Source organism: Aminobacter sp. SR38 (genome assembly GCF_014843375.1).
Classification (GTDB): Bacteria; Pseudomonadota; Alphaproteobacteria; order Rhizobiales; family Rhizobiaceae; genus Aminobacter; species Aminobacter ciceronei.
Genome location: NZ_CP062112.1, coordinates 3,545,227 through 3,766,318 on the forward strand (window position 1 = coordinate 3,545,227; position 221,092 = coordinate 3,766,318).

Genomic DNA, 221,092 nt, shown 5'->3' on the forward strand with positions numbered 1-221,092 from the left:
AGCAACAGCATCGTCGAGGTCGAGAGCTGCGGCGGCCTCGGAAGTGCCAGCCTTTCGATCACGAACGTGCCGATCCAGGTCGGGTCGGACCAGGCCAGTACCAGCCCGTAGAGGACGAACAGGCCGAGAATGGCCATCAGCACGAGGATGAGCTTTTCCATGCGCCGGCTCAGCAAACGGGCGCGCTCGCGGGCAGTCTCCATTTCGGCCTCTCAAATTCTGTTTGCAAAAATTATCGTAAAACAATAAGTCAGTGCTGTCAAACAACCATACGGAGGCATTATGTCGGTGCGTGGACGTTCGATTGCAGGGCTGGCCTCGCTGTTGACGCTGTCTGCCTGCGCTTCGCTCAATCCTATGGCGCTGACCAGGCTCGCAGCCCTTGATCCTCTAGAGATCGCGCCGGAGCAGATGAGCGTCGCAGCCGTCATGCCTGTTCCGCTCAAGCTGCGCACCGGCGATGTCGTGCTGCATTTCGCGATGGAGGCGCCGGCACCTTATGGACCGGTCAACGAGGCCTTGCCGCTCGAAATCGTATCAGGCGACAATGCGCCGGGCGTGTCGGCCAGCCCTTCCTTCGAAAGGATCCAGGTCGCTCGCGTCGCGCAGGCGGACCTGGCCCGGCTCGCCGCCGCGCAGGCCAAGGCGCGCGCTTTCAAGGCGACCGGCCGGAAGGACGGCAAGGGCAGCATATCCGTGACGATCAAGGGTGGATGCCGCGACGGTGCCATCAACCCCGGCGCGCTCGTGGCAGAGATTTTCATGCGCAGCCAGGCGGACGAACAGTACTTCCTGGTGTCGTCGGTAAACCTGAGAAAACTGCTGACGGACGACGCCATCGCAAAGCTGCCATTGTGTGATCCCCGACAGGGCTGACGTGCCGCCGCTTGTTGCGGCGGTGTGCAGCAATATGCCCCGGGTGCGAGGGCCTGGACGGAATGACGGAAGGCCCAATGCTTCCGGGGCTTCCACTGGCCCTTCGTGTTAAGATGGGTCGTTACCTTCCCGCACAGATGCGGCGGCAAGGAGGTGTCGAATGGCGCTCGCGCCCGCATTCCACACAAGCGGGCTGGCGGCCGTCGGCTTGGCGCTGATGCTGCCGGCCACCCCGGCAGTTGCAGAGCTGTTCTGCAGCGACCATGACGCGATCGTGGCCGGCCTGACGGACAGTTTTCACGAGCGGCGCCTTGGTTACGGCGTCGCCAGCGACGCGGCCATCGTCGAAATCTACATCTCCGCCGATGGCACCTGGACCGTGCTGTTGTCGGATGTCAGAGGCCGCAGCTGTGTGCTCGCCGCCGGCGACGGCTGGGAGAGCGCCGTTGACGAGGTCAGGGAAGCCGAACCGAGGCATTGATCGATCATGCGGCCTTACCGCGTCGCTGCCGCCTCGGCGTGGGCGCGCAGCATCGCCATCAGCCGCTCGGCTTCCTGCGCTGCACTTTCCTCGTCGTGCTCAAGGATCGAGCGGATCAGCGCGACGTGGTGTTCTGCGGACGCGGCGAGGCCGGTGTCACGCTGATAGCGGAACCAGAAACGCCGGCTGTGGGTCTGCAGAGGTGCCGCGAGGCGGGCGGCGAAATCGTTGTCGGCGGCAAGGGCGAGGGCCTCGTCGAGCGCCTTGTCGGCCGCGAGGAAGCCGAGCACGTCGGCTGCGATCACTGCTTTCTGCATCGCAAGGGCTGCGGCATGGAACTGGTTGGCGGCATCGCGGGTGACGAAGCGCGCCGCCGAGCGAGCAAGCACGACCTCGATGCCGCGGCGCGCGTCGAGCACGCGCAGCCAGTCGCCGGGGTGCAGCGGCGCAATCGCCAGGCCGGCGCGCGGCCTGATCTCGACCAGTCCTTCCCAGGCCAGGCGCTGGATCGCCTCGCGCACCGGCGTGCGGCCAAGGCCAAGCCTGTCGATCAGAGAACCTTCGGTGGCAATGGTCCCAGGGGCGAGCTCGAGGGTGACGATGAGCCGTTCGAGCTCGCGGTAGGCCCGTGTCGCAGCCGGTTCCAGTTTCTCAGCTTGCATGACCGAATCTCTTGAAAGCGCAATGATATATTTTTGATATATCAGATGCGATTGCCAATTGACAATGTTGGTCGCCTAGTCATATATCACTGATATATCAGATGGAGAAAGCGCCATGTGGGCCGGAGTCATCCCAGCAGTCACCACCAAATTCACGGCGGACGATCGCCTCGATCATGCCGAAATGGAGCGCTGCTTCGCGCTGCAGATGGAGGCCGGATGTGACGGCCTGATCGTCGCCGGCTCGCTCGGCGAGGGCCCGATGCTCTCGCATGACGAAAAGATCGAAGTGCTGAAGACCGCCCAGAAGGTCGCCGCCGGCAAGCCGGTGCTGCTGACGGTCAACGAGGCCGGCACCCGCGAGGCGGCGGCCATCGCTAAGCGCGCCTCTAGGGAAGGCGCGTCCGGCCTGATGGTGGTGCCGAGCCCGATCTACCACACCAACCCGGAAGAGACGGTGGCGGCCCTTCGCGCCGTGGCCGAAGCCGGCGACCTGCCGGTCATGATCTACTCCAACCGCCTCGCCTACCGCGTCGACGTCACTGTCGACCAGATGGAGGAACTGGCGTCCGACACGCGCTTCGTCGCGGTCAAGGAATCGTCCGACGACATCCGCCGCTCGACCGAGATCATCAACCGCCTGGGCAACCGCTACGACCTGTTCACCGGCGTCGACAACCTCGCCTTCGAGGCTCTTTCGGTCGGCGCCATCGGTTGGGTTGCAGGCCTCGTCGTCGCCTTCCCGCGCGAGACTGTCGCCATCTACCAGCTGATGAAGCAGGGCCGGCGCGAAGAGGCGCTCGCCATCTACCGCTGGTTCCGCCCGCTGCTCGACCTCGACGTCTCGACCTATCTGGTCCAGAACATCAAGCTTGCCGAGGTGCTGGCGATCGGCTCCCACGATCGTGTGCGCATGCCGCGCAAGCCATTGTCGGGCGAGCGCCGCAACGCGGTCGAGAAGATCATCAAGGACGCCCTGGAAGTCCGCCCCAAGCTGCCTTCGTTCTGATCTGGTAAGGGCAGGGCTCGGAGGGGAGCAAGGCATGAGTGCAGCGGTCGACGAGATCGACATTGCCATCATCGGCGCCGGCATCGTCGGCATCGTAGCGGCTGCCTATCTCGCCGAGGCCGGGCGCAAGGTGACGGTCTTTGACCGCACCGGCGTCTGCGAGGAAACCAGCTCCGGCAATGCCGGGGCGTTTGCGTTCTCCGATGTCCTGCCGCTTGCGCACAAGGGCATGATGCGCAACGTACCGAAATGGCTGGCCGACCCGCTTGGCCCGCTGACCATTCCACCTGCCTACCTGCCCAAGCTTGCGCCATGGCTCTTCCGCTTCTGGCGTGCCGGGGCGCCCGCCAACTATGAGGCGAGCCTTGCCGCGCAGGCCGGGCTGATGAAGCTCGCCGAGCAGGAGTGGGCGTCGCTGATGGCGCGCTCGGGTACCGGCTCGATGCTGCGCGAGGACGGTTCGCTTGAACTCTACGAGCGTGAGGCGGAGTTCAAGGCGGCATTGCCGAGCTGGGCGGCGCGTGACCGCTTCGGCATCGCCTACCGGCATCTCGAAAAGCACGAACTCGCAAACTATCAGCCCGGGCTGGCCGACCGCTTCACGCGTGGCACCTTCGTGCCCGGCTGGAAGACGGTGTCCGACCCGAAGGATCTCGGCAAGGCGATCTGGCGTCATGCCGAGGCCAGCGGCGCTTCCTTCGTCAAGGGCGATGTCGGGCTTGTCCGGCCGACTGGTGACCGCATCCTGATCCAGCTCAAGCAAGGCCGCACGCTGTTCGCCCGCCAGGTGCTGATCGCTGCCGGAGCCTGGTCGCATTTGCTCGCCCGTCAGCTCGGCGACGTCATCCCGCTCGAAACCGAGCGCGGCTACAACACGACGCTCCCCACCAGTGCTTTCGACGTCAACCGACAGCTGATCTTCTCCGGCCATGGCTTCGTCATCACGCCGCTTGCCACCGGCCTGCGCGTCGGCGGCGCAGTCGAGCTGGGCGGCATCTCGCGGGCGCCGAACTATGCGCGGTCGAAGGCGATGCTGGAGAAGGCGCGCAAGTTCCTACAGGGTCTCGATACTTCGGGCGGGCGCGAATGGATGGGCTTCCGCCCGTCGCTGCCCGATTCGCTGCCGGTCATTGGCGGCTCGCGCAGCCAAGCCGGCGTCCACTACGCTTTCGGCCATGGTCACCTTGGCCTCACCCAGGCGGCGGCCACTGGCCGGCTGGTGCGCGAGCGGATGCTGGGTCAAAAGTCGGCGATCGATCTCACCCCCTTTTCCGCCCAACGTTTCTGACGCAAGGTATCATCATGGCGCGCCACTCCTTTTTCTGTATCGACGGCCACACCTGCGGCAATCCGGTGCGGCTGGTGGCGGGCGGCGGCCCCCGCCTCGAAGGCGCGACGATGATGGAACGTCGGGCGCATTTCCTTGCCGAATACGACTGGATCCGCACCGGGCTGATGTTCGAGCCGCGCGGCCATGACGTGATGTCGGGCTCGATCCTCTATCCGCCGACGCGCGAGGATTGCGATGTCGCCATCCTGTTCATCGAGACGTCGGGCTGCCTGCCGATGTGCGGCCACGGCACGATCGGCACGGTGACGATGGCGATCGAGCACGGGCTGATCAAGCCGAAGACGCCGGGCACGCTGCGCCTCGACACGCCGGCCGGCCTCGTGATTGCCGAGTACAGGCAGGTCGGCGATTATGTCGAGGAAGTGCGCATCACCAACGTGCCGTCCTTCCTTTATGCCGAAGGGCTTTCGGTCGAATGCCCTGTACTCGGCGAGATCAGGGTCGACGTCGCTTATGGCGGAAATTTCTACGCCATCGTCGAGCCGCAGGAAAACTACCGCGACATGGCCGACTACACCGCCGGCGATTTCATCGCCTGGAGCCCTGTCGTGCGGCAGCGGCTGAACGAAAAATACCAGTTTGTGCATCCTGAAAATCCCGGCATCGATCGGCTGTCGCACATGCTGTGGACGGGTGCGCCGAAGCATGCCGAAGCGCATGCCCGCAACGCGGTCTTCTATGGCGACAAGGCGATCGACCGCTCGCCTTGCGGCACCGGCACCTCGGCGCGCATGGCGCAGCTTCACGGCAAGGACAAGCTCAGGGCGGGTGACGATTTCGTGCACGAATCGATCATCGGTTCGCTGTTCAAGGGGCGGGTCGAGCGCGAGGTCGAAGTGGCCGGCAAGAAGGCGATCATTCCCTCGATCGGGGGGTGGGCGCGGATGACCGGATTGAACACCATCTTCATCGACGATCGCGATCCGTTCGCGCATGGGTTCATAGTCAAATAGTCGTATGGCAGGGAGCTGGAGCAGCCAATATGTCTAGACATTCATAGGAAAGAGACCATCGGCAAGACGCAAGGAACTGTCGCAGCTACGTATCTTGGCGCTACATTCTTCGATAATGGCGCGCAAAATCACCGGAATCGGCAAAGACATTGCGTTGAGCCAATGATAGGTTTCGCGATAGTCCAGGGCCTGGACAACAAAAAACAGAGGCGGCGGAAAACGCTGTCCGGCAAGCCGCAACGGGTTGAAGAATCACGTTGCAATCCAGGCTCGAAACTTTAGGACTAGGGGAAATATCAAAAGGAATGCGTGCACGCGCGACATTCCAGGGGAGCCGCATCCATATGCAATATTTCGTCCAGCAGCTGGTCAATGGGCTGACGCTGGGGTCCATCTATGGCCTGATCGCGATCGGCTATACGATGGTCTACGGCATCATCGGCATGATCAATTTCGCCCATGGCGACATCTTCATGCTCGGGGCGTTTACCGCTCTGATCGTGTTCCTGATCCTGGGCGCCATGTTCTATTCGGTGCCGGTCGTCATCGCCCTGCTGATCATGATGGTCGTGGCGATGCTCCTGACCAGCCTCTACAACTGGACGATCGAAAAGGTGGCCTACAGGCCGCTGCGCGGATCGTTCCGCCTGGCGCCGCTGATCACCGCCATCGGCATGTCGATCGCGCTGTCCAATTTCGTTCAGGTCACCCAGGGTCCGCGCAACAAGCCGATCCCGCCAATGGTCAGCCAGGTCTACAATGTCGGCGGCATCTCGATTTCGCTGAAGCAGATCATCATCGTCGTGGTCACCGCCCTGCTGCTCGCTTTGTTCTGGTACCTCGTCAACAAGACCTCGCTCGGCCGCGCCCAGCGTGCCTGCGAGCAGGACCGCAAGATGGCAGCTTTGCTCGGCATTGACGTCGACCGCACCATCTCCATCACCTTCATCATGGGTGCAGCCCTTGCCGCCGTCGCCGGTACCCTGTTCCTCATGTATTACGGTGTCGTTGCCTTCTCCGACGGTTTCGTGCCCGGGGTCAAAGCCTTCACGGCGGCGGTGCTTGGCGGCATCGGCTCGTTGCCGGGAGCTGTCATTGGCGGCCTGATGATCGGCTTCATCGAAAGCATGTGGTCGGCCTACTTCTCGATCGACTACAAGGACGTTGCAGCGTTCTCGATCCTCGCCATCGTGCTCATCTTCCTGCCCTCCGGCATCCTTGGCCGGCCCGAAGTCGAGAAGGTCTGACAACATGGCCAATATCGCCCAAGCTTCACGCGAAGAGACCGCCAGCCCCTTGCAGCACGGCCTTCGCGAGGCCTTCTATGCGGGTATCATCGCGTTTGGCCTTTTCTTCCTCTTCATCGGCCTCAAGACCGACCAGAACATCAGCAACGAACTGGTCCTCGTTCCGCGCTGGGGCCTGCTTACCATCGTCGTCGGCCTGGTCATGCTCGGCCGCTTCCTCTACGTCGCCTATGCGCAGCCATTCATGGCGCGGCAGAAGATCGTCGATGTCGCCAGCGGGCTGCTGCCCGACAGCGTGGCGACGCGGTTCTTCCGCTTGCCCTACTTCATTGGGGCGCTGGTCGTCGCGGCGGTGCTTCTGTTGTTCGCCGGCTCGCTTGACGGGATTTTCGGTTCCGGCCTGGCTGGTTACCTGCGCTTCTTCCGTGCGCTGGCGATCATCTATGCGCTGGCCTCGGTGCTGTTCTACTTCCGCGCCTTCATCCATAACCACTTTTCGGCCCTCGGCGTCGGCGTCCTGATCGCCTATCCAATCGTTGTCGTGCTGATCCTGGCGCTCTTGACGGGGTCGATGGCTGGCGGCTTCCAGGGTTCGCTCAAGTGGGTCGACAATTTCGGCATCCAGATCCTGATCTACGTCATGCTGGCCTGGGGCCTGAACATTGTTGTCGGTCTCGCCGGGCTGCTCGATCTTGGCTACGTCGCCTTCTACGCCGTCGGCGCCTATGCCTATGCGCTTTTGGCAACACAGCTCGGCTGGTCGTTCTGGATCCTGCTGCCGGTGGCCGGCATCATGGCCGCCTTCTGGGGCGTCATCCTCGGTTTCCCGGTGCTGCGGCTTCGAGGCGACTATCTGGCGATCGTCACGCTCGCCTTCGGTGAGATCATCCGCCTCGTGCTGATCAATTGGCGCGAAGTCACCAACGGTGCTGCCGGCATCTCCGGCATCCCGAAGGTCAGCTTCTTCGGGCTGATGTCGTTCAACGTCTCCGATCCCAACTACATCGCCAAGGTGCTCGGCATTGCCCAGTCCGGCGCCTACTACAAGATCTTCCTCTACTACCTCATCCTTGGCCTGGCGCTGCTGACTGCCTTCGTCACCATACGCCTGCGCCGCATGCCGGTCGGCCGCGCCTGGGAAGCGCTGCGCGAGGACGAGATCGCTTGCCGTTCGCTCGGCATCAACACCACCACCACCAAGCTCACCGCCTTTGCGACAGGCGCCATGTTCGGCGGTTTCGCCGGTTCGTTCTTCGCCGCGCGCCAGGGCTTCGTGTCGCCTGAATCCTTCGTCTTCCTGGAATCGGCGATCATCCTGGCTATCGTGGTGCTCGGCGGCATGGGGTCGCTGGTCGGCATCGCGGTCGCGGCCGCGGTGATGATCGGCGGCACCGAGATCCTGCGCGAGATGGAGTTCCTCAAGCACGTCTTCGGGCCGGACTTCACGCCTGAGCTTTACCGCATGCTGCTGTTTGGCATGGCGATGGTCATCGTGATGCTGTGGAAGCCTAGAGGTTTCGTCGGCAGCCGCGAACCCACCGCCTTCCTGCATGAACGAAAAGCTGTCTCCAGTTCCTTCACCAAGGAAGGACACGGCTGATGAACGCGAGCGCATCCATGAGCAAGCCGATCCTGCAGGTCGAGCATCTGTCGATGAAATTCGGTGGCCTTGTCGCCATCGGCGACCTGTCCTTTGAGGCCAAGCGCGGGGAAATCACCGCGCTGATCGGCCCGAACGGTGCCGGCAAGACCACGGTCTTCAACTGCATTACGGGCTTCTACAAGCCGACCGAAGGCATGATCCGGTTCAACGGCCGCGAAGGCGGGGAATTCCTCCTCGAGCGCATGCCGGACTTCCAGATCACCGCCAAGGCCAAGGTCGCGCGTACCTTCCAGAACATCCGGCTGTTTTCGGGCATGACGCTGCTCGAGAATCTTCTGGTTGCCCAGCACAACAAGCTGATGAAGGCCTCCGGATTTACCGTCATGGGCCTGGTCGGCCTTGGCGGCTACCGCAGGGCGTCGGCTGAATCAGTCGAGCTTGCCAAGCATTGGCTCGAAAAGGCCGAACTGCTCGACCGTGCCGACGATCCGGCGGGCGACCTTCCCTATGGCGCACAACGCCGCCTCGAGATTGCGCGCGCCATGTGTACCGGGCCCGAGCTGCTTTGCCTCGACGAGCCGGCGGCCGGCCTCAACCCTAAAGAGTCGCTGGCGCTCAATACGCTGCTCAACGACATCAAGGACAACACCGGCACTTCGATCCTGCTCATCGAGCACGACATGTCGGTGGTCATGCAGATTTCCGACCACGTCGTGGTGCTGGAATACGGCCGCAAGATTTCCGATGGCGACCCGATGTCGGTCAGGACGGATCCGAAGGTCATTGCCGCCTATCTCGGCGTTGACGACGAAGAGGTTTCCAACGTTCTGGTCGAGGTTGGCGACGAGCAGGTCATCGAAGAGCTCGAAGGCATGCCGGATCCGGCCCATGGACCTGGTTCGTCTTCGTCGATGATGGCCGGACCGGTGAGCGACACCATTGGCCACAGCGATGGTCATGGCGAAGTCGTCTCGGTCTCCAAGGGCGCATCGAAAGCCAGTCAGGTTGAAGTGCAGGCTGCAAGGGCAGCCGCCGCGTCTGCAAGCCAGATGGCTCCCGCCGGAAAGGCGACGAAGGCCAAGCCTGCGGCTGCACCAGCGGGGTTGATGTCTGCGCCGGTCAAGCCTGCGCCCAAGGCGGCAGCCGGCAAGGCATCCGCTGCTGTTCCTGCCAAGCTAGCGGCAAAGGCTGAGACGAAGCCTGCGGCCAGGGCAAGCAGGCCTGCGGTCGTGAAAGAGGCGGTCAAGCCCGCGGCCAAGGCAGCGCCGGCACCTGCAAAGCAAGTCGCCAGGGGGGATGCGCCGAAGGCTGCTGCCAAGACAACGACCAAGGCCCCGGCGAAGGCTGCTCCGGCAGCCAAGCCAGCCGCTGTATCGGCCAAGCCGGTTGCCAAAGCCACGACCTCTGCGAAGCCGACCGGCACGGCCACGCCGCGGGCGAAACCGGCTGCCAGGGCGACACCAGCCGCGAATCCTGCTACCAAGACAGCAAAGGTCGTAAAGTCTGCAGTCACGGCCACGCCGGCACCAAAGGGCAGCGCCAAGCCTGTCCCGGCTGCCAAGCCAGCGGTCGCCAAAGCCGAAACGAAGACGCCAGAAAAGCCGTCATCAACGGCCGCGGCAAAGGCGCCCGCCAAGCCTGCGGCGTCAACGCCCAAACCGACTGCCGCCAAGCCGGCGGCGTCCAAACCTGCCGCCGCGAAGCCCTCAGCTCCGAAGACCATCTCCAACGTACTTGCCGCTCCGCGTGGCGGCGTTGCCGACCGGCTCATCGCGATCAAGGGCATCGGGCCGGTCAACGAAAAGAAGCTCAACGAGCACGGTATCTTCCATTTCGACCAGGTGGCGGCGTGGAAGAAGTCGGACATCGCGGCGGCCGAGGCCTATCTCGCCTTTGACGGCCGCATCGAACGGGAAGACTGGGTGGGGCAGGCCAAGGCGCTGGCGCGTGAAGCGGCCAAGCCGGCGAAAGCCAAGCGCGGAGGTGGCAAGTGACGGCTAAGACCTTGCTCGACATCAAAGGTGTCGAGACCTACTACGGCAACATCCGCGCCCTCAGCGGCGTCGACGTCGCTGTCAATGAAGGCGAGATCGTCGCGCTGATCGGCGCCAACGGCGCTGGCAAGTCGACGCTGATGATGACCATCTTCGGTACGCCAAGGGCGCGCCGCGGCACCATCACCTTCGCCGGAACCGACATCACCGACATGCCGACGCACGAGATCGCGAGGTTGCGCATCGCGCAATCGCCCGAGGGCCGGCGCATCTTCCCGCGCATGACGGTGATGGAAAATCTGCAGATGGGCGCAAGCCTCGACAACCTCAAATACTATGATGAGGACGTCGAGAAGGTGTTCACGCTGTTTCCACGTCTCAAGGAGCGCATCGGCCAGCGCGGCGGCACGCTTTCCGGCGGAGAGCAGCAGATGCTGTCGATCGGCCGCGCGCTGATGGCTCGACCCAAGCTGCTGCTGCTCGACGAGCCTTCGCTCGGCCTGGCGCCGCTGATCGTGAAGCAGATCTTCGACGCCATCCGCGAGCTCAACCGCACCCAAGGGCTGACCGTGTTCCTTGTCGAGCAGAACGCCTTCGGCGCCCTCAAGCTGGCGACGCGCGGCTACGTCATGGTCAACGGCGTCGTCACGATGAGCGGCACCGGCAAGGATCTGCTCGCCGATCCCGAGGTTCGCGCAGCCTATCTCGAAGGCGGCCGTCACTAGGAGACACCATCATGCACGGCATTCTCTACGAGGAAGCCTCGATCTGGCAGTTCCTGTTCGTCAGCTGCCTGCTGGGTGGATGGGCGGCCTGGATGACCGGACGCGCCTGTGCCCAGACCTGGCGCAGCTACGCGCAGCTCGTGTTGTACATTCTGGGGCTTGGGCTCGGCGTGCGCTTCATCCACCACGCGCTGTTCGAGGGCACCATGTTCTCGCTGCAATACTATATCGTCGACACCGTCATATCGCTGGTTTTTGCAACGCTTGGTTACAAATACACCCGCACCAATCAGATGGTGAAGCAATATCACTGGCTCTATGAAAAGGCCTCGCCGCTTTCTTGGCGCGCCAAGTCTTGAGGGGGGTCTAACGCGCCGATTCGCAAATGAATCGGCGTGACAACTGCCGGAAAATCGGCAAACTCACCTTTCTGCGATATGGGTGGGCATCGCATGAAAGAACATCCACGCCCACTCAACTAATGGGAGTGTTTCAATGAAAAAGTCACTTTTGTCGGCTGTTGCACTGACCGCGCTTGTGGCGTTCAGCGGCAGCGCATGGGCCGATATCATTGTTGGCGTCGCTGGCCCGATCACCGGCCCGAACGCAGCCTTCGGAGCGCAGCTCCAGAAGGGTGCCGAGCAGGCGGTTGCCGACATTAACGCAGCTGGCGGCATCAACGGCGAGCAGATCAAGCTGGTTGTCGGCGACGACGTTTCCGATCCGAAGCAGGGCATCTCGGTCGCCAACAAGTTCGTCGCTGACGGCGTCAAGTTCGTGGTCGGTCACTTCAACTCGGGCGTCTCGATCCCGGCTTCGGAAGTCTACGCCGAGAACGGCATTCTCGAAATCACCCCGGCTGCGACCAACCCGCAGTTCACCGAGCGTGGCCTGTGGAACACCTTCCGCACCTGCGGCCGTGACGACCAGCAGGGCGCCATCGCCGGCGCATATCTGGCTGAGAAGTTCAAGGACGCCAAGATCGCGGTGATCCACGACAAGACGCCTTACGGCCAGGGTCTGGCTGACGAAACCAAGAAGGCGATGAACGCTGCCGGCCTGACCGAGGTCATGTACGAAGGCGTCAACATCGGCGACAAGGATTTCTCGGCACTCATCGGCAAGATGAAGGAAGCCGGCGTCACCATCATCTATTGGGGCGGCCTACACACCGAAGCCGGCCTGATCATCCGCCAGACGGCTGACCAGGGCCTCAAGGCGAAGCTGGTTTCGGGCGATGGCATCGTCTCGAACGAACTCGCCTCGATCGCTGGCGACGCTGTTGCCGGTACCCTCAACACCTTCGGTCCCGATCCGACGCTGAACCCGACCAACAACGCGCTGGTCGAAAAGTTCCGTGCCGCCGGCTTCAACCCCGAGGCTTACACCCTCTACTCCTACGCAGCGATGCAGGTCATCGCCGAAGCTGCCAAGAAGGCCGGTTCGGTCGATCCGCAGGAAGTGGCGAAGGCAATGAAGGCGAACACCTTCCCGACCGTGCTTGGCGACATGGGCTTCGACGAGAAGGGCGACCCGAAGCTGCCCGGCTACATCATGTATGAATGGGTGAAGGGCGACGACGGCAAGTACACCTACAAGCCGCAGAAGTAATTTCAGCAGGGTCTGCTGATGTGAGATGCCCGGCGCGAAAGCGTCGGGCATTTTTTTGTGCCGTGGAAAAATGCCGGTCTGACCCAACGGAAATTAAATCGATTTAGCAATGTGTGTTTTCGGTTGCACCGCAGCATTTTCCCGCTAATCATTCGCCGCCTCTTAAATATCCGGTCCCTGGAGCGTATTCGTGCCGATCAGCAAGATCCTCGTCGCCAACCGATCCGAAATCGCCATCCGCGTCTTCCGCGCGGCCAATGAGCTGGGGCTCAAAACTGTGGCGATCTGGGCCGAAGAGGACAAATATTCGCTGCATCGCTTCAAGGCCGACGAAAGCTACCAGGTCGGCCGTGGTCCCCATCTCACCAAGGACATGGGACCGATCGAAAGCTACCTGTCGATCGAGGAGATCATCCGCGTCGCCAGGCTGTCGGGTGCCGATGCCATCCATCCCGGCTATGGTCTGTTGTCGGAGAGCCCCGAGTTCGCTGACGCCTGTGCTGCCAATGGCATCACCTTCATCGGGCCGAAGCCCGAGACCATGCGCCGGCTTGGCAACAAGGTGGCGGCGCGCAACCTTGCCATTGAAGTCGGTGTGCCGGTGATCCCGGCGACCGACCCTCTGCCCGACGACATGGACGAGGTGAAGAGGCTCGCCGCCGAGGTTGGCTATCCCGTCATGCTCAAGGCCTCATGGGGTGGCGGAGGTCGTGGCATGCGCGCCATCCGCAGCGAGGCCGACCTCATCCGCGAGGTGACCGAAGGCAAGCGCGAAGCCAAGGCGGCGTTCGGCAAGGACGAGGTCTATCTTGAAAAGCTGATCGAACGCGCTCGCCACGTCGAGGTGCAGGTGCTGGGTGACACCCATGGCAACGCCGTGCACCTGTTCGAGCGCGACTGCTCGATCCAGCGCCGCAACCAGAAGGTCGTCGAGCGCGCACCAGCACCTTACCTCAGCGAGGAGCTGCGCCAGGAGCTGTGCGGTTATGCCCTCAAGCTCGCCCGCGACACCGCCTATATCGGCGCGGGCACTGTCGAGTTCCTGCAGGATGCCGACACCGGCAAGTTCTACTTCATCGAGGTCAACCCGCGCATCCAGGTCGAACATACCGTCACCGAGCAGGTGACCGGCATCGACATCGTCAAGGCACAGATCCACATCCTTGACGGCTTCGCCATAGGCACGCCGGAATCGGGCGTGCCCGTCCAGGCAGACATCCGCCTCAACGGCCATGCCTTGCAGTGCCGCATCACGACCGAGGACCCGGAGCAGAACTTTATTCCCGACTATGGCCGCATCACCGCCTATCGCGGCGCCACCGGTTTCGGCATCCGCCTCGACGGCGGCACGGCCTATTCGGGCGCGGTCATCACCCGTTTCTACGATCCGCTGCTGGAAAAGGTCACCGCCTGGGCGCCGAACCCGGTCGAGGCGATCGCGCGCATGCATCGGGCGCTGCGCGAGTTCCGCATTCGCGGCGTGGCGACCAACCTGACCTTCCTCGAAGCGATCATCACGCACCCGTCGTTCCGCGATAATTCCTACACCACCAGATTCATCGACTCGACGCCCGAGCTGTTCGCGCAGGTCAAGCGCCAGGACCGCGCCACCAAGCTGCTCAACTACCTCGCCGACGTCACCGTCAACGGCCACCCGGAGACGCGTGGCCGCGCCGCGCCCAATCCAGAGGCCGCAGCACCCGTCGTGCCGTGGTTCACCGGCCCGATCCCCGACGGCACTAGGCAGATGCTCGACCAGCTTGGCCCGGAGAAGTTCGCGGCCTGGATGCGGGCGCAGAAGCAGGTACTGATCACCGACACGACGATGCGTGACGGCCACCAGTCGCTTCTGGCGACGCGGGTGCGCACCCATGACATCGCCAAGATTGCCGGTACCTATGCGCGCGCGCTGCCGCAGCTGCTGTCGCTCGAATGCTGGGGCGGTGCCACCTTCGACGTCGCCATGCGCTTCCTGACCGAAGACCCGTGGGAGCGGCTATCGAAAGTCCGTCAGGCGGCGCCCAACATCCTGCTGCAGATGCTGCTGCGCGGCGCCAACGGCGTCGGCTACACCAACTATCCCGACAACGTCGTCCAGCATTTCGTTCGCCAGGCTGCATCAGGTGGCGTCGACCTGTTCCGCGTCTTCGACTGCCTCAACTGGGTCGAGAACATGCGCGTGTCGATGGATGCGGTCGGTGCCGAGGGCAAGCTCTGCGAAGCGGCGATCTGCTACACCGGTGACATCCTCGACCCGAACAGGGCGAAGTACGACCTGAAGTATTATGTCGGCCTCGCCAAGGAGCTGGAAGCGGCCGGCGCGCACATCATCGCCGTCAAGGACATGGCGGGCCTGCTCAAGCCGGCTGCGGCGCGCGTGCTGTTCAAGGCGCTGCGTGAGGCCACCGACCTGCCGATCCATTTCCACACCCACGACACGTCGGGCCTGTCGGCGGCAACCGTGCTGGCGGCGGTCGAAAGCGGCGTCGATGCCATCGACGCGGCCATGGATGCCTTCTCCGGCAACACCTCGCAGCCGTGCCTGGGCTCGATCGTCGAGGCACTGCGTGGTTCGGATCGCGACCCGGGCCTGGCGCCCGAATGGATCCGCCGCATCTCGTTCTACTGGGAAGCCGTGCGCAACCAGTATGCCGCCTTCGAGAGCGACCTGAAGGGACCCGCTTCGGAGGTCTATCTGCATGAGATGCCGGGTGGCCAGTTCACCAACCTGAAGGAACAGGCCCGCTCGCTCGGCCTCGAGACCCGCTGGCACGAGGTGGCGCAGGCTTATCACGACGTCAACCTGATGTTCGGCGACATCGTCAAGGTGACGCCGTCGTCCAAGGTCGTCGGCGACATGGCACTGATGATGGTCAGCCAGGAGCTGACCGTCGCCGACGTCGAGAACCCGGCCAAGGACATTGCCTTCCCGGACTCGGTGGTGTCGATGCTGCGCGGCGATCTCGGCCAGTCGCCGGGCGGCTGGCCGGCGGCACTGCAGAAAAAGGTGCTGAAGGGCGAGACACCGATCACCACGCGCCCCGGTTCGCTGCTCAAGCCGGCCGATCTCAAGGCCAACCGCAAGGAAATCGAGAGCAAGCTCGGGCGCAAGCTGTCCGAGGACGAGTTTGCCTCCTGGCTGATGTACCCGAAGGTGTTCACCGACTTCGTCGGCGCCCAGGACACCTACGGTCCGGTCAGCGTGCTGCCGACGCCGGTCTATTTCTACGGCATGAAGCCGGAGGACGAGGTTTTCGTCGATATCGAAAAGGGCAAGACGCTGGTCATCCGTTGCCTCGCTGTCGGCGACGTCGACGAGAAGGGCATGGTGACGGTGTTCTTCGAACTCAACGGCCAGCCGCGCCGCGTCAAGGTGCCGGACCGTGCCCATGGCGCATCCGCCTCCAAGGCACGGCGCAAGGCCGAGGCGGGCAACGACGCCCATGTCGGTGCGCCGATGCCGGGTGTCGTCTCGACGCTCGCCGTTTCGGCCGGCCAGCCGATCAAGGCCGGCGACGTGCTGCTGTCGATCGAAGCCATGAAGATGGAAACTGCACTGCATGCCGAACGCGACGGCACCATCGCCGAAGTGCTGGTGCGTGCCGGCGACCAGATCGACGCCAAGGACCTTTTGGTCGTCTACGGCTGATCTCGCTCAGGGTCGGGGGCTCAGAACAGCCCCTGACCTGCCTTTGCTTCTTCCGCCATGGTGCGGCGGATCAGGTTCTTGTACATGTAGCCGCGCTGGCCTTTGTAGACGACCGTGCACCAGTTGCAGTCGACCTCGGCCTCGATCTCGGCATTGGCCGGAACGACGACGATCACCTTGGCCTCGTCGGCAGGTCCGTCACGCAAATTGGCGTATTTCACCACCTTTGCCGGGCGCAACTCCGGCAGCGGACCGGTGGTCGCCTGGGCAACATTACCGGTCTCGCCGTCTATCATGCCGGTCTGCTGCTCGAGCATCGCCACTTCGGTTTCCGTCTCCGCCACCTGGACGTCGATCGAACCGCGCAACCCTTCCGTTGGAATGGCCGTGGTCGGCGCTGGATCGGGCGCCCGGTCGGCGGCCGTGGTCAATGGCGTTGTGGCCGTCTCGCCTCGCTCGTCCGGGCCGGCAGCTGCCGTCGCCCGGGGCTTTTCGAAATGGCTGGTTGCGGGTGCCGAGGCCAGGGCTGACAGGAGCGGGGCCTGTGTTGGCGCCGGCACTGCCGGAACCGGAGCGGCTGCTGTCTGACCGGCGGCCGATGCGATCGGCTTGGCTGTCTCGGCGGGGATTTCCGTGCCGGGGATCTTGGTTTCGAGGCGCGGGGGCACGACGGCTGCGGTTTCTATCGGGTCCGGCTCGTCGCTGCCGGTGAGCCCGAATGCGACGATGGCGATCGCCAGCGCCGCAGCTGCGCCAAGCAAGCCGATTTCGAGCTTCGACAGATGCAGCCGGGGCAGACGGGCGGCGAGGCCGCTTGATATCCCGGCAAGCCGGAAGGCGGGGGTATTCATGGTACAAGACTCCACACTGGTACAGCCCGGCGACATGCCGAAGCCGACCCCCAACCCGATTTGGCATGCAACGTATCGAAACGATTGCGAACGTGGAGTGTGTTGCCCGTCCCGCCGCAGTTTCCAGGCTTCCCTGCTAGCCCAGCTATTCGACGGAATTCGGGCAATCGTTAACCTTTGTTACCGTCTTGGCCCAATGCTTGCCATGAAAGCTGACTTGACTGGCTTCTAAATCGATTTAAAAATCAGCATTCGCCTTGAAATGCGGTGGCGACACCGGGACCTGTCGAGCTTGGCGGTCACTTTTTGAATCCGACGATCACGGCAGATTGAAATCGATTTCAGCTGCCAGGCAGCTATGTTAGGAGTCGCGCTCGATGAACATCAAAGACGCCACCCCGACACCCGCCAACGCTTCGGCCCGATGGGCTGTCGCAGCAGCATTTTTCATGAACGGCTTCATGACCGGAAGCTGGGCGCCGCAGATTCCGTTGCTGGTCACCCGGCTCGGCATCAGCGAGTTCGTGCTCGGCCTGTTGATCCTTGGTTTCGGCATCGGCGCGCTGACGGCGATGCCGTTCTCAGGTTACCTGATGACCAAGCGCGGCTCACGCCCTGTTGTCATCGGCTTCGCCTGGATTCTGGTCTTTGCACTGCTGATGGTAGCCTTGGCGCCCAATGTCTGGCTGACTGCGGTGACGATGTACATCTTCGGCGCCACGGCGGGCGCCATGGATGTCGCCATGAACGCCAATGCCGTTGCGGTGGAAAAGCGGCTGTCGCGTGCCATCATGTCGTCGTCGCACGGCTTCTGGAGCCTTGGCGGCTTCGTCGGCGGCGGGCTTGGCGGCATCATCATCCAGCAGTTCGGGCATCTGCCGCATGCCTTGTTCGTCACGCTCGTTGCAGCGGCCATGACCGCCTTTGCCCTGCGCTATCTGATCGAGGACAAGCCGGTGGCGCATGAGCATCGGCATTTCCGCATGCCGCGCCTGGCGGCCATTTATCTCGTCGGTGTCATGGCGCTGTTTTCGATGATCCCGGAAGGTGCGGTGCTCGACTGGGCGGCGCTCTACCTCAAGCAGGAACTTGGCGCCGACATCGCTACCGCCGGTTTCGCCTTTGCCGCCTTCTCCGGCATCATGGCACTGATGCGGTTCCTGGGTGATGGTGTCCGCAACCGCTTCGGTGCGGTCAACACCCTGCGCGTCTCGGCACTGGTCGCCGCTGCCGGCATGCTGGCTGCAGGCCTTGCGCCCAATCCCTGGATCGCCATCGCCGCCTTCGCCATGTGCGGGCTGGGCGTCGCCAACATGGTGCCGATCGCCTTCTCCGCCGCCGGAAACCAGCCCGGCGTGGTGCCGAACATCGGCATGAGCGTGGTCACCACGATGGGGTATTCAGGCATACTGGTGGCGCCGTCGGCGATCGGCTTCGTCGCCGGCCATACGGGCTTTGCGCCTGTTTTCGTCACCTTGTCCGGCCTGCTGGTCGTGGTATCCGTCATGGCCGGGCTCGCCCGCCATGCCGACTTCAGGGCCGTGTCTCAAACGGCGCCGGCGGAATAACGCTTCAGCTCTTCGTGCAGGAAGTCGACGACGCGACGGATACGTACGCTTGCGCGCACGTCGCGATGCATGGCGAGCCAGACCGGCAGTACAGGCAGCGGCAGGTCAGGCAGGACGACCTCCAGCCCCGGCTCGCGGCGGATCAGCGGCAACTGGCCGATACCCACGCCGTTGCCGGCCCGCACGGCCTCCCAGAGCACGATGTGGTTGTCGGAGCGGAAGCGGAAGGCATGCCGCGTCATCCCGGGGTAGAAGCGTTCGAGGCCGCGGATCATCTCGTCGCTGCGGTCGAACCCGATCAGGTCATGCTGCTGCAGATCCTCCGGATGCCCCAGCCGGCCGCGGCGGTCGAGATAGGTTGTAGCAGCGCACATCCGTAGCGCGATGTCGGTGACCTTGCGCGCCACCAGCTCGTTCTGGGCCGGCTGCACCATGCGGATCGCGATGTCGGCGTCGCGGCGCAGAAGATTCTCGACCTGGTTGGACGCGACGACCTCGACCTCGATGCCCGGCTCTTCCATTCCGAGATGCGCCAGCATCACAGGCAGGACATGTGCGGCGACCATCTCGCTCGCCGCGATCCGGACCGTGCCTTCGATCGCTTCCACCGCGCCCAAAGCGAGCCGCGCGAATGATGTTGCCTGTTCGCTGACGGCACGGCCCCGCTCGAACAGCAGGCTACCGGCCTCGGTCAGCACATAACCCTGGCGGCCACGCCGAAACAGCGTGACGTCGAGTACGTGCTCGAGCTCGGCGATATGGCGACCCAGGGTCGGCTGGCTGGAGCCCAGTTTGCGCGCCGCGGCCGACAGGCTGCCGGTTTCGGCAACCGCGACGAAGCTTCGGATGAGGTTCCAGTCGAGCTCAGGCATCTATACAAAAACGAATATCAGGTTGCCATTTCCAGTCAATTTATTTCCCGAAATGAATGAACGACATTGCGGTCACACAACAGGAGTGACCGACATGACCAAGATCGCAATATTGGGTGGCCGCGGCCGGCTTGGCCGCGCCGTCGCCAAGGCCTTTCTCGACGCGGGATACCAGGTGAGGGCCATCACCCGCGACGGGACGCTGCCGGCTGAGCTTGCTGGCGCCGAAGCGTTCGCCGCCGACGCGCTCGACCGGCAGTCGCTTGTCGCTGCCACACGTGGCATGGACATCGTCTTCAACGGCCTGAGTCCCGTCTACACCGACTGGAGCTCGGTGCTGCCGATGGCCGAAAACGTCATGGCTGCCTGCCACGCCAATGGCGCGCTGCACATGGTTGCCGGTACCGTCTACAACTTCGGCTCGCCGATGCCTGCCGTCATATCCGAGGACACGCCGCAGCGACCGACGACCGACAAGGGCCGCATCCGCGCAGAGCAAGAAGAGCTGTACCGGAACGAGGCCGATGCCGGCCGGGTTCGTACTGTGTTGCTCAGGGCCGGCGACTTCTTTGGCGGCAAGGGCACGGGCTCCTGGTTCGACCTGATCATCGCCTCCAAGCTGGCCAAGGGCGTCTACACCGCGCCTGGCCCCGTGGATCTCGTTCATGCCTGGGCCTATCTGCCCGATCTCGCCAGAACGTTTGTGGCGCTGGCCGACAGGCGAGAGTCTCTCGGCGCCTATGAAAGCTTCAATCTCCCGGGCCACTCCCTGACCGACCTGGAGATCAAGGCGGCAATGGGGCGTGTGACAGGCCGCAAGCTCAAGCTCACTAGCATGCCGTGGTGGGTGCTGCGCGCCGGCAGCCCGTTCGTGCCGATGTGGAAGGCGATCGTATCGATGTCCTATCTGCGCTTCGAACCGCATCGCCTCGTCTCGATGCGGCTGGGAGCCGCCATCGGCGAGATCCCGCACACGCCGCTGGACGAGGCGGTGAAGGGCGCGCTCGACGATCTTGACTTGCTCCCTTCCAGACTCAAGTCGGCCGCCTGAAGCCTTTCAGCTTCCAGCCGGTGACTGTGCATGAGATAGTTGCCGTGTGGGGGGCGTTGGATGAGCGCGTTGACCGGTATCGCCTTGTTGCTCGCAGCTTGCAACGGCGCCGGCCGTGGCCGACGCGCTCTCCGACAGCCGGGACCTACACGACACGATCTCCGCCCAGTCGGCCGTGCTTGAAAGCCTGATCGAGAAGGTGGACGACGCCGCCCAGACTGCCGCCGACATCGAGAGGCTCGTCTATCTGCCAAGCTCGAAGCGGGAGAAGGCCTGGGCTTTGAAGGCCATGGATGTCGGCGGGGCCGCCAACCCCTACAGAAAGTACGGCGTCTGCCTTGAGGCGTCGTCCGACTTCAATGCTTATGTCACCGATGTCCAGCATGCGTTGCGGACCGGGGCGTCCCGGCCCGGCACGATTACCGCAAGGGGCTGGCGACCTGCGCAGGCTTGCACCAGTCGCCTTAGCCGGCTGGTCCGCTGACGGTCAGATCCGCCCCATCAGCATCAACACCAAGAGCACCACGAGCAGGATGCCGACGATGCCCGATGGGCCATATCCCCATCCGCGCGAGTGCGGCCAGGCCGGCACCGCGCCGAGCAGGATCAGGATCAGGATGATGATGAGCAGGGTTGAAATCGTCATTGTTCATGCCTCGGATTCTTGGGGTTCATCGAGGCAGCAACGCAAAAGGCCGCCCGGTTGTTCCTGGGCGGCCTTTCATGGGGTCTTGCTTGGTCAGTCTATTCCGCTGCCTTGGGGAAGGCGACAGCAGGTTCGTCGGGGCCAGGCGCCGGGGTGGCGCTAGCCTCGACCTTGTCCTTCCGGTGGAGAAGCTTGCTGAACCAGCCACGCTGGCCGGGCTTGCGTTTCTCGCGGGTGAACACCATCAGCATCGCCGGCGTCACCACCAGTGTCAGCACGGTGGCGAACGACAGGCCGAAGACGATCGCCGAGGAGAGCGCGATCCACCACTGCGTCGACGGGGCGTTGATCGTCGTCTCGTGGTGGAAGATCTCCAGGCCGAGGCCGAAGGCGATCGGCATGACGCCAAGGATGGCCGACAGTGCGGTCAGTACCACGGGCCGCGCGCGTTCGCGGCAGGTCTGCAGCACCGCGTCGAGCTTGTTCCAACCTTCATCGCGCAGCCGATCATAGGTGTCGATCAGCACGATGTTGTTGTTCACCACCACGCCGGCCAGTGCGATGAAGCCGATGCCCGACATGACGATGACGAAGGTCTGACCGGTCAGCAACATGCCGAGCAGCGCACCGATCACCGCCATGACGACGCAGGACAACACCAAGAGCACGCTGGTGAACTTGTTGAACTGCGCCAGAAGCACGATGAAGATCAGGAAGATCGCGGCGCCGAACGCATTGCTGAGGAAGGCAGCTGCCTCCGCGCTGTCTTCGTTCGACCCGGCGAGCTTCCAGTCGACGCCCGGCTTGGCAATCTCACCAACGGCCTTGGCGACCGCAGCCTGAACTTCGGCGACCTGGAAGCCGCCTGCCACATTGGCCTGGATGGTGATGGTGCGCTTGCTGTCGATACGTTTCAGGACGCCAGCGGTCGGCTCCGGCTTGCGCGAGACGAAGTTGGAGATAGGCACAGACCCTTGTGCCGTTTCGATGCGCAACTCGTCGAGCGCCGACAGCGTGCGTCGGTCCTCCGGCAGACGCAGCCTGATGTCGACGGCGTCGTCCGTGCCCGCGGGCCGATAGTCGGTCAGTTTCAGGCCCGTGGTCACGAGCTGAACCACCGTTCCGACAGAGGTCGGGCTGATGCCGAACTGCGCGGCCTTGGAGCGATCGACCTCAAGCGCCCAGTCGACCCCGGGGGGCGGCAGGCCATCGGAAAGGTCGATGACGCCGGGAACCTTGGCCACGGTCGCGGCCACCAGCTTGGCATAGTCGTTGAGCCCGGTCGGGTCCGTCGCCGAAAGCTGCACCTGGATGGCCTTGCCGGTCGGCGGGCCGGCGTCCGGAACGCGCACCTCGACATCGACGCCCGGAATGCCGGCCATCGCGACACGCAGGTCTTCGAGGATCTTGTGCGCGGATTCGCGCTCGCGCCAGTCGATGAACTCATAGTTGATGACACCGACGACGTCTTCCGGAACGTCCTCGCCGCCGCGTGTCTTGCCGACCTTGGTCAGTACCGACTTGATGCCGGGCCAGCCGATGATGCGCTGTTCGGCGATGCGTGTTGCGGCGTCCATTTCCTCAAGCGAGAGGTTGCCGCGGGCGTGGACGTAAAGCAGGCCGTAGTCCGGCTCGACCGAGGGGAAGAACTCCACGCCATTGCCGAACTTGACGTAGGAATAGAGGCCGCCGCCCAGCAGCATCAGCGTCAGGACGATGGCGGTGATCGGGAAGGCCACGGCCTTCTTGACGATCGCCATGTAGAGGCCGTCGCGGTTTTCTTCCTCGCCATGAAGCGGCGCCTTGCCGATGATTGCGCCGATCGCCGGGGCAAAAATCAACGCATAGGCCATCGAGGCGGCGAGCGTGACGATCAGCGTGATCGGCAGATACTTCATGAAGTCGCCGACGATGCCTGGCCAGAACAGCAGCGGCGAAAACGCCGCGATGCGGGTCAGGGTCGCGGCAATGACCGGTCCGGCCATGCGTTTGGCGGCTTCCTCGAACGCCTGCGCCTTCGGCATGCCTTCCGACATGCGGCGCTCGGCATATTCGGTGACGATGATCGCATCGTCGACAAGCATGCCAACCGCCAGAATGAGCGAGAACAGCACGATCATGTTGATCGTGTAGCCCATCAAGGCAAGCAGCAGGATGCCGATCAGGAACGAAGACGGGATCGCCAGTCCGATCAGCATCGAGGCGCGCCCCGAAAGCGCATAGAGAATGACGATGAAGACCAGGATGACGGCAATCATCACGTGGTTCTGCAGGTCGTTCAGCAGCTGGTTGACGAAAACCGACTTGTCCTGGGTGTAGGTCACCTGCAGGTCGGGCAGCGCCTGTTTGCTCTTTGCCACGAACTCTTCGGCAACCTTCTTCGAGCCTTCGATGGTCTCGACGACATTGGCGCCGATGCGCTTCTTGACCGCCAGCGTGATCGCCGGCCTGCCGTCGATGCGGGCGATCGTCTCGGCGTCCTTGAAGGTCGAACGCACGGTGGCGACGTCGCGAACTCGGACCACAGCGTTCGGGCCGGCCACGACAGGCAGGTTTGCGACGTCCTCCGGCGTTTCGATCAGCGACGGCACCTTCACTGCGTATTTGCCTTCCGCTCCCTCGATGGTACCGGCGGCGACGAGACTGTTCGATGCGCCGACGCCCTGGATGAGCTGGTCGAGCTGCAGGCCATAGGAAGACAGCTTTACCGGATCGACGATCGCCTCGACGAGCTCGTCGCGAGATCCCTGGATCTCGGCCTCGAGCACGCCGGGCACCTCTTCGATGCGGTCGCGCAGGTCCTTGGCGGCGGCGGTCAGAGCGCGTTCCGGAATGTCGCCGGACAGCGTGATGAACACGACCGGGAATTCGGACAGATTCACCTCGTTGACTGTCGGTTCTTCGACGCCCGCGGGGAGGTCGCGCTTGGCGTCCTGCACCTTGTTGCGCGTGTCGATCAACGCGTCGCCCAAATCGACCGACGGATCGAATTCGACGACGACGTTGGCGCCGCCCTGATAGGCGTTCGACTTCATCTCCTTGAGCCCCTTCAGGCTCTTGAGCTGAGATTCGACAGGGCGCAGCAACAGTCGTTCGGCGTCTTCAGGCGAAATGCCGTTGTACACCAGGCTGACATACATGATCGGAATGGCGACGTCCGGCTCGGCTTCCTTGGGCACGGCGCGGTAGGCAAGCGCCCCCGCGATGACCAGGAAGAGCAAGACCGAAAGGGTCAGTCGCGCATTGCGGATCGCAAGGCTGACGATATCCATTTTTACTGCGTCCCGGCTGCGCTTTCAGCGAGTTTCTTGAGGGCCGCCTCGTCGGCGACCTGGGCCTGCACTTCGTCGCCTTCCTTGACGAGGTCCTGGCCGGCGATGATGACCTTCGCGTCAGCTGGGATGCCACCGAGGACGAGACCCTTCTGGGTGTCGTCGACCAGGTCGATCGGGAAGAAGACCACCTTCGACGCCGCGTCGATGGCGCGGATGCCGAGGTCGCCGTTCTGGCCGAGCGTCACCACCGAACGGGGCAACACCACCGCGTCGGTCGGGTTGGCGCGCACGGTGATTTCAGCGGTCATGCCGGCCGGGATGGCATTGTCCTTGTTGGGGACCGCGATCTCGATCGGGAAGGTGCGGGTCTTGGCGGTGGCGTCGCGGCTGATATAGCGAACCTTGCCCTTGACCACTTCGCCGTTGATCAGGCTGACATCGGCCTCATCGCCGATCTTGACGTAGCGCAGGTCGCGCTCGCTGATCTCGCCCTTGGCGAGGATCGGATCGAGACTCAGGATCGTGGCAACCTCGCCGCCTTGCGCGACCGAGGAGCCGAGCTCCACAGAAACACGATCGACGACGCCGTTGAACGGAGCCTTGACCTGGTTGCGCGACAGCTCGGCTTCGGATGCCTGGAGCTGCGACTGTGCGGTCTGGTAGTTGGACCATGCAATGTCGCCGGTCAGCTTGGCTGCAGAGCCTGCCTTGGTGAGCTTCTGCGCTGCTTCCCATTCGGCTTTGCGCTGCGACAGCACCGCCTTTGCCGTTTCGACGGCTGCGGCCTTCTCTTCGGCGTCGAGCATCAGGATCAGGTCACCCTGCTTGATGTGGTCGCCCTGCTTGACCGGCAGTTCGGCAATGATGCCGGCCGCACGAGTGGCAAGCGTTGCGCGCTTTTCTGCTTCGGTCTGGCCGGAAATGCGGATGGCGCGGGCGTGTTCGACGCGTGGCGGCGCGACAACCATGACAGCGCGCAGCGGCGCCTTTGGTTGTTCTGCGGCCTGGGCAGGTTTTTCGTCGGGTTGAGTCTGAGCGCTGCCCACCGAAGAGAATTCGCCAGTGCCCATCCACGCGGCGAATGCCACGAGCACGACCAAGGCTGCAAGCTTATGGAACCTAATCTTCGACATTGTCGTTATCCGTTAAGGACGGTTGCGGCTACCGCCATCTTGCCTGGCGCGTCGCCCCGATATGGTGGCGCGCAATACCGCATTCAATCCGCCGCGGGGGCAAAGCGGCGGAAGGGCGTCTTCTACATCAAATGAAGATTACAAAATAGTGATAAAAAAGAATGGAAACATCATCCTGACAAAACTGGCAGGAGGTGTCAGCACGCCGTGGTTGCTTGTCCCCAATGACGGATTTTCGCGGGTTAGTTGTGCTGGCGAACGGCAGCTGGCTTGGTTCTGGTGGCCAGAAACTCGCGGACGCGGCGTCCGACCGAGGGGCCATGCAGCGGCTTGAAGCCGTCGTCGAGCTGCCCGGATAGGTCGAGCGTGGCCTTCGTGCCCACCGAATCAAAGTTGTCCTCGAGCCAGTCGCTGGCCGCCGTGCGGCCAAGGTCGCGCAAGTATTCGAGGAACGCCCACTCGGCATTTACCTTCGACGACGCTGAAAGATCCTTGAACGCCTCGTCGGCGTCGATGCGGTGCATGCGGATGTCGCGGAACTCAACATGAGGCAGGCGGCCTGCGGCGATCAGCTCCTTGATGAAGGCGATGGCGCGGAATTCGCGCAGCAATCCGGCATTGAAGGTGATCTCGTCGATGCGGTTCTGGATTTCGTTGGCCGTCTTCGGCGTCTGTTCGCGGATGACGGGGTTGATCTGGACGAGCAGGACGTCGTCCGTTTCATTGGCCTTGAAGAACGGATAGATCGCTGGATTGCCGCCATAGCCGCCGTCCCAATAGGGCACGCCATTGATCTCGACGGCCTGGAAGATCTGCGGCAGACAGGCCGAGGCCATCACCGTGTCGAGGTCGATCTCGCCGTCGCTGAACACACGCAACTGTCCGGTCTCGACATTGGTCGCCGAGATGAACAGGTCGATGTCCTTGCAGGCGCGGACATTGGCGAAGTCGATCTCCTCGGCGACGACGTCCCGCAGCGGGTTGAGGTTCAGGGGATTGGCGACATAGGGCGACAGCACCCGCGACATGGTGTCGAACCAGATGTAGCCGGGGGTGTTCTCGATCGACCAATTGCCCCACAGCACGTCCCATGGCGAACGCTGCACCGGGCTGAAGCGCCCCTTTCGTGCGACTGCCCGCCAGAACCCAGCGAGCTTGGCGCGTGCACCCTCGGCACCGCCGCGGACCCAGCCGTCGGCCAACGCCACCGCGTTCATCGCGCCGGCGCTGGTGCCGGAGATGGCCCTGATGTCGAGCCGGCCGTCCTCCAGCAGGCGATCGAGCACGCCCCAGGAGAAGGCTCCGTGCGAACCTCCACCCTGCAGCGCCACGTTGATCGGCTTGTTCTCCTCCGCCGTGCCGTTTCCAGTCATGGCGTCATTGTCCTTTGTGTCGGGGTTCGTCTACCTGGCGGAGCGTTACTGAGCCGTCCAGCCGCCATCGACCGAGATGTGGGTGCCGTTGATCTGGCTTGCCGCCGGGGAGGCGAGGAAGACGGCAGTCGCTGCGATCTGCTCGACGGTGACGAATTCCTTGGTCGGCTGGCGGTCGAGCATGACCTCGCGGATCACCGTCTCGCGGTCCATGTTGTGCGCCTTCATCTGGTCGGGGATCTGCGCCTCGACCAGCGGGGTCAGCACATAGCCGGGGCAGATGGCGTTGCAGGTGATCTTGTCCTGCGCCAGTTCCAGCGCCACCGTCTTGGTCAGGCCCATAATGCCATGCTTGGCCGAGACATAGGCAGACTTGTAGGCCGAGGCTACCAGGCCATGGGCCGAGGCGATGTTGATGATGCGGCCGCTGCCGGCCTTCTTCATCAGCGGGATCGCGGCCGCGGTGGTGTGGAACGCCGACGTCAGGTTGATGGCGATGATGGCGTCCCACTTCTCTGTGGGGAAGTCCTCGACCGGGGCGACATGCTGGATGCCGGCATTGTTGACCAGAACGTCGACGGTACCGAATTCCTCGGCGGCCCTGGCGACCAGCGCCCGGCATTCGGCCGCCTTGGACATGTCGGCCTTGATGTAGACGACCTCGGCCTTGTGTTCCTTCGACAGCCGTTCGGCGATGGCATGGTCGGCCGGCGTATCGGAAAAGGAGTTGATGACGACGTTCATGCCGTCGCGGGCAAAAGCCTCGGCGATGGCGAGGCCGATGCCGGAGGTCGAGCCGGTGACGATGGCGGTCCTGGTCGCGGTCATGCAGGAAAATCCTTCGGGAATCTTTATGGTGCGATGCAACATATACGTGCTGTGCGGCGCAAAAGAAGCACCGCTGTCGCACAGTTTCGTGAAATTGTGGGGTGAGGACCGAGTTTTTCCTACCAGTCGTCGTAGGCCGGGCACTCGGATGAGGCCTGCTTCGACAGCAGGAAGCGCTTGTCGTCGGCGCCGGACAACAACTCGACCCCGCCTTCTTCGTCCTCGCCGCAATCCGATGTCATACGCAGTCGGCCGAGCGCCTCGAGATCGACCACTATCTTGCCGCCGACGCTGCGTTTGACCATCACGCCGCCGCCGTCGCAATCGACGCCGCAGAAGATCGACTTGCCGTCGTCGCTGGGGCTGCATTCGCCCATCGCGCTGAGCGGCTTCGCCTGCTTGTGGCCGCGCAGCTTGGCCAGGACCTCGAAATAATAGTTGCGCTGGCCCTTGGGGTAAAACGCGTCCGGCTCGTGAATGTAGTAGGCGATGCGGAACTGCATTTCCGTCACCTGCTGCTTCGGATGCGCCTTGAGATGCGCTTCGTCGTAGATCCGGCCGAAACAGGCGCGTGCGCCGGCTTCAGGGGGGGTGAAATTGGCGAGTTCACCCTCCTTGCCGGGTTCGATTGCCTGGGTGCGGGCTTGGGCGCAAACGAGCAGTGCTGACAGGGCGACAAGCGGCAAGACGGGACTGCGGAGCGATGCTGCCATGAAATCCCCCATGGATGTGGGTCCACACTACAGCATTGGACGCCGTTGTTCATCTCCGCTTGCTGCCAGGTTAACGCCGCCCTTGGCGGGCGCGACCACCTGCGATATTGACATCGCGCGCAGCGCGCGCCACCTCAGGCGCGGATACCTCGAGCTTCAAGAAGGCCGTCGATGACCGGCTATTTTTCGTCCCCATTTGCCCGCCGCAAGTCGGTCGGCGTCAGCGTCGGCGGCGTGATCGTTGGTGGCGAAGCACCCGTCGTCGTGCAGTCGATGACCAACACCGATACGGCCGACATCGACAAGACCGTCGCCCAGGTCGCAGCGCTTCATCGCGCCGGGTCCGAAATCGTGCGCATCACCGTCGACCGCGACGAAAGTGCCGCCGCCGTTCCGCACATCCGCGACCGTCTCGCCCGCCTTGGCATCAACGTGCCTTTGGTCGGCGATTTCCATTACATCGGCCACAAGCTGCTTGCCGACCATCCCGCTTGTGCTGAGGCGCTGGCCAAGTACCGCATCAATCCGGGCAATGTCGGGTTCAAGGAGAAGAAGGACAAGCAGTTTGCCGACATCGTCGAGATGGCGATCCGCCACGACAAGCCTGTGCGCATCGGCGTCAACTGGGGCTCGCTCGACCAGGATTTGCTGACCCGGCTGATGGACGAGAACCAGGCGAACGGCTCGCCGCTCACCGCCAGCCAGGTCATGCACGAGGCGATCGTGCAGTCGGCGCTGATCTCGGCGGATCTCGCCGAAGAAATCGGCCTGCCGCGTGAAAACATCATCCTTTCGGCCAAGGTCAGCGGCGTCCAGGACCTGATCGCCGTCTACACAATGCTCGCCGCTCGCTCCAACCACGCGCTGCATCTCGGCCTGACCGAAGCAGGCATGGGCTCGAAAGGCATCGTCGCCTCGTCGGCGGCGATGGGCATCCTGTTGCAGCAGGGCATTGGCGACACCATCCGCATCTCGCTGACGCCTGAGCCCAATGGCGACCGCACCAGGGAAGTCCAGGTGTCGCAGGAGCTACTGCAGACGATGGGCTTCCGCCAGTTCGTGCCGATCGTTGCCGCATGCCCGGGTTGCGGCCGCACCACCTCGACCGTGTTCCAGGAGCTGGCCCAGAACATCCAGGACGATCTGCGCAAGAACATGCCGGTCTGGCGCGAGAAGTATCCCGGCGTCGAAATGCTGAAGGTTGCGGTGATGGGCTGCATCGTCAATGGTCCGGGCGAATCCAAGCATGCCGACATCGGCATCTCGTTGCCTGGCACCGGCGAGACGCCGACGGCGCCTGTGTTCATCGACGGCAAGAAGGCCGCGACGCTGCGCGGTCCAGCGATCGCCGCGGATTTCGAAAAGATGGTTGCCGATTATATCGAGCAGCGTTTCGGCCGCGGCCAGGCGGCAGCCGAATAGGGATGCGCAACCTGTCGAGGGCAGCTCTGGCTTTCCTCGTCTCGCTTGCCATGTGCCTGCCTGCATTGGCCGATCCGCCACGGTCGCCGAAGAAGACCCATGCCGCGCGCGTCTGCGAGCTCATCGACACCCATGCCCGACGCCACGGCCTGCCTAGCGAGTTCTTCGCAAGGCTGATCTGGAAGGAGAGCCGTTTCGATCCGAATGCGGTGAGCCCGGCAGGTGCGGAAGGCATTGCCCAGTTCATGCCCGGTACCGCCGCGATGCGCGGCCTCGCCAATCCGTTCGACATGGAGCAGGCGATCCCGGCGTCGGCGCGCTATCTCGGCGAGCTCAAATCCGGCTTCGGCAATCTTGGCCTGGCCGCCGCTGCCTACAATGCCGGCGAGAACCGCGTCGCGCGCTGGCTGTCGTCAGGCGGCTTCCTGCCGCTCGAAACCGAGGACTATGTGCTCGACATCATGGGCGAGCCGGCCGACAATTTTGCCGACAAGGCCCATGCCGGCACGAACCGGCCGCTCGATCCCAACATGTCTTTTGCCGCCGCCTGCCAGAACCTGAAGGTGATCATGTCCCAGACAGTCGCCATGGCCAGCGTGCATGTGAAACCCTGGGGCATCCAGGTCGCCGGCAATTTCCGCCGCGCGGCGGCGATCAGGCAGTGGCAGCGGCTCGAGGGACGATTTCCGAAGCTGCTGTCGTCGCATGATCCTGTCGTAAGTCGCGTGCGTACGCCAATCGGCCGACGTGGCATCTATGCCGTGCGCATCGGCGCCGACGACCGCAGCGAAGCAGGCCAGATCTGCCAGAGCCTGCGCAGCATCGGCGGCTCCTGCATCGTGGTCAGGAACCGCTGACGGCCGGTCTGTTCAGGCGGCTGCCGAGCTCTTGAGCGGCTGGTCCGTGAGCAAGCGATGACAGGTGGCAGCGTCGCCTGCCTTGCGCAGGCTTGCCACCACTTCGACGTCGCGCAGCCGACGGGCGATCTTGGCCAGCACGTTGAGATGTTCCTGCGGCGAGGCCTCCGGCAACAGCAGCAGCACGACAAGGTCGACATCCCGGTCGTCGATAGCCTCGAAGGCACAGGGTGCGGCCAGTCTTACAAACGCGCCATAGGGCGTCTGCAGCCCGCGCAACCTGGAATGCGGGATGGCAACGCCTTGGCCAAGCCCGGTCGAGCCGAGCTTTTCCCTGGCTGCAAGCGTCGAACTGATCTCGGCGGCCGGACAGCCGGTGCGGCGTGCGGCATGCGCCGCAAGCGCTTTGAGCAGTCGTGTCTTGCTCTCCGGCCGGAGGTCGAGGACCACGTCCTCGACCGAAATCACGTCCGAGATTTCCATTGTCAGCTTGAAAGCATGGTGGCCAACGCCAGGCCGCCCAGCAGCACGCCGGTGACGAAGAACAGGCGGGTGAACATGAAGGGCTCGGTCTGGCCCTTGACCAGCTTACCGTCATTGGCGGCATCACGGCGCGTGGGCTCTGTGGTCCGTGCACTGACGAACCGGTCGGGCATCTGGGTACGAAGCATTTTCTTACTTCCTTGTTGTTCACGCCGGAGCGGCGAGGTCGCCGTCGTCCGGTCGCGTCAGGAAGGTAAAATCAGCCGCATCAGGATTCGAGACGGGCGGAACTGCCAAGAAATAAAGAAGTCATAGGCAGTTTGCGTCGTCACGCAGACTGGACGAGCTCGGCGCTCTCGCTCAGCCAGATGCCGATCTTGGCGCCGAGCTTGTCGGGCGACACCGGCTTGGGCAGGTAATCGTCCATGCCGGCGTCAATGCATTTCTCGCGGTCGCCCTTCAACGCATGCGCTGTCACACCGATGATCGGCGTGCGGCTGCCATTGGCCGCTTCCTCCAAGCGGATGGCGCGTGTCGCCTCGTAGCCGTTCATCTCCGGCATCGAAACATCCATCAGGATCAGCTTGGGCTTGAAGGTGCGGTACATCTCCACCGCCGTGCGGCCATTGCCGGCGATGCGGTGGCTGAGCCCGAGGCCGGATAGAATCTGGCCGAAGACGAGCTGGTTGACCTCATTGTCCTCGGCCACCAGGACGTCGAGCCCGCTGGATTGCAACACTGCCGGCTCGTGATGGGCGACCGGTGCGACGGAAGGGCCGCGGATGACCGTGAATGCAGGTGTGTGTCGGACCGGCTCGCGCACGAATTCGGTGCGGCCGGCCTGCGATCGGGCCTTCTGCACCGCAGCGATCACCGTTCCGAGCAGCACTGCCGAGCGGGCGGGCTTGGTCAGATGCGCGGCGATGCCGAAATCAAGCACCATGCGGGAGAAATCGATTTGGTCGACCGAAGTTAACAGCACCACCGGGATCGACGAGATGCGGCTGTCGGCGGCGATTGCCTTGGCGACATCGGCGCCGTTCATGCCGGGCATCTGGTAGTCGAGGATGACGCAGTCGACGCTGGCGCCGAGCTGGGCGGCGCGGTCCAGGAAGGCGAGGCCGATGGCGCCGCTTTCCGCGGCTGCACAGTCGAAACCCCAGCTCTTCAGCTGCTCCAGCAGGATTTCGCGGTTGACCGGATTGTCGTCGATGACCAGCACGCGCGCGCCGGTGACGTCGACCGGCACGACGCTGCTTTCCTGTTGCGCTTCATGGACCGGCAGCATCGCTGTGAACCAGAACACCGAACCCTTGCCCAGCTCGCTTTCGACGCCGATACGGCCCCCCATCAGGTCGACAAGGCGGGCCGCGATGGCAAGGCCGAGGCCGGTGCCTTCATGGCGACGCGTCGAGCTGCCGTCGACCTGAGCGAATTTCTCGAACACGCTCTGCAGCTTGTCCGCGGGGATGCCGATGCCGGTGTCCTCGACACGGATGCTGAGTGCCACGGTCCCATCGACGACCTCGCCGGTCACGTCGACAAGCACATGGCCGCGCTCGGTGAACTTCACCGCATTGCCGAGCATGTTGGTGATGATCTGGCGGAAGCGCCCGACGTCGCCGGTGACATGGCTCGGCAGGCGGGGATCGACGCGGACGATGAGCTCGAGGTTCTTTTCGGCAACCCGGGCCGAGATCAGCGTCGCGACATCCTCGACCGCCTCGCCGAGATGGAACGGGGCCGGGTCGAGCGTCAACTGGCCGGCGTTGATCTTGGAGAAGTCGAGTACGTCGTTGATGATCGTCAGCAGCGCGTTGCCCGATTTCACGATGACTTCAGTGAAGGTCTTCTGGCGTGGGGTCAGGTCGGTGCGTGCCAAGAGCTCGGCCATGCCGAGGACACCGTTCATCGGCGTCCGGATCTCATGGCTCATATTGGCAAGGAATTCCGACTTTGCCCGGTCGGCCGCTTCGGCCTTCGACAGCGACTCGGCACTTTCGGAGAATGCCTTGCGGATGGCGTGTTCCATCGGGCGGAAGACCCACGCAGCGACGCCGCCGATGACCAGGATCAGGAGTGCGGCGGCCGTGGTCAGCAGCCGGTCGCTGTGCGCTTCGGCATAACGGCGTTCGTTTTCCATGGCGGCCGTGGCGCGCAGCAGCATCGGCTGGGCGAAAAGATCGTTCTGGTTGCGGATCTCGCGATAGCTCCATTCGTCGGAGGTCTTGGCACTCGCCAGCGCTCCGAGGTTGTGGGTGATGTCGCGTGCCGACCAGAACAGATCGCCATTGACGGATGCGCTGTCGAGTTCGCGCACGGATTTGTCGGACAGGCTGGGGCGGACGGTGTCGATCGAGCTGGCCAGGTGGCTGATGCGGGCGTCGAGCCTGAGAGCATGGTTGCGGGCGGCAGCCGCCAGCGCTTCCTGCGTTTCCGGCCGCCAGGTACCGTTCGTCGTCTCGGCGAAGCTGCTGGCATTGCGCAGCTCGCGTGAGAACAGTTGTAGCTCGGCGGCAATGGCATCGACGTCGCGGCGATAAGTATTGCCCTGGCTGAAGGCCAGCATGACGGCGATGGACGTCAGGGCGAAGATCAGGAGACCCGAAAGATATCGGATCCGTATGGAACGGATGAAGGACGAGTGCTCCGGCATGCGCAACCCCAAACACATACGCACAATTTACAGAGCCGGAATAGACACCATTAACATTAAGAGTTTCTGACCCGCACAACTTGTCCGCGAAATGTTGCTTGCCGGCTGACAGTAAAGATCAGCTGTTGCGCTCTGCGACGAAACTTGCGGCAGCTTTGAGCATGATTGCGCGTTCGCCGAAGGGCTCCAGCAAGTCGTGCGCCTGGTTGACCAGGCCAACAAGCTGGGAGCGGGCCCAGTTGGGGCCGTGGAGTGAAACCAGCGTCGCCTTGCCGGCGGCTGCGTCCTTGCCGGTTGCCTTGCCCATCGTCTCGGCGTCGGCGGTGAGGTCGAGCAGGTCGTCGGCAAGCTGGAAGGCGAGCCCGATCGCCGAACCGAACTCGGCCAGTCTTTCACGCTCGTCGGCAGATGCGCCGCCAACGATGGCGCCGGCCTCGCAGGCGAAGCGGATCAGGGCGCCGGTCTTCATCGCTTGCAGTCTTATGATGCCTGTTTCGTCGGGTTTGTTGTGTTCGGCGTCGAGATCGAGTGCCTGGCCGCCGACCATGCCGCCGGGGCCGGCAGCGCGCGCCAGCGCCAAGACGAGGGCTGCGCGGCGGTCGGCCGGCAACGGCGTCGCCTCGTCGGCAATAATGTCGAAGGCAAAGGTCAACAGGCCGTCGCCGGCGAGGATCGCCGTCGCCTCGTCGAAAGCCTTGTGCACCGTCGGTTGGCCGCGGCGCAGGTCGTCGTCGTCCATCGCCGGCAGGTCGTCATGGATCAGCGAATAGCAATGCACACATTCGAGCGCAGTTGCGACACGCAGAGCTGCCTCGCCATCAGCATCGAACAGGGCAGCACTCTCCAGCACCAGGAATGGGCGCAGCCGCTTGCCGCCGTTGAGCACGCCATGGCGCATCGCCGCCATCAGATGCCCGGGCCGTGCGATCTCGCCGGACAGGGGGCTCTCGCCGAGCAACTGCCGCAACCGCGTTTCGACTGTTTCCGCGCGCATGCGCAGGAAGGTTTCGAACATGATATCGCTGTCGATCGTCATGGCGGCGAGCGGTAGCCGACAGTCAGACGTTGCGCAAGAAGCCAAGCGCCTTTATGCCAAAAGGCTGACAAGACAGGGCGGACGGGTTGTCGGAACCGATCATAGAGCCGGAAACCGAAAGGCTGGAGATGGCAGCAGCGCGACGCGGGATGTTCTCGCGCGGAAGCCTGCGCCGCTGGGTGCGGCTCGGTGCGCTGCTCGCCGCGCTGATGATCGCGCTGCCGGTGGTGTTGACCATCTTCTATCTGCCTCCGGTCGTGCGCCCGATCTCGACGCTGATGATCAAGGATGTCGTCACGCTGCAGGGCTATGACCGCCAGTGGGTGCCGCTCGACGACATCGCGCCCGTCATGGCGCATTCCGTCATCATGTCCGAGGACGGGCAATTCTGCGCCCACAGGGGCGTCGACCTGGGTGAGTTGCGTGGTGTCATCAGCGATGCGCTCGACGGGGAATCGACTCGTGGTGCTTCGACCATCCCGATGCAGACGGTGAAGAATCTTTATCTCTGGAATGGCCGCTCGTTCCTGCGGAAGGCGCTGGAACTGCCGCTGGCGATCTATTTCGATGCGCTGATGCCCAAGCGGCGGATCATGGAAATCTATCTCAACATCGCCGAGTGGGGCCCCAACATCTACGGCGTCGAGGCGGCGTCGCAGCATTATTTCGGCAAGCCGGCCAGCCAGCTGTCGCGGCGCCAGGCAGCGCTTCTGGCGGTAACCTTGCCCAATCCGGCGGCACGCAATCCAGCCAAGCCTGGACCCGGGCTGAGGCGGCTCGCATCGCTCATCGAGCGCCGCGCCACCAAGGCAGGCGCCTATGTGCAGTGCCTGAACTAGATAGACGGCTGTCGGCTGAAAAAAGAGTCGCTTCGGGCTGGTCAAGCCTGCGTTCGCCGTGTATAGGCTCGCCAACTTTCTCAGTTTCCGGCCCATGCGCGGCCCTTTCACGAGGGCGGACAGGGTCATTTGACCGATTGGTGGAGTATATCCATGGCTGTTCCAAAACGAAAAACCTCCCCGTCCAAGCGCGGCATGCGCCGCTCGGCCGACGCGCTGAAGGCCCCGACCTATGTCGAGGACAAGAATTCCGGCGAAATGCGCCGCCCGCACCACATCGACCTCAAGACCGGCATGTATCGCGGTCGCCAGGTTCTGACGCCGAAGGAAAGCTAAGCAGCTTTTCCCGAGGGAAAGCCAAGCGGCTTTACCCGAGCGAGCAAATTGGGAAAGGACCGGCCTTGCCGGTCCTTTCTTTTTGCATGTCCGGATGATGGTGCTGAATTTCCTTGACGCCCGGCCGTCCGGGGATTCTAGAAGGTGCCAGCGCAAAGCGGAGACCGGTCCATGCTCGCGGGCATTCCCCTTCTGATCATACCCTTCGTCCTCTACAATATCGGCGTGGCCGGCTTGTTCGGCAGCGGCCCCGACGGCAATCCGTGGGCAACCGAGATCCTCACGTTGGGGATGATGTCGGGCGGCAGTTTTGCGCTTACCCTCGGCGACCTGCTGATCGTGGTGGCGCTGCTGCTTTTCTTCGTCGAGATCGTCAAGGCGACCCGCACGGGCAGCGCCTCTGTCGTCGATCACTTGCTTTCGACCTTCGTCTTTGTCGCGTTCCTGGTCGAATTCCTGCTGGTGCGCGGCGCCACCAGCTCGGTCTTCTTCATATTGATGGTGATTTCGCTGCTCGACGTGCTGGCTGGCTTCTCGGTATCGATCCGTTCGGCCAACCGGGACGTCACGTTTGGGCGCGAGTAGAAGCGCGCTCCTCGAGGAGCGCGCTTGATAGGTCAGACCTTGGCGACGAAGCCGGCCGATTCGATGCCGGCCATGGCCGCCAGTTCGTCATTGTCCGACGTGTCGCCCGAAATGCCGACCGCGCCGAGCACGTCGCCATTCTTGTTGCGGATCAACACGCCGCCCGGCACCGGTACGATCTTTCCGCCCGACACCGCCGAAAGCCCCTGGAAGAAATGCGGACGCTCGACGGCGGCAACGCCGAGTGCGCGCGAGCTCGAGCCGACGGCAAGCGCGCCATAGGCCTTGCCCGACGCCACTTCGGCGCGGATGAAGGGCGAGCCGTCCTGGCGCTGGAAGGCCAGGAGGTGGCCGCCGGCGTCGAGCACGGCGACGCCCAGGGGCTTGAACTTCTGCTCGGCGGCAAGGCCGAAAGCGGTGTCGATGATGGCGTTGGCCTTGGCCAGCGTCAGTTCGGTCATGTGCAGTCCTCCTGATAAAATCGATGGGCGTCTAGCAAACACCCTCCCGACGCCCGGCAAAACCCTGCGTCAGGTTGAAAATCTCTCGTCCTAAAGGGTAGGGGCGGGGGCGTGCTGCGTTGGCTTGCCGGTGGTTCAAGGAAGAGCTCAAGCTTCAAGTCTCTCCGGCCCTTCGCTGTCGCTCCGGCCCTTCGCTGTCGCTCCGGGCGTTCGACGCTCGGAAAGCCAAGCAGTTGGCTTTCCGTCGGCCTTAAGTGCCGCAGTTCCCTGCCGGGGCCCCGCTGCCTCCGGCAGCTTCCCGGCGTTCGCACCCTTTGAAACGTCCACCGGACGTTTCAATCCGCCAAGGCGGACCGGGTGCTCATCCCATCGAATCGATCTTGCGCTGCATGGCGGCGAGCTGGTCCTTGAGTTCCTTGAGCTCGTCCGGCTTCTCGGGCGTTTCTTTCTTCGCCGGCTCTGCGGGCGCTGCCGTGCCGGGCATCGGAAACGGGGTGAACATGCGCATCGCGTTCTGGAACAGCTCCATGTTGCGGCGCGTCTGCTCTTCCAGCGCCTTCATCGGCGCGGTCCCCTTCATCATGTCCATCGGCGCCTTGCCGAAGGTCGCCTTCATCTGTTCGCGGAAGCGTTCCTGTTCCTTCGAGAAGGCGAGCATGGACTGTTCGAGGAAGCTCGGCACGACCATCTGCATCTGGTCGCCGTAATAGGAGATCAGCTGCCTGAGGAACGGGATCGGCAGCATGTTCTGGCCGTCCTTGTTCTCCAGTTCGAAGATGATCTGGGTCAAAACCGGGTGCGTGATATCCTCGCCGGTCTTGGCGTCCTGCACGGTAAATTCCTCGCCTTTCTTGACCATTTCGGCCAGGTCCTCGAGCGTGACGTAAGTACTCGTGCCGGTGTTGTAGAGACGGCGGTTGGCGTATTTCTTGATTACGATTGGCGTGTCTTTGGCAACCATCAGCATCCTCCCCCGGAAGACCGGAATGCCGTGTAAGCAGCCGGTAACATTTCGCCGGCCACGAGGATAAGCGCAAAGCAATCGCAAATCCAAGTGGTTTGTGCACTGCGAGAAGGCAAGGCGAGGCAACGCCGGCAAAAAAATGCTGCGCAGCATTGCTGCAGTGCGGCCGCAGCATCGGCGATCCGTTGATTTTCCGGTTTGACTCGGGTCCTGGAACGGGCAAGAAAAGTCATGAGCGCCAATGTCCTCGAGGCGCCAGAACCATTCGTCAAACGAAGTCTGGAGAGAAACATGTCCGCCTCGTCCTCCATCGTCGTCGCCAGCGCCGCTCGAACGCCGGTCGGCTCGTTCAACGGTGCCTTCGCCAACACCCCGGCCCATGAACTCGGTGCAGTCGCGGTCCGCGAGGCGCTGGCACGCGCCGGTGTCGACCCCAGGGAAGTCGACGAAGTCATCCTCGGCCAGATCCTTGCCGCCGGCGCCGGCCAGAACCCGGCCCGCCAGGCGGCCATGGCGGCGGGTGTGCCGCAGGAGGCGACCGCCTGGGGCCTCAACCAGCTGTGCGGCTCGGGCCTGCGCACCATTGCCATCGGCATGCAGCAGATTGCTACCGGCGACGCCAAGATCATCGTCGCCGGCGGCCAGGAATCGATGTCGATGGCGCCGCACTGCCAGCACCTGCGTGGCGGCGTGAAGATGGGCGACTTCAAGATGATCGACACGATGATCAAGGACGGCCTGACCGACGCCTTCTACGGCTACCACATGGGCAACACCGCCGAGAACGTCGCGCGCCAGTGGCAGCTGACCCGCGACGAGCAGGACCAGTTCGCCGTCGCCTCGCAGAACAAGGCCGAAGCCGCGCAGGTTGCAGGCCGCTTCAAGGACGAGATCGTTCCGGTCACCATCAAAGGCAAGAAGGGCGACACCATCGTCGACCAGGACGAATACATCCGCCACGGTGCGACCCTCGATTCGCTTGCCAAGCTGCGGCCTGCCTTCGACAAGGAAGGCTCCGTCACCGCCGGCAATGCCTCCGGCATCAATGACGGCGCTGCCGCTGTCGTGCTGATGACCGAAGCCGAGGCTGTACGCCGCGGCCTCACCCCGCTGGTCCGCATCGTTTCCTGGGCGACCGCCGGCGTCGACCCGCAGATCATGGGCACCGGCCCGATCCCGGCGTCGCGCAAGGCGCTGGAAAAGGCCGGCTGGTCGGTCGGCGATCTCGACCTGGTCGAAGCCAACGAGGCTTTCGCCGCACAGGCCTGCGCGGTCAACAAGGACATGGGCTGGGATCCGGCGATCGTCAACGTCAATGGCGGCGCCATTGCCATCGGCCATCCGGTGGGCGCGTCCGGCGCCCGCGTCTTCAACACGCTGGTCTACGAAATGCGCCGGCGCAGTGCGAAAAAGGGTCTGGCGACCCTGTGCATCGGCGGCGGCATGGGCGTCGCGATGTGTGTCGAGGCGATGTAGATCGAAAACAAAAGGGCGGCCGATGTGCCGCCCTTTTTGTCTCTAAAAGCCTCTCGCAAGGGAAAAGCCTGTCGCAAGGGCAGTCCATCAAGCAGCAGAAAAGGGGAAACGCATGAGCAAGGTTGCACTGGTTACCGGAGGATCGCGCGGCATCGGTGCTGCTATTTCGATCGCGCTGAAGGAGGCGGGCTACTCGGTTGCGGCCAACTACGCCGGCAATGACGAAGCTGCGCAGAAGTTCAAGGCCGAGACGGGCATTCCGGTCTACAAATGGTCGGTCGCCGACTACGACGCCTGCGAGGCCGGCATCAAGCAGGTCGAGGCTGACCTCGGCCCCGTCTCGGTGCTGGTCAACAACGCCGGCATCACGCGCGACTCGATGTTCCACAAGATGACGCGCGAGCAGTGGAAGGAAGTCATCGACACCAACCTGAACGGTGCCTTCAACATGACCCATCCGCTGTGGAGCGGCATGCGTGACCGCAAGTTCGGCCGCGTCATCACCATCTCCTCGATCAACGGCCAGAAGGGCCAGGCCGGCCAGGCCAATTATTCGGCCTCCAAGGCAGGCGACATCGGCTTCACCAAGGCCCTGGCCCAGGAAGGCGCCCGCGTCGGCATCACCGTCAATGTCATCTGTCCCGGCTACATTGCCACCGAGATGGTGATGGCGGTTCCGGAAAAGGTGCGGGAATCGATCATCGCCCAGATCCCGGTCAGCAGGCTCGGCGAGCCTGAAGAGATCGCGCGCTGCGTGGTGTTCCTGGCATCGGAACAATCGGGCTTCATCACGGGCGCGACCCTGTCCGCAAACGGCGGACAATATTTCGTCTGACCGTCGGGCTTGCTGCCCCGAAACAAGAAAACGGCGCCGCAAGGCGCCGTTTTCGCGTCTGGCCGGTGAGGCTCAGTCCTTTTCGAACATCGCCTTGTGAACGATGCCGGCGATCGCCGCGCCGACGATCGGGGCTACCCAGAACAACCACAACTGCTGCAGGGCGATGCCGCCGACGAACAGCGCCGGTCCGGTCGAGCGGGCCGGGTTGACCGAGGTGTTGGTGACCGGAATCGAGATCAGGTGGATAAGCGTCAGCGCAAGGCCAATGGCGATCGGTGCGAAGCCGGCCGGCACGCGTCCATGGGTCGAGCCCAGGATGATCATCAGGAACATGAAGGTCAAAACGACCTCGATGATCAATGCCGAGGTCAGGCCATATTTGCCGGGTGAAGCGTCGCCATAGCCGTTGGTCGCGAAGCCGCCGATACCGGCAAAGTCGGCCTTACCGCTGACGATGAGGTAGAGCACCGTCGAGGCGACGATGGCGCCGACAAGCTGGGCGATGACATAAGGCACAAGGTTCTTAGCTTCGAAGCGACCGGCCATCATCAGGCCGACAGAGACTGCGGGGTTGAAGTGGCCGCCCGAGATGCCGCCGACGGCATAGGCCATGGTCAGCACGGTCAGGCCGAATGCCAGGGCTACGCCGGCAAAGCCGATGCCGAGTTCGGGAAACGCAGCCGCAAGCACCGCACTGCCGCAACCACCAAAGACAAGCCAGAATGTGCCGAGGAACTCGGCGAATAGACGTTTGCTCATGATCTTCCCTCCAGATGTCGTGCGCCTGCGTGGTGCACCGCATTTTCCAGAGGCCCCGCCTGGGCAATCCCCGCCGCGCAGACTCAACATGCGGATGGAGACATGCCTCGCTGTCGCATTCAACGGGTGTGGTTCCCTTAACGTAATGCAATCACAGATATTTTCGTCGAACCAGCGGTGTGCCGCTTTGGCACGCAAAGATTAACGCGCCCGGGAGCCTGTTGTGGACAAGGCTGTGACTCCACGGTGGATAATCGGTGGAGTCGTTGGGGAAGACACAACATCTAGCGGTGAACAAATCAGGAAACTTGTCCTATCAGTGATTCGTCGCCTGTTCGTTCCGCATTTGGTTCAAATCTTAACGAAATGCCGCTCGTCGACGATTCCAGCGTTAACCCGGAGATAGGAAACATCAACAAAATCATTATTTTGCGTCGGGTTTGCCAGAGCGTTCGGGCGCTTGGCCGGCAAAGGTTAACAGCAGTGGGCTAAAGCATGAAACGGGCCACTTTAGAGAATCTGCATGTGGTGCGACTTGCCAGCACGAAATCTATATGTTGGGGTGAACAAAACCTGAATCTGCCGGAGTCAGTGATTCGTCGCTGATTCGTTCCAGACTCGTTCCAACTCTTAAATCTGGAACATTCCGCTTTCGCTTCGTCTCGCAAATCCCTATGTGTCCAGTCGTCGTGAAAGCGGCGCAACGCCGGGTGGGCCCGGCGCCGAGGGCGGTTCCTTAGAATGAATGTTCACTCCAAGCAGAATGACCCCCTGATCCTGTCGGGTCGCGATGTGACAGCGGTCCTCGGGCCGACCAACACCGGCAAGACGCATCTCGCCATCGAGCGCATGGTCGCGCATGAAAGCGGCATCATCGGCCTGCCGCTCAGGCTGCTTGCCCGCGAGGTCTATGGCCGGCTCTGCGAGAAGGTTGGTGCCCATAAGGTCGCGCTGGTGACCGGCGAGGAGAAGATCCTGCCGGCCGGTGCCAAGTATTCCGTCTGCACCGTCGAGGCGATGCCGCGTCAGACCGATGCCGCCTTCGTCGCCATCGACGAGGTACAGCTCGCCGGCGATCTCGAGCGGGGCCATATCTTCACCGACCGCATCCTGCACCTGCGGGGCAGGCAGGAAACGCTGCTGCTGGGTGCTGCCACCATGCACGGCATCCTGCAGAAGCTTTTGAAGGGCGTGTCGGTGGTCACCCGGCCGCGCCTGTCGCATCTTGCCTATGCCGGCTCCAAGAAGCTGACGCGGCTGCCGCGCCGCTCGGCCATCGTCGCCTTTTCGGCGGATGAGGTCTATGGCATCGCCGAGCTCATCCGCCGTCAGCAGGGCGGCGCTGCCGTCGTGCTCGGCGCGCTCAGCCCACGCACCCGCAACGCCCAGGTCGAACTCTACCAGTCCGGCGACGTCGACTACCTGATTGCCACAGATGCCATCGGCATGGGCCTCAATCTCGATGTCGACCATGTTGCCTTTGCCCAGAACCGCAAGTTCGACGGCTACCAGTATCGCCAGCTGACCGCCGCCGAGCTTGGCCAGATCGCCGGCCGTGCCGGCCGTCATCTTCGCGACGGCACCTTTGGCGTTACCGGCCAGGTTGATCCGTTCGACGAGGAGCTGATCGAGAAGATCGAAGGGCACGATTTCGAGCCGGTGAAGGTGCTGCAGTGGCGCACCGCTTCGTTCGACTTCACAAGCCTCGACACGCTCAAGCGCTCGATCGACACGGTGGCGCCCGTCGAGGGCCTGACGCGGGCGCTACCTGCGGTCGACGCCCAGGCGCTCGAACACCTGTCGCGTGACGAAAACATCCGCTCGCTCGCCACCGGTCGCGAACGTGTCGCCCTGTTGTGGGAGACCTGCGCGCTGCCCGACTATCGCAGGATTGCGCCTGCCCAGCACGCCGACCTCATTGCGTCGATGTATGACGATCTCGCCCGCAACGGTCATGTCGACGAAAACTACATGGCCGAACAGGTGCGCCGCGCCGATTCCACCGAAGGCGACATCGACACGCTCTCCCACCGGATCGCACAGATCCGGACCTGGACTTTTGTCTCAAACCGCCCTGGCTGGCTTGCCGATCCGGCACACTGGCAAGAAAAAACGCGAAACATCGAAGACAGATTGTCGGATGCACTGCATGAGCGGTTGACGAAACGCTTTGTAGACCGCAGGACTTCCGTCCTCATGCGCCGCCTTAGAGAAAACACTATGCTTGAAGCCGAAATAAGCCCGTCCGGAACTGTCCTCGTCGAGGGCCACCATGTCGGCGAACTGCAAGGGTTCCGTTTCACCGCAGATCAGAGCGCTGGCGGAGAAGACGCCAAGGCCGTGCGCACGGCAGCACAGAAGGCGCTCGCCACAGAATTCGATGCCCGCGCGGAGCGTTTCTCGGCGTCGCCCAATGGCGATATCGCGCTTGGCTCCGACGGCGTTCTGCGCTGGATCGGCGCGCCGATCGGCACGCTGGTCGAGGGCGAGGACGCGCTCAAGCCGCGCGTCGTGCTGCTCGCCGACGAGCAACTGACGGGCCCGGCCCGTGACAAGGTCGCGGCGCGCGCCGACCGTTTCGTCAATTTCCAGATTGAGTCGCTGCTCAAGCCGTTGGTCGATCTCAAGGCCGGAGAACAGCTTTCCGGCATTGGCCGTGGCATCGCTTTCCAGTTGGTCGAGAATTTCGGCCTGATCAATCGCCGCGACATCGCCGACGAGGTGAAGTCGCTCGACCAGGAAGGTCGCGCAGCACTTCGCCGTCTCGGCGTCCGCTTCGGCGCCTACCACGTCTTTGTACCGGCGCTGATCAAGCCGGCACCGTCCGGCCTGGTGACGCTGCTCTGGGCGCTCAAGAATGACGGCAAGGACAAGCCGGGCTTCGGCGATGTCGTCCATGCGTTGGCCGCCGGCCGTACGTCTGTTGTCATCGATCAGGCTTTCGACAAGACCTTCTACAAGCTTGCCGGATTCCGCAATCTCGGCCGCCGCGCCGTGCGTGTCGACATTCTCGAACGTCTCGCCGATCTGATCCGCCCGGCGCTTGCCTGGAAGCAGGGCATCGGTGCGCGTCCTGACGGTGCCTATGACGGCAGCGCCTTCATCGTCACGCCGCAGATGATGTCGATCCTCGGCGCAACCGGCGACGACATGGAAGAAATCCTCAAGGGCCTCGGCTATCGCGCCGAGCCGAAGCCGGCTGCCGAGGTCAAGGACAAGCTCGAGACGATCGACGCTGCCACGCGCGAGGCCGTGGCCAAGGCGCAGGCCGACAAGGCCGCAGCGGCAGCTGCCGCTGCCGGCCAGGCCGCCGAGGTTTCCACGGAAGCATTTGCCCAAGCCGCGCAGGAAGCGGATGCCGAGCAGGCGCCGGAAGCTGTTGCCGAGGTTGCAGCTGAGGTCGTGGCCGAAGTGGCGGCCGAGCCTGCCGTCGAACCCGAGGCAGTTGCTGCACCCGCCGCAGAAGTGGAAGCCGTCGCAGAACCTGTAGCCGAAGCGCTGTCGGAAGCGGCGGCCGTCGAGACTGCTGCAGCCGAAGCCCAGCCGGCAACTGCCGCCGCGGAGCCTGCCGAAGAACCCAAGCCGATCCTTTTGTGGCGTCAGGGCCGCTTCGAGCAGCGCCCGCGTCATCGCCAGGACAATCGCCCACGCGGCGGCCAGCGCGAGCAGCGTGCCGCCGGCGCACCCGCAGCCCGTCAGGGCCAGGGCGAGGGCAGCCGCAGTGGCGGGCGCGAGGGTGGCGAAGGCCGTGATGGCGGCCGTCCGCGTTTCGACCGCAAGCCCGGCGGCAAGCCGCAGGGCGAGGGTGGGCGTCCCGAACACCGCAATCGCAATGAGCGTCCGCAGGGCGACAGGCACGGCGGCGACCGCAACGGCTCCAAGGGCAAGCCCGCCTTCCAACCCAAGCCACGCGAGGAGCGTCCGGTGCGCATCGATCCGGATTCGCCCTTCGCCAAGCTCGCCGCGCTGCGCGACCAGCTCAAGAAGTAAGCGCCTTGGCCGGCGAGGGAAGACAGCGCATCGACAAGTGGCTGTTCTTCTCGCGCGCGGTCAAGTCGCGCTCGCTTGGCGCCAAGCTCGCGCAATCGGGCGGCGTCAGGTGCAACGGCCAGAAGCTCAGCCAGGCCTCCGACATCGTCAAGGCAGGCGACGTGCTGACGATCACGCTCGATCGTCGCATCCTGGTCTACAAGATTCTGCTGGCTGGCGAGCGTCGCGGGCCGGCCGAAGAAGCACGCAAGCTCTACGACGACATCTCTCCTGCACCCACGCCGAGGGATGAGGCGCCGCCCGACGCCAGGCCGCCGCTGCGCGAGGTTGGCAGTGGCCGTCCAACCAAGAAAGAAAGGCGGGCCACCGACAGGCTGCGCGACCAGTGACGCAAAGGCTCTGGAGCCGCGGCAACGAAGTTGAGAATTACGTTCCGCAAACGTGCTTCTGCGCGGAATGGCCGCCCTTGCAACGACCCCGCAAAGGGGATACCTCACCCGAAAGATACAAACTACGGGAAGTCCCGGAGCCTGCTTCATGACCTACGTCGTCACCGACAACTGCATCAAATGCAAATACATGGATTGCATCGAGGTTTGTCCGGTCGACTGCTTCTATGAGGGCGAGAACATGCTCGTCATTCATCCCGACGAGTGCATCGACTGCGGCGTCTGCGAACCGGAATGTCCGGCCGACGCGATCAAGCCTGACACCGAGTCGGGGCTCGACAAATGGCTGCAGATCAACACCGAATATGCCGAAAAATGGCCGAATATCACGGCAAAGAAGGAGCCGCCGGCAGACGCCAAGGAATTTGACGGCGTCGAAGGCAAGTTCGAGAAGTTCTTTTCGGCCGAGCCTGGCGAAGGCAACTGAGGGTAGCGCGCCCTAAATGGCGCTAGATCGTTGGATTGAGAGCCGCCGTCGACTCTTGACGCGGCAGATTGTTCGCGTATGCAGCAAAATCTTGATTCTTCCGACTTTTTGTGTTAGAGCTAGCCCAACATGCCGATGACACAACGTCGATTTATGGCGCATAGCCTAATTCACTGAAAGGTGACAACCCTAATCCGGACCAGAGTAATCTGGGCCCGGCGGTCGCAACGTTTTGCGGTTTGCCGGTCCAGGCTCTTCCGATTGGGGGTCGAATGTCGTGCGGCAGAAGGTCGCGTTTTGCGACCGTCCCGATCAACCGGCCTCGGCGGGCCGGTGTCACAAGAAGGAGTTCAGGGCGTATGGCAACTTCCATCCCGCAGAAGAAATCCGCAGCACGTCACGGTTTCAAGACTGGCGAGTATATTGTCTACCCGGCGCACGGCGTCGGCCAGATCGTATCGATCGACGAGCAGGAAGTGGCGGGACACAAGCTCGAGTTGTTCGTAATCGATTTCCAGAAAGACAAGATGCGCCTCAAGGTGCCGGTCGCCAAGGCAACGTCCATCGGCATGCGCAAGCTGTCGGAGACCGACTATGTCGAGCGTGCCTTGAAGGTCGTGCAGGGCCGCGCCCGCGTCAAGCGCACCATGTGGTCGCGCCGCGCCCAGGAATATGATGCGAAGATCAATTCCGGCGACCTGATCTCGATCGCCGAAGTCGTGCGTGACCTCTATCGCGCCGACAACCAGCCGGAGCAGTCCTACTCCGAGCGCCAGCTCTATGAAGCAGCGCTCGACCGCATGGCGCGCGAACTGGCAGCGGTCAACCGCCTGTCGGAGACCGAGGCTGTCCGTCTCATCGAGACCAACCTCAACAAGGGTCCGAAGCGCGGCACCAAGGCTGACAACGAAGAAGCCGACGCCGAGCAGGAAGAAGCTGCCTGATAGGGTTTGTAAGTTCCGCTATGAAAAACCCGGCCATTGGCCGGGTTTCAGACTGCTGACAAACCCCGTCGAATTTCGGCGGGGTTTTGTTTTGTGGGTTGATTGAGCTTTTTTGGATTGATGTCGGGGGGCAGATGCCAAGGCCGTTGCGAGCCGGCTTTGGCCTCATGCGAGGCTTGGTTTTGGCTTTGGCCAGAGGCTGATTGCGATCTTTTTCATGTTCTGGGCGGCGGCTGCGATCAGGCACTGGCAGGCGACGCGTGTTCGCCCTCGGAAGCGGGCATAGCGATGGCCGAAGAGCTGCTTGGCATCGGCGAAGGATCGCTCGACCGTCTCCTTGCGGCGTCGATAGATCGCCTTGCCCCATGCGGTTAAGCGGTTGGCATCGACCCGCTCGCGGACATCCTGCCAGACATGGCGCGTGATGGTGCGCTCGGCCTTGGCGTTTGATGTGCAAGACGCCAGCAGCGGACAGTTGCGGCAGATCGTCGGGTCGCTCCTGTAGTGGCGATAACCGCCGCGATCGGTGGTGGCGTAAGTGAGCAACTGGCCCTGCGGGCAACGATAGCCGTCAAGGTCCGGCTCATGGACGAAAGCGCCCTTCCTCATCTTGCCAGGCTTTGGCCGGGGCGGGTTGCGATAGCCGACGACACCGTGGATGTTCCTGTCCTCCAGGCCCTTGGCGATGCCTGGCGTGGCATAGCCGGCATCCAGCCCCGCCGCCGTGACGTCGAAGCCGAAACGCTCCACCTGGCGGTCGAGCCGGTCGAGATAGACGATCGAGTCATGCACGTTGGCCGGCGTGGCAAACGTGTCGGTGATGATGCCGAAGCCGCCATCCACCGTGCGGTGATCGAGATAAAAGAAGCCCTTCGGCTTGCCCTCGCGCACCATATAGCCAGCCTCAGGATCGGTGCGCGAGACCTTCGTCTCTTTCACCGCAGGCTGCCGCTCCTGCTCCTTCAGCGCCTTCTGGCCGTGCAACGCCCGTTCGGCATCGATCGCCCGGTCGAGCTCGCCCCAGTAGTCGGCACGCGACTTGGCGACCATGGCAAGGTCGTACTTGCCCTTGTTGGCATTGGCCTTCAGGTGCGTGCTGTCGGTGTAGAGCACCGTGCCGTCGACCAAGCCTGCCCCGATCGCCTGCTCGACAATGCGGTCGAAGATCGCCTGCGCGATCGTCTCGTCCTGGTAGCGCCGGCGTCGGTTCTGCGACAATGTCGAGGCGTCGAACACCTTGTCCGTCAGCTTCAGCCGCAGGAACCACCGGTAGGCGACATTGACCTCGATCTCTCGCACCAATTGCCGCTCCGAGCGCACCCCGAACAGGTAGCCGATGAACAGCGCCTTGAACATCAAGGTCGGATCAAGTGGCGGGCGACCATTGTCGGCGCAGTAAAGCGGCGCTGTCAGATCGTGGATGAACGAGAAATCGATAACACCATCGATCTTGCGCAGAAGGTGATCAACTGGAACCAGTTGATCGAGCGTGACGATCTCAAGTGCGGTTTGTTCAGGGCCGGCTCGCTTCAACATCACCCACTGAATCACAAACCCCCAACTCTCGCCAGGGGTTTGTCAGCAGTCTGAACCCGGCCATTGGCCGGGTTTTTTGTTTGTCTGCCGAGAGGCAGCGCGTCTCAGCAGACAATGGTGCGTTGCGCGGCCAATCGGCTGAAAGTCACTTCTGGAAAATATCCTAGAGGCTCTGGCTGGATGAGATGCCGCCGCTTCTGGACCGTCACCGCGGTTGCCGTGACCCTGCGACCGACGGGACAGGCCAGAAGGTGGCCCTGCTGGCCGAGCAGTTCGGCGTGAAAGCCGCTACTGAGCCGACCGGTTTTGCTGTATCCGACGCCAATCATCGCAACAGGAGAGGCAGCATATGGGCACCGCACTTCTTGTCATCGACGTGCAGAATGCGATCCTGAGGGGCAGAGGCACCTCGGAGCGGCAGCCACTGCTCGAGGCTGCGCTCGACGATACCATCGGCAGGCTGCGTGATCTCCAGGACAGAGCGCGTTCTGCGGGCGTGCCGGTCATAGTCATCCAGCATGACGGCCCTGCGGGCCACCGCCTGGCAGTTGGCACGGAAGGTTGGGAAGTCCGGCCGGAGCTGGCCCCGCGGGCCGGTGACCTTCTCGTTCGCAAGAAGAGCTCGGACTCGTTTCACGAGACCGAGCTCGGCGCCCGCCTTGGTGAGCTTGGTATCTCGCATCTTGTCGTCGGCGGCTGCATGACCCAGTTCTGCGTCGACACGACTGTGCGTCGGGCCGTGTCGTTCGGTTACGACGTCACGCTCGTCGCCGACTGCCATACGACCGCCGACTCGGCCCATCTCACGCATGTCGACATCATCGCCCACCACAACGAAACGCTCGACGGTTTTGGTGCCGGCGATGCCGTGGTCGATGTCCGCCCGGCCGTGGCAATCTCGTTCTGACCACTGCCTGGGGCGGCAGCGAGATCTAGCCTTCGCCGCCCTTGCCGTGGTCGTGCTGATGCGTGATCGTCGCGATGAACCGTTTGGTGCGCTCGTGCCTGGGATTGCCGAACACCTCGTTGGCAGGGCCCTTTTCAACCACCGAGCCCGCTTCCAGGAACAGCACCTCATGGGCAATCTTCGACGCCAGGCGCAGATCGTGCGTGGCGATCACCATCGTCGTGCCCTCGCGCGCCAGCTGGCCGAGCACGTCGACCACTTCCTGCGCCAGTTCCGGGTCGAGTGCCGAGGTCGGCTCATCGCACAACAGCACCTTGGGCGACGGCGCCAGCGCGCGTGCGATGGCCACGCGCTGCTGCTGACCGCCGGATAAGGTCGCGGGCCAGGCGTCGAGCTTGTGCGCCATGCCGACCTTGTCGAGCAGCGTCATGGCCCGCTCGCGTGCCTTCGCATCTGGCCATTTCAGCACCGTCACCAGACCTTCCATGACGTTCTCGATCGCCGTGCGATGCGGAAACAACTGGAAGTTCTGGAACACCATGCCTGTCTGGCGGCGCAACTGCTGGATTGCCTTGGTGGCGACGCGGTGGCCGGGGCGGAATTCGAGCGTGTCGTCGCCGATGCGCACAGTGCCGGAGGTCGGAATTTCCAGCATGTTGATGCAGCGCAGCAGCGTGCTCTTGCCGCCGCCGGAAGGCCCGACGAGGGCGGTGACGCTGCCCTCGCGGATCTCGACCGAAACATCCTTGAGCACGACATTGTCACCGAATTGTTTGACGATGTGGGACAGTCCGATCATGACCGTGCCTCCAGGAAGCCGCCGTAACGGTTGAGCCGCTTCTCGAGCCTGACCTGAAGCGACGACAGCACCGAGCTCATTGCGAGATAGAGTATGGCCGCCTCGACATAGAGGATCAGCGGTTCATAAGTGGTGGCGACGATGCGCTGGGCTGCCTGGAACATCTCCGGCACGGTGATGGCGGCAGCCAGCGAGGTGTCCTTGACCAGCGAGATGAAGGTGTTGGACAGCGGTGGCACGGCGACGCGGGCTGCCTGCGGCAGGACTGTGCGACGCATCGCCTGCGACCATGTCATGCCGATAGAGTAAGCCGCTTCCCACTGCCCCTTGGCCACCGAGCTGATGGCGGCACGAATGATCTCGGAGGAATAGGCGCCGACATTGAGGGTGAAGCCGATCAGTGCCGCCGGAAAGGCGTCGAGCACGATGCCGATGCTGGGCAGGCCGTAGAAGATCAGGAACAGCTGCACCAGAAGTGGCGTGCCGCGGATGATCCAGACGTAGAAGCGGACGATGCCAGAAAGCCAGGTAGGCCCGAACAGGCGGGCAAGGGCTGCGCCCAGCCCCACGGTCAGGCCGAAGGCGAAAGAGAGAAGCGTCAGCGGGGCTGTGAAAACGAGCGCGGCCCACAACAGTGGGCCGAGCGAGTCCAGCATCAATTGAAGCCAGTGTGGCAAGATGAATGCTCCCTCTCCACAACAAACAAGCCCGGAAAATCGCAGATTTTCCGGGCAAGTTCATGGGAAAAAATGAGAGGTGGAAAATGAGCGCCTTACAGGCGGCCGCCACGCCGGGCGCCGCCTGAAGGGCAATGCTGTTACTGCGAGACGTCGGCGCCGAAATAGGTCTCGGAAATCTTCTTGTAGGTGCCGTCGGCCTTGATCTCCGCCAGCGCCTTGTTGATCGCCTCGACCAGCTCGGGCTCACCCTTACGCACGATCACGCCGGAGAAGTCGGCCTTGGCCTCTTCGGCGACGATCTTCACGTCGGCGTCGGGCTTGTGCTTCTTGAAGTCGAGGAACGATAGCGAGTCGTTGATGGTGGCGTCGGCGCGGCCGTTCAGCACCAGCTGGATCGACTGGTCGAAGCCATCGGTGCCGACGAGCTCAGCGCCATTGGCCTCGGCGATCTTGCCGAAATTGCTGGTCAGCGACTGGGCCGACTTTTTGCCCTTGAGGTCGGCGAAGCCCTTGATGTCCTCATTCTTGCCGCTGACGATCAGCACTGCCTTCGAGGCGATGTAGGGATCGGAGAAGTCGTACTTGGCCTTGCGCGCCTCCGTGATGCCGACCTGGTTGATGACGGCGTCATAGCGCTTGGCGTCGATGCCGGCGATCAGGCCGTCCCACTTGCCTTCGAGAAACTCTGCCTTGACGCCGAGGCGCTTGGCGATTTCCTTGCCGATCTCGACGTCGAAGCCGACGAGCGCTCCCGATGCGTCATGATAGGTAAAGGGCGCGTAGGTGCCCTCGGTGCCGATCTTGAATACGCCGGCTGCCTTGATCTCATTGAGATTTTCACCGGCATGGCCGGCGGCGACGGCTGCGAGCTGGATCGTTGCGGCAACGGCCAGCGACTTAAACCACTTCATTTTGTGTGATCCCGATTTTGTGCCCGGCTTGCTGGCCGGGAAAGTTGTGATTGGCGGCAATCTGTCAGAAGCCAGCTCTCGACATAAGGAATGAAATTTCAAAATCGACGCAATACTGGAATGCGAATCTACGCAACTGAAGGCCGCCAGCCGCCCCGGAACATTCGACGATACGGCGCGTTAATGGCGCTGCGGGGCAGCGCGGCAATTGCGGTGCGCGTCTGGCTGCTCTCAGGACAAGGGGCGCAAGATGTATATGGATCGGGCAGGCCTGTCTGGCGAGCAGATGATGCTGAGGGCGGCGTCGCGCGCGCCCTATCTGGAGCGCGGCGAAGAGCTCGAGCTGGCGATCCGCTGGAAAGAACGGCACGATCAGGATGCGCTCAACCGCATCACCACCGCCCATATGCGCCTCGTCATCGCCATGGCGGTCAAGTTCCGGCGCTACGGGCTGCCGATGGGCGACCTCATCCAGGAAGGCCATGTCGGGCTGCTTGAAGCGGCGGCACGCTTCGACCCGGAGCGTGAGGTCCGCTTCTCGACCTATGCGACCTGGTGGATTCGCGCCTCGATGCAGGACTATATCCTGCGCAACTGGTCGATCGTCCGTGGCGGCACGAGTTCGGCGCAGAAGTCGCTGTTCTTCAACCTGCGGCGCATGCGCGCCCGGCTCGCCCAGGGCGGCGACCCGCTCGGCGGCACCGCAGCCTATCAGGAGATTTCGGTAGCCCTTGGCGTGTCGGAAGCCGACGTCGCGCTGATGGACATGCGGTTGTCGGTGCCCGACACCTCGCTCAATGCGCCGCTCAGCGACGATGGCGATTCGGGCGAACGGATGGATCTGCTGGTCTCGGACGATCCCTTGCCGGACGAGCTGGTCGGCGAGGCGATCGACATCGAGCGCCGCTCGGGATGGCTGCATGACGCGCTCACCGTGCTCAATGCGAGGGAACTGCAGATCATCGAAGAACGTCGGCTGACGGAGGAAGGTGCTACGCTGGAAGAGCTCGGCACCTCGCTCGGCATCTCGAAGGAGCGGGTTCGCCAGATCGAGACCCGCGCCATGGAAAAGCTGAAATCAGCGCTGGAGCGGAAGAACCCGGCGTTCCAGGTCGCCTGAGCGCTGATCTCTTGGACCTGCATCGTGCTTCCCGAACGTCCCGATTTCCGGGCCGATGCGCTACCGGTCGGTGACGATCTTGACCTTGTCGCCGGCGGAGACCGAGGCGCCGGGCGCCAGCGCATTCAGAACCCTGAACAGGTCGAGCTTGCGGTCGACGCCGACCATGCTGGCGGCGAGCGAGCCCATGTTCTGGCCGGGCTGGACGGTGACGACGCGGATGCGCAACGGCTTCAGACCAGCCTTCTCCGCTGCCGTCATGACCCGGAAGCTGGAGCTGACCGAACGGGCGATCTGGCCCAGCGCGGTGCTGGCCGTCGGAGCGGCCGTCAGCAGGCGATAGACCTGCGCGCCATTGCGGATCACGACGATATCGAACTGCCAGCCTTCGGCGCTGGCGCGGGCGAAGGCCGCCTCGTTGCCGTTGATCGTATCGGCGCGCACGCTCGACGGGTCGAGGCCTGCGACCCAGCCGCTCTTGACGTAGTCGGTCAGTGGCAGCTTGGCGTCGATCGCCACGCCATCGAAGCGGATAGCCGTATTGTCAGGTCCGGTCGCTGTGACGGCGGCTGCCGTGTTGTCGATGACAAAGCCTTGCGGCACGGCAAACGAGATGCCGAGCTTGGGGTGCATGAAGGTGGTGCCGCGCACATAGCCTTCGTCGGGCGTGTCGCCGAACAGCAGGCCGTCGATGCCGGCGAGGAAGGAATCGCGATCGCGGCGGCCGATACCGGGCGCGCCGAACTGGCGGGCGTGGCGCTGGGCAAGGTCGATGCGCTGCGGCGCGTTGGGGTGGCTGGCCAGGAAGTCGAGGCTGGCGTCGGTGGCGCCGCTGACCGCGCGCAGGTCGGAGTAGGCGGCCATCGACTGCAGGAAGCGTCCTGCGGCAAACGGATCGTAGCCGGCCTGGCCGCTCATCTTGATGCCGATGCCGTCGGCTTCCAGCTCCTGATTGCGCGAGAACTGGGCGAGCCGGAGCTTGCCGCGGATCAGCGCTGCCTTGGCGGTCGGGCTTTCGCCGAGCACGTCGGTGACGACCTTGGTCGCCAACACTTCCTCGGCTTCCTTCTGCTGACGCTGGATGCCGTGGTTGGCAGTGACGTGGCCCATCTCGTGCGAGATGACGGCGGCCAGCTCGGCCGAATCATTGGCCAGCGCCAGCAGGCCGCGCGTCACGTAGAGATAGCCGCCGGGCAGCGCAAAGGCATTGACGTTGGGCGAGTTCAGGATGGTGATGCGGTAGGTCTGGTTCGGGTTGCTCGACACGGTGGTCAAGCTGCCGACAACCTTGGCGACCATGCGCTCAAGCTTGGGATCCGAATACTCGCCGCCATAGGTCGCCAGAATGCGCGGATGCTGCGCCTTGGCGATCTCGGCGAGCTTGTCGTTGCGGGTGACGTTGTCGACGGTGACAGGATTGTTGGACGGCTGGAAGCCTGACTCGCGGACATCGGAGGGGTTGAGTATCTGGCAACCCGAGACAAGCGCCGACAGCGCGACGGCAACCATCAGGCGCGCATAGCGGGGCGTTCTCGTCTCGATCAACATGTCGCGGCAGGTGGGCAGAGCTCGCGTCCTTTCGAAGTCTTTAGGCGGCAGGCAAAACAGAAGCGGGCCCGACCAGATGGACGTAGCCACAGACGACTCGCCGACACAATAAGGCCGATACCGCCAATGTGGCGATTTGGCTGTAAATTATGTCCGCTTCCGGGCAACCCGGCGTGATCGCGTCATCACCGTTCACCGCCGATATAGTGTCTGAACGCTTCAGGTCCAGCATTGGTGAAGAAATCCGCAGTCTTTCCAGCCGCCGCGACAGTGCCAGCCTCGACGAAAACCATGTTTTTAGCCAGTTTTCGGGCATCTTCGGGCTGGTGTGTCACGAAAAGCACGGTCATGCCGCGTTCTGCATGAAGGCTCGCCACGAGATCCAGCATATCCTCGCGCAATGCTGGTCCAAGCGAGGCAAAGGGTTCATCCAGCAGGAGAATCGGACGGTCGCGGACAAGGACGCGCGCCAGCGCCACGCGCTGGCGTTCGCCGCCCGACAGTTCGCGGGGCAGGCGCTTCTCCATGCCGGCGAGGCCGACGCGTGTCAGTGCGGTTGCCACGTCCCGCCTGTCGGCAGTGTCCAGGCGAAGCGCAGGCGAGCGACCGAGCCCGACATTCTTCTCGACGTCGAGATGGGCAAAGAGGTTGTTTTCCTGGAAAACCATCGACACCGGCCGCTCGGATGGCGGTGCGATCGTCACGTCGACGTCGCCGATCAACACGCGGCCTTCGCGCGGTATCTCAAAGCCGGCGACGAGGTTGAGCAATGTCGACTTGCCGGCGCCGCTCGGTCCCATGATCGCGGTGATCTCGCCCGGTGCAAAGGTCACGTCGAAGCGCACCATGGTGTCGCTATAGCTGAACACCACATGGTCGAGGCGTACCGCGGCACTGGTCGAGGTCATTTCGCAGTCTCCCTGCCGAGGCGGTCGGCGAGCATCGTCAACGCCAGGCACAACAGGCCGAGCATCAATGCAAGTCCCGCAGCGTCATCGGTGCGGTAGCTGCCCATGCGGGCGAGCAAAAGGTAGGGCAAGGTCTGCACCGCGTCGCTGCCGAACAGCGCGATGACACCGAGATCGCCGAGCGACAGCGCCATGGCAAAGGCGAATGCCGTTGCAAGCGGGCGCTTGAGCACCGGCCAGTCGATCAACCGCAGCCTGTTCCAGCCTGAGATGCCGAGCTGGGCGCACAGCCTTTCGTGACGTTCGCTGGCCGCGTCATAGGCAGGGCGGACGGCGCGGACGGCAAATGGCATGGCCATAACGGCGTTGACGGTGACGACCATGAATGGCGCCAGCGAAAACACCTCGACCGACTGCCGCACCAGCACGAACCAGCCGGCACCGATGACGATCGGCGGCACCACCAATACGAAGCCGGCGCCGGTGTCGGTGAAGCGTTCGAGCAATGTCTTTTCGCCGCCTGTCCTGCTGCCGGCCAGTGCCCGGCGCGCCATGACGAGGGACAGCGCAAGCATGGTTGCGAGTGTTGCCGACAGCGTCGCAAGCACGATGCTGGTACGTGTCGCACGCTGCACCGCCGCTTCGCCGGCGAGGCGGCCGAGATCGGCCTCAAGCCCGGAGACGATTGTCGCCAGCATCGGCCCACCGACGAAGACGAGCGCCACAACGATGATGGCGGTGTTGAGCGCCTTCTCGCCGGTCTTTGCCTTGATGTAGTTGCGCTGGGCCACCGGCAGGTTGGCGTCGCCGGTCGTGTTGGCACCGAGCCGCATCAGCGCCAGAACCACAACTGCCGTGAGCGCGATCTGCAGCAGGGTCAGGGCGACTGCGCGCGCGGGGTCGAAGTCGAAGCGCAACGCCTGATAGATCGCAACCTCAAGCGTTGTTGCGGCCGGGCCGCCGCCGAGCGTCAGCACGATGGTGAAGGAGGTGATGCACAGCATGAAAACGAGGCCCGCAATGCCGGGCAAGGCTGCTCGGATTGCCGGCCATTCGATCATGCGGAAGCTCGACCGTGCGCCCATGCCGAGCTGGCTCGCCAGCCGCCACTGGTCCGCCGGCACCGTCTGCAGCGCCTCCAGAATCAGCCGCGTCGCCAGCGGCAGGTTGAAGAAGACATGGGCAACGAGAATGCCGGACAGCCCATAGATGCCGGGCCAGGTGCCGCCGGTCAGCGCCGCCAGCGGTTCAGCGAAATAGCCGGCGCGGCCGTAGAGCGACAGGATGCCAAGGGCTGCGACGATCGCCGGCAAGGCGAGGGGAACGGCAAACAGGCGCAGGATCAGCGCGCGGCCGGGAAAGGCGGGATGCCGTGCGAGCGCTCGGGCAACGAAGATCGCCGGCACAACCGACAGCAAGGTCGACAGCAGCGCCTGCCACAGGGTGAAACGGGCAATGCGGAAGAGATAGGAATCGAAGGCGTCGGCAGCACCTTGTGGATTGCGTGCGGCCTCGATGCCAAGACCGGCAAATGCGCCGCCGATCAGGATGCCGATGGCCGCCAGCGCGATGATGCCGGCGGCGATGCGGGGGTCTGTACGGCTCACCGACATGCAGGGCCGCGATTGGCTGGGCGCAGGTGCGGCAGCCGCGATGGGTCGCGCTCTGTCCCACCCCCCTCTGGCCTGCCGGCCATCTCCCCCGCAAGGGGGGAGATCAGCGGCTTGGATGCCCACGCACCACCGGCAACCTCTGGGGTTGGCGAGAGCCATTCCACTACCAATCTCCCCCCTTGCGGGGGAGATGGCCGGCAGGCCAGAAGGGGATGTTCAAGCGCAACCATGGCAGGTCGACAGAGCCTTACTTGCTCATCACGCCGAGCCACTCGTCGACCCAGGCCTTGCGGTTGGCAGCCACCTCGTCGGCGCTGAAGATCAGCGTCTTGGTCGGCTTCACCAGCTTGTCGAAGGCAGGGTTGAGCGGCTTGTCGGTCTTGCCGGCGGGCAGCATCCAGTTGGTTTCGGGTACGGCGTCCTGGAAGCCTGGGCTGGTCATGAAGGCCATGAACTTTTCGGCCAGCGGGTTCTTGGCGCCGGTCGTGGTGATGCCGGCGACTTCGATCTGCAGGTAGTGGCCTTCCTCGAAGGACGCCGCCTGGTAACGCTCGGTGTTCTCGGCGACCATGTGGTAGGCTGGCGAGGTGGTGTAGGACAGCACCATCGGCGCCTCGCCCTTGGTGAACAGGCCATAGGCCTCGCTCCAGCCCGGGGTGACGGTCAGCACGCGGCCCTTGAGCTTGGCCCAGGCTTCCGGCGCCTTGTCGCCATAGACCGACTTGACCCAGAGCAGCAGGCCGAGGCCCGGCGTCGAGGTGCGCGGATCCTGGATCGCGATCTTTTCTTCCGGATTGCCCTCGACAAGTTCCTTCAGGCTTTTCGGCGGGTTCTTCAGCGTCTCGGTGTCATAGACGACGGCGAAGTAGCCGTAGTCGTAAGGAACGAAGGTGTCGTCCTTCCAGTCACCCGGAACCTTGACGTCGGCGCCGGCGGCACCATGCGGTGCAAACAGGCCGGTGGCCTTGGCTTCGGCTGTCAGGTTGGTGTCGAGGCCAAGCACGATGTCGGCCTTGGTCGATGCACCTTCGAGCTTGATGCGGTTGAGCAGTGCTACGCCATCGGCGACCGAGACGAAGTCGACAGTGCAGGCGCAGTCGGCTTCGAAGGCCTTCTTGACCTGCGGGCCGGGGCCCCACTCGGAGGTGAAGCTTTCATAGGTGTAGACGGTAAGCTTGCCTTCGGCAGCGGCAGGGAAAGCAACCGTGGCCAGTGCCAGGGCGGAAGTCATGGACAGGATCAACGAGCGCATCGGCGCCTCCTTCATTGGTGTTGAAAGGGAATTTGAAGCGCCGGGCGTCCGAAGCATCTAATCCCTCCGCCGGTACAAACCGGATCAGGTTCAGCGGGTTGGCCGGGACGGTTCCCTATGCCTCTCAGCCGGCACGCAATTGCGCGACCGGCACCCCGTTAGAGCGGTTCAACAAATAGGCTCGCGCATCAGGCCACGCAAGCGGTAGTTTGCCGGCCACCGACCGCGTCGCGGCCTTCCGTTTCGGCTGCCGGGCTGGTAATGCGCATGCCATGACCCGGTTCACCATACTTCTCGGCGGCGAGCTTTTCCGCACCCCGCGCCTCGACCGCCAGGTGGCGGGCAGCAGGGTGATTGCGGCAGATGCCGGTATCCGCCATGCCGCCACGCTCGGGCTGATGCCAGAACTGTGGCTCGGCGACTTCGATTCCGTGCCGGTAAATCTCGACCCGCGTTTTGCCGACCTGCCGCGGGCGACCTTTCCGGCCGAAAAGGACAGGACCGACGGTGAACTGGCCATCGATGCCGCGCTTCGGCTCGGCGCGACCTCGCTGGTGCTTGTCGGCGCCTTCGGCGGCGCCCGCGCCGACCACGCCTTCCTTCATTTCGCCCTGGCGCTCAGGCTTGCCGAAGCCGGCATCGAGGTGCTGCTGAGCAGCGGGCGCCAGGAGGCTTTGCCGCTCCTGCCCGGCAGCGCCGGCTTCGACTATGAAGACGGCATGCTGTTTTCGGTGCTCGCCTTCTCCGAGCTGACCGGGCTGTCCGAACAGGGCGCCAAGTGGCCGCTCGACAATGTCGACGTGCCGTTCGGTTCGTCGCTGACCCTTTCCAATGAAGTGCGGGGTCCGTTGCGGATTTCGCTCGGTAGCGGCCGTGCCCTACTCCTCGCTCATCCCTTTCCTGCCTCGGATTTCTGAAACATGGCGCCTCCGCTTCTCAATCTCGACGGCATCCGTCTGACCTTTGGCGGCACGCCGCTGCTCGATGGCGCCGCACTGACGGCAGCTGCCGGCGACAAGATCGCGCTTGTCGGCCGCAACGGCTCGGGCAAGTCGACGCTGCTCAAGATCGCGGCGGGCATGATCGAGCCGCAGGACGGCGTGGTGTTCCGCCAGCCTACGGCAACCATCCGCTACTTGCCGCAGATGCCCGACATGGACGGCTTCCCCTCTGTCCGCGCCTATGTCGAAGCCGGGCTCGGACCTGCTGACGATCCGCATCGCGCCACCTATCTGCTCGACCATCTCGGCCTGACCGGCGAGGAGTCTCCGGCCGACCTGTCGGGCGGCGAGGCGCGCCGCGCAGCACTTGCCCGCGTCATGGCGCCCGAGCCCGACATCCTTCTGCTCGACGAGCCGACCAACCATCTCGACCTCTCGGTCATCGAATGGCTGGAAGAGGAACTGATCCGCACCTCCTCGGCGCTGATCCTGATCTCGCACGACCGCCGTTTCCTCGAGCGCGTCAGCCGCAACACCGTCTGGCTCGATCGCGGCCAGACGCGCCGGCTCGACCGCGGCTTTGCCCATTTCGAGGAATGGCGGGACCAGATCCTGGAGGAAGAGGAGCGCGAGCAGCACAAGTTAGGCCGTCAGATCGTGCGCGAGGAGCATTGGCTGCGCTATGGCGTGACGGCGCGGCGCAAGCGCAACATGCGCCGTCTCGGCGAACTGCAGACGATGCGCCAGACGTTCCGCAGCCATCGCGGCGCCGAGGGCGTGGCAACCATGGTTGCGAGCGAGGCGGCAGAATCCGGCAAGCTTATCATCGAGGCCAAGAACATCGAAAAGAGCTTTGGCGAGCTTTCAGTCGTCAAGGGTTTCTCGACCCGCATCCAGCGCGGTGATCGCGTCGGTCTCGTCGGCCCCAATGGCGCCGGCAAGACGACCTTGCTCAAGATGCTGACCGGCGAGATGGAGCCCGATGCCGGCAGCGTGCGGCTTGGCGTCAATCTGGAGATCGCCACCCTCGACCAGAAGCGCGAGGCGGTCGATCCGAACGAGACGCTGTCGAGCTACCTGACCGATGGCCGTGGCGAAAACCTCGTCATCAATGGCGAGCAGCGCCACGTCGTCTCCTACATGAAGGACTTCCTGTTCAAGCCCGAGCAGGCGCGGACGCCGGTGCGCGAACTGTCCGGCGGCGAACGTGCCCGGCTGATCCTGGCGCGCGTGCTGGCGCGTCCGGCAAACCTTCTGGTGCTCGACGAACCGACCAACGATCTCGACATGGAGACGCTGGAACTGCTTCAGGAACTGGTCGCCGGTTTCGCCGGCACCGTCATCCTGGTCAGTCACGACCGCGATTTCCTTGACCGCACCGTCACCAGCATCATTGCGCCCGACGGCGAGGGCCGCTGGATCGAGTATGCCGGCGGCTACGCCGACATGCTGGCCCAGCGCGGAGGCACCAAGCTCGACGACCGCAAGTCGCGCAAGGCAGCCAATGGCCAGGCCTCAGCCGGCCGCGGCGAAGCCGAAGTGCCCAAGGCCGCGTCCAAGAAGCTGTCGTTCAAGCAGAAGTTCGCGCTCGAAAGCCTGCCCAAGAAGATGGAGGCAGTGACCGCCTCGATCTCGCGGCTGGAAAACCAGATCGCCGATCCAGCCTTCTACGAGCGCGATCCGCACGGTTTCCAGAAGACCATCGCCGCACTCGACAAGGAACGCACGACGCTCACCGCGCTTGAGGAGGAGTGGCTGGAACTCGAGATGTTGCGCGAGGAACTGGAAGGCTAGCCACAGCCTAGAGACAGGCCTCGCAGATCGCCGCGATATGACGGTGGTCGGTGCCGCAGCAGCCGCCAAGAACCTTGATGTGGGCGAAGCTGTTCCGCATCGTCCGATAGCGGCGGGCGAGATCGGCAGGATCGCCGGGATCGAGCTCTGTCGCTGCATCGAGTTCGGCGTGGCTCTTTGCCGATGCGTTTGCCCGCACGCCACCAACTCGCTGGACCCAGCTGCCGGCTTCCGCCAGCACGCTCTGGAAATGGCTGGGATGGGCGCAGTTGATCATGAAGTAGGCGGGCGCGCCGTCGGTCTCGTCATCGACGATCTCGATCGCTTCCGCCAGGCTTTCGCCCGATGGCAATCGCCCGTCAGTCTCTACCGTAAAGGAAATCACCGATGGCAGGCCCGCTTCCATGGCGGCACAGGCGATGCCGACCGCTTCCTCGGGGTAGTTCATGGTCACGGCGCTGATCATGTCGGCTCCGGCGTCGCGGAATGCGACGACCTGGTCGCGATGATAGTCCGAGGCCTCGACCGGCGTCATCTCCATCTCGGGACGGTAGCCGTCGCCACGTGGGCCGACCACACCGTTGACCGGCACCGTCATGCCGCGGGCAACGTAAGGCGCCCGCAGCGCTTTCGCCTGTGCGACGGCGCGACGATTAATGTCCGAAAGTGCCGTGCGGGAGTAGCCCAGCTTCTCGCCCCAGTCGGGATTGGCCCGCCATGTCGGCGTGTCCAGCACGAAGCTCACCCCGTGTTGCTCGGCGATATCGAGAAAGCGCCTGAAATAGCCGTCGAGCCTGTCGCGGCCGGCCGTATCGAGCAACAGCGGAAACGCCGCGAAACACGGCAGGTCCATCCCGTCCAGGAAGACCAACGTTGTCTCGAGGCCGCCGTCGGTGAGTGCGACGGAAGCGCCGAGATGCGGAAGATCTGTCGTCGCAGCGCACATGATATACCGAAGGCGTTCGGCTTTCCGTCGGCTGGGTCATATCCGTCAGCCTGGACGCGGCCGAACGCGTTCTTCAGCCTAACATCTTACTTTAGGGGTTTCTACTTTAAGCCGCCGGCTGGAATCTCTGGCGCGAGACGACGCGCGAGGACCGAAAGGTACGTCTCGGTCGTCGTGCAAGCGGCGGTCATAGTTGCCCTGCAGGCACGCCGTTCCAAGGCTACTGACGCGGAGGATGATCATCCGCGCCAGCGAAAGCTCCAGATCAGCCGGCTTCCTTGGCCTGCCAGGCCTTCATCGCGTCTTCGAACACCTTGTCGCCCGGGATGCCCTTTTCGAGCGTGAACAGCGCGCGGCGGCCCGACTTGTAGACGACCGGCACGTCGATCCAGCTCTGGCGACGCAGGAGGTTCAGATTGGCGTCGACCTCGGCCTTGGTGTCGTTGAGCGCTACGAGGAAGAAGCCGTCGGCGATCTTGGCCGGAATGCCGAGCAGCGAATTGCCGGCGTCCTGTTCCGAGCTCTTCATCGCCACGCGCAGGATGTTCTCGATGCCGCCGCCGTCAAAGCCCTGAGGCGTCAGGAAGATCATTTCCAGGATATGGCTCGCCGGCAGCGTCTTGTCGGCGTTACGGCGGATGGTCATGCGCAACTGGATGTCCTTGCCGGGGATTGTCGCTTCGGCGCGGATGGCAGGCTCGGGCGGCAGGTCGCCGCCGGGCGATTCCTGTACCACCGTCCAGACGACGGAACCCGGCTCAGCCGAGCCTTGGGCGACGTTGGTGCGCTCTTCGTAGAAGATCGCCTTCTGGCCGACGGCCACGGGTGCGTTTTCGCCTGCCGCAGGCGTTGTCGTCGCCGGTGTTCCCTCGGCGGGTGTCGCGGGCGTGGCAGGGGTTGCCGGCGCGGTCTCGGGCGTCGCCGGTGGCGTTGCCGGAGCCGGCTGGGTCAGTGCTGCAACCGAGGTGCCTTCGCCGACGGTGTTGCTGCCGCTGGCCGGACCAGGATCGACCTCCTTGCCATCCGCGGTCATGCGCTGGGTGAACTTGCCGGGCTCGTCGCTTGCCGGCGCTTGTGCTGCCTGGCCGCCATTGGCCGGCGGAGGAGTGGCTGCTTCATTCGTTGGCGGGGGCGTTTCCGCCGCCGTGTCGCCGCCACTGCCGACAAAGGCATCGCGGTTGGACCACAGCGCATAGCCGCCGGCGCCGACCACCACCACGGCAAGTGCCGCTGCGATCAGGCCGCCGCTGATGCGCTTGCGCGGCTTCTGCCGCGTGTTGGCGAATGGATCGCCATTGTTGGCTGCGGCGTTGCCGAAGTTGTTGTCGCCTTCGCCGTCCTGCGCTTCGTCATCGTCGCTTGCCGAGAAGTCGGGCAGGGGCTCGCGCTGCTGCGGCGTGTAGGCCGGAATGGGGGCTGCTGCAGGCGGTGGCGCGACCGGGGTCACCGGGCTGCGTGGCTCCGGTGCAGGTGCTGCCCTGGTATAGGCCGGCTGATCCTTGTTGCGGGCGATCGAGGTAAAGACGTTTTCCAGCTCGGCCAGCGGATCGTCTTCCACAACGGGCGGATGGAATTCCGCCTCGACGATCGCGATCGCGTCCTCGAGCGACTTGGTCTGGCGTTCGGCAACGGCTGCGGGCGGCTGCGGGTTGAGCGCGGCGAGTTTGGCCGCGATGGTGCTGCGGGCCTTGTCATACACCCGAGCGCGCATCGCCGGCGTGGTGTCACCCATGCCATCCAGCGTCTTTTTCAGAACCGCTACGAAGTCTGCCATTCTCTCGTCGACCTATCTCTTCTTCTGGGCCGCGGCGATTCCGGCGGCAAATCAGCCGCCGGAAAGTTGCCAAAACTAGTCTTCAAACGGATCGGTCACAAGTATCGTGTCATCCCGCTCCGGGCTGGTGGAAAGCATGGCCACCGGGGCGCCGATCAGCTCCTCGATGTAGCGCACATACTTTACCGCCTGGGCCGGCAGGTCGTTCCAGCTGCGGGCGCCCGCGGTGGTGCCCTTCCAGCCTTCCAGTGTCTCGTAGACCGGCTCGACACGCGCCTGGGCGCCCTGGCTCGCCGGCAGGTAGTCGATCAGTTCGCCGTCGAGCATATAGCCGGTGCAGACCTTGATCTCGTCGAGACCGTCGAGCACGTCGAGCTTGGTCAAGGCGATGCCCTTGATGCCGTTGACGGCAACCGCCTGGCGCACCAGCACGGCATCGAACCAGCCGCAGCGGCGCTTGCGGCCGGTGACGACGCCGAATTCGTGGCCGCGGGTGCCGAGGAATTCGCCGACTTCGTTCTGTTGCTCGGTCGGGAAGGGGCCCTCGCCGACGCGGGTGGTGTAGGCCTTGGTGATGCCGAGCACGTAGTGGATCGAGCCCGGGCCCATTCCGGAACCCGCTGCCGCCTGGCCGGCGACCGTGTTCGACGAGGTCACGAACGGATAGGTGCCGTGGTCGATGTCGAGCAGGGTGCCCTGGGCGCCTTCGAACAGGATGCGTTCGCCGGCGCGACGCTTGTCGTCGAGCACCTTCCAGACGCGGTCCATGTAGGGCAGGATCTTGTCGGCGATCGAGGTCAGCTCGGCCATGATGACGTCGTGCGTCACCTCGGGATGGCCAAGCCCGCGGCGCATGGCATTGTGGTGCGTCAGCAAACGGTCGACCTTCTGGGGGAGCGTTTCCAAATCCGCCAAGTCCATCACCCTGACGGCACGGCGGCCCACCTTGTCTTCGTAGGCGGGGCCGATGCCGCGACGGGTCGTGCCAATCTTCGTTCCGGAATTGGAGGCGGCGTCCTCGCGGAAACCATCCAGCTCACGATGCAGCGACAGGATAAGCGCGGTGTTTTCGGCTATTTTCAGGCGATCGGGGCCGATCTCGACGCCCTGGGCGCGGATCTTCTCGATCTCGGCGACAAAGGCATGCGGGTCGAAGACGACGCCATTGCCGATGATCGACAGCTTGCCCTCGCGCACGACGCCGGATGGCAGCAGCGACAGCTTGTAGACCACACCGTCGACCACCAGCGTATGGCCGGCATTATGCCCGCCCTGGAAACGCACCACCACATCGGCGCGCTCCGACAGCCAGTCGACGATCTTGCCCTTGCCTTCGTCGCCCCACTGGGAACCGACGACCACCACATTGGCCATAATATTTTCCTTCCGACATCGCGGCTGAGGCCGCGAACAGTGCAAAATGACAGGCCTCTATAACGCCAAGCAATTGGATGTGCGACCTTTCTTTGCCGCCTCAGGCACAACAAATTCAGCCTTTGGGCGCATTTACATGCCGAAAGCCAGCACCTAGGTCGGCATGGTGCCCCTCGCCAGCGAAAGTCCGGCCGCATGCATCGAAACGCCTATGTCCTGCTGTTGGCGACCACCCTGTTCTGGGGTGGCAATGCGGTGGCGGGCAAGCTTGCCGTGGGCCACGCCTCGCCGATGCTTTTGACCTCGTTGCGCTGGGCGTTCGCCGCCGCATTTCTCGGCGCCGTCGGCTGGTCCAGGCTCCGGGTGGACTGGGCGGTGGCGCGCAGGCAGCTCTGGCTGCTTGTCGCCTTGGGCGGGTTAGGCTTCACCGCCTTCAATGCCGCCCTCTACTCCGCGCTCAATTTCACCTCGGCCATCAATGCCAGCATCGAGCAGGCGGGCATGCCCATGGTCATCTTTGCCGCCAACTTCATCCTGTTTCGCATGCGGGTCAGCTGGGGCCAGATTCTGGGCTTCCTGTTGTCGCTGACAGGCATCGCGCTGACCGCCAGCCATGGCGATCTCAGGAGCTTGCTCGCGCTCGACATGAATTTCGGCGATGCGCTGATGCTGATCGCCGTTCTCGTCTACAGTGCCTACACAGTTGCGCTGCGCTTCAAGCCGGACATCCACTGGCTGAGCCTGATGATCGTCATGACATCGGCCGCCTTCGTCACCTCGCTTCCGTTCGTCGCCTGGGAAATCGGCACTGGCAGGGCCATCGCGCCCGATGCGACGGGCTGGGCGATCACCGCCTACATGGTGCTGTTTCCCTCGATCCTGGCGCAGATCTTCTACATCAGGGGTGTCGAACTCATCGGCGCCAATCGTGCGGGCCTGTTCATCAACATGGTGCCGATCTTCGGCACGTTGTTGTCGGTGATGATCATCGGCGAGGACTTCCAGCTCTACCACGCAGTCGCCATCGTGCTGGTGCTTGGCGGCATCTGGCTTGCCGAGCACTCCGGGCGGAAAATGGCGAGCGCCGAGGAGCTTTTGGCTGCCGAAAAACACAGCTCCGATGCCTGAAAAGAAGAAGGCGCGGGGATCGGCCCGCGCCCTTTGGTGCCTTGGGAGGCTTTGTCAGATGCCGTTGATGTCGAACTGCAGGCGCTTGGCCGAGTCGATCGACTTGTGGTCGCGCACCTTGGCGAGCACGTCTTCGGGGAACGGTGCGTCGAGATAGAGCAAGGCGATCGCATTGCCACCCGGCCGGTCGCGGCCGAGCTGGAAGTTGGCGATGTTGACGCCGCTCTCGCCGCACACGGTGCCGAGCAGGCCGATGATACCAGGCGCGTCGGCGTTGGTGGTGTAGAGCATGTGTTGGCCGACCTCGGCATCGAGATTGATGCCCTTGATCTGGATGAAACGCGGCTTGCCGTCGGAGAAGCACGTGCCGGCGATCGAGCGCGTCATATGCTCGGTCTTCACGCTCAGCTTGATATATCCGTCGAACACGCCCGACTTGTCGCGCTTGACCTCGGCGACGATGATGCCGCGCTCCTTCACCATGATCGGCGCCGACACCATGTTGACGTCGGAGACCTGCGGCCGGATCAGGCCGGCGAGCGCAGCACTGATCAGCGCCTTGGTGTTCATCTGTGCGGTCTGGCCGTCGAACAGGATCTCGACCTCGGTGATCGGGTCTTCCGTCACCTGGCCGACAAAGGCGCCGAGCACTTCGGCGAGCTTGACGAAGGGCTTGAGCCGCGGCGCTTCCTCAGCGGTGATGGACGGCATGTTGATGGCGTTGGAAACAGCACCCTTGACCAGATAGTCGGCCATCTGCTCGGCCACCTGCAAGGCGACGTTCTCCTGCGCTTCCGAGGTCGATGCGCCGAGATGCGGGGTGCAGACGACGTTGTCCATGCCGAACAATTCGTTTTGCTCAGCCGGTTCCACCTCGAACACGTCGATGCCGGCGCCTGCCACCTTGCCGCTTTTCAGGCCGGCGATCAGGTCCTTCTCGACGATCAGGCCGCCGCGGGCGCAGTTGATGATGCGCACGCCCGTCTTCATCTTGGCGATGGACTCGGCGTTGATGATGTTGCGCGTCTTGTCGGTCAGTGGCGTATGCAGCGTGATGAAGTCGGCGCGGGCGAACAGCTCGTCGAGCTCGACCTTTTCGACGCCGAGTTCTTCGGCGCGATGCTCGGACAGGAACGGATCGAAGGCAACGACATGCATCTTGAGGCCGACGGCGCGCGTGGCGACGATCGAGCCGATGTTGCCGCAGCCGATCAGGCCGAGCGTCTTGCCGGTGATCTCGACGCCCATGAAGCGGTTCTTCTCCCACTTGCCGGCATGGGTCGAGGCATTGGCCTCGGGCAGCTGGCGAGCGACCGCGAACATCAGCGCGATGGCGTGTTCGGCGGTGGTGATCGAATTGCCGAAGGGCGTGTTCATGACGATGATACCGCGCCGCGAGGCGGCAGGAATATCGACATTGTCGACGCCTATGCCGGCGCGGCCGATGACCTTGAGATTGGTCGCCGCAGCGATCAGCTTTTCGGTGACCTTGGTCGCCGAGCGGATGGCCAGGCCGTCATATTGGCCGATGACTTCGAGCAGCTTTTCCTTGTCCTTGCCGAGGTCGGGCAGGTAGTCGACCTCGACGCCACGATCCTTGAAAATCTGGACGGCGGTGGTGGAGAGTTTGTCGGAAACGAGAACGCGAGGCATGGGTCTTAATCCCTTTGCGATTGGTCTGCCTCCCTCTTGTGGGGAGGTCGGTCGCGAAGCGACCGGGTGGGGGAATGGGTTGAACGCGGGGATGGGAGCAACGTCTGATGCGCCCCCAATCCCAATCCGCCGTGCGGATCGACCTCCCCGCGCGGGGGAGGGCAAGGGCGTCAGGCCGCAGCCTTGAGCGCTGCCTTCTGGTTGGCGAAGGCCCAGTCGAGCCAAGGCATCAGCGCCACCAGATCGGACGTCTCGACGGTGGCGCCGGCCCAAATGCGCAGGCCGGGCGGCGCGTCGCGATAGGCGCCGATGTCGAAGGCGACGCCTTCCTTTTCCAGCGCCGAGACCATGCCCTTGGCGAAGGCCGCCTGACCGTCCTTGTCGAGAGCGGCGACCTCAGGGTCGACGATCGACAGGCAGACCGAGGTGTTGGAGCGTGTCTCCGCAACGACGGCCAGGTTGGCGAGCCAGCCGGACTTTTCGACGAACGCGTCGATGGCGGCGAAGTTGGCGTCGGCGCGGGCAACAAGCGCATCGAGGCCGCCCAGGCCCTTGGCCCAGTTCAGCGCGTCGAGATAATCCTCGACGCAGAGCATCGACGGGGTGTTGATGGTCTCGCCCTTGAAGATGCCTTCGATCAGCTTGCCGCCCGAGGTCAGGCGGAAGATCTTGGGCAGCGGCCAGGCCGGCTTGTAGCTCTCGAGGCGTTCGACGGCGCGCGGGCTGAGGATCAGCATGCCGTGGGCGCCTTCGCCGCCGAGCACCTTCTGCCAGGAGAAGGTGACGACGTCGAGCTTCCGGAAATCGAGCTTCTGGGCGAACGCCGCCGATGTGGCGTCGCAGATGGTCAGGCCCTTGCGGTCGGCGGGGATGAAGTCACCATTGGCGACGCGCACGCCCGAGGTCGTGCCGTTCCAGGTGAAGACGACGTCGCGGTCGAAATCGACCTTGCCGAGATCGGGCAGCTCGCCATAGGGCGCCTCGAACTTGCGCACGTCTTCGATCCTGAGCTGCTTGACCACGTCGGTGATCCAGCCTGCGCCGAAGCTCTCCCAGGCGACCATGTCGATGCCACGTTCACCGAGCAGCGACCACATCGCCATCTCGACGGCGCCGGTGTCGGAAGCCGGAACGATGCCGATGCGGTAGTCCGATGGGACCTGGAGAACTTCGCGGGTCAGCGCGATGGCCTGCTCGAGCTTGGTCTTGCCGATCTTGGCACGGTGCGAGCGGCCGAGCGGCGCGTCAGCGAGGGCCTGGAGCGACCAGCCGGGACGTTTTGCGCAGGGACCTGAGGAGAAATTGGGGTTTGCCGGACGGAGTCCGGGTTTGGCGACGATCGTCATCGTGGTTCTATCCTTCCAGATAGTTGGCCCCTCGTTGGGGAGGGGTGGCCCACGGACGGCGATATGCGTTTAGCGTTCGGGCGTCAAGAGGAAAGTTTCTGTCGCAAAGAGGACATGCCGTGACGGTGCGGAAATGCAGGCAGCGCTGGTCGCCGACCGGGCATGCCCGCAATCGCCACCTACTCTGCCGGCAGATAGCCCGCATGGACCAGATGGTCGTGCAGCAACTCCCGGATGGCTTCCTGCCGGCTGGCGTCGCTCTGCTTGTTGCGGCGATATTCGTCCACGGCGTCCAGCACGGTCGATGGAAACCTCATATGCACGGCCTCGGTCCCCGCCGGCCGCCGCCCTCGTTTCGGAAGTTGTTCACGCAAGTCCGCCCCCCAAGTGAAGTCTAATTTAGAGAATCGTAAATTCTGAAAGATGAAATTGCAATAACGAAGTGGCTGGTGGGAAGGTGGCGGAAATGCCTCCAACGCTGTTTGTGGGCACAGGGAAGACCGGTTTAGGTCAGCGGTTGTGCGGCGATTGGAATTAACGCAGAACGGGCATCGGTTTGCAGGGCTTGCATTGGCGGGGTGGTTCGTGGCTCACGTGTTTTCACTCGGACTGCGGTTTCAGGGGCTGATTGCCGCTCGTCCGCAAGCCGTGACCGTGGCTTCGCTGGCTGCAATCGTCGGCATTTCTCTGGCCCTCGGATTCTACAATCTCGACTTCCTCTATGGCGCCCATGTCGACGAACCAACGAAGGTGGCACTGGTCGCGGACAAGCCCAACAGTTATTTCCACCCACCGTTACTGATCGTTCTGGCGAGGGGCGTTGTGTGGCTCGTGTCGGCTTCCAGCGACCTGGATCGGCTTTGGGCCGGCCGCTTCGTCAGTGTCATGGCAATGACGGCCGCAAGCGCGCTTTTCTACCTTGTCATGGCGCGCTACATTGATCGCCTGCAGTCCGTTATCTGGAGTTGCGTTTTCGCGTCGTCTCCGGCAATCGCCGTGCACGCCCATTACTTCAAGGAAGATGCGTTGCTCGTGCTCGCCATTTGCCTTGGCCTCCACGCGCTGGTGCGGCTTGTGGAAAGAACCGACCTGCACAATCTGATCTATTTGGGCATTGCTCTCGGTCTTGCGCCGTCGGCCAAGTATGTTGGTTTCCTGAACAGCGTCGGGTTGTTCGCCTTTGCCCTGTGGTACTGCCGGTTAGGCGTGAGGGGGGGCGCATTGGTGGTCGTCGCGGGCGCCGCCACCATTCTCGCCGTTCTGCTCGTCTCCTTCGCGGGCGAAAGCGGAACCGGTCTTGGCGATGTGTTGACTGGCCTCGCAAGGGAACTCAGGCATGCCGAGGATGGCCATGACCTCAAGGAATGGGTCTGGGCAGGCAATGGATTCACCCATCTGCGTCACCACCTGCTTCCAAGCATCACGGCGATGACGTTTCTCATAGGTCTCGGGGCAATCTGTTTGGCGCTGGTCAAGGACCGAGACCGGCAAGTGGCAGCCTTTGCGGCGGCCGCGATCATATGGTTGTTCGCGCTTGAGCTCTCGCCGCTCAAGATCGTGGGGCAGATGCGCTATGTGCTTCCAGTTGTCATCTATTTCCTGCTCGCCGCTGGGATTGACTGCTCGCGCTCAGTCGCCATTCGAAGCCGAGCCGGGGCCATGGTGTTGGCCCTTGTTGCGCTGACGGTCACAGCACATGCGGGGATTTCCTATGTTCGGAACATGAATCCCGGCAAGGACACGCGGACGAGGGCAGTCGAATTCCTGACGGCAAACGGGATGACCAATGTGGTCTCCGACTATCCGATCGGTCATCCAGTGGCGCAGACATGGGACTATGAAGCGCTGGCCTCGTATGACTATCTGCTGTCGCTCAGATTCGAGCGCTATTTGCGCGGTGGCGAGCTGAGAGCACAAGACTCGCAAGTCTACGAGCTGGCATCGATGTTCCATTGCCTCGACGGGTATGCTGTCGCAACGATTTCCCGGCTCTATGGGGACTACGGCTTCGTCGCGCCGACTGTCAGGATATACGATCTCAAGCGCGGCGCCTCATGCATCCCGGCAGCAAAAAGCCGGATGTGAGGCACGGCTGGCTTCTTCGAGAGAACGCAGCGCTTCTAGAAAGCGAACGGCGGGCAATAGCCCGCCGCTGTCATCATCTTAGGGGAGATCAGGCGCTTACCAAAGATCGTAGCGCAGACCGACCTTGACCTGATGGTAGTCGAGGCCCTTCTTGGTGGTGAGCGTGCTGAAATCCATGTATTCCAGATCGGGCGCGCTCAGATACTGGTAGCCGACGTCGATCGAGGTGTTCTGAGCGACGCGATATGCGACACCGGCGCCGACCGAGTATGCGACCTTGTATTGCGCGTCGCGGGCATAGAAGTCGAGTGTCGGGTCGACATCGTCGATGCTCACGCGCTGGCTTGAATAGATCAGGCCCAGGCCGGCGCCGACATAGGGCGTGAAGCCGGCGACGGTGCCGAGATCGGCATAGACATTTGCCATGCCGTTCCAGAAGCTGTTCTTCAGCGAGACGGTGGTGTCGGCATCCGAAGCGCTGAAACTGTCGGTGCCCAGGAAGCCGACATTGAGCTCACCGCGCAGGAAATCACTGAAATGATAGCCAGCACCGATGCTGCCGGTGATGCTGGTGCTGTCGGATTCAACACCGAACAGCGTGAAGTCGTAGGGCGACTTGGTGATGTTGTAGCCGACGTCGCCGCGCAGGTACCAGCCGGAACCGACTTCGACCGGGACATATTCCGGGGCCTCGTCGATGGCGATTGGCGGGTCGTAGTCGGCAGCGCCGGCTGCGAGTGGCCAAAGCATGGTCGCTGCCAGTGCCAGCGCTATGCGAGACGTCAAGGTCATGATCGCATTCTCCCGAAATGGCGCCAGATGTTGCCGATGAGCCCAGCAGCCGTTCAGCTCATCATTAACCATAGAGGTTAAGTCACAGTTAAGGATAACAGATGGTTAGCTGGTGTTTGCGGACGTCGCCGCAAAGAAAAACCGCCCGGCGAGCCGGGCGGTTTGGTGTCAGGAAAATCCGCTTGGACGGTTAGTTCAGCGAGTAGCGGACACCAAGCTTGAAGTCGTGCGAGGTGATGTCCTTGAACCGGATGCCGTCATTGGCAGGCGGGAAGGGGAAGGACGGGTCGACGTTCTTCAACTCACCGGTCTGGCCGTCGCCGAGATTGACGAAGCTGTAGCCGAGGTCGATGGTCATGCGCTCGGTGGCCTTGATGCCGAGACCGGCATGAAGTGCCCAGGCGAGATCCCAGCGCGACTTGTCGGCGGCATAAGCGCCACCGCCCGTCTGCGGGTTGGTGTCGGTGAAGCTGGAGATCGTGTTGCGCGACGCGCCGATACCCGCACCGACATATGGCGTGATGCCATAGAACGTGCCGACGTCGGCATAGGCGTTGGCCAGAAACAGCCATTCCGACTTTCTGCCGCGATAATCGTTGGTTGTTACCGGATCACCGGGAGCCGTGGCCCTCAGCCAGTCCTGTGCGGTGAAGTCCGCCGCGCCGCGATACTCGGCGGTGATGTCGCCACGCAGGAAGTCGTTGAACTGATAGCCGACGCCGAGGCCGAAAGTCGGCGCCGAGCCGAAGCTGCCATCATCGTACCAGCCATGTTCGAACGGGATGTCGAACAGCGGCGATTCCAGTCGCTTGATGCGCTGGTTGCTCATGCCGATGTGGCCGCGCAGGTACCAGCCGCCATAGGATGGCTGCTCGACCTCGATGATCGGCTCGGGCATGTCGGCGGCGAAAGCCGGCCCGGCGACCCCGACGAGCAGCGCGGCGAATAATGCGTTCCTTCCAATATTGAACATTGCCCATAACCCTATACTTGCGGACCCGCTACGCGCCCGACGTCACTAACCGGGATGGATAATGCTTGGTATAGGTTAAGGCCCGCTTAACCCTGGCGATTAACCATGTTTGCCTGCGCTCAATGGTTGCCGAGGTTGTGGCCTCAAGCTTTTGAACAACAAAAAGCCCGCCGGAGGCGGGCCTTTCAGTGTCTCTCAGATATCTCAGCTCAGGCGGCCGAGCGGTTTTCCGATATGACGCCGACGATGTCGTTGACCACGGTTTCGACCAGTTGCGGGTCGTCGCCTTCGGCCATCACGCGGATCAGGGGCTCGGTGCCCGACGGGCGGATCACCAGACGACCGTTCTTGCCCAGCCGGTTGCGGCCGTCTTCGATCGCCGCCTTCACCAGTGTCTCCTCCAGCGGCTTGCCGCCGGAGAAGCGGACGTTCTTGAGCAACTGCGGCACCGGCTCGAAGGTGCGGCTGAGCTCGCTCATCGGCTTGTTGGAGCGCTTGATGCAGGCAAGCACCTGCAGCGCCGCCACCAGCCCGTCGCCCGTGGTCGAGTAGTCGGTCAAAACGATGTGGCCCGACTGCTCGCCGCCGATGTTCAGGCCATGCGCGCGCATGTGCTCGACGACATAGCGGTCGCCGACCTTGGTGCGATGCAGTTCGAGGTTGAGCTCGCCGAGATAGCGCTCCAGGCCGAGGTTCGACATCACGGTCGCCACGACGCCGCCGCCGGCTAGACGGCCGCTCTGCTGCCAGGATTGCGCGATCAGCGCCATGATCTGATCGCCGTCGACGACGGTGCCGTTTTCGTCGACGATGACGACGCGGTCGGCGTCGCCGTCAAGCGCGATGCCGATGTCGGCGCGAACCTCGTGGATCTTCTTTTGCAGGCCGGCCGGATGGGTCGAGCCGCATTCGGCGTTGATGTTGAAGCCGTTGGGCTCGACATTGATCGGGATCACCTCGGCGCCGAGTTCCCAAAGGGCGGCAGGCGCCACCTTGTAGGCTGCGCCGTTGGCGCAGTCGACGACGATGCGCAGGCCCGACAGAGACATCGAGCGCGGCAGGGTGCGCTTGGCGAATTCGATGTAGCGGTCATGCACGCCATCGACGCGCTTTGCCCGGCCGAGCCCGTCGGAATCGGCGAGCAGCGCCTCGACATCCTGGTCGAGCATCGCCTCGATGCGTTCCTCGATCTCGTCGGAGAGCTTGTAGCCGTCTGGGCCGAACAGCTTGATGCCGTTGTCGTGGTAGGGATTGTGCGATGCCGAGATCATCACGCCGATGTCGGCGCGCAGCGAACGCACAAGCATGGCGACAGCCGGCGTCGGGATCGGGCCGAGCAGGAACACGTCCATGCCCGCGGCGCACAGGCCCGACACCAGCGCGTTCTCGATCATGTAGCCCGACAGGCGCGTGTCTTTGCCAAGCACGACGCGGTGGCGGTGATTGCCGCGCTGAAACGACAGGCCGGCAGCCATGCCGACCTTCATCGCAACCTCAGCGGTCATCGGAAATTTGTTGGCCCGTCCGCGAATGCCGTCGGTGCCGAAATAGCGTCCAGCCATGTTAGCCTGTCCCCGTGGAGTCCACCCGCGCCTGCTTTGCCACAACGCGGGCCGACCAACGCATCACATTTGGTGATTTTATGTCACAAAAGCTTAGAAAAGGGTTGGGGTTTTTCGCGGCAGTCTCCCCGACTTGACGGTGGGTGGGCTTTTGTCGGCCCCCCTGATGCCAGGCTACAGACGTGGCGCGGCTCAAATTTGGGCAAACCGTTTGTTGGAGCCCGACAGGATCCATATCGCACTGGTTGCAGAAGTTGCTTAGCTGTCGGGCGCAGATGCAGAAGGCGCCACCTTGCCAATTCCTTGAATCCAGCTAGACAGGAACTCCGGCTCACTCGAAGGAACACGATATGCCGGATCTCTCCACACTTATGCTTTTTGCCGCCGCATCGGTGGTTCTGACCGCCACGCCCGGTCCCGACATGCTGCTCATCGCCTCGCGCAGCATCAGCCAGGGGCGCTCGGCGGGTTTCCTGACCTATCTCGGCATCGCGCTCGGCACCTATTGCCATGCGCTGGCCGCGGCCCTCGGGCTTTCGCAGCTGTTTGGGGCAGTGCCTGTCGCCTACGAGATCGTGCGCTGGGCCGGTTGCGCCTATCTGCTCTACCTTGCCTGGAAGACGCTGCGCTCCGAGACCTCGGCCTTTGCGCCGGCGTCCGGTCTCAAGCGGTTCTCGTCAAGGCGCATCCTCGGCGCAGGGCTTGCCACCAACCTGCTCAACCCCAAGATGGCGTTGTTCGTGCTGGCGCTGTTTCCGCAGTTCATCCGTCCCGACACCGGATCGATGATCGTGCAGACGCTGGTGCTGGCGACCGTGCTCAACGGGATCGGCTTCATCGTCAACGGCTCGGTCATCCTGCTGAGCAGCCACCTGCGCCAGCGGGCAGGCGGATTGGTGCGGCTGGGCAGGCTGCCTCAATATTTCCTCGCCAGTGTCTTTGCCGGGCTGGCATGCCGGGTGGCGCTGGGCAGCCGAAACTGAGCATCGCCGGCTGCTGAACCGAAGATGCAAAAACCGCTGCTGGGTGCCCTCAGCGGCGGCTCCCTGAGAACGCTATCGACTCAAGTCGCAAGTTTCGCGCCGGCCAGTAGGTCGTCGATCACCGACGCCCGGAACGCGCCGCTCTTTAGAGTGCCATCGTTGTTCATGAGAAGTGCCGCCACGTGGTTCTGGTCCTCCGACAGCGCCACGATGTTGGAGGCGCCGTTGTCGCTGCCTGTGTGGCCGACGACTTTGCGGCTGGCACTTTCCTCTTCGGTCCAGCCGAGCCCTTGATAAGGGTAGATCTTCGGGTCGACCTGCCTGCGCAGCATTTCGGCGGATGCTCGCTGGGACAGGACGGCATTATGGCTTCCCCACAGCATGGCATGCAGCGACTTGACGAGGTCGCTCACCGAGCAGCGTAGCATTCCGGCCGGAACGTCGGGATAACCCTGCTGCGGCAGTTCGACGAACGTGCCATCCTCGAAGCTGTAGGGCTTGGCAAGCACATCGCGCTGGAATTGCCTCAGATACCAATGGGCATTGCTGACGCCGATCGGGTCGAGAATGTTCTCCTTGACGTAAGCCGGGAAGCTCGTCCCGCTGACGCGTTCGACGACGTAGCTCGCGAGCGCAATGGCGACGTTGCTGTATTCCCACTTTGTGCCCGGCTCCGCCGGGAGGAAGGATGTCCCGGGTGCATAAGCGCTGCCGCCACTCACAAGATAGTTCCGCAGGAAGTCCGACAGGCTCTGCGTGGGATCGCCCGGGAAAGAAAACGTCGCCATGGCCTTCGTCGAAAATGCTCGATGTGTGGGTCAAAAGGTGGTGCGGCGTGATCGGCAACTGTGGATGGTGCGGGTTGCGGACCTGAAAATCGATGAATCCGCTGACGTCGCCCTGCAGGTCGAGACCCTTGCGTTCGAACAGCTGCACCAGGGCGGAAGCCGTGAAAAGCTTGCTTATGGATGCCAGGTGCATCGGGGTGTCGGTAGTGAGCTTTCGCTGCTGTTTCAGGTCGGCGAAGCCGAAGGCCTCGGAGAAGAGCGTGGTGTTTTCCCTGGATGCGATTACAACGGCCGCGCCCACGACGTTTGCCGCCTTCATCCGTGCAGCAATGCCGGCTGCGAAGTCGCGGCGCCAGTCTTCGAAAGACGGGTTCCTTGCGTCGACCGCAAAGGCCAAGGATCGCTGAGGGATGAGCATGCCGGTCAATCCCAGTTCGAGCAGTGAACGACGCGATGCGACCATGATCTGTTCCGCTTTCTGGCGGTCTGCCGACTGGATGCGATTCGGATGCGTGCCCGAACATTGGCGGCAGCGTGCCGATGACCTCTGCGAAAACTTGGCGGAAACGGTCATCTGCTTGGAGGCAGTCTGCGACCGCCCAGAATGCAAAAACGCCGCCGAGTTTCCTCGACGGCGTTTTTCATTCAGTACCGGTGTCCGGGCCTCAGCTCGACGGCTGGGGTTCCATGCCGCCTTCGGGCTCCGAACCCTTCTTCTTGCCGCGGGTCGAACCGGCCTTCGGCACGGCCGAGCCGCGCGACGGCGGGGTGTCGTCACCCATGTCGCGGGCGGGCTTGCTGCCGGCGATCAACTGCTTGATCTCTTCGCCCGACAGCGTCTCGTATTCGAGCAGGCCTTCGGCGAGTGCGATCCAGTCCTTCTTCTTCTTGGTCAGGATGGTCCTGGCCGTCGAATAGGCCTCGTCGATCAGGCGGCGCACTTCGGCGTCGATGATCTGGGCAGTCTCTTCCGAGATGTTCTGGGTGCGGGCCACCGAGTGGCCGAGGAACACCTCTTCCTGGTTGTCGCCGTAAGCGACGTGGCCAAGCTTGTCGGAGAAGCCCCAGCGGGTGACCATGGCGCGCGCCAGCTTGGTCGCCTGCTCGATGTCGGAGGAGGCACCGGACGTGATGTTCTCCTTGCCGAACTTGAACTCCTCGGCAACGCGACCGCCCATCATGATCGCCAGACGCGAGATCATGTACTTGTAGCTCATCGAGTAGCGGTCGCCTTCCGGCAGCTGCATGACCATGCCCAGCGCGCGGCCGCGTGGGATAATGGTCGCCTTGTGCAGCGGGTCGGCGGCCGGCACGTTGAGCGCCAGGATGGCGTGGCCGGATTCGTGATAGGCGGTCAGCTCCTTCTCGGCCTGGGTCATGGCCGAGGAGCGGCGCTCTGCGCCCATCATGATCTTGTCCTTGGCGTCCTCGAATTCCTGCATGGTGACCAGGCGCTTGTTGCGGCGCGCAGCCATCAGGGCGGATTCGTTGACCAGGTTCATCAGGTCGGCGCCGGAGAAGCCGGGGGTGCCGCGTGCGACCGTCTTGAGGTCGACATTGGGCGCCAACGGCACGTTGCGGACGTGAACCTTGAGGATCTTCTCGCGACCGACGATGTCCGGGTTCGGCACAACGACCTGGCGGTCGAAGCGGCCCGGACGCAGCAGCGCGGGATCGAGAACGTCGGGACGGTTGGTCGCGGCGATCAGGATGATCGACTCGTTGGCCTCGAAGCCGTCCATTTCGACCAGCAACTGGTTCAGCGTCTGCTCGCGTTCGTCGTTGCCACCGCCGAGGCCAGCGCCACGATGGCGGCCGACGGCGTCGATTTCGTCGATGAAGATGATGCAAGGCGCGTTCTTCTTGGCCTGCTCGAACATGTCGCGGACGCGGCTTGCACCGACGCCGACGAACATTTCGACGAAGTCAGAACCCGAGATGGTGAAAAACGGCACATTGGCTTCACCGGCGACCGAGCGGGCAAGCAGCGTCTTGCCGGTACCGGGAGGGCCGACGAGCAGCACGCCGCGCGGGATCTTGCCGCCGAGGCGCTGGAACTTCTGCGGGTCGCGCAGGAACTCGACGATCTCTTCCAGGTCTTCCTTGGCTTCGTCGACACCGGCGACATCGCCGAAGGTGACGCGGCCGTGTGCTTCGGTCAGAAGCTTGGCCTTGGACTTGCCGAAGCCCATGGCGCGGCCGGAACCCGACTGCATCTGGCGCATGAAGAAGATCCACACGCCGAGGATCAGGATCATCGGCAGCCAGGACAAAAGCACCGAGAAGATCGAGCCCGAACCGTCATTTTCAGGGCGGGCGTTGATGGTGACGTTCTTCTGCTCGAGGCGCGACACCAGCGTCGCGTCGCCCGGCGAGTAGGTCTGGAAGCCTGTCGAGTTGTCGATATAGGTACCGCTGATGCGGTCACCGGCAATCGTCACCGTCTTGACGCGGCCGGAGTCCAGATCCTGGAGGAACTGCGAATACGCCACTTCGCTCGACGCGCCGCGGGTCTGCGGGGTCTGGAACAGATTGAACAGGGCGATGAGCAGAACGGCTATGATCGCCCACAGCGCGAAGTTGCGATAGTTCGGATTCATCGAGTTTCCCGTTGGCGCCCACGAGGGGCGCGTATGGTGAGAGTAAGCTTGCCCCTAACATAGGCACGGCCTCGGACATTGCCAAGCGCGTCCCTAAGTCTCGGTTAAGGTCAAACAGCAATGTGACCACGGCATGGCGAGGCCGGGATCGCTTGCCCGCCAATCAGTTCTGACACAGCCTGAGCCGGAGCCAGGTCGAAGCCGGGGAGGAAGCGCGCCCAGGGGGCGGCCAGCGCGTCAGCATTTGTTAGAAACGCCAATCCCGTCAATGTTTCGCCGCGCCATAAGGCGGGCTCGGCCTGAAGTGCCGCCCGGACAAGACTTTGCGGTGCATTCGCCTCCGACGCCATCGAGATGGCTGCCGTCAAACCGAGTGGTGCGACGGTCATTTCAGCCTGTCCTGGTTGTGGGGCCGCAATCCTGTAGCGGCCGTCCCACAGACCCGTCGCCAATGGCATTGCCCGCGGCAATCCGCGTCCCTCGCGCAGCAGGAAAATGCCTGCGCTTCTGATGTCGACAAGTGCGCGCGACAATGTGGCGCGGGCCGGTTTTTTGTTAGCCGGCCCATCGGCGAGACGCTCCAGCAGGTCGCGGACGCGTGCCTCGTCAGGCAGATGCGGCACGCCGCCTGACACCGCAATCAACACACGCAGCGCGTAGGCCGCCGCATCGCTGTCAGGTGTCTCCGCGAAGGCCGGGTCGAGACGGTTCAGTCCCGGGCTGACGCGACTGGCATGGGCGGCGATCAGCGCTGCCGCACGCTCGCCCAGTTTGGTGCGCGCCGCGCCTGCCTGCCGGGCGTCGCTTAGGGCGGCCTCGATCCGCTGGATGCCATCGTTCTGCAGCGACAGCCGCATGCGTGGCCGCTCGTAGGCGTCATTGGTGTTGGTGGGGTCGTCGATCCAGCTGGTCCTGAGCGCCCTGAGCATGTCGCGCAGCCGCTCGCGGCGCTGCCCGAGCAGCGGGCGGACGATCCAGATGTCGCCGTCGAAAAGCGTGGCCGAGGCCATGCCGGCGGCACCGCGGCCCGTGCCGCGCGCGCTGCGCATCAGCACCGTCTCGGCCTGGTCGTCGGCGGTGTGACCGGTGACCAGGATCGTCGCACCCGCCTCGCGCGCTGCCTGGGCGAGCAGATCGTAGCGCGCATTGCGCGCGGCGGCTGCGATGCCGGTCGACGGCTTGTCGCCGGTCCAGTGCATCGTGCGATGGGCAATGCCAAAGCGGGCGCAGAGCTGCCCAACCGCGTCGGCCTCGGCGTTCGAACCGGGGCGCAGCGCGTGGTCGACGGTCACCGCCTGCAAGCGGGTCGTCGGCGCGTGCCTGTCGAGATGGGATTTGAGAAGAAGGAGAAGCGCTGTCGAGTCGCTGCCGCCTGATGCCGCTGCGATGATCGTTGCGTGCGCGGCAAAGTCGAACTCGGAAAAGTCTGCAAAGAAGTCAGCGTCGATCGGCTGCGTCAGCACGCGGCGAGAGCCCGTTCCTGCTTGACCCGTTCCTTGATGGCGCCGGAGACGTCGGGATAGCGCTTGCCAATCTCGCCGAAGGTGGCGCAGGCAACATCGCGCTGCTTCAGGCCGACAAGCGAAACGCCGAGCTTGAGCATCATTTCAGGCGCCTTCTTGGACTTCGGATATTCCTTCGAGGCGTTGAGGAAAATCTCGGCAGCGTCGCGGTACTTCTTTTGGCCGAGAAGCGACTCGCCCAGCCAGAAGCGGGCATCGGCCGTCTTGGGATCGGCGGGAAAGCGCGAGATGTGATCGCGAAAACCCTGTTCGGCGGTGGTGTAGTCGCCCGAAAGCACGAACTGGTAGGAGTTACGGTAAAGCTCGTCCGGATCGTTGGTGTCGGGCAATGCGGCAACAGCGGTGCCATTGCTCTTCGGTTGCGCCGGTTGCGTTGCGGCAGGCGCGTGCGGTTGGGCCGGTGCAGCGACCTGCGGATTGGCGCTTTCCGAGACGACGTTGCCATTGGCATCGACGGTGATGGTGCCGAATGTCGTCGGCGGCGCGCCGGTGCCGCCACCGGCAACTGCACCGGGCTCACCGGTGCCGGAATCGGTGATTACGTCTTCGACGCTGTTTGCGCCTGGGGCGGGAGCGGTCGCCGTCTGGGCCGCGCCGGGTTGAGGCGCCGTGGGCGCCTCAACGATCGAGCTGTTGCTCTTGCCGGAGGCGTCGGACTTCTTCTGTCCGCCGCCCTCAAGCTCCTGGAAGCGGAACTCGTTGTCTTCCTGCATCTTCCGCATCTGCTCCTGCATCTGCAGGATCTGGAAGTTCAGCTCCTCGATGGAGCCGTTGAGCTTGCGGATTTCCTCCTCGAGCGCGGTGACGCGCGGATCGCCCGCCTGGGCGAGCTGGATCGGAACTTCGGTGCTCTCCGTCTTGCTGCCGAAAACACCCGGCAGGCCGATCTTGGGGAAGTCGATGCCAATGCCGTCGCGCGCGTGCGCTGCGGCCCCCGACAGAAGGAAGATGGCAAGTGTGCCACTCAGGATTGATCGAAAATGCATTAGCCTCTCGCCGTGGAAGAGAATTTGGTTGCTTCGCGCCGATGCGCTCTCGTCATTTATCAGGACCGGAGACTTCGGCCAAATTTTGTTTCGAACTGCCAGATAAGCAAAAGGCGGCCCGAAGACCGCCTTTCGTTTCACTCAGTGGCTTCGCGCAGCTCAGCTGCCGGCGCCTGACAGCGTCGTGACGGCGCGGCGGTTCTGCGACCAGCAGGAGATGTCGTCGCAAACCGCGACCGGACGTTCCTTGCCGTAGGAGATCGTCTTCAGGCGGTTGGCGGCAACGCCCTGCGAGATCAGGTAGTCGCGGGCGGCAGCGGCGCGACGTGCGCCGAGAGCCAGGTTGTATTCGCGGGTGCCGCGTTCGTCGGCATGGCCTTCGACAACGACTGCGTACTGGCCGTACTTGTTCAGCCACTGCGCCTGGCGGCTCAGGATGCCCTGGGCGTCGGCACGAACCGATGAAGAGTCGGTGTCAAAGAAGATGCGGTCGCCGACATTGACGGTGAAGTCCTGCGACGAGCCCGGCGTTGCCGAGCCGGCGCCGCCGCCGAGGCCGAGATCGGCCGCGTTGTTCGGGGTCTTCTTCGAGGCGCAGCCGGCAATCGCCAGAGAGGCGATCAGGGCCACGACCACGGGGTTGGTTGCAAATTTTGCGATACGGCGCATCCCGCCTCTCCTTCGCATTCGAGTGATTTCGTTGAACATCCAGTAACCACTTTGGGGTTAACCGGCATTCAAGGAACGTGGTTAAAATTTCGTTGCTGCTCGCTGTAGTGTCCCCGCATGCGGCAGCCGTCGAACATGCACTTCGCCGCGCACCGTAGGCGAAAATACGGCAGAAAGGCGGCGTCATTGGTCAAATGACGCCGCCTGGTCCATTCGTCGCGCCTTCACCGGAGAAGGTTAACAACGGGCCCCTGTGGCACTGCGTGTCAGCTGGGACGCGCAAAGGGCGCTGTTACACTTTGACACGGGTGCCTGGCCCGATGCGAAGATCGAAACCGATCTTCGCGCCCGTGCACTTAGTCGAGCAGCGGCGACCAGGCCGGGTCGGAGGCAAAGCCCGAGGTCGGGATCGCCTGCTCGTTGCGGCCGGTGAGGTCGACCGAGTAGAGCTTGGGACCGCCGCCGCCGGGCTGGTCGCGGAAGAACATCACGACGCGGCCATTCGGCGCCCAGGTCGGGCCTTCCTGCTGGAATCCGGTCGACAGGATGCGCTCGCCCGAACCGTCGGTCTTCATCACGCCGATCTGGAACTGGCCGCCCGACTGCTTGGTGAAGGCGATCAGGTCGCCGCGCGGCGACCACACCGGGGTCGAGTAGCTGCCGCCGCCGAAGGAAACGCGGGTCTGGCCCGAGCCGTCGGCGCCCATGACGTAGATTTGTGGCTGGCCGCCACGGTCGGAGGTGAAGACCACCTTGGAACCGTCGGGCGAATAGGATGGCGAGGTGTCGATGGCGCTGGAATTGGTCAGGCGCGTGGTGGTGCGGCTGCGCAGGTCCATCGAGAAGATGTTGGAATTGCCGTCGTCGCGCAGCAGGCTCATGATCACCTTCTGGCCATCCGGTGAAAAGCGCGGCGCAAAGGTCATGCCGGGGAAGTTGCCGACCAGTTCGCGCTGGCCGGTCTCGATCTGCAGCAGATAGACCTGCGGCTGACCGCTTTCGTAGGACATGTAGGTGATTTCCTGGCGCGTCGGCGAGAAGCGCGGGGTCATGGCGATCGAGCGGCCATCGGAGAGGTAGCGCACATTGGCGCCGTCCTGATCCATGATCGCGAGGCGCTTCTTGCGCGCGGTCTTGGCGCCCGACTCGTCGATGAACACGACGCGGGTGTCGAAGTAACCCTTCTCACCGGTCAGGCGCTCGTAAATGGCATCGGCGATGATGTGGGCGATGCGGCGCGAATTTGCCTTGTTGGCGAAGAACTGCTCGCCGGCAAGCTGCTGGCCGGCAAAGGTGTCCCACAGCCGGAACTCGGCCTTCAGCCTGCCGTCCGCTTCCTGGCTGACACGGCCGGTGACCAGCGCCTGGGCATTGATGACCTTCCAGTCCTCGAAGCGCGGTGCGACATCGGGGTTGGAGATCTTCTCGATGAAGGCGCCCTTGTCGATCGGGGCGAACAGGCCCGAGCGCTGCAGGTCGGCGGCGACGATGCCGGCGATCTCGGCGCCCATCGCATCACCTGACAGGAAATCGGTGATGGCGATCGGCAGCGGCTCGACATTGCCCTTGTTGACGTCGATCTCGACCAGCGCGCGTGCGGGCAAGGTTGCAAACGCGGTCATGCCGCTCGCCATGGCGCCGATCAGAAGGATCGCTTTGATTACATGCTTCATTAGACAGGCCTCTTAGTTCCGGGTGAGCGTGTGGGCGCTCAGAACATTTCGCTCGGGTCGAAATTGACGATGACTTGGTCCCAGCCGCCGGCATATTTGTCAGCCGGCAGATTGTACGGAGCACACTGGAGGACCGCGCGGCGCGCCGACTCGGCTGCCGCCCGCTCGATGCCGGCCGAACCACCACCGGAGATGATCTCCGGCCGTCCCTCGACTTCGCCGCTAGGGGTGAGATTGAACTGAATGGAAACCTTGAGGTTGCCGCCGTCCATGGCGCCTGCCGGCACGTTCCAGCAACGCTGGACCTGACCGCGAAGGGCGTCCATCTCGCTCTGGCTCAGCTTGTTGCCGCCGGTGTCCTTCTTGCCGCCCAGCGATGCCTGTTCGGTGGAGCGCTTGGCGCCGCCGCCCGAAGGCTTCTGTTTGTTGAGAAGGGCCGCAACCTCGTCGGCGTTGAATTCCTTTTCTTCCGACTTCGGCTTGGACGAGGCCTGCTGGGTCTGCTTGTCTTCCTGCTTGCGCTCGGGCGTCTTGGCCGTCTGCGCCTGCGGAGGCTGCGGCTTGGCTTCGGGTGCCGGCGCATTCTCGGGCAGCTTGACGGCTTCCGCCTCGGCCTGGTCGTTGACGATGGTCTCGGCAACCGGGTCGGGCTTGACTTCCTGCTTGGGCTGGGGCTGCGGCGTCACTTCGGTCGCCGGTACCGGCACAGGCTTTGGCTCGGCCTGCTTCACCGGCTCGGGCTTGGGTTGCTCGACCGGTGTCGGCTTGGGCTCGGGCTTGGGCGAGGGCGGCGGTGCGGCTGCGACATCCACTTCCTTCTGCGTCGGCTCGGGCGTCGGCGGCTTGTCGCTGTCGGTCTTGTTGTCGCCGACATTCTGGGCGTCCGGCACGATGTCGGGACGGCTTGTCGGCTTGGGCGCCGGCTTTTCGTTGGCCGGGGCCTTCTTGTCGCCCTTCTGGATCTGGGTGATCGATTCCACCGGCACGATGTCGACCGGGAACGCCTCGACGTCGGCGACTTCGAGGGCGCTGGGTGCCGACAGGGTGAACAGGCCGAAACCCAGCACCGCCGCATGCAAAACCACAGATGTCGTGATGCCGGTCTTCATTTTGCGGGCTACTGGTCCTGTTCCTGCAGCGTAACGAGGCCGATCTTGTTGTAGCCGGCGGCCTGGATACGGGCCATGACCTTCATCACCGTACCGTAGTCGGCGGTCTTGTCGCCGCGCACGTAGATGCGTTCCTCGTAGCCGGCCTTGGCGATGGCGCCGAGCTTGGCGACGACCTCGTCGATCGGGATCTCGGTTTCCTGGATGTGGATCTGGCCGGCCTCGTTGATGGAGATGGTGATCGGCTGTGTTTCCGAATTCAGCGCTTTGGCCTGGGTCTCGGGCAGGTCGATTGGCACGCCGACGGTCATCAGCGGTGCGGCCACCATGAAGATGATGAGCAGCACCAGCATCACGTCGACGAACGGCGTGACGTTGATTTCGGACATCAGGCCGTGGTGGCGGCCGCGCCGCCTGTGGCCGCGTCCGCCGCGGCCCGAACCGCCCGCGCTAACTGACATACCCATGGTCTACTCCTCAGGTCCGCTGCGCGACTTTTTCATCGATTTGGCGCGACAGTATGGCGGAGAACTCGTCCGAGAAGCCCTCCATGCGCATGCCGATCTTGCCGGCGTCGGATGACAGCTTGTTGTAGGCGATGACCGCGGGAATAGCGGCGAGCAGGCCGATTGCGGTTGCCAGCAGTGCCTCGGCGATGCCGGGGGCGACGACGGCGAGGTTGGTCGACTTCGAGCCGGCAATGGCCTGGAACGAGGTCATGATGCCGACGACGGTGCCGAACAGGCCGATGAAGGGGGCGGCCGAACCGATGGTGGCGAGGAAGCCGAGCCGGCCTTCCAGCCGCTCCATCTCGCGCGTCAGCGCCAGGTCCATTGCCTTGTCGATACGGGTCTGCAGCGCCAGCGGCGATTTGGCGCCCTTCTCGAAACTCTTCTTCCACTCCTTCATGGCAGCGACGAAGATCGCGCTCATGCCTGTGGTCTTGCGATCGGAAAGGTTGCGATAGAGCTCTTCCAGCGACTGGCCCGACCAGAAGATCTGTTCGAAGCGGTTCAGCGCTGCGCGCATGCGGTTGTAGGCAACCAGCTTGTCGACGATGATCGCCCAGGTCCATACCGACGCGCCGAGCAGGCCCAGCATCACCAGCTTGACCACCCAGCCGGCCTGCCAGAACAGCGCCCAAATCGACAATTCCGCGCCGGTTTGGGCGAGAGGTAGGTTTTCCATCTTGTAACAGTCCTTAAGATTTCCGGGCCCGGCTCGCAGCTAGCCCTTGCGCATCATCCCATCGTGGTCCGTTCGCGCGAAGCTTCCGGAAGTGCCCCAAAATGCGCCTTTTCGGCCTTTTCGGAGCCAATTTTGGTGAAAGGAAGGCCGCTCGGAATACTTACGACTTTCACCGACCCCTTAATGGACCGTTATGGTTAAAGATGGGTTAGGAACATGATGGTGCGCCAACCTGCCACCCGGTGCGACGGGATTGCAGCGCTCCGGAGCCCAGTAATCGCTGCGCGGCGTCACACGATCTCGTGATCAGTGAACTCTCATGGCAGGGCCGTCGGCGGTGTGCTGCCGCTCGGCCGACGTTACCGTCCGGGCATGAAGGCTTCGATCCAGTCCTTTGGGAAACGCCTGGGGCGGCCATTCTCGCCGATAATTGCCGCTTCGACCTTGGCTTCGACCAGCACCTCGTCACCGCGTTTCAACTGCTGCGCCATGGTGATGCGGGCGCCTGAGACGTCCTGCGTCCGGGTTTCGATGGTCAGGATGTCGTCGATCTTGGCAGATCCGCGGAAATCGATCTCCATGCGGCGCACCACCCAGACGATCTTTTCGCCATGTTTGCCGTCGACAAGTTCGGTGTGGTGGACGCCGGCGAGGCGCAGGAAGTCCGAGCGCCCGCGTTCAAAGAACTCGAGATAACGCGCATGGTAGACGACGCCGGAGAAGTCGGTGTCGGCATAATAGACCCGCGCCATCAGCCGGTGGCCGAACGGCGTCAGGGCGCCGGATAGGCCGGCCGCCAGCAAGTCCTGGTCCACATTGTCCGCCATTGCACATCCTCTTTGCGGTCCATTGTCGGGACGATCCGGCAACAGGGCAGGGAGTCCGATGGCATTATCGGTGGCAACGATCAAGAACTGTCTGACGCATTGCCGGCACGGGTTTGTCGACATCCGAGCGGCCTTGGCCAGGGCAGCGCCTTGCGGCAGTTCCGTCAGACCTTTTCGCCCTGCCTTTCGGCAGGTGCGACGCTCAGGTCCTGGCATGCCTTCTGCAGTCGAGCCTGCGTACCCATCGGCCCCGGACGTTTGCGCGAAAACACCAGCAGGTTGGTCCGCATGGCCGGCGGCATGAGCCATTGCAGCAGCGAGACGAAGGCAAAGCCCGCCGCCGTGCCGCCATGATATTTCGGCGTGCCGTTGGAAACGTAGCCATGGTGCGACCAGCTCTTTTCGTCGAAGGCGCGCCGAATGCTGCCCAAGGTGTTCATGCGGTAGAATGTCGGAAACGCATCTTCCCGTGGCCGCTCGGGCCACACCAGCCTCATCATGCGATCCTTCACCGTTTCCGGCACCAGCGTGGTGCCAATCCCGACATAGCCAAGGCGGTTCGGGGTGAGCGCGCAAAGCCATCCGCCGGGCTTGAGCACCCGGTGGATTTCCTGCGCGAACTGCCGGGGATGTTCGACATGCTCGATCACCCACTCGCAGATGATGATGTCGACGCATGCGTCTTCCAGTGGCAGGCGGCCGCCAGGTTCAATGACCCGCGCCTCGTCGAGATGCGGATGCGTCATCACCACCGGGTCGACGTCGATGCCGATGACCTTCTTCACGCGGCCATGGAAATTGCAGAACCACTTGCGGAAAGGCGCACTGCCGTGGTCGAAACGGGAGCCACGCCCGGCCCCCAGGTCGACGACCACCATATCGGGCTCCACAAGGGCGTTGACGCGCGTGTAGAACTCGATCGCCTCATCGTCCCGGGTAAATCCGCCGGCTGCTGTCTCAGGCCGCCATTGGTCAACCACCGTCATTGCATAACCCCCGCTGCTCTATTGATTGATGTCGCGCACTATAAGCAGTCTTAACGAATAAATAACCATCGAGGTCAGGCAGATAATGAAGATCTCCAGTTACGGTTAATCCGCGTTGCCTTATGTTGCGTCACGAAATCTGCTGTCATGGGACCAACGAGGATCACGTGGTGGAAACCGGCGATTTCAGGACGGTGTTATCAGGAAAATCCTTCATTCATCTGGAGGGCCGGCTTTTCATTTTGTCTGGCCCTTGGGCTTTCCTTTTCCCCGGCTTTTCGGCACCAGTTCCGTGACAGTCTGAGGCGGACGGCAATGGTAGCGATGATCAGAACCTCGTTGATGGCTTTGCTGGCGCTGGCATTGTCGGTCTGCGCGGCCGATGCCGCGACATTCACGATGAAGCGGGGCATCAATCTCGACATCTGGGAAACCTGGCCCGGTGAGGACAAATGGGACGACGCGAACGTCATCCTGCCGTTTCCCGAATGGCGCCAACGGCTCGGTGAGGGCGACCTGAAAACGCTCAAGGCCGGCGGGTTCGACGTCGTGCGCATTCCCGTCGACCCTTCGGTGTTCCTGTCCAAAAAGACAGAACCGCTGCGCGAACAATTGCTTGAGAGCGTCCTGGAGTCGGCGCGCATGGTCAACGCGGCCGGGCTCAAGGCGGTGGTCGACCTTCACCTCATTCCGTCAGGCGGCAATGGCCAGATCGGCATGTCCGAGGTGATGGACGATCCGGCCAATTTCGACCGCTATGTCGAGCTGGTCCGGCAGATGGGACTCACCTTGGCCAAGGAAGATCCGGGCCTGGTCGCCTTTGAGCTGATGAACGAGCCGGTCGTCGATTGCGAACAAGGCGAGGCCAAGCTCTGGCCTGAACGTCTCAAGCGCCTTTATGCCGCCGCGCGCGCAACGGCGACCCGCCTGACCCTTGTGCTGTCAGGCAGTTGCTGGGCCGGTGCGGAAGGTCTCGCCACGCTCGACCCCAAGGATATTCCCGACGACAATGTCATCTGGACGTTCCATTCCTACCAGCCGTTCCTGCTGACCAGCCAGGGCGCCACCTGGGCCGGCGACTTCATTCGTTATGTTACCGGGCTGCCTTATCCGCCCTATGCCGTGCCTCGCGCCGAGCTTGATGCTGTGCTCGACAAGGTCCGGGCCAAGATCCGGGCCGAGGCGCCGATGCTGCGCCGGGCCGGCATGCTCGCCTATCTCGATGAGCAGATCGCCCTGATCGACAGCAAGGAAAAGCTCGAAGCCGAGCTCGACGCGCCGTTCCGCCAGGTCGATGCCTGGGCGAAGAAGCACGACATCTCGCCCGACAATATCTATCTCGGCGAGTTCGGCATGATCCGCCAGGAGTACAACAATCCCTACGTCATGCCCGGTGCCTGGCGCGCCGCTTATGTCAACGACATGATCGCTCGCGCCGAGGCGCGCGGTTATGCTTGGTCGATCTGGGGCTACGGCGGCGCTTTCGGCATCGTCGACGAATTCGAGGGGCGGAAGGCGGAACCTGACGTGCTCGAGGTTGTGAAGGGGCTGAAGTAGCTTCGCTTCAGCTCAACCCAGCTCGATCGTCAGGATTTCCGGACGCACGCCGAAACGGATCGGTGCGATGCTGAAACCGAGGCCGCCCGAAACGATCAGGTTGCGGCCAGCTTCGACGACGTGGCCATAGGCGTAGCGGTTGCCGTAACGCGAGGGAACGACCGGCGAATAGCCGAACAGGCGTACCTGGCCGCCATGGGTGTGGCCCGACAGGGTCAACGCAACGCGGCTGGGAACGTCGGGAAAAATGTCGGGCTCATGGGCGAGCAGGATGACAGGTGCCTCATCGCCGACTTTCGCCAACGTGCCTCTCACGTCGTGAAGCCCGGTGAAGCCCTTGCGGCCCCATGCTCTGCCTGGCCGCAAGGCCAGCTGGTCGGCGAGGCCTGCGATCCAGAAGCCATGACCTTCCTTTTCCAGCCGGACGACGTCGTTTTCCATGACGGGAATACCCGCCGCTTCCAGCGCCCGCCTGGCAATTGTCGGACCTTGCCCGGCCTTCTGCGCCGTCAGGTCCTCCCACCAGTCATGATTGCCAAGGATGGAGAACACGCCGAGCGGTGCCTTGAGGCCCGAAAGGGCCGGAGCCCATTCATGGGAATCGACCCAGCCGCTTACCATGCGGGTTCCAGCGACGTAGTCACCAAGCAGTACGATGATGTCGGGCTCCAGCGCGTTGGCTTCTTCCGCCAACGAAGCGATGCGCTCTGGCGTCATCCATGGCCGGCAGGCGTGGATGTCGGCGAGCGCCACGACGCGCAGCTTCAAGCCATCGGGCCAGTTGGGCGGGGTCAGCGCGTAGCGTTTCACCCGTGTCAGCAGCATCGGTTCGATGCCGACCGCATAGCTGCCAAGCGCCGCCGCAGCCAGGACCGAACCGCCGAGAAAACGGAAGAAGCCGCGGCGAGTGATCAAGCTTTGGCACCCGTGCGATGGCGCTCGAAGCGCTGCTCGCGCACGCCGCCGGACCACTGGTCGCGTTCTTCCTCGGCAACGAGGTTGAAGCCGAACGATTCATAGAGATGCCGGGCCGGACCGAGCCCGACGAATGTCGTGAGATAGACGCCGGGAAAACCCTTGGCGTCGACATGCGCCATGGCCTTGTCCATCAGCCGGCGCCCGAGGCCCGTCCCGCGCGCGCCATCGCTGGTGATGAACCAGCGCAGATGCGCCAGCAGCTCCGTCGAGGTCGGAGCCTCCAGGCTGATCGTGCCAAGCAGGGCGCCGTTGTCGTCATCCTCAGCGGCGAAGAAGTCGAGGCCGGGTCTGAAGTCGCGCATGAAGGCGGAAAGCTCGCTGGCGACCTTGGCCTCGAAAGGCAGCCCAAAACCCCAGTCGCGGGCGTAATAGACGGCGTGCAGTCCAACGATGTCGGCTGTCAGTCCGGGGCGATAGCCGATCATGTATCAGTCTTCCTCTTGGAACAGGTTGATCTGCTGCACGGCAAGGTCGCGCGGGATCTCGAGGCCAAGGTGCTTCCAGGCATTGGCCGTCAGCACGCGGCCGCGCGGCGTGCGTTGGATGAAGCCCTGTTGGATCAGATAGGGCTCGATGATGTCTTCGATGGCGTCGCGTGGCTCGGACAGGCCGGCGGCGATGGTCTCGATGCCGACCGGGCCGCCGCCGAAATTCATCGCGATCATCGAGAGGTAGCGCCGGTCGAGCGAATCGAGACCGAGTGCGTCGACCTCCAGCCGCGACAGCGCCTCATCGGCGATGCGGCGGTCGACCGGACCGGAGCCGGCGACGGCGGCGAAGTCGCGGACGCGGCGCAAGAGGCGGCCGGCGATGCGCGGGGTGCCGCGGGCCCGGCGCGCGATCTCGATGGCGCCGTCGTCGGCGAGCGGCATGCCGAGGATGCGGGCGCCGCGCCGCACGATCAGCTCGAGCTCCTCGACCGTATAGAAATTGAGCCGGGTCGGGATGCCGAAGCGGTCGCGCAGCGGGTTCGTCAGCAGACCGAGACGGGTGGTCGCGGCGACAAGCGTGAACTTGGCCAGGTCGATCTTGACCGAGCGCGCCGCCGGACCTTCGCCGATGATCAGGTCAAGCTGGTAGTCCTCCATCGCCGGATAGAGGATTTCCTCGACTGCCGGGTTGAGGCGGTGGATCTCGTCGATGAACAGCACGTCGCGTTCTTCGAGATTGGTCAGCAGTGCGGCAAGGTCGCCGGCCTTGGCGATGACCGGGCCGGAGGTCGAACGGAAATTGACGCCGAGCTCGCGTGCCATGATCTGGGCGAGCGTCGTCTTGCCGAGGCCGGGCGGACCGACGAACAGCACATGGTCGAGCGCCTCGCCACGGCCCTTTGCCGCCTCGATGAAGATCTTGAGATTGGCGCGCGCCGCCGCCTGGCCGACGAAATCGTCCAGCGTCTGCGGGCGCAGGCTGTTGTCGGCATCCTCGCCGCGTTTGTCGGGGGTGATAAGACGGTCAGGCGAATTCATGCGTCCGTCCTCGCACGGAGACCGGCTGCGAGCAAGCCGCTCACCGTGCCAGCTCCTTCAGGCCGAAGCGGATCAGCTTGGAGGAATCGGCGTCTTCGCCGACGCTCTTCATGGCGGCGGCAATGGCGTTGGCGGCGATGTCGCGAGAATAGCCGAGATTGACCAGTGCCGAGACCGCGTCGGCGATGGGGGCAGGGGCGACGCCTTCGCCGAGTTCCTGCTTGAGCCCGATCGTGCCCGTTGCCTCGCCGGCGAAAGCCGGGGCCTTGTTCTTGAGCTCGGTGACGATGCGCTCGGCAACCTTCTTGCCGACGCCGGGCGCGCGACTGACCATGGCGATGTCGCGCAGCGCGATCGCGTTGGCGAGATCGGAAGGCGCCAGCGTCGACAGGATCGCCAGCGCCACCTTGGCGCCGACGCCCTGGACGTTGGCCATCAAGAGCTTGAACCACTCGCGTTCCAGCTCGGTCTTGAAGCCGTAGAGCCGAATCATGTCTTCGCGGACATAAGTCTCGATGAACAGGATCGCGGCTTCGCCGGCGCCGGGCAAGGCTGCGAGCGTGCGCGTCGAGCAATAGGCGACGTAGCCGACGCCATGCACGTCGAGCACGCAGAAATCCTCGCCGATCTCGTCGACGGTGCCCTTCAACTTGCCGATCATGGTTCAAGCCTCGTCATGGATGGGTATCGGGCGCGATGATTTCGAGCTCGGGGAAATAGGTGCGGTAGCGGGTGGCGTATCGGGTCAACAGGCGATGTCCGGACACAAGCGCATGCGCCCCGATGAGGAAGTCGGGCAGGGTCCGCTCACCGCGACCGCCCCGCTGCCGGTATTCGCGGTGCGCCCAACCGGCGGCCAGCGCGGCCTCGAAAGGTATGTCCTCGAAGGTCCACAGCGTCGAGACAAAGACGCCTTGATAGCGCTCCGCCGAAACGAACTCATGCGAAACTTCGGCTGCGACAATGGCATTGAATATCAGGTCGCCATACCGTCGTGCTTCTCGAATCTGCTGCCTGGACCAGGTCGCCCACTGCGAGCCGGGCTCGACGACATCAATGATGACGTTGGAATCAATGATTGTCGCGGACATCACGATCCCTGGTCATGGCCATGATGTCATCGGCAGTCAGATTGCTGTCGCCCGTACCTTCGATACGTCGGAACCAATCCTCCAGGCTGCGGTCAAGCGCCTTCGCCCGCATATCTGGCTCGGTGCCGCGCACCAGTTCGACAGCGCCGTCGGCGCGTTCGACAAAATCCACCTCCGACCCTGCCTCGATGCCGAGCCGGTCACGGATTTCCTTGGGGATCGTCACCTGGCCCTTTGTGGTCACGCGCATGGTAATACCTCGTAGGTATTACTTAGTGGCGATGTGAGAACAAGTCAAGAACACGTAGGTCGTGGCGAGGGTGTGGTGTGCGGTCGGGACGCCTGACTGGACGTCACCGGCCCTTCGCCAGCGCCAGCATTTCGTCACCATTTGTCGCCAGATCCCCGGCGCCTTCGAGCCGGTCGAGAATGGCCAGGAACCGGTCAAGCCGGTCGCGGTCGGCCAGCCTGTTGATCTCATCCTTGGGCACGATGGTGATCTTGCCGCCTTCGATACCGAAAATCACCTCGGTGTTGGCGCCGATGCTGAACGTCTCGCGCAGATCGCGAGGGATCGTCACTTGGCCCTTGCTGGTAACCCGCATGGAATCATTCCTCTTCTTGCTGGAAAGGAATGTTGCAGCGATGAGAACAAGTCAAGAACATCACGCGTGAGCGGCAGCCAATGCAGCCAGCCTGTATGCCGGGCTCTGGCGGTGGTGGGCATGGCAGATGGCGATTGCGAGGGCATCAGCGGCATCGGCGGTGTCGAACACCGACTTCGGCAACAGCACCTTGACCATCATGGCGATCTGCTTCTTGTCGCCGTGGCCGACGCCGATGACCGCCTTCTTCACCGCATTGGGTGAGTACTCGGCGACGACGAGCCCGGCGCGGGCCGGCACCAGCATGGCGATGCCGCGCGCCTGGCCGAGCTTCAGGGTTGCAGTGGCATCCTTGTTGACGAAGGTCGCCTCGACGGCCGCCTCATGCGGCATTTCGCGGTGAAGCACGTCGGCAAGGCCGTCATGCAACTGGCAAAGCCGGCTGGCGAGCGCCGCCTTGTTGTCGGAGCGCACGGTGCCGGCGGCGACGAACCGCAGCGAGTTGCCGAGGCTCTCGATGATGCCCCAGCCGGTGCGCTGAAGGCCGGGATCGATACCAATGATACGAATCGTCTCTTTCATCCGCGAACTCTATCTTCACGGAGACAAGACGCCAGAAAAATGTGAACAAAACAGAAACAATCCCCGCGTCATCGCAGGGATGGTCCTGCGTCAGTTGCGGGCAAAGGCCGTGTTGAGCAGGCTGATCTGGTCGGAAACCGGGTTGCTGCGGCGCATCGCCTGCACCGGCACGACGGTTGCGCCGTTGCCATAGATTTCATCGTCCATGCGGCGCACATGCGCCTGCAGGCGCAGCGAGCGGCGCACCAGGTCGACGAAATCGGCGGGCAGTTCGTTCCAGCCGGCGGCGTCGTCATGGGCGGAAGCCGTGTCGAGCCGCACCTTGGACTTCTCCGAGGCGACCTGGTCGCGGGTCATCTCGCCTGAGTTGGCGGCGCGCTGCAAAAGCAGCCACGAGGCGATCTGCATCAGTCGGGTGGTCAGCCGCATCGATTCGGCGGCGTAGAGGGTGGCGGCAAGCCGCGACAGCTTCTTGGCCTCGACGCGGCCGGCACCGTCGAGATACTCGGCGGCCTGTTCGACCAGGCCCATGCCCTCATTGTAGAGGGGCTTGAAGGACGGCGAAAACACCCGCCTTTCGGCGAGCTTGATCGTGTTTGCGCTTTCCCTCGAAGGCTCGTTCATCATCGCTACCCTGCACCCTGTTCGCGTTCTGCCCGTCTTTCCCGACGGATTCTGCGCGGCCGTTCCTATACGCCAAGCCCGATGAAAATGCGCTTACGCCGATGTGAACGCAAGCGCATGTTTAACAAAGGGTTAACGCGCCGGATTGGATAGCTTTTGGAGGGCATTTCCGAAGGCGCGCGGGCGAAAAAAAAGAGCCGCGGAAAAGCGCGGCTCTCAGGAGTTTAACAGGGAGGCGTCAAACAAAGTGGCTCCAACCACTCGGTAAGAATCCAGATGACTGGATACGCACAGTAAACACTGGGAATGCTTAATGGGCGCTTAAGATCGGTGCCGATTTCGCCTTATGGCGCGTTAGACTGTGCCGGCACGGCACAACGGTGTGGTGTTGCCGGCAGGCAGGATCTTATGCCGACTCAGGACTTCCACACCGTCGGCAGGGCGATGAAGGCAAACAGCAGCATCGCTGCGTAAAAGCCCATCGACGACATCGCCACCACCGGTTCGATCGCCGCATTGCCGCCGAGCAGGAAGAACAAGCCGACCAGAAGGCCGATGCCGCTGACCGCCGTCAGCCAGAAATGGACCTTGGCCAGCGTCTTGTCGCGGGCGACAGGAAAAAGATGGTAGAAGAAGGCGAACACCGCCGACATCAGCCAGCCCGCCACCATGGTGTGGGCGTGAACCGGCATCTGGCTGTGGTCCTGGCTGATCGACATGTGCAGGCCAAGCGCCATGCCGCACAGCGCGTAGACGACCGCGAGCGTGAAGAAATTCCGTGCTACCCCTTGCATTGTAGTCTCCTGATGCCTTTTCCCCCAGCAGGGAATGGGTTGATGTCGGCCCGTGACGAACCGTCGTAACGGCGCATGTGCACCGGCCGTGTTTCCGCGGCATGCCGCACGGCCAGGCCGCGCGCATGTCGGGTCGTTACATTACAGATATCGTCAGGATGATGTGTCCGGCCATTCGCCCCCCGCGGCCGGTTGGATACGCGCCCCTCCAGCGCATGAAGGACGATATCACGTCGCCCGGTCGGCATTACATGCCTTGTAGCTGAAATGACGTGTTTTCCCCTGCCACCTTGTGGGGCCCCCGACCATCGTTTCCATTGCCGAAACATCCCGCCGTTTTCATCGACACACTACCGAAACAGCACCGGCGCTATTAGCCGGCCCGAAAATGAGCGCGGCCTGAAGTGGGTGCTGCGATTTCGCAAAACCGGATTGGAAAGGTCAGGAGTATGGATTGGTACTCTCTCTTCAAGTTTCTTCACGTCGTCGCAGCCGTTCTCTGGGTCGGCGGCGGCTTCGCACTGATGCTGCTCGCGGTTCGCGCCGACCGTGCCGGCGACACCGACGGCATGTTGCAGGTCATGCGTTCGGTCGGCGAACTCGGCAACCGGCTGTTCATGCCGGCATCGCTGGTCACGCTTCTGCTCGGCCTCGTCATGTGCTGGTTCTGGGTCGGCTTCACCGATCTCTGGATCGTGCTCGGGCTTGCAGGTTACGCCATGGCCTTCCTGATCGGCACCCTGGTGTTCAAACCGACCGCCGACCGCATGGCTGCGATCATCGCCCGCGATGGCGTGACGCCTGCAGCGCTCGATCAGGGCCGGCGCATCCTCAAGGTGGCGCGATTCGACTATGCGATGATGCTGATCATCGTCGCCGACATGGTGCTCAAGCCGACGGCTTCCGACCTACCGATCCTCTCGGCGATGGCTGTCGTTTTCGCGGCCGGCTTGTGGGCAGCCTTCGATGGCCTGCGCCCGTCCACCGTGGTTGCGGCCTGAAGGAATGGGCGCGCTTCCGGCGCGTCGCCCTCGATCCTTATCCCTTGGCCATGTCGCGCAGCCGGAACTTCTGGATCTTGCCGGTCGAGGTCTTGGGAATCTCGGCGAAGATCACCGCCTTCGGCACCTTGAAGCGCGCGAGCAGGGAGCGGCAGTGCTCGATGATTTCGGCCTCCGTCGCTTGCCTGCCTGGCTTCAGCTCGACATAGGCAATGGGCACTTCGCCCCATTTGTCGTCGGACCGCGCCACCACTCCGCATGAAGCGACCGAGGGGTGCTTGTAGAGCGCGTCCTCGACCTCGATCGACGAGATGTTTTCGCCGCCCGAAATGATGATGTCCTTGGAGCGATCCTTGATCTGGATGTAGCCGTCCGGATGCATCACACCGAGGTCGCCGGAATGGAACCAGCCGCCGGCAAAGGCCTCGTCGGTCGCCTTCTTGTTCTTGAGATAGCCCCTCATGACGATGTTGCCGCGGAACATCACCTCGCCGATGGTCTCGCCGTCGGCGGGTGTCCTTTGCATCGTCTCGGGGTCCATCACGGTCAGGTCCTCGAGTGCTGCATAGCGCACACCTTGGCGCGCCTTCTTCGCCGTGCGCGGTCCCTTCTCGAGTTTGTCCCATTCGCCGTGCCATTCGTTGACGACCGCAGGCCCGTAGGTCTCGGTCAGGCCATAGAGATGGGTGACGGCGAAGCCGGCGTCGGCCATGCCAGACAGCACCGCTTCCGGCGGCGGCGCGGCAGCTGTGTTGAAGGTGACCTGCTGCGGAAATGTGCGCTTGTCCTCGTCCTGGGCATTGATCAGGATCGACATGACGATCGGTGCCCCGCACAGATGCGTCACGCCATGGTCGGCGATGGCATCATACATTTGCCTCGCGCGTACCCAGCGCAGGCAGACATGGGTGCCGGCCTGCACGGCGAGCGTCCACGGAAAGCACCAGCCGTTGCAGTGGAACATCGGCAGCGTCCAGAGATAGACGGCGTGCTTGGCCATGCCGGCGTGGATGGTGTTGGTGTAGGCCATCAGCGCGGCACCGCGATGGTGGTACACCACACCCTTGGGATTTCCGGTCGTTCCCGATGTGTAGTTGAGTGAGATCGCGTCCCATTCATCGTCGGGCATCGACCATGCGAAAGCCCTGTCGCCTGTCGCGACGAAGTCTTCATAGTCGAGGCTGCCGATACGCTCGCCCTTGGGATAGGGGGCGTCCGCGGGATATTCAGGGTCGTCATAACAGATGACCAGCGGCTTCACCGTTGCCAGCGCCAGAGCCTCCTTGACCACGCCTGTGAATTCGCGGTCGACGATCAGCAGCTTGGTCTCGGCATGGTCGAGCTGGAAGGCGATGATCGCCGCGTCAAGCCTGGTGTTCAGCGAATGCAGCACCGCCTTTGTCATCGGCACGCCGAAATGCGCCTCCAGCATCGGCGGGGTGTTGGACAGCATCACCGTCACCGTATCGCCCTTGCCGATGCCGCTCGCCTTGAGCGCCGCGGCAAGTTTCAGCGACCGTTCCCACCATTCGTGGTAGCTGGTGCGCCGGCTGCCATGGATGATGGCGACGTGGTGGGGAAATGTCTTGGCCGCGCGTTCGAGAAAGCTCAGCGGCGTCAGCGGCTGGTGATTGGCGGGGGTCTTGTCGAGGTCTTCCTCGTACTTGCCCATGACGGTTCTCCTCCCTGGTCGCGACGAGCCTAGTCCACCGCCGCGCGGCGGTCATCCTCACATAAAGTCGACCACCCCGTCATAGAGCAGCTTCAGGGCCACGATTGCCACCGTCGCGTAAGTGAAGGGGTAGAAGATTTCCGGCCGCATCCGCCTGACCAGCCAAGCGCCGGCCAGCGTCGCCAGCGGTGCCAATGGCATCAGCGCCAGCGAGGCGGTCAGATTGGCTGTGTCGAACTGGCCGAGCGCAAAGTAGGGCACCAGCTTGATGGCGTTGGTGACGGCGAAGAAGATGACGCTGGTGCCGGTCAGCACCTTCGGATCCATCCTCAGCGGCAAGGTGTAGACCTGGAAGGGCGGGCCACCGACATGGGCGACGAAGCTGGTGAAGCCGGCGATCGATCCCCAGAAGGCGCCGGCGATGCCGTTCGGCTCGGTCTTGTGGTCGGCGCCGTGGCGCAGGCTGGTGTAGATCCAGCGCGCCACGAAGATGAAGGCGATGGCGCCGACGATGAAGCGCACATTGTCGGCAGTCACGACAGAGGCCATCAGCCAGCCGATGCCGATGCCGATGATCGAGCCCGGCAGCATCTGCCACAGGATCGTGCGGTCGAAGACGCCGCGCCAGGTCCACAGCGACACCACGTCCATCAGGATCAGGATCGGCAACAGGATTGCCGCGGCCTGCACCGGCGAGATCACCAGCGCCATCAGCGGAACGCCGACGAAGCCGACGGCACCGCCAAAGCCACCCTTGGAAAGGCCAACCAGAATCACGGCAGGAACTGCCGCTGCATAGAACCACGGATCGAGAAGAAGGTCGGTCATGGAGGGCCTCTCGAATCCGCAATATCGGGATGCCGCGCAGTTGGCGAGTGCCTTCCCCATGTTTTCATGTGCTTGGGCTTTGTCGCCCATCCTGTTCAACGGCAGCACTTTGTTCTATGCCCCAATGCAAACATGATCGCCTTGCATAGGCGTCAAGCACCCGGATCGATGCACATGAACCCAACCACGCCACCCAATCGCTGCCGTATCGTGCTGATCGCGCCGCCGACAGTCGCCCCGCAACAGGTCGAGGCGGCACTCGCCGGTGGCGACGTCGCATCGCTGATCCTGCCCGGCGAGGGCGTCGATGAAGCGTCGTTCCAGAGCTTTGCCGAAAAGGTCGTGGCCGCCGCGCAGAAGGCCGGGGTGGCAGTGGTCGTCGCCGGCGACACCCGCGTCGCCGGGCGTGTCCATGCCGATGGCATCCATATAGAGGGCAACAAGGAAGAGCTTGCGGAGGCCGTCGAAAGCTACCAGCAGCGCATGATGGTCGGTGCCGGTGGCGCAAAGACGCGCGACGATGCGCTTGAGCTCGGCGAAGAGCGACCAGACTACATCTTCTTTGGTCGCTTCGGCTACGACAACAAGCCCGAGCCGCATTCGCGCAATCTTTCGCTCGGCGAATGGTGGTCCGAGATGATCGAGATCCCGTGCATCGTCATGGCCGGTTCGGACATCGCCTCGGTCGAGGCAGTGGCTGCTACCGGCGTCGAATTCGTTGCCGTGTCGTCGGCGGTGTTCGGCGAAGGCATTGACCCGCGCGAGGCGGTGGCCCGCGCCAATGCGCTGCTCGACGAAACCGCGCCGCGTTTCGAGGAGTAGTCATCGATGGATCGTTCGCGCCTTCTTGCCGCTCTGCTGTGCCTGGGCTTTGGGCTCGAGCCCGCGATTGCCGTCGAGAGCGCGCCGATCCCGCCGTCCGACCAGGGGGCCGTTCCTTCACTCGGCAAGCCGCTCGACCTGATCGATCCGAACCGCTTCGGGCCGGCTCCGATGCCGCTCGATGCCGCGCCCATGCCGGTCGGCGAGCCGATTCCGGCGCCGCAAACGCCCGACCTCGGCGCCAACCCGGCGGCCAAGGCGACTGACGGTATCGACCCCAACCGTTTCGGCGGCAAGCATTCTGACGAAGCCTATGGCGCCTTCCAGCGTGGCCTCTACAAGACGGCCTACAATCTTGGCATCACACGTGCCGAGGCCGGCGATGCCGCTGCGCAGACGCTGGTGGCCGAGATCCTTTCGCGCGGCCTGGGCGTCGCCCGCAACGACAGCGAGGCGGCCAAATGGTATGAACGCGCCGCAGAACAGGGCATTCCCGAAGCCCAGTTCCAATATGCGCTGATGCTGCTCGATGGAAAATACGTTACCCGCGACGACAAGGCCGCCAATGCGCTGATGCAGGCGGCGGCCGAAGCCGGCAACCGTTTCGCCCAGTTCAACTATGCCCAGATGCTGGTGCAGCGCGAACCGGGCGGCAAGGGCCTCGAAAAGGCCGTGCCCTATTACGAGCGCGCGGCGGCCACCGGGCTGCCCGATGCGCAATACGCCATGGCCCAGGTCTACGCCAACGGCGTCGGCGGCAAGCGCCGCGACGACAACCAGGCGCGGCTGCTGCTCGTCCGTGCCGCCAGGCAGAACTACGACTCGGCCCAGTTCGACCTCGGCTTATGGATGGCCGATGGCCGTGGCGGCGATCGCGACCTGAAATCCGCCTTCGGCTGGATGAAGCTTGCCGCCGATGGCGGCAATGTCGCGGCGCAGAACCGGCTCGCCAAGTTCTATATGGGCGGCATCGGCGTCGATCCCGATCCCATTCTGGCGGCGGCGTGGTACATCAACGCCCGCCGTGCCGGGCTCAACGATCCCGAGATGGACGACTTCCTGCGTGGCCTGACCGACGCCGAGATGAAGCAGGCGCTGGAACGTGCCAACCGTCTGCGCTGATCCAGCGAAAATCTCGACTTCTCTTGCCTAAAAAGCCATTTTGTGGTCTTGGAGGCGCCGATAGCGCCCCTTCCGGCGCAAACCTCTCTTCCGGAATCCAATCATGGCCAAGATCAACGGCAACGAAATCCGTCCCGGCAACGTCATCGAGCATGACGGCGGCCTCTGGGTGGCGGTCAGGACCAATCACGTCAAGCCCGGCAAGGGCGGCGCCTACAACCAGGTCGAACTGAAGAACCTCATCAACGGCACCAAGCTCAACGAGCGTTTCCGCTCGGCCGAGACCGTCGAGAAGGTCCGCCTGGAGCAGAAGGATTTTTCGTTCCTCTACGAGCAGGGCGACGCCCTGGTATTCATGGACACCGCCAGCTACGAGCAGCTCGAACTGCTCAAGGATTTTGTCGGCGATCGCGCTGCGTTCCTGCAGGACGGCATGATGGTTACCGTCGAGCTCTATGACGAGCGCCCGATCGGCATCGCGCTGCCCGACCAGGTGACGCTGACGATCACCGAAGCCGATCCTGTCGTGAAGGGCCAGACGGCTGCGTCGTCCTACAAGCCGGCCGTGCTGGAAAACGGCGTCCGCGTGCTGGTTCCGCCGTTCATCTCTTCGGGCGAGCGCATCATCGTCGACACCAACGAAATCACCTACGTCCGCCGCGCGGACTGATTTCGACACTGCTGAGGTTGTAGAAATGGCGCGTTCAGCGATCCTAAATGTTATGGTGCAGGCCGCCATGAAGGCCGGCCGCTCGCTGGCGCGTGATTTCGGCGAGGTGCAGAATCTGCAGGTCTCGCTGAAAGGCCCGGGCGACTATGTCAGCCAGGCCGATCGCAAGGCCGAAGACATCATCTTCACCGAGCTGTCCAAGGCACGCGCCGGCTATGGCTTCCTGATGGAAGAGCGCGGCGCCGTCGCCGGCGAGGACGACCAGCATCGCTGGATCGTCGATCCACTCGACGGTACCACCAACTTCCTGCACGGCATTCCGGTGTTCTCGATCTCGATCGCGCTGGAGCGCCAGGGCCAGATCGTTGCCGCCGTCGTCTACAACCCGGCGATGGACGAGCTCTACACCGCCGAGCGTGGCGGTGGCGCCTTCCTCAATGATCGCCGCCTGCGTGTTTCCGGCCGTACCAAGCTGGTCGATGCCGTCATCGGCTGCGGCGTGCCGCATCTCGGCCGTGGCCATCACGGCAACTTCCTGCTCGAGCTGCGCAACGTCATGGGCGAAGTGGCGGGCATACGTCGTCTCGGCTCGGCCGCGCTCGACCTCGCCTATGTCGCTGCCGGCCGCATGGACGGTTTCTGGGAGACGTCGCTGTCGCCCTGGGACGTCGCTGCGGGCATCCTGCTCGTGCGCGAAGCCGGCGGTTTCGTCTCCGACGACAAGGGCGGCCAGGACATGCTCGACGGCGGCTCGATCGTCGCCGGCAACGAGACCATACACCGCGCGCTCATCAAGACGCTGAAGCGCCCGGTCACGCCGCGCTGATCCGCCGCGTCGCCGGTTTCTTGCCATCGTCAATTACGCCTGCCCATATCTACAGTGCCGCGCGTCCATCTGGACGCGCCAAGGACGCTGTAGAACGTTTGAGCGGTGCATGATCCTTTCCGAAATCGGTACCGATTTTCGAGGTCATGCACCATGAAGGGCGCAGGGACGGACCATGTCGGACACGCAGCGCAAGCCTGACACAGCTGTGCCCTTCGTCGGGCGCTACAGTCATTCGCGCGCCGAGCTGATCGCCGATGGCGTGGTCCATGCGATCGGCATCGTGCTCGCCGTCGCCGCCGGTGCTGTGCTGCTCTCCGTCTCCGCATTCTTTACGGCCACGGGCGAATATCTCGCCGCGATCGTCTTCGTCGTCGCACTGCTCACCGTGCTGTCGGTGTCATGTGCCTACAATCTGTGGCCGGTATCGCCGGCCAAGTGGGTGCTGCGCCGCTTCGACCATGCTGGCATCTACCTTCTGATCGCCGCCACCTACACGCCGTTCCTTGTCCAGCTCGACGATCGCGTCACGGCAGGCTGGATGGCCGGCATCGTCTGGTCGGCGGCGGCAGCCGGCATGGTCATCAAGCTGTTCTTGCCCGGCCGGCTCGACCGGCTGGCGATCGCCTTCTACCTCGCCATGGGCTGGAGCGGCATCGTCATCCTGCAGCCGCTGATCGCCACCTTGCCGGCGGCGACGTTGTGGCTGCTGTTTGCCGGCGGTATGGTCTATTCCTGCGGCGTCTTCTTCTACGCGTGGCAGCGGCTGCGCTTCCAGAGCGCGGTCTGGCATGGCTTCGTTGTCACCGGCGCTGGCCTGCATCTGGCCGCAATGATGGACCTTCTGGTCGTGGCGCGGCTTTGACCGACGGCCGGTCCCAGCTCAGCGCGCGCAAGCGTCTTTCATTTTCGTCACATTTCCGCTTACAGTCGTAGTCCACTAACGTAACGCGCCGAAACTCATGAAAAGCTCGGTGCATAGACTTTACGGCGATGGAGCAGCCCGGGCGCATCCGTATGGATAGGCGGGGCTCCGATCGCAGGAAACCGGAACCGGGGCGCCGATGGCATTGTTGAAATCTCTCGGGGTGGGTAAAGGCTCCGATGTGCTGAGCTACGACCCGCACCGCCTGTCCTCTCCGCAGGTGTTCCTGCTGACGATGATCATCTTCCTGGCAATCGTCGCCTTCATCGCCGCGATTCTGACGCGGCAGATCTCCAGCGCTTTCGGCACAAATCCCGGCCTCAACGGTCTGATCCTCGGCGTGCTCGTCGTCGGCATCGGGCTGGCCTTCGTCCAGGTCGGCCGGCTGTTCCGCGAGGTGCGCTGGGTCAATTCCTTCCGCGCCGGCTCCGAAGCCACCGAACCGGTGCTGCTGGCGCCGATGAAGGCGATGCTCGGGCGTTCCGCATCAATGGCATTCTCGACCAGCTCGATGCGCACGATGCTCGATTCCATCGCGACGCGCCTCGACGAAAGCCGCGACGTCTCGCGCTACCTCGTCGGCCTGCTCGTCTTCCTCGGCCTGCTCGGCACCTTCTGGGGCCTGCTCGGCACCATCGGCTCGATCGGCGAGACCATCCAGTCGCTTGATCCCGGTTCGGGTGATGCCTCGGCTGTGCTCGAAGCACTGAAGGCCGGCCTCGCGGCACCGCTGCAAGGCATGGGCACGGCGTTCTCGTCGTCGCTGTTCGGTCTGTCCGGCTCGCTGGTGCTCGGCTTCCTCGACCTCCAGGCCGGACGTGCCCAGACGCGTTTCTACACCGAATTGGAAAACTGGCTGTCGTCGGTCACCGATCTGTCCTCCGACATGGTCGTCGCCGACGCCAAGAACGGTTCGGCCGACGAACTCCGCGTGCTCAGCGAGCGCCTGCGCAACATGCAGGAGCAAGGCGGCTCGAACCCGCGTGTCGCCGCCGCCATGGCCAATCTCGCCGATGGCATCTCCGGCCTGGTCAAGAACATGCGCAGCGAACAGCAAATCATGCGCGACTGGGTCGAGGCGCAGTCGGATGAACAGAAGGCGATGCGCAACACGCTCGAAAAGATCGCTGACGCCCTGAAGAAGGAAGGGGTGCACTAAGGTGGCATTGGCGCGCGGGCGGCGCGGCGACCGCCGCATCGACTATTGGCCGGGCTTTGTCGACGCTTTGTCGACGCTGCTTCTGGCCATCATGTTCCTGCTCTCGGTCTTCGTGCTGGCGCAGTTCCTGCTCAGCCGCGAAATCTCCGGCAAGGACGAGGTACTGACCAGGCTCAACTCGCAGATCAACGAGCTGACCCAGCTTCTGGCGCTCGAAAAATCCAGCTCGCAGGACGCCGAAGATGCGCTCGCCAATCTGCAGGCCTCGCTCAATGCGGCCGAAAGCGAAAAGAGCCGCCTTGAACAGCTGCTGTCCCAGGGCGCCGGCGCCGGCGCCGAGGCCAATGCCCGTATCGGCACGCTGTCGGGCGAACTGGAGAGCGAACGCCAGGTCAGCCAGCGCGCGCTGAGCCAGGTCGAGCTGCTCAACCAGCAGATTTCGGCGCTGCGCCGCCAGATCGGCGCCCTCGAAGAGGCGCTCAACGCGTCCGAGGCGCGCGACAAGGAATCCAACACCAAGATTGCCGACCTCGGCCGCCGGCTGAACGTGGCCCTGGCCCAGCGTGTGCAGGAGCTCAACCGCTACCGCTCCGACTTCTTCGGCCGCCTGCGCGAGATCCTGTCCGACCGCGAGAACATCCGCATCGTCGGCGACCGTTTCGTGTTCCAGTCGGAAGTGCTGTTCCCGACCGGATCAGAACAGATCAACGAGGCCGGCCGTGGCGAGATGAAGAAGCTCGCCGACGCCATCATCGAGCTGCAGAAGGAAATTCCGCCTGAAATTAACTGGGTGCTGCGCGTCGACGGTCACACCGACAACATTCCGTTGTCAGGCACCGGACGCTATCGCGACAATTGGGAGCTTTCCTCGGCGCGCTCGACCGCGGTGGTCAAGTTCCTGATCGAGAACGGCGTTCCGGCCAATCGCCTCGTCGCCGCCGGCTTTGGCGAATTCCAGCCGCTCGACGAAAGCGGCACCGACGAGGCGCGCTCCAGGAACCGCCGCATCGAGCTAAAGCTGACCGAGCGCTAGCCCGCAGCACCGGACTCAGGTGAGGCCGTTCTCAAGATTTCGTGTGTGAACAGGCCCGCCCCATCGGGGGCGGAGTTGCGGCAGGCCGAGGCCGAATGTGGCGGCCAAGATTATCTTTTCTTAACTAGGTTTCTGGCGGTGACGCGCCTAGTTTTCGCAGGCAGTCCGGGAACCGCCGGCGATGACCTCCCACCGTGACGCGACGGTTCCAGACGGCCTGCTATTGACGGGGCGTCCTGTCGCGTCCCGCGGGTCCGCAAGTTGCAAAAATGCGCTCTATGGCATTCAAGGCGGCTCTTGCCGCAATCCTTGCTTCAACGCCCCTGGCGACGGCTTTCGCCAAGGAGCATCACGGAACGATACGCGAGTTTTCGTTCCAGAACAGCCCCAGCGGCGGCGATAAGCCGGACGCGCCGGCACTGTCCGACGGCTATGCGACCGGCGGCCAGTTGCGCGCCATCCTTGAGGATCTCCAGGCTGACGATGCCCGCATCATGAGTGACAGCAAGGCAAGGCTGATCACCCCGGCCGAGCTTCGCAGTCTGCGCGGCGAAGAGGCGAGGATCCGCAGGACCGCTGTCCGTGATTCGGCCCGTGACGGCGGCAACATTCCTGCTGGCGCCTACGACCAGCTGATGGCGGAGGTCAACGATCTCGGCCTGCAGCTCGACCACGACGCCGCTCTCCGCTAGGAGAAGCGAGTACCCAGTCCCCCCGGATCGCTCCCCGGGGGTGACTGGGTTTTGAGCTACCAGCCGAGCCAGAGTGCCGCCAGTGCCAATGCTGCCGGCACGGTCTGGATGTAGAGGATCTTGCGGCTGACGGTCGCCGCACCGTAGAGCCCGGCGACGGCGACGCAGAGCAGGAAGAAGACCTTGACCTGGAAGCCCGCTTCGCCGAGCCACAGGCCCCAGATCAGGCCGGCGACGAGGAAGCCGTTGTAGAGCCCTTGGTTGGCCGCCAGCACTTTCGACGCCGTGGCGAAGTCCGGCTTGAGGCCGAACGCCTTGTGGCCGCGCGGCGTGTCCCACAGCACCATTTCGAGATAGACGATGTAGAGATGGATCAGGGCGACGAGCCCGACCAGTATGTTTGCGACCATAGTCGCCCCCTTCGACCTCAGTTGCACAAATTGAGCATGCCGGCTGCCGTTCCGGCAAGTGGTGGACCAGCCGAACGGTCTTGCGAAGGCGCACGGATTGGTATCCTCTCGCCGCGACTTTGAGACAGAGGAAATGCCATGTCCTTCGCAAGATTAGACGAACTCGGCCGCAAGCTCGAAGCGCTCGAACACGCGCTCGCCATCCTCGGCGCCGACGAAGCCACCCATATGGCGGTTGGCGGCGGCGCCAAGCGCGCCGAGGCGCTGTCCGCGCTCGCCGGCATGCATCACCGCCAGGCAACCGCGCCCGAAATATCAGACTGGATCGCTGCCGCCGAGACCGAGGCGCTCAATGACGATCAGCGCCTCGCCGTGGGTGAGTTCCGCCGCCAGTACACCAACATGACCTGCCTGCCGACGGAATTCGTCGAGCGCCAGACCGCCGCCCGCCTGCGTTGCGAACAGCTGTGGCGCGACCTCAGGGCCAAGAACGACTGGGCCGGCTTCCAGCCGGCGCTTGAAGGCATCGTCGCCATTGCGCGCGAGGAGGCGGCGCTGCGGTCAGAAGCGCTCGGCCTCGATCCATATGATGCGCTGTTGGAGCAATACGACCCCGGCAACCGCGTTGCCGACATCACGCCCGTTTTCACCGACCTCAAGGCGTTCCTGAAAGACTTCGTGCCCGAGGCGCTGGCTGTGCAGCAGGAGCGCCTGGCCAAAAGCCCGAAGCGGCCGCTGTCGGGCGTCTATGCCATCGAGCGCCAGCGCGAGCTTGGCCTGGCGATGATGGGCGCCGTCGGCTTCGACCTGACCCGCGGCAGCCTGTCTGTGTCGCACCACCCGTTCTGCGGTGGCGTGCCGTCCGACGTGCGCATCACCACGCGCTACAAGACTTCCGACTTCCTGTCGGCGCTGATGGGCGTGCTGCATGAGACCGGCCATGCGCTCTACGAACAGAATTTGCCGGAAGCCTGGTCGCACTGGCCGCTCGGCAAGGCGCGCGGCATGGCAGTGCACGAGAGCCAGAGCCTGTTTGTCGAAAAGCAGCTCGGCCGCAACCCGGCCTTCTGGCAATGGGCCCTGCCGCTGGTCGAGCAGCATCTCGGCGAGCGCTGGTCGATGGAGGAGATCCTGCCGCATGTGCACCATGTCGAGCGCGGCCTGATCCGCGTCGACGCCGACGAGGTCACCTATCCGCTGCACGTCATCCTGCGTTACGAGCTCGAGCAGGAGTTGATTTCGGGTCGTCTTGCGGTCGCCGACCTGCCCGAGGCCTGGGACGCCAGGATGCGCGACTATCTCGGCCTGTCGACCATCGACAATCCGGCCGACGGTCCGATGCAGGACGTGCACTGGCCGAGTGCTGCCTTCGGCTACTTCCCCTCCTACACGCTGGGCGCGATGATGGCGGCGCAGCAGTGGGCAGCGCTGAGCAGGGAACATCCTTCGGTCGACGACGAGATCGCGCGCGGTCATTTCGAAACGGTCAACGCCTGGCGTCGCGACAAGATCTGGTCGCAGGCCTCGCGCTGGTCGACCCCCGACCTGCTCGAACGCGCCACCGGCGAAAGGCTCAATGCGGCGCATTTCACGGCTCACCTGAAGAAGCGCTACGGGGCCTGACCTCCCACCGGTTCGATGCGGACATCTGCCCCCCACCCTACCTTCTCCCCGTCTTCACGGGGAGAAGGTGCCGGCAGGCGGATGAGGGGCAGCTCCTTGCTTCCGCTAGGTAATTGAGTCATCCCAGTTTCTCCTTGATTGCAACGTCGCTCCTGTCGGACACTTGACCAACGAACGTCTTGGGAGGGGCAGTTGGCGGACCGTGCGGATGCGATCGTTGTCGGCGGCGGACTTGCCGGCCTCGTTGCCGCGGCAGAGCTGGCCGATGCCGGCAAGCGGGTCATCATGCTCGAGCAGGAGAGCGAGAACTCGCTCGGCGGCCAGGCGTTCTGGTCGCTCGGCGGGCTGTTCTTCGTCGACAGTCCCGAACAGCGCCGCATGCGCATCAAGGACAGCCGCGAGCTCGCCTTGCAGGACTGGATGGGATCGGCGCAATTCGACCGGCCAGAAGATCATTGGCCGCGCAAGGTGGCCGAAGCCTTCATCGATTTCTCTGCCGGCGAGATGCGGCCGTGGCTGCATGCCCAGGGCATGCGCTCGTTTCCCGTCGTTGGTTGGGCCGAGCGTGGCGGCGCGCTGGCGCATGGCCACGGCAATTCGGTGCCGCGTTTCCATGTCACCTGGGGCACCGGCCCGGGCGTGCTCGAACCGTTTGTCCGTCGTGTCCGCGATCATGCTGCGGCGGGCCGGATCGCGCTGAAATTCCGTCATCAGGCCAGCCGGCTGATCAAGACCAATGGTGCAATGTCCGGTGTCGCCGGCGAAATCCTGGAGTCGTCTACCGTCGAGCGTGGCCAGCAATCCGGCCGCAAGGTGACAGGCGATTTCGAATTCCATGCCGACGCCGTCATCGTTACCTCGGGCGGCATCGGCGGCAATCACGACCTCGTTCGAACGGCTTGGCCGACCGACAGGCTCGGGCCGGCGCCCAAGAAGATGGTCGCCGGCGTGCCGCACCATGTCGATGGCCGCATGGTCGCGATCACGGAAGCCGCCGGCGGCACTGTCATCAACCGTGACCGCATGTGGCACTACACCGAAGGTGTGACCAACTGGGACCCGATCTGGCCCAACCACGGCATCCGCATTCTGCCGGGGCCGTCGTCGCTGTGGTTCGACGCGCTGGGCGAGCGGCTGGAAGCGCCGTTCCTGCCTGGCTTCGACACGCTCGGCACACTCCGGCGCATCCTGTCCGCCGGCCAGGAATACTCCTGGTTTGTGCTGACCCAGAAGATCATCAAGAAGGAGTTCGCGTTGTCGGGCTCGGAGCAGAACCCGGACCTGACCTCCAAGCGCTGGGTCGAGGTGTTGAAGAGCCGCCGCGCCAAGGGCGCGCCGCCGGCGGTCGAAGCGTTCAAGAAGCACGGCGAGGATTTTGTCGTCCGCGACAATCTCCGTGATCTTGTGGCCGGCATGAACACGCTTGCCGGTAACGATCTCATCGACCATGATCGGTTGCATGCGCAGATCGCAGCGCGCGACCGCGAGATCGACAATCCCTACTCCAAGGACGCCCAGGTCACCGCCATCCATGGCGCCAGGCGTTATCTCGGCGACCGGCTGGTGCGGACGGCAAAGCCGCACAAGATCCTCGATCCCGCCAACGGCCCGCTGATCGCCGTCCGCCTCAATGTGCTCACCCGCAAGACGCTGGGCGGGCTGCACACCAATCTGAATGGTCAGGTGCTCGGTGCCAATGGCGAGCCTATTCCCGGCCTCTATGCTGCCGGCGAGGTCGCCGGCTTCGGCGGCGGTGGCTATCACGGCTACAACGCGCTTGAAGGCACCTTCCTCGGCGGCTGTATCTTCTCGGGTCGCAGCGCCGGTCGGCACGCGGCGCGCTAGCCGTTTTCGGACCTGTCGCGGTCCAGCTCGCGCATCTCGCGCCGCGTCATGCCGTAGCGGGTGCGGAACATGCGGTTGAAGTTGGAGGGATCGAGGAAGCCACAGCTGGAAGCGATCTGGGCGACGCTGAGGTCGAGCGCCGGGCTCAGCGTCAGCATGCGCCGCGATCGTTCGAGCCGCGCCGTCCAGATGGCAGGCGCGACGGACTCGGCCTGTCCCGAAAATGCGCGATAAAGTTCGGAACGCGAGCGTCCACCGCGGGCGGCAACGCACCCCAGCGACGACTCCGCATCCATGTGGCGCTGGTCGATGATCGTCTGCGCCGCGGCCAAAATATCCCCCGGCAGCAGGCTTTCCTCCTCTTCGGCGGCTTGGCGCAGGCGGGGGGCGTTGCGGTATCGACTGCGGCCTCGCGCCCGATAGCTGAGAAGCTGCGCATGCGTCTTGCCACGGCCTATGTCGGCCAGATCGGCAACAGTACGCGTGACCACGGGGCCAGGGCCAGCTTGGCGGTGAAGTTTTGAGCCATGGTGCCCGCTGGAGCCGCGTGGCCCTAATCTGTCAAATGCCGGTTTCCGGAATTAGACCCAAAAATGGCGCGGGACGAAACCTTCCCAACCACGGTGTTGTCGCTTAGGTGTGGCTCATCATTTAGGGGCCTGCCTGAGGGATAAGCTCCCCTCCCGACGGCAGGTGGGGAGCAAGCAGTGCCTGCCATTTTTTCCAGAACGCGCGCTCTTTCGGGTGTGCCACTTTTTGCCCTGTGCGGTTCGCTCCAGCCTGCCTGGGCCGATCGGTGGTCCCTGGGTGGTCAGGACATCACTGATGACCTTCTCATCTGTTCATTCGAGGGCATTTGAGGCGTGGTGTATATCGAGGGAGTAGAACAGTCGCAAATGCCTGCTGCCCCATTTGGCATTTGCTGGCGCATTTCACTTGCATGCGCGAGTCTTCTCGAAACGTCCGTGAGTGGAGTTGGCGGTTGTACGAGTTGAAGCAAGTTTAGTGCTTCATACCTAATATTCTCTGTTGCTGAATAAGCTTGGCTGTTCTAAGCAAAATCTATTGTTGAGTTTTGGGTGGAGATTGGGGTCTCCGCACAATGCCTTTGCCCGGTTTGGGCGTGCATATAAGTGGTGGGGATATCATGCCTTCTTTTGACCGCAGCTCTGCTGCGCGGACTCATTTGGAATCGGCTCAAGCCAACAGGACCTCTTCCAGCCAACCCTCGAACCGACCAATCGCCCGTCTCGCCGCCTTGCGGTCCGGCACGGCGCTGGCGACGCTCGCGGCCGTGGCGGTTGTGCTCGGCGCTGCGTCGCCGGTCCTTGCAGACCAGTATTGGGATGGTGCCGACATCGTTGCCAATGGTGCCGTCAATGGAGGTTCCGGCACATGGGTTGCTGGCAGCACCAACTGGACCGACGCCACCGGCACAACAAACCAGCAATGGGTTGGTGGCACAGCGGTGTTCGGCGGCACTGGTGGAGGGGTAAACGTCCAGGGGCACCAGAATTTCGATACACTTCGTTTCACGGCCAGCGGCTACAGGCTTACGGCTACTGCTTCCGACTCGCTTACCTTGGCGCCGGCAATCGGCTCGGCGACGATAAATGTGGGTCCTGGAGTTTCCGCCGAGATCGGCATGGTCATCAAAGGGTCAGCCGGGCTCGACATTGTCGGCGGCGGTACGCTGAAACTCAGCGATTGGGTCAACACCTATACAGGCGCCACCACGATCGGCTCCGGTACGACACTCCAGATGGTTGGCAGCAGCAGCAGCATCAGCGCCTCCAGCGGATTGACGGTCGACGGTACGTTCGACATCTCGAACAAGGGTGGCGGCGTCAGCATCAAGGCGTTGACTGGCAGCGGTCTGGTCAAGCTCGCTGACAAGATTCTCAACATCACAGCGGCCAGCGGCACCTTTTCCGGCGTGATCGATGGCAGCGCTGGCATCAGCATCGATGGCGGGACACAGATTTTCACCGGCAACAACATCTTTACCGGAAGCACGGCCATCTCCAGCGGCGCAACGTTGCAGCTGGGATCTGGTGGCACGTCAGGTTCTCTTGCCGGCGCGGTCAACAATCACGGTACGCTGGTCTTCAATCGCTCCGACGACCTCGTTGTTGCCGGCCAGATCAATAGCGCAGGCTCGTTCCAGCATATTGGCGGTGGCAAGTTGACCCTTACCGGAGCTGGCAATAGCGGCAGCGGCACGGCCACCGTGCTGATCTCTAACGGCGGTACACTCCAGTTCGGTGACGGCGGGGCGAGCGGTTGGCTGGGTGGGACCAATGGCAAGATCACCATCGACGCTGGCAGCAAGCTGATTTCCAACATGTCCAATGGCCTGGGCTACCTGCCGCAGAACGTTAAGCTTGCCGGCGCGGGTCAGTTCTTCAAGCAGGGATCGGGCACCATCACATTAAGGGGCGACAGTTCCGCATTCGCCGGCGAAACCTTTGTCAACGCCGGCATGCTGAATGTCGGTTACAAGGGCATTGGTACGCTGGCTGGGCCAGTCTCCGTTGACTCCGGCGCTCGGTTCGGCGGCAGCGGCACGGTTGTCGGCAACGTGACAATCGCATCAGGTGCAGCGCATGCTGTGGGCGACAAGGCGAACCCGGCTACAACGGGCCTCGTCCATACCCAGACCGTCAACGGCGACTACGTCAATCACGGCATCCTCGAGATCGAGGCGACGCCGACGACAGCCGACAAGCTGACGGTCAACGGTACGGTCGACATATCGGGTGCGACGCTCAATCTGGTACTGACACCCAACGACCCGAGCGCGGCCGGAGGCTGGGATCCGCTCAACGGGCCGTTCACGATCATCGCCAATGATGGCGGTGACGCCGTCACCGGAACCTTCGCCTCGGTCGGTAACCTCAACAACCTGCTCTTCCTCAATCATCTCATCAGCTACACCGGTGGCGACGGCAATGACGTAACGCTGGCGCTCAGCCGCAACGACCTGTCGGTCGAGGAGGTCGCCCAGTCGCCGAACCAGTCGGCCGTCGCGGGTGCCGTCGACAATCTGCCGAGTGGCAATCCGGTGCGCTCGGCCTTGCTGATGTCGACGGACGAGGACGAGGCACGCGACGCGCTCGATCAGCTTGCCGGTGACGTGCATGCTTCGGTCAGCGGCGGCACGACGCAGACGAGCCAGTTCCTCGGCGAGTTCGCCAACGACCGCGTGCGCTCGGCCTTCGGCGATGTCGCGGCACCCGACCTGCCCGTCATGGGCTATGGCGAGGGCGGTCTCGAACTTGTCGCCGCCGATACCGACCGCTTCGTCGTCTGGGGCCAGGCGCTGGGCAATTGGGGGTCGTTCGACGGCGACGGCAATTCGGGCGGTTTCAAGCACGCGAGCGGCGGCCTCGTCGCCGGCGGCGACACCATCGTCGGCGACGGCTGGCGTCTCGGCCTGCTCGGCGGTTACAGCCGCACCAGCTTCGACAAGGATGGCGGCGCCGCCTCGGGCGACAGCGACAACTTCCATGTCGGTGTCTATGGCGGCCGTCACTTCGGCGCCGTCGCGCTGCGCGCTGGGGCGTCCTACACCAGGCACGCGATCGACACGAGCCGTACTGTCTCGTTCCCCGGTCTCACCGAAACGCTCAAGGCCAACTACGATGCCGGCACGGCGCAGGCCTTCGTCGAAACGGGCTACAAGGTCGAGATGGGCCGCGTCGCCTTCGAGCCTTTCGCCGGTCTTGCCTATGTCTCGACCTCGACCGACGGCTTCACTGAAACCGGCGGCGCGGCGGCGCTGACCAGCACCGACAAGAGCTTCGACAGCACCACGACCACGCTCGGCCTGCGCGCCGCAAGCGACTTCAACCTTGGTCACGCCAAGGCGACGGTGCGGGGCGGCCTCGGCTGGCGCCATGCCTTCGGCGACGTCACGCCTGCCTCGACAGTCGCCTTCGCAGGCGGCGGCGACAGCTTCACCGTCCATGGCGCGCCGATCGCCCGCGATGCACTGTTGATCGAAGCCGGTCTCGACTTCGCCGTCTCGCCCAAGGCCAATCTGGCCCTCAGCTACAACGGCCAGCTCGCCAACGGCGCCCGCGATCACGGCGTCAAGGCAAGCCTCGGCGTCAAATTCTAGTCGTGGAACAAGGCGACGCCGCTCCAGGCGTCGCCAATCCCCGTTGACGCGGGCAATGGCATTCGAGATTGTCGCCGCAATCGACAATCCTGGGGAGCAACCATGACCGTCTCAACCGCACACACCTACCGCACGCTGCCGCTGCCCGACTACAAGGAAAAGCCGGTCGAGGAGATGCGCGCCGGCGCAAAGTCGTTCTATGACGAGATCCGCACGCGCCACACCGTGCGCGATTTTTCCTCGCGGCCGGTGCCGCGCGACATCATCGAAACCTGCATCATGGCAGCCGGTACCGCCCCCAATGGCGCCAATCACCAGCCCTGGCATTTCGCCGTCATCGGCGACGCCGACATCAAGCGCCAGATTCGCGAAGCGGCCGAGATCGAGGAGCGTGCTTTCTACGAGGGCCGCGCCGGCGAGGAGTGGCTGAAGGCGCTGGCGCCGCTCGGTACCGATGCCTCCAAGCCCTTCCTGGAAGAGGCGCCCTGGTTGATCTGCATCTTCGGCGAGCGCAAGAGCCGCTCGGCCGACGGTGTCTCGCGCAAGAACTATTACGTGCCCGAATCGGTCAGCATCGCCACCGGCTTCCTGATCGCCGCGCTGCACCGCGCTGGCCTGGCGACGCTGACACACACGCCGAACCCAATGAGCTTCCTCAACCAGATCTGCGGCCGCGACCCGCACGACAAGCCTTACATCCTGATGGTCGTCGGCTATCCCAAGGAGGGCGCCACCATCCCCGTGCATGCCACGGAGAAGCGTCCGCTGTCGGAGATCGCGACCTTCCTGTGAGGCGTTATTCCGCGGCGCCCTGGAAGGCGCTGGCGCCGGTGTCGAATTGCAGCTTGGCGAGGCGGGCATAGATGCCACCCTTGGCGACGAGGCTGGCATGGGTGCCTTCCTCGACAATGCGGCCGCCATCCATGACCAGGATGCGGTCGGCCTTCAGCACGGTTGCCAGCCGGTGTGCGATGACGATAGTGGTGCGCCCCTGCATCAGGTGCTCGAGCGCCGTCTGGACCTGCCGCTCGCTGTCGGCGTCGAGCGCCGATGTCGCCTCGTCGAGCAACAGGATAGGCGCGTCGCGCAGGATGGCGCGGGCAATGGCGATGCGCTGGCGCTGACCGCCGGAGAGCGTGACGCCGCGTTCGCCGACTTCGGTGTCATAGCCGTCCTGCAGCTTCTCGATGAACTCGACGGCGAGCGCGGCCTCGGCTGCCTTGACGATGTCGGCCTGCGAAGCACCGGGCCGGCCGAAGCCGATGTTCTCGCCTGCCGTGCTGGCAAAGACCGTCACGTCCTGCGGCACGATGGCAATGCGGTCGCGCACGGCCTGCGGGTCGGCCTTCTGGAGGTCGACCCCGTCGATCAGCACAGCGCCGGCTTCGGGATCGTAGAAGCGCAGCAGAAGCGAAAACACCGTGCTCTTGCCGGCTCCCGACGGGCCGACGATGGCGACAGTCTCGCCCGGTTTCACGGTGAAGCTCAGGCCGCGCACGGCGGCGCGGTCGGGCCTGACCGGATAGGAGAAGGTGACGTCGCGGAATTCGATCGCGCCGCTGCTCCTTGCTGGCAGGGCGACGGGGGCTGCCGGTGTCGCGACGGTGGGCTTTTCGGCGAGGATCTCGGTGATGCGTTCGGCAGCACCTGCGGCCGAACTGAGTTCGCCCCACACTTCCGACAGCGCCCCGAGCGCGCCCGCGGCGAACACCGAATAAAGCAGGAACTGGCCGAGCGTGCCGGGTGACAGCGTGCCCTCAAGCACGTCGCGCGAACCGAACCACAACACGGCGACGACCGAGGCGAAGATGGTGAAGATGGCAAAAAAGGTCAGCACGGCGCGGGCCAGCACCGAGGCGCGGGCGGCGTTGAAGGCGGTCTCGACGGCGGCAGCGAATCGGCCCGTCACCAGCTTTTCGTTGGTGAAGGCCTGCAGCGTGCGGATGGCGCCGATCTGTTCGCTGGCAAAGGCCGTGGCGTTGGCAAGCGTGTCCTGCGCCAGCCGCGACTTGCGCCGCACCGAGCGACCGAAGGCGACCAAAGGCAGCACGATCAACGGGATCGCGGCGATGACAAGGCCCGACAGTTTCGGGCTCGTCACCACCATCATGGCGAGCGCGCCCAGGCCGAGGATGATGTTGCGCAGGGCGACGGAGGCGGTGGCGCCGACGGCCGACTTGATCTGGGTCGTGTCGGCGGCCAGCCGCGACACGATCTCGCCGGACATCGCCGTGTCGAAGAAGGCTGGCGAGAGCGAAGTGACATGCGAAAAGACGTCGCGGCGGATGTCGGAGACGACACGCTCGCCGAGCGTGATGACGAAATAGTAGCGGCAGGCAGAGGCCAGCGCGAGCAGTGCAGCGATCGCCACCAGCATGGCGAAATATTTGGCAATGAAGCTCGAATCGGCGGAGGAGAAGCCGTGGTCGATCATCCGGCGCACGGCGATCGGCAGGGTCAGCGTGGTGACGGCGGCGGCGACAAGCGAAATGATGGCGCCGATGACCAGCCTGGGATAGCGGTAGAGGTAGGGCGAAAGCCGGCTCAGCGGACGCAGCGAACGCCGGCGCTGTTCATTCGCGGCCGTTATCGTGCTCGCCATGCTATTTCCCTCTCGGCCTTGGCCCATTTGGAGGCTGCCGGCCTTGTGATTCGAAATCGGCTGATGTATAGGCACGCCGACCGTTTCTGAAGCTGTGGCCTATCTAGCCGTGGCTTCGAATTTTCGAAAGAGGCGCATCGCCGCAGGATACCTGCGCAAGCCGCGCCGCGACAGCAGGAACAGAGCGATGAAAGCCGATATCCATCCCGACTACCACACCATCAAGGTCGTCATGACCAATGGCACCGAATACCTGACCCGCTCCACCTGGGGCAAGGAAGGCGATACGATGAACCTCGATATCGACCCGACCACGCACCCGGCCTGGACCGGCGGCCAGCACAACCTGCTCGACCGCGGCGGCCGTCTGTCGAAGTTCAAGAAGCGCTACGAAGGCCTCGGCATCTAAGCCGACCCGCTTCCAAGAATACAAGGACCCGCCTTCATGGCGGGTTTTTTGTTGTCGCCGACCGAGCTAATCATCGCACGTCCCGTTTCGTGAGACAGAGCCATGCGGGACTTGAGTGATGAACGGTGGACTGGCCTGACGGGTGGATACAAGGTCACCTATGATCCCCGGCGGGCACTCGGTATATTGCCGAGCACTACAATGACAGCGCGGCCTGGAACGAGCTCCTGAACGAACTGCACCATCAGGGCGATATCGGCGAGGCGTCCTATGCAGCTGTTCCCGAGCTCGTCAGACTTTCCGCCCGACACCAGCCCGCCCACTGGGCACTCTACGGTCTGGCTGCAACGATAGAAGAGGCGCGGCTGGTCTTTCTGCGAAACCCTCTGATCCCCGAATGGCTGGACCGCGCCTATGCCGAGGCATGGCAACGTCTCTTTGAGCTGGCCTTGCGCGACTTGGGGACCGCGTCAGAGCCAAGGATCGTATCCTGCGCCTTGGCAGTCGTTGCCTTGCACCGCAAGCAGCTATCACTGGCGCGCCTTGCGCCCTGTGATGAGGATGAGCGGGCCGGGATGCTCCAAACGCAATTCGGCGCAGTTTAGGCACTTAGCCTTCGGTTTGTCCTCGCCCGAAGGTCAGGACGCCGCGATCTCTCGTAGCGCCATTCTCTTGTAGTCGGCCACCAAGGCATCGCCCTCCACCCGCTCGACGGAGATCGCCAGCCGCATCGTCGCCTCGCCGAGCGACATGATGAGAAACGCCTTGCGCTCGATCTGGGCCGCCTCGGCGCCTGTAGCAACGCGGTGCCAGGCCTCGGCCAGCAGTGCGCCATTGGCCCTGGAGTCGCGCAGGTCGATGTCGCGCAGCGCCTTGTCGGCCTGGGTCCCTGACCAGATGTCGCGCATCACCGGTTCGGCCAGGAAGATGCCGTAATAGACGTCGATCAGGTCGCCAAAGGCCTCGATCAGTCCCTTCATGTCGTTCACCCCGGCGAGCCCGCCTGAAATGCAGGCGCGGCCTTCGGCGTTGTAGCGCTCGGCCAGCGTGCGGATGATCGCGCCCTTGTCGGGGAAGTACTGGTAAAGCGAGCCGATCGATACGCCGGCGCGCTCGGCAACCTCGCCCATGCGCATGGCGTCGCTGCCGGCCTCCGCAATCAGCCCGCTCGCCGCCTGCAGCATGCGCTCGACGCGCTCCTGGCTGCGTTTCTGGCTCGGCGCGCGCCGCAGCGCCTGACCCGAGCTGTCTTCGGTCGTTTCCATGGTTTCTCGCCCGCAATGATTCCGCTTGACCTGCATAATATGAGGGTTTATCACATTTGCAAATGTGAGTATTGCTCACATTAGCAAAGGAGGCCAAAATGACCGCATTCCAGCATGACATGAAGCCCATTCTCATCCTTGGCGGCACAGGCAAGACCGGACGCCGCATCGCCGACCAGCCTGCAGCGCAAGGCCTGCCCGTCCGTATCGGCTCGCGTGCTGCCCGCCCGTCCTTCGACTGGGAGAACCGCGCGAGCTGGGCCCCCGCGCTCGAGGGTGTCGGCGCCGTCTACATCTCCTATTATCCCGACCTTGCAGCGCCCGGTGCGGCCGAAGTCATCGGCGCCTTCGCCGACCTCGCCGTCGGTTTGGGCGTGAAGCGCCTGGTGCTTCTGTCCGGCCGCGGCGAACCCGAGGCACAGCGCGCCGAGGAAAGGGTCAGGCAGTCTGGCGCCGACTGGACTGTGCTGCGCTGCAGCTGGTTCATGCAGAATTTCAGCGAGGGTTTTGTGCTCGACGCCGTGATGGCGGGAGAGGTGGCCTTGCCGGTGGGGGCTGTCGGAGAGCCCTTCATCGATGCCGACGACATCGCCGACGTCGCGGTCGCAGCCTTCACGGACAACCGCCACATCGGTCAGCTCTATGAACTTACCGGTCCGCGGCTGCTGACCTTCGCCGAGGCCATCGCAGAAATCGCCACGGTCGCCGGCCGCGACATCCGCTTCGTCGAGATCGGCGCCGCAGACTTCAAGGCCGGCCTCGCCGCAGCGCAACTGCCAAGGGACTTCGTCGAACTCCTGATGATGCTGTTCACCGAGGTTCTCGATGGCCGCAATGAGCATGTTGTGGACGACGTCAGCCGCGCGCTCGGCCGCGCCGCGCGCGACTTCACAGACTATGCCAACGATGCCACCGCAGCCGGCATCTGGGCAGAAGCACAATGATCGCGCCCGTTTTCACCGCACTCGTCTTCGCCGCCATGCTCGGCACCGGCATCGCCGCCGGCCTGTTCTTCATCTTCTCCAACACCATCATGGCGTCGTTCGCGCGCCTGCCGGTCGCGCAAGGCATCGCCGCCATGCAGCAGATCAACGTCACCATCATCAACCCGCTGTTCATGCTTGTGTTCATGGGGCTCGTGGTGCTGTCGCTGGTCCTCGGCGCCAAGGCGATTTTCGGCTGGGCCGAGGCCGGCTCGGCCTGGCTGCTCGCCGGCAGCGTCGCCTACCTGGTCGGATGCTTCCTGGTGACGATGGTGTTCAACGTGCCGCTCAACGATGCGCTCGCCGCCGTCGATCCGGCAAGTGCCGAGGGTGCCGCGATATGGGCGCGCTATCTCAACGAGTGGCTGCCGTGGAACCATGCCCGTACGGTCGCCTGCGTGGTGTCACTGGCGTCGTTCGCCATGGCTTTCCGTGCCGCATGAACAAGAAGGCCGGGGTTGACCCGGCCTTTCAGTCTCAGGCTTGGCGCTTCCAGCGCGCCACGGCGTGTTCGATCAGCTTTCCGACCAGATCGGGGTAGGGCACGCCGGAGGCTGCCATGGTCTTCGGATACATGCTTATGTTGGTGAAGCCGGGGATGGTGTTGACCTCGTTGACCAGCGCCGACCCGTCCGCCTTCACAAAGAAGTCGACGCGCGCCATGCTATCGCAGCCGAGAGCCAGGAAGGCGCTGCGGGCAACCTCCTGCAGCCTGGCCTTGGCCGCATCGGGCAGGTCCGCCGGGATGCGCAAGGCAGCGCCGTCGGCATCGATGTACTTGGCCTCATAGGTGTAGAAGCCGTGGCTCGCCGCTGGTGCGATCTCGCCCGGCACGGAGACGGAGAGCGATCCATCGGGCGCCTCGAGCACGGCGAATTCGACCTCACGGCCGTCGACGAACTCCTCGATCAACACCTTGCGGTCATATCTGAAGGCCTCGGCCAGCGCCTTGTCCAGCTGTTCCGCCGTCTCGGCCTTGCTGACGCCGACGGATGAGCCTTGCCGTGCCGGCTTGACGAAAACAGGCAGTCCGAGCTCGGCCTTGATGGCGTCGAACGTGGGACGGTCACCGAAATGCACGGTCACGCCACGCGCCACCGGCACCCCGGCCTCTCTCATCAGCCGTTTGGCGACGTCCTTGTCCATTGCGTTGGCCGAGCCGAGCACGCCCGAGCCGACATAAGGAATGTCGGCCACCTCGGCCAAACCTTGGACCGCGCCATCCTCGCCGAACGGGCCATGTAGCACCGGAAACAGCACGTCGACCCTGGGCAGCTCGAACGGCACTTCGCCGGCTGGCAGGGCGATCAGCCGCCCTTTGCCGCCCGGCACCAGCGCCACCTCGGCGCCCCCGGTGGGCACGGCCTTGGGCAGTGCGCCGTCGCGGTCGAGTTGGGCCAGGAACCAGCGGCCGTCGCGGGCGACGCCGATGGGCACGACCTCGTATCTGGACGCGTCGATCGCCTTGACGACGTTGCTTGCCGACATGAGCGAGACGTCGTGCTCGGAGGAGCGTCCGCCGAAAAGAACTGCGATGCGTGGTTTGGTGGTCATGGGTGCTTTCCGCTCTGCCGCCAGGTTCGCGCCATGCCGCGGCGCGATGTCCCTGCTTGCTCAGCAATTCGAGTTTATCTGTGGCGCCGTTTCAGGGCGCGGTGTTCTTGCGCGATTTTCGCCGTGGGCATGCCCTCAGGCCTGGTCCTTGGCCTTGTGACCCTTCCTGTCGGAATGGCCGAGATCGCGCTCGGGGTCGATGATGTCGCGCACCAGCTGTTTCAGCTTGGCCGCATCGGGGAAGCCGCCATCGCGCTTACGGTCCCACACCAACGTGTCATTGCAGGTGATGGTAAACACGCCGCCTGTGCCCGGCACCAGCGTCACCTCGCCAAGCTCGGTGCCAAATGTCGACAACAGCTCCTGCGCCATCCAGCCGGCACGAAGCAGCCACATGCACTGGGTGCAGTAGGTGATGCGGATCTGGGGCAGGAGGGAGTCGGTCATTCGCAACCCGGTGCTGTGTTGTGCGTCTTACGAGCCCCGCTTCGCGGCACCTCAGGATGAGGGAGGTTCGTGCCATCCGCCCACTCTTCGACGTTCGGGCAACGGGCAGCGCATAGTCGTGCCGGACGCCGCGGTCCTCTTCCTGAGGTGCCCGCGGAGCGGGCCTCGAAGGAGGCTGGAGAAAAGGCCTCAAACGAAAACGCCCCGGGTTTGCCGGGGCGTGTCAAAAATCAAGCCGCGCTGAGCTTGGCCATCGTCGCCTCGTCGACCTCGAAGTTGGCGTAGACGTTCTGCACGTCGTCGTCGTCTTCGAGCGTGCCGACCAGCTTCATCAGCGACTGGGCGCGTTCTTCGTCGACGGGGATGTTGTTCTGCGGCTTCCAGATGATCTTCACCGACTCGGCGTCGCCGAGCGAGCTTTCGAGCGCCTTGGACACTTCGCTGAGGTTTTCGAAAGCGCAGGTGATGGTGTGGCCGTCTTCATCCGACTGCACGTCGTCGGCACCGGCTTCGATGGCCGCGTCCATGACCTTGTCGGCGTCGCCGGCGCCTGCCGGATAGACGATTTCACCGACGCGGTCCCACATGAACGACACCGAACCTGTTTCGCCCAGTGCCCCGCCGGCCTTGGTGAAGGCTGCGCGCACGTTGGACGCCGAACGGTTGCGGTTGTCGGTCAGCGCCTCGACGATGAGGGCCACGCCACCCGGGCCATAACCTTCGTAGCGCACTTCTTCGTAGTTCTCGGCGTCGCCCATTGAGGCCTTGGAGATGGCGCGGGCAATGTTGTCCTTCGGCATCGACACCGCCTTGGCGTTCTGGACGGCAAGGCGAAGGCGCGGGTTCATCGAGGGGTCGGGCACGCCGGTCTTTGCTGCAACGGTGATTTCGCGTGCAAGCTTGGAGAACATCTTGGACCGCACCGCATCCTGGCGGCCCTTGCGGTGCATGATGTTCTTGAACTGTGAATGGCCGGCCATGGGACCCCTGTTTGTCGCTTCGGCAGTGTTTGAATGGGCCGCCTTATAGATAAATCGGCTCAATACGTCCAGACTTCAAGGCTTCCCGGCCCTCTCGAAAACGTGACTCCGTGCGTCGCGCCGCTGCTGGGATAGTGCGTTTCGCCCCGAACGCCCGAGAGCGCCATGCCCCTTCGCCTGTTCGCCGCCTGTCTTGCCACCCTGCTTTTAGCGTCGATCCCGACATGGGCGGCGGACGATCCGGTGCCGAGCAAATGCATGGCAATCGCGCAGGCGCTGCCCGACGTCACCTATGCCAGCTTCTATCAGGCCCAGACGTTCGTCGATGGCGACGTCTCCATCACCTATGCCGGCCACTCGACCTATGTCATCGAGACGCCTGGCGGCGTCCGCATCGCCACCGACTACAGCGGCATTTACGGCTCGAGTCCGTTGCCGCGCCTCGTCACCATGAACAAGGCACACCGCACCCACTACACCGACATGCCGGACCAGGCCATCGACCATGTCCTGCGCGGCTGGAACCCCGAGGGCGGGCCGGCCAGGCATGCGCTGGTCGTCGACGATGTCTATGTCCGCAACGTGCCGACCGATATCAGGCGCTTTGGCGAGATGGAGCGCGACGGCAATTCGATCTTCATCTTCGAGGTCGCCGGCCTGTGCATCGGCCATCTCGGCCATCTGCATCACCGGCTCGAGGACGCACATTATGGCGCCATCGGTCGGCTCGACGTCGTCATGGTGCCGATCGACGGCGGCATGACCTTGTCGATCGATGCGATGACCGAGATCACGACCAGGCTCTATTCGTCGATGATCCTTCCGATGCATCGGCATTCCACCCCGATTGGCGAGTTCACCGGCATGATGGGTGATGGTTTTGCCGTCGAATTCCGCAACAGCCGTTCGCTCACCGTGTCACTGAGGTCGCTGCCATCGCGGCCAACCATCGTCATTCTCGACGGTGTCTGACCTCAGCGTTCAGTTCAAGGTCGGCGATGTTGCCTCGGGCTGCCGGGCGCCGACCCGAACCATGTTGCGTCCAGCTTCCTTGGCTTCGTAGAGGGCGCGGTCGGCGGCCAGCATCATGTCGTCGAAATCGGTGTATTCCCCCGGCGCGCGCGTCGCCGCACCGATACTGACGGTGGCCCACACCTCGCCGCCCGACGGCATCTCGATCGCCCGCATTTCAAGTGCCTGGCGGATGCGCTCGGCGACCGAGGTTGCCGCGATCATGTCGAGGCCCGGCAGCACCACGGCGAACTCTTCGCCACCCATGCGGCCGAACAGGTCGGCCGGGCGCAGCAGACGGGAGATCAGGACGACAAATTCCTTCAGCATCGCGTCGCCGCCGGCATGGCCGAAGCGGTCGTTGATGTTCTTGAAGTGATCGATGTCGAGCATCAGCAGCGCCGTGCCCTGGTCCCGGTTCGCTTGCAGGCAGGCTTCGCTTCGCTCGATGAAGGCACCGCGTGACAGCGCGCCGGTCAGCGAGTCGTGGTTGGCCGCGCGCGACAGTCGTTCGATCAGCTCGACGCGGGCGGCGTTGATGCTGGCAACAGTCAGCGGACACAGCGCCATCAGGGCGATGCCGAGCCGCAGCGAGTCGAGCGAACGCAGCGGGTCGGGCAGTTCCGGCAACGGGATGAGGTTTGCCGGGATCGAGATCAGCAACCAAACGCTCAGCAGCATGGTCAGCACCGAGGTCGTGAACGTCCTGTAGGTCAGCGAGCACCAGAGCAGGGCAGGGATGGGCATCGCCAGAGCACCTGGTCCGCCCAGCATGATGGCAAGCCCAACCGAAGCCACCAGCACCAGCGCCGGCAAGGCATGCTGGAAGAGCGCGGGCGAAAGACCGGCCGGCCAATGCTCGCGCAGCCTGCGGAAGCCGGGGAATGTCAGCAGCACCGGAAGGATGATCAGGCTGTTGACCAGTTCGGTGATGAACCAGAAGGTGATGCCGCTGAAGAAGTCCTTGCCAAACAAAAGGCGTGCCGCGCCGCCGCCGGCGATCGAGGCGGCCAGTGCCACCGCGCAGCAGATGGCGAAGAGGTGCAGCACCGATGACGGCCGTTGCAGCCAGCGGTCGCTCTCCGGCACCAGCCGGAACAGCAGGTACCCGGTCAGCGCACCGGTGATGTTGGCAGTCGTCAGCCACAGCGTGACGAAGAAGTTTCCACCTGTTGAAAGGTCAGCCACGATGTAGCCGACGAAGGCGGCGAGCCAGCCCAGTGGCGTGGCGTAGCTCGGGTTGCGCACCATCATGCCGAGCAGGATGGCGTTCGCCGGCCAGACTGCGGCGAGGAAGCCGACCGGCCGCGTCAGTATGCCGAAGAACGATGCGAGGAAGACGATGCCGGCAACGATCAGAGCAATCGCAAGTTGCGGTTCCGTGTCTGGCCTGACAGGCAGTTCCCGGGTGGCAGTCAGCATTCCCCGTCCGTATGCACGTTCCTGTTCGGATTGTTGGCCAACAAGCGTTTATCCGAGCTTAATAAGTTCCTTCTGATGTACATTGAGATGCTGGCCACGTCCAAGCATTTCGCTGGCCGCGTTGATGCCTCCGCAACCGATGGGTGCGAGAGGCGTGACAGGTCAAGCGGCGATGCGCGGCTCCAGCTCCTCGACCGTGGCGTGACCGCGGAACCCGCCCAATGACACGGCTTCCCGCTCCTTCTCGATGGCATGGGCGAAGACCACCGCCGGGTCGGCTTCGAGTTTTTCCATGTGCTTGTGGATGCCGGGGAACTCGCTCGCCATGTCGAACAAGTCGAGATCCGAGCCCCAGCGCGCGATGCCGATGAAGTAGGCGTCGGCCACGGTTCTGTGGTCGCCAATCAGCCATTCGCTGTTTTCGAGCACGCGCTGCAGGAAGGCGAAGTCCATGGCTGCCTTTTCGCGCGCCATCTTGCGCAGCATGTTGCGCCCGGCGTCGTCATCTTCGACCAGCTTGAAGGCGTTCCAGCCATAGCCGAGATCGGAATGCAGCGTGGTGTGCAGGTACGACAGCATCCAGTTCAGCCGGTCGAATTCCTTGCTGCCCTGGGCAAAGCCGAGGCCATTGTCGAGGTCGCGCGCGGCGATGTTGTGCAGGATCGCCAGGCTTTCGGTCAGCGTGCCGCCATCCCCGGTGACCATCGCCGGTGTCTGGCCGAGCGGGTTGACCCTGGCGAAGGTGCGGGAATGCTTGGCTGTCATGTCTATGCGGTGCAGGCGGTAGGGCTGGCCGAGCCATTCGAGTGCCACGATCGAGCCGAACGAGCAACCATGCGGCACGCCGTAAAAGAGCACAGGTTCCATGTCATATCCTCTTGAAATCGGACCGCGAGACAGTCGCGGCGTGCCGCAGAACCTATGCATTGAACTCGTTCCAACAAGTACCTACATTTCGGTAAGGTACTGACTTCAAAGTGAGAATTGAGGATTTCTTGGCGAAGACGCAGCCAGAAAGTTGTGGCCTCGGCCCCGCCTTCCAGGTCATCGGCGGCAAATGGAAGGCGTTGATCCTGTGGCTGGTGCACACCGAGCCGCGCCGCTTCGGCGAGCTCAAGCGGCTGGTGCCCGACATCAGCGAGAAGATGCTGATCCAACAATTGCGCGAAATGGAGGCCGACGGTCTCGTCCACCGCGAGATCTTTCATGAGGTGCCGCCGCGCGTCGAGTATTCGGCGACGCCGCTCGGCCAGTCGCTCGATGAAGCGCTCGGACCGCTCGCCAGCTGGGGCAAGGAGCATGGCGCCGCCATCGAGGCGCGGAAGGCGAAATCGCCTGGTCACTAGCTGACATCAAAGCACGGGACGCGCCTCAGCCTTCCAGCTCGAGCTTCAGCCGATCGAGAATGCTCATCGCGTGGCTGGCATATTCGCTGATCCAGCGGTCGTGAATCTCTTTGATCGGCATCGAGTTGAGGTGGTTCCAGCGTTCGCGGCCTTCGCGCCGGGCGACCACCAGCTCGGCCTCCTCCAGAACCTTCAGATGCTGCATCACGGTGCAGCGGTCCATGTCGTCGAAACGCTCGCACAGGGCGCCCGTCGTCAGCGCGCCATCCTTCAGCACGTCCAGCATCAATCGCCGGCGCGGATGCGCCAGAGCCTTGAAAACATTGTCGTCTTTCGAATCGCTTGACATGTTATAATTTTATAACACATTGTTGTCGCGTGCAAGCATAGGAGGCTGACAATGTCCTTGGGGTTCAAGGTTTCGGGACGTATCGCCAAGCCCGTCCACGAGGTGTTCGACGCGGTCGTCAATCCGAAGAAGCTGAGCGGCTATTTCACCACGCTGAACGGCGCCAGCGCGCCGCTGGTCGCCGGAACCACCGTCACCTGGTGGGGTTCGGTGCCGGTCGAGGTCGACGAGATCGAGTTGGACAAGCGCATCGTACTGCGCTGGGACGCCGAGGTGGCCGAGGGCCAGCCGGCCTACAAAACCCGGATCGAGATGGGCTTCGACGTGCTCGAGGACGGCTCGACCTTCGTTACCATCGGCGAATCCGGCTGGGTCGAGGACGCGGTTGGGCGCAAGGCGTCCTACGGCAACTGCGAGGGCTGGGCGGAAATGCTGTCGGCGATGAAGGCCTGGCTCGAATACGGCATCAACCTGCGCGAGGGTTTTTATCCCTCTGAAATGCGCGGCCAATTGCCGACGACAAGCGAACGCAAGTGAGGAGAGAGACAATGGGTGCAAAGATCGAAGGCGGCATGAACATCGCCATGAAGGTGCCGAGCCACCAGTACGAGGCGACCATCGCCTTTTACCGCGACGTGGTCGGCCTCGAGGGTATCCCGGAGAAGCTGCCCGCGGTTGGCTTCAAGCTCGGCCCGAACCAGCTCTGGATCGACGAGGCCCCGACCATGAGCCAGGCTGAGGTCTGGCTGGAGTTGTTCACGCCCGATTTTGCCGGCACGCTCAAGCAACTCGGCGATGCCGGTGCGGTGCGCTGCGACCCGATCGAACCGCTCGGCGAAACCTTCCGTGGCGGCTGGATCATGAACCCGGCCAACATCGTGCACATGGTGCGCGAACCCGACGCCTGGTGAGGCTGGAACAGTTCGGGCGGCGGGCATCCCGCCGCCCGGTCTTGTCAAACCGAGTGGACTCGCACTTCGCCATTGGCTAGGAAGCAGGCCTTGTCGAACAGCTTGAGATCCAGCGGATTGGGCAGCCTGACGTCGCCGAGGTCGGGCATCGTCTTCGTTGCCGGGTCGTAGGAGCGGTCGATCTGCGAGATCATCACGACGATCAGCCCCTTGTCGCGCGCCAGTGCTCTCAGCACCCGCACCTGTTCCGTCAGCTTCGGATTGTCGCGCTTCTGGTCGAGCAGTTGCAGGTAATCAACCACCACCATCGTGCCGCGCGGCGCCGAAGCCATGCGCCCGGCGATATGGGCCGCGCAGATGATGTCGGAGCTGTCGAGCTCAAACAGGTTGCCAAACTGCGCCCGGTCGGCGCCGATGGCGCGGAAGCGATCGAGCACTTCCTTTTCAGTGTATTCGAGCGTGAAGAAGCTGCCGCGATGGCCCGATTTCATCGCCTCGACGGCGAGTTCGAGACCCATCAGCGTCTTGCCCTGGCCGGGCCGCGCGCCGAGCAGGACCATGTCGCCGGGAGCGAGCCGTGCGAACAGTCTTGCCGCCGGGCGCACGGCAGCGGCCTTGGCGGCAAGCAGGCTCCAGCCGGCAATGCCTTCGCCGGCTGCCACCTCGTCGAGTGCCTGATGAAGTGGGATCGGCTTCGTCCTGGCCAGAAGCCTGGCCTTGCGCTTCAGCACAGGAATGGGCGCGGATAGTTTCATTGTGCGAACCTCCAGATACGAGCTGTCGTCGCAACCCCTCCTTATGCACGTGCTCGAACAGATGGTTCGGTGATTTAGGCACCCTGCACGATCAGTACTTTCCCGCTGGAGGGGGGAGGCGTGGGCCGCGCCAGAATCATATGATAGCCCGGTTCCGGTCGGTATGAAATCGCTGGCCGAGACGAAAACGGCGGGCTTTTGGCCCGCCGTCGTCATGCTCATCAGTGACCGCCACTTTTCCTGCGGCGGTTCCGCTGCAGCATGTTGAGGCCCTCGACCAGCGCCGAGAAGCCCATGGCGGCGTAGATGTAGCCCTTGGGCACATGATAGCCGAAACCATCGGCAATCAGCGTCATGCCGATCATCAAGAGGAAGCCGAGCGCCAGCATGACGATCGTCGGGTTCTTCTCGATGAAGGTCGCGAGCGGCGTTGCAGCCAAAAGCATCACGGTCACGGCGACGATCACGGCGATGTACATGATGCCGATCTCGTCGGTCATGCCGACAGCGGTGATGATCGAGTCGATCGAGAACACCAGGTCGAGCAGCAGGATCTGGAAGATCGCAGCGCCCATCGAAAGCTGCAGCGTACGCGACACCATCTCGTCCTTGTGGTCCTCGGGATCGACCGAGTGGTGGATTTCCTTGGTCGCCTTCCAGACCAGGAACAGGCCGCCAGCGATCAGGATCAAGTCGCGCCAGGAGAAGCCGTGGCCGAAGGCCGTGAAGACGGGTGCCGTCAGCGCGACGATGAAGGAGATGGTGGCCAAAAGCACCAGGCGCATGATCAGGGCCGCCCCGATGCCAAGCCGCCGCGCCTTGGCGCGCTGGTGCTCAGGCAATTTGTTGGTCAGGATCGAGATGAAGATCAAATTGTCGATGCCGAGCACAACTTCGAGCGCGATCAGGGTCAGCAGTGCCACCCAGGCGGTCGGGTCGTTGATGAAGCCGAAATACGGCGCCAGGAATTCGATCATCTAAGTGTCCCCGTTGTTCTTCTGGATACGATGCGAGCGGCCGGCGGCCGCTCGTTCACATGCTACAGTGCCGAGACATGGCGCATCCGGATAGATGCATCATGCTCTAACATATGCTGACGTGCGGCGGGCAAGTAGGTTTCGACTGGCCCCACGTCAATGTCAGGACCAGAAGGATGGGACGGTTTCTTCGAGCCTAGGCCCGCGACGCAATGGCGCAACCCGTTCGGCGAGGCCGGTGCGGTCGGAAATGTCGACGCCGACGCCGCAGATGGAGGCCGGGCCGTTGGCCGCCTCGAAGCGGCCCTTCGGCACCTTGGACAGGAACCGGTTGAGCGGTTCTTCCTTGTCCATGCCGAGCGAGGAGTCGTAGTCACCGCACATGCCGGCGTCGGTCAGATAGGCGGTGCCGCCATTGAGGATCTGGTGGTCGGCGGTTGGCTGGTGGGTATGCGTGCCGACAACCAGGCTGGCGCGGCCGTCGACGAAATGGGCAAAGCACATCTTCTCGCTCGTCGCCTCGGCGTGGAAGTCGATCACCACCGCATCCGCCTGTTCGCCCAATGGGCAGGCGGCCAGTTCCCGCTCGCCGGCCTGGAACGGGTCGTCGAGTTCAGGATGCATGAACACCCGGCCCATGATGTTCGAGACGAGAACGCGGGCGCCGTTCCTGGCGATGTAGAGGCCGGAGCCGCGCCCCGGCGTGCCCTTCGGGAAATTGGCCGGGCGCAAGAAGCGTTCCTCACGCGGCGCAAAGGCCAGCGCCTCGCGCTGGTCCCAGACGTGATTGCCCGTCGTCACCACATCGGCGCCGGCAGCAAGCGTTTCGCGGAAAATCTCCTCGGTGATGCCGAAGCCGCCGGCGGCGTTCTCACCGTTGACGATGACAAAATCGAGCCGGAAATCAGAAATCAGGCCGGGCAGCTGATTCCACACCGCAGTGCGTCCGGCCTTGCCCACCATGTCGCCAAGAAAAAGAAGTCTCATGAAAAATGCTTCTACAGGGCCATTGCGAAATCATGCAAGTGGAGCCGGCCGAATTTGCCCGGAGCGGATTCGCGCTGGCCGATCACCTCACGCCGGCTCGAAACGGCGCAGCCCGCTTTCCGTCAGTATTTCGGGGATGATGACGTCGTGGTTCTCGTCGGGAACGCGCTCGACCTCCTGGCAGTCGAAGGCGATGCCGATCAGCCTGGGCTCTATGCCCTTGTCCTGCAGCTTGGAGATCGCCCGGTCGTAATAGCCGGCGCCATAGCCGATGCGGTGGCCGCGTTTGTCGAAAGCCGCCAGCGGCACCAGCATGATCTGGGGATCCAGCACCTCGGCTTCCTCATGCGGCCCGACGGTGCCAAAACCCATATCGACCATCGGTGCGCCGCGCACCAGTTCGCGGAAGACGATCGTGTGCTTGTCGAGGATCGCCGGCAGGCAGAGCCGTGCACCATGCTCGCGCAGGGCAAACATCATCGGCCTGACGTCCACCTCCGATCGCATCGGCCAGAAGCCCGAGACGATCGTGCCGGGCTCGAACTGCAGATTGTCGCGCGCCGTCTCCGCCATCTCCAGCGACGCTTCGATGCGCCAGAACTGATCGAGCGCGTCGCGCCGGTCCAGCGCTTCCTTGCGCAGCTGCTTCTTGATTTCGCGATGGGAAGTCATGCCGGTGTTCGCCCGCTCTGCTGTCGTTCGCCACGTGTTTGGCACATTGGCCGTTGCACCGGCAACGCGGAAACCGACGCTTTCAGGCGTCGGGTGGGCAGGTTTTATCCTGACAGGGAGGTGACGATCCACACAACCGGTGAAGAAGTCGATCCCGGAGACCTACAAAGTAGGTGGGCGCCGTATGGAAGAACCCACGGGTCCTCCCAGGGACAGCTCCCTAAGGATCGTTAAGGCCCCGGGGAAAATGCTCTCCTGCCGGGAAGCGCAGACCGTCACCGCCAATATAGGCGCTGTGGCCGCAATGCGCCATGGCAGTGGGACGCTTCGTGCAAGGATATTTGCGGGGCTGTGGTGTGGAGGGGTTTTTTCATGCTCATGCGCTTTGTTGTCTGTTCGAGCGAGAGCTCTGCCTCCTGTACCGCGGCGGCCCCGAACGCCTATCACGACGGGACGTCCCGCTTGCCCCACCGGCCACACCTCCCTAGTGTCGGCGCCGACGAATTTGGAGTTTCGCATGCGCTTTGAAGGAACGTCGGCTTATGTCGCCGACAAGGATCTGATGGTGGCGGTCAATGCGGCGATCGCTCTGGAGCGGCCGCTGCTGGTCAAGGGCGAGCCGGGTACCGGCAAGACCGAACTCGCCCGCCAGGTGGCATCCGGCCTCGGCCTTGAAATGATCGAGTGGAACGTCAAGTCCACCACCAAGGCACAGCAGGGTCTCTACGAATATGATGCCGTCTCGCGCCTGCGCGACAGCCAGCTCGGCGACGGCCGCTTCAACGACATCAAAAACTACATCAAGCGCGGCAAGCTGTGGGATGCGTTTGCCGCCGACAAAAAGGTCGTGCTTCTGATCGACGAGATCGACAAGGCCGACATCGAGTTCCCCAACGATCTGTTGCAGGAACTCGATCGCATGGAGTTCTTCGTCTACGAGACCGGCGAGACGATCAGCGCCAAGGTCAGGCCGATCGTCATCATCACCTCGAACAACGAGAAGGAGCTGCCCGACGCCTTCCTGCGCCGCTGCTTTTTCCACTACATCCGCTTCCCCGACGTCGACACGCTGCACAGAATCGTCGAGGTGCATTATCCCGGCATCAAGCAGAACCTGGTGCGCGCCGCACTGACCCAGTTCTACGAAATCCGCGAGGTTGCCGGCCTCAAGAAGAAGCCGTCGACCTCGGAAGCGCTCGACTGGATCCGCCTGCTGGTCGCCGACGACGTCGCGCCCGAGGACCTGCGCGCCGACCCCAAGAATGCGCTGCCCAAGCTGCATGGCGCCCTGCTCAAGAACGAGCAGGACGTGCATTTGTTCGAGCGCCTGGCATTCATGGCGAGACGGCAGGGTTGAAATTTTGGCGGCATCGTCCGGTGACCTCAGGGAAGTCGAGGTCTCGATCATTCGCTGGGTTGACGACGAACCGCAGCCGGAAATCATTGAATTCGTCTTGAGCGACCGATCTGGGCGCCAATGGCATTTCCATGAAGAATGTGCAGTGATTTCGGGAGAGTTGGTGGATGCGGCCAGCGTCTATCCGAACCCGGCACATTGCGTTGCACCGTATTGTCTCAAGGCTGCGATCCGGAAGGACGATCAATAGCGGAAGTCGATACGTATCGACCCTGGTTTGTGGATTCTCTGGAGGGCACCAGTCGATTTGAAGTCATTTCCAGCCAACTGTTGCCCGAAAGCCAGGAGCAGCGATTTGGCAGCCCTGGACCCTTGTCCCATCAGAGATTTCTGAGGACGCTGGTGCATCCAAGGAGAGAGAGCTTCATGACCGACATCACCATCCGCCCGCTCGAGCTTGCCGACCACGAGGACTGGCGCCGACTGTGGACCGCTTATCTCGATTTCTACAACACGGTCCTGCCTGAAAACATCTACAAGCTCGCCTGGAAGCGCCTGTTCACCGAGGGCGAGTTCGAGCCCAAGGGTCTGATCGCTCTCGTCGACGGCAAGGCGGTCGGCCTGACGCACTATCTCTACCACCGCTCGGGCTGGTCCGAGGCCAACAATTGCTACCTGCAGGATTTGTTCGCCGACCCGGAGGCGCGCGGCAAGGGCGTCGGCGCCGCCCTGATCGAAGCCGTGAAGCAGGAGGCCGGCAAGCTCGGCGTTACCAATGTCTACTGGATGACCCACGAGACCAACGCCACGGCGCGCAAGCTCTACGATCGCGTCGCTCGCCGCACCGGGTTCATCGAGTACGACCTGCTCTGAGGCGACAGGCAATCACTGGCCAGGACCCGCGGGCGATCAGCCCGCGGTGCGTTCCAGCCACTGGTTCCACTGGGCTGCGCTGCCGCGGAAGACGTTGAGGTCGATCTTGCCCTCGACACCATGCGACAGGCCTGAGCCCGAATACTGCCAGAACACCCAGTTGCGGCCGGGATAGACCTTGGATGGCGGCTCGGCCACGGCGCGTAGCCAGAACGGATAGTTCTGGAAGTGGCCGCGCAGATTGTCCTTGTAGAAGTCGGGCGCGGTGTAGATTACCGGACGCTGGCCGTAATGGCGCTCCAGCTTGTCCATGAAGACCTGCATCTTCTCGCGGATCTTTTCGGGGCTGTGGCGGCGCTTGCAGCTCGATTCGCCGTTATATTCGACGTCGATGACCGGTGGCAGCGCGCCGGGAACCCTGGGCACGTTGCGGATGAACCAGTCGGCCTGTTCGCCGGCGGTGCGGCACCAGTAGAAGAAGTGATAGGCGCCACGCCTCAGGCCGGCGGCCTCGGCCGCGCGCCAGTTCTTGCGGAACATCGGGTCGAGATGGTCGCCGCCGTCGGTGGCCTTGATGTAGGCGAAGTTGGCGCCCTGGGTGCGCAGCTTGGGCCAGTCGATCTCGCCCTGCCAGCGCGACACGTCGACGCCGTGAACGGCGAAATTCTTGGGCGACATCGTGCGGCCGAAATTGATCGGCTTGGCGTCGCGGAAGCGGCGGCCATAGATCTTGCCCGGCGCGAACGGCGTCGCCTTTATCGGGTTGGACGGCGCCACCAGCGCAATCGGCTTGGCGTCGGGCGTGGGCATGTCCTCAAGTTCGATGGCAGGCTCCATCGGCGCCCGCGGCATCGGTGTTGGCATTGCCATCGCCACCTGTACCGGCGCTGCCGTCATCGTGGTCACTTCGACCGGCGCTGCCATGACAGGCTGGGGCATTGGTGCCTGCGCGACCATTGGCGCGATGTCGGCCGAGGGCCGTATCACCGAACTCGTTGTTTCAGGAGATGGCGACGCCTGTTCCATCAGGTTACCGAGGCCCGAGCTCGAGGTGCAGCCGGCAAGGGCCAGGCTGGCGAGAACGATCGCTGACGCCGCTGAGAAACGCATAGGTACCCGTACGCAAAACAAACTCGGATCGAAGGCAGACTCGGCCCTCGCCCCCACTGACGGCAATTGCTAACGGGAAATTACCAAGAAAGACTGAATCCGATTTTTAATTTAATTAGATTTCGGGTGTTGCAACGCTGCCAATGCGCCCATCGCCTGATTGTCGGCACGGCTGCGGCATCGGCGGACTTGCCTGCGCGAGCGCGCCGAAGCAAAGTGCCCGCCATGTTCATACCCTTCTTTCTCGAGCTCAAGGCGGCCAAGGTTCCGGTGTCGCTGCGTGAATATCTGGCCTTGCTGGAGGCACTCGACGCCGACCTCGTCAGCTATGACGTCGAGGGTTTCTACTACCTCGCCCGTGCTGCGCTGGTGAAGGACGAGCGCCATATCGATCGTTTCGACACGGTTTTTTCCCATTACTTCAAGGGGGTCGAGGCCGTTGCGGGCGAGGGCAGTGTCGACGTCGCCAACATCCCCGAGGAATGGCTGCGCCGGCTTGCCGAGAAGACGCTGACCGATGAAGAGAAGAAACTGGTCGAGGCGCTGGGCGGCTTCGACAAGCTGATGGAGACGTTGAAGCAGCGGCTCGAAGAGCAGAAAGGTCGCCACCAGGGCGGGTCGAAATGGATCGGCACCGCGGGCACTTCGCCTTTCGGCGCCTATGGCTACAATCCCGAGGGCGTGCGCATCGGCCAGGAGGCGAGCCGCCATCGCCGCGCGGTGAAAGTGTGGGACAAGCGCGAGTTCCGCAATTTCGACGACTCCGTCGAGCTCGGCACTCGCAACATCAAGGTGGCGCTGAAGCGCCTGCGCCGCTGGGTGCGCGAGGGCGCCGAGGAAGAGCTCGACCTGCCCGGCACCATCCACGCCATCGCCGACCACGGCTATCTCGACGTCAAGACCAGGCCCGAGCGGCGCAACGCGGTGAAGCTCCTGATGTTCTTCGACGTCGGCGGCTCTATGGACGACCACATCAAGGTGGTGGAAGAGCTGTTTTCGGCGGCGCGCGTCGAGTTCCGCCAGCTCGAATATTTCTACTTCCACAACTGCCTCTACGAGGGCGTCTGGAAAGACAACCGCCGCCGCCATGCCGAGGTCATCCCGACGCTCGACGTGCTCCACAAATATGGCCACGACTACAAAGTCATCTTTGTCGGCGACGCCTCGATGAGCCCCTATGAGATCGCTTATGCCGGCGGTTCGGTCGAGCACTGGAACCCGGAGCCGGGTGCTATCTGGCTGCGCCGCGTGCTCGACCAGTGGCCGAACGCCGTCTGGCTCAATCCGACACAGGAAAAGCACTGGGGTTACACCAGTTCGATCAAGATGATCTCGGAGATCTTCGCCAACCGCATGTACCCGCTGACGCTGGCCGGGCTGGAAGGAGCGACCAGGCAGCTGTCGCGCAAGCACTAGCGGGCCGGGTTGCCCGAGCGTTGTGGCTCACCATCAAGTGATGCCCTGTCAGTCGGCACCTTTCGTAACTATCTGTGCGAAGACCACGAACAAGAAGAACAATCGAGGGAGATACCCAGAATGGACGCCAAGACCTTCCCCGTCACCCGTACCGATGCCGAGTGGCGCGCGATGCTGACGCCCGAGCAATACCAGGTGATGCGCCACCACGGCACCGAACGGCCGGGCAGCTGTGCGCTTTTGTACGAGAAGCGCGCCGGCACCTTTGCCTGTGCCGGCTGCGATCAGCCGCTGTTTGAATCCAAGCTCAAATTCGAGAGCGGCACCGGCTGGCCGAGCTTCAACGACCCGGTCGAGGGTTCGGTCGAAACCACCGTCGATCGCGGCTACGGCATGGTTCGCACCGAGGTGCATTGCGCCAATTGCGGCAGCCACCTCGGCCACGTCTTCCCCGACGGCCCGCCGCCCACCGGCCTGCGCTACTGCATCAACGGCGTGGCGCTGAATTTCGAGCCGGCAGCTTAATTCGCTCTTTTGACAAGAGACGCCGCGGGTGCTGCCCGCGGCGCGATCGTCTGATGGCAGCACCAGTGTTGCTCAGAGCAGGCTGGCGAGGATGATCCACAATGTGGCGCTCAGCTTGACAGCATTGGCATTCGGCGTGCCAGCCATGTCAGCCGTCCTCAGTACGCTGCCATAGAGGAACAGATTGTAGGGCAGCGGGATCAGGTGGACGGCGACTGCGAGCAGCGCTGACATTTTTGCGGCCAGGATCAGCAGCGCGACGATCGTCGTGGCGACGTTGATGATGCTGCCAACCACCACCATGTCCCACCAGAACAGCTGGCCGAGCGGCACGTCGCCGTTCCAGCGGCGCGAAAAGAATGCGGAAAGTCCGCTCTGTCCGCCCAGGGGATTGTCGGAGGGGTGGAAGTGCCCGGTCTGTGTCATCGCTGGTGACCCCGCGCCATTGCCGCTGATGTGACAGTCTAGCTCACAAATAGGGCATCAAATCTGCCGTGTTTACAAGTGCGCCGATAGTCTCGTTTCACAACAAGGTGAACGCCGTACGACGGCTGCAAGTTCCTCAGCCCGCCGCCTCAATCTCTGCAAGCAGTCGCTTCGATGTGGCCAGGCCGCGCCTCGCCCTCTCCTGCGGCAAAACCGTGTTCGCCAGCCGCAGCATCGGGATCTCGATGCTGAGTGGCCGGTCAGTTGGCAGAGCGGCGAGATAGGCCCTGAGCGGCAATGCCCCTTCGCCGGGCAGGTCGCGGTCGAAGGCCGAATGGCGCACCATCGTTTCAAGATCTGCTGGTTTGGGCGGGGCGTCGCACAGATGGACGTTGTTCAGCAGGCTACGGTCGAGCATCGCCAGCTCAGCTGGCGAAATGCCCATGCGGTCGATATGCAGCATGTCGAGGATCAGCCCGGCACCATGGGGTGCACCCGCCGCTACCACCGCCAGCGCCTCGTCGAGCGTTCCCGCCGCGCGATGGGCAATCGGCTCGAAGTCGACGCCGAGCCCAAAGCCCGAGGCCATTTCGGCGAGACCTGCGAACCTATCTTCGATCTCGGCCTGTTCGATCGCGCCGCGCATGTCAGCTACGGCGATCAGGCGTGGTGAACCGAGTTCCGCTGCAGCCTCCATGGCGCCGGCACTGTGCGACAGGTCGAAGCCTCGGCGGATCATCCAGCTTTCGACCTCCGTCACCGTCAGCCCGCTATTGTCGAGCCGCCGCCTGCACTCGGCGGCCAGCGCCTTGTTGCCGAGCAAGGGCGATGGCGCGTCGGCCGCCGCTGTCGGATGGATGCGCAACCCCAGATGATCGTAGCCAACGTCAGACGCGATGCGGATCGACTCGAGCGGCGAGACGACTGGGGCCGTCAGATACGACATCGAAAATCGTCTCATGGCCAAGATCCTATCTGCGATGCGTTGAAGCTGGATGATCGTGGGCCGTGCGCGGACCCGCGCCCGTCACCTTTTCGCGCAGGGTGCCTTTTGCGTATTCGGTCTTGAACATGCCGCGCCGCTGCAGTTCGGGAACCACCATGCCGATGAAGTTCTCCATCGTCTCGTGCGCCAGGATGCGGGCGATGTTGAAGCCGTCGACATCGGCGTGCTCGACCCATCTGGCGAGCTCGTCGACGACTTGTCCGGGTGTGCCGACCACCAAGAGATTGCGGCCACTGACCACCATGCTTTCGGCTGCCTGGCGCACCGTCCAACTGCCCTTGCGCGTCAGGATCTCCAGCTGCGAATGCGCCGCGTCCGTCTTTTCGTAGCGAATCGGCTCGTCCAACGGATATTTAGACAGGTCGATGCCGAGTGCTGCCGACAACTGGCTCAGCATGCCTTCGACGCTGGTGTGGCGCTTGTAGTCCTCATAGCGGGCGCGGGCGAGCGCTTCGGTTTCGTCGACGATGATGGTGGCGCCGGCGAAGAATTTCAGACTCCTGGGATCGCGGCCGAGCGCAGCGGCGCGCTTGCGCATGTCGGTCACCTGCGGCGCCACAAGCTCCAGCTTCGGCCCGTTGATGAAGATGCCCTCGGCATGGGTTGCTGCAAAGTGGCGGCCGCGCGGCGAGCCACCCGCCTGGAACAGCATCGGCGTGCGCTGCGGCGAGGGTTCGGCAGCACTCACCGCCCGGATTCTGTGATGCGGGCCGTCGTGATCGAGCTCGGAGATCAATGCCGGATCGGCATAGATGCTGCTCGCCTTGTCGCGCTTCAGCGCATCGTCGGCCCACGAGCCTTCCCACAGCCCGTACATCACTTCCATGAATTCGTCGGCGGCGTCGTAGCGCGCGTCGTGCTCGGCCAGTTCGTCGCGGCCCATGGCGAGTGCGCCGCTGCGCAGGAAGGAGGTGACGATGTTCCAGCCGATGCGTCCGCGTGTCATGTGGTCCAGGGTCGTCATGCGCCGGGCAAACAGATAGGGCGTCTCGTAGGAGGCGCTGCCGGTGATGGCGAAGCCGAGGTTTTTGGTCACCAGCGCCATGGCCGGTACGATCACCGCGGGATCGAGGCTCGGCGCCAGCGCGCCGCTGCGGAAAGCCGATGCGAAACTCTGCTTGTAGGTGTCGGGCACGCCAAGCGCGTCGGCCAGGAACAGCGCGTCGAACAAGCCTCGTTCCAGCAGGCGGGCATAGTCGGCCCAATAGTCGATGCTGGTGAAGTCGAGGGCCTTGTCGCGCGGATGGCTCCACAGGCCGAAGGCGAGGAAGCTCGGATTGCACTGGTCGAGCGCGTTGAGCCTGATTTCCCGGGTCATGCGGCGGTGTTCTCCACTTGCGTTTGTGGCACAACTTCCCGGAGGCGAGAGACTGGATCAAATGACCGTTTTCGACGAGGCGATCTCGAAATCAGGCCACACCTCCCGCGGTCCCGAACTGCGCCGCCAGTGTCTCGGCAAAACGCAGCAGCACCGGCGTCTCGATCTCCTCCCGCCAGAACAGCTTCAGCGGCAGCGGCACCGAAAATCCGGCGACGTCACGAATGATGACATTCGGCGGATGCCGCCCTGCCTGCGAGCGGTTGACGAAGGCGATGCCGAGCCCCGCGGCGACCAGGCTCAGCGTTGCCTCGGTGCTGCCGGTCTCCATCAACACGCGGATGGTGACGCCGCGTGAGTGCAGTGCCAGCGCGACCTTCTCCGCCATCAGGCCAGACTGGGCGAGGTCCATGCCGATGAAGTCGGCACCCTCGAGGTCTTCGACCACAAGCTTTGGCCGTGAGGCGAGCGGATGATGCTCGGGCAAAGCGAGCGCCAGGTCGTCCAACACAAGCTGTCGCGACTTCAGGCTGTGCGGGTAGCCGAGATCATAGGCCAGGCCGAGGTCGATTGTTCCCGCCGCCAGCGCTTGGAATGCCTGCTCGGACAGCATTGGCGTCAGTCGGAGTTCGACCGTCGGATTGGTGCTGCGGAACGCCTGCAGACCGTCGGGGACCGGCGCAAACATCATCGCAGCACCATTGAAGCCGACGCGCAGCAGCGACACCTGGCCGCTGTCGATGAGGTCGAAGCGGCGGATGGCGAGGTCGACCTCGCGCAGGATGCGCGATGCGTCTTCCAGCAGCGCTGCGCCGGCCATGGTCAGCCGCACGCCGGTCGGCTCGCGTTCGAACAGCCTGCCGCCGAGCTGCGCCTCAAGATCGCCGATGCGCCGCGACAGCGCCGACTGCACGATCGCCAGCCTATCGGCCGCCTTGTGGAAGCTGCCGAGTTCGGCGGCGACGACGAAGTGCTGCAGGTTCTTCAGGAGCTGGGCCCGGCGTATGCCGAGCCGGCCGAAGCTGAGGCTGTCGTTGGGGGTCTGAGCCTTTGGCTCGTCTGCACTGCCGGTCATCTGGGCACCACGCGCAAATGTTTGGTCGTACTGATTGTGCCGATGCCGAAACGAGATCGCCTCGTCCGAAAAGGTCATTTGCCGCTAAATGCAGTTGCCTGTCTCCTGAAGGCCGAAACAGAGATGCCTCGGGAGGACAGAATGGCTGCGAGACCCCTAATCGTCGGGATCGGCGGAACGACACGCAACGGCTCGTCTTCGGAGCGGCTGCTGCACCGGGCGCTGGCAGCGGCGCAGGCGGCAGGTGCCGATACGCTGGCCTTCAGCGGCGAAGGGCTGGTGTTTCCGATCTATGGCACTGTCACGCCCGGCGCGGCCGAGCTGGCGTTCGTCGAAGCCCTGCGCCGCGCGGACGGCGTCGTCGTTGCATCACCGGGCTATCACGGCTCGGTGTCGGGCATGGTCAAGAATGCGCTGGATTACGTCGAGGAGTTGCGTGGCGATATCAGGCCGTATCTCGAAGGGCGGCCCGTTGGGCTGATCGCCGCAGCCGCCGGCTGGCAGGCTGGCGGCTCAACGCTGCAGCATCTGCGCTCGATCGTGCACGCCCTGCGCGGTTGGCCGACGCCGTTGGGCGTCATTGCCAATTCGTCGCTACCGGACTGTGATTGTGGAGACCAGATCGCGCTGATGGTCGATCAGGTCTTGAACTTTGCGGACGCGTTTGGCGTGGGGAAAGCCAGTATGGCTGCGCCGTTGCAGTCCCGGAACGTGGCGTAGATTGCTTGCCACGATGGCTGCGGCGGGGTCGCTTGGATGCGCCGCAGCCATATTGGCCTCAGCTCATGCCGAGAGCGGCTTTGTAGAGGTCGAGGATTGCTTCCGCCTCGTCGCGCTCGGCCTGGTCCTGCTTGCGCAGGCGGATCAGTGTGCGCAGCGCCTTGGTGTCGAAGCCGGTGCCCTTGGCCTCGGCGTAGACGTCCTTGATGTCGTCGGAGATGGTCTTCTTTTCTTCTTCAAGCCGCTCGATGCGCTCGATAAAGGCGCGCAACTGGCCGGCGGCAACGGTCTGGCTGGTATCGGTGATTTCGTCGGCCATGGGGCACTCCGCAATTGTGATTGGAACAGCGCGACTCGGCGCGCCATGGGGCATTTCGGCCCGGTTCGATGCCCGATGACGGCAGGAGGGTCAAGGGGACGTGGCGGCGCAGCTGACACGACGCGACGTAATATTGCCTAGTGGTCCTTGGGTCGGCTCGCCTCAAAGGCGGTCTTTTGCGCATTGCTGGCGTCGCGCTGATACTTGGCCTGCCACTCGGCATAAGGCATGCCGTAGACGATCTCGCGCGATGCCTCCTTGGACAACTCGACGCCGGCGCCGGCGGCTGCGTCGCGATACCAGTTGGACAGGCAATTGCGGCAGAAACCGGCGAGATTCATCATGTCGATGTTCTGCACGTCGGAGCGCTCGCGCAAATGTTCGAGCAGGCGGCGAAAGGCAGCCGCCTCGAATTCGCGCTGCTGCGCCTCACTGAGTTCGGCCATGGTAACCTCCTTCACAGCGGCCCGGTGCGCGAGCCGAATTGTCTGACTTCGTGTATGTCGGCACGGCGGTTGATCGCGTCAACGATCGGCGCCAGCCGATTTGCCCAGGCTCCGGCTCCGGCGTCGTCGCCGATCAGGTCCTGCCTGATTTCGATCAGCGCATGGGCAAAGCCGTTGACGATGCAGTGCTTGTACATGGTGTCGCCGCGCAGCGCCCCATCATAGGGCTCGTTGTCGCCGACGACCAAGCCGATGTCCTCGGCCAGCATCTCGATCAGCGGCCAGGCGGCACGATGGTCCATGTCCCACAGCACGCCGGCATGCCACGGCCGGATACGGCCCTGCATGACAGGCGTGAAGGAATGCACCGACAGGATGAAGGGTGCCGTACCGGTCTCCCGGTGCACCGAGGCGATCATGGCGCCGACAGCGTCATGATAGGGTCGGTAGAAAGTGTCGAGCCGGCGCTCGCGCTCTTCCCCGGGCATTGGATAATTGCCCGGGATGACCGAGCCGTCATAGAGCTGGCGGATCAGGGTCGGGTCGTCCTCGCCGCGATTGGGGTCGATCAGAAGGCGCGAAAAATTGGCCATCACCGCCGGCGCGCCGATCATCGCCGCCAGCTTGCGGGTTACCTGTTCGGCGCCGATGTCATAGGCGATGTGGCGCTCGAACTCCTCGGGCGGCAGGCCGAGATCACCATATTCCTGCGGCAGGTCGCGCCGGGCATGGTCGCACAAAAGCACCAGCCCCTGGGCGCGGTCGCCGTCGATGATTTCGAACGGGGCAAAGAGAGTGTTTCGCGTCATCGGAGGCAAATTGTCCTTCGGCACGGCTTCGGTGTAGGTTTTGACGCCGTTGCAGCTGTGGGGATATGTGCTAACGCCGTTGTTTTGCCAACCTTTTTTCGAATATGCCAGATGGGGCGGCAAATCACGGCGGCCGAGCGCATCTAAATCGATTGGATAAGCGCCGTGCCATGCGTTGACATGCGCTTGCACATTGCCGAAAAGGGCACCAGAACATGAAAAATACGTCGAAGAGGGGCTTGGGGATGGAACTTGCCGGGGGGCCGCGCGTACGCTCAGCCTTCGCATTGCTTTTCCTTTTCCTGGCGGTTCCCCTGTTTGCCTCCGTTGCCGCGACGCCTGCGCGTGCCGATTTCAGGGTCTGCAACGCGACGCAGAGCCTCGTCGGCGTCGGCATCGGCTATCGCGCCAAGGCGGGCTGGATCACCGAAGGCTGGTGGCACATCGAAGGGCAGACCTGCAAGACGCTGATCGAAGGCCCGCTGTCATCGAGGTTTTATTATCTCTATGCAGAAGATGCCGAGCGGGGCGGACGCTGGGACGGCCCCATCAACATGTGCGTGGCTGAAAAAGAGTTCAAGGTTGCCGGGGTCACCGACTGCGTAGCACGCGGTTTCCAGCGTGCCGGCTTCCAGGAATACGACACGGGCGAGCAGGCGAACTGGATGGTCCAGCTCACCGACGAGCCCGCAACGGGCGGCAATGCGGCCGCCTCGGGAACGAACGGTCAATGAGACGTAGCCGCAAGGTCAAGATACTCGCCACACTCGGTCCGGCCTCTTCCGACGAGGTCATGATCCGCAAGCTCTTCGATGCGGGCGCCGATGTCTTCCGCATCAATATGAGCCATACCGACCACGATTCGATGCGCACGCTTGTTGGCCGTATCCGTTCGGTCGAAGAGGCGGTTGGCCGGCCCATCGGCATCCTCGCCGACCTGCAGGGACCCAAGCTCCGCGTTGGCAAGTTCGCCAATGGCAAGGAAGAGCTATCAGTCGGCCAGACCTTTACCCTCGACGACAACCCCGACCTCGGCACGTCGAGCCGTGTCCACCTGCCGCATCCTGAAATCCTCAAGTCGGTCCAGACCGGCCACCGTCTGCTCATCGATGACGGCAAGCTGGAGCTCAGGGCAACCAAGACCGACGGCAAGTCGATCGTCTGCACGGTCGTTGCCGGCACCAAGATTTCCGACAAGAAGGGCGTCAGCCTGCCCGACACCGACCTGCCGGTCGGCGCGTTGACTGAAAAGGACCGCAAGGACCTCGACGCGGTGCTCGAAACCGGCGTCGACTGGGTCGCGCTGTCCTTCATCCAGCGTCCCGAGGACCTCGCCGAGGCGCGCAAGATTGCCCAAGGGCGCGCGCTCCTGCTCTCCAAGATCGAGAAGCCGCAGGCGGTTGCCCGTCTCGCCGAAATCATCGAGCTGTCCGATGCCTTGATGGTCGCCCGTGGCGATCTCGGCGTCGAGATGCCGATCGAATCCGTGCCCGGCATCCAGAAACAGATCACCCGCGCGGCTCGCCGTGCCGGCAAGCCTGTGGTCGTCGCCACCCAGATGCTGGAATCGATGATCACGGCCCCGGTGCCGACCCGTGCTGAAGTTTCCGACGTCGCAACGGCGGTGTTCGAAGGCGCCGACGCCGTCATGTTGTCGGCCGAGTCGGCTGCCGGCCAGTACCCGGTCGAGTCGGTCGCGACCATGGACCGGATCGCCCAGCAGGTCGAAAAGGATCCGACCTATCCCGGCATCATCAACGCCCAGCGTTCGCAGCCGGAAGCGACCGGCGCCGACGCCATCTCACTTGCGGCGCGCGAAATCGCCGAGACGCTGAAATTGTCGGCAATCGTCACCTACACCGCCTCGGGCACCACCGGGCTGCGCGCGGCGCGTGAACGGCCGCAGGTGCCTGTCATCGCGCTGTCGCCGATCCTCGCCACCGCGCGTCGCCTGTCGCTGCTCTGGGGCACGCATTGCGTCGTCTCGCCGGATGCGGTGGATCTCGACGACATGGTCGACCGCGCCTGCAACGTCGCCTTCAACGAAGGCTTTGCCGCTGGCGGCGATCGCGTCATCATCACTGCCGGCGTGCCGCTCCGTACCCCTGGTTCGACCAACATGCTGCGCATCGCCTATGTCGGGCCGGAAGGCAAAGGCAGCAGGTAATTTGTGGGAGTAGGGGAGTAAGAAAGCAGGGGAATAGGCGGCTCAAGCCGTCCTCCTCGTTCTCGATATTCCCTTACTCCCCTATTCCCCTACTCCCTTAATTTGGCGCCTTCTCGTTCACGCACATATCCGTCCCGAACGCGTCGCCGGCAATGCGGGCCTCGACCTGCCGCGCCATCGCCTGCAGGTCACGTGGTTGGCCGGCGAGCCTTTCAACCGCTGCCGCGACCAGATCAGGTGCCACCCAGTCGGGTTTGTGGCCGAGGTTCCTGACCCAGACCAGCTCGGCATCAGGAATGTCGCGGGCAAGGCCGATCGAATGGATCTCCTCGTAGACGACTGTGTCTGCGTCGCCCGACAGCACCACAGTCGGCGCCTTGATTTCGGGATAGCGAGGCGCCGTCTTCAGCGCGTGCCGGTACAAGCCCTCGACATCAATCGCATTGGCGCGAAACGGCTGCGGCCGCAGCACCAGCTTGATGGAGGCTTCGTCGACATAGAAATCGGGCGCCTTGTTGGGCGAGAAGACGCAGGTCGTGGCCGCATCGATGCGCATCAGCCCGGCCGGATTGGCAACCATCGCGGCGAACAGCCGCCCGACCACCGGCCTGGCGCTCAGGCTGTAGTACCAGGAGGTGTCGCCGCCCGGCCAAGGATGTGTTGCCGCCGACAGGAACAGTAGCCCGCGCGTCTTCTCAGGGTGCTCCAGGGCGAAGGTCGCCGCGATCGAGCCGCCGAACGAATGGCCGATAATGATGGCGTCCTTGACACCGAGCCTGTCCATCAGGGTAGCGATGGTCGCGGCCTGCCCTTCCTGCGTCTCGTTGCTGCCGGGCCCGCGTTCGGACCAGCCATGGCCGGGCCGGTCGAAAAACAGCATCTCGGCGCGGCCTTCGAATTGTGACTTGAGCGGCAGCATCTGGTCCTTCAGGTTGGCGGATGCGCCGTGGATGAAGACCAGCGGCGGCAGCTCCGCGCCAACAGGCGCCGGTACATGGACGTAATGGATGTTGGTGCCCGCTATGTCGATGAAGCTGCCCACCGGCGGATTGAGGCGCTCGATCAGCCATGAGGCCACGCCTGTAAAGCCGGCAAGCGCAAGCACGATCGCAACGAGCAGGACCAGGACAAAGGTGAGGATGTTCATGCGGCTCGTTGGAGGGGAGTAGCGAAGTAGGGGAGTAGGAGAATAGGGCAGTAAGGGAGCAGGGGGAATGGGGCATCAATCGGCGACCCTCACCTGCTCCCTTACTGCCCTATTGCCTTACTCCCCTCTCAAATCCCTTCGCCCGCAAGCTCTTCCTCCAGCCGCGAAACCTCGTTTTGGGCATTTCGCAGCATCGGGTAGATGACCAGAACGCGCTGCCAGGCCTGCAGTGCCAGCTCGTTGTGGTTGGTGGCGGCCATGATCTGGGCCATGCCGGAGAGGGCGCCGAAATGGCGCGGCTCGAGCTCCAGCGTGCGTTCGATGTCGGTCATCGACTTGCGGAAGTTGCCCATCATGAAATGCACGGTGGCGCGGCGGTTCCAGCCTTCGGCATATTGGGGCTGCAGGGTCACGACCTGGTCGAGGAAATCGAGGGCAACGTCGAACTTCTTGGCTTCCAGCGCCTGCTGCGCCCACAGCATCATGAGGTCGACGGAAGCGCTGCCAGACCTGTACCAGGCTTCCCAGATCCGGTTGGCGAGGCGTTCGGCGGCCTTTTCGTTGCGCTCACGCTTGAGGTCGGAAAACAGCGAATCGAGCTGGGTGTCGGCCTTGGCGACGACGGTATCGCCGCTCGTCTGGGCAAACGCCTGGAGCGGCAGCGGCGTTGCCGCGATGGTCAGGACAAGAAAGGCAAAAACGCTCCGCATGCGGAAATTCTAGACCCCCGCATGGGAACGTCAAACTGAAATTGCCGTGATGCGCCGGCCGCAGGCGGCCGGACGGGCATCAGCCCTGGCGGGCCTTGTAGCGCGGCGCAGTCTTGTTGATGATGTAGATGCGGCCCTTGCGACGAACCAGCTGGCAGTCACGGTGGCGGCCCTTGAGCGCCTTGAGCGAATTCTTGATCTTCATGTCACTAACCCGTCAGATGGGGCCCATCTTCCGGGCCGAAACCAAAAGCGCGCCCAATGTGCGCGCCCAATTTGTGTGAGTGGCTCTTAGACGAGGAGTCTTGGCCAGTCAACCGCGCGAGCGCGTCGCACGACGGATTGATCGGCTTTTTTGCCGGCAATGGTCGTGGCCGTGCCGGGACGGGGACTTGCCAGTGGACAGCCTCGCTGGAATCCTCCCGCTCGTCAGACAACGGAGAGGCAGATGCGGCATTCGATTCTCTTGATCTCAATGGCCGGCGTGATGGTGGCATCGGTGGCGTCGGCCGAGGAGTGCGACCGCAACGACCAGACCCAGATGGGCATGAACATCTGTGCGGCCCAAGACTACGCGGCGTCAGACGCCAAGCTGAATGTCGCCTATGGTGACATCATGAAGCGCCTGTCCGACAACGCCGGCGCGCGCAAGCTGTTACAGGATTCGCAGCGCGCCTGGATCGCCTTCCGCGATGCTGAATGCAAGTTCGCCTCCTCCGGCGTCGAAGGCGGATCGGTCCAGCCGATGATCCATTCCGGCTGCCTGCAGGGACTGACCGACGCGCGTGTGACGCAACTCGACAGCTACCTCAAATGCGAGGAAGGCGACCTGAGCTGTCCAGTACCGGGCCAGTAGGCCGGCAGTCCGCGGCAGAGGTCTCGTCTCAGGCGTATTCTGCTTTGTTCTTGATATCGCAGGGAAGGCCGAACTGCGCGCCCCAGCGGCATAGTGATTCTGCTGCCGCGTTGAGGGCTGCGCCGCGTTCGGTGAGCGAGTAGACAACCTTGGCCGGCAATTCCGAATAGACCTTCCGGTCGACGAGCCCATCGGCCTCCAGTTCGCGCAATTGCTGCGCCAGCATCTTTTCGCTGATCCCGGGAATCGACTGCCTCAACCGGCCGAACCGGCGTGATGCCGTTCCGAGCTGGCAAAGAATGTCTATCTTCCATTTGCCTTCGGTCATCCTGACAGCCGCTACAAAGCCATTGTCCGCCGTCTTGTCCATGCTGCTCTCCTTACCGCCAGGTGACTACTTACGCCCGGGTTCGTATTGTGTGCCGCCTATCTCACCATACCTCCACGACGTCGCGACAGACGTCGCGTCATGGCGCCGCCAGTTGATATGGAGAGTTGGAATGAAGCGTTCAATCGCCGTTTTGGGAACCGGACGCATGGGCTCGGCACTTGCCCGCGCCCTGCTTGCATCAGATCATCGCATGACGGTCTGGAATCGTACAAAAGACAAGGCCGAACCGCTCGCCTTGCTCGGCGCAACCGTCGCATCTTCAGCACTTGAGGCCGTGACTTCAGCTGAAGTCATCATCGTGAATGTCAGCGACTACAAGGCGACTGCAGGCATCCTGCGCGACGATGCAGTCGCTTCCGCCGTCCGCGGCAAGCTGATCGTCGACCTGACGTCGGGAACGCCACAGGGTGCGCGCGATGCCGCCGAGTGGTGTGGCAGGCACGGCGCCGGCTATCTCGATGGTGCGATCATGGCAACGCCTGACTTCATCGGCACCGATGCGGGCACCATCCTGGTCTCGGGGCAGGGACAGGCCTTTCGGGACAACGAGGCCGTCTTTCGCGCGTTGGGCGGTAATGTCCAGCATGTCGGACAAGACCCTGGACGTGCCAATGCGCTTGATAGCGCTTTGCTGGCCCTGATGTGGGGTGCATTGTTCGGAGCGCTCAACGCCATCGCCGTGAGCCAGGCCGAAGACATCGATCTGGGCGAACTGGGCCGGCAGTGGGCGGCGACAGCGCAAGTTGTCGAGGGGCTCGTCACTGACCTCATCAAGCGTACCGATGCCGGCCGTTTTGCCAGCGACGAGGAGACCCTTTCGTCGATTTCCATCCATCACAGTGCGTTCCAGCACCTCCTGGAACTCATGGATGCGCGTGGCATCGACCGCGCCGTGGTTGACGGTTACGGCTTCTTCTTCCAGCGGGCGATTGCAGCCGGCCAGTTGCATGGAGATTTCGCGGCGTTGTCGCAGTTCATGGGCAAGGCCGCCTGAGAGCCAGCGCAGCGAGGAGGCTGGCCACCTGTCGGCCAGCCTCATGCCATCACTTGATATGAAGGAAACGGAATGTCTCTGACGCTTCTCGTCGACACCTATTGCTCTGCCTGGTCCACGGAGAATGCCGGGCAGCGGCGAGCCCTGCTGCTTTCGGTGTGGAGCGAGGGTGCAACCTACACCGACCCCTCGGTCCATGCCGAAGGCGTGGAAGAGCTGCTTGCGCATATCGCGGGAATTCAGGCCAGGCATCCCGGTGCCCGCATTCTGCGCACCAGTGACGTCGATGTTCATCATGGCATCGCGCGCTTCGCGTGGCAGTTCGTGATGCCCGACGGATCATCGCCGCCCGAGGGCCTCGACATCGCCTTTGTCGATGGCGACCAGAAGCGCATAACGCGCATCATCGGCTTCTTCGGTTCGATGCAAAGGCCTGCTGCGTGAGTTTGGCGGTACGACGAGCCGGCGCAGCCACAGGTGCAGTCAGCCCATTGCTGGCGGCTGTCTTTTAGCGGCGCGGCAACAGCCGGGTGAAATGGCCCATCTTGCGGCCGGGGCGGGCCTCGGCCTTGCCGTAGAGATGCACGGCGACATCCGGCTCGCCGAGCAGCGCCGGGACCTTGTCGATATCGTCGCCGATCAGGTTTTCCATGACGCAGTCGGAGTGGCGGTTGGCGTCGCCGAGCGGCAGGCCGGCGACGGCGCGGATGTGCTGCTCGAACTGCGAGACCACGCAGGCCGCCTCGGTCCAGTGGCCTGAATTGTGCACCCGCGGCGCCATCTCGTTGACCAGCAGCGAGCCGTCGGCAAGGACAAAGAACTCGACGCCGATGACGCCGACATAATCGAGTGCCGTGAGAATCTTGCGTGCCGCGTCGCGTGCTGCCATGGCAGTTTCGCTGCCGATCGTGGCCGGCAGCGTCGAGGTCGCCAGAATGCCGTTGCGGTGCACGTTCTCGGCCGGATCGAAGACGGCGATGCTGCCATCGGTGCCGCGCGCCGCGATGATCGAGATTTCGCGTTCGAAGGCGACGAAGGATTCGAGCACCAGCGGCACATTGCCGAGCGAGGCGCAGGCGCCGTCGAAGCCGCCTGTCGTCATGTTGCGGAAGACCATCTGGCCCTTGCCGTCATAACCCATACGGCAGGTTTTCAGCACGCCGCTGCCGTCGAAGGCCTTCAGCGCCTCCGCCAGCTCGGCATCGTTGTCCACAGCCCGGAAGCCGGCTGTGGATATCCCGATCCCGTTCAGGAATGTCTTTTCGACGAGCCGGTCCTGCGCAACCTCGAGGGCGCGTGCCGGCGGGTAGACGGCGATCGTTCGGCCCAGCCGTTCGGCAGCGACGACCGGCACGTTTTCGAATTCATAGGTGACGACAGCACTTGCGCGCGCCAGTTCGTCGAGGGCGGCGGGGTCGTCATAGGCGGCGACGATCTGGCGATTGGCGACCTGGGCTGCCGGGCAGTCGGCCTGGGGCTCCAGAACGATCGTCCGGTAGCCGAGGCGAGCTGCCGCCATGGCCAGCATGCGGCCGAGCTGGCCACCGCCGATGATGCCGATGGTGGCGCCGAGGGGAAGGGGCGCGCTCACGCGTCGTCCGTCGGCTGTTCGGCGACCCGTGCGGTCTGGGCAGCGCGCCATTCGTCGAGCCTTGCGGCGAGCGCGTCGTCGGACAGGGCAAGCACGGCCGCGGCAAGCAGTGCCGCGTTGGCGGCGCCGGCCTTGCCGATGGCAAGCGTGCCGACAGGGATGCCGGCCGGCATCTGGACGATGGAAAGCAGCGAATCCTGGCCCGACAAGGCTTTCGATTCGACCGGCACGCCGAACACCGGCAGAGAGGTCATGGCTGCAGTCATGCCGGGAAGATGGGCCGCACCGCCGGCGCCGGCGATGATGACGCGGAAGCCTGCTGCCTTGGCGCCCTTGGCGAAGTCGTAAAGACGGTCGGGTGTGCGGTGGGCCGAGACGATGCGTGCCTCAAAGGCGATGCCAAGCACTTCGAGCAATTCGGCGGCATGGCGCATGGTCGCCCAGTCAGACTGGCTCCCCATGATGATGGCGACGTCGACCCTGTCTTTGCTCACGCGCGGCACCCCTGCTTGATAAGCCTGCGCTTAACCGAAATGCATGGCCATCGCAACCAAAGGCCGTCCGAAAATGGCGGTTTCTCAGGCGATGATGTCGGGGATGATGCGGTCTTCGATCTGGCTGATCTTGTCCTTGAGGACCAGCTTCTTCTTCTTCATCCGCTGGATCTGCAACGTATCGCAGCCCATCGCGATCATCGCGTTGATTGCGGCATCAAAATCCGCATGGTCCTGCTTCAAGCGTGCAAACTCGAGACGAATCTCGGCTTGTTCCTGTTCCGACATGTCTACCGTCTGCAAACTCACTGGCGCACCCGGGGCGCTCCTAAGGCGGGGTCGGCGACTCCTTGTCACCGGCGCGAAGCCCTTATCACATTTCACGCTGTCAGGAAATGCTACCACACTTTATTCGACATCGCCGACGGGGGATGGCAGACTGTCATGGTTCCGTCACAGAGCACTGTCTGCGGTGGGCAGGGCTGTGCCCGGAGCATCGAGGAAACCATGAAAGGGAGAACCAATCATGTCTCTTGCTTCCCATCTTGAAGAACTCCAGCGCAAACATGGTGACGTCGAGCGCCAGCTCGGCGAAGCAATGAATCATCCATCCATGGACGACCTGCAAATCGTAGCGCTGAAGCGTCGCAAGCTGGCTCTCAAGGACGAGATTGAAAAGCTGAAAGGTGACCCGACGCAGCACTAGGCTCAGTCACAGCACTAGGCTCAGGCACGAGGTCTCCAGCAAGGCCCTGATTTTCGGCAAGGGCCCGACAGCCGGCGGCGAAGCAACATCGCCGCCGGATCAGGTTGGTCTTTATCAGCCAAATCATCGCATGACCGGAACAGCGCATCCGCAGCGGGATGCTCGTGCGTATCGGTGGTTGAGCCGGCGCTGCCGCCAGGCCATTGCCGTGATCAGCCACATCATTGGCACGTCGCGTTATTGCCCGGCATAGGACTGGCGCATCCATCTTCCTGGGCATGACCGCCTCCGAGGCGGCACCGGACAAAGCTTCAGGCGTCCCAGAACTGGTCCAGCCAGATGTTGAGCTTGCGGAAGCCGGCAACGCTGACCGCATAGACCCGGCGCGTGCCTTCGGCGCGGGCGCTGACAAGGCCGGCGTCGAGCAAGACCTTGAGGTGTTGTGACACCGCCGGGCGTGAAACCGGCAGGCCGGCGGCAAGTTCGCTGACGGTCTTGGGGCCACGCCGCAATTCTTCCAGCAGATGGCGCCGGTTGGCATCCGATATGGCGAGGAAGGGCGCGTCAGTTGTCATGGCTCATTTGTGCCGCAACATCGGCGAAATCTCAACTACCGGTCGCAATCGCCGTACTGGCGTCTCGTCGCACCACCTTGCCTGTCAGGCGGCGTCCTCGTGCCTGGGGTCGAGGCGCAGCGATTCCGGCGTCGCGCTGCGGTCGGCCGGCTGGGTCTTGAAGGCCTCGCGATCCTCGATCGGCACCGGCGCACGCCGCTTGATGCGCAGCGCGGTGTAGCCGGCGAGCATGAAATGCGCGGCAGCTGTCGCGAGGAAAAGCGCTTCCGGCCGCATGTAATCCATCAGGCCGGCGCCAAGCAGCGGCCCGACCATGGTGCCGAAGCCGTAGAGCAGCAGCAGCCCGCCCGAAACCTTGACGAAATCCTCAGGCTTGGCGTGGTCGTTGGCATGTGCCACCGCCAGCGAATAAAGCGTGTAGGCAAAGGCGCCGTAGCAGGCGGTCATGGCGATGACGAAGGCGCCTGAGCGCGGCGCCACCAGGAAGATCAGCACGGCGGCGACCGCCGAAGCGAGCGAGGCGCCGATCAGCACATAGCGGCGGTCGGTGCGATCGGAGACCTTGCCGATCGGGATCTGCAGTGCGGCACCGGCGACGACCACGAGGCTCATCATCAGCGCGATTTCGGGCGTCGAGATGCCGACGCGCGCGCCATAGACCGCGCCAAGCGTGCCCCAGTCGCCATTGGCGACGCCGATGAGGAAGCAGGCCACCGAGGCGACCGGGGAGTTTGCGTAGAGGCCCTTGATGTCGAGCGAGACGTCCTGCAGCGGCGTGGGGTGGGCGGCACTCGAAACCGCAGTCGGGATCAGCGACAGGCAAAACAGGATGCCTGTCACCATGAACAGCGAGGCGCTGGTGACGTCACCGCCGGCGACCATCATCTGGCCGGCCATGATCGAGGCGTAGGTGACCATCATGTAGAGGCCGAAGACGGTGCCGCGGTTCTCGTTGGTGGCGCGCTCGTTGAGCCAGCTTTCGATGACCATGAAGGCGCCGGCCATGGCGAAGCCGGTAAAGGCGCGCAGCGCGATCCAGACATATTCGTTGACGATCAGGCCGGTCAGCAGCGCGATGATGGCGGCCGATGCGGCGAAGGTGCCGAAGGCGCGGACATGGCCGGCGCGGCGGACGACACGCGGGGCAAAATAGCAGCCGGCAACAAAACCACCGGCCCAGGCGGTGCCCATCAGGCCAAGTGCGGTGGTGGAAAAACCTTCTTCCTGGCCGCGCAGGGGCAAAAGCAGGCCATGCAGGCCCGATGCTGCGAGCAGGAAGGCTGTGCCGCGGAGCAACGACAGGATCGGCCGGTAGGTTGCGAGCATCTGGTGTCCCACCACGAATCAATTAGGCATTGGCACCTGATGATAACCCGTTTGGGGCATATCGGTGGCGGCGCGCGTTTCAGCCGCGCTTGAACAGCGCCTCGGCGGCCGACTTGGTCGAGCCCTTGACGGTGAGCTCGGCCTCGAGCCGGCGGATCTCGGCGCGCAGGGCCGCGATGCGCTCGTTGAGCTCACCGACCGAAAGCAACGACAGATCCTGGCCGATCTCGTGGACCGGTTTCTTCTTGATCGGCTCGTCGTCGAACAGCGCCATCTCGCTCTCCTCCATCTCGGACAGGCGTTTGCCTGATTTGCCAATCAGAATACATAGTGCGGTCAAACACATGTAAAGTCCGGGGCATCTAAAGTCCGGGGCATACCGGACCAGCGGAGACCGAAAAGACATGGCCAATGTTGCCAAACTTCCAGCCAAGATGCTCGCAGTGGCGATTTCGCAGCCGGGCGGGCCGCGCGTGCTCAAGGCCGAGAAGCGCGACTTGCCGGAACTTGGCCAGGGCGAGATCCTGATCCGTGTGCATGCGGCCGGCGTCAACCGGCCCGACGTGTTGCAGCGCAAGGGCGCTTATCCCGCGCCGCCGGGCGCCTCCGACCTGCCCGGGCTCGAAGTGTCGGGCGAGGTGGCAGCACTTGGCGAGGGTGCCAAGCGCTGGCGCATCGGCGATGCAGTCTGCGCGCTGACGCCGGGCGGCGGTTATGCCGAATATGCCAGGGTGCACGAAACCAACGCGCTTCCCATGCCTACGGGCTTCACCTTCACCGAAGCAGCGGCCGTGCCCGAAACCTTCTTCACCGTCTGGCACAACGTATTTGAGCGCGGCGCGCTCAAGGCCGGCGAGACGCTTTTGATCCATGGCGGCTCGTCGGGCATCGGCACTACGGCGATCCAACTCGCCTCGGCCTTTGGCGCTTATGTCATCGTCACTGCCGGTTCCGAGGATAAATGCGCTGCCTGCCTCAAGCTCGGAGCCGACCGGGCGATCAACTACCGCAACGAAGACTTCGTCGAGGCGGTGAAGGACGCCACCGGCGGCAAGGGTGCTGACGTCATCCTCGACATGGTTGGTGGCGACTATGTCGGCCGCAACTACAATGCTGCCGCCGTCGACGGCCGCATCGTCCAGATCGCGACGCAAGGCGGGGCGGTGGCGAGCGCCGATTTCTCCAAGCTGATGGTCAAAAGGCTGACCCATACCGGCTCGACGCTCAGGCCGCGCACGACCGAGTTCAAGGCCGGCATCGCCGCAGCACTCGAAGCCCAGGTGTGGCCGCTGCTGGCCGTCCGCCGCGTGGCGCCTGTCATGGACATGATCTTCCCGCTGCGCGAAGCCTGGCGGGCGCATGAGCGCATGGAAGAGGGCGAACACATTGGCAAGATCGTGCTGGATGTGGGCTGAGGGACCTTCTGCCTCGCCTTTATGGGAGGGCCGGGGTGGGGATCTTCTCCCCGGCGCTTCCAAGGAAGCCCTTTACCGCGCCCGGACCAGAAGCTCATCGCCAGGGCGGGGCCTCAGGCAACGATGCCGCGCACGGCCCAGGCGATGTTGGCAAAGGAGCGCGGGCCGTCGGGACGGCCGGCCTCGTAGGCATCGCGCGCGGCAGCCTCGGCGCGCGCCTTGTCCGCCTGGTCGAGCGTGGCGACAAATTTGCCGATCGGACCTTCTCCTGAGGCGATGGGCACCCAGAGATCGTCGAAATCTGCATAATCCATACGCAGCAAAAGCTGGGACTCCTCGACGCGTGACAGTCCTTGTGCGACGAATGCGGCTTTCATCTCGCCCGGCTGCATCATCGGCTGGAAACAATAGCGGGCGCGCAGTTGCCGGCCAGCTTCGCCCAGCGCTGCCAGCGAATCGACGACCATGCGCATGCCGGGCATGCCACCACAATGATCCCACACCGTGGCCGCGACCACCCCGCCTGGCCGCGTTACCCTGGCCATTTCCGCGATCGCTTTGGGCGCCTCGGGCACGAAATGCAGCACCAAAAGCGCGAGCGTTCGGTCGAAGCTTTTGTCCGGGAAGGGCAGGGCGCAGGCATCGGCCTGGCTGATCTTTATGCGCGGGTCCGTATTGCGCGCCTGAGCCGCTGCGACAAAGACCGGCGAGAAGTCGATGGCCGCGATTTCCCCGAGATTTGCCGCCTTGGCCAGCACGAAGGTCAGGCTGCCGGTACCGCAGCCGACGTCGAGCACTTTCTCGCCATCGGCGAGGCCGGCAAAGTCGATGAAGGGGATTGCGAGTTTCTGGCTCCAGCGGCCCATCAACTGCTCATAGCCGGCCGCATCCTGCACGTTGAAGCTTGATGTCATCGAAGCCTCCTATGCCAAAAGGCATGGTAAGCCGCCGCGAGCGAGATGGGAAGAAAGACTGTCGACTGATCCACACAGGCTAGCTCGTGAATGACCTGCGCCCATTCCCGCCGTTCAGGCAGACGCTGCAATTTCCTGTCATCGGCTGACAGCCTTGGCACACCACTGGGGCGGTCCGGAAAGCAGCCATTGCGATAGTTCAAAGCCAACAGCATTTTGTAGACTAGGAGTGATCCCGCCGACGCGGCAAGCACGCAGTGGCGCTGGAATGTCGCGCGTCCCGCCTGCTAGGGCTGTACTCCAGTCTTGAGTGGAGAGGCAGGTGCCGAACACATCAGGTGGCCGACCCAGTCGATCGCAATGTCTTTGGTCCTGGCGCGCCATGTGCGGAAAGGCTCGCCGTCTTCGGCCATGCCGACGCGAGCCCAGTCGCTCCAATCCCGCATGGCCCAGATAAGCACCACCTCGGAATCATTGCGCATGGCGGTGCGAAAGGCGCCGACAAGCTGCAGCCCCAATTCCATTGCCTGGCCAAGCCAATGCTCCGACACCAGCCGCAAATAATCCTGCGCCAGGCCTGGCTTGATATTGACGGTCTCGTGCAGAAATACCTTGGCGCCGACCACGCTGCCGTCGGCACAAAGTTGCTCTATGTCGGGTGAGTAAGGGGCTGCGATCAACAATCGGTCGAGGCCCCCGCTGCGGTAATTTTGAGCCGTGAGCCACCACATCTCAAGCGCCTTGTCCTGCATCGTGTCCGTGCCGGTCTCATGCGCGAAACTGGCGGCCAGGCTGTCCCAGTCTTCGTACTCCCACAGGTTCACCACTTGTGGCCAACGGCCCGTGCTGCCGAGCGTCCCCCAGACGCCGAAGCATTTTTGAAGGCGTTCGGCACTGTGCCGACCCCAGTCGGTCGTCATGTGTTTGAAGTAGTTAGCCCGGTTGGCGCCGATGATGTCGATATATTCGTGGATATAGATCTTGGAATTCATTCGGGCCTCCCAAAGGTCAGCCAGCTGCCACGCCCTGCCGGGTGGCATTACAAGGGCAGACGAAGAATGATGCCCATCTCGCCGAACGGCCCCGAAGCGCGCTATCGCATTTCGGGGCAGCTCGGATGCTGCGTTGGATCTAGCGGGATCCTTTGGTCGAGGACGCCGTCCAGGGCAGCATCAGCCGTCCGAGCCAGCGGACCAGCGAGCTGAACAGGAAACCCATGAGGGCTACGGTGCAGATACCGACATACATCCGGTTGGCCTGAAACAGCGACCACGAATGCCAGATGCGATAGCCTATGCCCTGGCTTGCCTGGACGAACTCGACGCCGACGATGACCAGCACCGCCGTGCCGATGGCGATGCGCATGGAAATGAACAGCTGTGGCAAAAGTGCCGGCCAGGTGACGTGCCTGAACATATTCCAGCCCTTGGCGCCGAAGGAGCGGGCGGCCTCGTGATAGTTCTCGGGGATGGCAAGCACTGCCTCCATGCACTGGATCCAGACCAGGAAGAACACGGTCATGCCGACAAGCAGCACGCTCGGCAGTTCGCCAAGTCCGAAGATCAGCAGCAGCAACGGCAGCAGGGCGAGCTTTGGCACCGTGTAGAGCGCGGTAAGGAACGGCTCCAGCGCGGCGCGTGTCAGGCGTGACAGGCCGAGCAACAGGGCGGCGCCAAGGCCTGATGTGACGCCGATGGCGAAGCCGGCGAGTACACGCAGAGCACTCGCGATCACATCCTGCTGCAGCATTCCTGTGCGCAGCATTTCGACCGCTGACAGGAAGATCGCGCTCGGGGCGGGAAAAAAGCGCGAATCGAGAAGGCCGGCGCGGGCGCAGATCTCCCACAGGATGAAGAACACGACGGGCGTCGCCATCGCCAGCACCTTTTCCTGCCTTCGCGCCCGCAGCGCATAACCACGTGGGTCGCGCTCGGCTTCGCCCGGTCTGATAGCGATGGTCTTTTCCATGCTCGTCGCCTCCTCCGCGTCGATGTCTGTTTCAGGCAGCGTGCTTGCCGACCTGCTCTCGCAGCAGGTTCCAGATTTCCTGCTCGAGCTTGGCGAACATGGGCTCTCCGCGGATTTCCGGCGCGCGTGGTCGGGCGAAAGGCACCTCGAATTCGGCGATGATGCGACCTGGCCGCGCCGACATCACCACGACCCGGTCGCCGAGCAGCAACGCTTCTTCAAGGCTGTGGGTGACGAAGACGACTGTGCGTCTGTCTTCTTGCCAGAGCGTCAGCAACTCGTCCTGCAGGATGCGACGGTGCTGGGCGTCGAGCGCGGCGAAAGGTTCATCCATCAGAAGGATTTCAGGCTCGACCGCCATGGCGCGAGCGATGGCGACACGTTGCAACATGCCGCCGGAAAGAGCCGGCGGATATGCATTGGCGAAGTCGGCGAGGCCCATCTTGCCGAGCCAGGCCGTCGCGCGCCTGTCGGCCTCGGCGCCAGACATGCCTGTCATCTCCAGCCCGAAGCGGACATTGGCCTGGATCGTCTTCCACGGAAACACATTGTAACTCTGGAACACCATGGCGGTGGGAACCGCCCGCGTGCCACTGGCATGGACGAGGACCTCGCCCTCGCTCGGCCTGTGCAGGCCGGCAATCATCCTGAGTACCGTCGACTTGCCGCAACCCGACGGACCGACGAGGCAGACGAATTCGCCACTCCTCACCTTGAGATCGACACCGGCAAGCGCTTCGACATTGCCGTTGGCGTCATAACGCTTGCGCACCCCTCGCACTTCTATCTTGGCAGGGGCATCGGCGACCAATGGCATGGCAGCTGATATGTCGGTTCTGCGCAATGAGTTCATCTGTCGCTCCGTGAGGAAGTGCAATCCAGCGAGCGCCAAGGGCATCCGCGGACGGGAGGCTAGGCCGATAGGCGAAATCAAAACAATCGCTTCCGCAGATTTTCCGGATAGCCGGAAAAGTGCCGGTTGCGTTTGACAGCTTGTTCCGTTCGACGCCTAATCGACGTGTCTCAAGTGGCGGAAATCGTTGCCGCCTTGGAGAGCGGCGGCGGCTTTCTTTCCCCGCAGGATTGTTTCAATTCCGTGCCGGATTTCCGGCGTTCACGGCAGGCCACCAACGGCGAGCGCCATGCGTTCGACGGACGGTGGACTGCGTCCTGAAGAGTGATTTGCGAGTTTGCATATGCAGATCGTCGGCATCGACACTGGCGGCACCTTTACCGATACGGTCATTCTTACCGGCGACGGCAGGATCGGGGTCGGCAAGGCACTGACGACGCACGGCCGCCTGATGGAAGGTGTGATCGCCTCGCTTGCTGTCGCCTCCCGCTCGCTTGGCAAGAGCCTGCGCGAAATCCTCGAGGTGACCGACATCCTGTCGCACGGCACCACCGTTGGCCTCAATGCCCTGCTCACCAACGCCGGCGCCAAGGTTGGCCTGCTTGTGACCTCAGGCTTTGAGGCGACACTGCCGATGGCGCGTTCCAACAAGGTGCACGGCCTGCCCGACGAGGACAGCATCAATGCGCTCAAATGGCGCAAGCCGGATCTGCTCGTTCCCCGCCGCCGCATCATCGGTGTACGCGAACGCATCGACGTCGATGGCAACATCATCGTGCCGCTGGATGAAGAGCAGGCCCGGCAGTCGATCCGCCAACTGGTCGCGCGCGGTGCCGAGGCGATCGGCATCGCGCTGATGTGGTCGCCGGTCAATGGCAGTCACGAGCGCCGTCTCGCCGAACTCGTTGCCGAGGAGGCACCTGGCCTGCATGTGACGTTGTCGAGCGAGCTCGCGCCACGTATCGGCGAATATGAGCGCACCGCGACCGTTGCCATGAATGCCTATGTCGCACCTCTTGTCGGCGACTACCTGACCTCGCTCGACGAGGCGTTGCGCGATGAGGGATTTTCGGGCCTGTTCCTGATCGTGACCATGGGCGGCGGCGCGCGTCGCGCGAGTTCGCTGCACGACGCCCCGATACATCTGCTTCAATCCGGACCCGTCGGCGGCATCATGGCCGCCCGCCAGATCGGCGCGCGGCTTGGGCATGCCGACGTGCTTGCCACCGACGTCGGCGGCACGAGCTTCGATGTCGGCCTCGTCGTCGGTGGTGCCCTGCCGACCGCTTCCCGACCACGCATCGACCGGCATAGCCTGGCCGTTCCCGTCATAGACCTGGCCTCTATCGGAACGGGTGGAGGCAGCATTGCCTATGCCGATCCCGAACTCGGCGTGTTGCGGGTCGGACCGCAAAGCGCCGGTTCGATGCCCGGCCCGGCCTGCTACGGCCGCGGCGGCACGCAGCCTACAGTGACGGATGCCGCTGTCGTTCTGGGCCATCTCGATCACCTCGGCGGCGCGCTCATCCTGGATCGCGACGCTGCGCGGTCGGCGCTTGCGCCGCTTGCCGGCAAGCTCGGCCTTGAAATCGAAGAGGCGGCCGAGGGGATCTTGCGCGTCGCCAATGCACAGATGGCCGATCTCGTCCGCCGCGCCAGCGTGCAACGCGGCCATGATCCTCGCAACTTCGTGCTTTATGCCTATGGCGGGGCAGCACCTCAGCATGTCGGGCGCTATGCCGCCGAGATCGGTGTGAAGGCAATCGTCATACCGCGGCTGGCGCCGGAGTTCTCCGCCTGGGGGGCAGCCTCCAGCGACATGCGGACCTCCTATGAAATCGAGCTGCCCGCCCGGCCGCTGCAGGACTTCCGTGATGGCGAGATCGACGCCTTCGGTCGGCTCGAGCAGCGCGCCCGAGGCGAATTCGAGGGGCTGGCGGAGGCGAGCCTGGCAGGTGCCGTCGAGATACGGCGCAAGATCGGTCTGAAATTTTCTCGCCAGCTGCACCGGATCGACATCGAAGTGCCGTCGTCACGGCTTGGTAGAGCCGAGATTGCCGCTGCCGAGGCCGCGTTCCGGTCCCGCTACGAGCAGATCGTTGGTCGGGGTTCGGCCCATGCAAAAAGCACGATCGAACTTGCGGCCGTCGTCGTTGAAGCGCGTATGCCGATCGTCATGCCCGACAGCGCCCCGACGGGGATGCGGGGCGCGCTCCGGCCCAGCCGGCAACGGCGGGCCTGGTTCGGGGGGCGTGAGCAGGAGACGCCGGTCTTCCTGTGGGCCGAGCTTGGCGTGGGTGTCGTGATATCGGGACCTGCCTTCATCGAATCCGACCAGACAACGGCAGTCATCTATCCCGGCCAGACGGTGACGACCGACGTGGACGGCAACCTAACCATGACCGTGCCTGCGGTGCACAAGCGCTCGCCTTCGCCCAGCATCGGGGAATTCGCATGACAATCGGTCCGATCGAGCTCGAAATCATCCGCCACCGACTTGAAGCCATCAACGCGGATGCAGGCGAGACGCTGGTCCGTGTCTCGGGTTCGCAGATCGCCTCCGAGGCGAGTGATTTCAACACCGCGATCATGACGGCCGACGGCACCGTGATCTCGTGCAGCAAGTTCATTCTGGTGCAGTCGACATCGCTCAACCTTATCGTTCGCGACATCCTCGATCGCTATGGCGAAAACCCGGGCATTGGTCGCGGCGACCAGTTTCTTACCAACGATCCCTATCTCGGGGCGCTGCATCAGCCCGATGTGACGCTGGTGGCGCCGATCTTTCACGGCGACAGGCTGATTGCCTGGGCGGGGTCGACGGTGCACGAACCCGATGTCGGCGGGCCGATCAGCGGCGGCTTCAACTATGCAGCCCGCTCGATCTTCGACGAAGCGATCCCGATCCCGCCGGTCAAGATCGTCGAGGCAGGCAGCATCCGCCGCGACATCGAGCGCGATTACCTTGCCCGCACCCGAACACCGGAGCTCAACGCGCTCGATTTGCTCGGCCAGATCGCGGCGAACCGCGCATCCGAACGTCAGGTGCTGGAACTCTGCGCCGCCTATGGCACCGATGGTCTCGTGCACGCGATGGACAGGCTGCTTGCATCGACGGAGGCCGCCTTCCGGCGCCGCCTCATTGAGCTGCCAGATGGCATTTGGCGCGAGAATTCGTTCATTCAGCATGAGCAGCGTTGCGGCGCCGACTACTTGCCGAACCAGGTCTACGCGGTCCGCCTCGCCATGACCAAGACAGGCGACAAGCTCAGCTTCGACTTCACCGCCAGCGACGACCAGGCTCCTGGCGCGGTCAACTCCACCTATCCGACGCTGGCCAACTTCACCATGGCGGCGGTGCTCGTCCACATCTGCCAGGGCCTGCCCTGGATGCCCGGCGCTATATGGCGCACCATCGACATACGCACCCGAAAGGGCTCGATCGTCGATGCCGAGTGGCCGGCCGGCGTCGCGATGAGCACAGGCACCTCGGCACAAGCGATTCGCAACTGCGTCAGCGGTTGCCTCGCGCGCCTGCTCGACGGATCGGCGGCGCATGCGCACATGGCCATGGCCTCGTCGCAGTCTTCGGGCGCCGGCGGCATGTCGATTTCGGGACACCGGCGCGACGGCACCCCGTTCACCACGCTGTTTCTGGATGAGCTGAGCGGCGGCGGCGGCGCCACCGTCCATGCCGACGGGAGCGACACGTCGGGTACGGCGACATCGCCGGGCGCGACGCCGTCGAACCTCGAAACCAACGAAGCATACTATCCCGTGCTCTATCTGACGCGCCGCGAGTTGGCCGATTCCGGCGGACCCGGCATGCGACGCGGTGGCGTCGGCGCAATGCATGCCTATCGCCCGCACCAGACCGATCGATCGATCGCACTCTTGTCCATGGCGCAAGGCTTGCAGCATCCGGCGACAATGGGCGCAGCAGGCGGTGAACCCGGTTTGCCCAGCGGCTTCGCCATCATGAGTTGTGACGTGCCGGTGGCCGTTTCAAGAGGCTGGGCGGAGCTTGCGGATGCCACTGATTTTCGGCTGCCCGATGCTGCAACCAGGCTCTATCCGGATCAGATATTGGTCACGTCCTCGCAAGGGGGCGGCGGCTTTGGCGATCCGCTCGAACGCGATCCGGCTGCGGTTGCCATGGATGTGCTCGATGGTCTCGTCAGTGTGGGCAATGCATTGCGCGACTTTGGCGTGGTCCTGCGTCTCGACGGCGACCAGGTAGAGATCGACCGTGACGCGTCGGAGGCCGCACGAAAAGCACGGCTCAAGGTTCGGCTCGGCGGTCGCGATCCGCGCACGATTGAAGGTCCGGTCAGCGGACGTCGCCTGTCCAGCCATTTCCGGGCCGTCGCAGTCTCCGGTGGCGAGCAGGTCGTATGCGCCGTCTGCGGCCATGGTATCTGCGACGCTGGCGCGGACATCTACGCATCCCTTGCCGTCCATGAAGCCGTCGCCGGCGAGCGATCTGCCATCACCGACCGCTATCCCGGCAGCGAACGCTTCCGCATCCGCCATTTCTATTGTCCCGGTTGCGCCCGACAGGTCGACGTCCAGGTCGCGCTTTCAGGCGATCCGGTGCTCGAGGCGATTGAATTGCCGGTTCCCCGCATTCCGACAGAGACAAGACCATGACAGCCATCCCTTTGCCCTATGCTGACGATCCCGACACGGCGGGCTTCTGGGACGCGGCACGCGAGAGTCGCCTCGTCGTCCAGCGCTGCAAGGCCTGCGGCCATTGTCAGTTTCCACCACATCCGTTCTGCGCCGCCTGCGCCCATGCCGAGACGGAATGGGCCGAAACGTCCGGTCGAGGTTCTGTCTGGTCGTACGGTGTTGCGCATGGTCCGACGCTGCCTGGTTTCCAGGATGTGGTGCCGTATCCAATGATCGTCGTCGAATTCGAAGACCATCCGCATATCCGCATGGTCGGCAGCCTGGTTGCGGCACCCAACGCTGCCATCAACAGCTTACCAGTTTCGGCAATCCGCATCGGCATGCCAGTCGACGTCACCTTTGCTGCCGTCTCCGACGACATCACCCTGCCGCGCTGGATGCCGCGCGTTTCCGAGAGCCTGAAGCCATGAGCGATATGATCTCCCTCAAGGACCGGACTGCGATTGTCGGTATTGGCGAGACCGCCTTTGGCAAGGCCATGGTGCAAAGCGAGGAGCAGCTTGCCTGCATGGCGATCAAGGCGGCGCTCGACGACGCCGGCATCTCGCCGTCGGAGGTCGACGGCCTCTGCTCGCTCAATATGGAGAACGTCTTCCAGCACGACATCGCGCGTGATCTCGGCATGAAGGAGGTGACCTATTATTCGCAGATGCCCGCCGGCGGACATGGCGGCTGCGGTACCGTCGGCCATGCGGCCATGGCGATTGCCACCGGCCAGGCCAAGGTGGTCGTCGGCTGGCGCTCGCGCAAGCGGAGCGGCCGTGCAAGCCGTGTCTGGGCGCAACTGGAGCAGCGCATTCAGGGCAGCCGTGACACCTGGCTGAGACCCTGGGGCATCATCCGGCCTGTCGACGAGGTCGGCGTGATGTACACCCGCTATATGCACGAATTCGGCGCCACCCGCGATCATCTCGCCAATGTCGCATTGGCGTTCCGAAGCCATGCCAACCGCAATCCCAAGGCCTTCATGCATGCCAAGCCGATGAGCCGCGAAGACTATTTCGCAGCGCGCTGGATCAGCGAGCCGCTTTGCCTATTCGATTGCTGCCTCGAGACGGACGGCGCGATCGCCTTCGTCGTCACAGCAGTGGATCGCGCCAGGGATTGCCGCAACAGGCCCGTCTACGTCCACGCCGCAGCCCAGGGGTTCGATGGCGGCAGCGCCATCCTTGCCAACTACTTCACGGCCGATCCGATGCGCTCGCAGGCTGCGACCTGCGCGAAGTCCCTGTGGCGCCAGAGCGACTTCCGCGCTGCCGACATCAAGGTGGCGCAGTTCTACGACGCCTTCACGCCGGAGGTGTTCTTCACCCTCGAAGGCTACGGCTTCTGTGGGCGAGGTGAAGGCGCTGCCTTCACCGAGGATGGGGGCGTCGCGCTCGGTGGACGCCTGCCGGTAAACACCGGCGGCGGCAGCCTCTCCGAGGTCTATCTGCATGGTTTCAACATGATCACCGAAGGCGTGAAGCAGATGCGCGGCACCTCCACCGGTCAGGTCGAGCAAGCCGACTGCTGCTTCGTGAGCTCGAGCGATCTGGGCCCGACCTGTGCGGTCGTGTTGCGCAACTGAGAGGGGGGCATTGATGCACGATACCATTGTCTGGATCAGCGGCGCGACGCAGGGTGTGGGCCTCGGGCTTGCTCGCAACGTTCCATTCAAGAATGCCCGCATCATCAATCTGTCGCGTCGGAAGCACCCCGACTATGAGAGCGTCACATTTGATCTGACCGACCCCGCGTCATGGGATCGCGTCCGTGGGCATTTCATCCGGGAGCTGGCTGCCTTTCGCGGCAAGCGCGCCATATTCATTCACAACGCATACTATTCCGAAGCGATCGGCGTGGTCGGCAAGGTCTCCTCTGAGACATACGAGAAGGGCGTTCTTGCCAATCTCGCTGCACCCTTCGTGCTTGCTGAAGCGTTTCTCGACGCTTGTCGTCCCGGCTATGAGGCAGGGCTGGTGATGCTCTCTTCCGGAGCCGCAGTGGCAGCGCTCGAAGGGCTGGCCACCTACTGTGCGTCCAAGGTTGCGGTCGAACACTGGGTCGAAGTCGTCGCACGCGAACGCGAAAGCCGCGGCGGAACCGGGCCATGGGTGGTGGCGGTACGGCCGGGCGGCGTCGATACGCCGGCCCTGCGCGCGGCAGCCGAAGTCGATCCCGAACTCTATCCGCGCGTGGCGAGCCTCAAGCGCAACATTCCAAATCGCGTCGACATAGACACGGCGGGCAGACGGATCTGGGCAGCACTGCCGCCGGCTCCGGATACCGCGGTCATCTCATTCGCCGAGCCGCCTGATAACCCGGCATTCGAGTTTGGTGGTCCGCGCATAAGGCAACTCGCCGGGTCGAGCTGGAAGCTGGTCTACGACGCGGGCTGAAAAGCGCATCGGTCCGAATCCGGAACGCTTTCCGGAGAGCACGAGGTGCAGGAGCAATGGATCAGGGCGTCCTCTTGCGTCCGTTCGGACGCACGACGCTCCAGGAGGTTGCCGACCGGTGGAGGACCGGCGGCGAAAAGAAGCAACAGGGAGGAAGCAATGAAATCTCTATGGAAGAAACTGGCATTCGCCGCCGCCGTGATCGGGGCAAGCTTCGGCGCCCGTGCCGAAGGCTCCGACGCGCCGAAGCCACTACCGCAGCGTGAGAAGGTGATCGTCGCCATGACCGCGAAGGTCGAGGCCTACATACCGATGCTGCTTGCCGACCGGATGGGGGAGTTCGACAAGGAAAACATCGACATCGAATACACCTTCGCCAAGTCGAGCGACGGCATCGTGCTCCTGTCCACGGGGCGCGCAGACGTGCTCGGCGGCCAGCCGAGTGCGGCCATCTTCAACGCCATTGCCAGTGGCGCCGACATTCGTGTCGTGGCGCCGCTCTTCGTCCAGTCGCCCGGCTCGAAACAGGGCATCTGGGCCAATAATGCCTTTCTCAACGGCCGCAAATTCACCATCGACCTGTTCAAGGATCAGACGGTTGCCAGCGCCATCGGCCTCGGCTCGACGGCCTCCTACTTCCTGCAGACAGAGCTGGAAAAGGTCGGCCTGTCGCTCAAGGACGTGAAATTCCAGACCATGGCTTCTGCCGACATTCTCGTGGCCCTGGAAAACGGTGCCGTCAATTTTGGCTACCTGATCGATTCCATCTGGCAGAAGGCCGACGAATCCAAAGTGTCTTTGGCCTTCGTCCAGGGGCCTGAGATGTCAGCAGGCTCGTGGAGCTTCGGTCCGCGCCTGCTCAAGGAGCGGCGCGACGTGGGCGAGGCGGTGATGCGGGCACTGGTGCGCACGACGCGCACCTACCTGCAGGGCGACTACCACGCCAATCCCGCGGTCATGAAGATCATGCTCGAGGAACTGCAACTGCCCGAGGAGACGCTGAAGAAGGGCGTATCGCTGACCTTCGATCCCAATCTGTACATGCCGGCCGATCTCGCCGCGCGCCTGCAGAAGACCTACGCGCTCATTCCCGAGGTGCTGTCCTACAGCGAGTTGATGCCGGAAGACCGTGTCGTCGACCAAGGCTTCATTGCTGCCGCGGGCATTCCCATTCCGGCGAAATAGGCAGGTCGTCATTGGCCCGGTGCAATTCCGCAAGGCGTTGATGCCGGGAAGCTATCTGCCGGAGGGCGGATCCCAAGGCCGCCGTGGCGGGACTTTCCTCGGGATCGGCACTGACGAGCCCGACGGCGACCGGAACACGCATGAACTTCGACTGGAAGGGTGCAGCCACTGCGGTAGCCCCTTCCGCCGAGAAGCCGCGGGAGGTGGCATAGCCTTGTTTGCGAACCGATCTGACCTTGTCGAGCAACGTGGCCACACTGGCCACGCGCCTTGCCGGCGGTTCGGTGCGAAACATGCGCTTGGCAATCTCCACCACCACCTCCTGCGGCTTGCCAGACAAAAGCGCCATGCCGGCCGCTGTCGACCAGTCGTAGTCGGTGAAGCCTTCGACATGGACGCCGGCGTGAAAGTCAGAGCCGGCGATGATCGCCGAGCACTGGACCCAGCGATCGTTCTGCATGCACAGCCATACCGTCAGGCCGGTGTGGCGATGCACTTCGTCCATCAGGTCGGAGACTGCCGTGCCGCCGAAGAAGGAACCTTCGATGCGCCGGGCCAGAGTGACGATCCGGTAGGAAGGCAGGTAAACTTTCTGACGCGGGTCGAAGGCGAGGTAGCCGGTGCGCACCAGTGTCTTCAGAATGTCGTCGGCGCTGGAATTGGGAATGGCAAGCGCACGGCTGATCTCGGTCGTACGCGCCGGCCGCGGATTGGCCTGGAAGTATTCGAGCACGGACAGCACACGCAGGCTGGATTTCACCACGCCGCCAGAGCGGTCATTGGTGACGCCCCGCAGCAATTCGTTGGGCTCCTCGAATCCCAACTCCGCCCGTCTCGCCGTGTTGGCCGCGGTTCCCATGGCGCTCTCCTCTCCTTGCGCCGGCGTGCCGGCACAGAGCGTTTCACCGCCAGTTTGGCACCTTGCCGAGAAGCTGAATTCGGCCATTTGGCCTAGGCCAATCGCCCGGAAATCCGACAAACCGAAAGACCCGACATCATGCAGACCATCCCAAAGGCAATCCAGCACGCCCGCGAAGAACTCGACCGCAGCCTGGTCGATCTCCAGCGCATGTTTCGCAAGAAGAGCGGCATTGCCTATGTCGGCCGTGTCGACGCGTCGCCGCAAGCGCATAGCTGGTTTCGCCGCTTCGGCGATGACGTGCGGTTTTGCTACGTCAATCCGCGCGGCGGTGAGGCCGGTGGTGTGCCTGTCTTCACGTCGATGGCGGAGGTGCCTGATTATATCGACCTCGCCGTGGTCAAGGTGGCGCCGGCGATCGTTCCGCAGGTAATCGCCGATTGCGGTCGTCGCGGCGTGCGCGATGTCATCGTCTTCAGCTCCGGTTTTTCAGAAGTGGGTGCCGAGGGTGCCGCGCTTGAGGCCAAGGTCGCCGAGGCCGCACGTGAACATGGCGTGCGTGTCATCGGGCCGAACACCAACGACAACACATTCGAGCAGTTTCCCGTGCCGGAGCATCATCGCGGCGGCCTCGTCGGGTTGGTCACCCAGAGCGGCTTCAACGGCCGGCCCATCGTCGAGGGCATCGCCATGGGTGCTGCCTTCCGGCGTTGGGTGACGGTGGGCAACGAGGTCGATCTCGAGGTTGCCGACTTCATCAACTACTTTGCCCATGATCCGCAGACGTCGGTCATCGCAGCCTATGTCGAAGGCTTCAAGTCGATCGCCAAGCTCAGGCTGGCGCTTGAGGCTGCCAATGCAATGAAGAAGCCAGTGGTCATGCTCAAGATGGGATCGACCGAGCGTGGTGCGCGCATGGCCGCGTCGCATACAGGCCACCTCGCTGGAGCGGATGCGGTCATCAACGGCTTGTTCCGGCAGTATGGTGTGATCCGGGTCCGCGATCTCGACGAGTTGCTCGAGACGGTCAACCTGCTCGCCAAGCTGCCGGCGGGCACCGGCCCGAACTGTGCGCTCTACTCGGTTTCGGGAGGCTCGACGACGCTGATGGCCGAGCTGGCCGACAGCTATGGCGTGAGCTTTCCCGATCTGTCGCAGGCGACGATCGAAAAGCTCTACGCCTACCTGCCCAATTACGTCACCGTCTCCAATCCGATCGACAATGGCGGCGGCTTTGTCATCGCTGCCCCGCAGCAGCAGCGTATCGAGGTGCTTGAAGCCATTGCCGCCGACGCAAACGTCGATGTCATCGTGGTCGGGCTGACGGCGGCCCTTGGCCTGCTGTCCGACAGCTTTGCCGCCGACGTGCTGGCTTTCGCACCACGTTCGCCCAAGCCTGTGGTCGCGGTGTGGGGGTCGGTGCTGACCGACAGTCCCGGCTATCGCGACCTGGTCAAGTCAGGCGTGCCGATCTTCCGCTCATTCCGCAAATGCTTCCGCGCCATGCGCGCGCACGCTGACTACGAGGCCGCAAAGGCGGCATTCCGCAGCCGCTCCTGGGATGCAGCAGCATTGTCGGCCAGCCAGCAAGGCGCGCTGAAGCAGGATGGAATTCTCGACAGCGGACAGGTGGCCGCATTGCTCGACGGCTCAGGCATCTGCCGTGCTGGCGAGCGCCTGGTTACCTCGTCCTCCGAGGCAGCAGAAGCGTTCGCGGCCTGGGGAGGGCGCGTCGTCATGAAGCTGGCTTCGCCCGACATTGCCCATAAGTCGGATGCGGGTTTGGTGCTGCTCGACATCGGTGACGCTGTGACTGCCGCAAGCACTTACGAGAGCCTGGTGGCAAAGGCGAAGACCCATTTTCCGGCGGCTCGGATCGAGGGTGTGCTGATGCAGGAACTGATCGGCACCGGCGTCGAGATGATCGTCGGACTGACGCAGGATCGCGATCTTGGCCCAACCATCACCGTCGGCGCCGGGGGCATCTATGCCGAAATCCTGAAGGATGCGGCTACGCGACCGTTGCCTGTCGACAAGGACGATATCAGCGACATGATCGCCAGCCTGAGGCTCTCCCCTTTGCTCGATGGCGCCCGCGGCGCGGAGCCCTCGGACAAGGAAGCCCTTGTCGATCTGGTTTTCAAGCTGGCGCAGCTGGGGCTGGCCGCCGGTTCCGCGATAGCCGAGCTTGACCTGAATCCGGTTATCGTGCTGCCGGACCGGGCTGTGGCTGTCGATGCGCTTGTCGTCGCGGCCAACTCATCGACATAGCCGAACGATGGCGCAATTCTGCGCCGTTTGAAGGGAGAATTGGGATGCCCATCCAACAAGGGTAGGAGGTCTTCAAATGCGATCGGGCGACCGACCGCGAGCCTCGTGTTGACCCCACGCCGGTGATCGACGGTCAAGTGAGCCCCTGCCGGCTACCTGATGTGCCAGCATTGCGCCCCAACTCGCCGCAACCGGACCGACTGGTATTAGCGCCAAGCAGGACATCGCGCCATCGCTTGATAAGGTAACCCTTTTCGTTGACAGACGCGCCGTTCCCTTCTGCTTATCGCGTAACCATGGTGGTGCCGACTTATGCCCATGCCGACACCCCTCCATCCCTGCCTCTTCGGCCTCGCGCATTGGCTCGCCGCACTTATGGCCTTCGTCGTCGTGTCGATGGAGAGGTGACGGGGCGGACGCTGCACCGACCTGATCTCGCAGCGTGCGGCGCAGCCCTGTCTGACCACGCTGATCGCGCTGTCGAGCGGGGCCGAGTCTATGGCTGAAAGGGATGTGCGCCGTTGATGGCTAGCATCCCACAGTCTTATCCGCGCATCGTGTGGCGCTACTTTCGCTTCAGCGCGAGAGGTAGCGTTGCCGAGGAGCCTGAGCCCGAAGAGCTTGGAGCATTTTCGTTAGTCGGTGATCAGGAACGTCCTGTTGCTGGCCACGTCGAGCAAGGGCAGTTCCTTGTTGCCGGTGACACTCTTGCTCGCCGCGTTGCCGCCAAAGTAGGCAATGCCGACAGAAGCGCTGAACTGCTCCTGGCCTGAGCCGAGTGGGCCGGAGGGCGTGCGTGGCGCCAGAAGGCGCAATTATCGCTTCTTCCCGCGCTTGCACCCGCACTCCCGTTGGTCAAACAGAGCCCTCAAACGACAGCTAATGCTTGGTCTTCGAATGGAAGCTTCCAGTCCCCTCCCGGCCCAATCTGATCATTCCGATGCGAAGTCCTCTTGTCCTGCAAGCATCCAGCAATCGCAGCCGGGGTGCGGAGCAACATAAGTACGAAAGAGACTTGCGTGATCTAGCGATCCCCCGAACAAGATTGGGATAGCGACCGCTGTATCGTCTCGAAAACCCTGCTGTTGCCGATTTGTGAGACGTTGAACCTCATCAGATCTCCTGCCGTCTGGGCGGGGCTGAAAGCGTTCCCGGGCGCTAGGACGACACCATCGACAAGTGCTGCCCTTGCCACTTGTGCCGACGATCGAGGACCAGGAACTCTACACCAGAGAAACATCCCGGCCTGCGGTTCCAGCAAGGGCACGATGCCTATCTCCCGCAACTTCGCTCCGACTTCGTGGCGTGCTCGAGCAAGGCGCATCCGCAGTCCCTCGAGATACTTACGATGGCCACCGTCACTGAGCACGCTGAGGACGAGCTCCGCGTTGAGACGCCCGCCGCCGAATGTTGTCGCAATTTTCAGGTCGACGATCCCGTCTATCCAATCCTTTTTCGCGGCAATGAACCCGCATCGGGCTGAAGCAGAGAGGGTTTTCGAGAAGCTGCCGATGTGGATGACTCGGTTCAAGCCGTCGAACGCGGCGAGCCGCGGGCCGGGCACGTGCTCAAAGTCGGCGAATATGTCGTCCTCGACGATTGTCAGACCATGCTGTTCGGCCAGCATCAGGACACGATGGGCGATAACAGGAGAAAGCGTCGCTCCCGTCGGATTATGGACCGCCGAGTTCGTGATGTAGAGGCGTGGCCGATGCTCTGCGAGCACGGACGCGAACACCTCGATATCGGGCCCATTTGGGGTGTAGGGAACGCTGACGACCTGAACCCGGTGCGCTCTCAACAGCGCCTGGAAGTTGAAGTAGCAGGGATCGTCGAGAAGCACGGTATCGCCAGGGTCGATGAGATAGCGACAGAGAAGGTCGATGGCCTGGGTGCCGCTTTCGGTCAGGATGACCTGGTCGGGTGGTGCCTCAATGCCCTTCTCTGCCATTCGCCGGGTGATCAATTGCCGAAGGGGTGGCAATCCCAATGGCGATCCATATTCGGCCAGGGCAATCCCCGAAGCCCTGGAAAGTGCGCGTAGACCGCGCCGGAGGCCAGCCTCGGGAAGCCAGTCAGGGGGCAGCCACCCGCAGCCCGGCTTCTCGGTATTGTCGGTGGCTTCCAGCGATTGGCGGGACACCCAGAACGGATCGATAGCTCGGTCGAGCTTCGGACCAACCTCGGACAGCAACAGTGGGGCGGTCTGTGTCGCCACGTAGAAACCGGAACCAGGACGGGATAGCACCACCCCCTCGGCAACGAGGCGGTCATAGGCTTCTACGACTGTCGAAACCGAGACGCCTGACGTCTTGGCGTGTGCCCGTACGGAGGGAAGCTTGCTGCCTGGCAAGAGGCTGCGTCCGGCGATTCGACGCCTGATCTGCTCCATCACCATTTCGATACGGGTTGTGTCCATCTGTATTGCCTTTGTGGCCATAACAGTAATGTCAAACTGTACCTTACCGTATCTGGCGGTTGCAAGCGGCTGCCTGCATAGGTCCATGGACAAAGGGGGTGCCATGGAACGGTCGACAAGCGGTTGGTTGTACGGATTGATAGGTGTGATCATCTTCAGCGGGTCACTGCCCGCCACGCGCGTTGCCGTGCAGTCTCTTGATCCGGTTTTTCTGACGGTTGCTCGTGCGGCAATTGCCGGCATTCTCGGAGTTGTCTTACTAGCCGCCTTCAGGGAGCGCCGCCCGGAACGTCGCGATCTTGTTTCCCTGGTGGTCGTTGCCCTCGGCGTGGTGGTTGGTTTTCCGCTTTTGACGGCTTTTGCCCTTCAGCATGTCACGTCGGCCCACTCGATCGTGTTCATCGGCCTCCTTCCGCTCTGCACTGCGATCTTCGCCGTGATCCGCGGCAATGAGCGACCCAAGCCGATCTTCTGGCTCTTCTCGGTTCTCGGAAGCGCATTGGTCGCCGTGTTTGCGATTAGCCAGGGGCTGTCTGCCTCGCCTGTCGGCGACGCGCTCATGCTGGCCGCGATCATCGCTTGCGGGCTCGGTTACGCCGAAGGGGCGACGCTCTCGCGCAAGCTCGGTGGATGGCAGGTCATCTGCTGGGCGCTGGTGATATCCCTTCCGGTGATGCTGATGCTCACGGCGATCTATTGGCCTGCCACATTTGAGAACGTGACGATTCCGGCATGGACAAGCCTGGCCTACGTTTCCCTGTTCAGCATGCTCATCGGCTTCGTCTTCTGGTATCGCGGCCTTGCGCTTGGCGGCATCGCCTCGGTCGGACAACTTCAGCTCCTGCAGCCATTCTTTGGCCTCGTGCTTGCCGCCACATTGCTCCGCGAGCCCGTGACCCCCGTGATGTTGGTCGTCACCGTCGCTGTCATCTGCTGCGTCTTCGGGGCGCGCAGGTTCGGCAAGTGAGGTAGAGTTGGATGTGTGCGCCAGCCGCTGCAAGGAGGCCACTCTGCCGGGCGTTCATCGTAGGGCATACCGCAGTCGGCCCCATGGTGGCCGCGCAGTGGCGCGGTTGATCAAGGCCAACCCCACCCCGACCAGCGATACCGCCGTTGTATCCATCAACACTGCGAAAAGAGCCGACAACGCATACGAGGCGAACTCGCACCGCGTTGTCGGCAGGCGGGGACCGAGGCGAACGGGCTTGGCCCAAGTTAGTCAAGGCTGCGTCCAGCCCGTCGATGCTGCCTGGCGGATCAACGGAACGGCTGCAGGTGCGATTGCGATGCCCGCGCAGCCAGGGGACGCCAGCCCCGCTGGAGTGCGCTTGTCATGCTCTGACTACCAGAGCGGCTTATCCAGCTTCGTGCAGGCTATGGAGTTTGCCTGGCTTTCAGGCAGATGCTTGAAGAAATTCAGGTTGGTCACGCAGATGTCGCCATTGCCGAAGGCGATGCTTGCGGGTGCCCCGAGAGGCGCCTGGAGCGGGTTGCCCAGCTGCTGCCGCTTCTTGGCGTCGGCACTGACCTTCCAGACTTCGCTGCGCGTGGTCTCAGTCAGGTAGAAATTGCCGTCCTTGTCGACCTCCAGGCCATCCATGTTGTCGTAGCCGAAGGCGAGCATTTCAGCCTTTCCGGCACTGCCGTCATCCTGGATCGGCACCTTGACCAGCAGCGGGATGCCGCCTGTCACGCCGTAAAGCGACTTGCCGTCCGGCGCCAGCGCTATGCCATTGACGCCCACCGGATAGCCGCTGAGAGAGCGGTCTCCCGGACTGAACAGTGGGTCCTTCGACCACAACTCAGCTGATTTCTGCTCGGGGTCTATTTTCCAGATGGCCTGGAGGCTGAGATCTGACAAGTAGATCTTGCCGTCCGGTGCTATGACCGGGTCGTCGGGGAAGCAGAACGGATATCCGTCGGCCCGTGTCACCACCGGCTCGACCTTGCCCGTCGAGATCGTGACCTGGTACAGGCCGGACCTGGTGACCGTTGCATCGCCGCACCCCTCGACCGCCAAATCGGCCTTGGCAGGCCACGGAAAGCGTTTGGAGTATTCGGAAAAGGCGACGTAGAGGTGATCTTTGCCGTCCCAGTCGATGCCGACTGTGCTTCCTTTGGCATCTCCGATCACCGTCCTCAGATCGGCGATCTTGGTCGAGGTGCCGTCGGTTGCGACCTTCATGACCAGCGCGGAATGAAACAGGCTGACATAGAAATTGCCGTTGGTGTCGCCGACGAGCCCTTCGGGCGCATCGTCGAACTGTGCAAGAATTCGCCAGTCGGATGCCATTGTCTGTGATGCAAGAGACGATGCAAAAAATGTCAGAAGTGCGCCACGACGCAACATTTCTCTCTCCCATTTTGTAGATGATAGGTCCTCGCCCAATAAAGGGTGGACGCGTTCAAATGCTCTGCATCGTCTGTTCGGACTAATGTTCTGACGTGCTTTCGCAGCTCCGCCTTGTTCCGAAGCGCATGAATATTTGCTTCGTCACGACTGCCCGGCAGCTGTTTCGGTGGGCGTCCTCAGATCGCCGTGGCGAACTTCCAGGCGGGATCGGCCGCGCGCCCCCGGGCAAAAACAAGCAGGTCCTCGGCCACCTGGCTGACGGCGGCGGAATGCACGCGATATCGGTTGACCGCGAGTGCCCAGGTGACATCGAAGCCCTGGATCACCGCCATCGAAACCCTGTCGTCGCGCTTGTGTTCGTAAATGGACGAATAGGGCAGCATGGTGTAGCCGACGCCGGCGCGCGCAAGCTCGTAGCACATGGCAACCGACTCGACTTCGACAACAGTGTTGATCGAGAGATTTCCGGTTCCGAGCTTCTGTTCGAGATATCGCCGTATCGGATTGCCGGACTCAGGCAGCACCAGCTTGTGCTGCACCACGAAGTCGGCCGACACCATCCCTTCGACGCCCAGTTCCGCGCTTTCGGTTCCGAGAAGCATCATCGGCTCGCGAACAAGCGGCGTCAGGCTGAAACGCTGCGTTCGCGGCTGCAGCGCAGTGATGGCAACGTCGAGGGTCCGCCGCTGCATCCACACCTCGAGTGCGTTGGAGACGATTTCGCTGACACGCAACGTGTAATGCGGATGCTCGCGGACGACCTTCTCCAGAAAGGGGATGGCCAACAGGCGGTTCAGCGATGAGGGCAACGCCAACGACACGGACGTCGAGCTTTCCTGTGCGATCTCCTCCTTGATCAGAACGGCTTCGCGCAAAAGCTGCGGCGCACGCCCGGCGAGCAGCAAGCCGGCCTCGGTCAGCTTGGTCCCTGTCGTGTCCCGGCGGAACAGCGAGGCTCCGATTTCGCCTTCGAGAAGGGCAATTTTTCGCGAAAGCGACGGCTGGGACAGGTTCAGGTCGGCGGCCGCACGGTTCATGCTGCCGAATTCGGCGACACGCAGGAAGCACTCGAGAAGTCTGAGATCCATGTGCCGCTCGTTATTCAGAAACCGTTGAAGCCATATGATCATTATAGGAATAGTGGAGGACTGGCTCTCGCGCTAGCCTCCGGGACAGTTGAAATCGCAGAGCCTGTCCCGATGCCTGAAGCCTACATCATCGATGCCGTGCGCACGCCCGTCGGGCGCAAGAAGGGTGCTCTCGCCGGCACGCATTCCGCCGATCTGGGCGCCTTCCCGATCAGGGAACTGGTCAAGCGCACCGGCATAGATCCGGCCGGCATCGACGACGTCATCTTCGGCTGCACGGAAACCATCGGCCCTCAGGCCGGCGACATCGCCCGAACCTGCGCTCTGGTGGCCGGCCTCCCCGAACATGTGCCGGGGGTGACAATCGACAGGCAGTGCGGATCGTCGCAGCAGGCAATCCATTTCGCCGCCCAGGCGGTGATGAGCGGAACCCAGGATCTTGTGGTTGCCGGCGGCGTGCAGAACCTCAACCTCATCCCGATGGGGGCGGCCATGTCGGTCGGCACGCAGTTCGGTTTCGACGACCCTTTCAGCAGCTCGCCGGGCTGGCAGGCACGCTACGGCCAGCAGGAAGTCAGCCAGTTCAGGGCCGCCGACATGATCGCTCAGAGGTGGAACTGCAGCCGCGAAGACATGGAACGCTTTGCGCTTGAAAGCCATAGGCGCGCCATCGATGCCATCGATCGGGGACTCTTCGAATCCGAAATCGTTCCCATCGGCAGCTTTTCCGTCGACGAGGCGCCACGCCATGATACCAGCCTGGCCAAGATGGCTGCCCTGGCTCCACTGCGCGCCGGCGGCCGGGTCCATGCTGGCGTCGCCAGCCAGAACACTGACGCTGCCGCGGCCATGCTGATTGCGTCCGAACAGGCCGTGAAGGACCACGGGCTCAAACCGCGCGCACGAATCCACCACATCTCGGTCCGCGCTGCCGATCCTGTCTGGATGCTGACCGCCCCTATCCCGGCCACCCGGCATGCGCTGGCCAAGACCGGTATGCGGATCAATGACTTCGACCTGTTCGAATGCAACGAGGCTTTCGCTTCCATTCCCATGGCCTGGATGCGCGAGCTCGAAGTGCCGCACGAAAAGATGAACGTCAATGGCGGCGCGATCGCGCTCGGTCATCCGCTCGGTGCCACCGGGGCGCGCATCATGACTTCGATGTTGTTCGAGTTGGAACGACGCAACGGCAAGTTCGCCCTGCAGACCATGTGCGAGGGCGGAGGGCAGGCAAACGTCACCATCATTGAGAGGATGAACTAAGCAGAATCAATAGAGCACCACTCCAGAACGAGCAACATGAGTGATCCGACCAGGTTTTGTCGGAGATGTATTTCTTTTGTTGCTTGAATTTATTTAAGTAATGTCAAATATATCGTCCAAATAGACGATTTATGATTAGATGTCGGAAAATATTGTCGTCGAGGGCATCCCGAATATTCCGAGTCCCGATTGGAGACTTGCCTACTCGCCCACATCCACATCTGGCCTCGTCAATCGCTTAGGAGACCTTGATGATTTCGAATACCACGGACGTACTTGTCATCGGCGGCGGACCGGCCGGTTCCACTGTCGCAACCATCCTTGCCCGGCAAGGGATCAAGACCACTGTTCTGGAACGCGACGTGTTCCCGAGATATCACATCGGCGAGTCGCTTCTTGCCTCGCTGATGCCGATGCTCGACGCGATCGGCGCCGGGGAAAAGATGAAGAAGCATGGCTTCGTCGAGAAGCCTGGCGGCTACTTCAACTGGGGTAACGAAAAGTGGTCGTTCCGCTTCGACGAGATCGAGGGCGCACCGAACCACTCCTACCAGGTCAAGCGCTCGGAGTTCGACAAGCTGCTGCTCGACCACGCTGCGGAAAATGGCGCGAGCGTTCACCAGAACGTCAAGGTCAGCAAGATCGAGTTCGACAATGGCCGGGCGGTCTCGGCGAGCTACCTCGACCGAACCTCAGAGACGAGAGGCAACATCAGCTTCAAGTACCTCGTCGACTGCTCCGGCCGCAGCGGCGTTATCGCCAACGAGTATGCGAAGGACCGGCATTTCCACAACGTCTTCAAGAACGTCGCCATCTGGTCCTACTGGTCCGGGACCAACCTCTTTTACGACGATCTGCCCGCCGGCTCGACCCGTATCATCTCGGTGGAGGCCGGCTGGATCTGGTTCATTCCGCTCAACGACGGCACGGTCAGCGTCGGTACGGTGATCACCCGCGATCAGCTGCGCAAGGAACGCGATACCGGGCATAGCGCCGAACAGGTCTATGACCGGTTGCTTGCCGACAATGAGGAGGCGCGCATCATCCTGAAGGATGCCAAGCGCACCGACATCAAGATGGAGACGGATTATTCCTACACGTCGGAGCGCTTCTCGGGGCCGGGCTACTTCATGTGCGGCGATGCCGCGTGCTTTCTCGACCCGCTGCTCTCGAGCGGCGTACACCTTGCGATGGTCTCGAGCCTTGTTGCCGCCGCGTCGATTGCGAGCATCCTGAAAGGCCATGTCGACGAAGCGCGCGCGGTCAACTTCTTCGAGACCAGCTACCGGCAGGCCTATCTCAGGTTCCTGATGATGGTTTCCTCCTTCTATGACCTCAACAGAGGACAGGCAGGCTACTTCTGGGAGGCGCAGCGGCTGACCTCCAAGGACTATTCGGACCGCGACATGAAGAAGGCGTTCGTCAGCATCGTGTCTGGCGGCGCCGACTACACCGAGGTCAGTGATGGCCGCTACGGCGAAATCGTTGCCAAGCAGGTTGCCGAAAAGCTGAGGCAAGGTGTCGACATGCGCCGCGGCACGGGCCAGATCGGCGACGAGACCAAGCGCGAGAACATGCAGTTTATGGATGCTCTCAACGGACTGCAGTTCCTGCAGGCCAACGCGGCGATCGACGGCCTTTATGTGGTGACGCAGCCAGAGATCATGCTGGCTCAGACCGCAGCCTAAAGAGCCAGGGCCGGGCAACGGCCCGGCCCTTTCCCCGACATCTGTCCTGGGCGCGCCGAGGCCACCAGGATCTGGCGATGCTATGAGGTCTTGCGATGGAGAATTGGCTCGCATTTTCGGCCGCTACGATAACGCTGCTTTTCGTTCCAGGACCTACCAACACGCTGATTGCAACCAATGGTGCGCTGCTCGGCTGGAAATCTGCGCTCAGGCTTTTGCCTGCAGAGCTGGTCGGATACCTCTGCGCCATCCTTGGCTGGTCGCTCGGCCTGTCGCTCGCCGCCCGCTTCGTTCATTCGGCCGCATCGTTTGCCGCGATCGCCGCCGCCGCTGCCCTGCTCCTGTCGGCGCGCAAGCTCTGGACCTGGGATATGGCGCGTCAGAACCGGACCGGCTCGCGCGCTGCCGACATCTTCGTTGTGACGCTGTCCAATCCCAAGGCGTTGCTGTTTGCACTCACCATCGTTCCACATCTGCGTGAAGGCAACATTTCGGCCGCACTGCCATATCTGATGGGGCTGTCGCTGCTGATCCTGACGATCGGGTCCATCTGGACGCTGATTGGCGCCGGTATCGCCCGACGGTTCCAGCATTTTGCCTCGTCACGGCTTTTTGCCCGCTTGGGGGCGGCGGTGTTGGTGTTTTTCGCCACTTCGCTCTTCGTGACGACCCTTCTGCGGGCCTTCGAGCTTTAGCAGCCCATCGATCCTCACGACAATTTCCAACCAGACTCGTTCGCCCCGCGTGGGGCCAACGACGACCTTCATCGTACCCAAGGCAGACAGATGATCTCAGAAGACGCCGACTGGAAGTTCACCACCATTCCCGCCCTCTGCGCGCGCGCCGCCGAGCTCTATGGCACACGCACCGCAATTGAAGACAACGGCATCGTGCTGAACTTCATCGAGCTCGACGCGATGCGCAAGCGCGTCGCCAAGGCGATGATCGCAGCCGGTGTCGAGAAGGGCGACCGCATCATGGTCTGGGCGCCCAACACCTGGAAATGGTTCGCCACAGCCCTCGGCCTCGTCACTGCTGGCGCCGTGCTCATTCCCGCCAGCACCCGCTTCAAGGGCGCGGAAATCGCCGAACTGGTCAAGCGCAGCGGCACCTCGGTGCTGTTTTCGGTCGGCGAGTTCTTGGGCACCTACTATCCCGACCAGCTCCGTGCCGAGACGCGCGACCTGCTGCGCGAAGTGGTCGTCATCGGCGACGGCAGCAAAGGCGATCGCGACTGGGACAGCTTCGTTGCATCGGGCGACAGCATCAGCGATGCCGAGCTTGCCGCACGCGAGGCCACTGTCGGTCCCGATGATCTCTGCGACATGCTCTTCACCTCGGGCACCACGGGTTATCCCAAGGGCGTCATGTACGGTCACCAGCAGTGCCTGCGGGCGATCGACGCCTGGGCGACGCGTGTCGGCATCCGCGAGCATGACCGCATCCTGGTCATCCCGCCGCTTTTCCACGTCTTCGGCTATCGTGCCGGGGCAATGGTGGCACTTATGCGCGGCGCCGTCTTCATGCCGCATCTCACCTATGATGCCGGCGAAATTCTCAAGCGCGTCGCCGAAGAGAAGATCAGCGTCATCCCCGGTCCGCCCGCCATCTTCCAGGGCATGCTCCAGCATCCGGGACTGGCAAAATTCGACACCTCCAGCCTGCGTCTGGCCGTTACGGGAAGCACGACAATTCCGCCTATTCTGGTCCATCGGATGCGAACAGAACTTGGCATAGCGGGCGTGGTGACAGGCTATGGCCTGACCGAATGCGGCGGCTATGGCACGATGTGCCTGGCGACCGATCCGGATGAGGTGATTGCCAACACTGCCGGCAAGGCGGCTCCCGGCGTCGAAGTCCGTATCATGGCCGAGGACGGCCATTTCCTGCCCGACGGCAAGCCCGGCGAAGTGGTGATCCGCGGCTACATCGTCATGAAGGGTTATTTCAACGATCCGGAAGCCACTGCCAGGACCATTGATCCGGAGGGGTGGCTGCACACAGGCGATATCGGCTGCTTCGACAGCGACGGCAACCTGCGCATAGAGGGCCGTCTCAAGGACATGTACATCACCGGCGGCTTCAACTGCTATCCGGCCGAGATCGAGCGCATCCTGAGCCAGCACCCCGCCATCGGCATCGTTGCCGTCATCGGCGTGCCTGACGAGCGTCTCGGCGAGGTCGGCAAGGCCTATGTCGTGCTGCGCCCGGGCACCAGCGCCACCGAAAAGGACATCATCGACTGGTCGCGTGCCAACATGGCCAACTACAAGTGCCCGCGCAGCGTCGAGGTCCGATCCTCATTGCCGACCAGCCCGCAGGGCAAGGTCGTCAAGGACCTGCTCGAGGCTACGCTTACAAAATGTGCCTGAAGGGACCTCGTTTCTTTCGTCTCGTGTGATCGCCGTGCCAGCGCCCGTCGGGACTGAGCGCAATAGGTCTGCATCAATTGGCCTTTGCGTCGAACAGACACGCCGTTCCCTTCTGATTGGTCCGCGACTATGGTGATGCCGACTTCTGGCCAGCATCAACCCGACGTGACCTCACCCCTCTCCAATCCCCGCCTCCTTGGCCTCGCGCTCTGGCTCACAGCCATGGCGGTCTTCGTCGCTCTATCGGTGGAGACGTCGCGGACGCGCATGGCGGACGAGCTGGAGGTGGCGGCACGAACGTTGCACCGACTGATCTCGCAGCGCGTGGCGCAGCACGACGCGCATCTGACCACGCTGATCGCCCTGTCGAGCGGGGCCGAGCCGGCGTCCGGCGGCGCCGTGCGGCAGGTGATGGAGAGCATTTCGCGCTTCTATCCGCGTATCGCCTGGCTGTCGCTTGTCTCGCTCGACGCCCAGACGGCGGCCGGTGACGAGATGGGCGGAAGTCAGGGAGCAGCGACGTCCGGCAGTTCGGGAGCATCGTATCCGGCAGGCACTTCGGCCGTTCTTGTGCGCGAGGTGGTCGATGTGCCCGCGGGCGGCGGGCCCGAGTTGACGCCGCTCGCCGCGGAGATTGCCGCGCAGGTGCGCGGCAGAGCGAGCGTCTACGCCGCCGGCGCGGGGCGCTATCTCCTGGCCAAGCGCGCGCCGGCGCCGTCCGACCACGCCGTGGTGCTGATGATCGAAGCGGCCAGGCTTGTGGAGCCGGAAGAGCGACCAGGCTTTGCGCATCTCCGGATCAGCCTCGACGATGCTGCCCTGGTCGACCTCCCTGCCGATGCTTCATTCGGGCTCGGGGTTTCGTGGCTGACGCCACCGCATTTCGAGAAGGTGATCGACGGCGAGGGGCAGCGGCTGTTGCTGTCGCTCGACCGATCGCTGCCCTTGGCAGCCCTGGTGCCGCCCGGGCGGCTGCTGGGTTTTGCCGTGGTGGCGGGGCTGCTGGCGGCTGCCCTGAGCTTCGGGCTGGGGCAGAGGGCGGCGGTGAAGCGCTCCGAGCTTGTGGCGCAGGCGGCCGAGGCGCGGGCGCTGTTGCAGGAGCGAGAGACGCTTCTGGCGCATGCCTCGCGCGTCAACGCCATGGGCGAACTGGCGTCGGGCATCGCGCATGAGCTGACGCAGCCGCTGACCGCGCTGCTGAGCCGCAGCCAGGCTGCCCTTCGGCTGTCACAGGCGGACAGGCCGGACATGGCGATGATTTCGCAGGCGCTCGACGTTAATGTGCGCGAGGCCAAGCGTGCCGGCGAGATGCTGAAGCGGATGCGCGACTATGCCTCCAACAAGGCGCCTGAACGGGCGCGGCAGGACCTGAACGCCATCGTTGCCGAGGTTGTGGCGCTGACCTGCACCGACCTCGAGCGGCGCGGGGTTGCCCTGGTTCTGGAACTCGCGCAGCCGGCCCCGGAGGCGGTGGTCGACGCGATCGAGATGGAGCAGGTGCTGCACAATCTGATCCGCAACGCGGCGGAGGCGACCGGCCGCGGCGGGACAGTGAGGATTGCCACCCTGCGGGAGCAGCGCGAGGCGAAGCTTGTGGTCAGCGACGACGGGCCGGGCATCCCTGACGAGGTGCTGCCGAAGCTGTTCACGCCGTTCTTCACCACCAAGGCCGACGGCATGGGGCTGGGACTGTCGCTGTGCGCGTCGCTGGTGGAACGGGTGGATGGACGCATCGCCGCGGAAAACGGAGCGCCGCGCGGGGCGCGCTTTACGGTGACATTGCCCCTGGCAGGGGAGGCCAGGGGAGCGCGGGCGGCGGCGGGCAACGGGTCGCCGAGCGCGGAAGGCAGAGATGATGCATAAGGTCTATCTGGTCGACGACGACGAGGCGGTGCGCGAGGCGCTGGCGTTCCTGCTCTCGACCTACGGGATTACGGCGGAGACCTTCGGCGACCCGCAGACGTTCCTGGCACATGTCGACGAGAGCCGGCCGGGCGTGCTGGTGGTGGATCTGCGCATGCCGCTGGTGTCGGGCCAGCAATTGCACCAGAAGCTGCGCGAGCGCGACATCGACTGGCCGACCATCATGATCACCGGGCATGGCGACGTGGCTGCCTGCCGGCGGGCGTTCAAGTCGGGCATCCAGGATTTCCTGACCAAGCCGGTTGACGGCGAGGTGCTGGTCGATGCGCTGCAGCAGGCTTTTGCCAGCCTAGACGCTGGGCTGGAGAAGCGCGAAGCCCGGGCGCTTCTGGCCAGGCTTACAGAGCGCGAGCGCGAGGTGCTCGACATGGTGGCGCGAGGCTGGGCGAGCAAGGAAATCGCCGCGAGCCTCGAGGTCTCGGCCCGCACCATCGACGCGCACCGGGCGAAGATCGCGGAGAAGCTCGGCACCAGCGCTGTGGCCGAGCAGGTGCGGCTGGCGCTTCTCGCTTAGCGAGGCGGCGGCTCTCCGGGAAACGGTCTACGCGATCAGTGATGCACGGCGGGGTCGGCATAAGCGGGTGACTGCGCCTCGCGCGGTCCAGCGCTTGCGGAAAAATGTGCCGGCATCCGAAGGCAGTAGGTAATCCTACCTAGGGCAGGTGGTGGCATCGCGGATTCTGCCCGGCGGCGGTTCGGCGTAGTTCTGGCATCGGACAAGCAAGACGCTTTCTCCCGAGCAACATCAGGACAGGAACCCAGTCATGATCAAGAGCATTTTCCTCGCCGCCGCTGCCACCGTCGCCATCTCCGGTGCTGCTTCCGCACAGGTGCTGACCGAGAAGAACATCTCGTCGAGCCTCGCCGTCGAGATCGCCCAGAACGCGGTCGCAGCCTGCGCCGCCGACAAGTACAACGTCACTGCCGCAGTGGTTGACCGCGCCGGCGTGCTGCGCGCCCTCGTTCGCGCCGACAATGCCGGCACGCACACCGTTTCGGCTGCCCAGGACAAGGCCTTCACCTCGGCCTCGTCGCGTACGCCGACCTCCAAGATGGCCGAGAACGTGCAGAAGAATCCGGGCGCTGCCGGCCTGGTCGACATTGACGGCTTCCTGGTGCTCGCCGGCGGCATGCCGATCAAGGCTGGCGACGCTGTCATCGGCGCCATCGGTGTCGGCGGCGCGCCGGGCGGCAACTTCGACGAGGCTTGCGCCGTTGTGGCCATCGAAAAGGCTGCCGACAAGCTGAAGTAAGCCTGTCCGGCACATTGCCGGCAATAACGAAGCCCCGCTTCCCATCTGGGGAGGCGGGGCCTTTTCGTGTGCTGGCGCGGGTCAGAAGCCCATGGCGAAGGTGCCGCGCAACTGGTGCGCTGCGGTACCGTCGCCGACGGCACCGGCATAGCTGACATCGATGCGGGCATTGTCCCTGACGGCAAAGCTCAGGCCGGCATCGTAGACGAAGGCATCCGACGCTAGGCTGTCGCCGAGGACGGAAAACGGTGCCGTGCCGGCAAACGCGAGGCGCGACAGCGGTGCGTCGCTGTCGGTGTGACGCCAGCCGAGCATGCCCTGCAGCGTGACGGATCGCGCGCCGGCCGGCAGTTCGGTGCTTGCCCTTATGCCGAGGGTGGAGATAGTCGCATCCTGATCGCCGGCTGCCCCGGTCAGTGCCGCGGCGCCGCCGGTCTCGGCAAATCCGTCGCTGCCGGTCCTGACATAAGCGATGCCGGCAAACGGCTCGACATAGGACGCGCCAAGGCCAAGGCGGTAGCCGACGTCGCCATGGACGAGGGTCGTTGTTGCGTCGTAGCCGGCGGCGAGACTGTCGGAGAAGCCGCCGAAGGCGACGCGGCGTTCGGTCGACAGATCGTGCCACGCCTGGATGGCGCCGAATTGCAGGCGAAGCGCACCAAGTTCAGCCCCGGCGTAGATGCCGGCATGCAAGGTGTCGGCGGTACCGGTCGAGGCCTGCCCACCCCGAGAGATGCTGCTCCTGGAATAGCCGGCCATGGCGCCGAGGCGGATGCCTTCGGCGAGTTCGCCGTCGAGGCCGCCGAACAGTGCCGCGGCCTTGACCTTGAAGCCTTCCGTGTCGTCCACACCGGATAATTCCGAGATATTGCCCACACCCTCGACCCAAAAGGCACGCGACGGCTTGCCGGCCGCCGCGTGGCTGTCGAAGGTCTGGCGGATGCGGTTCTGCACGGCATCCTGTGCCAGCGTCGAGGCAATGATGCCGGCGTTCATCAGCGAGGGGTGGATGTCGCCTGACAGCTGGTCGAGCGCGTCGCGCGCGCCGCTGAAGGAAAGGCCAAGCAGGCCGCCGACCATCGGGTTGCCGGCCGAAAGGTTGTCGAGAGCGCCGGCCACGGCATGCTGGTCGTCGGTGATGGCGACGGTGCCGAACGCGGCACCGTTGAATTGCAGGGTGAGCCAGACCTCGCTGGCGTTCCTATAGTCGAGTGCACTGTCGAGGAAGGCAAAGTCGTCGGTGACGCCGCCAAAGGCGCCGGTCAGCGCTCCGGAGGTCGACAGGATCAGATACTCGTCCGACAGCGCATCCATGCCGTTGGCGACGACATGGACCGAAGACGTCGCATCGATGGTGGCGGTGCCGGCGGCGATGCGGCTGGCTGCACCGCCAATGCCGACTTCATAGAGCGAGCCTGCCTGAAAGGCGAAATCGCCCGCCACATCGAAGGTTCCATCGGGCGCGACGATTGCACCGGAGCGGATCGTGACGTCGCCGAGATCGCCGCTGCCTTCAAGCCTGGCGGTCGAGAAGACGTCGATCCCGCCGCCGAGGCCATCGCCGATCCATAAGGTCCCGCCAAGCACGTCGGTTGTTCCGGTGAAGCTTGAGCTGTTGGCGAGCAGGCGGCTCGTTCCGCTCAGATGCCTGATTGAGCCGTCGCCCGAAATGGCCGCGGCAAAATCATGGGCATCGTCGGTATGATTGAAGACGAGCGTGCCGCTGCCTGGTCCGAAAACGATCTTCGGTGCAGCGATGTCGCCCGCAGCGACGGCCGCGTCGCCCTCGGCTGCGCCGATGTTGAGCGTGCCGGTGGAACCGCCGGCGAAGCCGATCTGTATGCCGGCAGCTGCCGTTGAGATCGTGCCGCCGTGGCTGACCGTGGCGGTACCGTCGCCATTCCATCCCAGCATGACATATGTGCCCGACTCGACGCGGGAGCCCGAGCCAGAGACGATGAGGTCGCCCACGCCGGATGCGTCGGCCCCGACGATCACAGCTGCGCTTTGCAGTTTGCCGCCTGCAGTGACGCTGACCGAACCAGCCGATTTGACGCCGATCCTGATGTCGACGGTCGAGGTGAGGGCAGAGCCCGTGCCGCTGATGGTCAGTGTGCCCGAGGAGCCGGGTCCGCTGCCCAGAAAGGTACGATTGTTGGCCGTAACCTTCGCGCCGCCAGAGATATGCAATTCACCGACGCCGGACTGGCCGAGGACGAGGTTGGCATTGGTGATCTGCCACAGCGTATCGGTCCCCGAGACGTTGGCGATGCCGTGGCCGCTCGCCTGCTGGCCCAAGGTCGCCACATAGCTGCTCGCACTTGCGCCTTGGCTGACATTGAAGGTTCCCTCGCCGCCATCGCCGACGATGGTGCCACCGTTGCCGGTGTTGAGCCATTTCGAGTTCCCTCCGGTCACGTTGACCAGGCCGACGCTGCCCTCCTGCGTGGCAAGCGACGCCTGCGCGGCTTCAACACTGCCGCCAGCCGCGATGTTCAGTGTCCCTGATCCGTAGAAGCCGACATTGAGTGTGTCGGTCGTCCAGGTGGAGCCGCCCGTAACCGTCGCTTCGCCTGTCTGGCTGCTGGCAGGCGGCGCGCCGTTGACCGATGAGTTGCCGATTATCGCCGATGTCGAGGTCAGGCTGCCGCCATTGACGATGTCGAGCGAGGCGCCGGTGAAGCCGCCGACGAAGATGGTGCTCGTGCTGGCCCCGGGGGTTTCGATGCTTGGGGCATTGGGTGCGCCCGGCTGGTTGACTATAACGGCTGTTCCGGCGGGGGTGCTGCCGGCCGACCAGTTGTCGCCGTTGAACCAGTCGCTGCTTTGATCTCCCTCCCAGGTCTGGGCATGAGAAGCGGCGGCAAGGCCGCACAAGACAGTGCTGGCCATGCCGGCCATCGCAATAGCGCGCAAAAATGCGCGCTTGGCCATGCTGTGGTCAGTTGTCATGATAGATCCCCAAAAAATCGCCGTCTCAAAAATGGTGCTCCACAGCAGCAGGCTACCGCTCGAGTAGAGTGTTCAAATATGCCACCAGCAATTCCGCCCAAGTGATGACGTCGCCTGCGTATCGCAGGAGCTGAATACCGGACGAATAGCTTTCAGAAAACTTGCATTGCCCCTTTCCACTAAGTAATAAGCTTTTGCTTATAGATCAACCGGCTCAAGGCCGGTTTCTACACTTGGCGGCTATTCATTTCGGCCCGGGGCATCTGCGGCCTTGCCAGAGGGCGGCCCGTATTCGGAATGCGGCTCCGAAGGCCGCTTCGGGGCGGTTCCAAAATCGTTGCGGTGGCGGGCGAATGCGTCTATATACGGGCCGAATTTCCCATTTTCTGGTGGTCTGACCACCGCCCGCGTGAGGGACGCGGGCGAGCGAAGAGGATATATCGCATGGCCAATACGCTGCTTATGCCCAAGGCGACCGCTGTCTGGCTGGTCGACAACACAGCGCTTTCGTTCGACCAGATCGCGCAGTTCTGCTCGCTGCACCCGCTCGAGGTGAAGGCGATCGCTGACGGCGAATCGGCCCAGGGCATCAAGGGCATGGACCCGATCATGACCGGCCAGTTGACGCGCGCCGAGATCGCCAAGGGCGAGGGCGACATCAATCATCGCCTCAAGCTGTCGGATCCCAAGGTCCGCGTGCCCGAGACCAAGCGCAAGGGCCCGCGCTACACGCCGCTGTCGAAGCGCCAGGATCGCCCGAACGCCATCTACTGGCTGGTCAAGAACCATCCGGAGCTCAAGGACGCGCAGATCTCGCGCCTCGTCGGCACCACCAAGGCGACGATCGAGCAGATCCGCGAGCGCAAGCACTGGAACATGGCGACGCTGACGCCGCTCGATCCGGTGGCGCTCGGCCTGTGCTCGCAGATCGACCTCGACATCGAAGTCCAGCGCGCCTCGCGCGGCCGCGAAGCCGCCGCCCCTGTCGGCGACACCTTGCTGCCGGCCTCGCTGACCGAGCGGTTGACGCCGGAGCAGGCCGCACCCAAGGACGAGGACAAGGAACTCGACGCCAACGCCGTGTTCGCCAAGCTCTCGGCCCTGCGCTCGAAGACGCCGGACGAGGACGAAGACGACAAGTTTTGAGGTTTTCCTCACACAAACTTAGGCCCCGCATTGCGGGGCCTTTTTCGTTTCCGGGTTGCTCCGATGTCTGCGGTCAGCAGGTCAGTCCGACAGCCGGGATGCCGGCATGTCGCGGCCGAAGCGGTGCAGGGTGAGGCCAGGTGATCGGTTCGATGCAGGGGCTGCGAAGGTGATGGCCGCCTCGACGTCCTTGTAGAAGAAGCGGTGCTCGCCTTCGGCGAACAGCCGCAGTTTCGGCTGGCCGCTGAACTGGGCGTAAAGTGCGTCGTCCTCGCGCAGGACGGTGAGAACCACGTCGGGGGCGAGTTGGTAACGGCCGACATAGGTGTCGAACAGGCTGGGATCGACGGCGGCCTCGCTGTGCCGTGGCTTGACCCTTGTCAGCGGGATCTCGCGATTGAGCAGATGCAGGCCGATGTCGCTGACGCCTGTGTTGGCGTTGGACAGGACGACGACACCTCTGCGCGAGCCGGGATGAAAGCCGATGAAGGCGCTGTAGCCGCCGGTGCCGCCATCGTGCCAGGCAATCTCGCCATTGCTGCTTTTGGTGACGATCCAGCCGAGCGCCGCCGAGGTCTCCTGTTCGCCGATGGCCCGCCGTGTCGCCAGCGTGCCGGCCAGGGCAATGGTCAGCGGAGTCTTGTTCGTGTTGACCGTCACCTGCAGCAGGTCGAGCAGGTCGTTGGCGCTTGAATGCAATGCGCCGGCGCCGGCAAAAGCGGGCATCTCCCAGTTGGGCGCAATCTCCAGCATGTCGTTGTGGCCGGTGGCCAGGCGCTTGCCGAGACGAGGCGGCAATTCGATCGCCGTGCTGCGCATGGCCAGCGGGCCGCTGATGCGGTCGTGGACGAGGGCCTCGAAGCTCTTGCCGGCGCGGTGGGCAAGAGCCTGCCCCAGCAGCGCCGAGCCGAGGTTCGAGTACTCATATTCTGTACCGATGTCGCGTGGCAGCTTGTAGCCTGACACGAAGGCATTCATTTCATCGACCGTGTAGTCGGCATAAGGATTGGTCTCATCGACCGGCTCGATGTTGTCGGGCATGCGTGGCAGGCCGGAGGTCTGCGTCGCGAGGTCAACGAGGGTGATCGCCTTGCCGCCCCGTTCCGGCACGGCGACGTTCATCGGCAAATATTTGGCCACCGGGTCGGTCAGGGCGACTTCGCCGCGCGCTGCCATATCGGCCAGCAACAGCCCGGTGAATACCTTGGTCACCGAGCCGATCTCGAAGACGGTGTCGCCGTCGACCGGTCGCGGATCGAAACCGCCGAGGTCGCCATGGGCAATGATGCTACGCCCGTCCGGCCCGATGGTGCCGACGACGATGCCGACACTTCGCCTTTGGACGTCGATCCGGTCGGCGAGGATGCGGCGGATCTCCGCACCGGTTGGCATCTGACCCGACCAGTCGCCGGCAACTGCGGACAAGACAATGGGCCTGTCTTGCTTGCGGTCGAGATAGAGCAGCCCGCCGGTCACGGCCGCTACGGTGAAAATGACGGTGGCTGCAGTCAGTGCACCTGAAAATGCGGAGGATATCCTGAGGCGTCTCATGGCGATGCTGTCTCTGGGAGCGTGTTCGGCGCGCCGTGCAAATCAATCGGCATTGTCTGGTCTCGACAGATTGCGAGAGCATTGCGGCTGTGGTGACCGGTGTGGACTGGCCGGTCATCGGCTCGCCGTTGCAGCGACCTGTCGCTTCCGCCTCGCACGCCACTTTTCAACAGCCGGCTGGACAGCCGCCAAGCGCTCCGTGAAGATGAATTCACGGCGTGAGCTTTTGCGCGTTGCGGTCCCCGGGAGGCGGCCATGAGGAGCGATACCGAGTATCTACATCTTGCCGTGAAGATCGCCGGGGAGAGCCGGGCCAGCGGCAATCATCCCTTCGGCGCGATACTGGTCGGGCCGGATGGCGACGTGCTGCTTTCATCCGGCAACACCTACGCGCAGGATCGCGGCGTTGGCCATGCAGAGGCGAATGTGGCCCGCGCGGCCGCTCAGCAATACCAACCGGCCTTTCTCGAACGATGCACCTTGGTGACCTCGGTGGAGCCGTGCTGCATGTGCGCCGGGGCCTGTTACTGGGCTGGCATCGGCACCGTGGTTTATGGGCTGAGCGAAAAGCGGTTGGCCGAGCTCACCGGAGACAACCCGGAAACCTGACGCTCGACCTCAGCTGCCATCAGGTGTTTGCCGCCGGACGGCGCCATGTCGCGGTTCGTGGTCCATTCCCTGAGCTCGAAGACGAGATCGTCAACGACCATAAGGGTTTCTGGTGACGCCACCGTCATCAGGGGCTTGGCGTGGCTGACGAGCGCTTCTGCGACACGCCCTTGTCAGCGGCGTGACAAGCTTTCCGGCTTCCGCGGGGCGAAAAGGCCCACCGAAAGGGCACTCCATTGTCGGGGCCTTTGTTGGTACGCCGGTGGTCAGTCGGTCACGCGCGGGGCCGAAATGTCGTGACCGAACTGATGCAAGGTCAGGCTTGGCGAGGGGCCGGCCCTGGCAGGCGCGAAGGTGATGGCGGCCTCGACATCCTTGTAGAAGAATCGGTGTCCGCCCTCGGGGAACAGGCGGAACCTGGGCTGGTCGGTCAGTTGGGCAAACAGCTTGTCGCCGTCCCGGGTGATGTCAAAAACCATCTTTGGCGCCAGCTGATACTGGCCGACATGACCGTCGAGCAGCCTGGGATCGATGAGCGCCTCGACCGGCTTCGGTTTCGGTTCCGTCAGGGGGATGTCCCGGTTAAGCAGGTGCATGCCGATGTCGTTGACGCCGGCGTCCGAGTTGGAGAGGACGACGACACCCGTCCTTGAGCCTGGATGGAAGCCTATGAAGCTGGTGAAGCCGCCGGTGCCGCCACTGTGCCAGACGATGTCGCCCGACGAGGTTTCGGTGACCATCCAGGCGAGGCCGACCTGCGTGTCGTCATTGACCGGCTTGCGTTTGACGCTTGCCGCGGCAACGGCGTCCGTGAGCGGGGACTTTTCGGTGCTCAGCGCCATGGCCAGCAGGTTGAGCAGATCGTTGGCCGACGAGCGCAACGCGCCGGCACCGGCGATGGCCGGAAGATCCCAATTGGGAACAGGCTGCAGATCGCCATTATGGCCGGTGGCCATGCGTCCGGCGAGTTCGGCCGAAAGCGTGATGGCCGTGCTCGACATGCCGAGCGGGTTGGTGATGCGCTGGGTCACCAGCGTCTCGTAGTCGACGCCGGCATGGCGGGCGAGCGCATGGCCGAGCAGGCCGAAACCGGTGTTGGAATATTCGAAATCGGCACCGATGTCGCGCGGCAGCTGATAGCGCGACAGGAAGCGATAGAGCTGTTCGGTGGTGTAGGCGGCATAAGGATTGAGCGTGTCCGGCGGCTCCAGGTCGTCGGGCAGGCTCGGCAGGCCGGAGTGATGGGTGGCCAGGTCGGCAAGGGTGATCGACTTGCCGGCGCGCTCGGGCACGGTGACGCCTTCAGGCATGTATTTGGCAAGCGGGTCGTCGAGCCCGACTTCGCCACTGGCCACCATGTCGGCGAGCAGCAGGCCGGTGAAGCCCTTGGTGATCGAACCAATCTCGTAGACGGTGTTGCCGTCGACCTTGCGCGGATCGTTGGCGCCAAACTTGCCATGGGCAACGATGCTGCGGCCATGCGGCCCGATCGTGCCGACGACGATGCCGACGCTTTCGCGCCTTATGTCGATACGCTCGGCAAGGATCTTGGCGATCTCCTTGTCGGCGGGGAAGGAACTGGACGGCATGCTGGCCGAGGCTTTGGTCACGGCAAAAGGTCCTTCGATCTGGCGGTCAAGGGAAAGCAGGCCGGTCAAGAATGTGGCGACGGACAGGATTGCGGTGGCGGCAGCAACGGCGCGTGAGCGCATAAAGGATTTTCTTGCGGATTTCATCGGCTTGCTTTTCGAACTGGCGTTGTCGCTTGGGAGCTGGTGGCCATCTGACAGGATGAGATTGCAAGAGCATTGCGGGGGCATGCCTTGTCCGATGAGCAAAAAAGACCCCGCCTGGGTGCGGAGCCTTTTTCGTTGACGCCAATGCTGGAGGTCAGAGGCTGGTCAACCGGGAATGGGGCCATTGGCGGGCAGGACTAGCGACCTGAGCACCTGCACGCCGATGTCCTCGATGCCGACATTGGTGTTGGACAGGATGACGACGCCGACCTTCGTTCGGGGGTGGAAGGCGATGAACGAGTTGAAGCCGCCGGTGCCGCCATTGTGCCAGATGACCTCGCCGGTGGCGTTCGTGGTCACGACCCAGCCAAGGGCGGTGGCTCCGCCGTCGGTGATCTGTCTGCGTGTCGCGAGCGTTGTGGCAAGCGTCTTGGAAAGCCGCACGGCCCGGGGTGTCTGGCGCTGGCCAAGCGCCATTTCGAGGAAGACCAGCAGGTCGTTGACCGACGAGCGCAGCGCGCCCGCGCCGACGAGCTTGGGGAGGTCCCAGTTGGGAACGCCGGCCCGCGCGCTGTCATGTCCGCGCGCCATGCGTTTCGCGAGGTCGGGGGTGAGCGTGATTGCGGTGCTGGACATGCCGAGCGGGTCGGTGATCCGCAGCCTCACAAGCGTTGCGAAGTCGACGCCGGCGCGGTGGGCGAGCGCATGGCCGAGCAGGCCGAAGCCGAGATTGGAATATTCGTACTCGACGCCGATCCTGCGCGGCAGGATGTAGCTCGACAGGAAGGCGTAGAGTTGTTGGGTGGTATAGTCGGCATAAGGATTGGCCTCATCGGCTGGCGCCAGATTGTCGGGCAGCCGCGGCAGCCCCGACATGTGGGTGGCAAGGTCGGTGAACGAGATCGTCTTGCCGTCGCGTCCGGGCATTGTGACGTCTTCGGGTAGATATCTGGCAACAGGGTCGTTCAGGGCAACTTCGCCACGCTCGGCCATGTCGGCAAGCAGCATGGCGGTGAACACCTTGGTGATGGATCCGATCTCGAACAGCGTGTCGCCATCGACGGGACGTGGATCGGCGATGCCGAACCTGCCATGCGACACCACGCTGCGGCCCTTGGGGCTGACGATGCCCACGACGATACCGACGCCTTGCTTGTGTTCGTCGATACGCTCGGCAAGCAGCGCGCGAACCTTGGCGCCTGCCGGGATGCTGCCAGCGGCATTCGCCGTCGAGGTGACCAAGGGGCGCTCGATCAGGCGGTCGAGATAGAGCAGGCCGCTCGAAAAGGCGGCGATCGTCAGGATCGCGGCGGTGGCTGTCATTACGCCCTGGAGCGCCGTCTTCTTCTTGGCTGGGCCAGTCATTTGCACATGTCTCGTAAATCATCCGGGACCGCTTGGTGGCTGGTCCGGGTTGCGAGAGCATTGCGTGTGGCGGACCGTCTCGCGGAGACGGTCCGGAACGCGCCAAAAGTCGAGCCGGCTTATGTGCTGGCGATGAATTTCAGGATGCCGGCAATGCCCGAGCCCGTGGTGCCGTCCTTGCGGTCGGACGGATGGTTGATGCCGTCCATGACCGGGACCTCGATGAAGTCGAACGGGCTGATGCCCTGAAGGACAGCGGCATTGACGCCAAACTGGTTGGGGTTCGAACGGCGCTGGTGATGGGTGTAGATGCCGCATTTCGAGCAGAAGTAGTGCTTCGCCGCCCGGGTGTTGAATTCGTAGGTGGTCAGAGCTTCCTGGCCGGCCAGGACATCGACGCCGCCGAGATCGGCCGACAGTGCAACCGCGCCTCGCATCCGGCAATAGGAGCAGGTGCAGCGCCGAGCGCTGCGCAGGCCGTCCGACAGCCTGACGCGCAGGCGCACCGTGCCGCAATGGCATGCGCCGTCGATTTCTCGGATATCCATGTCCATGTGCAGTCACCTCTTCCGCCTCGTATCCCGAACCTAGCGGCATGCAGGATGGTTGGGTATGGCTGCGGGGCACAAAAGAAAAGTCCCGGCGTTGCCGGGACAGTTTGGGAGGGGCGGGGAGGGAAACTGCGGTTGTCAGCCGCCGGAGCTGCGGTCGTGTGTGCCATAGGATTCGCTGCGTTCGACGCTGCGGTAGTAGTCGACAAGCAGCTTGCCGCGCTCGGGCTTGAAGCCGCGGCCGGCAGAAGTGACCGCCGAGATGCGGTCGATGCGGAAGGCGCGGAAGTCGTTGCGCATCTCGCACCAGGCGATCAGCGTCCAGACCTTGCCCCAGAACCATAGGCCGAGCGGGCGGACCTCGCGGGCAGAGCCGCGGCCGGCTTCGTCATTGTAGTCGAGCTTGAGCACCTGGCGCTTTTCGACGGCGCGCTCGATCAGGTCGATCGCCTCGCGGTCGGCGTCTGACACCACCCACATCGGCGTGTGGATCTCGGTGCGGGCGATGCGGTCCTTTTCCGAGTCGGGCAGGACCGCGCCGATCTTGACCAGCGCTTCGTCGGCGGCACGCGCCATGGCGGCGCCACCAAAGGCGCGGACCATGCGGGCGCCGGCAACCAATGCTACGATTTCGTCCCGTGTGAACATCAGCGGCGGAAGGTCGAAACCCTCCCTCATCATATAGCCCACCCCGGCCTCGCCATCGATCGGCACACCCGTCGATTGCAGGTCGGCGATGTCGCGATAGATCGTGCGCTCGGAAACCTCGAGCCACGCGCCCAGCTTGTGCGCGGTCACCAGGCGGCCACCGCGGAGATGCTGTACGATCTGGAACAGCCTGTCGGCGCGTCTCATCGATTACCCCTCAAGTCTCGCGCTGTTCTTGGCCAAGTGGGGGCGCCTGGCGTCGATGACAATGCGCGTCGTCATAATCTCAGTCCGGAATGTCGCCAAGCGCCTGGCACAGGGCGACCGATATGCGAACCGTTCATCCTATCATCGCACAAGGCTCCTGACAGCGTATTGTCAGGAGGCGTCACCACCTCCGTGCGCGACTGCGGTATGTTCGCGGGCGAACATCGCGCGCATCTCGCCGATCTGGCCGACGAGCTCGGGATAGAGCGTCTCCAGGAAGGCGGCGGCGAAGGTTCCTGGTGCCGAACCGGGAGCGGAGACGACATTGTTGTCGGCGACGGCGTACGGCACGTCCTGGTAGCCGCGGGCGCCGGCGTAGGACGGTTCATGTTCCAGGATCCAGTCACGGCCGTTGCTGGTGTGGGAGACACCTTCGAACAGGCCGGCACGGGCGAGCGCCAGCGTGCCGGCGCAGATGCCGCCGACGACACCGCCCCGCGCCGCGACCGCCTTGAGCAACGGCGAGACATCAGGCGCGTCCTTGGCCGTCCGAGCCGATGACGGCGACGGCGTCGAGATCCATGTTTTCCGAGGGGTTCGCGCTGCGTGTCGGCGATAGGCTGAAGCCGGCGATCGAAGTCAGCGGTGCCTGGTGCGGCGAAATCGCGATCGCGCGCGCACCGAACCACTCGGCCGCCGAAGCCGCCAGAAGGCCGTATTCCCAGTCGGCATAGCCTTCGATGAACAGGACGCCGATTGTCTTGGGTGCGGTCATGGGCGTGTCCCCTTTGTCGGGCGAAGTGTCAGTTGCGGTCGGTGCGGCGCGCGTCGAAGCGGTCGGGCCAGCCGATATCCTTGCGGATGCTTGTCGGCAGAGAATTCATGAGGCGCTCGGTGCGGATCTCATTGTGCATGGTCCTGACCTTGCCAGCATAATGCCTGATGGTGCGAAAGATGACAGGCGTAAACGTGTTCATGGCGGGTCCTCCTTATCTTGTACGGGAGGAGTATCGCACACCCCTCCTGACAGCAGTCTGTCAGGAGCACGCGGTCGTGCGCGACTATGTTTCCGTCAGGCTTTGGCAGCAACCGTGCCGTTGAGCGCGAGGCGCCCGCCATCGGCGAAAATCGTCTGCCCGGTGATGTAGGAAGCATCGTCGGAAGCGAGGAAAGCGGCGATGGAAGCGATCTCTTCAGGTTCGCCGATGCGGCCGAGCGGGGTGCGCGACAGGATGCGGGCCTTGGCCACCGGATCGGCCTTGGCACGGGCCAGCATGTCGGTCGAGATCGAGCCGGGGCCGATGGCGTTGACGCGGATGCCATAGGGCGCGAGGCCGAGCGCCATCACCGTCGTCAGCTGGCCGACACCGCCCTTGGACACGGCATAGGGCACCTGGTCGGGATGGGCGACGACCGAATTGATCGACGACATGTTGATGATCGTGCCCGCGGGCCCGCCTGCCTTGACCCTGTCGGCCATGATGCGGGCGACGGCCTGGCCGGCTAGAAAAGCACCCTTGAGATTGACCCTCAGCACGCGGTCGAAATCGTCTTCGGCAAGGTCGAGGAAACTGGCCTGGTGGTCGATGCCGGCATTGTTGACCAGCACGTCGATGTCGCCGAAGGCGTCGATGGTCGAGGCGACGAGATTGTGGACGTCGAGGCGCTTGCCGACATCGGCGCGAACGAACCGCGCCTCGCCGAGCTTTTCCAGATCGCGCTCTGCGGCATTGCCCTCTTCCTGGTCGATGTCGGCGATGACGACGCGCGCGCCCTCGCGCAGGAAGCGCTGGGCGATGGCATGGCCGATGCCCCTGGCGCCGCCGGTGATGATCGCCGTCTTGCCGTTGAGCTTCATTGTCCGCTCCTGCCCTTGTCGCCGCGCGGGCGAATCCTGCGGCGGACAGTGGCGGGAAGGCCGGGCGCGGTCAACGGGGATGGGTGACGACCGCCGTCCTGCTCAGCCGCCCGATGCGGCGATGAAGACCGCCAGCTGAGCGTCGTATGCGCGCTTGTAGGCGGGACGTGCCTGGCCGCGGGCGACATAGGCGGCGAGGTTTGGATAATCCCCGACGATGCCGTCTCCCTCCAGCCGGCGCAGCACCATCACCATCATGAGGTCGCCGGCGCTGAACGCGCCGTCGAGCCACTCGGCTTCGCCAAGCCTGTCGGAAAGCTGGTCCATCCGGACGCGGATGCGATCCTTGAGCATCGGGATGCGTTCCGCGAGCCAGGGCTTGTCGCCCTCCAGGAAAGGTGCCTGTTCGAGCTCGACGATCGGTGGCTCGACAGTGTTCAGCGCGGCGAACATCCAGGTGATGGCGCGCGCCCGGGCGTTGGCTTCGCTGGGCAGCAGCCCGGCATGGCGCTCGGCGATGTGGAAGATGATCGAGCCCGACTCGAACAGGACGAGGTCGCCTTCCTCATATGTCGGGATCTGCCCGAAGGGATGACGCGCCAGATGCGCCGGCTGCTTCATCGCCTTGAACGACACCAGACGGACGTCGTAAGGCTGGCCCACCTCCTCGAGCGCCCAGCGCACGCGCATGTCGCGCGCCAGGCCCATGCCCTGGTCGGGCGAGGCCTCAAAAGCGGTGATGGTGGGGATCATCGGCAGGCTCCGGGTTGGTGCATATCCTTGCTTGGTGCCTCCAGAGGACGAATGGCAGGCATGGTTTCCGACAGGCGCCCGAATTTTCTTCGACAGGCGTCGCAAGTTTCACAATGAAATCAGTAATGTATTTCCCGTATTCCGTTTCGACCATCCAGCGCGGCTAGTCAGCCAACACCAAAGGCGCCCTTATGACCGATGACAGGCCTGCCGCTCTGCCAAGCGGTGAAGGCGCCAAGGAGTTCGATGCCGCTGCGTGGGTGGGTGAGCCGGACAACCGACCCAACGATGAATTCATGGTGGCACGCGCCAAAGTCGCGTTCTGAATGTTTGTTCTTATGACATGTGGGTTGGCTATTTACGTCACTGCACGGCTGGCCCTTCGAATTGTGGAGCTTCTGTACCAAGCTTGACAAAAGCCAGCCTCCAAGCTGTCGATTGGCAGGCCACGCAATCTTGCCAGTGGGCTGGACAATGGCCGCCGCGCCCCTATGTCGGAAGGGCGGGAAGGTTACGCCGAACTGGCCACATGCGAGAGGAGCGCACAATGCCAACTGCCAAGAACACGATCTGCCTGTGGTACGACAAGGATGCGGAGGCCGCGGCCCGATTCTACGCTACCGTGTTTCCCGACAGCAAGGTTACGGCCGTGCATCGCGCGCCGGGCGACTATCCCTCGGGCAAGGAGGGCGACGTGCTGACGGTCGAATTCACCGTCGCCGGCATTCCCTGCATCGGCCTCAATGGCGGCCCTGTCTTTACCCACGACGAGGCTTTCTCGTTCCAGATCGCCACCGACGACCAGGAAGAGACCGACCGCTACTGGAACGCAATCGTCGGCAATGGCGGCCAGGAAAGTGCCTGCGGCTGGTGCAAGGACAAATGGGGCCTCAACTGGCAGATCACGCCGCGCGTGCTGACCGATGCCATGGCTGCCGGCGGCGCTGAAGCCAAGCGCGCCTTCGCGGCGATGATGGACATGAAGAAGATCGACGTCGCCGCGATAGAGGCGGCGCGGCGGGGGTGATGCTGACGCAGTAGGGTTTGTCCAACTGGCAAGGCAGGTTAGCAAAGGTCCTTTTCCAGCCGGACGGCTGATGCCAGATCCGTCTGCACGGATGCGGCAAAGCGGAAGCCTGATGTCTCGTAGAACGGGCGCGCCCGTTCGCCGGCCACGACCTCGAGCGTTTGCGCGCCGAGCGTTTTGGCGCGTCTTTCGGCTTCGGCGACAAGCCGGGTGCCGATGCCCTTGCGCCATGCTTCCGGTGCGATGAAGAGATCCTCCAGCTCGGCCCGAGCGGCGTCGTCGCCCGGAAGAACCGTCACGAAACCGACGATCTCCCCGGCCAGTTCGGCGATGGCGACATACGGCAGGTGCGCGGCCGGAACCTCCCTTGCCCCCGGCATCGCAAGCAGCTCCTCGACATGGTCTCCCCAGGCCAGCGAAGAGCGCAGCTTGAGCGCGCCGAGGATGTCGCGATCCTCGGTGCGAGCGGGTCGAATACTGACGGTCGGTCCAAGTCCCTCGGCCAGTGACATCATTCGAGCACCAGTTGGACGTCGTCCTCGGCCTCGTCTGCACCCGGGCCATGGCACTGAATGATCTCGACCAGCCAGTCGAAGACTGTCGGGCCAATGCCGGCACGGGCATCGGCAAGCTTTTGCTTGACGTTGACCCAATTGGCAGGATGGCACTGTGCGAGCTGGAGCTCCAACTGGCGGGCCGTCTCCGGGTGCCCGAGGTTTAGCCTCGATTTCTCGGAATGCCTCCACCTCAGCGCAATCCGCTCAGGCGTCCCGAAGCCGCCTTTCAGGATGTCGTCGAACGCGTCGAGATTGCGGCCCCAGCGATGGCCGGGGATCAGGACATGGCTGATCTCGTCGTAGAATTCTTCCAGCGAGCCGATGCGGGAGCCGTCGATCGTGTATTCGGTGGTCACGCGGCTACCTCGAACTGTAGAGCAGTTGTCGAATGGCCAATGCGGTCGATATGCTTGCTGACCTGCAAGTTCCGGAGTTCGCAATGGCGGTAGAACGAACGAAACATTGGTTGATTGCGAGCGATGTCGCTGACCGGGACGGCATTGGCGTCGAACTTTACGTCAATGGCAATCTTGTATTTGAGATTTTCCGCGACGACACCAAGAAAACACGTGAGGTAACACTCTACGAGAAAGATGTTCCCTTGGAATATGTTGAGGAAGCCATATCAAAGTTCAAGACAGAAATTCCATGGGAATTCCTGGATTGATGCAGCAGGTCGAGCAGGGCGTGTCTTTGCGCGCAAGCCTCACATCTTCTCGCCAGGCAAGGCACTTGCCTGCCTGACCCAGTCGGAGAACTGGGCTTCGTCGAAGCGTCTGTCCTCGTAGATGTCGAGATAACGCACGTCGGCCTGCTTGGAGGCGCCCGGCGGCAGCGGCACAAGCTGCGCGCCCTTGAAGAAGGCGACCTTGACGTATCTGCTCATGCAGTGGAAGCCGAGGAACCAGACGTCCTTCTCCATGCCGTAGAAGGGCGAGTTCCACTTCACCGCCTTGACCACGTCGGGGACCACCGCGGTGACGAGGGCGTCGATGCGGCGGCCGACATCCTGTTTCCAGCCGGGCATGGCGTCGATATAGGACTGGAGGACGGCGTCGCCATAACCCTTCGCGATCTGCGGATTGCCGCCCGACAGCAGCTTGGGAGCTGTCTCCCGCACCATCAGGTGCGGCTCCCGGCAGCAGGCAAGGCATCGCGCCGGCCGCGGAAATAGGGCGCGAAGAACATGTAGATGCCGGTCGGGATCAGAACGAAGAGCGGCGGCAGGGGCAGGTAGTAGTACCAATCGGGCAGGGTGGTGATGGCCATGCCGGCAAAGATCGAGGCGACGACCAGGCTGAAGAGCAGCGAGGTCCAGCGATGGATGATGCGGATCACTGAGTTCATTGCGATATTCCTTATAATCGTTGGAGGCCGCAATCAGTCGAGCTTGGCGACGACATTGCCGAGCTGGTCGAAGAAGCGCGGCCAGCCGACCGTTGCGCCCTGGAAGTAGGCCTTCTGGGTGGTGGTGAAGCCGCGCTGCTCCATGCGCAGGCTGGTACCTAACGCGGTGGGGGCGAGCGTCCAGGTGACGATGCTGCGGAGATCCTTGGTGTCCCAGCGATAGGACAATGCGCGGTGCTCCTCGACGGTCTCGACCTCGCAGTCGACCTGGCCCCAGTCGGCGGACAGTGTGAAGCGGCGGCCGGCGACCGGGATGAAGTCGTTGTTCATCAGCCATTCGGCGATGAGGTGCGGCTGGGTCAGCGCGCGCCAGAGCTTTTCCGGCGGATAGGGGAAATCGCGCTCGACCACGACCGAGCGCGTGGTTTCCATCGTTTCGGTCATTGGTCCATCCTCTTGAGTAAATTGTCGAGATCGTCGAAGCGGTCGTTCCAGAAGCCGGACATTTCGGACGTCCAGTCGATCAGCGTCCGCAGCGCATCGCGCTCGACGCTGTAATAGGTGTAGCGGCCCTGCTGCCGGTCGCGCACAAGTCCGGCCGTCTTCAGGATCTTCAGATGCTTGGAGACCACCGGCTGAGAGACACCGGCCTCGCCCAGCAGGCCGACAACGGTGGTGTCGCCATTGCGGCAGAGACGCTCGAACAGCCCGCGGCGTGTCGGATCGGAAAGCGCGCGAAAGATCGCGTCCTGGGGTTCGGTCATGAGTCATACCCAAATGGCTATGAGTTAATGCATAGCCATTTGGGTATGGGATTGTCAATATGGGATAGAAATGTCATGCCGCCGCCCATGTCGGCGGCGGCGATCTGCGTCGGAATAGGCTGGCCCCTGAGCCAGATCAGCCTTGTGGTGACGCGGTCTCGACGTCTTCGATGTCGTAGGCCTCGACAAGCTCGGGCTCGGCCTCGGCATAGACGGCGGTGGGCGTGACGAGGTCTTTCAGGCTGCCGCCCGCACCATCCATGCCGGCGGCGGCCAGGAGCGCGTCGACAAGCGGCTTGTTGCCGGTGAATCGCAGAAGCTGGTCGGCGAGGTCGCCGGCGCCGGAGCGGTTGGCGCCGTCGCCGCCGGAGCGACCGGCGGAGAAGCCCTGAGTGTCGAACACGCGGATGCTCTCGATGCGGCTGGCCGGCTCCATCAGTGCCTTCAGCGCCTCCGGCAGCATGCTGATGCGAGCCTGCGTCAGCTCGAACTGGATCATCTTGTCGGACAGCGTGTTGGAGGCTTCGTTGCGCGCCCGGATGGTCTGGGCGTGGGCTTCGCCCTCGACCTGGATGCCTTCGGCGCGCACCTTCATCGCCTCGGCACTGGCGCGGGCCTCGACGAGGGTCGCCTCGGCCCGGTCCTCGGCCGCGGCCTTCTCGGCGGTGGCGCTGACGGTGACGGTGATGGCTTCGGATTCGGCCGCTTCCTGTGCCTGCAAGATGGCGATCTGGCGGTTACGGTCGGCGATTTCGCGCTCGCGCGCCGTCTGCACCTTTTCGTGGGCGGCGACGCTGAGCGCCTCGGCCTCGCGGGCCTTGGCCTCGGCGCGCAAGGTCTCCTCGCTCTTCTTGGCAATGGCCACCGCCATGGTCTGGCGGCTCAGCTCGACGTCGCGCTCGGAGTTGATGCGGGCCTCTTCCTTGGCCTTGCTGGCCGCTGCCGAACGCTCGGCGATCTCGCGCTCGCGCTCGATCTGGGCGCTCTGCTCGGCAAGCTTGGCGTCTTCCTCGGCTTTGGCCTTTTCGGCGCGGGTCAGCGCCTCCTTGTTGGCGACGTCGCGCTGCTGGTCGAGGCGGGCCTCTTCCTCCTGGCGCTTGAGCGCGAAGCGCTGCTTGGCGGCGGTCATGTCCTGCTCGGCGATCGCCACTTCGGTCTGGCGGGTGATTTCGTTGCGCTCCTTGCGGCGCTGCTCGGTAATGATGGTGAGCTTGGCCAGGCCGACGGCGTCGAACGCGTTGGTTTCGTTGAAGAACTCCTTCGGCGTCTGGTCGAGGCCGGTGAGGCTGACTGATTCCAGCTCGAGGCCGTTGGAGCGCAAGTCGGTCTCGACAGCGTCCTGCACTGCCTTGACGAAGTCGGAGCGGCTCTCGTGCAACTGGTCGAGCGTGTTGCGGGCCGCCACCGAGCGCAGCGCATCGACCAGCTTCGCTTCGACCAGGTCCTGGATTGCCTTGGGGTCGTTGACCCGGTCACCCAGCGTCTGGGCGGCCAGGCCGATGCCGTCGTCGGTGCCGTCGACGCGGACGTAGAACTCGGCGCGGATGTCGACGCGCATGCGGTCGGCAGTGATGAAGGCGTCCTCGCGGCGGCGATCGACCACCAGCTTGACGGTGTTGAGCTTGACCCGCGCCAGCGCATGGACGACCGGCAGGATGAGCGCGCCGCCGTCCTTGACGACGCGGCGGCCGCCGACGCCGGTGCGGACGAAGGCCTCATCGCGCTCGGCGCGGTGGTAGAGCCGGCCGAAGGTGAAGCCGATGGCGGCGACGATGACCGCTGTTATGGCGGCCCAGATCAGGAATTCCTGGATAGCTTCCAAAGTCCGCTCCTATTGTAATGTGCAGCCGGCGGCTTTGCCGGCCAGGAAAACCAGTCCTTCAGGCGATCTCAGTCGCTGGTGAAGGGGATAACAAGGAAGATGCGGTCGCTGCCGGGTGCCGCCGAAACCACGACGACCTCGGCACCCTTCTGGATGACGCTGCCCTGGTCTGCTGGGCGCGCCTTGATCGTGTGAAGGTCGCCATGTTCGTCGCGCACGCGGATCGCGCCGGGAACGCCGTCATCGAGCGGGCCGAGTGTGACGACACCACGCCGGCCGATCATGTGTTCGCGTGTCACCGCGTAGCTTTCGTCGCGTGGCAGCACCTTGGCGATGCCGTTGCCGACGAGCTTGGTGACGGTGACACTGGCCGGGACGGCAACCACCAGGTAAGCCCAGGCCGGCAGGCCAGGGATCGTGCCGTCGACCAGCATGCCGGTTGCGCCAAAGGTGGTGAGCAGCAGCATGCCGAGGATCGAGAATGGCACGCGACCGAAATTCAGCCAGTCGAACAGCTCGCCGATGCTGGTGCCGTCGATCATGTCGGCCACGGAATCGCCGAGCGATACACTGCCGGCGAAGTAGACGACGATCTGCAACACACCGAGGCAGAGCCCGGCGAGCAGAGGATAGAGATAAAGCGCTGAGGCGGACGTGAAGTCCTGGAGCATCGCTTATTCCTTGTCCTTGATCTGGTCACGCAGGGCGGCGAGCCTGTCGTCGATCCGGCGGTCGCGCCCGAATGCCTCCAGCTCGGCTAGGTCGTCGCTGCGGGACGCGCCTGCGGGCAGTTCGGTCAGGCGGCCGACGGCGCTGAGGGCTGCGGCGATCCTGTCCTCCGGCGACGGATGCCGGATGCCGGCGGGTGTCGGCTGGCCCTGCGCCCGATGCTGGTTGGCGCGGCGTGCGATCTTGACCCGTTCCTCGGCATCGCGGCGCGCGGCGGCGGCGGCATTGAGAGCGGCGCGTGAATCGGCGATGCGGATGTCGACGTCGTCGATCAGCTTGTCGATCGAGGCAACCTGGGCGTTGATGTCGTCCTGCCGGCCAACGCCCGCGCGCGCCAAGTCTTCGCGGCCGGAACGCAGAGCTACCAGAATATTGGCCTCCAGCGCCGTGTGCTCCTCAAGTAGATCGTCGCGCTGCATGGCGTAACGCTTGCGTTCGGCGATGAGGGCGGCCAGACCCGACTTCAGCTCGTCGGCAGCCTTGTCGATCTCGCGGATGGCCTGTTCGGCGACGGCCTCAGGTGCCTTTTGCTCCAGGCTTTCGATCACGGTGGTGACGAGGCCTGCCGCGAGGCGGGAAACCCGGCCGGAAATGGACTCGGTCTGCATGGCGTCGATCTCCTTGTTTTGCATTTCTCGGGAAAGAGGCACGGATAGCGAATAGGTCCCATCCTGTCGGATGAGGTGAGAAAGCGAAATCTTTTCAGGAATGTCGCTGTATCCTGTGACCAGGAAGCCGGCGAGCACGCGGCCGTGGAGGCTGGCCAGCGAGAGGGTGTCGACGCCCTTGAACGACATCAGCTTTTCGTCGAGCGGCAGCCTGTCGGCCGACCACGATCCGGCTGCGTATTCGCGGATACCGTTGGTCACCAGACGGGCCGGCAGACCGGTCTGCAATCTGATCTGCTCGTAAGCGAGGCGCTGCAGCTCGAAGGTATCGGCGCGGTTTGACGGCGTGTGGGCGTCCAAGATGTCGCGAATACCGGCATAGGCGCGAAATGTGTCCGCAAGATCATTGCGGCCGCTTTCATCTAGGATAAGCTTGTAGTTCGCAGACTTCATGCTTGCCTCCCTACTTCAATCACTTAGGAGGTGATTTCGTCATTGTCAAGAAAATCACCAAATCGGTGATTGAGGAATTTTTCGTCGGGCTCCGTCAGGTTGTGCTCGTGGCTCGCCGGCCGTTTCGGCTGGCTGGCGCCCTGTCCGCACTGCCGCGCAAATATGGACTGCGTCCCGGCGTGGCCGGCATCGCCAAGGCCCTGGCCGACCAGATGGTCCATTTCGCCGGGGGCGACCGGGTCGCGCCGGCATCTTGCGAAATGCCGGGACCCTGTTGCACAACAGGGCATGTCGAAGACCACTCCCGCCACGCTCGCCTTGACCAAGTCCGGCATTCCGTTTGCGCTTGCGACCTATGAGTATGACGCCGGGGCGGAGCGTGTCGGGTTGCAGGCGGCGGAGGCGATGGGGGTTTCGCCCGGCATCGTGCTCAAGACCCTGATGGTCGAGGTCGACGGCAGGCCGGCTTGCGTGGTGGTGCCCTCCGACAAGGAGGTCAACATGAAGAAGGTGGCGGCCGCCTTCGGCGGCAAGGCGGCGCAGATGATGAAGCCCGACACTGCCGAGCGACTGACCGGTTACAAGGTCGGTGGAATCAGTCCCTTCGGCCAGCGCAAGCAGGTGCCGACGGCGGTCGAGGAACTCGCGACGCTTGAGGACGAGATCTTCCTGAACGGCGGGCAGAGGGGCCTGCAGATTCGCATGCGGCCCGGTGACCTGATCGCGGCACTGGGCGCCAAGGTCGCCGACCTGATCCGCTGACGTTTCGATCCGGTAAGCTTCTTTCTGCCAAGTCGATGCAAGTCCGGCAGCACCGCTGTTTTCAGGGCTGCACGGGTCAATCGCTACTTCCGCTTGTCGGCAAAATGCTGCTTCAGCCTGGCGATCTCGTCAGGCGACAAGTCCTTGATGTCGGCGACCTGCATCCAGGCGTCGATATAGTGCTCGGCGGCGTAGACGTGGCCATAGCCCATCGGCGCGGTGGTCGCCATGGCGAGGTCGAGCGTCAGCTGCAGGAAGGTGACGACGGGGTACCAGCGCAACTCGGGCGAGACGTCGGGGCCGCGTGGCGTCTTCATCCAGTCCGGCTCGCTGTAGAGCGCGTGGGTTTCATAGAAGGTGATCGGGTCGGAGGCGTATTGCAGGTAGACCAGGCGCAGTGGACCCCATTGAGCGCCCGGAATGTCGAGCGCGTTCTTCTGTGCGGTGAAGCGGACATAGGAGCCGTCACGGAATTCGGGTAGCCACTCCGGCGAGCCGGGATTGCGGTCGTCGGTGATCGAGTGCCAGATTCGGCTGGCGAAGGGCGGGCCGCTGAGCAGCGCGCCTTGATAGGGATCTCCGAGGACCTCGAACAGCTCGTTGGACAGCTCGGTGCTGAGCGCACCAAGGCTGAGGCCGAAGAGATAGAGTTTCGGGCGCGTATCCCTGGGCAAGGTGTGCCAGTAGCCATAGATTTCGCTGAACAGCGCGCGCGACTGCTCGGCGCCGTAGCCGGGCTCGACCAGGAGCGACAGCCAACTGGCAAGATAGGAGTATTGGGCGGAGACGCTGGCGACGTCGCCATTGTGCAGGAACTCGATCGGGTCGATCGCCTGCTCGTCGACCCAGCCGGTGCCGGTGGGCGTGACGATGACGAGCGTCGAACGCTCGAAGCCGCCGGCGCGCTTCAACTCCTCCAACGCAAGTTTGGCGCGTTGCTGCGGCGTGTCGCCCGACTGCAGGCCGACATAGACGCGGATGGGTTCCTTGGCCGGTTTGCCGGTGAGTTGGCCGATGTCGGCGGCAGTGGGGCCGGAGGCGATGTAGGAGCGCCCCATGCGGCCGAGATCCTGCCAGCGCACTAGCGACGCGGCGCTGCCGGTCTTGCCAGGCTCGGCGGGCTGGCGGGTTTCGGCTGGCATCAATTCATCGAGGCGCTGGAACGAGCTGTCCATCACACGCAGGCCGTAACGGAAGATGATGCCATCGGCGGCCGACCAGAACAGGAATACGGCAATCGTGGTGCCGATGACGTAGGAGACGCGCGTCGGCACGAAGCGGCGCAGCTTTTCCGAGACGAAGACAAGGGTCCGCTTGAACAGACGGCCGAACGCCACGAGCACGACGAAGGTGATCAGCGCGATGGCGCCAACCTCAAGCGGATGGGCGGTGTCGACCGGGGCAAGCTGCATCAGCCGGCGGATCGAGTTCTGCCATTCCGACGCCTGCCACAGGAAAGCGAGACCGACGATGCCGCAGGCGATGGCGGCGATCAGCTTGCCGGCGATCAGGATGTGGGCGCGGAGTTCGGGCAGCTCGAGATAACGCCAGAGCCAGCGCAGGAAGAAGCCGCAGCCATAACCGACGGCAGCGGAAAGGCCCGACAGCACACCTTGGGTCAGGTAGTTGCGCGGGATCAGCGTGGGCGTCAGTGACGCTGCGAAAAACAGCGTGCCGAGCAGCAGGCCGGTGGTCGAGAACGAAAACCAGTAGCGGACGGCCCAGTTGCGCAGCATGCCTATGCCCCCAATCCTATCAGGCCAACTTGCCGCGTGCCTTGTGCTCAGGCAATGGCACAGCGTCCAAATCTGAGGGAAAGGCAAAGCCTTAGCTGGGAGCGAGCGCATCCATATTGCGGTCCGCTGGCATCTTCACGTTTCAGACGCAGTTGAAACTGCAGCCTTTCGGGATCTTGGCGTCGCCCACTCAAATCCTCATGGTGAGCCTGTCGAACCATGAGGATTTGGTGCCGTGAGGGCCGTCAGGCCACGCCGATGCCGCGCGCCTTCAGCGCCTCCGTGATCTCGTCGAGGATGACGGGGTCGTCGATGGTGGCGGGCATCTTCCAGTCCTCGCGGTCGGCAATCTTCTGCATCGTGCCGCGCAGGATCTTGCCGGAGCGCGTCTTGGGCAGCCGCTTGATGGTGACCACCATCTTGAAGGCGGCGACGGGACCGATGCGGTCGCGGACGAGGCCAACGACCTCCTTCTCGATCGCTGCCGTGTCGCGGGAAACGCCCGAGTTGAGCACGATGAAGCCGCAAGGGATCTGACCCTTCATGGCGTCGGCGATGCCGATGACGGCGCATTCGGCGACATCTGGGTGTTCGGCCACGACCTCCTCCATGCCGCCGGTCGACAGGCGGTGGCCGGCGACGTTGATGATGTCGTCGGTGCGGGCCATGATGAACAGATAGCCCTCGTCGTCGATGTAGCCGGCGTCGGCGGTCTTGTAGTAGCCGGGGAACTCGGCGAGGTAGGCGTTGAAGAAGCGCTCGTCGGCATGCCACAGCGTCGGCAGGCAGCCGGGCGGCAAAGGCAGCTTGACCACGACATTGCCGAGCGTGCCGCGCCCGACCTCATGGCCGGCATCATCGAGTACGCGCACGTCGTAGCCAGGCATCGGCACGCAGGGCGAGCCGTATTTGACCGGCAGCAGACCGAGCCCGACCGGGTTCTGGCTGATCGGGTGGCCGGTCTCGGTCTGCCACCAATGATCGATGACCGGGACCTTCAGCTTGTTCTCCGCCCATTTGATGGTTTCTGGGTCGGCGCGCTCGCCGGCGAGGAACAGGGTGCGGAATTTCGTAAGGTCGTATTGCGGCACGAAGAGGCCTTGCGGGTCTTCCTTCTTGATGGCGCGGAAGGCAGTGGGAGCGGTGAACAGGGCAACGACCCCGTGTTCCGAAATGACACGCCAGAATGTGCCAGCATCGGGCGTGCCGACCGGCTTGCCCTCGAACAGGATGGTGGTGGCGCCGTGTAGCAGCGGGCCATAGACGATGTAGGAGTGGCCGACGACCCAGCCGACATCGGAGGCTGCCCAGAAGACTTCGCCCGGCCTGACGCCGAACTCGTTTTCCATCGACCATTTGAGCGCGACCATGTGGCCGCCATTGTCGCGCACCACGCCCTTGGGCTGGCCTGTCGTGCCCGAGGTGTAGAGCACATAGAGCGGATCGGTGGCGGCAACGGGGACACATTCGACCGTGCGGCCGGCAGCCTTGGCGGCACCGACCGTTGCGGCATAATCGAGGTCGCGGCCGGCGACGAGATCGCAGGCCAGCTGCGGCCGCTGCAGGATGAGGCAGTGTTCCGGCTTGTGGCTGGCGAGCTCGATGGCACCGTCGAGCAACGGTTTGTAGGCGATGACGCGGCCAGGTTCGATGCCGCAAGAGGCGGAGATGATCAGCCTCGGCGTGGCGTCATCGATGCGGGTGGCGAGCTCTTTGGCGGCAAAGCCGCCGAACACCACCGAATGTATGGCGCCGAGCCGGGCGCAGGCGAGCATGGCGAAGGCAGCTTCTGCGACCATCGGCATGTAGATGATGACGCGGTCGCCTTTTTGCACGCCCTGGTCCTGCAGCACGCTGGCGAGCGCATTCACTTCGGCGAGCAGTCCGGCGTAGGTGAATTTCTGCTGCGTGCCGGTGATCGGGCTGTCGTGGATGAGGGCCACCTGTTCGGCGCGGCCGTCCTGCACATGGCGGTCGAGCGCGTTGTAGCAGGTGTTGCATTCGGCCCCTGCGAACCACTGGCCATAAACGCCGCCCTCGGCGTCGAAGACCTTGTCCCAGGGCTTGAACCAGTCGATCGCCCGCGCAGCCTCGGCCCAGAACCCCTCGGGATCGTGGGCCCAACCGTCATAGACCTCGTGATAGCGAGATGGCATGGCGTTTCCTTCCCAGGACAGTGGCCCTTGAGGCCGTCATTGTTGGCTTAGTTTGTACCCGCCGGCTCGACCGGGCGTCCATTTGACCTTGGTTTAAGAGGCTGTCCGCAAATGCCGTTTTCGACGCGTTTTGGTGCACTGCCGCTGTTCTCAAATCGTAGTGCTTGCTGCCGCACTGTAGCAGATCGGCTCATCGCCTTTGACAGGCACGCGCGAAGTTGATCAAAGACGGCATGTCCAAGGCGCTGTCGCTCCTCATCCTAGCCATCATGGCGATCCAGCTGGTCAAGCCGCTCGGCCTGCCCGGCCTGAGGCGGCGCCGCGATTTCTGGAAGCTCGCGGTGCTGGCGCTGGCGGCGATTTCTGCGACCGCGCTGCTGGGGCACTAGAAAGCCGGCGCCAGGCCCTGCCACGAAATATGCGCGCCGAGCAGGGCCAGGCCGGCAAAGAACCAGCGCCTGAAGGTTTCAGCCGCGATGCGGCCGCGCAGCCAGCCGCCGAGCCACATGCCGGCAAGCGCCGGCAGGATCGCGAAGGCCGACATGCCGACCTGATGGAGCGGAACCGCATCGTTGGCCCACAGGCCGATACCGAGCGCGACGGTCGAGACGGTGAAGGACAGCCCCAGCGCCTGCACCAGATCGTCGCGGCCAAGGCCGATCCCGCCGAGATAGGGCACGGCCGGGATGACGAAGACGCCGGTGGCGCCGGTCATGATGCCGGTGAGCGCACCGACAACAGGGCCGGCCCAAGGTTCGGCGACCGGCGGCACCGACATGTTCAGCTTGAGCAGGCCGAGCGCTGCATAGGCGAGCAGCACAAGCCCGAGGCCCGCGGTGACGATTGATGTGTAGCCGCTGGTGATCAGCCCGGTGAAGGCGAGCGTTGCCGCGAACACGGCTGTCATCATCGGCCACAGACGCCGCACGAGTGCTGCGACATCGGGGCCGGCGAGCAACTGCCAGATGTTGGTGACGAAGGAGGGCAAGAGCAGGATGGCGGCGGCTTCCGCCGGCAGCATGACGAGGCCGAGCAGCCCCATGGCGACTGTCGGCAGGCCAAGCCCAACCACGCCCTTGACCAGCCCGGCAAGGACGAAGACGGCGCCGACGACGATGATGAGCAGGTAGGGCTCAGGCATGGCCGTGACCATGCAATGGCGCCTGACATGCAGGCAAGTGCCCCCCACAGTTATGGGGGGTTCGCCGGGGCAAAACCCCATCCCAACCCCGGCGAACCTTACCTGACCGCAAGGGTCAGGCTCCGGCCATCGCCGGCAGCTCATATCAAGCAGGATGCGTGCCAGCTGTTTCTGTGCCGGATTGGGACAAGGCGCCGGGCTGTCGCCCTACAAGTTGACGACGTAAGATCATGGCGATCGGCTGATGGTCCGTCATGAAGGGCGAGGGGATGACAATGACCGATGGCGATGTCCTGGCTCTCGGAACCTGGCTCTATGACGGCCATGTTCCGACTGCGGTGAAGATCCTTCGCCAGCCCTATATACGTGGCTCGGGCGACCATGAGAATCCCCCCTGCCATCCGGGACGGAAGCGAGACGCCCTGCTTCGTTGCCTGGTGGGGGTCGCCCGGCGATCCCGGCGGTTTTCGCTCCGCTTCTGGCCAACATGAACACTGGCGGAGGCGATGTCAGCGGCAGAGGCGCTGGTTCCTGGTATCTCGTGGCAATTGCTGCCCGCGCTCTGATTGCAGGGTGGCAAGACGATGACGGGTGACGACGATTTGCGCCGAAGGCTGGATCGCTCGGCGGCCGCCTCGATGTGCTGAAGACATTGGAGGCGCAACGTCGGGCACGCCTTTCGGATAAGCCAGTTGTCGAGCGTCCGACGACGCAATGGGTCGACCCGGCTTATCACACGCGTGCCAGCCTCACGCCGCGGGAGCGGGCCGCCGGCCTGATCATCTTCATCTTCATCGTCATCGTCGTCCTGCTGCAATGGCTCTGGCCGAAATGAGCTGAGTTCCTGTAAGACGCAGCAGCCGCGTTTCGTGGTATCTTGATACGTCCAGCGTCGGGAGCGGGGGATGAATTCCCAAGGTGTTGCCAAGGGGCCGTTCGGGCCGACGACCGCTGCGGCAATCGTTCTTTCGCTGATGATCTGCACGCTTGTCGCCTATTTCGTAATGGCTGCTTTGACCATTGCTGTCGGGTGGTTGGCGATGCTCGGCGATCTGATCGCGGGCATGCTCCAGCAGTCGCGCTACATCAGGATTTTTGCCGCGACGATTGGCGCTGCCGCGGGCGGATTTTCCGGTGTCTGGGTGGCGCGGGTGGTCTGCGACTTCGCATTCACCGCCTATCTGCCGCGCGCGGTGTTTTACGCCATGGCCGTACTCGCCGCGGCCGGCCTTGCCAAGTTGTGGCAGGCCGGATCGCTGGCCGAGGGCGCGGTGATACTGGCCCAGTTCGTTGCGACCGTCATCGCTGCCTTCATCTGGTTCTGGCCCGAACGTTCACCTGTTGCCATTGGCAATGGGGTCGTCGGCTCCGACTGATCGGGCGCGACCCGGTGCGTCGCCAGGCCGCGCCATCAGTGAAAGTTGTCGGGCCGAGCAACTGGACTTGCCGGTTGCGGGCCGCTACCTGTGGCTGATGAAGCAGAACAATCTCTACCTCATCATCGGCGTACTCGTCGCCGCCGTCATCGCGCTCGGCATCTATGCCTATCGCGAAGAGACAAAGCCCAAGGGCGTCGAGCTGCGCATCGACGAAACAGGCATTTCGGTCCAGGAAAAGTAATCGCCGCCATCAGGTGGTGGCTGGCTACTTCTTGTTGACGCCGGCGACCGCGAGATTGGTCAGCTTGCTGTTGGCTGCCTTTTCCTCGTCCAGGATCTCGCTCAGCAACTTGTGCGCCTCATCGTGGCCGAGAACCTTGGCCCATTCCCTGAGCGAACCGTAGCGGGCGATCTCGTAGTGCTCGACGGCCTGGGCCGCAGCCAGCAGGCCGGCATTAAGCGCCGTTCCCGAGGTCTCCTCGATCAGACCTGCGCTTTCCTTCAGCAGGCCCTCGATGGCGTCGCACTTTTCGCCTTCGGGCTTGAGGCCGACTGATGAAAACACCTTCTTCAGGATCTGGACGTGACCCTTGGTCTCCTCCAGATGGTCGTCGAATGCCTGCTTGAGTTTGCTGTCGGTGACCGCCTTGGACACACCAGGCAGTGCCTTGGCGATGGCATTTTCGGCGTAATAGATGTCGTGCAAGGTGTGTTCGAACAGTTCGGCAAGGGTCTTCATGATCTCTTTCCTCTGCGTTTGTGTGGGGGAGTAAGCGATGGGCGCGACAATGGTTCCTGCCGTCCATGCCAACGGACCAAAGCGCGTGGGCCGAGATGGCGCGGCTGTTCCACAGTGAAGATCGCCGTTGCTGCGGCCCCGGCATGATGGAATGATGGGCCATGGCGAGATTGACGAACACGGCCCCGAACCGGGTGTTGGCTGTCGACACGATGGTGGTGAACGAAGAGCCGTTGCTGGCGTTGCTCAACCTTGAGACCGATGACGGGGCCGTCGAGCTGGCGATCAATCGGACGATGGCCGAGCTGCTCGTCGATCAACTCTTGACCCTGCTCGGATACGACGAGGAAGAGTAACCGCGCGCCCTAGCGCCGATTTGCCGTTTTCAGCTGTTGCAATGGAACACTCTGCCGCATCGGGGGTTGTCTCATGGCGAGACAACGGTGGAGCCCGCAATGTATGAGCTTTTGCAAAATCTGCTGGTCACCGCCTGGTACGGTCAGCCGGCCGGCGACGCCGACGACGTGGCGCAGGACGATGTGACAGCCGACGGCGCCGGCGAGCGCCTGCATCGCGATCTCGACGCCTGTTTCCAGGTGATCCACGAGCAGATTTCCGGGCGCAAGCAATGAGCGCTCGTGCCGCCACGGCTGCCCCCTGAAGCAAGCCGGCGTCTCCTGAAAGGAGCAACCACCGTGAATGTCGCCAACCTGCAACTCGAAGGCCTGCTGATGGCCATCGCCACCATCAATCACATCCTCGTCCGCAAGGGCGTGCTGTCGGCCGAAGAGATCGACATCGCCTTGCGCAAGGCCGAGGCGAGCGAGACATCGGGAGAGCGCTCCGACGAGCTGTCGTCGTCCCACCGCGATGCCATCAACTTCCCGATCCGGCTGCTGCAGCTGGCCAACCAGTGCCAGCCGGAAGCCGACATCCCGTCGTTTTCGACACTGGCCCGGATGGTTGGCCAGATGAAGGAACCCTACAACGACCAGATGTGAGCCCTGCCTCAACCCTTTTGCCGCCGTGCCCCATGCCTCGTAACAGCGATTGTTTTCAGATAGGGCGGCGTGAGGCGGCCTTGGGGGCAGAATGAAGATCCTTGTTTTCCAGCATCTGCGCGTCGAGCACAGCGGCATCTTCGCCGAGTTCTGGCGCGAGGCCGGGCATAGCGAGCACATCGTCGAGCTCGGCGAAGGCGAGGCGATGCCTGATCTCGACGGCTTCGACGTGCTGGCTGCGATGGGCGGGCCGATGGATGTCTGGCAGGAAGACGCCCATCCCTGGCTGAAACCGGAGAAGGCGGCGATTCGGCGCTGGGTGCGCGAACTCGGGCGGCCCTATCTCGGCATCTGTCTTGGCCACCAGCTGCTGGCCGATGCACTGGGCGGTAAGGTTGGGCTGATGAAGGCGCCGGAGGTCGGTCTTGCCACCGTCGAGCTGACCAAGACCGGCCGCAGCGATCGGTTGTTTTCCGGCGTCGATCCGGCGATCGAAACGCTGCAATGGCATGGCGCGGAGGTTTCAGGGCTGCCTTTGGGCGGCGAAGTTCTTGCCGCGAACGCCGCTTGCCCGATCCAGGCGATGCGTGTCGGCCACAAGGCCTACGGCTTCCAGTATCACATGGAAATCACCGAACGCACCGTCGACGACTGGTCGCAGATCCCGGAATACGCCGCGAGCCTCAAGCAGGCGCTGGGGCCGGAGGAGGCTCAGCGGCTGGCACAGACTGTCGCGCCGCATCTGCCTGTTTTCCGCGCCACCGCGCGCCGCATCAACGACAACTTCTTCGCTGCCATCGGCCGCTGAGCGCGGTTCACCTTGTCCTTGTTGTCGGTGGTGTGCCGACATGGCTGGTTGTATTCGCGGGCGTATCGCCCTAGGCAGGCACAAGCCAGAAAAAGAGGACAAAGATGCCCAGACCGACGAACTACAATCAGGAACGCCGCGACCGCGATCGCGCCAAGGCGGCGAAAAAGGCTGACAAGCTGGCCGCCAAGGCTGAGGCCAAGCAGCGCGGCAGGTCCGATACGGAGATGGAGTCGGAGCCGGAAGGCGAAACCGAAAACCAGGAATAGCCGCCGCAGGCGCCCGCAAGGGCGCTACCGAACCGCGTATCCGGCCCTTGATCCCGGGCAGGTGCGCCGGTCAGTCTTTGTCGTTGATGAAGACGTTGACCTCGCGCGCCGCGGCGATGAAGGCGCGCCGTGCCGACATGACAGGCTTTTCGCCCGACATGGCGTCGGAGCAGGCCTGCAGGGCCGCGCGATGCTTGGGGCTGCGCTTGCCTGGCCAGCTGTTGAGCAGGAAGGCGGAAGCTTCTTTTGCGGTGCGCAGGAGTAGCGGGGTGCCGGCCGGATCGGCCTTCACGGTGATGGGAGTTTCGAACCTGACGTTTTCCATCGCCGCTCATACGCCAAACCGCCGGGGGAAGCGAGCCGCATAACGCCTCACGGTTGAAGAGCCGGAATTGGCCCTGGCCGCGGCGGCTCGAGAGCGTGTGTCGCACATCCCGCCTGGGCCTTGTCGCGCTTTGCCTGCCGTGACAGAGCAGCTCAGGCTGGCCATGCATCGCGCCGGACGAGGACAAGAGGGAAGAATGACCATCAAGCAAATCCTGCCTGCTGTTCTAGGCCTGTTGATTGCCAGTGCCGCGCCGGCATCGGCCGAAGGCGACCGCTACCGGGCCTTCAGCACCACCGCAGAGAGCATCACCGGCGACATCTCGATGGACGATTTCTCCATCACCTTCGCCAATGGCCGATCGCTGAAGTTCGCCGCCTTGCTGGGCGACCATTTTACTGTCGACGGCGAACGGGTGAACGCCTCGGTCTACAGCGTCGAGGACCCCTCGGATCCCGAGCTGGAAAACGGCAACAGGCTGTGCGGCGCCGGCGACGTGACTTACCTGGCGAGTTGGTCCGGCGGCGAGGGCCTGACGACCGTTGCTGTGTTCACCGGCGACGAACCGCCGGAAAGCAGCGCGGATATGTGCGCGTCGTATACGTATCAGGATTGATGGGAGCTGGTGGGGGGTGCCCGAGCTACTGTTTCGGTTGCGCCTGCTGGTTTGAGGACAGCGCGCCAGCAGCACGGTTTCCCTTGTCGCGGCGGCGGTCCTCTTGGTCAGCAATTGTGACGGCACAAAATGTCGCCAGACCGATGCCTGCTCCAAGAAACCAACCGACCGCTCCGAACAATGTTCCAACCATCCAGACGCAAGCGCCAACAACAAGCATGACAAAAAATGCTTGGGCCGTGAATTTGGGGTCTCCGGGCATGGAGAAAATCCAGGCGATCAAGGAGGCGCCTGCAATTGTGCGACATTGACGTTCGCGGCGCATTCTTGCCGGCATAAACAAAAAAAAGCCCCGGATCGCTCCGGGGCTTTCGCATTTCTGCCTGATGGCCTGGCTTACGCGGCCTTTTCCAGCGCGGACTTCCACTGGCCGAGGGCGGCCAGGTGGTTCATGTGGGCGCGGTGGGTGAAGGCGGCCTGACCGGCGGCGAGGTTTTCGGCCTTGCCCGACCATGCCTTCTGCGGCGCTGCCTGCAGCGCGCGGCCGTAGGAGAAGGTCAGCTTCCACGGGTGCGGGCCGATGGCGTTGATGGCGTTGAGGTTGGCGGTAGCCTCCTCGTCGGACTGGCCGCCCGAGAGGAAGGCGATGCCCGGGACCGCAGCCGGAACCGTCTCGCGGAACAGCTTGATGGTCTTTTCTGCGATTTCCTCGGCGCTGGCCTGCCTGGCGGCCTTCTTGCCGGAGATGACCATGTTTGGCTTCAGGATCGTGCCTTCGAGCACGACGCGGGCGGCGTAGAGTTCGTCATAAAGCTTGACCAGCGTTGCCTTGGTGACGTCGTAGCAAGTGTCGATGTCATGTGCGCCGTCCATCAGCACTTCCGGCTCGACGATCGGCACGATGCCGGCTTCCTGGCAGAGTGCTGCGTAGCGGGCGAGTGCCTGGGTGTTGGCCGAGAGCGAGTAGGCCGACGGCACGTTCTTGCCGGTGTCGATGTCGATTACGGCGCGCCATTTGGCGAAGCGGGCACCGAGCTTGTAGTACTCGGCCATGCGCTCACGCAGGCCGTCGAGGCCTTCGGTGATGGTGTCGCCGGGGAAATTGACGATGGCCTTGGCGCCGGCGTCGACCTTGATGCCGGGAATGGCGCCCGATGCCTTGATGAGATCGACCAGCGGCGTGCCGTCGGCGGCGGACTGGCGAATTGTCTCGTCGTAGAGGATGACGCCGGAGATGTACTTGGTCATCGCCTCCTTGGTGCGGAACATCATCTCGCGATAGTCGCGGCGGCTGTCGGCCGTCGACTCGACGCCGATGACGTCGAAACGCTTCTTGATGGTGCCGGAGCTTTCGTCCGCAGCTAGAATGCCCTTGCCGTTCGCCACCATGGCGACGGCGATGTCTTCGAGACGTTCGCTCATACAATTACCTCCTGGTCAGATGCGGCGCGCATAGCAGATGGTTTTCCTGAACGGAATGCCGGCAACAAGCCTATAACCGATTGAAATTATTTCAATCGTTTTAGCTCGCGGGCAAGATTTACGACCGGTTGTTACAGATTTGAACTTATGACTAGACGAATAGCAAAAGGTACAGGATGCGAGGTATCGGAACCGGTCAATTCGACTCGGTCTGACTATACGTGTTCGGGTCATCTCGGCCGACCGTGCCGGCGTCTGTCTATCTATTATATCAGTGGGTGCTAAAGTATTAGCTTGCCGCATGCGCCTGTGCGCATGACGATGATGGGAGGCTGCCATGGCTGATGGCGCAATGAATGTCTCGAAATTCGAGTTCAAGTCCCACAATGAGCCGGACGAGATCCGCTCGCCGGACAAGACCCGTGTCGAAGTGGTGCGGCTGACAGGCTTCACCCTCGGCCGGCTCAATATGGAGCCGGGCTGGCGCTGGTCGGAATGCGTGAAGCCGGTGGTGAAGACCGACAGCTGCCAGGTCTCGCATGTCGGCTATGTCGTTTCGGGCACGCTGACGGTGAGGCTGAATGACGGGACGCAGAGGACGCTGACCAAGGGCACCTCCTACACCATTCCGCCTGGGCACGACGCCTGGGTCGAAGGCAATGAACGTTTCACCTGCATCGAGGTGATGAGCGCCGAGCAGTATGCCAAGCCGGCGTAAGCGGGCAGGCCGAGGCTGGGAAGCTAGACGGGACGGGCGCAGACGGCGTGGACCCCTCTCCGTCTCGCCCTGCGGGCGAGCCACCTCTCCCCAGAGGGGCGAGGAACCCAAGCTGGAGAAGCCTCGCGCCCAATCCGCGTCTTAACTGAGCTGCGGGTAGCTCAGCCTGGCCGCTGGTGTGTCAACCGAACCGCGGATGCTTCCACCGAGAATGCCAGGGAGCTGTCGGTGCAGGACTGGCTTCCTCGCCCCTTTGGGGAGAGGTGCCGAGCGCAGCGAGGCGGAGAGGGGAATCTAGCGCTCATCGAGGGCGATTGTCGGAACGGAAGCCTCCCTCGCTGGGCGAGGGAGGATGCTTGTTGCACGTCAGGCCTTGAGCACTTCGACGCCGGGCAGTTCCTTGCCTTCCATCCATTCGAGGAAGGCGCCGCCGGCGGTGGAGACATAGGTGAAGTCGTCGGCCACGCCGGCATGGTTGAGCGCTGCCACCGTGTCGCCGCCACCGGCGACGGAGACCAGCTTGCCGGCCTTGGTGCGGGCGGCCGCGTGCTGGGCGGCGGAGACAGTCGCCTTGTCGAAAGGCTCGATCTCGAAGGCGCCGAGCGGGCCGTTCCAGACCAGCGTCGAGGCGCGGTCGATCCAGTCGTTGACTGAAGCGACGGTCTTGGGACCGACGTCGAGGATCATGGCATCGGCAGGCACTGCCTCGATGGCGACGACCTCGTTGGCGGCACCCGCCTTGAACTCGCGGGCGATGACGCCGTCCGACGGCAGGATGATTGCGCAGCCGGACTGGGCAGCCTCGATCATGATCTGCTTGGCGGTAGGGGCGAGGTCATGCTCGCACAGCGACTTGCCGACATCGGTGCCGCGCGCGGCGAGGAAGGTGTTGGCCATGCCGCCGCCGATGACGAGTGCGTCGACTTTCTTAACCAGGTTCATCAAGAGGTCGATCTTGGTCGAGACCTTGGCGCCGCCGACGATGGCGACGACCGGCTTGACCGGGTTGCCGAGGCCTTTTTCCAGTGCCTCGAGCTCAGCCTGCATGGTGCGGCCGGCAAAAGCGGGCAGCTTGTGGGCGAGGCCTTCGGTCGAGGCATGCGCGCGGTGGGCGGCAGAGAAGGCGTCGTTGACAAAGATGTCGCCATTGGCGGCGAGCTGCTCGACGAAAACAGGGTCGTTCTTTTCCTCGGCCTTGTAGAAACGGGTGTTTTCGAGAAGCAGGATGTCGCCGTCCCCCATGGCGCCGACGGCGGCGGCGGCCTGTTTGCCGATGCAGTCGGCGGCAAAGCCGACCGGGCGCCCGATGACCTGCGATGTGGCGGTCGCGATGGGCGCCAGCGACAGGGCCGGATCGGGGCCGTCCTTCGGGCGGCCGAAATGGGCGAGCAGGATGACCTTGGCACCCTTGCCGGCAAGCTCGGTGATGGTGGGTGCGACACGCTCGATGCGAGTGGCATCCGTCACCTTGCCGTCGGCGACCGGCACGTTGAGGTCGACGCGGACGAGAACCCGCTTGCCGCTGACGTTGCCGATGGTGTCGAGAGTCTTGAAGGCGGCCATAAGGTTCCCTTTCCTATGGAGAGATTGCGCGGACCATACAAATCGCGGGCGCGGATGCAAGGTTTGCGCGGCGGAGTGGGTGAAATTTTGATGCTCACGGCCCTTCCTGTTGCGGTCGTGAGCGGCTATCGCCGGAGAAACGAGGGGAAGCATGCGCATCGCGGTCACCGGCACGCACGGCAGCGGCAAGACGACCCTCATCGACGACTTTGTCGCCGCACATCCAGCCTATGAGCACGAGCAGGAGCCCTATTGGGCGCTGGCGCAGCATGGCACGCCATTCGCCGACGGTGCCACATCGGCTGATCTCGAGGAGGGAGCGGAGCTGCGCGATGATCCTGGCGTCAGTTGCTTCGCCCGACAGCGTCTACGACCGCTGCCCGCTCGATTTCGTCGCCTATCTGGAAGTGGTCGCAGTCCAGGAGGGGTTCGAGTGGGTGCCGAGCGGCAAGCTGCTCGGCAGGATCGAAAAGGCACTCGCGTCGCTCGGCCTCGTCGTCTTCCTGCCGCTGTCGCGGCCGGACGAGATCGACGTGACGATCGAGCTTCCACGGCTGCGCAGCAAGGTGGATACGCGGCTGAAGGCGATCATCCGCGACGACGAGCTCGGGCTTCTCGAAGGGCGCCCCAAAATCCTCGAACTACGGGGCACGCGGGCGGAGCGGCTGGCGCGGCTTGCGGAGATTGTGGCCGGGTGAAGACTGCGCTGCTTGCCGCGCGGTCTGCCGGCAATCTGCGGGATGCCGAATCCGCGCGCCGTCCGGCCTCAGATGTTCTTGATATGTTCCAGCCCTGCTGATACATTTCTGCGGAATGCTGGAGGATAATGACGATGAGTGCTTATGCCACTGTTGGTGCGATCGACAATGCCAAGTCGAACGCCTTTTATGACGCGACCTTGGCTACGATCGGCTGGAGCAAGCACACGGAGTTTCCGGGTTGGCGCGCCTATTCGGAGGGCGGCAAGGGCGATGGCTTCGTGCTCTGGGTCTGCAAGCCGTTCGATGGTGAGCTCGCCAGCGGTGGCAACGGCTCGATGGTCGGCTTCATGGTCAAGTCCACCGCAGAGGTGGATGCGTTCCACGCGGCGGCGATGCAGTATGGCGGAACCGATGAAGGCGGGCCGAACCCGCGTCCGCACTACGGGCCGGACTGGTATTCCGCCTATGTGCGTGATCCCGCCGGGAACAAGCTTGCGGTGGTCTACAACGGGTGAGGTTGAGGACGGGCGGTTGCTGTCAGGCGATCCTTCCAGAGCGCGGCCCCTGTCGCAGACGGGCTGCAAGCAGAGAGGCTGAGTGCTTGATAGGCGCGACGTCGATGCCCTCCCACTCCTTGTGGGGAGGGCTGTAGGGGTGTTTTGGGGTGTCGCGCGACGTGTGCCCCACAAGCGGAGGGGGGCGCCTCACGCGTCCTCGGATAACCCCTC

Annotated in this window: 225 protein-coding genes, 1 other RNA gene, 3 pseudogenes and 1 riboswitch (2 of these 230 running past the window's edge); of the genes and pseudogenes, 101 read left to right on the plus strand and 128 right to left on the minus strand. The window is 63.6% G+C overall.

What is annotated here, in order from left to right; all coding sequences use genetic code 11:
• Positions 1-203, minus strand: the 5' portion of a protein-coding gene (locus IG197_RS17315; RefSeq protein ID WP_192313699.1) for a hypothetical protein. It extends 346 nt beyond the left edge of the window; the window shows 203 of its 549 coding nt (coding positions 1-203); the start codon lies at positions 201-203; its stop codon lies off the left edge, out of view.
• Positions 204-288: 85 nt separating this feature from the next.
• Here IG197_RS17315 and IG197_RS17320 point away from each other — a divergent pair, with 85 nt between their 5' ends.
• On the plus strand, positions 289-876 hold the full coding sequence (locus IG197_RS17320) for a hypothetical protein (protein ID WP_192313703.1): 588 nt from the start codon (positions 289-291) through the stop codon (positions 874-876).
• Positions 877-1,036: 160 nt separating this feature from the next.
• On the plus strand, positions 1,037-1,357 hold the full coding sequence (locus tag IG197_RS17325) for a hypothetical protein (RefSeq protein WP_246765178.1): 321 nt from the start codon (positions 1,037-1,039) through the stop codon (positions 1,355-1,357).
• Positions 1,358-1,371: 14 nt separating this feature from the next.
• Here the strand turns inward: IG197_RS17325 and IG197_RS17330 are convergent, their stop codons facing one another.
• Entirely contained in the window at positions 1,372-2,019 is a 648-nt protein-coding gene (locus IG197_RS17330) for a GntR family transcriptional regulator (RefSeq protein WP_192313706.1), read from the minus strand.
• A 115-nt stretch (positions 2,020-2,134) separates the two neighbouring features.
• Between IG197_RS17330 and IG197_RS17335 the strand changes: the two genes are divergently transcribed.
• The 10 genes from IG197_RS17335 to pyc all read left to right on the plus strand — a co-directional run bounded on the left by IG197_RS17335 (position 2,135) and on the right by pyc (position 16,161).
• Positions 2,135-3,028 (plus strand): dihydrodipicolinate synthase family protein, encoded by an 894-nt coding sequence (locus tag IG197_RS17335; protein ID WP_067956627.1) that lies wholly within the window; start codon positions 2,135-2,137, stop codon positions 3,026-3,028.
• 34 nt (positions 3,029-3,062) lie between these two features.
• Positions 3,063-4,316, plus strand: coding sequence for an FAD-binding oxidoreductase (locus IG197_RS17340; protein ID WP_192313708.1), 1,254 nt, complete (start codon positions 3,063-3,065; stop codon positions 4,314-4,316).
• 14 nt (positions 4,317-4,330) lie between these two features.
• Positions 4,331-5,332 carry a 4-hydroxyproline epimerase gene (locus tag IG197_RS17345; RefSeq protein ID WP_067956631.1) on the plus strand — a complete coding sequence of 334 codons (1,002 nt, stop codon included), beginning with the start codon at positions 4,331-4,333 and terminating at the stop codon, positions 5,330-5,332.
• Between the two features lie 344 nt (positions 5,333-5,676).
• Positions 5,677-6,579: a branched-chain amino acid ABC transporter permease gene (locus IG197_RS17350; protein WP_115730383.1), complete on the plus strand. Its 903-nt coding sequence runs from the start codon at positions 5,677-5,679 to the stop codon at positions 6,577-6,579.
• Between the two features lie 4 nt (positions 6,580-6,583).
• Positions 6,584-8,179, plus strand: coding sequence for a high-affinity branched-chain amino acid ABC transporter permease LivM (gene livM, locus IG197_RS17355; protein ID WP_067956637.1), 1,596 nt, complete (start codon positions 6,584-6,586; stop codon positions 8,177-8,179).
• Positions 8,179-10,176, plus strand: coding sequence for an ATP-binding cassette domain-containing protein (locus IG197_RS36240; protein WP_246765179.1), 1,998 nt, complete (start codon positions 8,179-8,181; stop codon positions 10,174-10,176). The genes livM and IG197_RS36240 overlap by 1 nt, the downstream gene beginning before the upstream one ends.
• The gene (locus tag IG197_RS17370; protein WP_067956640.1) at positions 10,173-10,901 is read left to right on the plus strand and encodes an ABC transporter ATP-binding protein; all 729 of its coding nucleotides are present in this window, start codon (positions 10,173-10,175) and stop codon (positions 10,899-10,901) included. The genes IG197_RS36240 and IG197_RS17370 overlap by 4 nt, the downstream gene beginning before the upstream one ends.
• An 11-nt stretch (positions 10,902-10,912) precedes the next feature.
• Positions 10,913-11,260 carry a DUF6867 family protein gene (locus IG197_RS17375; protein WP_192313711.1) on the plus strand — a complete coding sequence of 116 codons (348 nt, stop codon included), beginning with the start codon at positions 10,913-10,915 and terminating at the stop codon, positions 11,258-11,260.
• A gap of 136 nt (positions 11,261-11,396) precedes the next feature.
• Complete coding sequence (locus IG197_RS17380; RefSeq protein WP_067956644.1) at positions 11,397-12,512, plus strand: branched-chain amino acid ABC transporter substrate-binding protein; 1,116 nt, start codon at positions 11,397-11,399, stop codon at positions 12,510-12,512.
• Positions 12,513-12,702: 190 nt separating this feature from the next.
• Positions 12,703-16,161, plus strand: coding sequence for a pyruvate carboxylase (gene pyc, locus IG197_RS17385; RefSeq protein ID WP_067956648.1), 3,459 nt, complete (start codon positions 12,703-12,705; stop codon positions 16,159-16,161).
• A gap of 20 nt (positions 16,162-16,181) precedes the next feature.
• Here the strand turns inward: pyc and IG197_RS17390 are convergent, their stop codons facing one another.
• Positions 16,182-17,012: an SH3 domain-containing protein gene (locus IG197_RS17390; RefSeq protein WP_192313713.1), complete on the minus strand. Its 831-nt coding sequence runs from the start codon at positions 17,010-17,012 to the stop codon at positions 16,182-16,184.
• 377 nt (positions 17,013-17,389) lie between these two features.
• Between IG197_RS17390 and IG197_RS17395 the strand changes: the two genes are divergently transcribed.
• Entirely contained in the window at positions 17,390-18,580 is a 1,191-nt protein-coding gene (locus IG197_RS17395) for an MFS transporter (protein WP_192313715.1), read from the plus strand.
• Here IG197_RS17395 and IG197_RS17400 read toward each other — a convergent pair.
• The gene (locus IG197_RS17400) at positions 18,559-19,452 is read right to left on the minus strand and encodes a LysR family transcriptional regulator (RefSeq protein WP_192313717.1); all 894 of its coding nucleotides are present in this window, start codon (positions 19,450-19,452) and stop codon (positions 18,559-18,561) included. The two genes, IG197_RS17395 and IG197_RS17400, sit on opposite strands and share 22 nt — an antisense overlap.
• Positions 19,453-19,546: 94 nt before the next feature.
• Here IG197_RS17400 and IG197_RS17405 point away from each other — a divergent pair, with 94 nt between their 5' ends.
• Both IG197_RS17405 and IG197_RS17410 read left to right on the plus strand, forming a co-directional pair.
• Positions 19,547-20,503, plus strand: a complete 957-nt coding sequence (locus IG197_RS17405) for an NAD-dependent epimerase/dehydratase family protein (RefSeq protein ID WP_192313719.1) — start codon at positions 19,547-19,549, stop codon at positions 20,501-20,503.
• A gap of 115 nt (positions 20,504-20,618) precedes the next feature.
• Complete coding sequence (locus tag IG197_RS17410) at positions 20,619-20,987, plus strand: hypothetical protein (protein WP_192313721.1); 369 nt, start codon at positions 20,619-20,621, stop codon at positions 20,985-20,987.
• Between the two features lie 3 nt (positions 20,988-20,990).
• On the opposite strand, the gene IG197_RS17415 is transcribed toward IG197_RS17410, so the two are convergent.
• The 6 genes from IG197_RS17415 to IG197_RS17440 all read right to left on the minus strand — a co-directional run bounded on the left by IG197_RS17415 (position 20,991) and on the right by IG197_RS17440 (position 28,471).
• Positions 20,991-21,149, minus strand: coding sequence for a DUF3309 family protein (locus IG197_RS17415; RefSeq protein ID WP_083948446.1), 159 nt, complete (start codon positions 21,147-21,149; stop codon positions 20,991-20,993).
• 98 nt (positions 21,150-21,247) lie between these two features.
• On the minus strand, positions 21,248-24,421 hold the full coding sequence (locus IG197_RS17420) for an efflux RND transporter permease subunit (RefSeq protein ID WP_067956658.1): 3,174 nt from the start codon (positions 24,419-24,421) through the stop codon (positions 21,248-21,250).
• A 2-nt stretch (positions 24,422-24,423) separates the two neighbouring features.
• Positions 24,424-25,557 (minus strand): efflux RND transporter periplasmic adaptor subunit, encoded by a 1,134-nt coding sequence (locus IG197_RS17425; RefSeq protein WP_192313723.1) that lies wholly within the window; start codon positions 25,555-25,557, stop codon positions 24,424-24,426.
• Positions 25,558-25,799: 242 nt separating this feature from the next.
• Positions 25,800-26,930, minus strand: coding sequence for a patatin-like phospholipase family protein (locus tag IG197_RS17430; protein ID WP_192313725.1), 1,131 nt, complete (start codon positions 26,928-26,930; stop codon positions 25,800-25,802).
• A gap of 45 nt (positions 26,931-26,975) precedes the next feature.
• Entirely contained in the window at positions 26,976-27,758 is a 783-nt protein-coding gene (locus IG197_RS17435) for a 3-hydroxybutyrate dehydrogenase (RefSeq protein WP_083948733.1), read from the minus strand.
• 119 nt (positions 27,759-27,877) lie between these two features.
• The gene (locus IG197_RS17440; protein ID WP_192313727.1) at positions 27,878-28,471 is read right to left on the minus strand and encodes a hypothetical protein; all 594 of its coding nucleotides are present in this window, start codon (positions 28,469-28,471) and stop codon (positions 27,878-27,880) included.
• A 171-nt stretch (positions 28,472-28,642) separates the two neighbouring features.
• Here IG197_RS17440 and ispG point away from each other — a divergent pair, with 171 nt between their 5' ends.
• Together ispG and IG197_RS17450 are read left to right on the plus strand one after the other, a co-directional pair.
• Positions 28,643-29,893, plus strand: a complete 1,251-nt coding sequence (gene ispG / locus IG197_RS17445) for a flavodoxin-dependent (E)-4-hydroxy-3-methylbut-2-enyl-diphosphate synthase (RefSeq protein ID WP_182574273.1) — start codon at positions 28,643-28,645, stop codon at positions 29,891-29,893.
• Positions 29,894-29,895: 2 nt separating this feature from the next.
• Complete coding sequence (locus IG197_RS17450; protein ID WP_192313729.1) at positions 29,896-30,750, plus strand: lytic transglycosylase domain-containing protein; 855 nt, start codon at positions 29,896-29,898, stop codon at positions 30,748-30,750.
• A 12-nt stretch (positions 30,751-30,762) separates the two neighbouring features.
• Here IG197_RS17450 and IG197_RS17455 read toward each other — a convergent pair whose 3' ends face one another.
• The 4 genes from IG197_RS17455 to IG197_RS17470 all read right to left on the minus strand — a co-directional run bounded on the left by IG197_RS17455 (position 30,763) and on the right by IG197_RS17470 (position 34,925).
• Positions 30,763-31,233 carry a PTS sugar transporter subunit IIA gene (locus IG197_RS17455; RefSeq protein ID WP_182574275.1) on the minus strand — a complete coding sequence of 157 codons (471 nt, stop codon included), beginning with the start codon at positions 31,231-31,233 and terminating at the stop codon, positions 30,763-30,765.
• 2 nt (positions 31,234-31,235) lie between these two features.
• Complete coding sequence (locus tag IG197_RS17460) at positions 31,236-31,421, minus strand: hypothetical protein (RefSeq protein ID WP_154386633.1); 186 nt, start codon at positions 31,419-31,421, stop codon at positions 31,236-31,238.
• Between the two features lie 140 nt (positions 31,422-31,561).
• Positions 31,562-33,889 carry a response regulator gene (locus tag IG197_RS17465; RefSeq protein WP_192313731.1) on the minus strand — a complete coding sequence of 776 codons (2,328 nt, stop codon included), beginning with the start codon at positions 33,887-33,889 and terminating at the stop codon, positions 31,562-31,564.
• Positions 33,890-34,007: 118 nt separating this feature from the next.
• Positions 34,008-34,925: a polyprenyl synthetase family protein gene (locus IG197_RS17470; RefSeq protein ID WP_192313734.1), complete on the minus strand. Its 918-nt coding sequence runs from the start codon at positions 34,923-34,925 to the stop codon at positions 34,008-34,010.
• A 128-nt stretch (positions 34,926-35,053) separates the two neighbouring features.
• Between IG197_RS17470 and mtgA the strand changes: the two genes are divergently transcribed.
• From mtgA to IG197_RS17485, 3 genes are all read left to right on the plus strand, one after another.
• Entirely contained in the window at positions 35,054-35,764 is a 711-nt protein-coding gene (gene mtgA, locus IG197_RS17475; RefSeq protein WP_192319833.1) for a monofunctional biosynthetic peptidoglycan transglycosylase, read from the plus strand.
• Positions 35,765-35,917: 153 nt separating this feature from the next.
• Entirely contained in the window at positions 35,918-36,100 is a 183-nt protein-coding gene (rpmF, locus tag IG197_RS17480; RefSeq protein ID WP_008834724.1) for a 50S ribosomal protein L32, read from the plus strand.
• Between the two features lie 171 nt (positions 36,101-36,271).
• The gene (locus IG197_RS17485) at positions 36,272-36,685 is read left to right on the plus strand and encodes a hypothetical protein (RefSeq protein WP_067956693.1); all 414 of its coding nucleotides are present in this window, start codon (positions 36,272-36,274) and stop codon (positions 36,683-36,685) included.
• Between the two features lie 32 nt (positions 36,686-36,717).
• Here IG197_RS17485 and IG197_RS17490 read toward each other — a convergent pair whose 3' ends face one another.
• Positions 36,718-37,146 carry a heme-binding protein gene (locus IG197_RS17490; protein WP_067956696.1) on the minus strand — a complete coding sequence of 143 codons (429 nt, stop codon included), beginning with the start codon at positions 37,144-37,146 and terminating at the stop codon, positions 36,718-36,720.
• Positions 37,147-37,507: 361 nt separating this feature from the next.
• Entirely contained in the window at positions 37,508-38,107 is a 600-nt protein-coding gene (phaR, locus tag IG197_RS17495) for a polyhydroxyalkanoate synthesis repressor PhaR (RefSeq protein WP_067966042.1), read from the minus strand.
• Positions 38,108-38,401: 294 nt separating this feature from the next.
• Between phaR and IG197_RS17500 the strand changes: the two genes are divergently transcribed.
• Together IG197_RS17500 and IG197_RS17505 are read left to right on the plus strand one after the other, a co-directional pair.
• Positions 38,402-39,586 carry an acetyl-CoA C-acetyltransferase gene (locus IG197_RS17500; RefSeq protein WP_067956699.1) on the plus strand — a complete coding sequence of 395 codons (1,185 nt, stop codon included), beginning with the start codon at positions 38,402-38,404 and terminating at the stop codon, positions 39,584-39,586.
• A 112-nt stretch (positions 39,587-39,698) separates the two neighbouring features.
• Positions 39,699-40,421 (plus strand): beta-ketoacyl-ACP reductase, encoded by a 723-nt coding sequence (locus tag IG197_RS17505; RefSeq protein ID WP_192313737.1) that lies wholly within the window; start codon positions 39,699-39,701, stop codon positions 40,419-40,421.
• A 72-nt stretch (positions 40,422-40,493) separates the two neighbouring features.
• On the opposite strand, the gene aqpZ is transcribed toward IG197_RS17505, so the two are convergent.
• Positions 40,494-41,183 (minus strand): aquaporin Z, encoded by a 690-nt coding sequence (gene aqpZ, locus IG197_RS17510; protein ID WP_067956705.1) that lies wholly within the window; start codon positions 41,181-41,183, stop codon positions 40,494-40,496.
• A gap of 741 nt (positions 41,184-41,924) precedes the next feature.
• Between aqpZ and IG197_RS17515 the strand changes: the two genes are divergently transcribed.
• From IG197_RS17515 to IG197_RS17530, 4 genes are all read left to right on the plus strand, one after another.
• Positions 41,925-45,173 carry a helicase-related protein gene (locus IG197_RS17515; protein ID WP_192313740.1) on the plus strand — a complete coding sequence of 1,083 codons (3,249 nt, stop codon included), beginning with the start codon at positions 41,925-41,927 and terminating at the stop codon, positions 45,171-45,173.
• A 5-nt stretch (positions 45,174-45,178) separates the two neighbouring features.
• Positions 45,179-45,562: an RNA-binding S4 domain-containing protein gene (locus tag IG197_RS17520; RefSeq protein WP_067956710.1), complete on the plus strand. Its 384-nt coding sequence runs from the start codon at positions 45,179-45,181 to the stop codon at positions 45,560-45,562.
• Positions 45,563-45,710: 148 nt separating this feature from the next.
• The gene (gene fdxA, locus IG197_RS17525; protein ID WP_067956714.1) at positions 45,711-46,049 is read left to right on the plus strand and encodes a ferredoxin FdxA; all 339 of its coding nucleotides are present in this window, start codon (positions 45,711-45,713) and stop codon (positions 46,047-46,049) included.
• 359 nt (positions 46,050-46,408) lie between these two features.
• Complete coding sequence (locus tag IG197_RS17530) at positions 46,409-46,993, plus strand: CarD family transcriptional regulator (RefSeq protein WP_067956717.1); 585 nt, start codon at positions 46,409-46,411, stop codon at positions 46,991-46,993.
• A gap of 165 nt (positions 46,994-47,158) precedes the next feature.
• Here IG197_RS17530 and IG197_RS17535 read toward each other — a convergent pair whose 3' ends face one another.
• Complete coding sequence (locus tag IG197_RS17535) at positions 47,159-48,529, minus strand: IS1182 family transposase (protein ID WP_185910139.1); 1,371 nt, start codon at positions 48,527-48,529, stop codon at positions 47,159-47,161.
• A 349-nt stretch (positions 48,530-48,878) separates the two neighbouring features.
• On the opposite strand from IG197_RS17535, the gene IG197_RS17540 reads away from it, so the two are divergent.
• Positions 48,879-49,436: a cysteine hydrolase family protein gene (locus IG197_RS17540; RefSeq protein ID WP_192313743.1), complete on the plus strand. Its 558-nt coding sequence runs from the start codon at positions 48,879-48,881 to the stop codon at positions 49,434-49,436.
• Between the two features lie 25 nt (positions 49,437-49,461).
• Here the strand turns inward: IG197_RS17540 and IG197_RS17545 are convergent, their stop codons facing one another.
• From IG197_RS17545 to IG197_RS17555, 3 genes are all read right to left on the minus strand, one after another.
• Positions 49,462-50,235, minus strand: a complete 774-nt coding sequence (locus IG197_RS17545; protein WP_192313746.1) for an amino acid ABC transporter ATP-binding protein — start codon at positions 50,233-50,235, stop codon at positions 49,462-49,464.
• Positions 50,232-50,912, minus strand: coding sequence for an amino acid ABC transporter permease (locus tag IG197_RS17550; protein WP_067956726.1), 681 nt, complete (start codon positions 50,910-50,912; stop codon positions 50,232-50,234). The genes IG197_RS17545 and IG197_RS17550 overlap by 4 nt, the downstream gene beginning before the upstream one ends.
• Before the next feature lie 140 nt (positions 50,913-51,052).
• Complete coding sequence (locus IG197_RS17555) at positions 51,053-51,826, minus strand: amino acid ABC transporter substrate-binding protein (protein WP_067956728.1); 774 nt, start codon at positions 51,824-51,826, stop codon at positions 51,053-51,055.
• A gap of 250 nt (positions 51,827-52,076) precedes the next feature.
• Here IG197_RS17555 and IG197_RS17560 point away from each other — a divergent pair, with 250 nt between their 5' ends.
• A complete protein-coding gene (locus tag IG197_RS17560) occupies positions 52,077-52,946 on the plus strand; it encodes an RNA polymerase factor sigma-32 (protein WP_192313749.1) in 870 nt (289 codons plus the stop codon).
• Positions 52,947-53,006: 60 nt separating this feature from the next.
• On the opposite strand, the gene IG197_RS17565 is transcribed toward IG197_RS17560, so the two are convergent.
• The 4 genes and pseudogenes from IG197_RS17565 to thiB all read right to left on the minus strand — a co-directional run bounded on the left by IG197_RS17565 (position 53,007) and on the right by thiB (position 58,267).
• A complete protein-coding gene (locus tag IG197_RS17565) occupies positions 53,007-54,455 on the minus strand; it encodes a M48 family metalloprotease (RefSeq protein ID WP_192319835.1) in 1,449 nt (482 codons plus the stop codon).
• Between the two features lie 186 nt (positions 54,456-54,641).
• Positions 54,642-55,402, minus strand: a pseudogene (gene thiQ / locus IG197_RS17570) (thiamine ABC transporter ATP-binding protein).
• Complete coding sequence (gene thiP / locus IG197_RS17575) at positions 55,399-57,015, minus strand: thiamine/thiamine pyrophosphate ABC transporter permease (RefSeq protein WP_192313755.1); 1,617 nt, start codon at positions 57,013-57,015, stop codon at positions 55,399-55,401. Before thiP ends, thiQ begins: the two are co-directional and overlap by 4 nt.
• A gap of 247 nt (positions 57,016-57,262) precedes the next feature.
• The gene (thiB, locus tag IG197_RS17580) at positions 57,263-58,267 is read right to left on the minus strand and encodes a thiamine ABC transporter substrate binding subunit (RefSeq protein WP_192313757.1); all 1,005 of its coding nucleotides are present in this window, start codon (positions 58,265-58,267) and stop codon (positions 57,263-57,265) included.
• A 44-nt stretch (positions 58,268-58,311) separates the two neighbouring features.
• Positions 58,312-58,435: riboswitch (TPP riboswitch) on the minus strand.
• Between the two features lie 104 nt (positions 58,436-58,539).
• Between thiB and IG197_RS17585 the strand changes: the two genes are divergently transcribed.
• Complete coding sequence (locus tag IG197_RS17585) at positions 58,540-59,184, plus strand: thiamine diphosphokinase (RefSeq protein ID WP_192313760.1); 645 nt, start codon at positions 58,540-58,542, stop codon at positions 59,182-59,184.
• Positions 59,185-59,187: 3 nt separating this feature from the next.
• Positions 59,188-61,002, plus strand: a complete 1,815-nt coding sequence (locus tag IG197_RS17590; protein WP_192313763.1) for an ABC-F family ATP-binding cassette domain-containing protein — start codon at positions 59,188-59,190, stop codon at positions 61,000-61,002.
• Between the two features lie 7 nt (positions 61,003-61,009).
• Here the strand turns inward: IG197_RS17590 and IG197_RS17595 are convergent, their stop codons facing one another.
• The 3 genes from IG197_RS17595 to IG197_RS17605 all read right to left on the minus strand — a co-directional run bounded on the left by IG197_RS17595 (position 61,010) and on the right by IG197_RS17605 (position 65,096).
• Positions 61,010-61,948 carry a homocysteine S-methyltransferase family protein gene (locus tag IG197_RS17595; protein ID WP_192313766.1) on the minus strand — a complete coding sequence of 313 codons (939 nt, stop codon included), beginning with the start codon at positions 61,946-61,948 and terminating at the stop codon, positions 61,010-61,012.
• A gap of 265 nt (positions 61,949-62,213) precedes the next feature.
• A complete protein-coding gene (locus IG197_RS17600; RefSeq protein WP_192313769.1) occupies positions 62,214-63,722 on the minus strand; it encodes a hypothetical protein in 1,509 nt (502 codons plus the stop codon).
• A 75-nt stretch (positions 63,723-63,797) separates the two neighbouring features.
• The gene (locus IG197_RS17605) at positions 63,798-65,096 is read right to left on the minus strand and encodes an adenylosuccinate synthase (RefSeq protein WP_067956749.1); all 1,299 of its coding nucleotides are present in this window, start codon (positions 65,094-65,096) and stop codon (positions 63,798-63,800) included.
• Positions 65,097-65,291: 195 nt separating this feature from the next.
• Here IG197_RS17605 and IG197_RS17610 point away from each other — a divergent pair, with 195 nt between their 5' ends.
• On the plus strand, positions 65,292-66,224 hold the full coding sequence (locus tag IG197_RS17610; RefSeq protein WP_192313772.1) for a DMT family transporter: 933 nt from the start codon (positions 65,292-65,294) through the stop codon (positions 66,222-66,224).
• 54 nt (positions 66,225-66,278) lie between these two features.
• Here IG197_RS17610 and serA read toward each other — a convergent pair whose 3' ends face one another.
• From serA to IG197_RS17625, 3 genes are all read right to left on the minus strand, one after another.
• The gene (serA, locus tag IG197_RS17615) at positions 66,279-67,877 is read right to left on the minus strand and encodes a phosphoglycerate dehydrogenase (protein WP_154386623.1); all 1,599 of its coding nucleotides are present in this window, start codon (positions 67,875-67,877) and stop codon (positions 66,279-66,281) included.
• A gap of 170 nt (positions 67,878-68,047) precedes the next feature.
• Positions 68,048-69,223 carry a phosphoserine transaminase gene (locus tag IG197_RS17620; RefSeq protein ID WP_067956760.1) on the minus strand — a complete coding sequence of 392 codons (1,176 nt, stop codon included), beginning with the start codon at positions 69,221-69,223 and terminating at the stop codon, positions 68,048-68,050.
• Between the two features lie 179 nt (positions 69,224-69,402).
• Positions 69,403-69,540 carry a hypothetical protein gene (locus IG197_RS17625; RefSeq protein WP_169808307.1) on the minus strand — a complete coding sequence of 46 codons (138 nt, stop codon included), beginning with the start codon at positions 69,538-69,540 and terminating at the stop codon, positions 69,403-69,405.
• Between the two features lie 268 nt (positions 69,541-69,808).
• On the opposite strand from IG197_RS17625, the gene IG197_RS17630 reads away from it, so the two are divergent.
• A complete protein-coding gene (locus IG197_RS17630; RefSeq protein ID WP_192313775.1) occupies positions 69,809-71,308 on the plus strand; it encodes a glycosyltransferase family 39 protein in 1,500 nt (499 codons plus the stop codon).
• 96 nt (positions 71,309-71,404) lie between these two features.
• On the opposite strand, the gene IG197_RS17635 is transcribed toward IG197_RS17630, so the two are convergent.
• The 3 genes from IG197_RS17635 to glmM all read right to left on the minus strand — a co-directional run bounded on the left by IG197_RS17635 (position 71,405) and on the right by glmM (position 74,635).
• Positions 71,405-72,100 carry an outer membrane protein gene (locus tag IG197_RS17635; protein ID WP_067956766.1) on the minus strand — a complete coding sequence of 232 codons (696 nt, stop codon included), beginning with the start codon at positions 72,098-72,100 and terminating at the stop codon, positions 71,405-71,407.
• 190 nt (positions 72,101-72,290) lie between these two features.
• Complete coding sequence (locus tag IG197_RS17640) at positions 72,291-73,073, minus strand: outer membrane protein (protein ID WP_067956769.1); 783 nt, start codon at positions 73,071-73,073, stop codon at positions 72,291-72,293.
• 209 nt (positions 73,074-73,282) lie between these two features.
• Positions 73,283-74,635: a phosphoglucosamine mutase gene (gene glmM / locus IG197_RS17645; protein WP_192313778.1), complete on the minus strand. Its 1,353-nt coding sequence runs from the start codon at positions 74,633-74,635 to the stop codon at positions 73,283-73,285.
• A 350-nt stretch (positions 74,636-74,985) separates the two neighbouring features.
• Here glmM and IG197_RS17650 point away from each other — a divergent pair, with 350 nt between their 5' ends.
• On the plus strand, positions 74,986-75,618 hold the full coding sequence (locus tag IG197_RS17650; protein ID WP_192313781.1) for a LysE family translocator: 633 nt from the start codon (positions 74,986-74,988) through the stop codon (positions 75,616-75,618).
• 80 nt (positions 75,619-75,698) lie between these two features.
• Here IG197_RS17650 and IG197_RS17655 read toward each other — a convergent pair whose 3' ends face one another.
• The 12 genes and pseudogenes from IG197_RS17655 to IG197_RS17710 all read right to left on the minus strand — a co-directional run bounded on the left by IG197_RS17655 (position 75,699) and on the right by IG197_RS17710 (position 87,967).
• Positions 75,699-76,406, minus strand: a complete 708-nt coding sequence (locus tag IG197_RS17655; RefSeq protein ID WP_192313784.1) for a serine hydrolase — start codon at positions 76,404-76,406, stop codon at positions 75,699-75,701.
• Positions 76,407-76,419: 13 nt separating this feature from the next.
• A pseudogene (locus tag IG197_RS36835) lies at positions 76,420-76,980 on the minus strand (serine hydrolase domain-containing protein); the annotation flags it as partial.
• A gap of 91 nt (positions 76,981-77,071) precedes the next feature.
• Positions 77,072-79,006 (minus strand): ATP-dependent zinc metalloprotease FtsH, encoded by a 1,935-nt coding sequence (ftsH, locus tag IG197_RS17665; RefSeq protein ID WP_067956781.1) that lies wholly within the window; start codon positions 79,004-79,006, stop codon positions 77,072-77,074.
• 110 nt (positions 79,007-79,116) lie between these two features.
• Complete coding sequence (gene tilS, locus IG197_RS17670; protein WP_246765181.1) at positions 79,117-80,469, minus strand: tRNA lysidine(34) synthetase TilS; 1,353 nt, start codon at positions 80,467-80,469, stop codon at positions 79,117-79,119.
• Positions 80,463-81,515 (minus strand): tol-pal system protein YbgF, encoded by a 1,053-nt coding sequence (gene ybgF / locus IG197_RS17675; protein WP_067956784.1) that lies wholly within the window; start codon positions 81,513-81,515, stop codon positions 80,463-80,465. The genes tilS and ybgF overlap by 7 nt, the downstream gene beginning before the upstream one ends.
• 159 nt (positions 81,516-81,674) lie before the next feature.
• The gene (gene pal / locus IG197_RS17680; RefSeq protein WP_067956787.1) at positions 81,675-82,184 is read right to left on the minus strand and encodes a peptidoglycan-associated lipoprotein Pal; all 510 of its coding nucleotides are present in this window, start codon (positions 82,182-82,184) and stop codon (positions 81,675-81,677) included.
• Between the two features lie 356 nt (positions 82,185-82,540).
• Entirely contained in the window at positions 82,541-83,857 is a 1,317-nt protein-coding gene (gene tolB / locus IG197_RS17685) for a Tol-Pal system beta propeller repeat protein TolB (RefSeq protein WP_067956791.1), read from the minus strand.
• Between the two features lie 38 nt (positions 83,858-83,895).
• The gene (locus IG197_RS17690) at positions 83,896-84,966 is read right to left on the minus strand and encodes a hypothetical protein (RefSeq protein ID WP_192313786.1); all 1,071 of its coding nucleotides are present in this window, start codon (positions 84,964-84,966) and stop codon (positions 83,896-83,898) included.
• 8 nt (positions 84,967-84,974) lie between these two features.
• Positions 84,975-85,433, minus strand: coding sequence for a protein TolR (gene tolR, locus IG197_RS17695; protein ID WP_067956797.1), 459 nt, complete (start codon positions 85,431-85,433; stop codon positions 84,975-84,977).
• Between the two features lie 10 nt (positions 85,434-85,443).
• On the minus strand, positions 85,444-86,154 hold the full coding sequence (gene tolQ, locus IG197_RS17700; protein ID WP_192313788.1) for a protein TolQ: 711 nt from the start codon (positions 86,152-86,154) through the stop codon (positions 85,444-85,446).
• Between the two features lie 359 nt (positions 86,155-86,513).
• On the minus strand, positions 86,514-86,981 hold the full coding sequence (ybgC, locus tag IG197_RS17705) for a tol-pal system-associated acyl-CoA thioesterase (RefSeq protein ID WP_192313790.1): 468 nt from the start codon (positions 86,979-86,981) through the stop codon (positions 86,514-86,516).
• Positions 86,982-87,145: 164 nt separating this feature from the next.
• Entirely contained in the window at positions 87,146-87,967 is an 822-nt protein-coding gene (locus tag IG197_RS17710; RefSeq protein ID WP_192313791.1) for a class I SAM-dependent methyltransferase, read from the minus strand.
• Between the two features lie 315 nt (positions 87,968-88,282).
• Here IG197_RS17710 and IG197_RS17715 point away from each other — a divergent pair, with 315 nt between their 5' ends.
• The gene (locus IG197_RS17715; protein WP_246765182.1) at positions 88,283-89,524 is read left to right on the plus strand and encodes a glycoside hydrolase family 5 protein; all 1,242 of its coding nucleotides are present in this window, start codon (positions 88,283-88,285) and stop codon (positions 89,522-89,524) included.
• A 12-nt stretch (positions 89,525-89,536) separates the two neighbouring features.
• Here IG197_RS17715 and IG197_RS17720 read toward each other — a convergent pair whose 3' ends face one another.
• The 10 genes from IG197_RS17720 to IG197_RS17765 form a co-directional block, all read right to left on the minus strand.
• A complete protein-coding gene (locus tag IG197_RS17720) occupies positions 89,537-90,439 on the minus strand; it encodes a metallophosphoesterase (RefSeq protein ID WP_192313793.1) in 903 nt (300 codons plus the stop codon).
• On the minus strand, positions 90,436-90,927 hold the full coding sequence (locus tag IG197_RS17725; protein ID WP_192313795.1) for a GNAT family N-acetyltransferase: 492 nt from the start codon (positions 90,925-90,927) through the stop codon (positions 90,436-90,438). Before IG197_RS17725 ends, IG197_RS17720 begins: the two co-directional genes overlap by 4 nt.
• Before the next feature lie 3 nt (positions 90,928-90,930).
• Positions 90,931-91,971 carry a Holliday junction branch migration DNA helicase RuvB gene (gene ruvB, locus IG197_RS17730; protein WP_067956812.1) on the minus strand — a complete coding sequence of 347 codons (1,041 nt, stop codon included), beginning with the start codon at positions 91,969-91,971 and terminating at the stop codon, positions 90,931-90,933.
• A 40-nt stretch (positions 91,972-92,011) separates the two neighbouring features.
• A complete protein-coding gene (gene ruvA / locus IG197_RS17735; RefSeq protein WP_192313797.1) occupies positions 92,012-92,632 on the minus strand; it encodes a Holliday junction branch migration protein RuvA in 621 nt (206 codons plus the stop codon).
• A gap of 13 nt (positions 92,633-92,645) precedes the next feature.
• Positions 92,646-93,062, minus strand: a complete 417-nt coding sequence (locus IG197_RS17740) for a type II toxin-antitoxin system VapC family toxin (RefSeq protein WP_246765183.1) — start codon at positions 93,060-93,062, stop codon at positions 92,646-92,648.
• The gene (locus tag IG197_RS17745) at positions 93,043-93,312 is read right to left on the minus strand and encodes an AbrB/MazE/SpoVT family DNA-binding domain-containing protein (protein WP_154386618.1); all 270 of its coding nucleotides are present in this window, start codon (positions 93,310-93,312) and stop codon (positions 93,043-93,045) included. The genes IG197_RS17740 and IG197_RS17745 overlap by 20 nt, the downstream gene beginning before the upstream one ends.
• 103 nt (positions 93,313-93,415) lie before the next feature.
• Positions 93,416-93,667 carry an AbrB/MazE/SpoVT family DNA-binding domain-containing protein gene (locus IG197_RS17750; RefSeq protein WP_192313801.1) on the minus strand — a complete coding sequence of 84 codons (252 nt, stop codon included), beginning with the start codon at positions 93,665-93,667 and terminating at the stop codon, positions 93,416-93,418.
• A 60-nt stretch (positions 93,668-93,727) separates the two neighbouring features.
• Complete coding sequence (gene ruvC, locus IG197_RS17755; RefSeq protein WP_067956824.1) at positions 93,728-94,249, minus strand: crossover junction endodeoxyribonuclease RuvC; 522 nt, start codon at positions 94,247-94,249, stop codon at positions 93,728-93,730.
• A gap of 90 nt (positions 94,250-94,339) precedes the next feature.
• On the minus strand, positions 94,340-94,873 hold the full coding sequence (locus tag IG197_RS17760) for a DUF1465 family protein (RefSeq protein WP_067966050.1): 534 nt from the start codon (positions 94,871-94,873) through the stop codon (positions 94,340-94,342).
• Between the two features lie 416 nt (positions 94,874-95,289).
• Positions 95,290-95,667, minus strand: coding sequence for a hypothetical protein (locus IG197_RS17765; protein ID WP_067956827.1), 378 nt, complete (start codon positions 95,665-95,667; stop codon positions 95,290-95,292).
• Positions 95,668-96,116: 449 nt separating this feature from the next.
• Here IG197_RS17765 and IG197_RS17770 point away from each other — a divergent pair, with 449 nt between their 5' ends.
• Positions 96,117-96,668, plus strand: a complete 552-nt coding sequence (locus IG197_RS17770) for a DUF2269 family protein (protein ID WP_192313803.1) — start codon at positions 96,117-96,119, stop codon at positions 96,666-96,668.
• Between the two features lie 37 nt (positions 96,669-96,705).
• Here the strand turns inward: IG197_RS17770 and IG197_RS17775 are convergent, their stop codons facing one another.
• Both IG197_RS17775 and IG197_RS17780 read right to left on the minus strand, forming a co-directional pair.
• A complete protein-coding gene (locus IG197_RS17775) occupies positions 96,706-98,340 on the minus strand; it encodes an acyl-CoA synthetase (RefSeq protein ID WP_192313806.1) in 1,635 nt (544 codons plus the stop codon).
• A gap of 57 nt (positions 98,341-98,397) precedes the next feature.
• Complete coding sequence (locus tag IG197_RS17780; RefSeq protein WP_192313809.1) at positions 98,398-99,168, minus strand: sulfite exporter TauE/SafE family protein; 771 nt, start codon at positions 99,166-99,168, stop codon at positions 98,398-98,400.
• Positions 99,169-99,342: 174 nt separating this feature from the next.
• On the opposite strand from IG197_RS17780, the gene IG197_RS17785 reads away from it, so the two are divergent.
• The 8 genes from IG197_RS17785 to IG197_RS17820 all read left to right on the plus strand — a co-directional run bounded on the left by IG197_RS17785 (position 99,343) and on the right by IG197_RS17820 (position 106,417).
• On the plus strand, positions 99,343-99,990 hold the full coding sequence (locus tag IG197_RS17785) for a thiamine phosphate synthase (protein WP_192313812.1): 648 nt from the start codon (positions 99,343-99,345) through the stop codon (positions 99,988-99,990).
• Positions 99,991-99,996: 6 nt separating this feature from the next.
• Entirely contained in the window at positions 99,997-101,112 is a 1,116-nt protein-coding gene (locus IG197_RS17790; RefSeq protein WP_246765184.1) for a tetratricopeptide repeat protein, read from the plus strand.
• A gap of 103 nt (positions 101,113-101,215) precedes the next feature.
• On the plus strand, positions 101,216-101,782 hold the full coding sequence (gene efp / locus IG197_RS17795) for an elongation factor P (RefSeq protein ID WP_018429990.1): 567 nt from the start codon (positions 101,216-101,218) through the stop codon (positions 101,780-101,782).
• Between the two features lie 25 nt (positions 101,783-101,807).
• A complete protein-coding gene (locus IG197_RS17800; protein ID WP_067956845.1) occupies positions 101,808-102,608 on the plus strand; it encodes an inositol monophosphatase family protein in 801 nt (266 codons plus the stop codon).
• Between the two features lie 175 nt (positions 102,609-102,783).
• Positions 102,784-103,473, plus strand: coding sequence for a hemolysin III family protein (locus IG197_RS17805; protein ID WP_192313814.1), 690 nt, complete (start codon positions 102,784-102,786; stop codon positions 103,471-103,473).
• Between the two features lie 199 nt (positions 103,474-103,672).
• Positions 103,673-104,692 (plus strand): MotA/TolQ/ExbB proton channel family protein, encoded by a 1,020-nt coding sequence (locus IG197_RS17810; RefSeq protein ID WP_067956851.1) that lies wholly within the window; start codon positions 103,673-103,675, stop codon positions 104,690-104,692.
• Position 104,693: 1 nt separating this feature from the next.
• On the plus strand, positions 104,694-105,725 hold the full coding sequence (locus IG197_RS17815; RefSeq protein ID WP_192313816.1) for a peptidoglycan -binding protein: 1,032 nt from the start codon (positions 104,694-104,696) through the stop codon (positions 105,723-105,725).
• A 278-nt stretch (positions 105,726-106,003) separates the two neighbouring features.
• A complete protein-coding gene (locus tag IG197_RS17820) occupies positions 106,004-106,417 on the plus strand; it encodes a hypothetical protein (protein ID WP_210346871.1) in 414 nt (137 codons plus the stop codon).
• Between the two features lie 56 nt (positions 106,418-106,473).
• On the opposite strand, the gene IG197_RS17825 is transcribed toward IG197_RS17820, so the two are convergent.
• Positions 106,474-106,827: a DUF1304 domain-containing protein gene (locus IG197_RS17825; protein WP_192313821.1), complete on the minus strand. Its 354-nt coding sequence runs from the start codon at positions 106,825-106,827 to the stop codon at positions 106,474-106,476.
• Positions 106,828-106,965: 138 nt separating this feature from the next.
• Here IG197_RS17825 and IG197_RS17830 point away from each other — a divergent pair, with 138 nt between their 5' ends.
• Complete coding sequence (locus tag IG197_RS17830; RefSeq protein ID WP_192313824.1) at positions 106,966-108,450, plus strand: carboxypeptidase M32; 1,485 nt, start codon at positions 106,966-106,968, stop codon at positions 108,448-108,450.
• 192 nt (positions 108,451-108,642) lie between these two features.
• Positions 108,643-110,295 (plus strand): FAD-binding dehydrogenase, encoded by a 1,653-nt coding sequence (locus IG197_RS17835; RefSeq protein WP_192313827.1) that lies wholly within the window; start codon positions 108,643-108,645, stop codon positions 110,293-110,295.
• Here the strand turns inward: IG197_RS17835 and IG197_RS17840 are convergent.
• Positions 110,292-110,786 carry a helix-turn-helix domain-containing protein gene (locus IG197_RS17840; protein ID WP_192313829.1) on the minus strand — a complete coding sequence of 165 codons (495 nt, stop codon included), beginning with the start codon at positions 110,784-110,786 and terminating at the stop codon, positions 110,292-110,294. The genes IG197_RS17835 and IG197_RS17840 overlap by 4 nt on opposite strands.
• A 695-nt stretch (positions 110,787-111,481) precedes the next feature.
• Between IG197_RS17840 and IG197_RS17845 the strand changes: the two genes are divergently transcribed.
• Together IG197_RS17845 and IG197_RS17850 are read left to right on the plus strand one after the other, a co-directional pair.
• Positions 111,482-114,418: an autotransporter domain-containing protein gene (locus IG197_RS17845; protein ID WP_246765185.1), complete on the plus strand. Its 2,937-nt coding sequence runs from the start codon at positions 111,482-111,484 to the stop codon at positions 114,416-114,418.
• Positions 114,419-114,520: 102 nt separating this feature from the next.
• Positions 114,521-115,210, plus strand: a complete 690-nt coding sequence (locus IG197_RS17850; protein WP_182574293.1) for a nitroreductase family protein — start codon at positions 114,521-114,523, stop codon at positions 115,208-115,210.
• 4 nt (positions 115,211-115,214) lie between these two features.
• Here the strand turns inward: IG197_RS17850 and IG197_RS17855 are convergent, their stop codons facing one another.
• Positions 115,215-117,020, minus strand: a complete 1,806-nt coding sequence (locus tag IG197_RS17855; RefSeq protein ID WP_192313832.1) for an ABC transporter transmembrane domain-containing protein — start codon at positions 117,018-117,020, stop codon at positions 115,215-115,217.
• 187 nt (positions 117,021-117,207) lie between these two features.
• Between IG197_RS17855 and rpmE the strand changes: the two genes are divergently transcribed.
• Positions 117,208-117,429 (plus strand): 50S ribosomal protein L31, encoded by a 222-nt coding sequence (gene rpmE, locus IG197_RS17860; RefSeq protein WP_067956883.1) that lies wholly within the window; start codon positions 117,208-117,210, stop codon positions 117,427-117,429.
• 638 nt (positions 117,430-118,067) lie between these two features.
• On the opposite strand, the gene IG197_RS17865 is transcribed toward rpmE, so the two are convergent.
• Positions 118,068-118,694 carry a TetR/AcrR family transcriptional regulator gene (locus tag IG197_RS17865; protein WP_192313835.1) on the minus strand — a complete coding sequence of 209 codons (627 nt, stop codon included), beginning with the start codon at positions 118,692-118,694 and terminating at the stop codon, positions 118,068-118,070.
• 98 nt (positions 118,695-118,792) lie between these two features.
• Here IG197_RS17865 and IG197_RS17870 point away from each other — a divergent pair, with 98 nt between their 5' ends.
• Positions 118,793-119,638, plus strand: coding sequence for an NAD(P)H-binding protein (locus tag IG197_RS17870; RefSeq protein ID WP_192313838.1), 846 nt, complete (start codon positions 118,793-118,795; stop codon positions 119,636-119,638).
• Positions 119,635-120,120: a DUF1772 domain-containing protein gene (locus IG197_RS17875; RefSeq protein WP_192313840.1), complete on the plus strand. Its 486-nt coding sequence runs from the start codon at positions 119,635-119,637 to the stop codon at positions 120,118-120,120. The genes IG197_RS17870 and IG197_RS17875 overlap by 4 nt, the downstream gene beginning before the upstream one ends.
• A gap of 34 nt (positions 120,121-120,154) precedes the next feature.
• On the opposite strand, the gene IG197_RS17880 is transcribed toward IG197_RS17875, so the two are convergent.
• The 3 genes from IG197_RS17880 to IG197_RS17890 all read right to left on the minus strand — a co-directional run bounded on the left by IG197_RS17880 (position 120,155) and on the right by IG197_RS17890 (position 122,658).
• A complete protein-coding gene (locus IG197_RS17880) occupies positions 120,155-121,231 on the minus strand; it encodes a D-alanine--D-alanine ligase family protein (protein WP_192313843.1) in 1,077 nt (358 codons plus the stop codon).
• A 135-nt stretch (positions 121,232-121,366) separates the two neighbouring features.
• Positions 121,367-121,678 carry a SelT/SelW/SelH family protein gene (locus IG197_RS17885; protein ID WP_067956897.1) on the minus strand — a complete coding sequence of 104 codons (312 nt, stop codon included), beginning with the start codon at positions 121,676-121,678 and terminating at the stop codon, positions 121,367-121,369.
• 230 nt (positions 121,679-121,908) lie between these two features.
• Positions 121,909-122,658 carry a YebC/PmpR family DNA-binding transcriptional regulator gene (locus IG197_RS17890; protein WP_192313846.1) on the minus strand — a complete coding sequence of 250 codons (750 nt, stop codon included), beginning with the start codon at positions 122,656-122,658 and terminating at the stop codon, positions 121,909-121,911.
• A 165-nt stretch (positions 122,659-122,823) separates the two neighbouring features.
• On the opposite strand from IG197_RS17890, the gene IG197_RS17895 reads away from it, so the two are divergent.
• Positions 122,824-123,630, plus strand: coding sequence for an MBL fold metallo-hydrolase (locus tag IG197_RS17895; protein ID WP_192313849.1), 807 nt, complete (start codon positions 122,824-122,826; stop codon positions 123,628-123,630).
• A 9-nt stretch (positions 123,631-123,639) separates the two neighbouring features.
• On the opposite strand, the gene IG197_RS17900 is transcribed toward IG197_RS17895, so the two are convergent.
• Together IG197_RS17900 and IG197_RS17905 are read right to left on the minus strand one after the other, a co-directional pair.
• Positions 123,640-125,091 carry a GGDEF domain-containing protein gene (locus IG197_RS17900; RefSeq protein ID WP_192313852.1) on the minus strand — a complete coding sequence of 484 codons (1,452 nt, stop codon included), beginning with the start codon at positions 125,089-125,091 and terminating at the stop codon, positions 123,640-123,642.
• Between the two features lie 162 nt (positions 125,092-125,253).
• Positions 125,254-125,958 (minus strand): glutathione S-transferase family protein, encoded by a 705-nt coding sequence (locus IG197_RS17905; protein WP_192313855.1) that lies wholly within the window; start codon positions 125,956-125,958, stop codon positions 125,254-125,256.
• Positions 125,959-126,086: 128 nt separating this feature from the next.
• Between IG197_RS17905 and IG197_RS17910 the strand changes: the two genes are divergently transcribed.
• Entirely contained in the window at positions 126,087-126,437 is a 351-nt protein-coding gene (locus IG197_RS17910) for a helix-turn-helix domain-containing protein (RefSeq protein ID WP_067956909.1), read from the plus strand.
• A 25-nt stretch (positions 126,438-126,462) separates the two neighbouring features.
• Here the strand turns inward: IG197_RS17910 and IG197_RS17915 are convergent, their stop codons facing one another.
• Positions 126,463-126,786 carry a helix-turn-helix transcriptional regulator gene (locus tag IG197_RS17915; protein ID WP_192313857.1) on the minus strand — a complete coding sequence of 108 codons (324 nt, stop codon included), beginning with the start codon at positions 126,784-126,786 and terminating at the stop codon, positions 126,463-126,465.
• Between the two features lie 51 nt (positions 126,787-126,837).
• Between IG197_RS17915 and IG197_RS17920 the strand changes: the two genes are divergently transcribed.
• Together IG197_RS17920 and IG197_RS17925 are read left to right on the plus strand one after the other, a co-directional pair.
• Positions 126,838-127,323: an SRPBCC domain-containing protein gene (locus tag IG197_RS17920; protein WP_192313860.1), complete on the plus strand. Its 486-nt coding sequence runs from the start codon at positions 126,838-126,840 to the stop codon at positions 127,321-127,323.
• An 11-nt stretch (positions 127,324-127,334) separates the two neighbouring features.
• On the plus strand, positions 127,335-127,697 hold the full coding sequence (locus IG197_RS17925; protein ID WP_192313863.1) for a VOC family protein: 363 nt from the start codon (positions 127,335-127,337) through the stop codon (positions 127,695-127,697).
• 44 nt (positions 127,698-127,741) lie between these two features.
• Here IG197_RS17925 and IG197_RS17930 read toward each other — a convergent pair whose 3' ends face one another.
• From IG197_RS17930 to ssrS, 5 genes are all read right to left on the minus strand, one after another.
• On the minus strand, positions 127,742-128,452 hold the full coding sequence (locus tag IG197_RS17930; protein WP_192313865.1) for a DNA helicase: 711 nt from the start codon (positions 128,450-128,452) through the stop codon (positions 127,742-127,744).
• Between the two features lie 221 nt (positions 128,453-128,673).
• The gene (locus IG197_RS17935) at positions 128,674-129,429 is read right to left on the minus strand and encodes a TerC family protein (protein ID WP_067956922.1); all 756 of its coding nucleotides are present in this window, start codon (positions 129,427-129,429) and stop codon (positions 128,674-128,676) included.
• Positions 129,430-129,591: 162 nt separating this feature from the next.
• Positions 129,592-130,416: a YmdB family metallophosphoesterase gene (locus IG197_RS17940; RefSeq protein WP_192313868.1), complete on the minus strand. Its 825-nt coding sequence runs from the start codon at positions 130,414-130,416 to the stop codon at positions 129,592-129,594.
• 87 nt (positions 130,417-130,503) lie between these two features.
• Positions 130,504-131,088, minus strand: coding sequence for a 5-formyltetrahydrofolate cyclo-ligase (locus IG197_RS17945; RefSeq protein WP_192313871.1), 585 nt, complete (start codon positions 131,086-131,088; stop codon positions 130,504-130,506).
• A gap of 121 nt (positions 131,089-131,209) precedes the next feature.
• Positions 131,210-131,365: non-coding RNA, 6S RNA (gene ssrS / locus IG197_RS17950), on the minus strand.
• 240 nt (positions 131,366-131,605) lie between these two features.
• Here ssrS and IG197_RS17955 point away from each other — a divergent pair.
• From IG197_RS17955 to IG197_RS17965, 3 genes are all read left to right on the plus strand, one after another.
• On the plus strand, positions 131,606-132,445 hold the full coding sequence (locus IG197_RS17955) for a MoxR family ATPase (protein WP_192313874.1): 840 nt from the start codon (positions 131,606-131,608) through the stop codon (positions 132,443-132,445).
• A gap of 4 nt (positions 132,446-132,449) precedes the next feature.
• Entirely contained in the window at positions 132,450-132,695 is a 246-nt protein-coding gene (locus tag IG197_RS17960) for a hypothetical protein (protein WP_192313877.1), read from the plus strand.
• 176 nt (positions 132,696-132,871) lie between these two features.
• Positions 132,872-133,318: a GNAT family N-acetyltransferase gene (locus tag IG197_RS17965; RefSeq protein WP_154387229.1), complete on the plus strand. Its 447-nt coding sequence runs from the start codon at positions 132,872-132,874 to the stop codon at positions 133,316-133,318.
• A gap of 36 nt (positions 133,319-133,354) precedes the next feature.
• Here IG197_RS17965 and IG197_RS17970 read toward each other — a convergent pair whose 3' ends face one another.
• Positions 133,355-134,428, minus strand: coding sequence for a GH25 family lysozyme (locus IG197_RS17970; RefSeq protein ID WP_192313880.1), 1,074 nt, complete (start codon positions 134,426-134,428; stop codon positions 133,355-133,357).
• 225 nt (positions 134,429-134,653) lie between these two features.
• Between IG197_RS17970 and IG197_RS17975 the strand changes: the two genes are divergently transcribed.
• Entirely contained in the window at positions 134,654-135,844 is a 1,191-nt protein-coding gene (locus IG197_RS17975) for a VWA domain-containing protein (RefSeq protein ID WP_192313883.1), read from the plus strand.
• Positions 135,845-135,964: 120 nt separating this feature from the next.
• Complete coding sequence (gene msrB, locus IG197_RS17980; RefSeq protein ID WP_182573724.1) at positions 135,965-136,369, plus strand: peptide-methionine (R)-S-oxide reductase MsrB; 405 nt, start codon at positions 135,965-135,967, stop codon at positions 136,367-136,369.
• Between the two features lie 72 nt (positions 136,370-136,441).
• Here msrB and IG197_RS17985 read toward each other — a convergent pair whose 3' ends face one another.
• The 4 genes from IG197_RS17985 to IG197_RS18000 form a co-directional block, all read right to left on the minus strand.
• Entirely contained in the window at positions 136,442-136,795 is a 354-nt protein-coding gene (locus IG197_RS17985) for a hypothetical protein (RefSeq protein WP_083948455.1), read from the minus strand.
• Between the two features lie 136 nt (positions 136,796-136,931).
• The gene (locus IG197_RS17990; protein WP_182573726.1) at positions 136,932-137,756 is read right to left on the minus strand and encodes a sugar phosphate isomerase/epimerase; all 825 of its coding nucleotides are present in this window, start codon (positions 137,754-137,756) and stop codon (positions 136,932-136,934) included.
• Between the two features lie 10 nt (positions 137,757-137,766).
• A complete protein-coding gene (locus IG197_RS17995; RefSeq protein ID WP_192313885.1) occupies positions 137,767-139,119 on the minus strand; it encodes an LLM class flavin-dependent oxidoreductase in 1,353 nt (450 codons plus the stop codon).
• 91 nt (positions 139,120-139,210) lie between these two features.
• Entirely contained in the window at positions 139,211-140,194 is a 984-nt protein-coding gene (locus IG197_RS18000; protein WP_192313887.1) for a LysR family transcriptional regulator, read from the minus strand.
• 141 nt (positions 140,195-140,335) lie between these two features.
• Between IG197_RS18000 and IG197_RS18005 the strand changes: the two genes are divergently transcribed.
• The gene (locus IG197_RS18005; protein ID WP_192313889.1) at positions 140,336-140,914 is read left to right on the plus strand and encodes an NADPH-dependent FMN reductase; all 579 of its coding nucleotides are present in this window, start codon (positions 140,336-140,338) and stop codon (positions 140,912-140,914) included.
• A 58-nt stretch (positions 140,915-140,972) separates the two neighbouring features.
• Here IG197_RS18005 and IG197_RS18010 read toward each other — a convergent pair whose 3' ends face one another.
• The 3 genes from IG197_RS18010 to IG197_RS18020 all read right to left on the minus strand — a co-directional run bounded on the left by IG197_RS18010 (position 140,973) and on the right by IG197_RS18020 (position 142,488).
• Positions 140,973-141,233 carry a DUF2312 domain-containing protein gene (locus IG197_RS18010; RefSeq protein ID WP_067956960.1) on the minus strand — a complete coding sequence of 87 codons (261 nt, stop codon included), beginning with the start codon at positions 141,231-141,233 and terminating at the stop codon, positions 140,973-140,975.
• Between the two features lie 137 nt (positions 141,234-141,370).
• Positions 141,371-141,679: a DUF1244 domain-containing protein gene (locus tag IG197_RS18015; protein ID WP_192313891.1), complete on the minus strand. Its 309-nt coding sequence runs from the start codon at positions 141,677-141,679 to the stop codon at positions 141,371-141,373.
• A gap of 11 nt (positions 141,680-141,690) precedes the next feature.
• Entirely contained in the window at positions 141,691-142,488 is a 798-nt protein-coding gene (locus IG197_RS18020) for an N-formylglutamate amidohydrolase (RefSeq protein WP_192313893.1), read from the minus strand.
• A 245-nt stretch (positions 142,489-142,733) separates the two neighbouring features.
• On the opposite strand from IG197_RS18020, the gene IG197_RS18025 reads away from it, so the two are divergent.
• The gene (locus tag IG197_RS18025; RefSeq protein ID WP_067956963.1) at positions 142,734-143,222 is read left to right on the plus strand and encodes a DUF1036 domain-containing protein; all 489 of its coding nucleotides are present in this window, start codon (positions 142,734-142,736) and stop codon (positions 143,220-143,222) included.
• Positions 143,219-144,655 (plus strand): pyruvate kinase, encoded by a 1,437-nt coding sequence (pyk, locus tag IG197_RS18030; protein ID WP_067956968.1) that lies wholly within the window; start codon positions 143,219-143,221, stop codon positions 144,653-144,655. Before IG197_RS18025 ends, pyk begins: the two co-directional genes overlap by 4 nt.
• Positions 144,656-144,752: 97 nt before the next feature.
• Here the strand turns inward: pyk and IG197_RS18035 are convergent, their stop codons facing one another.
• The 3 genes from IG197_RS18035 to ykgO form a co-directional block, all read right to left on the minus strand.
• Positions 144,753-145,802 carry an alpha/beta fold hydrolase gene (locus IG197_RS18035; RefSeq protein ID WP_192313895.1) on the minus strand — a complete coding sequence of 350 codons (1,050 nt, stop codon included), beginning with the start codon at positions 145,800-145,802 and terminating at the stop codon, positions 144,753-144,755.
• A gap of 128 nt (positions 145,803-145,930) precedes the next feature.
• Positions 145,931-146,512, minus strand: coding sequence for a hypothetical protein (locus tag IG197_RS18040; protein WP_192313898.1), 582 nt, complete (start codon positions 146,510-146,512; stop codon positions 145,931-145,933).
• 79 nt (positions 146,513-146,591) lie between these two features.
• Positions 146,592-146,717: a type B 50S ribosomal protein L36 gene (gene ykgO, locus IG197_RS18045; protein WP_018429929.1), complete on the minus strand. Its 126-nt coding sequence runs from the start codon at positions 146,715-146,717 to the stop codon at positions 146,592-146,594.
• A gap of 243 nt (positions 146,718-146,960) precedes the next feature.
• Here ykgO and IG197_RS18050 point away from each other — a divergent pair, with 243 nt between their 5' ends.
• Complete coding sequence (locus IG197_RS18050) at positions 146,961-147,368, plus strand: lysozyme inhibitor LprI family protein (protein WP_192313901.1); 408 nt, start codon at positions 146,961-146,963, stop codon at positions 147,366-147,368.
• A gap of 28 nt (positions 147,369-147,396) precedes the next feature.
• Here IG197_RS18050 and IG197_RS18055 read toward each other — a convergent pair whose 3' ends face one another.
• The gene (locus IG197_RS18055) at positions 147,397-147,738 is read right to left on the minus strand and encodes a helix-turn-helix domain-containing protein (protein WP_067956986.1); all 342 of its coding nucleotides are present in this window, start codon (positions 147,736-147,738) and stop codon (positions 147,397-147,399) included.
• 130 nt (positions 147,739-147,868) lie between these two features.
• Here IG197_RS18055 and IG197_RS18060 point away from each other — a divergent pair, with 130 nt between their 5' ends.
• Both IG197_RS18060 and IG197_RS18065 read left to right on the plus strand, forming a co-directional pair.
• Positions 147,869-148,753: an NAD(P)-dependent oxidoreductase gene (locus tag IG197_RS18060; protein WP_192313904.1), complete on the plus strand. Its 885-nt coding sequence runs from the start codon at positions 147,869-147,871 to the stop codon at positions 148,751-148,753.
• Between the two features lie 72 nt (positions 148,754-148,825).
• Positions 148,826-149,197: a hypothetical protein gene (locus tag IG197_RS18065; protein ID WP_067956993.1), complete on the plus strand. Its 372-nt coding sequence runs from the start codon at positions 148,826-148,828 to the stop codon at positions 149,195-149,197.
• Between the two features lie 64 nt (positions 149,198-149,261).
• On the opposite strand, the gene IG197_RS18070 is transcribed toward IG197_RS18065, so the two are convergent.
• The 3 genes from IG197_RS18070 to IG197_RS18080 all read right to left on the minus strand — a co-directional run bounded on the left by IG197_RS18070 (position 149,262) and on the right by IG197_RS18080 (position 151,126).
• Entirely contained in the window at positions 149,262-150,344 is a 1,083-nt protein-coding gene (locus tag IG197_RS18070; RefSeq protein WP_256441218.1) for a 5-(carboxyamino)imidazole ribonucleotide synthase, read from the minus strand.
• A complete protein-coding gene (purE, locus tag IG197_RS18075) occupies positions 150,341-150,805 on the minus strand; it encodes a 5-(carboxyamino)imidazole ribonucleotide mutase (RefSeq protein WP_210283730.1) in 465 nt (154 codons plus the stop codon). The genes IG197_RS18070 and purE overlap by 4 nt, the downstream gene beginning before the upstream one ends.
• A gap of 117 nt (positions 150,806-150,922) precedes the next feature.
• Positions 150,923-151,126, minus strand: coding sequence for a YdcH family protein (locus tag IG197_RS18080; RefSeq protein ID WP_067956996.1), 204 nt, complete (start codon positions 151,124-151,126; stop codon positions 150,923-150,925).
• 238 nt (positions 151,127-151,364) lie between these two features.
• Between IG197_RS18080 and IG197_RS18085 the strand changes: the two genes are divergently transcribed.
• A complete protein-coding gene (locus IG197_RS18085) occupies positions 151,365-151,544 on the plus strand; it encodes a YdcH family protein (RefSeq protein ID WP_067956999.1) in 180 nt (59 codons plus the stop codon).
• A 311-nt stretch (positions 151,545-151,855) separates the two neighbouring features.
• Here the strand turns inward: IG197_RS18085 and IG197_RS18090 are convergent, their stop codons facing one another.
• The 3 genes from IG197_RS18090 to IG197_RS18100 form a co-directional block, all read right to left on the minus strand.
• On the minus strand, positions 151,856-152,119 hold the full coding sequence (locus IG197_RS18090; RefSeq protein WP_067957002.1) for a helix-turn-helix transcriptional regulator: 264 nt from the start codon (positions 152,117-152,119) through the stop codon (positions 151,856-151,858).
• 84 nt (positions 152,120-152,203) lie between these two features.
• Entirely contained in the window at positions 152,204-153,445 is a 1,242-nt protein-coding gene (locus IG197_RS18095; protein WP_192313910.1) for an MFS transporter, read from the minus strand.
• Between the two features lie 79 nt (positions 153,446-153,524).
• Positions 153,525-153,719, minus strand: coding sequence for a DUF1192 domain-containing protein (locus tag IG197_RS18100; protein WP_067966066.1), 195 nt, complete (start codon positions 153,717-153,719; stop codon positions 153,525-153,527).
• 130 nt (positions 153,720-153,849) lie between these two features.
• Here IG197_RS18100 and IG197_RS18105 point away from each other — a divergent pair, with 130 nt between their 5' ends.
• Positions 153,850-154,860, plus strand: coding sequence for an NAD(P)H-quinone oxidoreductase (locus IG197_RS18105; protein WP_192313913.1), 1,011 nt, complete (start codon positions 153,850-153,852; stop codon positions 154,858-154,860).
• Positions 154,861-154,973: 113 nt separating this feature from the next.
• Here IG197_RS18105 and IG197_RS18110 read toward each other — a convergent pair whose 3' ends face one another.
• The 4 genes from IG197_RS18110 to IG197_RS18125 form a co-directional block, all read right to left on the minus strand.
• Positions 154,974-155,774 carry a class I SAM-dependent methyltransferase gene (locus tag IG197_RS18110; RefSeq protein WP_192313916.1) on the minus strand — a complete coding sequence of 267 codons (801 nt, stop codon included), beginning with the start codon at positions 155,772-155,774 and terminating at the stop codon, positions 154,974-154,976.
• Between the two features lie 287 nt (positions 155,775-156,061).
• Positions 156,062-156,766: an NIPSNAP family containing protein gene (locus tag IG197_RS18115; protein WP_192313919.1), complete on the minus strand. Its 705-nt coding sequence runs from the start codon at positions 156,764-156,766 to the stop codon at positions 156,062-156,064.
• Between the two features lie 139 nt (positions 156,767-156,905).
• Positions 156,906-157,742, minus strand: a complete 837-nt coding sequence (locus tag IG197_RS18120; protein WP_067957017.1) for an ABC transporter permease — start codon at positions 157,740-157,742, stop codon at positions 156,906-156,908.
• Positions 157,743-157,773: 31 nt separating this feature from the next.
• Positions 157,774-158,595 carry an ABC transporter ATP-binding protein gene (locus IG197_RS18125; RefSeq protein ID WP_192313922.1) on the minus strand — a complete coding sequence of 274 codons (822 nt, stop codon included), beginning with the start codon at positions 158,593-158,595 and terminating at the stop codon, positions 157,774-157,776.
• 343 nt (positions 158,596-158,938) lie between these two features.
• Between IG197_RS18125 and IG197_RS18130 the strand changes: the two genes are divergently transcribed.
• The 6 genes from IG197_RS18130 to IG197_RS18155 all read left to right on the plus strand — a co-directional run bounded on the left by IG197_RS18130 (position 158,939) and on the right by IG197_RS18155 (position 166,853).
• Positions 158,939-161,053 carry a hydantoinase/oxoprolinase family protein gene (locus IG197_RS18130; RefSeq protein WP_067957023.1) on the plus strand — a complete coding sequence of 705 codons (2,115 nt, stop codon included), beginning with the start codon at positions 158,939-158,941 and terminating at the stop codon, positions 161,051-161,053.
• Positions 161,050-163,245, plus strand: coding sequence for a hydantoinase B/oxoprolinase family protein (locus tag IG197_RS18135; protein WP_192313925.1), 2,196 nt, complete (start codon positions 161,050-161,052; stop codon positions 163,243-163,245). Before IG197_RS18130 ends, IG197_RS18135 begins: the two co-directional genes overlap by 4 nt.
• On the plus strand, positions 163,242-163,697 hold the full coding sequence (locus IG197_RS18140; protein WP_192313928.1) for a Zn-ribbon domain-containing OB-fold protein: 456 nt from the start codon (positions 163,242-163,244) through the stop codon (positions 163,695-163,697). The genes IG197_RS18135 and IG197_RS18140 overlap by 4 nt, the downstream gene beginning before the upstream one ends.
• Positions 163,694-164,857, plus strand: a complete 1,164-nt coding sequence (locus tag IG197_RS18145; RefSeq protein ID WP_208993684.1) for a lipid-transfer protein — start codon at positions 163,694-163,696, stop codon at positions 164,855-164,857. The genes IG197_RS18140 and IG197_RS18145 overlap by 4 nt, the downstream gene beginning before the upstream one ends.
• Before the next feature lie 13 nt (positions 164,858-164,870).
• Positions 164,871-165,668 carry an SDR family oxidoreductase gene (locus IG197_RS18150; RefSeq protein WP_192313931.1) on the plus strand — a complete coding sequence of 266 codons (798 nt, stop codon included), beginning with the start codon at positions 164,871-164,873 and terminating at the stop codon, positions 165,666-165,668.
• 159 nt (positions 165,669-165,827) lie between these two features.
• Positions 165,828-166,853 carry an ABC transporter substrate-binding protein gene (locus tag IG197_RS18155; protein ID WP_192313934.1) on the plus strand — a complete coding sequence of 342 codons (1,026 nt, stop codon included), beginning with the start codon at positions 165,828-165,830 and terminating at the stop codon, positions 166,851-166,853.
• Here the strand turns inward: IG197_RS18155 and IG197_RS18160 are convergent.
• Positions 166,816-167,712 carry an IclR family transcriptional regulator gene (locus IG197_RS18160; RefSeq protein WP_169808310.1) on the minus strand — a complete coding sequence of 299 codons (897 nt, stop codon included), beginning with the start codon at positions 167,710-167,712 and terminating at the stop codon, positions 166,816-166,818. The two genes, IG197_RS18155 and IG197_RS18160, sit on opposite strands and share 38 nt — an antisense overlap.
• A 138-nt stretch (positions 167,713-167,850) precedes the next feature.
• Here IG197_RS18160 and IG197_RS18165 point away from each other — a divergent pair, with 138 nt between their 5' ends.
• A complete protein-coding gene (locus tag IG197_RS18165) occupies positions 167,851-169,983 on the plus strand; it encodes an acetate--CoA ligase family protein (protein WP_192313937.1) in 2,133 nt (710 codons plus the stop codon).
• A gap of 635 nt (positions 169,984-170,618) precedes the next feature.
• Here the strand turns inward: IG197_RS18165 and IG197_RS18170 are convergent.
• On the minus strand, positions 170,619-170,798 hold the full coding sequence (locus IG197_RS18170) for a hypothetical protein (RefSeq protein ID WP_192313940.1): 180 nt from the start codon (positions 170,796-170,798) through the stop codon (positions 170,619-170,621).
• 209 nt (positions 170,799-171,007) lie between these two features.
• Positions 171,008-172,423 (minus strand): PLP-dependent aminotransferase family protein, encoded by a 1,416-nt coding sequence (locus IG197_RS18175; RefSeq protein WP_067966070.1) that lies wholly within the window; start codon positions 172,421-172,423, stop codon positions 171,008-171,010.
• An 82-nt stretch (positions 172,424-172,505) separates the two neighbouring features.
• On the opposite strand from IG197_RS18175, the gene IG197_RS18180 reads away from it, so the two are divergent.
• Positions 172,506-173,369: a DMT family transporter gene (locus tag IG197_RS18180; RefSeq protein WP_192313943.1), complete on the plus strand. Its 864-nt coding sequence runs from the start codon at positions 172,506-172,508 to the stop codon at positions 173,367-173,369.
• Positions 173,370-173,744: 375 nt separating this feature from the next.
• Here the strand turns inward: IG197_RS18180 and IG197_RS18185 are convergent, their stop codons facing one another.
• Entirely contained in the window at positions 173,745-174,695 is a 951-nt protein-coding gene (locus IG197_RS18185; protein WP_067957043.1) for an SMP-30/gluconolactonase/LRE family protein, read from the minus strand.
• 236 nt (positions 174,696-174,931) lie between these two features.
• On the minus strand, positions 174,932-175,843 hold the full coding sequence (locus IG197_RS18190) for a LysR family transcriptional regulator (protein WP_067957047.1): 912 nt from the start codon (positions 175,841-175,843) through the stop codon (positions 174,932-174,934).
• A gap of 111 nt (positions 175,844-175,954) precedes the next feature.
• Here IG197_RS18190 and IG197_RS18195 point away from each other — a divergent pair, with 111 nt between their 5' ends.
• The 7 genes from IG197_RS18195 to IG197_RS18225 all read left to right on the plus strand — a co-directional run bounded on the left by IG197_RS18195 (position 175,955) and on the right by IG197_RS18225 (position 184,345).
• Positions 175,955-177,109 carry an acetyl-CoA C-acetyltransferase gene (locus tag IG197_RS18195; RefSeq protein WP_192313945.1) on the plus strand — a complete coding sequence of 385 codons (1,155 nt, stop codon included), beginning with the start codon at positions 175,955-175,957 and terminating at the stop codon, positions 177,107-177,109.
• 251 nt (positions 177,110-177,360) lie between these two features.
• Positions 177,361-178,797, plus strand: a complete 1,437-nt coding sequence (locus IG197_RS18200) for an NAD(P)/FAD-dependent oxidoreductase (protein ID WP_192313948.1) — start codon at positions 177,361-177,363, stop codon at positions 178,795-178,797.
• Between the two features lie 95 nt (positions 178,798-178,892).
• Positions 178,893-179,492 carry a LysE family translocator gene (locus IG197_RS18205; RefSeq protein ID WP_192313951.1) on the plus strand — a complete coding sequence of 200 codons (600 nt, stop codon included), beginning with the start codon at positions 178,893-178,895 and terminating at the stop codon, positions 179,490-179,492.
• Between the two features lie 90 nt (positions 179,493-179,582).
• On the plus strand, positions 179,583-181,169 hold the full coding sequence (locus IG197_RS18210; RefSeq protein ID WP_192313954.1) for a FadD3 family acyl-CoA ligase: 1,587 nt from the start codon (positions 179,583-179,585) through the stop codon (positions 181,167-181,169).
• 222 nt (positions 181,170-181,391) lie between these two features.
• A complete protein-coding gene (locus IG197_RS18215) occupies positions 181,392-183,032 on the plus strand; it encodes a sensor histidine kinase (RefSeq protein WP_192313957.1) in 1,641 nt (546 codons plus the stop codon).
• On the plus strand, positions 183,022-183,606 hold the full coding sequence (locus IG197_RS18220; protein WP_067957063.1) for a response regulator transcription factor: 585 nt from the start codon (positions 183,022-183,024) through the stop codon (positions 183,604-183,606). Before IG197_RS18215 ends, IG197_RS18220 begins: the two co-directional genes overlap by 11 nt.
• A 250-nt stretch (positions 183,607-183,856) precedes the next feature.
• Positions 183,857-184,345, plus strand: a complete 489-nt coding sequence (locus tag IG197_RS18225; RefSeq protein WP_067957066.1) for a heme-binding protein — start codon at positions 183,857-183,859, stop codon at positions 184,343-184,345.
• Positions 184,346-184,426: 81 nt separating this feature from the next.
• Here the strand turns inward: IG197_RS18225 and IG197_RS18230 are convergent, their stop codons facing one another.
• Positions 184,427-187,297: an autotransporter domain-containing protein gene (locus IG197_RS18230; protein ID WP_192313961.1), complete on the minus strand. Its 2,871-nt coding sequence runs from the start codon at positions 187,295-187,297 to the stop codon at positions 184,427-184,429.
• A 444-nt stretch (positions 187,298-187,741) separates the two neighbouring features.
• Between IG197_RS18230 and IG197_RS18235 the strand changes: the two genes are divergently transcribed.
• Positions 187,742-188,443: a DUF1013 domain-containing protein gene (locus IG197_RS18235; protein ID WP_067957072.1), complete on the plus strand. Its 702-nt coding sequence runs from the start codon at positions 187,742-187,744 to the stop codon at positions 188,441-188,443.
• Between the two features lie 81 nt (positions 188,444-188,524).
• Here IG197_RS18235 and IG197_RS18240 read toward each other — a convergent pair whose 3' ends face one another.
• On the minus strand, positions 188,525-189,994 hold the full coding sequence (locus IG197_RS18240) for a serine hydrolase (RefSeq protein WP_210346872.1): 1,470 nt from the start codon (positions 189,992-189,994) through the stop codon (positions 188,525-188,527).
• 255 nt (positions 189,995-190,249) lie between these two features.
• Here IG197_RS18240 and IG197_RS18245 point away from each other — a divergent pair, with 255 nt between their 5' ends.
• Complete coding sequence (locus IG197_RS18245; RefSeq protein WP_371746467.1) at positions 190,250-190,603, plus strand: nucleoside deaminase; 354 nt, start codon at positions 190,250-190,252, stop codon at positions 190,601-190,603.
• Between the two features lie 266 nt (positions 190,604-190,869).
• On the opposite strand, the gene IG197_RS18250 is transcribed toward IG197_RS18245, so the two are convergent.
• The 8 genes and pseudogenes from IG197_RS18250 to IG197_RS18285 form a co-directional block, all read right to left on the minus strand.
• Positions 190,870-192,315: a serine hydrolase gene (locus IG197_RS18250; protein WP_210346873.1), complete on the minus strand. Its 1,446-nt coding sequence runs from the start codon at positions 192,313-192,315 to the stop codon at positions 190,870-190,872.
• 189 nt (positions 192,316-192,504) lie between these two features.
• A complete protein-coding gene (locus IG197_RS18255; RefSeq protein ID WP_192313964.1) occupies positions 192,505-193,704 on the minus strand; it encodes a serine hydrolase in 1,200 nt (399 codons plus the stop codon).
• A 119-nt stretch (positions 193,705-193,823) separates the two neighbouring features.
• Complete coding sequence (locus IG197_RS18260) at positions 193,824-194,258, minus strand: GFA family protein (RefSeq protein WP_154385719.1); 435 nt, start codon at positions 194,256-194,258, stop codon at positions 193,824-193,826.
• Positions 194,259-194,393: 135 nt separating this feature from the next.
• The gene (locus IG197_RS18265) at positions 194,394-195,110 is read right to left on the minus strand and encodes a YafY family protein (RefSeq protein ID WP_067957091.1); all 717 of its coding nucleotides are present in this window, start codon (positions 195,108-195,110) and stop codon (positions 194,394-194,396) included.
• Positions 195,111-195,281: 171 nt separating this feature from the next.
• Positions 195,282-195,885: pseudogene (locus IG197_RS18270) on the minus strand (DJ-1/PfpI family protein).
• Between the two features lie 28 nt (positions 195,886-195,913).
• Positions 195,914-196,087 carry a hypothetical protein gene (locus IG197_RS18275; protein ID WP_182573752.1) on the minus strand — a complete coding sequence of 58 codons (174 nt, stop codon included), beginning with the start codon at positions 196,085-196,087 and terminating at the stop codon, positions 195,914-195,916.
• A gap of 95 nt (positions 196,088-196,182) precedes the next feature.
• Positions 196,183-196,968, minus strand: a complete 786-nt coding sequence (locus tag IG197_RS18280) for an SDR family NAD(P)-dependent oxidoreductase (protein WP_192313967.1) — start codon at positions 196,966-196,968, stop codon at positions 196,183-196,185.
• A 102-nt stretch (positions 196,969-197,070) separates the two neighbouring features.
• Entirely contained in the window at positions 197,071-197,721 is a 651-nt protein-coding gene (locus IG197_RS18285) for a glutathione S-transferase family protein (protein WP_192313970.1), read from the minus strand.
• A gap of 191 nt (positions 197,722-197,912) precedes the next feature.
• On the opposite strand from IG197_RS18285, the gene IG197_RS36670 reads away from it, so the two are divergent.
• Positions 197,913-198,047, plus strand: a complete 135-nt coding sequence (locus IG197_RS36670) for a hypothetical protein (protein WP_256441219.1) — start codon at positions 197,913-197,915, stop codon at positions 198,045-198,047.
• 221 nt (positions 198,048-198,268) lie between these two features.
• Entirely contained in the window at positions 198,269-198,748 is a 480-nt protein-coding gene (locus IG197_RS18290) for a VOC family protein (protein ID WP_067957106.1), read from the plus strand.
• Positions 198,749-198,786: 38 nt separating this feature from the next.
• Here the strand turns inward: IG197_RS18290 and IG197_RS18295 are convergent, their stop codons facing one another.
• Together IG197_RS18295 and IG197_RS18300 are read right to left on the minus strand one after the other, a co-directional pair.
• Positions 198,787-199,263 (minus strand): GNAT family N-acetyltransferase, encoded by a 477-nt coding sequence (locus IG197_RS18295; protein ID WP_192313972.1) that lies wholly within the window; start codon positions 199,261-199,263, stop codon positions 198,787-198,789.
• Positions 199,260-199,661, minus strand: a complete 402-nt coding sequence (locus tag IG197_RS18300; RefSeq protein ID WP_192313975.1) for a barstar family protein — start codon at positions 199,659-199,661, stop codon at positions 199,260-199,262. The genes IG197_RS18295 and IG197_RS18300 overlap by 4 nt, the downstream gene beginning before the upstream one ends.
• Before the next feature lie 32 nt (positions 199,662-199,693).
• Here IG197_RS18300 and IG197_RS18305 point away from each other — a divergent pair, with 32 nt between their 5' ends.
• The gene (locus IG197_RS18305; RefSeq protein ID WP_210346874.1) at positions 199,694-199,972 is read left to right on the plus strand and encodes a hypothetical protein; all 279 of its coding nucleotides are present in this window, start codon (positions 199,694-199,696) and stop codon (positions 199,970-199,972) included.
• A gap of 39 nt (positions 199,973-200,011) precedes the next feature.
• Here the strand turns inward: IG197_RS18305 and IG197_RS18310 are convergent, their stop codons facing one another.
• From IG197_RS18310 to IG197_RS18340, 7 genes are all read right to left on the minus strand, one after another.
• Entirely contained in the window at positions 200,012-200,428 is a 417-nt protein-coding gene (locus IG197_RS18310; protein ID WP_192313978.1) for a DUF1801 domain-containing protein, read from the minus strand.
• The gene (locus tag IG197_RS18315) at positions 200,428-200,652 is read right to left on the minus strand and encodes a hypothetical protein (RefSeq protein ID WP_192313980.1); all 225 of its coding nucleotides are present in this window, start codon (positions 200,650-200,652) and stop codon (positions 200,428-200,430) included. Before IG197_RS18315 ends, IG197_RS18310 begins: the two co-directional genes overlap by 1 nt.
• Before the next feature lie 33 nt (positions 200,653-200,685).
• On the minus strand, positions 200,686-201,096 hold the full coding sequence (locus tag IG197_RS18320; protein WP_192313983.1) for an SRPBCC domain-containing protein: 411 nt from the start codon (positions 201,094-201,096) through the stop codon (positions 200,686-200,688).
• Positions 201,093-201,416, minus strand: coding sequence for a helix-turn-helix transcriptional regulator (locus tag IG197_RS18325; RefSeq protein WP_154385710.1), 324 nt, complete (start codon positions 201,414-201,416; stop codon positions 201,093-201,095). The genes IG197_RS18320 and IG197_RS18325 overlap by 4 nt, the downstream gene beginning before the upstream one ends.
• Before the next feature lie 136 nt (positions 201,417-201,552).
• Positions 201,553-203,238, minus strand: coding sequence for a flotillin family protein (locus IG197_RS18330; RefSeq protein WP_067957128.1), 1,686 nt, complete (start codon positions 203,236-203,238; stop codon positions 201,553-201,555).
• Positions 203,239-203,306: 68 nt separating this feature from the next.
• Complete coding sequence (locus IG197_RS18335; protein ID WP_192313986.1) at positions 203,307-203,909, minus strand: OB-fold-containig protein; 603 nt, start codon at positions 203,907-203,909, stop codon at positions 203,307-203,309.
• A 3-nt stretch (positions 203,910-203,912) separates the two neighbouring features.
• Positions 203,913-205,028 carry a PspA/IM30 family protein gene (locus tag IG197_RS18340; protein WP_192313989.1) on the minus strand — a complete coding sequence of 372 codons (1,116 nt, stop codon included), beginning with the start codon at positions 205,026-205,028 and terminating at the stop codon, positions 203,913-203,915.
• A gap of 288 nt (positions 205,029-205,316) precedes the next feature.
• On the opposite strand from IG197_RS18340, the gene ybaK reads away from it, so the two are divergent.
• On the plus strand, positions 205,317-205,790 hold the full coding sequence (gene ybaK, locus IG197_RS18345) for a Cys-tRNA(Pro) deacylase (RefSeq protein WP_192313992.1): 474 nt from the start codon (positions 205,317-205,319) through the stop codon (positions 205,788-205,790).
• Between the two features lie 83 nt (positions 205,791-205,873).
• Here the strand turns inward: ybaK and IG197_RS18350 are convergent, their stop codons facing one another.
• Together IG197_RS18350 and IG197_RS18355 are read right to left on the minus strand one after the other, a co-directional pair.
• Entirely contained in the window at positions 205,874-207,526 is a 1,653-nt protein-coding gene (locus IG197_RS18350; protein WP_192313995.1) for an alpha/beta-hydrolase family protein, read from the minus strand.
• A 245-nt stretch (positions 207,527-207,771) separates the two neighbouring features.
• On the minus strand, positions 207,772-209,682 hold the full coding sequence (locus IG197_RS18355; RefSeq protein ID WP_192313998.1) for a propionyl-CoA synthetase: 1,911 nt from the start codon (positions 209,680-209,682) through the stop codon (positions 207,772-207,774).
• Positions 209,683-209,900: 218 nt separating this feature from the next.
• Between IG197_RS18355 and IG197_RS18360 the strand changes: the two genes are divergently transcribed.
• On the plus strand, positions 209,901-210,071 hold the full coding sequence (locus tag IG197_RS18360; protein WP_157097001.1) for a hypothetical protein: 171 nt from the start codon (positions 209,901-209,903) through the stop codon (positions 210,069-210,071).
• Here IG197_RS18360 and IG197_RS18365 read toward each other — a convergent pair.
• Complete coding sequence (locus tag IG197_RS18365) at positions 210,068-210,823, minus strand: sulfite exporter TauE/SafE family protein (RefSeq protein ID WP_192314001.1); 756 nt, start codon at positions 210,821-210,823, stop codon at positions 210,068-210,070. The two genes, IG197_RS18360 and IG197_RS18365, sit on opposite strands and share 4 nt — an antisense overlap.
• A 640-nt stretch (positions 210,824-211,463) precedes the next feature.
• Here IG197_RS18365 and IG197_RS18370 point away from each other — a divergent pair.
• The 3 genes from IG197_RS18370 to IG197_RS18380 all read left to right on the plus strand — a co-directional run bounded on the left by IG197_RS18370 (position 211,464) and on the right by IG197_RS18380 (position 212,443).
• Positions 211,464-211,658, plus strand: coding sequence for a hypothetical protein (locus IG197_RS18370; RefSeq protein WP_192314004.1), 195 nt, complete (start codon positions 211,464-211,466; stop codon positions 211,656-211,658).
• Positions 211,659-211,728: 70 nt separating this feature from the next.
• Positions 211,729-212,199: a hypothetical protein gene (locus IG197_RS18375; protein ID WP_192314007.1), complete on the plus strand. Its 471-nt coding sequence runs from the start codon at positions 211,729-211,731 to the stop codon at positions 212,197-212,199.
• Positions 212,200-212,266: 67 nt separating this feature from the next.
• Complete coding sequence (locus IG197_RS18380) at positions 212,267-212,443, plus strand: hypothetical protein (RefSeq protein WP_192320032.1); 177 nt, start codon at positions 212,267-212,269, stop codon at positions 212,441-212,443.
• Positions 212,444-212,467: 24 nt separating this feature from the next.
• Here IG197_RS18380 and IG197_RS18385 read toward each other — a convergent pair whose 3' ends face one another.
• Positions 212,468-212,941: a ferritin-like domain-containing protein gene (locus IG197_RS18385; protein ID WP_192314010.1), complete on the minus strand. Its 474-nt coding sequence runs from the start codon at positions 212,939-212,941 to the stop codon at positions 212,468-212,470.
• A 161-nt stretch (positions 212,942-213,102) separates the two neighbouring features.
• Between IG197_RS18385 and IG197_RS18390 the strand changes: the two genes are divergently transcribed.
• The 5 genes from IG197_RS18390 to IG197_RS18410 all read left to right on the plus strand — a co-directional run bounded on the left by IG197_RS18390 (position 213,103) and on the right by IG197_RS18410 (position 215,019).
• A complete protein-coding gene (locus IG197_RS18390; protein ID WP_184772537.1) occupies positions 213,103-213,297 on the plus strand; it encodes a hypothetical protein in 195 nt (64 codons plus the stop codon).
• Between the two features lie 99 nt (positions 213,298-213,396).
• Positions 213,397-213,573, plus strand: a complete 177-nt coding sequence (locus tag IG197_RS18395) for a hypothetical protein (protein ID WP_192314012.1) — start codon at positions 213,397-213,399, stop codon at positions 213,571-213,573.
• A gap of 63 nt (positions 213,574-213,636) precedes the next feature.
• On the plus strand, positions 213,637-213,942 hold the full coding sequence (locus tag IG197_RS18400; protein ID WP_192314014.1) for a hypothetical protein: 306 nt from the start codon (positions 213,637-213,639) through the stop codon (positions 213,940-213,942).
• A gap of 91 nt (positions 213,943-214,033) precedes the next feature.
• The gene (locus tag IG197_RS18405; protein WP_192314016.1) at positions 214,034-214,750 is read left to right on the plus strand and encodes a type 1 glutamine amidotransferase; all 717 of its coding nucleotides are present in this window, start codon (positions 214,034-214,036) and stop codon (positions 214,748-214,750) included.
• Between the two features lie 104 nt (positions 214,751-214,854).
• Positions 214,855-215,019, plus strand: coding sequence for a hypothetical protein (locus IG197_RS18410; RefSeq protein ID WP_192314018.1), 165 nt, complete (start codon positions 214,855-214,857; stop codon positions 215,017-215,019).
• A gap of 70 nt (positions 215,020-215,089) precedes the next feature.
• Here IG197_RS18410 and IG197_RS18415 read toward each other — a convergent pair whose 3' ends face one another.
• Positions 215,090-215,344 (minus strand): DUF982 domain-containing protein, encoded by a 255-nt coding sequence (locus IG197_RS18415; RefSeq protein WP_184772527.1) that lies wholly within the window; start codon positions 215,342-215,344, stop codon positions 215,090-215,092.
• Between the two features lie 196 nt (positions 215,345-215,540).
• Between IG197_RS18415 and IG197_RS18420 the strand changes: the two genes are divergently transcribed.
• Positions 215,541-215,960 carry a hypothetical protein gene (locus tag IG197_RS18420; protein ID WP_246765186.1) on the plus strand — a complete coding sequence of 140 codons (420 nt, stop codon included), beginning with the start codon at positions 215,541-215,543 and terminating at the stop codon, positions 215,958-215,960.
• Positions 215,961-215,985: 25 nt separating this feature from the next.
• Here the strand turns inward: IG197_RS18420 and IG197_RS18425 are convergent, their stop codons facing one another.
• Positions 215,986-216,243, minus strand: coding sequence for a hypothetical protein (locus IG197_RS18425; protein WP_192314020.1), 258 nt, complete (start codon positions 216,241-216,243; stop codon positions 215,986-215,988).
• A gap of 113 nt (positions 216,244-216,356) precedes the next feature.
• Positions 216,357-217,382 carry a class I fructose-bisphosphate aldolase gene (locus IG197_RS18430; RefSeq protein WP_067957164.1) on the minus strand — a complete coding sequence of 342 codons (1,026 nt, stop codon included), beginning with the start codon at positions 217,380-217,382 and terminating at the stop codon, positions 216,357-216,359.
• A 337-nt stretch (positions 217,383-217,719) separates the two neighbouring features.
• Between IG197_RS18430 and IG197_RS18435 the strand changes: the two genes are divergently transcribed.
• On the plus strand, positions 217,720-218,100 hold the full coding sequence (locus IG197_RS18435; protein ID WP_192314021.1) for a cupin domain-containing protein: 381 nt from the start codon (positions 217,720-217,722) through the stop codon (positions 218,098-218,100).
• Between the two features lie 366 nt (positions 218,101-218,466).
• On the opposite strand, the gene pgk is transcribed toward IG197_RS18435, so the two are convergent.
• On the minus strand, positions 218,467-219,663 hold the full coding sequence (gene pgk, locus IG197_RS18440; RefSeq protein ID WP_192314023.1) for a phosphoglycerate kinase: 1,197 nt from the start codon (positions 219,661-219,663) through the stop codon (positions 218,467-218,469).
• A 332-nt stretch (positions 219,664-219,995) separates the two neighbouring features.
• On the opposite strand from pgk, the gene IG197_RS18445 reads away from it, so the two are divergent.
• Entirely contained in the window at positions 219,996-220,361 is a 366-nt protein-coding gene (locus IG197_RS18445) for a hypothetical protein (RefSeq protein WP_210346875.1), read from the plus strand.
• Between the two features lie 134 nt (positions 220,362-220,495).
• On the plus strand, positions 220,496-220,879 hold the full coding sequence (locus IG197_RS18450) for a VOC family protein (protein WP_192314025.1): 384 nt from the start codon (positions 220,496-220,498) through the stop codon (positions 220,877-220,879).
• A gap of 189 nt (positions 220,880-221,068) precedes the next feature.
• Here IG197_RS18450 and IG197_RS18455 read toward each other — a convergent pair whose 3' ends face one another.
• Positions 221,069-221,092: the final stretch of a potassium/proton antiporter gene (locus tag IG197_RS18455; protein ID WP_067957175.1), read on the minus strand. 1,836 nt of this gene lie beyond the right edge of the window; the window shows 24 of its 1,860 coding nt (coding positions 1,837-1,860); the start codon falls outside the window, past its right edge; its stop codon occupies positions 221,069-221,071.

What these genes read in the sequence shown, in the direction of transcription:
- IG197_RS17325 (WP_246765178.1), top strand. Translation starts at nt 1,037, where the DNA reads ATGGCGCTCGCGCCCGCATTCCACACAAGCGGGCTGGCGGCCGTCGGC.
- IG197_RS17330 (WP_192313706.1), bottom strand. Translation starts at nt 2,019, where the DNA reads ATGCAAGCTGAGAAACTGGAACCGGCTGCGACACGGGCCTACCGCGAG.
- IG197_RS17335 (WP_067956627.1), top strand. Translation starts at nt 2,135, where the DNA reads ATGTGGGCCGGAGTCATCCCAGCAGTCACCACCAAATTCACGGCGGAC.
- IG197_RS17340 (WP_192313708.1), top strand. Translation starts at nt 3,063, where the DNA reads ATGAGTGCAGCGGTCGACGAGATCGACATTGCCATCATCGGCGCCGGC.
- IG197_RS17345 (WP_067956631.1), top strand. Translation starts at nt 4,331, where the DNA reads ATGGCGCGCCACTCCTTTTTCTGTATCGACGGCCACACCTGCGGCAAT.
- IG197_RS17350 (WP_115730383.1), top strand. Translation starts at nt 5,677, where the DNA reads ATGCAATATTTCGTCCAGCAGCTGGTCAATGGGCTGACGCTGGGGTCC.
- livM (WP_067956637.1), top strand. Translation starts at nt 6,584, where the DNA reads ATGGCCAATATCGCCCAAGCTTCACGCGAAGAGACCGCCAGCCCCTTG.
- IG197_RS36240 (WP_246765179.1), top strand. Translation starts at nt 8,179, where the DNA reads ATGAACGCGAGCGCATCCATGAGCAAGCCGATCCTGCAGGTCGAGCAT.
- IG197_RS17375 (WP_192313711.1), top strand. Translation starts at nt 10,913, where the DNA reads ATGCACGGCATTCTCTACGAGGAAGCCTCGATCTGGCAGTTCCTGTTC.
- IG197_RS17380 (WP_067956644.1), top strand. Translation starts at nt 11,397, where the DNA reads ATGAAAAAGTCACTTTTGTCGGCTGTTGCACTGACCGCGCTTGTGGCG.
- IG197_RS17390 (WP_192313713.1), bottom strand. Translation starts at nt 17,012, where the DNA reads ATGAATACCCCCGCCTTCCGGCTTGCCGGGATATCAAGCGGCCTCGCC.
- IG197_RS17395 (WP_192313715.1), top strand. Translation starts at nt 17,390, where the DNA reads ATGAACATCAAAGACGCCACCCCGACACCCGCCAACGCTTCGGCCCGA.
- IG197_RS17400 (WP_192313717.1), bottom strand. Translation starts at nt 19,452, where the DNA reads ATGCCTGAGCTCGACTGGAACCTCATCCGAAGCTTCGTCGCGGTTGCC.
- IG197_RS17405 (WP_192313719.1), top strand. Translation starts at nt 19,547, where the DNA reads ATGACCAAGATCGCAATATTGGGTGGCCGCGGCCGGCTTGGCCGCGCC.
- IG197_RS17415 (WP_083948446.1), bottom strand. Translation starts at nt 21,149, where the DNA reads ATGACGATTTCAACCCTGCTCATCATCATCCTGATCCTGATCCTGCTC.
- IG197_RS17420 (WP_067956658.1), bottom strand. Translation starts at nt 24,421, where the DNA reads ATGGATATCGTCAGCCTTGCGATCCGCAATGCGCGACTGACCCTTTCG.
- IG197_RS17425 (WP_192313723.1), bottom strand. Translation starts at nt 25,557, where the DNA reads ATGTCGAAGATTAGGTTCCATAAGCTTGCAGCCTTGGTCGTGCTCGTG.
- IG197_RS17430 (WP_192313725.1), bottom strand. Translation starts at nt 26,930, where the DNA reads ATGACTGGAAACGGCACGGCGGAGGAGAACAAGCCGATCAACGTGGCG.
- IG197_RS17435 (WP_083948733.1), bottom strand. Translation starts at nt 27,758, where the DNA reads ATGACCGCGACCAGGACCGCCATCGTCACCGGCTCGACCTCCGGCATC.
- IG197_RS17440 (WP_192313727.1), bottom strand. Translation starts at nt 28,471, where the DNA reads ATGGCAGCATCGCTCCGCAGTCCCGTCTTGCCGCTTGTCGCCCTGTCA.
- ispG (WP_182574273.1), top strand. Translation starts at nt 28,643, where the DNA reads ATGACCGGCTATTTTTCGTCCCCATTTGCCCGCCGCAAGTCGGTCGGC.
- IG197_RS17450 (WP_192313729.1), top strand. Translation starts at nt 29,896, where the DNA reads ATGCGCAACCTGTCGAGGGCAGCTCTGGCTTTCCTCGTCTCGCTTGCC.
- IG197_RS17455 (WP_182574275.1), bottom strand. Translation starts at nt 31,233, where the DNA reads ATGGAAATCTCGGACGTGATTTCGGTCGAGGACGTGGTCCTCGACCTC.
- IG197_RS17460 (WP_154386633.1), bottom strand. Translation starts at nt 31,421, where the DNA reads ATGCTTCGTACCCAGATGCCCGACCGGTTCGTCAGTGCACGGACCACA.
- IG197_RS17465 (WP_192313731.1), bottom strand. Translation starts at nt 33,889, where the DNA reads ATGCCGGAGCACTCGTCCTTCATCCGTTCCATACGGATCCGATATCTT.
- IG197_RS17470 (WP_192313734.1), bottom strand. Translation starts at nt 34,925, where the DNA reads ATGACGATCGACAGCGATATCATGTTCGAAACCTTCCTGCGCATGCGC.
- mtgA (WP_192319833.1), top strand. Translation starts at nt 35,054, where the DNA reads ATGGCAGCAGCGCGACGCGGGATGTTCTCGCGCGGAAGCCTGCGCCGC.
- rpmF (WP_008834724.1), top strand. Translation starts at nt 35,918, where the DNA reads ATGGCTGTTCCAAAACGAAAAACCTCCCCGTCCAAGCGCGGCATGCGC.
- IG197_RS17485 (WP_067956693.1), top strand. Translation starts at nt 36,272, where the DNA reads ATGCTCGCGGGCATTCCCCTTCTGATCATACCCTTCGTCCTCTACAAT.
- IG197_RS17490 (WP_067956696.1), bottom strand. Translation starts at nt 37,146, where the DNA reads ATGACCGAACTGACGCTGGCCAAGGCCAACGCCATCATCGACACCGCT.
- phaR (WP_067966042.1), bottom strand. Translation starts at nt 38,107, where the DNA reads ATGGTTGCCAAAGACACGCCAATCGTAATCAAGAAATACGCCAACCGC.
- IG197_RS17500 (WP_067956699.1), top strand. Translation starts at nt 38,402, where the DNA reads ATGTCCGCCTCGTCCTCCATCGTCGTCGCCAGCGCCGCTCGAACGCCG.
- IG197_RS17505 (WP_192313737.1), top strand. Translation starts at nt 39,699, where the DNA reads ATGAGCAAGGTTGCACTGGTTACCGGAGGATCGCGCGGCATCGGTGCT.
- aqpZ (WP_067956705.1), bottom strand. Translation starts at nt 41,183, where the DNA reads ATGAGCAAACGTCTATTCGCCGAGTTCCTCGGCACATTCTGGCTTGTC.
- IG197_RS17515 (WP_192313740.1), top strand. Translation starts at nt 41,925, where the DNA reads ATGAATGTTCACTCCAAGCAGAATGACCCCCTGATCCTGTCGGGTCGC.
- fdxA (WP_067956714.1), top strand. Translation starts at nt 45,711, where the DNA reads ATGACCTACGTCGTCACCGACAACTGCATCAAATGCAAATACATGGAT.
- IG197_RS17530 (WP_067956717.1), top strand. Translation starts at nt 46,409, where the DNA reads ATGGCAACTTCCATCCCGCAGAAGAAATCCGCAGCACGTCACGGTTTC.
- IG197_RS17535 (WP_185910139.1), bottom strand. Translation starts at nt 48,529, where the DNA reads ATGTTGAAGCGAGCCGGCCCTGAACAAACCGCACTTGAGATCGTCACG.
- IG197_RS17540 (WP_192313743.1), top strand. Translation starts at nt 48,879, where the DNA reads ATGGGCACCGCACTTCTTGTCATCGACGTGCAGAATGCGATCCTGAGG.
- IG197_RS17545 (WP_192313746.1), bottom strand. Translation starts at nt 50,235, where the DNA reads ATGATCGGACTGTCCCACATCGTCAAACAATTCGGTGACAATGTCGTG.
- IG197_RS17555 (WP_067956728.1), bottom strand. Translation starts at nt 51,826, where the DNA reads ATGAAGTGGTTTAAGTCGCTGGCCGTTGCCGCAACGATCCAGCTCGCA.
- IG197_RS17560 (WP_192313749.1), top strand. Translation starts at nt 52,077, where the DNA reads ATGTATATGGATCGGGCAGGCCTGTCTGGCGAGCAGATGATGCTGAGG.
- IG197_RS17565 (WP_192319835.1), bottom strand. Translation starts at nt 54,455, where the DNA reads ATGGTTGCCGTCGCGCTGTCGGCGCTTGTCTCGGGTTGCCAGATACTC.
- thiP (WP_192313755.1), bottom strand. Translation starts at nt 57,015, where the DNA reads ATGTCGGTGAGCCGTACAGACCCCCGCATCGCCGCCGGCATCATCGCG.
- thiB (WP_192313757.1), bottom strand. Translation starts at nt 58,267, where the DNA reads ATGCGCTCGTTGATCCTGTCCATGACTTCCGCCCTGGCACTGGCCACG.
- IG197_RS17585 (WP_192313760.1), top strand. Translation starts at nt 58,540, where the DNA reads ATGACCCGGTTCACCATACTTCTCGGCGGCGAGCTTTTCCGCACCCCG.
- IG197_RS17590 (WP_192313763.1), top strand. Translation starts at nt 59,188, where the DNA reads ATGGCGCCTCCGCTTCTCAATCTCGACGGCATCCGTCTGACCTTTGGC.
- IG197_RS17595 (WP_192313766.1), bottom strand. Translation starts at nt 61,948, where the DNA reads ATGTGCGCTGCGACGACAGATCTTCCGCATCTCGGCGCTTCCGTCGCA.
- IG197_RS17600 (WP_192313769.1), bottom strand. Translation starts at nt 63,722, where the DNA reads ATGGCAGACTTCGTAGCGGTTCTGAAAAAGACGCTGGATGGCATGGGT.
- IG197_RS17605 (WP_067956749.1), bottom strand. Translation starts at nt 65,096, where the DNA reads ATGGCCAATGTGGTGGTCGTCGGTTCCCAGTGGGGCGACGAAGGCAAG.
- IG197_RS17610 (WP_192313772.1), top strand. Translation starts at nt 65,292, where the DNA reads ATGCATCGAAACGCCTATGTCCTGCTGTTGGCGACCACCCTGTTCTGG.
- serA (WP_154386623.1), bottom strand. Translation starts at nt 67,877, where the DNA reads ATGCCTCGCGTTCTCGTTTCCGACAAACTCTCCACCACCGCCGTCCAG.
- IG197_RS17620 (WP_067956760.1), bottom strand. Translation starts at nt 69,223, where the DNA reads ATGACGATCGTCGCCAAACCCGGACTCCGTCCGGCAAACCCCAATTTC.
- IG197_RS17625 (WP_169808307.1), bottom strand. Translation starts at nt 69,540, where the DNA reads ATGAGGTTTCCATCGACCGTGCTGGACGCCGTGGACGAATATCGCCGC.
- IG197_RS17635 (WP_067956766.1), bottom strand. Translation starts at nt 72,100, where the DNA reads ATGACCTTGACGTCTCGCATAGCGCTGGCACTGGCAGCGACCATGCTT.
- IG197_RS17640 (WP_067956769.1), bottom strand. Translation starts at nt 73,073, where the DNA reads ATGTTCAATATTGGAAGGAACGCATTATTCGCCGCGCTGCTCGTCGGG.
- glmM (WP_192313778.1), bottom strand. Translation starts at nt 74,635, where the DNA reads ATGGCTGGACGCTATTTCGGCACCGACGGCATTCGCGGACGGGCCAAC.
- IG197_RS17650 (WP_192313781.1), top strand. Translation starts at nt 74,986, where the DNA reads ATGCCGGATCTCTCCACACTTATGCTTTTTGCCGCCGCATCGGTGGTT.
- IG197_RS17655 (WP_192313784.1), bottom strand. Translation starts at nt 76,406, where the DNA reads ATGGCGACGTTTTCTTTCCCGGGCGATCCCACGCAGAGCCTGTCGGAC.
- ftsH (WP_067956781.1), bottom strand. Translation starts at nt 79,006, where the DNA reads ATGAATCCGAACTATCGCAACTTCGCGCTGTGGGCGATCATAGCCGTT.
- ybgF (WP_067956784.1), bottom strand. Translation starts at nt 81,515, where the DNA reads ATGCATTTTCGATCAATCCTGAGTGGCACACTTGCCATCTTCCTTCTG.
- pal (WP_067956787.1), bottom strand. Translation starts at nt 82,184, where the DNA reads ATGCGCCGTATCGCAAAATTTGCAACCAACCCCGTGGTCGTGGCCCTG.
- tolB (WP_067956791.1), bottom strand. Translation starts at nt 83,857, where the DNA reads ATGAAGCATGTAATCAAAGCGATCCTTCTGATCGGCGCCATGGCGAGC.
- IG197_RS17690 (WP_192313786.1), bottom strand. Translation starts at nt 84,966, where the DNA reads ATGAAGACCGGCATCACGACATCTGTGGTTTTGCATGCGGCGGTGCTG.
- tolR (WP_067956797.1), bottom strand. Translation starts at nt 85,433, where the DNA reads ATGGGTATGTCAGTTAGCGCGGGCGGTTCGGGCCGCGGCGGACGCGGC.
- tolQ (WP_192313788.1), bottom strand. Translation starts at nt 86,154, where the DNA reads ATGGAAAACCTACCTCTCGCCCAAACCGGCGCGGAATTGTCGATTTGG.
- ybgC (WP_192313790.1), bottom strand. Translation starts at nt 86,981, where the DNA reads ATGGCGGACAATGTGGACCAGGACTTGCTGGCGGCCGGCCTATCCGGC.
- IG197_RS17710 (WP_192313791.1), bottom strand. Translation starts at nt 87,967, where the DNA reads ATGACGGTGGTTGACCAATGGCGGCCTGAGACAGCAGCCGGCGGATTT.
- IG197_RS17715 (WP_246765182.1), top strand. Translation starts at nt 88,283, where the DNA reads ATGGTAGCGATGATCAGAACCTCGTTGATGGCTTTGCTGGCGCTGGCA.
- IG197_RS17725 (WP_192313795.1), bottom strand. Translation starts at nt 90,927, where the DNA reads ATGATCGGCTATCGCCCCGGACTGACAGCCGACATCGTTGGACTGCAC.
- ruvB (WP_067956812.1), bottom strand. Translation starts at nt 91,971, where the DNA reads ATGAATTCGCCTGACCGTCTTATCACCCCCGACAAACGCGGCGAGGAT.
- ruvA (WP_192313797.1), bottom strand. Translation starts at nt 92,632, where the DNA reads ATGATCGGCAAGTTGAAGGGCACCGTCGACGAGATCGGCGAGGATTTC.
- IG197_RS17740 (WP_246765183.1), bottom strand. Translation starts at nt 93,062, where the DNA reads ATGTCCGCGACAATCATTGATTCCAACGTCATCATTGATGTCGTCGAG.
- IG197_RS17745 (WP_154386618.1), bottom strand. Translation starts at nt 93,312, where the DNA reads ATGCGCGTGACCACAAAGGGCCAGGTGACGATCCCCAAGGAAATCCGT.
- IG197_RS17750 (WP_192313801.1), bottom strand. Translation starts at nt 93,667, where the DNA reads ATGCGGGTTACCAGCAAGGGCCAAGTGACGATCCCTCGCGATCTGCGC.
- ruvC (WP_067956824.1), bottom strand. Translation starts at nt 94,249, where the DNA reads ATGAAAGAGACGATTCGTATCATTGGTATCGATCCCGGCCTTCAGCGC.
- IG197_RS17760 (WP_067966050.1), bottom strand. Translation starts at nt 94,873, where the DNA reads ATGAACGAGCCTTCGAGGGAAAGCGCAAACACGATCAAGCTCGCCGAA.
- IG197_RS17765 (WP_067956827.1), bottom strand. Translation starts at nt 95,667, where the DNA reads ATGCAAGGGGTAGCACGGAATTTCTTCACGCTCGCGGTCGTCTACGCG.
- IG197_RS17770 (WP_192313803.1), top strand. Translation starts at nt 96,117, where the DNA reads ATGGATTGGTACTCTCTCTTCAAGTTTCTTCACGTCGTCGCAGCCGTT.
- IG197_RS17775 (WP_192313806.1), bottom strand. Translation starts at nt 98,340, where the DNA reads ATGGGCAAGTACGAGGAAGACCTCGACAAGACCCCCGCCAATCACCAG.
- IG197_RS17780 (WP_192313809.1), bottom strand. Translation starts at nt 99,168, where the DNA reads ATGACCGACCTTCTTCTCGATCCGTGGTTCTATGCAGCGGCAGTTCCT.
- IG197_RS17785 (WP_192313812.1), top strand. Translation starts at nt 99,343, where the DNA reads ATGAACCCAACCACGCCACCCAATCGCTGCCGTATCGTGCTGATCGCG.
- IG197_RS17790 (WP_246765184.1), top strand. Translation starts at nt 99,997, where the DNA reads ATGGATCGTTCGCGCCTTCTTGCCGCTCTGCTGTGCCTGGGCTTTGGG.
- efp (WP_018429990.1), top strand. Translation starts at nt 101,216, where the DNA reads ATGGCCAAGATCAACGGCAACGAAATCCGTCCCGGCAACGTCATCGAG.
- IG197_RS17800 (WP_067956845.1), top strand. Translation starts at nt 101,808, where the DNA reads ATGGCGCGTTCAGCGATCCTAAATGTTATGGTGCAGGCCGCCATGAAG.
- IG197_RS17805 (WP_192313814.1), top strand. Translation starts at nt 102,784, where the DNA reads ATGTCGGACACGCAGCGCAAGCCTGACACAGCTGTGCCCTTCGTCGGG.
- IG197_RS17810 (WP_067956851.1), top strand. Translation starts at nt 103,673, where the DNA reads ATGGCATTGTTGAAATCTCTCGGGGTGGGTAAAGGCTCCGATGTGCTG.
- IG197_RS17820 (WP_210346871.1), top strand. Translation starts at nt 106,004, where the DNA reads ATGGCATTCAAGGCGGCTCTTGCCGCAATCCTTGCTTCAACGCCCCTG.
- IG197_RS17825 (WP_192313821.1), bottom strand. Translation starts at nt 106,827, where the DNA reads ATGGTCGCAAACATACTGGTCGGGCTCGTCGCCCTGATCCATCTCTAC.
- IG197_RS17830 (WP_192313824.1), top strand. Translation starts at nt 106,966, where the DNA reads ATGTCCTTCGCAAGATTAGACGAACTCGGCCGCAAGCTCGAAGCGCTC.
- IG197_RS17850 (WP_182574293.1), top strand. Translation starts at nt 114,521, where the DNA reads ATGACCGTCTCAACCGCACACACCTACCGCACGCTGCCGCTGCCCGAC.
- IG197_RS17855 (WP_192313832.1), bottom strand. Translation starts at nt 117,020, where the DNA reads ATGGCGAGCACGATAACGGCCGCGAATGAACAGCGCCGGCGTTCGCTG.
- rpmE (WP_067956883.1), top strand. Translation starts at nt 117,208, where the DNA reads ATGAAAGCCGATATCCATCCCGACTACCACACCATCAAGGTCGTCATG.
- IG197_RS17865 (WP_192313835.1), bottom strand. Translation starts at nt 118,694, where the DNA reads ATGGAAACGACCGAAGACAGCTCGGGTCAGGCGCTGCGGCGCGCGCCG.
- IG197_RS17870 (WP_192313838.1), top strand. Translation starts at nt 118,793, where the DNA reads ATGACCGCATTCCAGCATGACATGAAGCCCATTCTCATCCTTGGCGGC.
- IG197_RS17875 (WP_192313840.1), top strand. Translation starts at nt 119,635, where the DNA reads ATGATCGCGCCCGTTTTCACCGCACTCGTCTTCGCCGCCATGCTCGGC.
- IG197_RS17880 (WP_192313843.1), bottom strand. Translation starts at nt 121,231, where the DNA reads ATGACCACCAAACCACGCATCGCAGTTCTTTTCGGCGGACGCTCCTCC.
- IG197_RS17885 (WP_067956897.1), bottom strand. Translation starts at nt 121,678, where the DNA reads ATGACCGACTCCCTCCTGCCCCAGATCCGCATCACCTACTGCACCCAG.
- IG197_RS17890 (WP_192313846.1), bottom strand. Translation starts at nt 122,658, where the DNA reads ATGGCCGGCCATTCACAGTTCAAGAACATCATGCACCGCAAGGGCCGC.
- IG197_RS17895 (WP_192313849.1), top strand. Translation starts at nt 122,824, where the DNA reads ATGCCCCTTCGCCTGTTCGCCGCCTGTCTTGCCACCCTGCTTTTAGCG.
- IG197_RS17900 (WP_192313852.1), bottom strand. Translation starts at nt 125,091, where the DNA reads ATGCTGACTGCCACCCGGGAACTGCCTGTCAGGCCAGACACGGAACCG.
- IG197_RS17905 (WP_192313855.1), bottom strand. Translation starts at nt 125,958, where the DNA reads ATGGAACCTGTGCTCTTTTACGGCGTGCCGCATGGTTGCTCGTTCGGC.
- IG197_RS17915 (WP_192313857.1), bottom strand. Translation starts at nt 126,786, where the DNA reads ATGTCAAGCGATTCGAAAGACGACAATGTTTTCAAGGCTCTGGCGCAT.
- IG197_RS17920 (WP_192313860.1), top strand. Translation starts at nt 126,838, where the DNA reads ATGTCCTTGGGGTTCAAGGTTTCGGGACGTATCGCCAAGCCCGTCCAC.
- IG197_RS17925 (WP_192313863.1), top strand. Translation starts at nt 127,335, where the DNA reads ATGGGTGCAAAGATCGAAGGCGGCATGAACATCGCCATGAAGGTGCCG.
- IG197_RS17930 (WP_192313865.1), bottom strand. Translation starts at nt 128,452, where the DNA reads ATGAAACTATCCGCGCCCATTCCTGTGCTGAAGCGCAAGGCCAGGCTT.
- IG197_RS17935 (WP_067956922.1), bottom strand. Translation starts at nt 129,429, where the DNA reads ATGATCGAATTCCTGGCGCCGTATTTCGGCTTCATCAACGACCCGACC.
- IG197_RS17940 (WP_192313868.1), bottom strand. Translation starts at nt 130,416, where the DNA reads ATGAGACTTCTTTTTCTTGGCGACATGGTGGGCAAGGCCGGACGCACT.
- IG197_RS17945 (WP_192313871.1), bottom strand. Translation starts at nt 131,088, where the DNA reads ATGACTTCCCATCGCGAAATCAAGAAGCAGCTGCGCAAGGAAGCGCTG.
- IG197_RS17955 (WP_192313874.1), top strand. Translation starts at nt 131,606, where the DNA reads ATGCGCTTTGAAGGAACGTCGGCTTATGTCGCCGACAAGGATCTGATG.
- IG197_RS17965 (WP_154387229.1), top strand. Translation starts at nt 132,872, where the DNA reads ATGACCGACATCACCATCCGCCCGCTCGAGCTTGCCGACCACGAGGAC.
- IG197_RS17970 (WP_192313880.1), bottom strand. Translation starts at nt 134,428, where the DNA reads ATGCGTTTCTCAGCGGCGTCAGCGATCGTTCTCGCCAGCCTGGCCCTT.
- IG197_RS17975 (WP_192313883.1), top strand. Translation starts at nt 134,654, where the DNA reads ATGTTCATACCCTTCTTTCTCGAGCTCAAGGCGGCCAAGGTTCCGGTG.
- msrB (WP_182573724.1), top strand. Translation starts at nt 135,965, where the DNA reads ATGGACGCCAAGACCTTCCCCGTCACCCGTACCGATGCCGAGTGGCGC.
- IG197_RS17985 (WP_083948455.1), bottom strand. Translation starts at nt 136,795, where the DNA reads ATGACACAGACCGGGCACTTCCACCCCTCCGACAATCCCCTGGGCGGA.
- IG197_RS17990 (WP_182573726.1), bottom strand. Translation starts at nt 137,756, where the DNA reads ATGAGACGATTTTCGATGTCGTATCTGACGGCCCCAGTCGTCTCGCCG.
- IG197_RS17995 (WP_192313885.1), bottom strand. Translation starts at nt 139,119, where the DNA reads ATGACCCGGGAAATCAGGCTCAACGCGCTCGACCAGTGCAATCCGAGC.
- IG197_RS18000 (WP_192313887.1), bottom strand. Translation starts at nt 140,194, where the DNA reads ATGACCGGCAGTGCAGACGAGCCAAAGGCTCAGACCCCCAACGACAGC.
- IG197_RS18005 (WP_192313889.1), top strand. Translation starts at nt 140,336, where the DNA reads ATGGCTGCGAGACCCCTAATCGTCGGGATCGGCGGAACGACACGCAAC.
- IG197_RS18010 (WP_067956960.1), bottom strand. Translation starts at nt 141,233, where the DNA reads ATGGCCGACGAAATCACCGATACCAGCCAGACCGTTGCCGCCGGCCAG.
- IG197_RS18015 (WP_192313891.1), bottom strand. Translation starts at nt 141,679, where the DNA reads ATGGCCGAACTCAGTGAGGCGCAGCAGCGCGAATTCGAGGCGGCTGCC.
- IG197_RS18020 (WP_192313893.1), bottom strand. Translation starts at nt 142,488, where the DNA reads ATGACGCGAAACACTCTCTTTGCCCCGTTCGAAATCATCGACGGCGAC.
- IG197_RS18025 (WP_067956963.1), top strand. Translation starts at nt 142,734, where the DNA reads ATGGAACTTGCCGGGGGGCCGCGCGTACGCTCAGCCTTCGCATTGCTT.
- pyk (WP_067956968.1), top strand. Translation starts at nt 143,219, where the DNA reads ATGAGACGTAGCCGCAAGGTCAAGATACTCGCCACACTCGGTCCGGCC.
- IG197_RS18035 (WP_192313895.1), bottom strand. Translation starts at nt 145,802, where the DNA reads ATGAACATCCTCACCTTTGTCCTGGTCCTGCTCGTTGCGATCGTGCTT.
- IG197_RS18040 (WP_192313898.1), bottom strand. Translation starts at nt 146,512, where the DNA reads ATGCGGAGCGTTTTTGCCTTTCTTGTCCTGACCATCGCGGCAACGCCG.
- ykgO (WP_018429929.1), bottom strand. Translation starts at nt 146,717, where the DNA reads ATGAAGATCAAGAATTCGCTCAAGGCGCTCAAGGGCCGCCACCGTGAC.
- IG197_RS18050 (WP_192313901.1), top strand. Translation starts at nt 146,961, where the DNA reads ATGCGGCATTCGATTCTCTTGATCTCAATGGCCGGCGTGATGGTGGCA.
- IG197_RS18055 (WP_067956986.1), bottom strand. Translation starts at nt 147,738, where the DNA reads ATGGACAAGACGGCGGACAATGGCTTTGTAGCGGCTGTCAGGATGACC.
- IG197_RS18060 (WP_192313904.1), top strand. Translation starts at nt 147,869, where the DNA reads ATGAAGCGTTCAATCGCCGTTTTGGGAACCGGACGCATGGGCTCGGCA.
- IG197_RS18065 (WP_067956993.1), top strand. Translation starts at nt 148,826, where the DNA reads ATGTCTCTGACGCTTCTCGTCGACACCTATTGCTCTGCCTGGTCCACG.
- purE (WP_210283730.1), bottom strand. Translation starts at nt 150,805, where the DNA reads ATGGGGAGCCAGTCTGACTGGGCGACCATGCGCCATGCCGCCGAATTG.
- IG197_RS18080 (WP_067956996.1), bottom strand. Translation starts at nt 151,126, where the DNA reads ATGTCGGAACAGGAACAAGCCGAGATTCGTCTCGAGTTTGCACGCTTG.
- IG197_RS18085 (WP_067956999.1), top strand. Translation starts at nt 151,365, where the DNA reads ATGTCTCTTGCTTCCCATCTTGAAGAACTCCAGCGCAAACATGGTGAC.
- IG197_RS18090 (WP_067957002.1), bottom strand. Translation starts at nt 152,119, where the DNA reads ATGACAACTGACGCGCCCTTCCTCGCCATATCGGATGCCAACCGGCGC.
- IG197_RS18095 (WP_192313910.1), bottom strand. Translation starts at nt 153,445, where the DNA reads ATGCTCGCAACCTACCGGCCGATCCTGTCGTTGCTCCGCGGCACAGCC.
- IG197_RS18100 (WP_067966066.1), bottom strand. Translation starts at nt 153,719, where the DNA reads ATGGCGCTGTTCGACGACGAGCCGATCAAGAAGAAACCGGTCCACGAG.
- IG197_RS18105 (WP_192313913.1), top strand. Translation starts at nt 153,850, where the DNA reads ATGGCCAATGTTGCCAAACTTCCAGCCAAGATGCTCGCAGTGGCGATT.
- IG197_RS18110 (WP_192313916.1), bottom strand. Translation starts at nt 155,774, where the DNA reads ATGACATCAAGCTTCAACGTGCAGGATGCGGCCGGCTATGAGCAGTTG.
- IG197_RS18115 (WP_192313919.1), bottom strand. Translation starts at nt 156,766, where the DNA reads ATGAATTCCAAGATCTATATCCACGAATATATCGACATCATCGGCGCC.
- IG197_RS18120 (WP_067957017.1), bottom strand. Translation starts at nt 157,742, where the DNA reads ATGGAAAAGACCATCGCTATCAGACCGGGCGAAGCCGAGCGCGACCCA.
- IG197_RS18125 (WP_192313922.1), bottom strand. Translation starts at nt 158,595, where the DNA reads ATGAACTCATTGCGCAGAACCGACATATCAGCTGCCATGCCATTGGTC.
- IG197_RS18130 (WP_067957023.1), top strand. Translation starts at nt 158,939, where the DNA reads ATGCAGATCGTCGGCATCGACACTGGCGGCACCTTTACCGATACGGTC.
- IG197_RS18135 (WP_192313925.1), top strand. Translation starts at nt 161,050, where the DNA reads ATGACAATCGGTCCGATCGAGCTCGAAATCATCCGCCACCGACTTGAA.
- IG197_RS18140 (WP_192313928.1), top strand. Translation starts at nt 163,242, where the DNA reads ATGACAGCCATCCCTTTGCCCTATGCTGACGATCCCGACACGGCGGGC.
- IG197_RS18145 (WP_208993684.1), top strand. Translation starts at nt 163,694, where the DNA reads ATGAGCGATATGATCTCCCTCAAGGACCGGACTGCGATTGTCGGTATT.
- IG197_RS18150 (WP_192313931.1), top strand. Translation starts at nt 164,871, where the DNA reads ATGCACGATACCATTGTCTGGATCAGCGGCGCGACGCAGGGTGTGGGC.
- IG197_RS18155 (WP_192313934.1), top strand. Translation starts at nt 165,828, where the DNA reads ATGAAATCTCTATGGAAGAAACTGGCATTCGCCGCCGCCGTGATCGGG.
- IG197_RS18160 (WP_169808310.1), bottom strand. Translation starts at nt 167,712, where the DNA reads ATGGGAACCGCGGCCAACACGGCGAGACGGGCGGAGTTGGGATTCGAG.
- IG197_RS18165 (WP_192313937.1), top strand. Translation starts at nt 167,851, where the DNA reads ATGCAGACCATCCCAAAGGCAATCCAGCACGCCCGCGAAGAACTCGAC.
- IG197_RS18175 (WP_067966070.1), bottom strand. Translation starts at nt 172,423, where the DNA reads ATGGCCACAAAGGCAATACAGATGGACACAACCCGTATCGAAATGGTG.
- IG197_RS18180 (WP_192313943.1), top strand. Translation starts at nt 172,506, where the DNA reads ATGGAACGGTCGACAAGCGGTTGGTTGTACGGATTGATAGGTGTGATC.
- IG197_RS18185 (WP_067957043.1), bottom strand. Translation starts at nt 174,695, where the DNA reads ATGGCATCCGACTGGCGAATTCTTGCACAGTTCGACGATGCGCCCGAA.
- IG197_RS18190 (WP_067957047.1), bottom strand. Translation starts at nt 175,843, where the DNA reads ATGGATCTCAGACTTCTCGAGTGCTTCCTGCGTGTCGCCGAATTCGGC.
- IG197_RS18195 (WP_192313945.1), top strand. Translation starts at nt 175,955, where the DNA reads ATGCCTGAAGCCTACATCATCGATGCCGTGCGCACGCCCGTCGGGCGC.
- IG197_RS18200 (WP_192313948.1), top strand. Translation starts at nt 177,361, where the DNA reads ATGATTTCGAATACCACGGACGTACTTGTCATCGGCGGCGGACCGGCC.
- IG197_RS18205 (WP_192313951.1), top strand. Translation starts at nt 178,893, where the DNA reads ATGGAGAATTGGCTCGCATTTTCGGCCGCTACGATAACGCTGCTTTTC.
- IG197_RS18210 (WP_192313954.1), top strand. Translation starts at nt 179,583, where the DNA reads ATGATCTCAGAAGACGCCGACTGGAAGTTCACCACCATTCCCGCCCTC.
- IG197_RS18215 (WP_192313957.1), top strand. Translation starts at nt 181,392, where the DNA reads ATGGCGGTCTTCGTCGCTCTATCGGTGGAGACGTCGCGGACGCGCATG.
- IG197_RS18220 (WP_067957063.1), top strand. Translation starts at nt 183,022, where the DNA reads ATGATGCATAAGGTCTATCTGGTCGACGACGACGAGGCGGTGCGCGAG.
- IG197_RS18225 (WP_067957066.1), top strand. Translation starts at nt 183,857, where the DNA reads ATGATCAAGAGCATTTTCCTCGCCGCCGCTGCCACCGTCGCCATCTCC.
- IG197_RS18230 (WP_192313961.1), bottom strand. Translation starts at nt 187,297, where the DNA reads ATGACAACTGACCACAGCATGGCCAAGCGCGCATTTTTGCGCGCTATT.
- IG197_RS18235 (WP_067957072.1), top strand. Translation starts at nt 187,742, where the DNA reads ATGGCCAATACGCTGCTTATGCCCAAGGCGACCGCTGTCTGGCTGGTC.
- IG197_RS18240 (WP_210346872.1), bottom strand. Translation starts at nt 189,994, where the DNA reads ATGAGACGCCTCAGGATATCCTCCGCATTTTCAGGTGCACTGACTGCA.
- IG197_RS18245 (WP_371746467.1), top strand. Translation starts at nt 190,250, where the DNA reads ATGAGGAGCGATACCGAGTATCTACATCTTGCCGTGAAGATCGCCGGG.
- IG197_RS18250 (WP_210346873.1), bottom strand. Translation starts at nt 192,315, where the DNA reads ATGCGCTCACGCGCCGTTGCTGCCGCCACCGCAATCCTGTCCGTCGCC.
- IG197_RS18255 (WP_192313964.1), bottom strand. Translation starts at nt 193,704, where the DNA reads ATGACTGGCCCAGCCAAGAAGAAGACGGCGCTCCAGGGCGTAATGACA.
- IG197_RS18260 (WP_154385719.1), bottom strand. Translation starts at nt 194,258, where the DNA reads ATGGACATGGATATCCGAGAAATCGACGGCGCATGCCATTGCGGCACG.
- IG197_RS18265 (WP_067957091.1), bottom strand. Translation starts at nt 195,110, where the DNA reads ATGAGACGCGCCGACAGGCTGTTCCAGATCGTACAGCATCTCCGCGGT.
- IG197_RS18275 (WP_182573752.1), bottom strand. Translation starts at nt 196,087, where the DNA reads ATGAACACGTTTACGCCTGTCATCTTTCGCACCATCAGGCATTATGCT.
- IG197_RS18280 (WP_192313967.1), bottom strand. Translation starts at nt 196,968, where the DNA reads ATGAAGCTCAACGGCAAGACGGCGATCATCACCGGCGGCGCCAGGGGC.
- IG197_RS18285 (WP_192313970.1), bottom strand. Translation starts at nt 197,721, where the DNA reads ATGATCCCCACCATCACCGCTTTTGAGGCCTCGCCCGACCAGGGCATG.
- IG197_RS36670 (WP_256441219.1), top strand. Translation starts at nt 197,913, where the DNA reads ATGACCGATGACAGGCCTGCCGCTCTGCCAAGCGGTGAAGGCGCCAAG.
- IG197_RS18290 (WP_067957106.1), top strand. Translation starts at nt 198,269, where the DNA reads ATGCCAACTGCCAAGAACACGATCTGCCTGTGGTACGACAAGGATGCG.
- IG197_RS18295 (WP_192313972.1), bottom strand. Translation starts at nt 199,263, where the DNA reads ATGATGTCACTGGCCGAGGGACTTGGACCGACCGTCAGTATTCGACCC.
- IG197_RS18305 (WP_210346874.1), top strand. Translation starts at nt 199,694, where the DNA reads ATGGCCAATGCGGTCGATATGCTTGCTGACCTGCAAGTTCCGGAGTTC.
- IG197_RS18310 (WP_192313978.1), bottom strand. Translation starts at nt 200,428, where the DNA reads ATGGTGCGGGAGACAGCTCCCAAGCTGCTGTCGGGCGGCAATCCGCAG.
- IG197_RS18315 (WP_192313980.1), bottom strand. Translation starts at nt 200,652, where the DNA reads ATGAACTCAGTGATCCGCATCATCCATCGCTGGACCTCGCTGCTCTTC.
- IG197_RS18320 (WP_192313983.1), bottom strand. Translation starts at nt 201,096, where the DNA reads ATGACCGAAACGATGGAAACCACGCGCTCGGTCGTGGTCGAGCGCGAT.
- IG197_RS18325 (WP_154385710.1), bottom strand. Translation starts at nt 201,416, where the DNA reads ATGACCGAACCCCAGGACGCGATCTTTCGCGCGCTTTCCGATCCGACA.
- IG197_RS18335 (WP_192313986.1), bottom strand. Translation starts at nt 203,909, where the DNA reads ATGCTCCAGGACTTCACGTCCGCCTCAGCGCTTTATCTCTATCCTCTG.
- IG197_RS18340 (WP_192313989.1), bottom strand. Translation starts at nt 205,028, where the DNA reads ATGAAGTCTGCGAACTACAAGCTTATCCTAGATGAAAGCGGCCGCAAT.
- ybaK (WP_192313992.1), top strand. Translation starts at nt 205,317, where the DNA reads ATGTCGAAGACCACTCCCGCCACGCTCGCCTTGACCAAGTCCGGCATT.
- IG197_RS18350 (WP_192313995.1), bottom strand. Translation starts at nt 207,526, where the DNA reads ATGCTGCGCAACTGGGCCGTCCGCTACTGGTTTTCGTTCTCGACCACC.
- IG197_RS18355 (WP_192313998.1), bottom strand. Translation starts at nt 209,682, where the DNA reads ATGCCATCTCGCTATCACGAGGTCTATGACGGTTGGGCCCACGATCCC.
- IG197_RS18365 (WP_192314001.1), bottom strand. Translation starts at nt 210,823, where the DNA reads ATGCCTGAGCCCTACCTGCTCATCATCGTCGTCGGCGCCGTCTTCGTC.
- IG197_RS18375 (WP_192314007.1), top strand. Translation starts at nt 211,729, where the DNA reads ATGAATTCCCAAGGTGTTGCCAAGGGGCCGTTCGGGCCGACGACCGCT.
- IG197_RS18385 (WP_192314010.1), bottom strand. Translation starts at nt 212,941, where the DNA reads ATGAAGACCCTTGCCGAACTGTTCGAACACACCTTGCACGACATCTAT.
- IG197_RS18390 (WP_184772537.1), top strand. Translation starts at nt 213,103, where the DNA reads ATGGCGAGATTGACGAACACGGCCCCGAACCGGGTGTTGGCTGTCGAC.
- IG197_RS18395 (WP_192314012.1), top strand. Translation starts at nt 213,397, where the DNA reads ATGTATGAGCTTTTGCAAAATCTGCTGGTCACCGCCTGGTACGGTCAG.
- IG197_RS18405 (WP_192314016.1), top strand. Translation starts at nt 214,034, where the DNA reads ATGAAGATCCTTGTTTTCCAGCATCTGCGCGTCGAGCACAGCGGCATC.
- IG197_RS18410 (WP_192314018.1), top strand. Translation starts at nt 214,855, where the DNA reads ATGCCCAGACCGACGAACTACAATCAGGAACGCCGCGACCGCGATCGC.
- IG197_RS18415 (WP_184772527.1), bottom strand. Translation starts at nt 215,344, where the DNA reads ATGGAAAACGTCAGGTTCGAAACTCCCATCACCGTGAAGGCCGATCCG.
- IG197_RS18420 (WP_246765186.1), top strand. Translation starts at nt 215,541, where the DNA reads ATGACCATCAAGCAAATCCTGCCTGCTGTTCTAGGCCTGTTGATTGCC.
- IG197_RS18430 (WP_067957164.1), bottom strand. Translation starts at nt 217,382, where the DNA reads ATGAGCGAACGTCTCGAAGACATCGCCGTCGCCATGGTGGCGAACGGC.
- IG197_RS18435 (WP_192314021.1), top strand. Translation starts at nt 217,720, where the DNA reads ATGGCTGATGGCGCAATGAATGTCTCGAAATTCGAGTTCAAGTCCCAC.
- pgk (WP_192314023.1), bottom strand. Translation starts at nt 219,663, where the DNA reads ATGGCCGCCTTCAAGACTCTCGACACCATCGGCAACGTCAGCGGCAAG.
- IG197_RS18445 (WP_210346875.1), top strand. Translation starts at nt 219,996, where the DNA reads ATGATCCTGGCGTCAGTTGCTTCGCCCGACAGCGTCTACGACCGCTGC.
- IG197_RS18450 (WP_192314025.1), top strand. Translation starts at nt 220,496, where the DNA reads ATGAGTGCTTATGCCACTGTTGGTGCGATCGACAATGCCAAGTCGAAC.